This window comes from Pseudomonas sp. LBUM1641, assembly GCF_059716235.1.
The window spans coordinates 3,142,556-3,367,153 of record NZ_CP166815.1; the positions used below are offsets into that span (position 1 = coordinate 3,142,556).

Below are 224,598 nucleotides of genomic sequence, written 5' to 3' on the forward strand. Positions count from 1 at the left end.
ATGCATGAGCACGACCTGACCAATCGCCCGGAATGGTCGCAGAAGGTGGTGAATGCAATCGTCAAGGCCCAGGTTTGGACCCGCGACAACCGTGAAGAGGCGGTGAAGCTGCTGTCCAAGGACGGCGAAAATCGCTACACGCCGCATGCCGAGCCGGTACTGCGCAAAGTCCTGGCGCCGGCTGCCAGCGACCGCGCGGCATACCTGGCCGACGGCGCGATCCAGCACGCCAACTGGGACGAGCACCGCATCGACTTCCAACCGTATCCATTCCCCAGCTACACCGAGGAACTGGTGCGCCGCCTGAAAGACACGCTGATCGAGGGCGACAAGAAATTCCTCGCCGACCTGGATCCGGCGTTTGTCGCCAAAGACCTGGTGGACGATCGCTTCGTGCGCAACGCCATCGCAGCGGTGGGCGGCATGAAGACCTTCGGCTTGCCGGAAGGCTTTGAGCGGCACGAGGAGATTGGCGTTTGAACAACGGCAAAACCTTGGGGTTGCCGGGCTGGTTGCTTGGCTTGAGCGGGCTGGCAGGGTTGTTGTTGCTCTGGTGGCTGGGAGTGAAAGTGTTTGGCAGTGCGGACGGTTTGTCTGCGCGGTTTTCGCTGTCGGCGACCCTCGCCAGCCTGTGGGAATTGCTCGGGCGCAGTGAGCTGTACCTGAACATTGCCGTGAGCCTCAAACGGATCTTCGTCGGGCTGTTCCTGGCGCTGCTGATTGGTGTGCCGTTGGGCTTGCTGGTGGGCAGTTCGCGCAAGCTGGAGGCGGCGACCACGCCGGCTTTCCAGTTTTTGCGGATGATCTCGCCGCTGTCGTGGATGCCCATTGTGGTGATGTTGATGGGCGTGGGCGACCAGCCGATCTACTTCCTGCTGGCGTTCGCGGCGGTGTGGCCGATTCTGCTGAATACCGCGGCGGGTGTGCGTCAGCTCGATCCGCGCTGGTTGCAACTGAGCAAGAGCTTGAGCGCCACACGCTGGGAAACCTTGCGCCGGGTGATTATTCCCGGGGTGATGGGGCACGTGCTGACCGGCGTGCGCCTGGCCATCGGGATCCTGTGGATCGTGCTGGTGCCGTGCGAGATGCTCGGGGTCAGCGCGGGGCTGGGTTATTACATCCTCGACACCCGCGATCGGCTGGCCTATTCCGAGCTGATGGCGATGGTGCTGCTGATCGGCCTGTTGGGGTTTGCCCTGGATGCGTTTGCGCGGTGGCTGCATCAGCGTTGGGTGCATGGAGGGTAACAACCTCATGCAAAGGCTCGGAGGCTCTCCGGGCCTTTGCGATTGGCTCAGGGTTTCACATAGATGTGCAGGTCGCCGGGAAGGTCGCCGGGCTGTAACGGTTTGTTCGGGTCTGGCACATGGGTATGGGCTTTAAGCCCGATGCTGTGGTAAGGCATGTTCTTGTTGTCAAACACCCCGATACCGATGCTTTCCGTGAGCTCCGCCAAGCCGGGAACACCTTCGGAGGTGTTCATGTGCGCGTGCCCCACCAATGCGACCCACTTTTCGGTGCCTGAGTTCGCCTGGATAGTTTCAGCAGCGTAGTAGTTGAACTCCTTGAGTCGCTTCTCGGAGTTGATCCCGGTCTGGGTGCGATCACGGGATTTATCGTATTTGTGTCGCGTCAGATAGTAATGATCGAGGGGCAGGAGTTCTATTTCATTGGCCTCAAGTTTGTTCTTGAGTTGCTCAAGTGACGGATGTGTGCGACGAGTCCCGCTGCTTCCGAGCATTCCGATTCCATCATCAATGGGGCCATGGAGCATGTCGATATACCCTTCCAAGTAGACTTTTTTGACACCTTGGTCCTTTAACGTACCGACGTTGTCGAACAGGACTTTAAAGCTGGCCATCTGCTTGTGAGATTCTCCAAATACCAGCCCGCTTGATGTTTTAAGTGCCTCCTTGATCAGGTCGCCTACCGCGAGTGGTATCGGCACTTCGGGTATAACAGGACGAGGCGGTATGCCGTCGATATCGATAGCCTCATAGTAATCCTTCATTTCCTGCTGGAACTTGTCCATGGTTGCCTGGCGGGTGTCTGTCTTGAAGTGGTCTGCTTCCAGTTTTCCTTTCATGGCTTCCGCATAAGTGCCTTCCGGTAATGGTTTCCTGACTTTACGCGGGGGGGGGGATTACGTTTATCGGGTTGAATCGGTGAGCGCCCCGGCTCAGCGGCGCGTAAGGGTTCGGAGAGGGAGGCATTAGCGTGTCACTGGATTCGAACGGTTGCAGGGGGCTGCCATACGGTTGCTGTTTCTGTGCATCGAGGGCGTACCATTTGCCGTTAAGCTGCACTGCGCTCCCTTCGACAGTCTGCGTGCCCACCTTGAAGGTGCCGGTAGCGGCGGCTTCAAACCGGTCACCGGCGGCAATAAGGGCTGTGTTATTGGTCGTGCCCTTTAGTGTTCTCATGCTCTGGCTGGCAGCGTTTGCTCCCTGGAGGCTGAGTTTTCCAGCGCCTATCGCCAAATCGCCAAGGCCGCTCAGCGGATTGAGTTCCGAGAGGGCGGCAGCCCCGAAAATCTTGCTGACCTTAAGCGCTTTGCTCACCGCGCCGCCGGCCGTACCCAGCGTCTTTCCGGCCTTCGCAACGGCGCCCACGCCTGCTGTGAGCAAGCCCAACGCATCAAATGCCAAGTCAGAGAACCCGTCTTTATAGTGGCCGTTACTTAAGTTGACGATGGCTGACCTGAGGGGAATAAGGTCGAGGAGAAAATTGCCGATGGTATCGGCGACGGCCTTCGTATGCTCATCCGGGGTAATTCCGGCAGCCTGCTGTCTTATCGCATCGAGGTCGAGCCCCTCGACAATCGAATCCGCCAGGTAGGCTGCCCGGAAATTCTTGAACAGGTTGCGATTTACGCCCTCGAGTGGGTTTTCCTGCTTTATATAGTCGCGCTTGGAACCGAAAGTGGAGAACTCCTCTATTCGGGTGACTTCGTCGGCAATCTTTTGGTCCCCGCGCGTGATGATGGAGTTGCCGACTTTTCTGATGGTGCCTTTTTCAGTATCGAACTCGTAGGTGGACAGGTTTTCCTGGTTTTTTGTAGTAACGAGTATTTTTTTGCTGGTATGGAAGAGCGTTTCTCCAGCGAGTGGAACCCAGCTGACTCTGTAGGATTTTTCTTTGTAGAAATTCAGCTTCCCCAACCGCAAGTTATTTTTGTCATCCGGTGGAAGGTTGGCCAGGGCATTCAAGATGGAATATTTTTTGACGGTTTTGTAGTCGCTTATGGTCTGGCTGATGGCGTTGTCAAAGGTGTCGGGGACTTTAAAGTCCGGACCTTGGGTAAACGCCGCAAACGCATCAAGGTCTACGCCTTGCGATCCAGGCTTGAGTGCCCACTCGGATGCGTTTATTTTTTCGCCCTGCATGGTCAGGTCCAGCATGGAATAAGGACCACGAGTGGGGATCATCTTGTTCGCGGTGTTGTTGGGCTTGAGAAGCACCTTCTCTTCAAAGGGCACGCCTTTTCCGAATTTTTCCTTGAGCAAGTCCAGCGCTATCTGCTGGCGGGTGGGCACGGGGGCATCCAGCAGGCTGGAGGCGTGTTTCAGTTTTTCCAACTGATGATTGAAGGCATCCATCGCGGTATCGATGTCCGCTTTTTCGTGAAGCGCATCGTCTTTCGCCTCAAGCACACCGTTGACGATGGCCCAATCCAACAGAGCGGCTGTCTTGGCCGACTCGGGAGCGGCGCGGCTGGCGTCGGCGGTAATCATGACTTCGGCAAAGCTCATGTTCGCCACCCCGCCGGGAGACTCGGCTTCGATGGCCGCCGCCGCGATGCACAGGTTGGCCCAAGCCTGGCTGCCGTACACCACGCTGTCGGGAATATCCTTGATCAAAAATTGCGGCGCTGTCCGCATCAGCAACATGTGGGCGCCAAGCGTGGCGTAAGGGGAGGACGCTTTGCCGGTGTCGCTCAGGTGCTGGCGCAGGCCGGCGACAATCGACGAGACGGGTTTGCCCCAATGCTGTTTTTGTGCCAGGTCAAAACCGGCTACTTGGTTGCGATGAGGTTGGGCTATGGACTCCTGATCCAGGTCCAGGTTGATGGCTGCCAGTGCGTAATCACTCACACTGCTATCGGTGGAAATGCCCTCCAGCTTGATCTGCAAGGCCTCTCCCAAGGCTTGGCCGCGGGGAGAGCTTATGAGGGTTTCCAGCGCCTTGACCGGATCGGTCGAGGCGTCGTTGGGGAGCGGCAGGTTACCGTGCAGAAACTCCAGTAGCCCACGTTGTTGGCTTTCTTGCGCTGAACCCGGGGTATTGGCATGTTCTCTAGCGGCTGCCAGCAACGCGTTCTGCTGACTTGTGCTCAAGGGCAGGGGCCAGGATAAGCCACCGCCCAGGTTTCCCCATGGATGAGGTTGTGAGCGTGCCAGCGCTGCGCGCGCCAGCGCCAGCAGGTCGGCATGGGTGGTTGGCTGGGGCAGGCCGTTAGCCGTTAGAAAACCCAGAACACTGACGGCGTTACTACTATTTAGCGGGTAAGAGGATTCGGGTGCGAGGTCCATTAGCCGACTTGCCAGCGCAGATTGCATCACCAGAAAAGGCGCGTCCGGTCCTACCCGCGTGGCGACATCAGTGAGCTTCTGTGCCAGCGTCTGCCAGTTGGCTCGGTCACCCAGTGCGGCTTTCAAGGCTTTCGGGCCGTCGGGAGCAGGGGTGTCAGCCGCAGGGTCCTCAGGGTCCGTTGCGCTCTGTAAAATTTCATCGGGGTATGACGGGATAACGGGGAGTGGTATCGGAGGAGGCGGCGGTGGCGGATAAAAAGTGGAGGAAAGAACCGATTTGCTGGCTATCGAGGTCATAGTGAACACCTTCGGGCACGCATATTCAGGAGTGCGCCTTTCAGGAAAACCTCCCTGCTTCCTGGACGCTCTTTGTGAGTGTCGGAAACAGGGCTACGGCTCCGTTTAAAGAGTGTTCAAATTGTCAGAAAGTGTACGGATGACGATCAGCGATGGTAGTACCCCGGCCCTCCATCGTAGTAACGATGATCGTGCCAACCGCCGCCGCCGTGGGGGAAAATGATGCAGCCGCTCATGCTCAGCATGATCAGCAAGGGAATCAGCAGTGTGATTCGACGGAGCATTTCCAAATCCTCTAAGGTTCTCACAAGTTCAATCAGGCGTTGGGCAAGCCAAAGTTTTTCATCGCCTGTAACATGAGACCCCGCCGACCCCATTCCATCCCCGCCAATGGGTATGTGCTTGGTGTGGCAGTCGATACAAAGTGGATACAATTTTTTTAGCTTCAGGACCCCGTCATGACCCAAAAGCAACGTTTGAAATACTCGATTCTGATTTCCCTGCTGGTGCTGGGGACGATGTTTGGCCTGTCCTACTTGCAGAACAATGGCGTCATCAGCGAAAAAACGTTCCAGTACATCGCCATTGCCGTAGCGGTGACGGTGGTGGTGATCAATGGCGTGATGCGCCGCAAGGTCAAGCCTAACCTTTGAGTCAGGCCCGGCTTTCCAGGACTTTGGCAGCCTGCTCGTGCAGGCTGTAGCTTTTGTCGGTGTTGAGGGTGATCACGCCCTCGGCGCACAGGCGCTTGAGCACCTCGCGTACGCTGAGAAACGACAGCGGGATGCCCAGCTCCAGCAAGTGGCTGTGCACGCCGCGCACGCCGAGGGTGCGCTGGTTATCGGCCGCAGTCAGCAGCGCGTCGATGACCTTCAGCCGAATCAGGCTGGTGCGCAGGCCGAAACACTTGAGCAAATGACGAATGCGCTGGTTGCCATGCTCCGGCGCCTTGCCGAACGCCTGGTTGCCGGTGCTGAAACCTCCGTCATGCATGGATGAGTGTCCTTCCGTGGGCGGTTGCGGGTTGTACATGCAAAAACTCCTTATCAGAGCCTGATCAGGAAAATGATGGCGCTCTTAGTTAATAAGACGTACGAGCAGCCGAAATCATGAAGCGCGGGATGTAGAAATTTTGTCGGTAACATCCTGGAGACATACCGACATGTCCGAATAAACATCTGCGGCTGCTAAATTATTCCCGGTTTTTACGTCTTAACTGAGGTGTTGGCGAAGCTGTCCCTCGTCACGGTGTTTAATTTGGCTGTGGAGTCTGCGTGATTATTTCCAACGGGTTGTTCAGGGTGTGCGTGGCTGGGGCGTTGCTGGGGCTGAGTGTTTCGGCCACGGCGCGGGTGCAGGAGCAGCAGACCACCGCCGAGATTCGGCGTACCAGCTTTGGTGTCCCGCATATCCGGGCCAACGATGAGCGTGGGCTGGGTTATGGCATTGGTTACGCCTATGCCCAGGACAATCTGTGCCTGTTGGCCAATGAGGTGGTGACCGTCAACGGCGAGCGCGCCAGGTACTTTGGCCCTGAGCAGGCGACCCAGGAAGGGCGTAATAACCTGACCAACGACGTGTTCTTCAACTGGCTGAACACACCCGAGGCCGTTGCGGCGTTCTGGAAGGCGCAACCCCCGGCGATGCAGCAGCGCATTGAAGGATATGTTGCCGGCTATAACCGTTATCTCAAGGAACGCACGGCCCAAGGCTTGCCTGCACAGTGCCAGGCGGCGTGGGTACGGCCGATCACGGCCGAGGACCTGGTGAAGGTAACCCGCCGGTTACTGGTGGAAGGTGGCGTCGGGCAGTTTGCCGAGGCGCTGGTGGGGGCCACGCCGCCCAATGCCGTTGCCCAGTTGGATGCCAGGGCGTTTGAGGTCGCAGCCACCAATCAGCAACGTTTTGCCCTGGATCGCGGCAGCAACGCCGTCGCCGTCGGCCGCGACCGTTCGTTCAACGGCCGCGGCATGTTGCTGGCCAACCCGCATTTCCCGTGGATTGGCGGCATGCGTTTCTACGAGATGCACCTGACCATTCCCGGCCAGCTGGATGTAATGGGCGCCGCCTTGCCGGGCCTGCCGGTGATCAACATCGGCTTCAACCAGCACGTGGCCTGGACGCACACCGTTGATACGTCCAAGCACTTCACCCTGTACCGCCTGACCCTGGACCCGAAAGACCCGACCCGCTACCTGCTGAACGGCAAATCCCTGCCCATGGAAAAAACCAGCATCAACGTGCAGGTCAAAGCCGCCGACGGCAGCACCAAGGAACAGTCCCGCACGGTCTACAGCTCGCAGTTCGGCCCGGTGGTGCAATGGCCTGGCAAGCTCGACTGGGACAACAAATATGCCTTCAGCCTGCGAGACGCCAACCTGGGCAACGACCGCGTTCTGCAACAGTGGTACGCGATGAACCGCGCCGCCAACCTCAAGGAGCTGCAAGACTCGGTGCACACCCTGCAAGGTATCCCGTGGGTCAACACCCTGGCGGCGGACGACCAGGGCCAGAGCCTGTACATGAACCTGTCGGTGGTACCGAACGTCAGCGCGAAAAAACTCGCGCAGTGCAGCGATCCCCGGGTTGGCCTGCAATTCATCATGCTTGACGGCTCCCGCAGCGCCTGCGCCTGGGACATGGACCCGCGTGCCGCCCAGGCCGGGATCTTCCCGGCCGATCAACTGCCGCAACTGCAGCGCACCGACTACGTGCAGCACTCCAATGACTCGGCGTGGATGGCCAACCCCAAGGCGCCGCTGACCGGATTCTCGCCGGTGATCAGCCAAGACAAAATCGGCCTGGGCCCACGTGCCCGTTTCGCCTTGCAGCGCTTGCAGGAACTCGACAAGCAGTCGATCAAGGCCGCCGACTTGCAGAACATGGTCATGGACAACCAGGTGTATCTCGCCAGCCAAGTCATGCCGGACCTGCTCAAGTACTGCGAGGGTGCCGACGCCGCCGTGAAATCCGTGTGCGACAGCCTCAAAAGCTGGGACCAGCGCGCCAACCTCGACAGCGGCGTGGGCCTGGTGCACTTCATCAACCTGGCGGAGCAACTGGCACAAGCACCCGAGGCATGGAAAGTGGGGTTTGACCCGGCACAACCACTGACCACACCTCGTGGGCTGGCGATTGAACGCGCAGGCGTGGCCAAGGCGCTGCATGAAGCGATGCTTGCCTCAGCCGCCGACGTTGCCAAACGCGGGCTGACCGCCGACAGTCGCTGGGGTGACATCCAGGTCTCGGGCCAGACCCCGATCCACGGCGGGCCGCAAGAGCTCGGCGTGTACAACGCCATGCAAAGCGTGCCAAGGGCTGACGGCAAGCGCGAAGTGGTCAGCGGCAGCAGCTACTTGCAAATCGTGACCTTCGACGAGAAGGGCCCCAATGCTGAAGGCGTACTGGCGTTCTCCCTGTCCAGCGACCCGGCGTCGAAATACTACAAGGACCAGACCCAGGCGTTTTCCGAGAAAAAACTCAGCCCGCTGCCGTTTACCGAACAGCAGATCACGGCGGACCCGCAGTACCAATTGCAGGTTATCCGTGACAAGGAAGAAGCCGGGCGGTAGGGTAGCCAACCGGGAAACGATGCCCCTTGAGAGAATATTTTTTGAAATCAAGGGGTTGCAAGCCCAGGCAAATGAGTACATAATTGCGCCCATCGAACGCACTGAAGCATTAAAAACTTCAATGTTTTCAATGAGATAGAGTAGAGGCAAGCTTCACATAGCCCACTCAAGTTTGTATGCGGTGAATGTCGGTTGTAAGGCATTGATCGTTTGAGGCCGAGTAGCAAAATGGTTATGCAGCGGATTGCAAATCCGCCTACGCCGGTTCGATTCCGACCTCGGCCTCCACTCTTAGAAACCCCGTAGATTAACGTCTACGGGGTTTTTTATTGTCTGGGATTCCATGGGGGTACTCGTTTCGGGCCGGAATGACGCCGGATCTCAAAGTGCCCACAGGAAGGGAGACTAAAAAGATGCTTAAAATTACTGTTCTGCCGTTATTACTGGCTTTTTCGGTGACGTGTTTTGCGGATTTAAAGCAATCGTCCCCGGAAAATGTGTGTGCGTTCCTTTCCGGCTCGGGCCTGAAGGGTCGAAAGTGGACTGATTACGGTGATGGTACATCGGGATGCGCCAGCAATTACAAGGACATCGGCGGCGGGGCTCCACTGGCTAATAACTTGGCTTATTACGCAACAGGTAGCGGCTCGACGGTTGATCAGGTAAAGCTCGTGTTGAATTTCAACCAGCCCAAATCACCCGGTGCCTCAATACAAGCGCTCGGAAAAGCAGCGGAGAAGCTTGCATCGAAAGCGCTGGGAGCGCCGCTGCCAGCATCAATCAAGAAGGCCATCGTGCTTGGTCAGCCGGAAACTGCAGAGGTCGGGACTGGAACAGTGGAAGTACTTCGGGACGAATGGCCGACCGGAAAGGGATATGAGGTTCATGTGGTGATGAAGTGACGGAGCAGACTGCCGATTTGATGAGGGGTAAAGCGGGTAAAGGGGACTGATTTATTTTATTTCAAGTAGTTCAGCCCCCATGCTTTTTGTTTTAACGCGGTTTTAAACAATCCAACGCCTGATCTGCCAACGTTCTAGCCATGTCTATCAAGTGAACGGTGGAACACGCCATGCCCCGGTTTTCACCAGTAGATCCCTGCACAGATCCTTCAGCCGTTGCGGCTGCGCAGCGCAACAATTCAGAAATTTGGGCGATTGCGTCTTCAAAGCTGACGTCTTGGTGAACGGTAAATATTGGGTGGGAGGCGGGATCGGGTTGGAGGTAGTGACTCAAGGCGCGATCAAAGGCTTCGCGGTCCCGGGTGGTACGAGGTGGGTCTGGAACGATCTTGTCCATGCATAAGCTCCTACTGAGGGGGGAGCCACCTAATGTCGTTTCCACACGACAGGGGGTGGCAGCTATACGCGGGGTGGAAAACCGGACAGTAGGACCCGGCCAGACCGAAGTCTGCCCACGTACAGCCGCCATAGAACGCTGACGAAAAAAACGCCGACAACGATTATGGTGCTGGCGCTTGGCGCCCACTGATTTCCAGGTTTCCACACCCGATCGCTGATGTGCAGCGACGGAGCGAAGACTAGCCAGTGATTCCAGCGGGCACAAGGCCGAAAGATTCTCTAGGAAACGTCCCGCAAGTTAAAGCGATTTGCCTTGCTGGCCCTTAAAAAACCGAGAAGATTTTAAACAGTGGACGGGATTTTTATTGGGCTTGGAAAAGTGGCGGCACTGACTATTTACCGCCGGTAATCCGCGCCATAAACAGCCGCGTCAGGCTGGCAATCTGTTCAGTTTTCTCATCCAGTGCGAAATGCCCCGCATCCAGAACATGAACCTCGGCACCCGGCACATCATCCTTGTAACGCATGGCCCCCGGCACAATGAACGACGGGTCGTATTTCCCCCACATGACCAACATGGGCGGTTGATGGTCTTTCAACCATTGCTGCCATTTTGGGTAAGAGGCGACGTTGTTTAGGTAGTCCAGCAATAACGCCGACTGTATTGCCCGCTGGCCCGGGCGGGACAATGCGGCAAACTCGTCTTCCCAGGCATCAGGGTTGTAACGCTCGGGATGAGGGCTGGTGCCCAAGTGACGCTGCTTCGTGCCTTCGTATCCGATGAACGCATCGACTTGCTCGGGGTGTTCGGAAGGGGCCTTCCAATACTTGGCGATGTTCGCCCACTTGGCTCCCAGGCCTTCGTTATAGGCATTGGCATTCTGGATGATGATGCCGTGCAGTTTTTGCGGCGCGCTGAGGATCATCCGGAAGCCTACCGGGCCGCCGTAGTCCTGCATGAACAGGGTGTACTCATCGATGCGCAATTGCGTGAGCAGCTTGCTCATGGTGTCGGCGAGATGGTCAAACGTGTAGGCGTAGGTCGCCACAGAGGGGGCGTCGCTTCTGCCGAACCCAGGGTAGTCGGGTGCGATCACGTGATACCGATCAGCAAGCAGCGGTATCAACGAGTCCCACATGCGCGAGGAAGAAGGGTAGCCATGGAGCAGCACAAGGGTCGGCGCGCCTTTGGGGCCGGCCTCACGGTAGAAAACCTTCACGCCTTCCACGCTGGTCCAGTGATAGCCAATGGACTCGGTGGTATAGGGGATGGTGGGCACCGGTTCGGCAGCGTATGTCGGTTCGGTCATCGAGAGCGTCGTCATAAGTGCTCCTAGGGTGCAAAAGGTCGCGATGTTCATTGAGGCCTGGGCTCTGATTTGCGCATTTCCCGGCGAAATGCAGCTGGGATCAGAGTGGACGTATCCGAGAATGGGCACCATTGGCCCAATGACCATTTTTCATTAGAATCGGGCCAATCTTGATCAGGCCAGCTTCCGTGAAAAAAAGTGTGAGCGTTGCAGTCATCGCGTTTAACCGCATCAGCCCCTTTCACCTGTCCGTGCCCTGCCTGGTGTTTGGTAAAGATCGCAGAGTGGGGGATTCGCCTTGGTTCGATCTGGCGGTCTGTGCGGGCGAGGAGGGCGTGCTGGTTACCAACGCCGGTTTCGCCATCCACTGCGACCATGGTCTGGATCAGGCGGCCGGGGCCGATATCGTGATTGTTCCAAGCTGGCGGGATGTCACCGAAATGCCGCCGGCAGCACTCCTCGAAACGCTTCAGGCTGCTTACGCAAGAGGCGCGCTGGTTGTTGGCCTGTGTCTGGGGGCGTTCGTACTCGCTCATGCAGGTCTGCTGAGCGACAAGCGGGCAACCACACACTGGGCTTGGGCGGCGCATCTGGCGCGAGATTTCCCTCGCATCGAAGTAGACCCCAAAGTGCTCTATGTCGAGGTAGAGCAAATCCTGACCTCGGCGGGCGTGGCCGCGGGCCTTGATTGCTGCATCCATATTGTCAGGCGCATTTATGGGCGGGGGGTTGCCAACGCATTGGCGCGACAGCTGCTTGTTTCCCCACATCGGGACGGCGGCCAGGCTCAGTTCATCAGTCAGCCTGTTCCTCAAGGCGCAAGCGACCAGCGCCTCGGCCAGTTGCTGGATTGGCTTCGGGCAAACCTGGGCCAACCTTTGTCAATCGATCAAGTCGCGACGAGGCTGGCGATGAGCCGGCGTAGTTTCACCCGGCATTTCAAGCAACTCACCGGCTCGACGTTTGGGAAGTGGCTTACGAACGAGCGAATCAAGGCAGCCCAACTGCAGCTCGAAACAACCGACCACAGCATTGAGACGATCGCGGGCTCCTGCGGGTTTGGTACAGGCCTGTCGTTACGTCAGCACTTTTTCTCGATCGTGGGCGTGAGCCCAACAACGTACCGGAAGGCTTATCAACGATAGGTTTGGCAGAAAAATGGCCCGCTATCACGGGCCTTTCTCACAGGGCATTCCAACCTATTTGAACAGGCCGCCAATCGCGTTGATCGCATCCGCAGCCTTGTTCACGTTTTGCTGGTGTTGGGGGTTGGTGCTCACCTGCGCCTGAGCGTTGTAGGTGCTGTTGCTGCAGCTTTTGTTGGTTTGTGTCAGCGCTGCTTGGAACGCGGTCGCGCGCAGGGTATCGCCCTTGGCATTGGCCGCATTGATATTCGTCTGCAGGTCGCGGATCTGTTGCTGGCAGGAGGCGTTATTGGCGTTGACGGTGTTGTTGCTGTTGCTGGCGCCACCCAGGGCAGCTGACAGGGCGCCCGTGAGGGCATTCAGGTCGGCGGCTTGGGCGGTGAGGGTGAACAGGCTGAACAGGGCGGCGGCGGGTGCCAGTTTGGAAAGGCGCATGGCAAACCTCAATGTTTTATTGCCTGCGCAGATCCGGGAGCCCGAGCAAGCGCAGAACAATATCCATATAGAAGTGAGCGCTCGGGTGCAGCGAAATATATTTGGTCAGTTTTTGACCTTCAACTGGGGAACTCCATGAATGTGAGTTGTTTCACGTTGTTTCTTAGACATTGATGGGGTGTTACAGCAGCATTTACTTGAAAGGATGACAAATGAGGCAGCTACCTCACTTGGCGCAGTGCACACCCGATAGCCGCATCAGCAGCGTCAAAGCAACGATTGCCCAGCCAAAGTTGAGCGCGACAAACATCCATTCAGGTGGATTTACCCCCAGGAAAATCATCGAAGTAATCGTTAAAAAAACCATCAAAAACCCAAGCGCAAGCCAGAACCAGCGATTGGCCTGGCGCGGACACCCCTCGATCTTCAACGGGTTGTCTTCAGGGAGCGTCATGTTTGTTCGGCCTCGGTAACCTGCTGCGTCCTTGCCGGTGTTGAGCTCAAGAACGCTATCCTGAGCAATGGGAGTAGACGGTGCAAGGATAGCGATGCTTCATTACGCTCTACACCCTGCAAAGGGGAGGGCGGCCAAGTTAAGTCCGCCCGCCACTGACGTCACGTGAAGGTAGATGAAGCTTGCCGGGTAGCCGCTGCCGGACCTGACGTGCGCGCGCAATAGGCAGTCACCCGAATGAATGGACCCTCGCCCTGCACATAAGCGTATGGTAGGTGTTAAACACGCGTACTGAGGTACCCACCATGGACGATCTGCTCGGCACCCGCCTGAAAGAAGAACGCAAGGTCCTGGGGCTCTCCCAACAGGAGTTCGGGGCGATTGGCGGTGTCGCTGCGAATGCCCAGGTGCATTACGAAAGCGGTGCTCGACTGCCCAAGTCCGATTACCTGATCGCCATCCGGCGCAAAGGCGTGGACATACTTTACGTGCTGACGGGGGAGCGGGCGGTTATCAATCTGGACACGCTCAGCGACAAGGAAACGTTGATCATCAACCACTACCGCACGCTGGACGGGATGGATCAGGATGCGATTGCGCAGATCACTTCCTCGTTGTCTGACAGCTAGCAACGAGGAAGTCCCGGATTTGCTTTGCGCCAGGCTAGAAGCTGTCGGTCGTCCTGAAGTTGCCGCCGCCTGTACTGCCTGACGACGAAAAGCTGACCGTGTTGTTATTGCTGTTGCTGTCGACGGTGATGACGCCGTAGCTGATAGGGCTGATCGATGCGCTGACATAGCCCCGCGTCGCGCCGGCGGCTACTTGGCTGCGGCGCACGATTTTAAGGCCCCGGCTAAGCACATCCACCACTTGCCCAAGTGTCACGTCCTGCGTCATGTAGCCGGCTACCAGTCGCTCGAAGTCTGTCGACAGGTCAAAGTAAACATCGCGACCGGTAAAGTCATCGGTGCGAACTCTACGCTCCAGATCTTTGGCGCGCTGGTAGTCGCTCTTGTACAGCTTGATTGCATCCTCGGCCTCCGCCAACTTCTGTAACACCATTACCAAGCGCAGATGCGAAGTTTGCAGTCGCTCCACGATCAGGTCGTCCGCCGCGTCCGGAGTCTGGCTGGCGAGGTCAACCAATTCGCCGATGCTGCGGGTTTTCAATTGGTCAGTGAGCAACTGCCGAGCACGCTGGTACTGCGGGTCTTCGTTGCGCAAGTAGCTGCCGAGTTTTTCCTGGATAGCATTAGCCTGGCGCTTGGCGTTGTCGATCACCTGTTGCAGGGCGTCGAGCTCGGGCTGTATTGAGGCCTGCCCGAGTTGGTCTCGTGCCTGAGTCAGTTGCGCATCGACACTTGTGCTCAGGTTGCTGATCAGGGCGGCGCGTTCGGCCTGCAAGGCTTCGTTTCGCTCATCAAGGGCGATCAGGCTAAGCTCGTTTTTGCGGTTGGCGAGGTAATTCACCTTGGTGGCCAGCCAGTTGTCCATCCAGCGGTTCAGTCGATTTCGCCGGTATTGGTCGGTGCCGAAAGCGTGCCCGCGCAGGTAGACGTAGACCAGGTTCGTATCATAGCCACGGCGCTTCAGCGCGCACTCCTGGCGCAGTTCCTCATAACCGCTGATGTGTTCGCGGTGGGCGGCTTGGGCCAGGTCCAGTTGCTCGACCTGACGCGCATAGTCCGGGTTCAGCTCCAGGGATAGCCGGGCTTGTTGGTCAAGAGAGTCGGCCCGTGCTTGCAGCTTTTCCTTGCTGGCCAACGCCCGGGCCACGTCGTGCTCAGCCTCACGCAGCTCTCGGTGGAGCAAGTCCTGAGACTGTTGGCGCATTTTCAGGGCGGAGGCAACTTGCACGTTCTGCGTGTCGCCCAGTTGCAGGTGCAGGACGGCGATGTGGCCCAGGCGCAGGGTCAGATCCTGCTCCAGCGCCAGTTGCTCGCCGAGCAGTTCAGACAGTTGTCGCTCGGCCGTACGAATCCTCAGCTCGGCGTTGCGGGAGTTACGTTCGGTGATGCCGATCAGGGTGTCAGGCGTCATGTCTTCACCACTCCAATATCGTTTCGAGCGGGTCGGTGGTCCGTTGGCTCAAATAGGTGACTTCCATCCTGCCGGCCGGCTTGCGGCCGATCACGCGGTGGGTCAGGTGGCCGTCGTCGAGTTTGTCGGCCTTGACCTTCAGGTATTCGGCCTGCGGCACCCGCACAGCGAACTGGCTGGCCCAGGCGCCAGTGCCGGTCTCAGTGCTGACGGTGGGCAGCAGCACCGGCCTGTCCGACAGGTCGACGGCTTCAACAACCAAATACCAGCTCTTGCCCTGGGTCGAACCAGGATTGGAATTACACAGCGCCTTGTCGTAGCAGCGCTCGACACCAGACGGTGTGCCGGGCCGGTCAACAACCCGGATGGTTACCTCCTTGGGGATCAGTTCGGTGTTGGCACGCAGGGCCCTGAGTTGGCCGCCGGCTTTTTCGATCTCGAATTTCCCGATGAGGTCTTTGATCATGACCAATTCGGCCTGCATGCCAAGCGTCGCTTTGCTGTCGGCGGCGGGCAGGTGAATGTCGGCGACCTTGCGGGTCAACTCGTTGAGCTGGTCGGTCATCGGCTGGACCGCCTTGACCTTGGCCAAAAACGCTTCCAGCACGCCAATCTGTTCGTTGGCGTAATCGACCCCCGAGGTATCGACCATCGCCAGGGCATGTTCGGCCTTGGTGTTCAGACGGGGCAGGGCACTGAACAGATCGCTGCCCTCAAGATAGGCCGGATCCTGTTGCACGGCGCTCAGGCGAGCCTTCAGGTTGGCGATGTCTGACTGTTTCTGTGCCACGTTCGTCTCAACGGCGATGGCCGCTCGTTGAGCCTCTTGGATTTCGTGCCTGGCGACCATCACACGGCTGCATTGCACCACCAGCAAGGTGACCGCGATGAGCTGAATGACGAGTATGCCGCGATGGCGCTTGAGCAGTACCTTGCTCCAGAAACGGTCAAGCGCACTCAGTTCCGGGGCCTCGAACACCAGGCGTTTGGAAAAGAATTCGCGCACGCCTTGGTCGATCTGCGCTTCGCTAAACTTGATGCCGTTGTTCTGGTAATACTCACGGATGCGCGCCGCCACTTCGGCACGGCGTTGAGGCAGGCTCAGGTCCTTTTCCACGGCCATCTGCTGGTGGCGCAGTTGATCCACCAGCGCCATCGCGCCGAGTTGCTCGGAGAGGAGAATGTCGCTCATCAAGCGGCCTTGGTCAGCAATGCGGCGAACTTGCGTTTGGCCTCTTCGACGGCTTCGGCGATGTCACGGGACGCGTTGCTGGATTCAGCTCGGTAGGTTTCCGTGAGGCCGTGCATGTCCGTCTGGAAACTCAGGGTGGCATCGGCCAGGGCGCGCACCGAGTCGACTTTGATAGTGGCGCCGTAGCTGGCCTGGACCGCTGCTTCCAGTTGTGTGTTGCCGGTGCTGCCCAGGGCTTCAAGGCCCTTGCTGATGCCGTCGGTGGTGGCATTCAGCGTGTTGGTGGCTTCGGCCAGGCCACTGTTGCTGGTGAACGACACGGCGAGGCCGGTCAACACCACTTCGTTGGTGGAGAAGAACGAGACCATGCGCTGGTACTGGCGCTCTTTGATCACATGCACCTGGTTGATCCGGGCGAAGACCATTTCGGCCGTGTTGTAGCCGACCTTGAGGTCATCGGCGATGTCCTTGACGATCTGATAGCGCTTGTCTTCGTCCTGCAGGGCGCGTACAGCTTCGTCGCGGCGCAGCTCCAGGGCCGCGCGCTCGGCCGGCGCCAGGGTTTCGGCAGCCGTGACTTGGGCGTTGGCCTCGTTCAAGGCCTGGGTCCGCTGCTCCAGCACCTGGCCGGCCGTGGCGAGCACTTGCTGGGCATCGACCTCGGCGGCTTTCATGGCCATGCGGAAGTCCAGGTAGGCCTCCAGAATCACGGTTTCCCGGGCGATCTGGTCATTGGCCGACTTGCACACCTGCAGGTATTTTTCACGGATCTCGCTGAAGCGGCTGGGGATCGAGCCACGACGCAGGTTCATCCAGCTCAGCTTGAGTTTCTCCAGCGTATCCAGGCGTCCGTCATCCATCCAGCCGGCCATGGCGGCCGCGTCTTCGCGGATCGAGGTGAAGCTTTGGGTGATGTCCATGAAGCGTGTGGAGATATCCATCCCGGCGATCTGTTCGCGAACCACGCTGTTGAAGGTGGTCGACTGTTGCAGCACGGCAGCGATAGCGGTGACTTTGGCGGTGTCGTACTGGGCCACGCGGTCCAGCAATACCAGGACCGGTGCATCTGGAACCGGCTGCAGAAGATTGATGCCCAGGGTCCGCAGGCCAGTCAGCGCGCGGTCGAGGTAGTTGCTCATCGAGTGTCCTTTCAGGATGTGTTCAGCACAGGGTGCAGATAGGTGCACAAGTATACCGATCAATGAAGGCAAACCAATGGCAGTTGGGTTGGAAGGCGGCTGTTGGCAGGCCTGACGAAGTGTATGCCTGTATCTCCCTGTAGCTGTACGGGGCGCAGGCTGGCGCAACGTTCTACTGTCACGGCCACAGTACTCGTTCGGATGTCGCGCCATGCTTATGTCTTCAAGCCTGTTGTCAGCCTTTGCGCTGTTCGCCTTTGTCTCCTCGATCACCCCTGGCCCGAATAACACCATGTTGCTGGCGTCCGGGGTGAACTTCGGTTTTGTCCGCTCGATTCCCCATGCATTGGGCATCAGCATTGGCTTCATGTTGTTGGTGATCGCCGTGGGTTTGGGCCTGGGTGAAGTGTTCAAGGCGTTGCCGTGGGCCTACACCGTATTGCGCTATGTGGGGGCGGCGTATTTGCTGTACCTGGCGTGGAAGATTGCAACCTCCAGCGCGATGTCCGATGACACCGATGACAAGCGCAAACCCATGACCTTTCTCGGCGCTGCGGCGTTTCAGTGGGTGAATCCCAAGGCCTGGGTCATGGCGTTGGGCGCGATCACCACCTATACGCCTGCCGACGGTTATGTCACCAACGTGCTGTTGATTGCTGCGGTGTTTGCCTTGGTGAACCTGCCCAGCGTTTGTGTGTGGGCCGGCTGTGGCAGCGGCTTGCGCAATGTGTTGCGCGAGCCGCGTTGGTTGCGGCTGTTCAACTGGTCGATGGCGGGATTGTTGGTGCTGTCGTTGTATCCGATGTTTTTTGCAGGCTGAAACTACCTCTGAACGCAGGCGGTTGGGTGTGGATGCTAGACCGGTGAGATGGTGGCGAGCAGACCAATCGCGATGGTCAGCGCAAGAAAACCGAACAGGAAAAATGCCATCTTAGCCATAAGGCCTCCGAAATGAACGGGCCGGCAGGACGGTTCCTGTCGGGCTCCACGGGCGTGTCGGGAGTGGGTGTATTGTCAGGGCAGGACGGGTTTCGATACAGGGTCAGATGCACAAGAAAAAAGCGTATCAGATGCTCCCTAACGTCGCAGGTGCCGGAGAACAGGGGGTGCTGGATTTCGGGGATCAGGCAATAAATAGCGGTTCAGTTCGGTCAAGGAACTAACCTTTTGTGCGGAGTATCGTATTCACCATCCCACTAAGGAGATTTTTTCATGAGCATTGGGGCGAGGTTAAAGGCAGAACGTGCCAGGCTTGGCTATTCTCAAGCGGCGCTGGGCAAGGTCGGAGGCATTGAGACCAATGCCCAGGGGCGTTATGAAAACGGCGTGCGTTTTCCACGGGCAGATTACCTGGCGGCCATTGCCAAGGTTGGTGTCGACGTGTTGTTTGTCATCACCGGCAACCGGGCGGAAAATGGCAACGCCGATTCAGCCAAAGCGGCCGAAGCACTGGACAGCGCCACGGAGTGCCTGGAGAAGGCAAAAGAGTTGATTCACTGAAGCGGTTTGCATCGGGGCGAGTAGGCAAATGGGCAAAACGTTGGCTGCGCTGTCGTTTTTGATGACCCTGGTTTGGGTTTCAGTGGTCATTGCGGTAATGACTTATTTTTCCTGATGCGCCTGGTGACGCGTGCGGTGGGGGCCGAAGCGGCCGGCGCTGCTATTGCCCACGACCGCGACCGAAACCTGTAGATCACTGATCTGGCGAGCTTTTTTGTTTGCCGGGGCGCAGCTTGTTTGTTTGAAAAAGCCCGCGCTCGACCTTGCATCGAGGGGGCTGGATCTATATATTCCCTAGCCTGCTGCAACGCTCAAGGGCTTTTCAAGCTGCTTGGCTCGCTGTATAGCGCTACCGCCCGAATGGCGAAACTGGTAGACGCATGGGACTTAAAATCCCCCGCTCGTAAGGGCGTGCCGGTTCGATTCCGGCTTCGGGCACCATCTAGAATCAAGGGTTTGCGGGCGAAAGCTGATGCAAGCCCTTGTTTGTTTCCGGTCCGCAATAAAATAACTGGTCCGCAATTCACTTCGTTGGTGAGACTTTCTTGCCTTTCCGGTTGCGGATGTACTGCTCAGTCATCACGACGGTGGTATGCCCAAGTTGATCCTTGGCCTGCATGATGTCGCCGCTGGACTCGGCCTTGTCTGTACCGGCTTTGGCGCGCAGATCCCGCATTTGAAACTCAGGCTTAGCCACCCCAGCAGCTTTCCTCGCTATATCAAATCTCCTACGCAACATTGCCACCGTCATCGGTGTGCCATCCTCCGCAACGATCAGCCGCGTCGAGCGGACCATATGCCCTGACTTTCGGGACATTATTCGATCAATCAAAACCTTCAGTTCGCCAGTGACCTCGATTCGACGTTTTGCCTTTGTTTTCCCCTGAAGGACCCAGATCTGCCCATCCCTTAAGTCTCTTTCGTCCATCAGCCGTGTGTCCGTGACTCGTTGACCAGTCAGGTAGGCGAGGTCCATGGCATCGCGCAACCCGGCGTCAGCCTTGTCGTGAACTCGCTTGAACAGCTCGTCCTCAACGTAGGTGTCCCGTCCAGTCTCCTTGTTGCCTTTGATTCCGGCGCATGGGTTCGCCAGTGATGTATAGCCCTTGTCCCTGGCGTAGTTCCATATCGCGCTGAGCAGGGCCTTCTCTCGATTGGCTCTTACCGGCGCTGACTTTCGCCAGGTCAGATACTGGCGAACATGAAGGGGCTCGATCGTCTCAAGAGGTGCGGGCGGATCATCGAAGAACGCCATTAAGTTTTTCAGTTCGCGCTGGTTGTCGAGCTGAGTCGCTGCGCCCTTGGTGGGCACAATTTCAACCAGGTACTTTTCTGCCACGTACCGAAAGGTGATCACCCTGGCAACCAGTTCGGTTGAAGTGCGATCACGCTCCAGTTTCGCATACGCCATGATGGCCAAGCCGTAGTCACTGCCCAGGGGTATTTCCTTGCGGTCCTTTCCGCCGGTGTCGTAATAGTAAAAAACTCGGCCACTGGCTTTCTTGCGCTCTCTCAGCCGGGCGATGGAGCCCGGCTTACTTGGTCTTCTTCCCATTTCAGCTTGCCTTGCGTGGTTTCCATACGAGTTTTTCTGGCTCGGACATGCCGACGGCAGTTACTGCCATGGCGGTCACGCTCGGCCACCCGTTCATTTTAATGGTGTGCCTGATGCCGTTCCTTTTGAGGTTCAGGATCTGGCCAGCCTTAGTCCGAGCGCCGGTCAGCTCGCAAACCTCTTCATGCGATAGGAAATGAACTCCGCTCATGGATCGCTCCTTGCGCCCTTAGTGGGCCGCGCTGTCTTGATGATGTGGATGATGAAACCGAAGGTGATCAGCAGCCAGGCGCAGGTGCCGGCGAAGGCGTAGAGGATGTCGGCCGTTTCGCCGTCCTCCAGAAGGCATGGGCCGATCCAAAAGAACCAGCCTCCGCTGCCGATCAGGTACAGCAAAGCGCCAAACAGGATCAGGGTGAGTTTGATTGCGTACATGTGGTGTCCTTGCCGCGCTGGGCGGCAGAAGGTGGGTTAGATTTTGAATTCGGCGGCTGGGCTGAGTTTTCTGGCGTAGTCCAGTAGGTCCGCAGACCAGTCGCGACCTACGCCGTCATCGAATGCGAACAGCATCCCACCCAAGGCTTTGCGAAGATCCTCTGTCTCGGCTGTCAGCTTGATTGCCAGCGCCCGCAGCCGATCTGCTTCGGCCTTCCATTCAATCGCGCACTCTTCAAAGTGCTGCGCCGGCTCCCAGGGTGAAGGAACCACGTCGATGGTGATCGGGCCCATGTCCCAGTTATTGCGCTTTGCAGCATCAGCACACGCGTCCCGCACGGCCTGGGTCTGATGCTCTGCGTCGTCTTTGCTGAGGCATGCATGGACTTCTCCAGGACCAACGCTGTGCATCGCCCAAAGGGCTATGGCTGGTTCCGCAAGCGCCCGGCGCAAACAGTTCACGATGGGGCGCAGCGGCTCCTTCTCTTCCAGCTCGGTCAGTGCATCCTCGACAACCTTCCGATCGAGGGTCAATACCTCAATGGCTGGCTCGGGCGGCGCGGTCATCGCATTGATGATTTGCTGCATGTCAGACATAGGAATACCTCGCCCGCCGCTCACCGGCAGGCATATAGGGGTATGGAGTAATGGCGTTTTGCCTAGATTTCTACTGTTTCAGAAGTGGTGTAAAAAAGGCTAAAACCAGTTCGTGATGAGGCATGGACGTGTCCCACAACCTTGATGCCCCGATAGCGCATGCCTACCGGGGCCACGTAATGTTTCTCAAGTTCGACTGGCGACGCCCGAACGACAACGCCCCGGTCGCGGCCAAGATCATCGAGCCCGCTCCAATCGACGGCTTGGGCGAAGTTGCCGCTGAGCTTTCCGGCCCTTGGCCTGATTTTCCATCTGCATTGGATGCCGCAATGGCTGCCGCTGAGCGATGGGTAGATAGCCAGTTGCCGTAGCATCCAGTTGCATGGAATTCCCCAGGTGTAGCGTTGTCACCTGCAATGGTCGGTACAACACCCGGAATATCCGGTGAGGCCCGCCGCAGGTTCAGACAAATGAGCAGAATCGACGACTTCAGGTTTAAGTCTCAACAACTGCTTATCGAGCTCGACGCAGCCACCAGCAAAATGATGATGATGGTTTCTGCGAAGGAAGTTTCGGGGCTTGACTGGGACGCCGCCACGCTGCGCCATCACGACGCCTTTGAGGCATGGAACTCTTTTCTTAACTCTCCTGAACGCCCGCTGGATGAGTCGGTGCCGCCGATTCACTAGCGTTCGCTACCAGATCATGGGCATTCACAACCGTCATGCTGAGGCGTTCGGCGATAAGGACTTCCAGGCGCGCGCCTTTTGAATGCTCCCAGCCGGGCAGGGTAGCCACGGTGTCGCAGTCCATCAGGGCGGCGATGTCGCGGCGCATGCAACCGTTCCAGCTGCCGCCCTCGGGGTTGAGTTCGGCGGGGTTGGTGACGGTGTGGCCGCCGGCGCGCAGGTTGGTGGTCATGGCGTGGAAGGCGGCGAAGTTGAGGCCGGGCAGGCCGGTCATGGGGCCGTTGAGGTAGATGCGCTTCATGCGACCTCCTTGTCATGACCAGGGCAGCCGCCGCCTGTGAAATCGAAGCCTTCACACGGCGGCCCGAATGGAAGCACCTCTTTACCCTGGGCCAGCGCTTCGAGCAGATTTTCCTTAGCCTCGTCGGCGGTGCATTTGCGTCCGTCAACGCGGAAAATGCCTTTGAGCTGGCGCTTGCTGAAATCGCGAATTGCCCCGCGCACGCTCAGATGAATGTGAAAGGTGCGGCCGTTGGGACCGAAGGGATCAATCGGTTTTTTTTCTGTAGGCATGGGGAGTCCTTGCCGGGCCATGCCCGGGCGGTGGAATGAGGGGCGACCGAAGGTCGAAACCAACTAAATGCGGCAGGCGACTTGCGTTTTTGAGATCAGAGATAGGCTTACAAGTACCGGCGAGTTTTACCGGTCCGCTTAACGAGGATCTCTATGGTGATTATTCGATTCTTTGAAGACTTGCTTCTCCAGGTGCTGGTAGAGCAAATGATGAAGAACATTCACTACGCGATTGGCTGGCTCACTGCCTTACCGTGGGAGGCCTGGTTTGCGTGAGTCAGGCCGCAGCCATCAACGCCTCGATGATCCGTTGGCCGGCCAGCGGCGGCACCGCATTGCCGGTCATGTGCATAGTCAGCCGATGGTTGTCCGGTCGCTGTGTGTCTTTCGGGAAGGATTGCGCGGCCATGGCCTCATCGGCGGTGATCATGCGCATCCGGTCACCGTCGACCACGGCCCATCGATCCAGGGTAGTGATGGTGCCGATCGGGCGGTCTAGGCTGCGGCCGGTGAGCCCAGACCCGGAACCGTAGTAGGGCATCACGAACCGCTCCCCGAACCGTTCCCGTCCATTTTTCACGCGCGTCAGCGTCGATTCGGCACGGCCTGGTTTGATGATTGGCGACCACTTGCCGGCGGTGAAGTCGATAATCTCGCTGGCCGGCACGTGCTGGTGTTGTTGTAGCTGCAGGTTTAGCGGTGCCTTGCTGCGTGAGCAGACCATGAACAGCCGCACCCGGTGCTGAGGCACGCCGAGGTCTGCACAGTCCACGATGTGCGGTGCCAGCGAGTAACCCAGGCGCTGCATCGCATCTGCCCAGGCCGGGTATAGGATCCAGTCCATGAACTCCGGGACGTTCTCGATGATGGCGAAGTCGGGCCTGTTGACCTCTGCATTCGCCACCGGGGCCCAGGCCGTCGAGCGTGAATTGTCGTGCTGTGGGTTGCCTGACGCCTTACCGCGCGCCTTGGTGTGGCCCTGGCAGCATGGAGAGGCCAGCATCACGTCATGCTTTGGTACTTGCGACCAATCAGCCTGGTGTAAGTCCTGGCAGACGTGCTGAGTGTACGGGTTGTTCCTAGTGTGCCACTCCACGGCGGCGGGCCAGTGGTTGGCTGCCCATAGGACGTTGAGTCCGGCGTCTTTCCCGCGCGGGTCCACCCGCCGAAGCCGGAAAACAAATCAATTGCTGTATGCATAGGGGATCCTTACCGGTGGCGTGATTCGTTGATAGGGAGTATTGGTGTCTTAGGGCATTCAGGCATTCGGCCCTGTAAGAGGTACTGATATGGCCTGGGTAGTTATGCTTACGAGTCCCGGCGGCGACAGATTTTATGGTGAAGCTATCGATCGCGATGGCATTCGATATCGTTGTGCCACTGCCGATCAAGCGGAAGCCTTTCAGACAAAGTCAGACGCAGAAGCGAGCTTCTATTACTTCCGATTTATGAGGGCCTTGGATGGGTATCAGCTTGACGCTGTAGAGATCTCGGTGGCCCAAGCGTTACCTCCGGGCGTGTGCCTGCCTGACCGGTTGGCTTGATTTAGATTTGTTGGCTATTGGTATTGACTCATCTCATCCAGGACGGAGACCGATATGAGGCTGCAAAGCGATATCGACGCACTCGCGGCAATCGAAGAGGACGCGCGCGCGATGCTGAATCGGATAGGCATTCCCGACGACAAGCAGAAGCTTGAAGTCTTGATCTGCTTGCGACAGATAATCGATCTTGCGAGCTACAGAAGACAGATCGACGAGTACCCGGAGCCACTGGCGCGATAGTCCGCGGCTGGCGTGATCCGTTGATATGGGCTATTGGTTGAGGGCCCGGCATTACGTCGGAGCTGGGAGTGTTTTGATGAGTGACTTTCGAAAGCTGACTCAGCAAGAGTTGTCAGTAGCTCTCGATATACTTGAAAGCGAGGTAGCGCTCTATATTACTGATAATCAATGTATGGCTGATGGATCTGGTTACTGGGTGTTCTTTTCCTTTGATGCAAAAACTCCTCAAGACCTCCTATCTCGGCTCGGTGTCAGGGCTGACAGACTCCTCGCTTTGAAAATGCCTTGCTTAGAGGAGGGTTGACCGTGCTACCCCGGTAAGCGTCGCCTTCCGTAGCTGGCTGGCACAGTTCGTTGATATGGGGTATTACGGGTGACGGGCATGGAAGCGCATCAGGCCGTGATGCGCTCGCCAATCACCTTGGTGGTGAAGCTCACCAAGTACTCGGTTGTCAGCTCGAACAGGCCGTTGCAGGTGTCGCACTCCATGTTCTTGTCGCCGTAGTCCTCGCTTTCAATGTGGATCACGGTGGCGCAGTGCGGGCATTTGCATTCGTCCTGACTGCGATAATCCCACTCGTCGTATTCGCTCTCGGCTACCTTGGCCAGCGCTTCGGCTTTCGCAACGGCGTCTTCTGCGTCCTGGCAAGGTTTGCAGGTGAAGCCGTCAGGATGGCCCCACGGTGTTTCCGTGAGCTTCGAGCGGTGAGTGCTGCACAGGCGGCAAACATTGTGTTTGTCGCACACCGAGTAGCTGTACTTCTCACCGCTTCCGTTGCACTTGGCACAACCAGAGACCCAATACCAGGCCCCATCGACGCGCTCGGCATACAGCCCCACTTCTGGTGGATCAAGCCGAACCTCTGGCAGTCCGTTGCGATGTGGCCGGTCGTGGCTGCAAGCGTTCCAGATATTGGTTTTCCCTGAGCGGAGGCGCTCAGTCCATTCGCCGGAGATTTCCGGAATCAGGATTTTCGTGTTCTTGTTCATGGATTATCTCCAGTCAGGCGCCGCCCACCGTGATATCGGATGGAGGCGGAATGATTGATAGCGTTACTGGGTGGGGAAATTTACAATTTCTGTTTTATCATGGAGATGAATAGATGTTCCCCAAGTACGTGCGCCCTGTTGGCTATGGTTTGGTGGTAGTAGGAACGATCTCACTACTATTTTCGGCATTCGAGTTATTTGCTGGAAGAGATTCTCTGTTTGCCGTGGCTAAATCAGCAGTATTTGTTCTTGTTGGTGTCTGGATTATCAAGAGCGCAGTAAAGGCCTAGCTACATCCCAAAGTGGCAATTTCACACAGCTGTTGCCCTCCGTGACCGGATGCAGCGAGCAGGGTGGGCTATGCGGAACCAAAATCGACAATACCGTCTATATTTCCAGGGGTATTCCCTTTCGGAGAAGACGGTCATGTTGAAATCTCGCTCGCTTGTAGCCGCTGTGACCTGTGTTGCTTTGGCCGTAGGCTCAGTGACGGCCTTGGCCGATCCTGGCAACGGCAAAGGCCAAGGAAATGGGAAAGGTAACTCCCAAGGCGGGCAAGGCCATGGTAACCAGGGCAAAAAGGGGCAAGGCTCCAGCGGAGATGATTGGGATCGCGGGCCCAGCATTGACCGTGGCGGTGTACTGGGCGTGGTCGGCGGCTACCGTGACTATTGGCGCCCAGGTCCTTCACTGCCGCCTGGGATACAAAAGAACCTAGCGAGAGGAAAACCTCTTCCTCCTGGCATCGCCAAGAAGCTGGATGGTCGGTTGGTTGGCAGGTTGCCCCATTACGACGGCTACGAGTGGCAACAAGCGGGCACTGATCTGATTCTGGTAGCAATTGCCTCCGGCATAATTTACGAGGTGCTCAACGGAGCGTTCGATTAAAGCGATAACGGTTCGATGATCTCGTCGCCCGGGTCGTGCTGAATGGCTAGTAGGCTTTTATTGCGAAACTCCCGCGCCACGTTTTCGGATATCGTGAATTCGTGGCGCGGCGGATCAAGTAAGGCTTTGGACTTGGCGCCCAGCGCATGCAGATGATGGATCATCAGCGTCATCGCCTCGCCCTGTTCAGTAATGCCTGACCACTCCATTAGGTCGGCCAGCGCCTGGCGGGTGCCGGGGCGAACCCTGAGCCTCAATTCCTCTTCGGCAAGCGCCACACGCTTCCTGGCAGACTTGGCCGAGCGTTCTTTCTGCGGTACTGCTGCCATGGCCTACCTCTTCTATTCCGCTGGCCGGCAGTGCTAGCCATGTTTGTCGTTTTCGTTGCTGGGTGCGGGCTATGCGGCGCATTTAGTTCGCCCCGGTTTTGCCTTGGGGTAGTCGATGCTGTGGGCCGCGATGATCCGCTCAAAGGCTTTCGATCCCATGGCCAGCCTTCCAAGGCACTGGCGCCGGGTTAGGCCAAGCTCCAGGAGTGCCCGGATTCGCTCAGCGTATTTCGCATCGCTGGCTTCATCCGCTCGCCTGGGCACCAGGTTTCGAGCGCCGCCCCGGGTTGGAGCCTTGAACGTAATACCGAACTCCTGACCGATGTTGGAAACCGTGCGCCGGTCAATCCCGAGCTCTTCCGCTACATCCACCTTTGCGTGGGTGGGGGCAAGCTCGCGAATTCGCTCAACGAGCTCCAGGCGTTTCTGGGTACGAATATCGAGCGGCGCCATTGGAAGGGGAGCCGACTCAACCCGCCGCCGAACAAACGGCTTCGGCGCCGGCGGCATCTGGTTGCTGTAGGTGATTGGTTTGGGCTTGTAGCCGATGGGCGCCGCTTCTTCGATCTGGCCGCCGCTGGCCAGGAACTGGGCGACCTGGGCCGCCAGTTCATCTGAGGCCGGGCGCAGTGCCTCGACCAAACTGAGGTGGTTGCTGATCATGCTGCCGCCTTGGCCAGCGTCACCCCGGCCATGCTGAAGGTTGATCCCTGCGCCGCGACCATCGCGTCGAGCGCTTCCCAGTTGACCAAGAGGACGGTGATCGGTGCCTGACCGTATGCCACCGCTTTGACCAGGGCCTCGAAGTCCGCCACGTTGGCCTGCAACGCTACCTGCTCGACAGAGTGGCTCGCCACAGGCTTTGTGGCGTGGCCGACGGGTGCCGCTGCGCGAACTGGCTCGGGCGACGCCACCTTCTCCACGACCGGCTCTGGCTTGATGGCAGCCAGGCGCTGGGCTTCTTGCTCTTCAGCGATGCGCTTCGCGTCGGCCTTTTCCTTCTCCGCCTTCTGGTGTTCGGAGATTCGGAATTTGATCAGCGTCACCAGGTCATCGTTGGCTTTGGTGACCAGCTGCTGCACGTCGCTGAACAGGAAGGCGTAATCAACGGCGAGCTCCGCCAGGCTGGTCAGGTTCAAGCGAATACCGTCCGCTGCCTGACTTGCATCGATCTTCGCCCGGGCCAGTTCGGTATCTACTGCGTCCTGGAGGCTGGCGATGGTGCGCTTGTTCTTCATGGCGCCGGCGAAGTCCGAAACGACATGAGGCAGCGTGACTTTGCCCAGCGTCTTGTTGATTGCGGCGATGTGATCCGCCAGCGCCAGTTCGGCTTTTTGCTTGATGTTGGTCTTCACCAGCAGCTCTTGGGCCTTCACCAGCTTGTCGACTTTCAGGCGCGTCTCGCGGGCATGGGCACTGATGCGATCCAACGACGAAAACAGTTCGTCGATGCTTTGGGTCTGCGACAGGGCCTGCTTCTTGGCGGCCGCGACCGCCTCTTCGACATCACCGCACCACTTGACCGCCTTCTTCGCGTCGGCGAAGTCCTGGTCCGTGGAAAGAGTGGTTTTCACCGAGTCGATGACAGCCAGGGCCGAATCTTCAAACACCTTCAGGTTACTGGCGGTAACCATGCCGGTCAGCTCGATGCGCAGGGCTGGCAGCTCATCAGGTGCCTTGCCGACTACGATTGAAGGAGCGTCAGCCATTTCGAAGTTGGCTAGGTCTGCCTCGAACTGTTTCCAGCCCTCGATCAACTGGGCAGCGCGCCCGGCCACCGGCCGGTATTCCATGTGCACGAAGTTCTCCGGCGTGCCGTCCGAGCAAACAAAGATGACCCGCTCAGCGCCGCTCACCAGCAGTTGCTGTTCAAGCTGCCAGTAGTAATGCGGAGCCAGGTCACCGGCTTTCACCTGGGCCACGACTGACTCATTCCACAGTTTGTGCTCGAACAGTGTCTCGCCGAGCATCGTGGCGCCATCCATGGAGGCCAGCAGGTTGCCCTCGGTGGCAACGATTGGATACAGCTCTTCGCCGATCAACGCTTCAGTCAATGGGCGGGCCAGGGCTTCAGTAGCGTGGCCTTTGTCGAAGATAAACTGCTGAGAGGGCGTGACGTCCGGCGTGATGCCGGTCTTTTTGGCTGCCAGCAGGTCAGTGCGGGTTTGGTACTTCGAGGCGCCCATCATTGCCGGGGCTTCGGAGGCGGTGCGGAACTTGGCGCGAAGGGCAAGCCACTCGGCGGAGCCTTGAGCTACGTTGTGAATTTTCATGCTGAATCTCCATCGAGGGCTTTGAGGTTGGTGATTTTTTCAATCTGCGCCGGGCTCAGCGTGTACTTGCTGCTGATGGTCGCAATGAGGTGTTCAGGACTGGTTCGGTTCGAGTCGATAAGTGGCTGCCACTTCACGATGTTCTCGGTCAGCAGTTCGTCGGAGTAGGCGGGCAGCGCTTCCGGTTCAGGCTGGGCTTGCTGTCGTGGGCTAACATCGCGCGCCGGCTCCTCGAACGCCTTGCCTTCCATCTCGTCGGCCGTTGGCGCTGATCCGACTTCAGGAAAAGCTTTGCGCAGGGCCTGGGCCTCGGCGCATTTGGCGAGCTGGGCAAATGCTCGACGCTTCCACATGGCGTTGGGCGCCGCGGTGTCCTTGCTCGATGTCGCGTAGTTTTCAAGCCAGCGTTCATTGGCCGTGTATTCGGCAACCAGGCCGTTGCTCATCTGCCGCTTGACGGTCACGCGGCACCATTCGGGATACGTGACTTCGACGCCGCTCAGCTTCGCCGTTACTGGAGGGCCATATTCAGGCTCGCTGATACCGGCGTACTGGCCGGTGCGCGCCGCCTGGATGCGGTACAGCCCGATGCCAGGCATCACCGTGTCCTGCATCTTTCTCGTCTTCGAGTTCCAGATCGGGACGATGTGCACCGGCTTCAACATTGGGTCCAGGTGCGCGGCCTGGCAGTAAGCTAACACCATCACTACAGAGTTCTTTTCGGCGCCGGGGTAGAGGCTGCTGCTCAGCACTTCAACGAGCGCGGCCTCCGACATCGCAGGCGTGTTGTCGTCCTGCTTCATTACTGCGGACATGGGGAATCCTTGCCGCGATGCTCGCAGCGATTGAAGGTGTTGGTTATTGAGTGATTCGATCAGCGAGGGCGCTGAGCAACATCAGGAAGGTGAAGAGAGCGAGGACTGGGAGGGAGCCGCGCCAGATGAGTAGGCGTCGGGTGCGCTGGTGGGTGGTCACGGCCGAACCCTCACCGCAATTCGACCGCCCTTCATGGTCGCCGCCAGGCGCTTCGGTAAGGTGGCCACGGCACGCTCACGCGGCTGGCCGATCACTTCATTGAAGGGGAGGCCGAAGCCCAGCATGATCAGCTTGGACTCAACGTCGTCGAGCTGCTCGTCGATCAGCGATTTAACCGGTGCGGTGGTCATGCAGCTCTCCCTTGCCGACGCTCGTAATCACGGCGCAGGCTCTCGGTGTAGTTGGCGTCTTCCTGAGCACTGATGATGCCCAGCGTGCGGAGAACAAGGATCGCAGTGCTGGACGAAGCTTTGACCGAGGAGGGGTTGCAAAGCGGATCACTCTGAATCGCCCCGGATTCTCTAGACACCTTGCAAGCTCATTGCGTAACGTTTTTCAAACTCTACCGGTGACAGCTGATTGTTGAAACCATGGCGGCGTTTTGCGTTGTAGAACATTTCGATGTAATCAAACACATCACTGCGAGCATCTTCCCGCGTGGTGTAGATTTTTCGCTTGATCCGTTCCCGTTTCAGAAGCTGGAAAAAGCTCTCGGCCACGGCGTTGTCATGACAATTGCCTCGGCGGCTCATGCTGGCAACCAAATTGTTTGCCTTCAAAAAACTGCGCCAATCGGAGCTGCTGTACTGGCTGCCCTGGTCGGAATGAACCATCACCTCTTGTTTCGGTTTTCGCCTCCAAACCGCCATCAATAACGCATCAATGGCCAAATCACTGGTCATCTGCGCCTTCATTGACCAGCCAATGACCTGACGAGAAAACAGATCCAGCACCACCGCCAAATACAACCAACCTTCATACGTACGAATGTAGGTGATGTCGGTGACCCAAATTTTGTTAGGTTCTACGACATCGAACTGGCGCTTCAGTAAATTGGGTGAGGCGACCGCTGGCTTACCGCCGTATTTGCCAGGACGGCGTCGATACCCTGTCTGAGAGCGCAGACCTTCAAGACGCATCAGCCTCGCCACACGATGCCGACCACAAGCTTCACCGACCTCGCGCAGGTCGTCATGGATTTTGCGATAGCCATAAACTCCGCCGCTCTCCAGCCACGAGTGCTTGATCAAACCCAGCAATCGCTGGTCGTCTTTAGCGCGTGCAGATTGCGGCTCAGACAACCAAGCGTAATAACCACTGGGATGGACTTTCAGCGTCAGGCAAAGCCGTCGAATGGAATAGTCGCCCGCGCGCTGCTTGATAAAGGCGTACTTCAGCCGCACTCCTTGGCAAAGTACGCGGCGGCCTTTTTTAAGATGTCTCGCTCTTCAGTGACCCGCTTGAGTTCCGCTCGCAGACGACGCAGTTCAGCGTGCTGATCGTCGTCTTGCTGCCGTTCTGCCTGAGGTTTGCTGTAGCGCTTTATCCAGGCATAGAGGCTATGCGTCGACACGCCAAGACGCGCCGCCACATCAGCGACAGGCAGCTTCTTTTCGGTCACTTGATTGACCGCTTGGATTTTGAATTCTTCGGGATAACGTGGGTTGCTCATGGCACCTCCTGATTGGCCTCAGTTTAAGGCATGGAGGTGTCTACGAAACCCGGGGCGATTCACAGAGCAGTGGCATAGGATCCCAAATAGTCAGAGCAGGATGCTCACGTTTCAATTCATCCAATAGTTCCATTTGTGAGGCACGCAGACGTTCGAGCTGGGAGCGTTCAATCGTGAGGCCTGCAGCGCAGATAGGGTTCATCCTGTTGAACCAATCTGAGCAACGATTGGCGGGCGCCTTGAATAGCGGCTTGGGTGCATCAATTAGGACATGTACTTGCGCGGCCTCTAGCCGCGCCAGAATGGCTTCGGCAGAGGCTCTCGCGGCCTCATTCTTCTCTGGTGTCAGCTCTGACAGCGCTTCATTGAATGCAGAGCTGCCATGTAGCCAATCTCGTCCGTCGAGTTCGGGCATTCGAAGCGAGGCTAGGAAGACGATATCTCCCGGTTTTGCCTGCGCCTCAATTTTTCTTAGTCCTGCTTCCCGATGCTTAGTGCACTTAGCTGGATCGGGGCCGATAAGTGTTACGACACCACACCCTCCATGCTCGTACTCCACCACCTTAATGCCAAGTTTCAGTGACACGATATTCAGCATGGTGCGGTAGGCAGCAGTATGTGAGTCACCGATGACGAAGAGCTGATGACCCGCTACCCGTGGATCATCGAGTTCGCTGATGTCTTCCTGAGGAAAGTGCTTGTACGCATACCAAGTATAGGTGTCGCGCGTCTGACTCAGTGATAGCCGATCGGTGTTATCGGTAACCCAAAATGCTCGCAGTGGTCGTCATAGGGTTGATGGCCTGCTCCTTTCCTCAATCAGGCAGAGCGCAGTTGTGGGCAGATGTTTCAGAGGATGGGACGGCACTTTGTTTCAGACGATTGAATCAATATCAAGCGTGTGTGGAGCGCCGATTGGGCGACCTAATAATGACGCGAATAACTCATGGTCGCTTTCGACTGCGGGCGGCGCCATGGCCAGTTGTTCCGCAATCCTGTTTTCTGGGTGCGCCTCCCAGCGAGGCAAATTGTCTGCCAGTGCCTCAGGCTGATGTGAAAACGAGCCGTAGACGTTCACACCATCAACCTTCTCTTTGCGCAAGGTTTTTAACCGGTCGCGTGTCTCCCGCACTTTATCGACCTCTCGATTGAATGCATCAACTTCCGGTGCGTGGTTTTCGCGATATTTTTCGGGGCGGGCTTGCAAGTCAGGGCGTCTGTTGCGCAACTGGTCGGTAATGCGTATCAGAGCATCATCTACGAAATCGAATTCACGGTCGGTGACCAGCGAGCTCTTGAGCTTCAGCGATTCCTGCGCGCGTTTAAGAGCGGCCCAGCAACTGGGGATATAGCCCCCCACCATTGAATGGTTGCCACCATGAATAGCTTGAGAAATCAAACCGGGGCGGTTAGGGAGTCCATCGATTTGCTGGATGGCCAACGTGCAGGCGGCTTGCTGGGTAATGGTGTCGCAACCAGGCTCCCAGAGGATCGAAGATCTCTCTTTGCCTCCAAGCTCCACCGGAAAGAAGTGACGTAACTTCCCGTGGTGCTCGTAGGGTTCACCGCTCAGGTTGGTAATGCCCGAAGAGAACACTGCTAGCCCCGCAGGGACGTTTACGAAGGTTAAGGCTGCCCCTGTCGCATAAACCGAGGTCTTGGTGTTCATCCATGTTCCAGGCACGCTCGGCACTGGGTCGTTATGGTTGACCATGCGGTAATGCACTAAGTCAGCAGCCCCTTTTACAAAGGTAGCGTCAGCAGCTCTTGGGGCACCGTACGTGTACAGCACGATGTTGTAATCGTAGTCAGCTCGACGACGCAGCATCTCCGAGAGCAGCAAGGTGATTGCCCCGCCTAAACTGTGGCCGCAAATAATCAACTTCTGTCCAGTGTAGAACTTCTCGAGATAATTGATTGTGAGTTCGTAGACTTTCAGTGCAGCCTCATAAAATCCTCGATGAACTTTACCCTTATCCTTGCCTGTGCCTTGCTCAAAGGGGACTTGGAGCGCATCGGCGTCCCGAAGACCATCAGCAAACTTCTCATTGGTGCCGCGTACGGATATCAGGACCAACTCATCGTTATGGGTGATGAACGCTTGGGTGTCGGTGTTATCAATTTGATTTCGATCATCAAGAAAATGAATACTGGCCGGATGCTCCTGCTTTTCTTCTAAATCAGGGCTGTTCGCTGGGTACAGGTCAGGATCAAACGGCACGACTTCGAGACGCTTGGAGTACGGTACATCCTCGTATAGCGGGTAGTACGCCTTGGATTGCGCGGGGTCGGCTTTCCAGATTTCATCAAACTTGGCCAGTGCGTCACCAAACCAGTTACCCACACTTGGTTTTTGCGGGAAACTTACTTTTTTGTCTTTGATTGGCGTCTTATCTGGTGCCTGACCAAATTGGTTGTAGCTTAAGGTGGCCATAATGGCGAGCTGATACAGATTCAGCGCACAGAACTGAGAGTCTGTGGAGAGCATCGGACGCAGGGCCCGTAAAGGGCGTACTTCCAGCACATTGTGCTTGTTGGAAAGCAGACAGACACCGCGCCCGCCATACTCGCACATCAGCTTTGCCCATCCCAGCTTGCGTGGGTAGTGGCACTCGACCTCTGGTGGTAAATGCGCAACATGGTCAACCAAATGACGAACTTCGACTTGGCAGAAAAAGTCTGCACAGGCTACCGCGGGGTTGCTTTGGGTCCGTGAGCCGTCTTTATGAAAGTAACGAGTTTGCTCGGCGCGAACTTGAAGCTCGGTTATTGGGAGTGGGTAGTGAGGTCTTTGCATCCGGCGAACATAGGTGAGCTCTTGTCCTTGATATTGCTCTTCGAGCATCAAGGCTATTGGACCCGCAAAGTGGTTTTCTACCTTGCCTGTGCCCGTGGTGTCGAGCTTGCCGGTGTATGCGTGACCTTCTGTGTCGATAACTTTATAAGGCAGTCCAGCATAAGGTCGCCCTTCGCCAAATTCATCCACTAACTGAAAGCTGGTCCATTTACCTTGAGCAGGGCAGGTAAACATACGGCTGTTTAGCGGGTGCTTCAGCTCTTCATCCAAAGTGCTCATTGAGTGATTTCCTTATTCGGTACAGCCTGGGTAAATGGTACAGTCGCGGCCATCTGGCATTTTGAAACTGCTGAAGTCTTTATGGTTTCCGAAGCAATAAGCGTCTTGATCTTCAAAGCCTTTGCCCATACAGCGTTTCCAGCCATTCGGAACCTTGACCCAGGTGTCTCCCCAGCCGGGCTGCTCCTCATCAGCCAGCTTGATCTTCAGCTTCACGGTTTTACCCGGTAGTTGATCCAAGGTGTAAGCCCCTGCGGGGCGCCCTTTTGTCACCATGCCCTGATCGTCAACTTTTTTGCAATCAATACCCTTCGATAGACGACGCTTTGGCCCTTGGGTACGAAATAGCCACTGACATTGACCATTTATTGCGCTTTCTCCATCAGCGTCAAAAGCTCCTTTGTATTGTTCTTCCAGTTGCTCTCTAATAATAATCATTGCTGAATCTGCGCCGAAGTCTCCACGATCTTTTCCATAGGTTCCGTAGATATCCAGTTCGAAGCGATAAATAGCCAGTCGGCAACCTTCAACGGTTCGGTAGATGGGAATTTCAGAGTCGATCTTGTATCTTTCTTTGTAGTCTAAATGCCATCTTTGATTATAGCCAACGTCGGGCTTTTTAACCGTACAGGTTTCTCCCTTGACGGGTGCATATTTGGCTACGGCCTGATAAGTGAAGTTTGGAGGGAAGTCAGCTGTAAAGGTGAAGCTTTCCGACTTCCCAGTAGCACACCCTGCTGTCAGGACTATGCAGCCGCCCAAGAGCAGCGTTCTAAGTGTATGTGTCATAGCGGGGCTTCTCCTTGCCAAAATTGAGTTGCCTGATAAACCCGTTCGAAATGAGTTGCCGGAGTTTCATCAGGGCGGGCTTGCCAGCGCTCCGCGAGCGTACCGTCTGTTTCCTTTAAACTCTGGACCAACAAGAACTCCAGTTGCTGCGGCGACTGCCAACCCCAAGTGTCAGCCAAGGCCAACTGAGTGCTGAGCCATAGATTGGGGTTTTGTTGTTCAGCAATTCGGGTGTAGGCGTCCAGATGTTCGGCCAGCAAGTAACGACGGGCATTGACCTCGCGTATGTGTGCGGACTGATCGCCCTCAACGGGAACCTCACACCACGCAGGGCTTTCAGGAACGGGATGGTTACCAGGTGTGGGATTACTGAGCCTTTCCCAGCGCTGACCTTGCCAGTAGCAGGCGCTGATAATGGGCCCCAAGTACCCCGGAATAGCCCCAGTGGCTAAGTGCTTCAGTGCGCGGGTCAATACTCGGTTGTCATGGAAGCGATAGAGCGCTTGATACGGTCTCGTTCCGACAATCAGACGTTCGCGCCAATGTTTGACCAGCTCCTGTAGCCCTGCCTCAGGTGGAATACTGGCAAGCCATCCCCAGTTCCTTTCAGGGGCCTTGAGCAACTCATTCAAGCGCTCATCTTCCGGGTTATCGATCAAAAACATGAAGGGCCCAGCATCCGCCAGGTCTGCGACCGGTGTCTCGCTGTACACACTGCAATACTGGTCAGCGTCTTGAGAATTCAACAGAGCCTGACGGGTTTGGCGTTCGTCCTCAGAGTCCAGAATCAGGCATAAAAAATGCCCGAGTTGGCGTTGTTCAATCATCCATTGCTGAGGAGGCATGTTGGTCATGCTGTAGCTCCTTCAGTCAGACAAACACCATTTTTGCAGGCCTCGCAGATCGGGCAGAAATCAGTGCTTTTAACTTTAGATATGGCCATTAGGGTGTACTGGGAAGGGGCAATCATAGGTGGGAGCGTTGTAGGAGCCATTAGCTCAGTCAATGCCCCCGGCAATATCGGGCTGGCCGCAGTTCCTCCTACTGGCGCACCGCCGAGTTGAATGTCGGAGCTGCTGAAGATCCCATCGGGACCAATCACGATGTGTTGACCTCCGGCCTTTAAGGTAATACTGGCGCCCGCATCGAGAATCAAATGGGCACCGGATTTAAGGTGAACTTCCTGACCTGCTTCGGCGACCAGCGTTTGCCCGACGCGGGTATGACTGCTGTTCGCTACCAATAAGTAGTCGTTGGCCTTGAGCTGGACTTTGCGGTCAGCGGTGACAATGCGCTGGTCTTCAGCTTCCAACACGGCGATGTTGTTGCCCTTAATGGTTTTCTTACGTTCGTTACCGACTTCCAGCAGGCAGTCATTTTTGATCTTTTGCTCCATGTCGCGCTGGGCGTGCAGGTAGATCAGTTCTTGGCCGCTGCGGTCCTCCAGGTGCAATTCGTTGAAGCCTGTGCTGCCCGGTGAGCTGCGGCTCCGAAAAACGCTGCGGGTCTTGTGGGCTGGCAGTTCGTAGGGTGCCGGATTAGCACTGTTACTCAAGCAGCCACTTATCAAGGGGGAATCGGGGTCGCCCTCCAGGAATGAAACCAGTACCTCCATGCCGACTCGAGGGATGGTCACTGCCCCATGGCTGCCGCCCGCCCAACTGGAGGCAACGCGCAGCCAACAACTGCTTTTGTCATCTGTCTGACCTTCGCGGTCCCAATGGAATTGCACCTTAACGCGGCCGTACTGGTCACAATGTATTTCCTCGCCGCAGGGGCCGGTAACCAAAGCGGTTTGACTGCCAAATATCCGAGGCTTCTCATAGGCCTGCTGTGGGCGATAGAACACGTCCCACGGAGTTGCAATGAAGGTATTGCGGTAGCCCTGACGGAAATCGTCCTTACGGTCGCTGGTGTCGCTGGGAAGGCTCTCCTCCAGAACCTGAGGTTGCAGGCCTTCGTGGCGAATCGAGGTCAGTAGCCAGAGGTCATTCCACTTTTGGAGCGGGTGTTGGGACATCTCCAGAAAGTGACCGCTGGTCAATGTGGGTTGATCACTTTTACCTTCTGCCTGGCGGTAGTCTGCACGATGGGTTTCCAGAGTCCTCTGGCTCAAACGTTTGCCTCGCTCATGCTGAGTAAAACCACCGGGGTATTGGTAGTCTTCCAGGTCAAGCTGGCCGACTCCAGCTGCTGGGCGAGAGTCCGCCTCCAGCGGAATACGGGCCTTCTCAAAGTCGTAATCACGTTGCGTTGTCCGACTGGTACGGGTCGCAAGACGTAGGTTAAAACGTTTGACTGCGGGTTCATCGGCAACCAAGCCAGTGTCCTGCGCATAGACCGTTGGCGTAGCCAGCTTGGGGAATATGGTTTGATCGTCACCAAATACCAATGTGTGTCCTTGTTGCGAGTGTTGAAAGTGGTAGTGGAAACCCTCTTCCCAGCACAAACGCTGAATATAGTGCAGGTCGGATTCGTTGTACTGGACGCAGTAATCCCTTGCTGGATAGATCGAGCCCAGCTGAAATTGGTAGGCATCACTTTGGATTGCATGCTCTTCAAGAATCTGCGAGATGATCTGTGGGACAGTTCGCCGCTGAAAGATCCGTTGGTTGGTCCGATGCGCCAGATAGGCTAACTGCGGGACCAGCGTAAGACTGTAACGGGTCAGGCGCTTACCGGAGTCACCCTGTGCAATGCGGTAAATCTGTCCATGAATGCCAGCGTCACTGTCGTTGAATGCCAGAAAGGCTTGCTTGTGCAATAGACTTTCGATATCCAAATCAGGACGTTCACTGACCAGCTCCAGATCAAAATAGAAGGGAGCGCTAATGGATTCTTGGCCGGTGAATGAGAGGATCTGAAGGTCGTGCTTGAAGCCACTGACAGTCAGGCTGAAATGCGTTTGAGGGCTTGCGCTGAACATCCAATGTTCCTTTTCCAAATCTATAGCGTGAACCGATCTACACAGCGCAGGCGAATGATATGCCTGTGCTGTTTGTGAAAAGCTAAAAGAAATTGGAATTAAGCTAACAAGCAGGGAAAAGAAAATATGTAGGAGTTTTCCTAAGCTCCGCCAGAACTATCTTTAGTTCAACGTGGAGCTAAGAAGGAGTGGCTACGTGAATTAGGTAGCATCTGCATAAGTTTCAGTCGCCGTGCACACCTTGCGAAGCACTTCGGGCTTGCGGGGGTTGATCCGCATGACGCGCTCGCAGGCCTCGACAAACACATCTTCCGCAACCGAGACCGCAACAAGGAAACCGTTCCGGGATACAAACCCGTTCGTTGTGTGCATGTCCGATCAAGGGAGCGGTTCCAGAACGCTGTAGCTGAGCTCGGCGGGCGAGCTTTCGTGAAGCCTGCGAACGAAGGAAATAGTCGCGGCTGCTACGTCGTACCATCCCTCGATCAATACGAGGCAATCTGGTCGGACTTGGAGCGGTACCACGACACTGGAGTTATCGTCGAAGAGCTGATCGAGAATGCTCAAGAGTACAGCTGGGATTACGTGGCGGGGTGTACATGGATCACGGAAAAACAAACAACTACGGGTACGTACCGCGCAGAAATACAACAGATTGTGCCTGCACCATTACCCGAGTGCATCCGCCAACAAGTTGATGCAGCGGGGCATCACATGCAGCGACTTGTACCAAACAGCGTTGCCTATCACAACGAAATATTCTCGCGCTCTGGATTCACCGCTGCAGTAGAAACAAACATAAGACCGGCCGGTCTCCACATCTGGGACTTAGCCCCATTGTCGTTTACTGATCTTAATCCGTGGGAAATCTGGGTGTGGTGGGCTGTTACTGGCGTCGTTCACGAATACTCACCAGTGGCTCACTGCTATTCCGGTATTCGGCTAATGAAAGCACCGAAATCGGGGATTTTAACTTCGCTTCCAGATATTGAGCTAGTCGGGGCTGAACTGGGAATTGACGTGTGAGACTGCCGATACACAAAACAACTTGGAGAGCAGGTTACGGACAACCCACAAGACAACTCGGACTTCCTGGGCGAAGTCATAACTTGCGCTACTGAGTACGAAGATCTCCGTGCGCAACTGCTTGAGTTGACATCGGCAATTGAGTCCAAGATGCGTATCAGGCATAGAGTCTGTGATTAGATACGCCAAAACGTGCAGCCACGTCAGCGACAGGCAGCTTCTTTTCGGTCACTTGATTGACCGCTTGGATTTTGAATTCTTCGGGATAACGTGGGTTGCTATGGCGTCTCCTGATTGGCTTCAGTTTAAGGTATGGAGGTGTCTCGCAACTCGGGACGATTCGCCTGAAGGTCGTGCTTGAAGTCGCTGACGGTGAGGCTGAAATTCATTTGAGGACTTGCGTTGAACATCCAATGTTCCTTTCCAGTCATGCCAGTCATGTAGCGTCGTAGTCCCACATACACTGAGCAGGCGAACGATATATCTGTGAATCTGTGGGGCGCTAAAGCGAGCCAAGCGAAAAAACAATGGAAGAAAAATATGTAGGGAACGTCCTGAATGCGAGCTGAATAGTCCGTAGATCGGGATGGCGATTGGGATGGCGTTGATACGAGAGTTTTGTTACGTCTTCATTAGCTTGACCTTGGCGGTTTCAAGCCGTCGCGCTGCTCAGCAGGGGCAATTTTAAAACTCCTCACTACAAGGAAGAGGGACATTTGGTCTGACTTACTTACTGATGAGGAGCAACACGATGTTGGCACCTGTCGAACTGGACCGCCAGCGCATCGCCCGCGCCAAGTTGACAGCGATTTTAGCGCGGGAACCTTGGACCCACCTGCTAAACCGCTAGGCACCAGCACCACGAGCAACCGAGCTATCTAAAGCAATGAGCCAGCGCGCTGCCGCTGCTGGTTTAGGGGGTGGGGTGGGGGGGCTCGCCGTCAATTCGTCAAGATGGTCGAAGATGAAGCTCAATGCCTTGAAGATGAAAGCCTGTTCATTATCGAGGCGTTCGTACCGTTGCCCGGGGTATCTGCCATTGACCTTATCGCTGAGAAGGCTTGCCGCCCTCAGGAGTCAAATGGAGCGATTACTGCGGAATCCTTGCGGGCCTCTATGGCCATCACTGAGGATGGGCGACTGGGCGCCCGGAGCAACAACGCAAGAACCTTCGCAAGGCCGTCAGGAAGAAACACCCGGCTGCGCTATTCGTTGCTGACTGGATCGACCCCGACCGGGCAGCGAGTCAGAGTCGTGCTGTCCTTGCTGAAGTCATTGAGGTGGCTGATCGAATCACTGAGGCGACCATGCGACTTGCTTAGGCGAAACACTCAAACGGGCATTGGCCGTCTTGAGGCGCGAGCTTGAACATGCGCGAAAGTAAAAATGTCTTGACGCTGAAGACGCAGAAACATCTAAAACAGAACTTTTTTTAGACTTCTTATGGTGTACTATGGCGCCTGCAAGGCAATCTTCGCCTTGCGTATTAAGCGTCAGGAATTCTGAGCAGCATTCTGCCCAGGATATGTCCGGAGTACCGGCGCTGCACATGGTGCGGCGTCGACAGTTAGGAGGTTTCACTCATGCGAGTTGAAACAGTTAGCTTTTTAAAACGATACGCATCCGACCTGCCTCTCGATGAGCCAATGGTCGTCACGCAAAACGGTGTGCCTGCTTACGTTGTGGAATCTTACGTTGAACGTAAGCGTCGCGACGAGGCAATGGCCTTGGTGAAATTACTCGCAGTTGGTTCGCGCGAGTACGCACAAGGCAAACATTGTTCGACTGATGAACTGAAAGCGCGCCTGAGCAGGAGGTTTGCCCAAAAATAAAACGGAGTAAAAAATGACAACACTGACAATTCGCTACACCGACACAGCGCAGCAAAGCATCGAAGACCAGATTGTATATCTGGCCGACTATCACGGTACTGAGTCCGCCTACCAACGGCTGGACGGCGTGATTGACGCCCTTCAGGACAAACTCTTGTCCGCCCCATTAGGTTATCCCGTGAGCCACCAGGCGAGCGACTTGGGTATCCTGCATTACCGTGAACTCAACACTGATGGCTACCGTGTGTTCTACGAAATCGTAGAAGCGGATCAGGCGATCGTCATCGGGTTGGTCTTGCGGGATAAACAAAGCGTCGAGCAGGCGCTTATCCGCTTCTGTTTGCTCCACACCGTGTAAGCATTGTTAGTGTGAACCTTCAGTTTTGGTGTGCGTGCACTTCACCAGCGCCATGCCCAGGGAGGGGATTTGCCGATACGCACGCCGAAATTAAATACGCTCGCCATTCTCTGCAGGTCCATAAGCCGAAAGGTGAAGGACAAGAGGGGAGGGCGATGCTGCGCCTGTAAAAAACAAAACTTTCAAAACTAGTCATAAAAGTTCCATTACCAACCCATGGCTCATAACGCGACCTAATTAAGCAGGGCAGCCATAAATTTAATAAGTGGTGATAAAATACGTTATCACCACTTTTAAAGCGGGAAGACCGTATGTCGTTTTTCGAACCTATGCGGGATTTTTTTCATCGACGCGCTGCAAAAAACCTGAGTGAGCGAGCAACGGGCGTACACGTGGTGACGGAGAGCGAGGAATCCACCCGTGGCTGTTTCGCTTTCCCCGGTACCGAGTTTGTCGCCGGCATCGAGGTCGATGGCCAACTCGCGGGGCGGATCTGGTACGGGATTAATCCGCTCAACGATCGGGTGTACATCTACGAGCTGAAAATCGGTCGTGACTATCGGCGTCGTGGCTTGGCCACGGCCGCGCTCTGGCGGTTGTGGTGCACACACCAGGTGCCCTTGGTGCCGTTGCACGAAGTGGGTACCGCCGGGGGATTTTGGAGCAAGGCGCGAAAGCGGTTTGCCGCTGCAGGCGCAGAGATTAAGCGGGATATCCGCACGGCTGACCAGGAAGGGGAGAAACTGCGTTGGCAGCACCTGGTGCCCGAGCTCGATCACCTGCGGCAGATCCGCGAACTGAAAGCCTCCCCGGAGTGGCCCGCCATTGAGGCGCACATCAGGGCGAGCGAACAGTCATGAGCCAGGACCTGATTGCCGGCGGCGCCGGCGAACGTCGCCTGACTGACCCCGAGTTCCAGCAGCTGGCCGCGATGCCGGCAGCAGCCGAATGGTTCGCCAATATCGACAACCCACGCACGAGGCGGGCGTATCAAATTGACCTAGCAGACTTCTGCGGCTTCATCGGGCTCACCGGTGCCGATGAATTCCGTGCGGTCACCCGTGGCCACGTCCTGGCCTGGCGCGCTCAACTGGAAAATCGGGGCCTGGCTGGGGCCACCATCCGGCGCAAATTGGCGGCCCTGGCCAGCCTGTTTGATCACCTCCTGGAGAATAACGCCGTATCTGGGGGCAATCCAGTGCACGGGGTCAAACGGCCCCGGGTTGAAACCAACGAGGGCAAAACGCCGGCCCTCGGTGACGACCAGGCTAAATTATTGCTGACAGCGCCGGACGGCTGGACTCTCAAGGGCGTACGAGATCGAGCGATGTTGGCCGTGCTGCTGTACCACGGCCTGCGCCGCGAAGAAGCCGCGCAGCTGATGACCGGCGACCTGCAGGAGCGTCGAGGCATAAGCCACCTGCAGGTGAAAGGGAAGGGCGGTAAAACCCGCTATTTACCGCTGCACCCGGTGGCCGCCGAGCGGATCCACGAGTACCTGGAGCGGGATAATAAACGCGAGCCCGGCAATGGCCCGCTGTTCCGCTCGATCCGCGGCACCACCACCGGCGCCGGCGTCAGCGCGAACGGAATTTACACGATCGTTGCGCAGTGGGCCAAGGCGGCAGGGATCCACGTCGACGGCCTCAGGGCCACGGCTGCGACCAATGCCCTGGAGCATGACGCCGATATCGCCAAGGTGCAGGTCTGGCTGGGCCACGCCAATATCAGTACCACCCGATTATATGACCGACGTGGCCAGCGGCCAGAAGACTCCCCAACCTACAAGGTGAAATACTGACCCGGACTCAACCTAACCTTACTGAGTGCGCCAAGACTCAACAACTTCCGCGCCAAACTCGCTTTTCCATTCTTTCAGCTGTCGGTGGTTCCCGCCTTTGGTCTCGATCAGCTCACCTGTATTGGGTTTTTTGTAGATCTTGACGTCACGAGCTTTGCGAGCGATTTTCGGAGCAGCAGCGGGTGCGCGCTGGGAGGCCTGAGGGTCGAGAATGGCAATTACGTTGCGCAGACTGTAGCCATATTTTGCAAGGAGTTGGCGCAGTTTGGTCTCGAACTCCACCTCCTTCTTCAATCCTTCATTGCCTTTCATGGCTTCAAGGGCTGCCAGTTGCTCAGCAATGTGCTTTTCCAGTTGACGAAATTCAGCAAGACGAGACATATGACGCTCCAATCAATAGTTAACAATTTAGCCGGATAATATCCCGGTGCTAGGCGTGTGATTTTTCGTTCAACATGAAGACGACTCCATCCACCTTAATTTCAACGTTGTACTTAAACAACACATTGATGTTTTTGGACATGCCTGGGAGTCGGTAGCAATCCCAGCCGCCAGTCATGCCGTGTACTGGGATTCTATAACGGGCTCCGCCTTACGTTTTGAGGCATGGCCTTTTGCCCAAATGGCCATGGCCGATTTTCTCGCACGCAAAATCTGAGATTTTTCGCGTGCGAGAAAACATCACTCTTTGAACCCGGGCAACCCATTAGCCGCCCGCCATTCCTTGACTGTCTTGGTGATGCCCTCGGCTGAAGTATCGGTTCCCGGCTCCGGGTAATAGATCAAATCAGAGATAGCAGGATGGCCAGAAATTTTATCGAGGTGCAGCAACAGCAGATCATCACGATTACCTGTTGGTGCCACATCAGCCCTGTAAAGCTCTTCCAAAAACTCGATGAATTCATTTTCCGTGTAATCAGAAAGGCTGTTTTTGACAAATGGATCACTCATGTTGTTCATCCTTAATTTTTGTGCACGTCGATGTGATTTTTCGGTGTGTTAACTCGCAAATTATCGACGTTGTAGACCTCGCCGCCTTCTGAAATTTGCTCAACATGGTGCAGGTCATATGCGAGTCTCATTCCAACAGTGTCTTCGTACAAAGTACGAGGCGCCCGAATTCAGATTGGCCAATACGAGATGCGTTACGAGATAGTGGATTCCGCTATCTACCTGCTGCGCCTGTGGCACACCCGCGAACACCGATAGGTTTTGGCTGGGCCAGGGACGGAACACATCAAACTGGCGGGCCTACGACTGATCGGAAAACCTTAGCGTACGATTTTTTCCGAATTCTGTAGGCTCCCCATAAAAAAGTAACCAAGTATCGGCGGCGAATCATTCGTACACCAGTTTGTATGGGATCGGCATGTTCGGATTTTCCTCTATCACGTCGCACCAGCAGAGGAATTCGCGCAGAGTTTCATTAGGGTGATTCGCTTTTGAGGATGCTTGCTACCATCGCCCGAAATGCCCGTTGTTGGGTGATCGAAAAGCCCAGCGCAACGATGATCACACTCAGCCAGATCAAAAAGATCTTGAATGGATCGAACTCAAGAACCACCAGCACCCAGGTCACCAGAGCGCCACCGATGCTCCCCACCCCCCACCAAGCGATGAGTATGGGCTGCACCACCTTGTGAATATCTCGATAGAGCAGCAACCGGGCGGCCCCCATTAGCAATAAAACCATCCCCGTCCAACCGAAAGTAGCCATCAACGGCAGCGACGAACCCTGGCGCTGATACAAAAAAGCCACCCATTCGTAGAACGGCCCCAATGCGCTCATCTGCTGGAACGTATCGCGGCTGGGCAACTGCCACTGGGCCCAGTGCACTGGATCAATGACCTGCAGCGCAAGGCTGAACAACGCCACCAAGACGCCACACAAACCAAGGGCTCGCCACGCCGGGACAGCAATACGGTAGTTGTTCACATTGCGCAGCCGTTCTATGCCGAACACCGTATCGGTTTGCTCGCCCCGGGCAATCACGGTTTTGCGTTACGCTGGATTGCGGTGCCAATCACGAGTACCTCCAGGCCTTCGCTCAAGAGAACCTCCCCCTGCTGGCGGTGTCCCTCCCCCGCAATGTATCGATAGTCCTCCGGTTCTGGCACCTGGCCTGAGAACAGATCAATGCCCGCAGCCAAGATATCCACGGTGCCGTGGGCATCTTTAAGGGCAAAATTGCTGCATTGTAAGTCGGTAAATACCGTCCTCCATTCGTCCTTGTCGACACTGTTGCGGTAACTCTCCTCGATTCGTATCGAATACCCCGCACAGGGCAAGCCATTCACCGGGGATAACCGCGACTCCTTGAGCACCACGATGCCACAGACTTTTACCAGGCCTGGTGCCAGCGAGTACGAAGGGCTGAGGTGCAGGCGCTTGTCTGCATGGTAGAAGCCTTTGTTCATGGTGACGGCATCCCTGGCTAGCTGTAGTGGCTTGCATTAGAAAACGGTCACCCGGTTACAACTCCGCGCCCGGCGCCGGGAGAATTTTTGATGGCTTGACCATCGGAATATTTATCCCGTATTTCGGCTCAAATTATCTGCTACTGACGAAGCCTTCGGGCACACAATAATTGCAAGTGGGCTTGCATTCCACCGTACTGGCTCGCATTCCGTCACGAAATCCCTGCAAGCATTCCTCAACGCTGCTTTAATGCTTCTTCAATAAGTGATGATGGATCAATGGCATAACCCTTTTGTACAAGCAGTTTATAAAAATCTTTATTGGTATTTTCAAAAACTGCAAAATTTGAGATTTCGACACTATCCTTTTCCAACTTCTGCAAAAGAAAGTAAATAATATCTCCTTTTGCCCATACGGCTTGTTTGAAGCTGATGCCACTCTCATAGTCAGTGCTGAGCTTTGTAACAAGCGGCGGACCATTTTTTTTCTGGATCGCCCCGAAAAGCTCACTATTTTGTGATTGTGAATAAACCATTAACTCGTACATTGATAATTTTTCGTCCGTCTCAGAAAAATGAAAAATTATTCTATTTTTCATACTCTTAAAATTACCAGAAACAACCAAGCCATTGTAACTCAAAAAACCAAGCGAAGAGCTTTCCGTTCTTTCATAGCCAAACAATGTTTTCTCTTCTGATGGAATTGCATTAACACGAGCTTGCTTATAAATAGATTGAATATTTTCTCTAAATGTAAGATCTGCCAAATCCAGTCCATTAAGAACGGGTTGGGAGTTTTGAATGGTGTTCCCTCCTACATTATCATCATTGTTTTTTGAAAAACAAACCGGAGTTATGATGGATAGAATAATGACGAATGCAATTTTTTTCATGTATGTTTACCTCAAAAAGTAGACGATAGTGAATATGGAAAATCGTACGGTAAGCTTTCGGATTTTCAGGATCGGTTTTCCTCGAACAGATTACTGATCGGTAGGGACGACGTTCAGGGTGGATGCCAAGGCTTCACCGGCCTCGGTAAGCAGGTAATGGCCGAACAGCGTCTGAACCATCAGCCCACGCTTCACCAGGGCAGTGCATGTACGTACGCGGGCGGGCGGCAAGAGACAGAGGGCCATGAACGCCAAAATCATCGTAGTCGTCGCCGTTGCCCATGCGCTTGAGTACGTTTTCCATCGGCCCGCTGAGCTTCGTTGTCATGGCGTAATTTCCGAGGCTGCACGAACGATTGATTAGCCACCACAGCTCTGTTTGTTAATGTCGAACCGTCCAATCTCTTTTACATTTTTACTGCCTAAGATAAAAATGTAGGTGCCACCCAGTGACATTATTGACCTTTCTTTTTGCCTTTCAGTGTCGCAAACATCCCGTGTGATGTTTGATTTGGCAGCGCTCAAGTCAAAGTCATTGGGATGGGTGTCGTAATTTTCCAACGTGTAATAGAACTTTATTGCGTGACTGTTAACCGCTTCCGCACGAACGAACGTTGTAGTGTCGTCGATCCTAAGATTGCGTGGCATCGTTCGCGCGGAAATTATTATCAGGTCGCTGAGGTAGCTGGGTTTACTGGGCTGGGGTGGCGTCTCGAATGCCTGCTTTACCAAACCCGCTACCAAGCTCAAAAAAAGGAATCCCCAAGCCGAATACCAAAGCATTTTCTTTGTTTTTTCGGTTGCAACGTCAATTTCCCCTGTTTCCAATGGACGCGAAAGTGTGCGTCCTTCTACGTACCTAGCCCCACGGTTTGACGGCGGGGCTTGGGGTAAAGTGGGCGATTTTTCCTATTGCGCTGGACCTGGGCGCTCAGTACGGCCCGAAAGCAGGTTTGCCCCCGGTATAGAACCCGTACAGGTCAACCGAGCCGTCTGGCAGTTGCTTAAGCGTTACCCTAGCGCGGGTGTTGCCTTGGGTCAGTTCCGCATATTGCGCCGATGAATAAAACGCGCTGTCGGGTGAGGTCGTGTTTGGCAACACCATGCCAATCATGATTTTCACATTCGGCGGGGCCAGCGTCGACAAGCTGCCCCGCAAACGCTTCGCCAGCTCCATCGCGCTATCAGAACCACCAATCCACTCCAGAACTGTGGCACTTGCCGTCATCGCGCTCCCCGAGCCGAGCACCGCGTAACTGCCGTACTGTTTCAACGACTCCACCGGTATCAAACCTTCGTGGTTCGTCACGCCATCCGGGAGTGCGCAAGACTTCGCGAAGACATAGCCTACTGGTGTACCAAGCTCTCGTTTTTGAACGACTTCCCATCGGGTGTAAGCGTCTTGGTCGTTTTTTTCGTTGGCCTCCGCCGCTCTGGCCCAGGCAGCCTGCACGGCTTAGGTTCTCTCTTTGCTTTCGTCAAATCCTGAAAAGGGGAGAGAGTCCGGAGTATCTTTAAATCCGAGTTTGTTTTTGTACATGAGCGCTCCTTGCCAGCTCACCGAACTGTACTGCGCGCTTCTAAATGAAGTCTGTAAGAAGTTTCCTAGGAATGGTCTGAAGTAGCCATGTATTAATGGCTGACTTCGGCCGCCGCCTTTTTTGAAAATGGCGAGTCGATCCAAAACGCAAGATGCTTAGTTGCACTTGCCCGCGGCCTTCAGCAAGGCATTGCAAGACTGTGTTGTCGTCTCGCGTGCTTGCTTGGCCGGCTTGCCAATCTCATTGCAAACAGCATCGGATACCACACGCCCAACAACAGAAACCGTCCCGGTCACATAGCAAGTGTATTTTTTACCTGCATTGGTGTTGACCAAGTAGGTTGATTTAAGGCCGTCATCTTCACGATTTGAAATTGTGAAAGTGCCTTTTTCAAGGCCAAGGGCAAAGGCGGTATTTTTTTCGATTGCATCACTTGTCACGGCAAAGGATGCGCAGCCGGCGACAAGTCCAATCAACACGACAGCGGATCTGGCAACGGTACGGCGAAGGTAAATTGTTCTCATAAAGCCCTCGGTTATTAAATTAAATTACGGATAGATATTTCAGTCCAGCCCTTTTGGCTCCCAGCCAAGACTCGTCAACTTCACGCCGCCTTGTTGTTCTTGTTTTCCTGCTGCATCGATGATTTTAGCGATGTAAGGGAATGCAGTTTGGAACTCTGCTTTTTTAGTCCAGTCGGCCAGCCCGTCAATCTTGTACAGGTATTTTACGTTCGCTTCTTGGTAGTCGCCAAACCTCATTGGCCCTTCCCATTTAACAATCTTATCGAGTGATTTTTTGCCATAGCAAATATCGCCTTGCATCACCTTTTTCGAGCTACCAAGACCGATCCGTATCACTTCTTTTTCGCTGTAAAATTTTTTACCCACATCGGTTAAATTGTAGCGTTTTACTTTGAATTTATGCCCGGTTGGCTTGTTATCGAACATGCCTATTTGATCGACTTCTGTATCCACGCCAGACACCAATCCAACAGCCGCTAGTGCTTCCATCTGCCCTGCCGTCCCTGTAGGCATGGTTTTTTGCATGCGCAAATCCATCTCTGTTACATCGACAGGCCACTTGTTGTGCTGCAGGCAAAGCTCGCCTTTCTTATCAAGGTACTGGCTGATGGCTAGGCCAAAATTTTTCTCATTCGCGTCCTGCTTGCTGCCGCAACCACCCAACACAAGAGCGCCTGAAACTGCCGCACAAATCACACGCTTTTTCATTTATGCGCCCCTTTGGCCGAGAGCTTTTTCGATCTTCTTATCGGTTTTGTACTGACTCAATGCGTACACAGCCCATATCGTTGCCGGAAGCCAGCCGATGAGAGTGAATTGCAAAATTAGACAGATAACGCCAGCAATGGGGCGGCCTATCGTGAAGAAGGTCAGCCAAGGGAGGAACAGGGAGATAATCAACCGCATATGCAGAGCCTTTCAGTGTAGTTGTAATGGATAAAACGGTACGATTTCGTAGTTGTTTTACGACTGATCCCATACCTCAATCGGCAGAACTTGCTCAGGTTTGCAGCCGTCGATTTTGTCGTGGTGCATGATGATGTTGCCCTTCCAGCCTGCGGGCATAACGTAGTCGTCACCGATGATCGTCATGTCGCTATGGTCAGGGATGCACTTGTAAAGCATGGGCAACACGTCGCCAGCCTTGGCCGTGTAACAGTTCGTGTAGCCACTGCTGGATAGCTGCGTTGCCTTCCTTGGTGAGCTTTGTCACCCAGTCTATACCTCCGACACTGGTTTCCCAGTTCGCCAGCACAGCGGCCTTGCGGTCGCTCTTTGGTGTGTCGCGCTCTTCCGGCGTGTGTGCTGCAATCACTATCCACCAGCCAATCATTCCCATCTCATCGGGGAGCTCGCAAAAATCGGACAAAGCCAAGGTCGTTAAGTGCGTTTGCTATTCCATTGCTCCTCGGCCTCCGACGCCCACGGTTCTTACCTTCCTCGATTGCAAGAGGAACCGCCTCCACACTCACTGGCGGCTGAGCGTGTGGGTTGATACGCCATGAACTGCGATCTACATGGGGGCGGCCCCCCCCAGACAAGCCTCCCGCAATACCATAAGCGCCGCTCGTACCGACGGCCCAAGTAGTCCCTGAACTTACAGGCGCGCCAGATACTGGTGTGAGCCACAGACATGCGAGCCAAAAAACACTCTCCCGTCACGAGCCGAGCATTCGGGTTATCGCTCCGCTCGCTACTCAGATCGGCCACCACAAATGTCACCTGATTCGACTGAATCAAAAGTTCTTGCCTGTGGGGTGCCGGTATCGGTTGATAATCAAGCGTAGATTCAGAGCTGCTGGGTTAGCTCCTGATGCCTAAAGCCGCCCCAAAGGAAAGCGCGGCTTCAGAGGGGCCTTAGGATTAGTCGCTCAATGTTAACAAAGGCAAAAAGCAGTGACTGTAGGGAATTTCTGAACGTGTCCCTTCCGCGGTGAACGGGATTCAGCGAGGTATACACACGATCGCGTCGACGACATGAACGCGGATCGCTTGCAGGGGCAGGATGCAAGAGTTGGTTTAACCGCCGTGAATGTTCGGTGCGAACGCTTGCGTTGGCTATTTGTTGGAAGAACCGTTTCAGTCTGAGCTGAGAGGAGCCTTTTTCAATAAAGTCCCGAAAATCGGCGCAGGATCGTGGTCTCGTAGAGGGCTTCTTCCATCGCAGGGTCGCTGTATCCGCACCAGTTTCGTGTCAGGCAGGTATTTCACCAGATTTGGAAGTCTTCTTCAGAGTTTCCCTAAGTAATTGATGGTGGATCAACGCCAGGCGACGGACCGGATGAGGGTGCCCACTTACATTGATTTGATCGATACCACTTCCACAAACCTGAATTTTTTTCTGGCTGCCTTGGCGGCTTCCTGCTCCGCAACGAGGGAACTCAGCGTATCGGCCTCATGTACGATCTCGTGCATCTGGCCTTCGAATTCATTCCCCACCCGCAGCGTGACTCTGAGCCTGGGCGTGAAGGCTTTTGAGACTTTCTTTTTCTGCGTTGCCCGTGCCAGTTCCACGATCACGACGTCCGGAGTGGTTTCTGGCTCGTGTGAGTTAATTGATGATGCAGGGGCCTCAGGCTCACCGAATAGCGCCCGGCGCATCTCGTCTTCCATCAGTTCTGTATTCATACTGTTTCTCAAAAGGGGGTGATGTATAACCTATCTAATTCTATCAGCATTGCCGGAATATGGACTGAGGAGTCGCTAGGCCAGACTCTAATCAATAGACGGCAGCCTAGTACCTAAGAGTGCCAGTGCCTGGCCAAAAGTTTTCACCCGGATGCTGGGCTTATTGGAACTCATGTTTGTGTTGTTGCAGCTTAGCATTTACGCTATGCTCCGCCGCGGTTAATCTCGTGACCGGGCGTCAGAACTTGAATCAAAACGAAAGCGCGATTTCTTCCAATGCGCACAGTCAGCCCGTGCGCCGCCATGGCTGCTTGTTTCGTACCTCCAACCATCTTAGAGGAGTCCGAGATGGTTGATCTCTCGCTGCTAATGGCCTCACTAAGGCCAATAGCATCGATACAGCATCAACTACTCTCGCAACGTTCCAGCACAAGTGTCCTAGCAATGCTGCTGGCCACCAAGTACGCGGACGGTTTACCGTTTCACCGCTTTGAAAAAGTACTGGTGGGCCAAGGCATCGATATCTCGCACCAGACCCAGGCCCGCTCGGTTGTTATTCAATTCGGCGGCCACTTCCAGCCGCTGCTGAGTTTAATGCGCGATAGCCTGTTGGCCAGCTGCATCATCCACTGAGATGAAACTCGCGTGCAGGTCTTGAAAGGGCCCGGACGCTCTGTGGGTTACTACGCTATTTCTCTTAATCTTTGACTAAACTCCCGTTTTTAGATGGTAAGGCTTCCTACCACATCCTTCGCTTGGTCCAGCCTGCTTCGAGGTAGTGGTGCCTGGGCCGTGAGTGTCTGCAACGGTCGATCAAGCGGGCTCGTTGGTGTGGTAGCCGCTGCTACTTTAAGCGCTTGCGAGGCTTTAAGTATCGCGATCAAGTCATCCGTTGTAGCGGTCTTCTCAGTTAAAGCTGGCGGCGGCGTTAGCGCCTGGGCTGCTTTTGTAGCACTGCCGGTGTCAGCGGTAAAGCTGCGAATCGATTGCAGTCCTTCAAGCATCGGTAGTGCCAGATCTGTCACGCTGTCGAACGCACTGATGCTTGGGAAGCCCACCTTGCCGCGAAACACCGGGGTGCCCAGAGATGGAAGTATCAGTCCCACCAGAAAGCGTGGGTCGTGGCGTTTGATGGTCAGGCCGACACTGGCCACCGCCAACGCTACGCCAACCACTCGTTCAACAGTTACCAGCAACGACAGTTCGTTATTGGATTCATTGTCGAAAAATATCCCGCGATAACGAAAGTAGTCACTGAAAACTTCCCGCTCATTCAAGGCCGCGTCCATAAACCATGCGCGCGAGTCATGCACATGCTCATCAAACAACCGAATCAGCGGGAGAACTTTGTCGTTTAACGATTTTCCGTCTTCGCCGAACAGCTTGGCGTAATTGATTTCTCCAGCCTTACGTAGATCGGCATATTGCTGAGCTTCATCCTGCGCGTTGGTCATGTACACAAGCCCACCCACTAAAGTGTTAACGATGGTGGCAAGATTAAACATCTCGCCTGCGCTCAAGTTCCATTCCGGCACATAGTCACGCCGAAAATCGGCCATGGCGTTGAGTAACTGTCGACAATCAAGGTTCGGCTCGTACGCCTTGCTGGTATTAAATGTGCTCGTGGATGGTGTGCCGGTACGATGCTCATACTCCAGCTTGATGGTTTGATTAGCTTTTTGAGTTGCCAGCTGACTTGCAGTCCAGACAGGTGCAGGGGTGCCGGCACGGTTGGCCGCATCTTCCTCAAGTTGCATCTTGTGTAATACTTCAAAGGCATCGACTTCCTTGGGGGTCATGTCTGCCTCCGAACCTTTTTTCATCACCTTGCTATAAGCATCAGTGTGATTGGCCCGGCCCTTGGCGTAACGGCTGATTCGCCAACCGGTAATCAACCCCGCTTCGCGAGCCATGACCTCCTCCAATGGGCCGTTATCCATGGCGTCAAGCCAGGTATTGAAGCGTGTGATCAGGGTGGCGCCAACGTCGTATTCGTTTCGGGTTTGCGCGTCCATGACTAACCAAGGCCAGCGAGCTTCTAGATCCCGCCCAAGAGCGTCTTTGGGAACCAGCAGCGGGGCCCCCATCTTGTAGGCTTCGCTATACATATGGTGCAGCGCGATTTGCGACAACACCTCATGGCCACCCTCTGCGGCCTTGCCTTGGTCGCCGGGCGGGTAGCCACCGCCGACGTCGGAGTGCATGCCGGGGTACAGGAATTCCTCTGTGCCTTGACGATAGGTGGAAGGGCAATGCGGATCGTCGGGGTTTGCTTTGCGGCGGATTGAGTCCGCGGGGAAGCAGCTGCGCTGCTCGTGGGCCGCAACCAGATGCACGCAGCGCTCAAGAAATACTTCGGAGTCGGGTAGGCGCATGCTGCCATCTGCCCAGCCCATGTGCCCAGCAGCAAACGGTACCAAGTACGGAATTCCCACTGAGGCCACGGTGTCGAACAACCCCAGAAACACAATCTTGATGGGCAGCCCGGCAAATAAGTAACAGGTATCGCCTTCCACTTCGACCTTGGTCAACGCTTCAAGCCAGGCAGCAAACGCTCGCGCCTCGGCGGCCCCTCGTGAAAAGCCATAGACAAACAGACGTACGGCCATGATTTTAGGGACTGACTTGGTCTGATGAGCTGCATCAATTTGGCTTTCAAGTTCCGCCAACGGCTGAGCCAAAACTTCACGGCGGCGCGTATAACTGCTTTTGAATATCGAAGCTCCTAGCGCGTCCTCGGTAAGGCTGGTACCCATTTTTTGCACAAGGGCGTACGCATCCGGGTTTTTAAGACGTGACTTACTACTGGCTCTTTTCAGCGCATCGATCAAACGGGTCAACCCCCAGTTGATTCGGTTCTCGCCCCCCGTCGACATCATCAGCCCTTGATGATCAGGTGTAAATTCGCCTATTTCTTTGAATTCGGTGCCGACCCCCTGTATGTAGTAGGCATAAAAGCCTTCTCGCTCAGTGGCCTCATTGTCATTGCTGCCTACGCTTGCGTGGTACAGGCGAGCTACATTGGTCGTGCTTGAAGGCAATGCCAGGCTGTCTGAGGGCTCGTGGTTGTTCGTGCCGTCGAAGCAAAGCGTGACAGTCACAATCTTCATACATGGCGCGCCCGCGTAAACCATTCCAGCAGCATGGTCTGCGTCCATCGCCTTCTGTTCAAACGGATGGTAGGCCATCTGTTGCGTCCGATAATTACGCAATACTTCCTCTGGCGTTTGCGGCAGTACCCCCCCCATTTTGAAGCCAGGTGTCGGACTGAGAAATGCAGGAGCCGGTTTTTGGCGTTGCGGAGTCATTATTTCGGACATGTAGCAGGCTCCGACATTTTTTGCGGGAAGTTAAATGGGTAGGTTGGATGGCCAGGAAGCACGGCTACAGCTGATACCGCAACTTGATTGCACGGTAGAAAATGAACGTCTATGGCCCCCAGCTCTTCATAGGGTGCAACAGCTACAACCGAGTGATGGCGGGTGTACTTGGCTGCGTGCAGTTTGTAAGCGGCCCGGTATCCATCTGTCCCAAGCGGAGGCCAATTCACATATTCATGCGGATTTGGGTCTTTCTCCCATTCAACCACAACGGTCAAACCTGGGCGCCACTTGACCGGTAGTGGTGCACAGCAGTTCTGTTTTCCTCCGCCACTATAAGGGCTGATATTTGGCCCACCGTTACCGTTTACCGAGAACCGATTAATCGCCGCTGAGGTATGGTTATAACCCTCGATAGGCGTCCCTAATCTTTCCGGCAGGGAGTCAGCGCAACCTTGCAGAGAGAGGCCGCTAATCAACAGCGCAAGCAGTAAACGAATCATAAGACGGCCTTGTGACGAGTCAGGCTTAATGGCGGGTGTTCGCTCAGTGCATTCGCGATAAAGTCTTCGTGATGCCGTTTTTCCAGTTTCTGCCGACTGATATCTAGATGGACTGTAATCAGGCCGCGAAGCATGGCTTCGCGTGAAGTGAAGCCATGTGCATTTGGCGAGTTGTCGTGGTCCCTGAGCCATCGAATCGCTGCGCTCACGGCTTGCAAGTGTAGAATTTGTTCATCGCTCATACTCATCCTGTCGAGCGCATTTTGGTCGCCTGGACGGCTGTCGAACCCTGAAAGGGTTGCTGCTTTGCGGTCATGGTCGATCCAATGCCACTGGATCACCGGGGCATGAAAAAAACCTTGCTGGTGGGGATCAAGCTGGTCGCAAAAAAGCCTGAACAGACGCGTATCGTAATAGCGCAGCACGCCACATCGGGCGCCCTTGCTCCAGGTGGTTTGGGTAGCGTAGCGCAGGTGCGCGGCGAGGTCAGCGAAGGGCCAGCGACTGATGACCGCAAGCACACAAAAGTTGTAATGGGTCGCGTTAAGCAGGTCCGTCAGCCCGGCACACTGCTCCTGGTTGGCCAGTTCGATGCGTAGCAGTGCTGGTCCCTGGTGCGCCAGGTCCTGCTCCAGGGTCTGCTCAAATAACCACGCGCACGAAAGCGCAGGTGTCAGTTCAAGCAGCGTTGGGAATGACGAGGCAGGCAGTGCTGCGCAGTTGATCAGTATATCCAAGTGATCAAGCTGGGCGCTGCGGACCGCTGTCACCAAGCGGTGTAGCCAATCCTTAGGGGTCGGTAACATGTCCGCTCCTTATTTGATGGTGTTCATTGAACAAATATTAACGCGGCACTACTGCTTCGGCCTGGGCCTGTGCGATTAACAAACAATCCTTACACACCGGTTTTGGTGGCGGTAGGAGGGCGGGGTCCAGGGAGGCTTGAGCTGTCTGGTACTGCTCTTGATCAAGTAAGGGCGGCACAGCCAGCAGGCCGAGCACGCTTGGCAGTAAGGGGGCTGCAGCTGTTCCGTTAGCAGGAGCACCGCCGATTTGAATCGTGGTGCTGCTAAAGATTCCTCCGGGGCCGATGACAATGTGCTGGCCTCCGGCTTTCAAGGTAATGCTCGCTCCCGCGTCGAGAATCAGATTTGCACCCGCCTTAAGGTGGACTTCTCGGCCGGCTTCGGTGACTAAGCTCTGCCCTATACGGGTGTGACTACTATTGGCAACCTGCAAGTAGTCGTTAGCTTTGAGCTCTACCTTGCGGTCGGCTGTCACCGTGCGCTGATCTTCAGCTTCGAACACCACGATGTTGTTGCCCTTGATGGTTTCGTGTCGCTCGTTACCGACCTCAAGATGGCTGTTATTTTCGACTTTCTGTTCCATGTCGCGCTGTGCGCGTAGATAGATCAGCTCCTGACCCGCGCGATCTTCGAGGTGCAATTCGTTGAATCCGGCGCTGCTCGGTGAACTGCGGCTACGGAATACGCTGCGGGTCTTGTGTGCTGGCAATTCATAGGGCAGCGGATTGAGGCTATTAGCCAGGCAGCCGCTGACCACTGGCTGATCAGGGTCACCTTCGAGGAAGGTGACCAGCACTTCCATTCCAACCCGAGGAATAGTGACGCCGCCGTGGCTGCTACCGGCCCAGCTGGAGGCGACCCGCAGCCAGTAGCTGGACTTGTCATCGGCCTCGCCTTCGCGATCCCAGTGGAACTTAACCTTGATACGGCCATAAGCGTCGCAGTAGATCTCCTCCCCGGCAGGCCCGGTCACCAGGGCCGTCTGGCTGCCCAACACCCGAGGTTTGGGGTAGGCCTCTTGTGGACGATGAAACACGTCCCACGGGGTCGCTACGAAACGGTTGCGATAACCTTGCTCAAACCGTTCTGACTTAGGTGTGCTGTCACTTGTGATGGTCTCCTCCAGCACCTGAGGCTGGTAGCCCTGGTGACGGACTTCAGTGAGCAGCCAGAGCGCGTTCCACTCTTTGCGTGGATGCTCGCTGAGCGACATAAAGTGCCCGCTGACGAGTGTTGGCTGATCGCTTGTGCCCTCGGCCTGGCGGTAGTCTGCGCGGTGACGCTCAAGGGCGCGCTGGGTCAGGAGTTTGCCGCGCTCGCGATGTACAAACAGTCCAGGGTATTCATAGTCCTCAAGATCAGGCTGATGCTTCTGTGATTCAGGTCTGTGGACGGCCTCGACCAAAAAACCGGCCTTCTCGAAGTTGTAATCTCTACGCGTAGTCCGGCTGGTACGAGCCTCAAAACGCAGATTGAAGTGCTTGATGACAGGTTCATCCGCCACCATGCCACTGCCCTGAACATACGCGGTTGGTTTGTCCAGTTTGGGGAAAATCGTCTGGTCATCCCCGAATACCAGCAAATGCGAGCGTTCGGAATGCTGAAAGTGGTAATGAATGCCTTCTTCATGGCTCAAGCGTTGAATGAAGTGCAAATCCGACTCGTCGTACTGAACGCAGTACTCACGTGGCGGGTAGATTGAGTTCAGTTGGAATTGGTAGTCATTTCCATGGATACCGTGTTCCTCGAGAATTTTTGCGATGATCTGCGGAACTGTGGACTGCTGAAAAATACGCTGATTGGTGCGATGTCTAAGGTACGAGAGCTGTGGCACCAAGGTTAGACTGTACCGGGTCAGCCGCTTACCCGAATCGCCCTGAGCAATGCGGTAAATTTGCCCGTGAATACCGTTTCCGCCGTTGTTGAACGCGAGGAAGGCTTGTTGGTGCAGCAGCGTTTCGAGGTCAAGATCAGGGCGTTCGCTGACCAACTCTACATCAATCGAAAATGGTGTACTGATCGCCTCCCGCCCCTGAAACTGAAGTATACGAAAATCGTGCTCAAGCCCCTCGATGGTCAGGCTAAATTGCGTGTCATTGGCAGGGCTGAACATCTGTTGTTCCTCAAGGTGGACATCTTAGACTTAATAAACGGCATCAACCGCTAAAGGTGATGCCGTGAAACAGCTAGTCAGTTTCAGCCTGCAACTGGAGTGCGCCAGTCATCAGAGCCCGAGGTGCCGGACACTTCATGTGTCCATGTGATTTTGCGGTAGGTGAATTCAACGTCTTCGAGGTGTGTGAAGTGCGAGTTGGATGGGTCCTGGCAGTTATGCATGTAGTCCTTGATGTCGACGATTATTGCGTCTTCAAGTTTGGTGGTGAAGTAATGCTCTTGAGTGCCAGCTGCCGAAGTGCGGTACCACTGAATGGTGATCTCAGTCAGGCGCTCGCCGGAAGTCAGTGCAGCCAGCAGCAATGGCGAGGACTTGTCGAATACCTTAGTGATTTTGACAGGTTTGTGAACGCGTTGACCGGTCGGCTGACCCGATTGCGGATCGCGAGGGATGATAACCTCGTGACTGAAGCCCTGAACCATGACTTGGTCTTCATGACCTTCCTGATAGGTGTTACCGACTGAGTCGGCGGTGAATGCACCGGCGGTGATCAGGCCCTGCTTGGTACCCGTGATAGACATATATGCTGGTGTAGCCATGGAGGCTCTCCTTACTCAAAATATAGGAACCCACAGACATCTTTAATTTGCAGGTGCTCAGGATGTAATCAAGGTTTGTGCCAGCTAAATTAAAAGCGTTATTTATCAAGCTCTTGTATGTAGTGGTGAGGGCTACATCCATGGCTTATATAGATTTTCTAAGTTTGAGCGCGCAATAACTTGCGCAATCAAGAGCAACTACTTGCGCACTTGTCAGCGCATGGTGATATGCGGGCGCTGTAGGAGTTAATCCACAGGGTTATCCACAATATGGTGCGCAGCTTTTTGCGCACCTGCGCAATACGCTAATATTTAACTATGGTGACATGCCAGAAATAGAATTCGTGTAGGGATTTTCCTTGTGCTCTTTCGGAGCGGTCCTACATCTTTGTTTGGTGAAATACATGTAGAGTTCTTGGGTGGCTTTCGTGTCTATCACGATTGGTATTGGTGTACTCTGAAGTTGCGAGGAATTTACTTGCGCACTAATACCGTTGGTGTGGCGCTTATCGTTTTTATAAAAAGTCCGTTCGGAGGAGTGCAGGCTTCATAGGCGCAGCTATGAAGTAATAATTTGAGTCTTCTTCTTTTTTTCTGCTACCCGTCGCCGTTAATTTAAGTCCATTAGCGTAGCGTACGCAAATTCAATTAAAGGTCATGAGTGTCACACATCAGCAAAGTTTCTGCTCGTTATCTAGAGCTCGCGAAAGTCTCTGTTTCTCAGGAGGGATTTGCAGGCGAGGACGTTCGTTTTTCGAGCGAGTATGAAACATTGGAAAGGGAGCTTGGTAAGGCCCAATCTATGCACGAAAGCGGTCAGGTCGACTGGCTGAAAATTTGTGACAGGAGCGAAGCTCTGCTGCGCACTCAGTCCAAGGATTTACGAGTTGGCGCTTGGCTGACTTGGGGGTTGTACCAGTGCGAATCTTTTCAGGGGCTACTGGCCGGCCTTGGGCTTTTGCAATATTTGTGTGAGAGCCATTGGGCTGAGATTCATCCAAGCAAGATCCGCACCCGCGTTGCGGCTCTTGGCTGGTTGGTGCCGCGTCTTGAGCGGGTGCTAAACGAAAGTATCGCGATTAAAGAGCAGTTGCCACTTTTTCATCGCCTGGTCGAGTGTCTTGAGGGCCTTGATGCCGTATGTACTAAGCATATGGGGGATGATGCGCCACTGCTGCTGCCAATCTGCCGTCGTCTGAAAAGGATGGTTCAGCATGCGGCGGATAACCCGCCTGAGTCCAGTGGGGTGGGGGGGGCGGTTGCGCAGGTTAAGCAGGTAGCTATGCAGATGTTCGCCACGGGTGTGGCAATTGATAATGAGAAAGAGGCCCAAAGAGCTTTGCGTGCCCAGCAGGAAAATGCCCGTCCCCTGTGCACTTGGTGGCTCAAGCAGAAAACTACCGACCTACGTGCGTTGCGCCTAAATCGCGCGCTGTTGTGGCTGCACGTCGACGCGATTCCTGAGCGCAACACCGAGCAGATTACCGCGTTGCGTGGTGTGCCAGCGGACAAGCTGAAGGCCTATCAGGATCGCTATGATCAAGCCCACTACGCAGACCTGTTGATTGAGCTGGAGGCGAGCTTGGCGAAGGCACCATTCTGGTTTGATGGTCAGCGAATGGTCTGGGAATGCTTGCAGGGACTGAACGCTGAGATGGCGATGCGTGAGGTGGAAGTTCACTTCGCACTGTTTATTCAGCGCCTGCCCGGCATCATCGAACTGCGTTTCCACAACGGTACGCCGTTTGCAGATCCGGCAACTCGTGCTTGGATCGGTGCCAACGTCATGGCGCACCTGCAAGTAGCCAGAGCGCCGCGCAAGGTTGAACTCGCCGACAACCGATTGGCCTGGGAGCTGGCTCTGGAGGAGGCCTTGCCGATCTTGCACAAAGACGGTCTCAAGGCAGCGGTGCAGATCCTGAAGCAAGGCCTGCAAATCGCCCAGGGCGGGCGAGTTCGGTTTTTCTGGCAATTTGCCTTGGCGCGGTTGTGCTTTGCAGCCAAGAAATACGAACTGGTCACGAGTCAGCTCGAAATTCTCGACCGAACGTTACATGAGTCAGGCTTACAAGATTGGGAGCCCGATCTTGTACTCGAAGTGCTGCATTTGCTGCATAGCTGCTACGAGTTGTTATCGCAGAACCACGCAGTGCGTGAGCGCAGAGAAGAGATTTATCGCAGATTGTGCCACCTCGATCTTGACGTGGTACTCGAATAGGCCCCAGGGCCATAACCGCAAGGAAAAAGGCATGGCCAAAGAAGGCTCTGTAGCCCCCAAAGAACGCATCAACGTCACCTTCAAGCCCGCGACTGGCGGTGCTCTGGAAGAAATTGAATTGCCGCTGAAACTGCTGGCCATCGGTGACTACATCCAGCGTAAGGATGAACGTAAAGTCGAAGATCGCAAGCCGATTAGCATTGACAAAAGCACCTTCGATGAAGTGTTGGCCAAGCAAGAGTTGGCGCTGACATTAAGCGTACCGAACCGTCTTCAGGAAGAGCGCGACACTGAAGAGCTGGTGGTGAAAGTGCGCGTCAGTTCGATGAAGGACTTCAACCCGGCTTCGTTGGTCGAGCAAGTGCCTGAGCTGAAAAAACTAATGGAATTGCGTGACGCGCTCGTGGCCCTGAAAGGCCCGTTGGGTAATGCGCCTGCGTTCCGCAAAGCTATCGAAGGCGTTCTCGCTGACGAGGAGTCCCGCGGTCGCGTACTGGGTGAGCTGGGATTGATCCCCATAGCCCAAGACGTCTGAGTATCTATCAGCCATGGAAACCAACACAATGAGCACCAGTGCATCACAGCAAAAGAGCAAAGAGAATGGCGATTACAGCATTCTCGATAGCATCATCGCCGAAACCCGTCTGACGCCAGACGATGACGCCTACGATATTGCCAAGCGCGGTGTGTCGGCCTTCATCGAAGAACTGCTCAAGCCACAGAACAGCGGTGAGCCGGTCAAGAAAGCTATGGTTGATCGTATGATCGCCGAGATCGATGCCAAGCTTAGTCGGCAGATGGACGAAATCCTCCACCACCTGGACTTCCAATCTCTGGAGTCGTCGTGGCGCGGCCTACAGTTACTGGTCGAGCGCACGAACTTTCGCGAAAACATCAAGATCGAAATTCTCAACGTCTCGAAAGAAGACCTGCTGGATGACTTCGAAGACTCTCCGGAAGTTATGCAGTCTGGATTGTATAAGCACGTTTACACCGCTGAGTACGGTCAGTTCGGTGGGCAGCCGGTGGGCGCGATCATCGCCAACTACTTTATGTCCCCAAGCTCGCCGGACGTGAAGCTGATGCAGTACGTGTCCAGCGTTGCTTGTATGTCTCACGCGCCGTTCGTTGCTGCCGCCGGCCCGAAATTCTTTGGCCTGGAAAGCTTCACCGGCCTGCCGGACCTGAAGGATCTGAAAGATCACTTCGAAGGTCCACAATTCGCCAAGTGGCAGAGTTTTCGCCAGTCGGAAGACTCCCGTTACGTTGGCCTGACGGTTCCGCGCTTCCTACTGCGTAACCCGTACGACCCCGAAGAAAATCCGATTAAGTCGTTCGTCTACAGAGAAACTGTAGCCAACAGCCATGAGCACTACCTTTGGGGCAACACTGCTTACGCATTCGGTACTAAGCTGACCGACAGTTTCGCTAAGTATCGTTGGTGTCCAAACATTATTGGCCCGCAAAGCGGTGGTGCAGTTGAAGACCTGCCGTTGCACCACTTCGAGAGCATGGGCGAAATCGAAACCAAAATTCCTACCGAGGTGCTGATTAGCGACCGCCGCGAATACGAATTGGCCGAGGAAGGTTTCATTTCCCTGACCATGCGTAAAGGTAGCGATAACGCCGCGTTTTTTTCCGCCAGTTCGGTGCAAAAGCCCAAGTTCTTTGGTATCGGCGCTGAAGGCAAGGCGGCAGAGTTGAACTACAAGCTCGGCACCCAACTGCCGTACATGATGATCGTCAACCGCTTGGCTCATTACCTGAAAGTGCTTCAGCGCGAACAGCTGGGTTCGTGGAAGGAACGTACTGATCTGGAACTTCAACTCAATAAGTGGATCCGCCAGTACGTCGCCGACCAAGAGAATCCCAGCGCCGAAGTGCGTGGCCGTCGGCCACTGCGCGCCGCTCAGATCATCGTCAGTGATGTTGACGGCGAGCCTGGCTGGTACCGCGTCAGTCTGAACGTGCGCCCGCATTTCAAGTACATGGGGGCCGATTTCACCTTGTCGCTGGTTGGCAAGTTGGACAAAGAGTAAGCAGAGCCTAACTCATGACTGGATATGGCAGCCTTTTCGAGCGACTGGGTGGTGATGCGGACAAGCGCGTCGGTTGGAGCCGCGAAGTGGCTGCCATGGCGTCCGTGGCTGTCCATCTGTCCAAGATGCTTAGCATTCGTGCGGGCAGCGTGCAAACGCTGTCCGATTACGGGCTTCCCGATCTCAATGACATGCGCCTGAGCTTGCACGATTCTCTGAGTCAGGCCCGCTTGGCCATCGAGAGATTCATCGAAGCCTACGAGCTACGTCTGAGCAATGTGCGTGTCATTTCCCTGCCGCGTGATCACGATCAACTTCGTCTGTCCTTTATCATCGAAGGCCTGCTGGAAGTGGATGGTTTCAAGCGCCAGGTCAGTTTTACCGCACGCCTCGATGGACGTGGTCAAGTCAAGGTCAACCAATGAGAGTCGCGTGTTTTTACATCCAAAATGACAGGAAGCCAATAGTCATAAGCACGGTTCAAGTGCAGGGTTGCTTGGGGGTTGTGCCCGTAGATGAGATGTTCGCCAACCTGGCATTTAGGATGGTTTTTTTTGTGAGATCCAAGACTAGGCAGGTACCCCGTGTCCTTTAACCACTACTACCAAAGCGAGCTCACTGCGCTTCGTCAGTTAGGTCGTCGCTTCGCTGAGCGTAGTCCTGCGTTAGCGCCTTTCCTAGGGCAGGCCGGGCGCGATCCGGATGTGGAGCGATTGTTGGAGGGCTTCGCGTTTCTGACCGGGCGTCTGCGGCAGAAACTTGATGACGAGTTGCCCGAGCTCAGCCATTCGCTGATGCAACTGCTGTGGCCCAACTACATGAGGCCGCTGCCGGCCTTCAGCATTGTGCAGTTTGATCCGTTGAAACGTTCCGGTCCTGCACTGATGGTCGAGCGTGATACACCGATGGAAAGTGTGCCGATTGATGACGTGCGCTGCCGCTTTCGCACCTGCTACCCGACGGAAGTTCTGCCGTTGAACTTGGCTGCGCTGAATTACTCGGTGAAGGGCGACGGCTCGCTGTTGAGCCTGCGTTTGGAGATGAGTGCCGATGGTCACCTTGGTGAGTTGAAGTTGAGCCGCTTGCGCCTGCACTTCGCCGGCGAACGCTATATCAGTCAGATGCTTTACCTGAGCCTGCTGCGTAACCTGAAAGGCATCGAGCTGATCCCGCTGGACGGCGCCGGCAAACCCATTAATGGTGTTAACGGCATGCCGATGGCATTCAAGATGCCCGGCGATTGCGTACAACCGGTGGGTTTTGCTGAAGAAGAAGCGTTGGTCCCGTATCCGTTGAACACCTTCCGCGGTTATCGCTACCTACAAGAGTATTTTGCCTTCCAGGACAAGTTCTTGTTTGTGGATATCCACGGGCTGGACCTCCTCCAGGCTTTGCCTGCGGACATTCTTAAACAGGCCCAGGGACTGGAGTTACGGTTTGACATTTGCAAGAGTGGGGGCCAGCGCATGCGTCCGACTCTGGACAATGTGAAGCTTCACTGTACGCCCATCGTTAATCTGTTCACGCACGATGCATTGCCGATCCGCCTTGACGGCAAGCGCGACGAGTACCTGTTGCTACCCGCCGAGTACAGCCTGGAAAACTGCGGTGTGTATTCCGTGGAAGGCGTCACCGGGTGGAAACCTGGCGGTCTGGGTTATCAGGAGTATGTTCCGTTCGAATCCTTCGAGCATGACCCTAGTTTCGATGTACCTGATAGCCGTCCTCATTTCAGCATCCGCCAGCGCTCCTCATCGATTCACGACGGCCTTGATACGTACTTGAGCTTCGGCCGTCGCGACACCGACTCCCACGAAACCCTCTCGGTCGAGCTGATGTGTACCAACCAGAATCTGCCGCGCAAGCTCAAGCTTGGCGACATCAGGCTCCCCTGTGAGGAGACGCCGGAGTTCCTGAGTTTTCGCAACATTACCCCGGCCACAGCAAGCTTCGCGCCGCCGCTAAATCGTGACTTTCTCTGGAAGCTGATCAGTAACATGTCGCTCAACTATCTGTCGCTGGCTGACGTCAACGCGTTGAAGGTCATTCTCGAAACCTATGACCTGCCGCGCTACTACGACCCACACGCGGAAAAAGTCAGCAAACGCCTGCTTGGAGGGCTCAAGTCGATCAAACATCAACACGTGGATCGATTGCACCGAGGGTTGCCGGTTCGTGGGTTGCGTACCGAACTGACGATAGACCCGCAAGGGTACATCGGTGAGGGCGATCTGTTCGTTTTCGCATCGGTTCTTAACGAGTTTTTCGCACTTTATGCCAGTCTCAATTCGTACCACGAGCTGCGGGTAAAAAGCACACAGGGAGGGGTGTACCAATGGACGCCACGTATGGGCCAGCAGCCGATTCTGTAAGCAAACTGACCCGAGGTATACGCGAGTACTCGCTGTTTCAGGCTGTGCTGTTAGTCGTTGATCGCCTGCGCGAAGCACACCCTCATCTCAGCCAAGACGATTTGTATGACCAGCTGGAATTCCAGGCCAACCCCAGCTTGGGGTTCCCCGCCAGCGACGTTGATCGCGTTGAGTTCTTTCACGAGCACGGCCTGATGCGTGCGCGGCTGCGTTTTAACTTGATCGGTTTGGTGGGCTCAGGATCACCCCTGCCGGCGTTTTACGGAGAACAAGCGCTGGGCGACGGTGAGGACGGGAACCCGACCCGCAACTTCCTCGATCTGTTCCATCATCGCCTGCAACGGTTGATGTTGCCGATCTGGAAAAAATACCGCTATCGCGCCAGCTTCGAGAGTGGGGCCATAGACCCTTTTTCCTCCCAGCTGTTTGCTTTGATTGGCCTCGGTGGTGAAGAGATCCGGCGTGCTCAGGAGCTGAATTGGAAGCGCCTGCTGCCGTACTTGGGCTTGCTGAGTTTGCGCGCGCATTCGGCTGCACTGATCGAATCGGTGCTGCGCTACTACTTCAAACACACCGAACTGACGATTGAACAGTGCATTGAACGCCACGTGGAAATCCTTGGCGAACAGCGTAATCGCCTGGGGCAGGCCAACTCTCGGCTTGGTGAAGATGTAGTGCTGGGGGAAAGCGTGCGTGATCGTAGCGGCAAGTTCCGGATCCACATCCGGGAGCTGGATTGGCAATGTTTTCATGAATTCCTGCCGATTGGTTTCGGCTACCAGCCGCTGTGTGCGCTGGTGCGGTTCACCCTGCGAGATCCGCTTGATTACGACATCCGCCTGACCCTGCGGCAAGAAGAAATTCGCGAACTGCGTATTAGCGAGCAAAACGCTTGCCGCCTGGGATGGACCAGTTGGCTCGGCCGCGAAAAAGCTGACGGCGTGGTGACTCTGGGCAGCAAAATTGATTAAGGACAGATGACAAATGATTAACGTCGACCTGCAACAACTCATCCAGACGCTGGATGCCGAAACCCGTCGTGATCTGGAGCGTTCCGCCGAACGCTGTGTGGCTCGCGGCGGCAGCAAGGTCCTCATTGAAGACCTACTGCTGGGTTTGCTTGAGCGTCCGCAAGGTTTGCTGAGCCGTGCACTGTTAGATACCGAAGTAGACGCTGGTGAATTCTGTGCAACGCTGCAATCTCGGGTCGATCACAGCGCTTCGCGCAACCCGGTGTTCGCCCCAGAACTGGTGCAGTGGCTGCAAGACGCCTTGCTGGTGGCTAACCTTGAATTTGGCCAGGCTCAGGTCGAACAAGCTGCACTGATTCTTGCGCTGCTACGAAACCCTCTGTGCTGTGCAGGCAGTCGTTACCAGCCGTTGCTGGCCAAACTGGATATCAACCGCTTGAAGGAGTTCGCTTTATCCCAGAAAGAGCCGTCGGCCACCGGTAAACCAGCTGCGTCGAGTGAACTTCTGCTGCACCGCTTCACCCATAATCTGACGCAACAGGCCCGCGATGGCAAACTCGACCCCGTCCTGTGTCGCGACGGTGCGATCCGGCAGATGGTAGACATCCTTGCCCGGCGCCGCAAAAACAACCCAATTATTGTCGGTGAAGCCGGCGTCGGTAAAACGGCCATCGTCGAAGGCCTCGCCTCGCGCATTGTTGCCGGTGAAGTGCCGCTAGAGTTGAAAGGCGTCGAGTTGTTGTCACTGGACATGGGCCTGTTGCAAGCCGGCGCTAGCGTCAAAGGTGAATTCGAGCGTCGCCTCAAAGGTGTGATTGACGAAGTCAAAGCGTCGCGGAGGCCGGTCATCCTGTTCATCGACGAAGCCCATACGCTGATTGGCGCGGGGGGGAGCGCAGGAGGCTCCGACGCTGCCAACCTGCTTAAACCAGCGCTGGCCAGGGGAGAGTTACGCACCATTGCTGCGACCACCTGGGGGGAGTACAAAAAATATTTCGAAAAAGACCCTGCTCTGGCCCGTCGATTCCAGCCGGTGCAATTGCATCAGCCCACCGTCAGTGAGGCGGTGACTATCCTCCGTGGCCTGGCTCAGGTTTACGAGAAAAGCCACGGCATCTATTTGCGTGATGACGCGGTGGTCGCCGCTGCAGAGTTGTCTGCTCGTTACCTGGCGGGTCGTCAACTACCGGATAAAGCTGTCGATGTGCTGGACACCGCCTGTGCTCGTGTGCGTATCAGCCTCGCTGCAGCACCGGAACGTCTGGAGCGGCTGCGTGGTGAGCTGGCAGAGGGGGACCGTCAGCGTCAGGCTTTGCGCCGCGATTTTGAAGCCGGTTTGCTGATCGATCGGGAGGCGCTGGATACGCTAGAAGCACGCCTTGAGGACGCCGAATCCGAAACGGTCATGCTGGAGGCTCTCTGGACTGAACAGAAAACATTGGCCGAGCATCTGCTGGAATTGCGCCAGCAACTGGTCAAGGCCCGTGAAACCGCCGACATGAAGCCGACGATGATAGTCGACAAAGACGCCGAAGGCTCCGTGATCGAAACCCTGCCAGTAGGCGCGTCGCAAAGTGTCGAAAAGCTGGAGGCGGCGCTCAACGAGGCTCATAAAACGCTGACCGAGTTGCAAGTCAAAGAACGACTGGTGAGCTTCGAGGTCTGCCCGCGACTTGTGGCTGAAGTGATCAGCGCCTGGACCGGCGTGCCGCTGGCGCAGCTGGCCCGTGAGCACAATGCCAAGGTTGCCAGCTTCGCTACTGACCTGCGTGCCCGCATTCGTGGTCAGGAACAAGCCGTTCACGCCCTCGATCGCTCGATGCGTGTCACCGCCACAGGCCTGAATAAACCTGATGCTCCCGTGGGAGTGTTCCTGCTCGTTGGCCCGAGTGGTGTCGGCAAGACTGAAACTGCACTGGCCCTAGCTGATTTGTTATACGGCGGTGAGCGCTTCATCACCACCATCAACATGTCAGAGTTCCAGGAGAAACATACCGTTTCGCGTCTGATCGGTGCCCCGCCAGGTTATGTTGGTTACGGTGAGGGTGGCATGCTCACCGAAGCGGTGCGGCAGAAGCCGTATTCCGTCGTGCTACTCGATGAAGTCGAGAAGGCCGACCCGGACGTGCTCAACCTATTTTACCAAATATTTGACAAGGGCATCGTCAACGACGGCGACGGGCGCGAAATCGACTTTCGTAACACGCTGATTCTGATGACCTCTAACCTGGGCAGCGACCACATCAGCGAACTCTGCGAGAACGGCGCACGGCCATCAGCTGAAGTCCTCGAAGAAACCATTCGCCCGATACTGAGCAAGCATTTCAAACCTGCGCTGTTGGCACGGATGCGTGTGGTGCCTTACTACCCCGTCGTTGGTCCGGTGCTGCGCGAGTTGATCGAAATCAAACTGGGTCGGTTGGGCGAGCGCCTGAACTGTCGACGGTTGGATTTCACTTACTCACAGAACCTCGTTAATTACCTGGCCGAACGCTGTACCCAAAGTGACAGTGGTGCACGTCTGGTCGACCAATTGCTGGACTTACACGTACTGCCGTTGGTCGCTGATCGTCTGCTGGATGCCATGACCATAGGGGAGAACCTCAAGTGCGTGCACGCGACGCTTGATAGCTTCGGTGTGATCTGCGAGTTCGCCTGAGGTGAGTATGATGTTCAGCCAAGTGCCGCATCCACTGGTCTATGCCGAAGCCTTACTCGCGCAGTTTGCCAGCCTGGCGCGGGCGACGGATGGCGCCACGCTGCTGGGCGATTTCGTGCGCAGTCTGGCCCAGCTCAGCGGTTGTGAGTTAGCACAACTCTATCTACTGGACGCCACCCATACCTGCCTAGGCATGAATGCGGAGTGCCTCAACGGCAATCTGCAACCACGAGAAACGGCGAGTTTACCGGTGGATTACAACGGTGAGCAGCTGCTGCAATTTGCGCTGTGTCAGAACCGCGTAGTGTGCATTGGTGAGCTTAGCAGCAGCCTGCACGAGACCAGTTTTCTGCCGAGCCAGGCGAGGCCTTGGCAATCACTACTGTGCGTGCCGCTGGTCAATCAGCAGGGGCGTGTGGAAGGGTTATTAATGTGTGCCAGTCATCAGCGCATCGAACTGCAAGGCTTCGCCGATTCGTTTGGTCGACTTGGCTCGTTTGTGCTGGTCCATTTGCATTTGCTGCAGCGTTTACGGCGACCGAACGGTGGTGTATCGATCGCGCCAGTCGCCGCTCCGAGCGCCAACGGTTATGGCCTGACGGGTAAAAGCGCAGCCATGCGCCAAGTCTATTCGCTAATCAGCAAAGTCTTGCACAGCCCCTACACTGTGCTGCTGGGGGGGGAAACGGGTACGGGCAAGGAAGTGGTAGCCCGGGCGATCCACGAATGTGGGCCACGTCGCACCCAGGCGTTTATTGTGCAGAACTGCGCGGCGGTCCCAGAAAATCTTCTCGAAAGCGAGCTGTTTGGTTACCGAAAAGGCGCCTTCACGGGCGCCGATCATGATAGAGCTGGGCTGTTCGACGCAGCCGACGGTGGGACCTTGTTGCTTGATGAGGTCGGTGACATGCCGATGTCGCTGCAGGCCAAGCTGTTGCGAGTTCTGCAAGAGGGCGAGATTCGTCCGCTGGGTTCCAACGATACCCACAAAATTGACGTGCGCATTATTGCAGCGACACATCAGGATTTATCGGTGTTGGTCAGCAAAGGGAAGTTTCGCGAGGATTTGTACTACCGCCTCGCGCAGTTCCCTATTGAACTCCCGCCGCTGCGTCAACGCGAAGACGACATCCTCGACTTGGCACGACACTTCGCAGACAAGGCCTGTACGTTCTTGCAGCGTGATGAGGTGAGTTGGTCCAACGGAGTGCTGGATATTTTGGCCAGCTACGCATTCCCCGGCAATGTGCGCGAACTTAAGGGTTTGGTCGAGCGTGCGGTGCTGCTCTGCGAAGGCAGCGAGCTACTGGTGGAGCATTTCTCCCTGCGAATGAACACCATACCTGATGCCGGAAGGCTGAACTTGCGTGAGCGGTTGGAGCAGATTGAGCGCAGCCTGCTGATCGATTGTCTGCGTAAGAACGATGGGAATCAGACCCTCTCCGCTCGGGAGCTCGGTCTACCTCGGCGCACATTCCTTTACCGACTCGGACGCCTGAGCATCAACGTGGGAAATGTTGATGCATAGAGTCAACCCGCTTGATTTCAATTTATCCGCTTATAACAGCCTCAACCGTAAGGGGCGGTGCTTTTTGCTGCCCCAGGAGACCCTCTGATGTCTATTCGTCACTGGCAAGCCGTCCTTCTCGCAGTTGTCGTTTTATGCGGCCTCGGTGGCTGCAGCGGCAATTACAAATACAACGACAATAGCTATCGCCCATTGGGCGATCCGCAGGCGGTCAACCGCGGTAAGTGACCGTAAGGAGCATCACGATGGAACTGGTTTTCGACGTACTGAACACCAAGCAGTTCGTACCGACGGAGTTGTGCCAGAAGACCTTCACACAGGTCGGCGGCGTGATTGGTAGGGGCCAGGGCTGTGACTGGATCATTCCCGACCTCAAGCGACACTTGTCAAGCCGCCACGCCTTGATCAGCTACCGCGAAGGGACATTTTTCCTGACCGATATCAGCAACAACGGTATACAGGACGGCGCAAGCGGCGCGCGTCTACGCAAGGGCGAAGCGGAACGTATTGAGCATGACAGTGTGTACGTGCTGGGTGATTTCGAGATCCGGGCACGGTTGGTCCGTGGCGTGGTGCCCTTGGAAACGGAAGTTGGTCGTCCGCAAGCCGCTGGAAGCATCATTCCTGACGACGCATTCCTTGACCTCGACCCGTTGAACGCCCTCGATCAGCAGGAAGGAGCGTACTCGGAAATCGACGAGCTGATCTCGCCGAGCAATGTCGTTGAAGGCACTCGTCAGCGCGCCGACTACGCACGCATCGACATGGAAAGCCTGATGGTGCCGAAGCTGATTGATGCCCCGGCAGAGTCCGCACCGGCGCCAGTATCGAGAGTGATCGAGCGTCAGGCCGACGGTTTCTGGGAAAAGTTTTCCGGTGCCTTGGAAATGGACCTGAACGGCCTTGATCACGATGCAAAAGAGGCGCTGGCGTTGAGTGCCGCGCGGCTGCTCAAGCAAACTGTTAGCGGTTTGCAGCAGAGTTTGCGCACTCGAAACGAGCTGAAAAATGAATTGCGGCTTGCGCAGACCTCGGTGCAAATGCCTCAAAAAAACCCGTTGAAACTTGCCGTTGATGCCGGTGAAGCGTTGAGCGTTTTGTTGCAGCCGAATAAACCGGGGCAGTTGCCACCTGAACAGGCTATATCCCATGCGTTCCGAGATTTACAGGCGCACCAGGTGGCCTTACTGATGGCTAGCCGCGCTGCCGTTCGTGGCGCCTTGGAACACTTTTCGCCTCAACAGCTCACCCTGCGTTTCGAGCGTGACTACAAACCGTTGCTTGCCACCTCTGGCAGTCGCTGGAGAGCTTATGGGCGCTATCACCAGGCCTTGCGTCAGGATGATGACTGGAGCGAGCGCCTGATGGCCCGAGACTTCGTTCAAGCCTATGAGGAACAGATTCGACTGATTGCTTCCCTCAACACCGTCCACCAAGGATGACACGCATGTTTCGTCGCTCGACTGTTTTTCTTATGGCGCTGACTGCGCTGGCTACCTTGGTACTGTTGACCGGTTGCTCAACGCTATCGCCGTATTCCCACGTCACCAAACTTAACCTGAAGCTGCAGGCCAGCGATGAGTTAAATCCGGATCTCAACGGTCGCCCGTCGCCGATTGTCATACGCCTGTTTGAACTCAAGCACCCGGTGGCGTTTGAGAATGCCGATTTCTTCAGCCTGTACGAACATGCCAAGGAGTCCCTGGCTCCGGATATGGTTGCGACCGAGGAACTGGAGCTGCGACCGGGCGAAACCGTCGAACTCAAACTTAGCGTCGAGGAAGGGAGTCGCTACGTCGGTGTTCTTGCAGCCTACCGTGACCTGACAGAGACCAAATGGCGCTACACCCTGCAAGTTGCCCCGGTGGAAGTCACCGACGCCGAACTGACCCTCGATCAGAGCGGAATTCGCAACACCCATGAATCGTTAGTCAAGGCGGCTGATTGACCATGAACTCCCATAAAGTCATTTGGCAGGAAGGTATGTTGCTGCGTCCGCAGCACTTCCAGCACAACGATCGCTACTACGACCATCAGATGAAGACCCGCACCCATTTGCTGGGCAGCTACATCTGGGGCTTCCTCAACTTGGACATCGACTTGCAGTTCCTCAACATGGGCAAACTGGTCATCAGCCAGGCATCGGGTATTCTGCCGGATGGCAGCTTGTTTGAGCTGGGGGGGCACACCGAACCGTTGGCCATCGATGTGCCGCCGAACACCGGCAATACGCCCATTTATCTGGCTCTGCCGTTGGTTACCGGCAACCACATCGAAGCCCGCCGGCCGGAGCAGTCCGACGTGCTGGCGCGCTATACGGTGTACGAAGCGGAAGTGGCTGACTCCAACGCCGGCGACGACGCTGCCAGCCAGGTCAGCTGTGCCCGGCCGGACTTCAAGCTATTGTTCGGCGAGCAGCAGAGCGATCAGGCGTACGTGAAGCTAAAGATCTGCGAAGTACTTGATACTACGCCGGACGGCGTAGTCAGTCTCGACCCAAACTTCGTCCCCACCTACATCCAGGCGCATGCCTCAAGCTACCTTCTTTCCTGCCTTAAGGAAGTGATTAGCATGCTCGGTAATCGGGGCGACGCCATCGCTGACCGGATTCGCTCCAATGGTAAGGTGGGTGGTGCGGAAGTGGGTGACTTCATGATGCTACAGTTGATCAACCGCACCGAGTTGTTGTTGCGTCACTATCTTAGCCTGGAACAAGTCCACCCAGAAGAGTTATACCGGGCGCTGCTGACTATGCTTGGTGATCTGGCGACATTCTCCAGCGATAGTAAACGACCTCGTCTGGACAGCCGTTATCAACACAGCGACCAAGGCGCGAGCTTCCGTAAACTGATGGACGCGATTCGTCAGGTGCTGTCGATGGTGCTAGAACAGCACGCTATCGAACTGGTGCTGCAATCGCGTCAGTACGGGATCATTGTCTCGCCGTTGCTCGACCACAAACTGCTTGGTTCGGCCTCGTTCGTGCTGGCGGCCAGTGCCAACTGCGACTCCGAAGAACTGCGCCACCGCTTGCCGGCACACCTCAAAGTCGGCCCGGTAGAGCGCATCCGCCAACTGGTCAACCTGCATCTGCCAGGCATCAAGGTCAAACCGTTGCCGGTGGCTCCTCGGCAGATCGCGTTCCACGCCAACAAAACCTATTTCATCCTCGAACTTAGCTCCGAAGACCTAGTGCAACTCGAGCGCTCTGGTGGCTTCGCATTCCATGTGTCCGGCGAATTCGCCGAGCTTGAGCTGAAATTCTGGGCCATCAGGAACTGACCAACATGATCAAGGAAATGGAATACAGCCACGACGATAAAACTGTCCTGCTCGACCGCCAGCGCCACGGCCCTGCATCAAGCCCGCTGACGGACTTTGCGGCACCGCCGCGTTTCGAGCAGCTCGAAGAACGCATGATTTACGCCGCTCGCTTGCGCCCAGCCGATGCCGTCAACATCAGCGTCAACGTGCTGGTAGCCGCCGCCGCCGAGCTGTTATCGGAAGTGGTGCGCCTCAAGCATAGCGAAACTCGCGAAGACATGCGGGTGCTCAACGAGCGACTGACTACCGGGCTGAAACTATTTGAAGTCAGTGCCTTGCATAGTGGCGCCGAAAGCAGTCAGGTGATGGCCGCTCGTTACGTGCTCTGTACCGTGACTGACGAAGCTGTCGTCACCACGCCATGGGGCAATGAAAGTGAGTGGTCGCAAATGAGCCTACTCAGCAGCTTCCACAACGAAACCTTCGGCGGTGAGAAGTTTTTCCAGCTTCTTGATCGGCTGTCGAAAAACCCGGTCAAGCACTTGCCGATGCTGGAGCTGATGTACCTGTGCCTGTCTCTAGGCTTCGAAGGTAAGTACCGGGTACAAGCGCGTGGCATGCTTGAACTCGACGGCATTCGCGACGCTTTGTACCGTCAGATCCGTCAGTTGCGCGGCGATGTACCACGTGAGTTCTCGCCGCATTGGGAGGGCCTGAACAATCAGCGTCGCAATCTGGTGCGCATCGTGCCGGCATGGACAGTGGTGTTGTTCACTTGCGTCTGTCTGGTGGTGATGTATTCGGGCTTCGCTTGGGTGCTGGTCGAGCAACGAGGCACCGTTCTGCAACCTTATCAGCCGTTTGATCCGGCGGCGGCCCCAGCTGCAGTCGAAGCCGTAAACAGGGACCTGTGATGAAAACGTTTTTCAAGAAAGCCGGCGTATTCTTGCGTAAGACCTGGATCTGGACGCTGGTGCTGGTGCTGTTTGTCGCGCTGCTGGTGTGGTTCGCCGGACCGTTGCTGGCGGTTGATAACTATAAGTTCTGGGACGGCGCGACCTCGCGCTTGCTGACCATCAGCGTGCTGTTTCTGATCTGGGGCTTGACCATGGTCTTTGTCAACTGGCGTACCGGGGTGCGCAAGAAGGCGGTCGAAGACACGGAGAAGGGCCAGAACCGGATCCGCTGCGAAGAACGGGTTGACGAAGAGCAGAAGGAACTGAAAGCGCGCTTCAAGGAGGCCTTGAAAACCCTGAAAACCTCCAGCCTATATCGTGGCCGCAGCGAGCACTGGCGCACTGATTTGCCCTGGTACTTGCTGATCGGTCCGCAGGGCAGTGGCAAGACCAGCCTACTGGACTTCTCGGGCCTTGAATTTCCGATCAACAGGGTAGATCGCAAGTTGACGCGCGACACCCAGGGTACCCGCCATTGCGACTGGTATTTCGCTGATCACGGCGTGTTGATCGACACCGCTGGGCGTTACTTGACCCAGACGGATGCTGACGTTGATGGCAGTGCCTGGAGCACCTTGCTTGATCTGCTGCGTAAACGGCGCCGCAATCGCCCGTTGAACGGCGTGCTGGTGACTATTCCAGTACAGACATTACTGAGCGGCAGCGAGCAGGACCTCGAAACGCTGGCGCGCCAAGTGCGTACACGCTTGCAAGACGTACACCAGAAGCTGCACGTGGATGTACCGATTTACCTGGTGCTGAGTAAGGCTGACCAGTTGCTTGGCTTCGACGAGTTCTTCGACCAACTGACGCGCGAAGAAAGCGAGCAGGTGCTGGGCGCCAGTTTTCGTAAAGGGCAGAGCGGTACCGATGTGGCTTTGCTACGCAACGAGTTCGAAGAGTTGCTGCGTCGCTTGAGTAGCCAAGTGATTATGCGGATGCACCAAGAGCGTAACACTCAGTGCCGTGGGCGCATCCTCGACTTCCCGCATCAGCTCGGGCAGATCGGCGAGCACCTATGCCTGTTCGTTGACATGGCATTCACCGGTAATCGCTATCAGCGTGTCAGCCAGTTGCGCGGGTTCTACTTGACCAGCGCACCGCACTTGACTCAGGAGCTGGACGCAACCGCCGCCGGCATTGGCGCCAATCTGGGCATGAACACCGGCGTACTGCCCACTCTGCGCAGTGGGCGTTCGCGGTTTATTCACCATTTGCTCAGCCGGGTCATTTTCCCCGAAGCTGATCTAGCTGGCCTGGACAAGCGTGAACGCGGCCGTATCCATTGGGGTCAACGTGCGCTGTATGGGGGCGCCCTGGCCACGTTGGCGTTGTTTGGCACGTTGTGGGTCGGAGGTTTCTCGGCTAACCACGAACGGCTGGAGAGCCTGCGTAACCTAGCACAAACCTGGAGCCAGCAACGCTTGGCTCTGAGCGCCCGTGATGACTCCATGGCGGTGCTTAAGAGCCTCGACACCAGCTACGCAGCAACTCAGGTATTCCCGAAAAAAAGCGACCTGGGTTACTACGAGCGCGCTGGGCTGTATCAGGGGACCGATGTCAATCCGGTGGTTAAGGTCGCCTATGAGCATGAGCTTGAAGAGCAATTGTTGCCTCGGGTTTCTACTCTGCTTGAGGGGCAGATTCACGCCAATATGAACGACCGTGAACGGCTGCTTAACAGCCTGCGAGCGTACCTGATGCTGAACATGAAGGATCGACGCGATGCGCCATGGCTCAAGGACTGGGTAGCCGCTGAGTGGTCCCAGCGCTACAGCGGCAACGCTGCGGTGCAGAACGGCTTGAACGCGCATTTTGAGCGCTTGCTGAAACAGCCGTTCATCTCCCCGCTGAACGATGAACTGGTGGCTCAGGCGCGTCAGGTATTGCGTAGCGAATCCCTGGCCAACGTGGTGTATCGGATGCTGCGCGAACAGGCCCGTAACCTGCCGGAATACCGCTTGAGCCAACATCTTGGCCCTCAGGGTTCGCTGTTTATGGGCACCGATTACGTAATTCCAGGGTTCTACACTCAACAGGGGTATCAACAGTATCTCTCGGTGCAGGGCTCGATGCTGGTTACCAATATCCTCAGTGACAACTGGGTACTGGGTGAAGGCTCGGGTATCAGCGGCATGGATTTGCGTCGACTGATGGTTGAACTCGAACAGCTGTATTTTCGCGATTATGCCAACTACTGGAGTGATGCGGTGGGACAGGTTGCGCTTCCGCCGATTAACGATTTTGGTGAAAGCGCTGAGCAAATGGCGGGGCTCACGTCGGCCAATTCACCGATCCTTCAATTGTTGGTGGAAGTGCGTGAAAATACGCGGTTCCCGATGGTGGCCGACACGGTGGCTAACTCCACTGATGTGGCCGGCACGCTCTCTCAGAAGGGCGGTAAGCTTGGCAAACTTGCGGCTGCTACGGCAGGTGAGATGTCTGGCGCCTTGGCGAAAAAACTTCCGGACACCGCGAAGAAGTCGCTGCAAGCTCGCTTCGAACTGCTGCACCGTTTGCTGGACGACAACAATGGCCCAACCGCTGACCTGACCCCGGCGCTGACGGCGCTAAATGACCTGCAAATGCAGATGGCCAGCTTGGCCCGTGCCAGCTCGCCAGAGCAGGCCGCGTTCGAAATGGCCAAGACCCGTATGGGCGGCCAGCGCGATGCCCTGAGTAACTTGCGCAATGCATCGAGTCGTCTACCGCGTCCGGTGGGCTTGTGGTTGAACGTGTTGGCCGAAGATACCTGGCGTCTGGTACTCAGCGATGCCTATCAGTACTTGAACCAGCGCTATCAGAGCGAGTTGTATGGTTTCTACGGTAAGGCGATCAGCAAGCGCTACCCCTTCAACGCCCACAGCACCAGTGACGTGGCGATCAGCGACTTTCGCGAGTTCTTCAAGGCACAGGGAATTGCTGATCGCTTCTTTGACAACTATTTGCGTCCGTTTGTCAGTGGCGATCCGGGCAACTACCGCATGCGTAATGTCGATGGTCACAGTCTGCCGATCTCCAAGGTCTACCTAGACCAGATGGCCGCTGCACTGATGATCCGCCAGAGCTTCTTCGCCAACAACCCGGCAGAGCCGCAGGTGCAGTTCAAGCTTGAGCCGTACACCCTCGATCCGGCGGTGAGCCGTTCAGAGTTCAAGTTTGGCGACAAGACCATCGAATACCGTCACGGCCCCATCGTACCGGTGTCATTTACATGGCCGAGTGACGCTGAAGATGGTCGCACTAGCCTGGTCCTCGATAAAATGGTCGGACGTCCATTGGGTATCGAGAAAAACACTGGCCCATGGTCGCTGTTCCGGTTGTTCGATCTAATGCAGACCGAATACCTGACTGGCCGCGATGTGATGGTGCTCAAGGCTAACGTCGGAGGCCTGCGCGCGAACTACTTGCTGAGCAGCCCGCGCGCCCCGAACCCGTTCGACATGGGCGTGCTGCGCACCTTTCGTATGCCGGTGCAGCTCTGATGCGGGTTGCCAGCCCTTGGCGAAGTGCTGCGCGTACCGATGCCGGCAAGGTTAGGGCGCGCAACGAGGATGCTTTTCTCGACGCTCCACAGCAAGGGCTATGGGTCGTTGCGGACGGTATGGGCGGTCATCAGGGGGGCGACATCGCCAGCCAGTTGATCGTCGCCAGCCTGGCAGAATTGCCTGTGCAGGATGATTTCAATGAACGACTTAAAAGCATTCGCCAGTGCCTGCACTGGCTCAACCGCCGTTTGGGTCATGAGTTGACGGTGACCGCCGGACGCCACGACAACATCATGGGCAGCACCGTTGTGGCGCTGCTGGTCGGGGGTAATCGTGCGGCCTGTATCTGGGCTGGCGACAGCCGCTGCTACCTGTGGCGCAGGCAGCGTTTGTATCAGCTGTCCAAGGATCATTCGCTGCAACAACAGCTCATCGAAGAACAACACATGAGCGTTGATCAGGCCAAAGCCCATCCTGGCGCGCATGCGCTGACTCGGGCGGTTGGAGCGGCCGAGCAACTGACCCTGGATGTATTGGAACTTGAGGTTTATCCCGGTGATGCATTTTTGCTTTGTAGCGATGGCTTGTACCAAGGGCTCAGCAGCGATGCGCTTGGTAATGCCTTGAGCCTGACCGCACCGAAAATTGCGCTGGAGCGTTTGTTCGACGGCGCGCTGCGTGGTTCTGCCCGGGATAATCTGACGGCCGTGGTGGTCCGCCAATGACTGAAGTCATGCCGCCGACTGACGGCCTACTGGCGACCGAAGAGCAGGGCAGCAACCTGACCTACTTTGCGTTTGCCACGTCGCACAAGGCCGAGGCCGAGCTGATGCCCACCAAGGCTAGTATCGGTGAAATGCCTGACGTACTGGCGGGCCGTTACCGCATTGAGCGCTTGCTCGGTGCTGGTGGCATGGGCGCGGTTTACCGCGCACGGGACTTGCTGAACGAACAGTTCGGTGATCCCGACCCCTACATTGCGCTGAAAATTATCAGCGAAGAGTTCGCTGAGTCGCGGGACGCCAACGCCTTGCTGTACAGTGAGTTCGCCCTGACCCGACGTCTACGTCACGCCAACGTATTGCGTTTGCACAGTTTTGAAGTGGACACTGACTGCCAACGGGCCTTCATCACTATGGAACTTATGCGTGGGCTGACCCTGGACAAACTCCTCTGTGAGCGGCCCCTTGGCCTGCCATGGAAAGAGTTGCGCGACATCACACTGCCACTGCTTGACGCACTGGCCTATGCACATGCTCGCGGTATATTGCATGGTGATATGAAACCAAGCAATGTCATGCTGAGCGAAGAAGGCGTACGGCTGTTTGACTTCGGCCTTGGCCAGGCGGAGGAGGGCATCCTGCCCGGTCTACCGCACCTGAGCCGGGACCGCTTCAATGCCTGGACCCTGGGCTACGCCGCGCCGGAGTCACTCGAAGGTCAGCCACTGTCCGCTGCAGCCGACGTATACGGCGTGGCTTGTGTAATCTACGAGTTGGCAGGAGGCAAACACCCGTTCCGCCGCCTGGCGTCGACCCAGGCCCGCGATGATCACTTGGAGCGTGAGTTACCTCCACCGATTAACCTACCCAAACACTGTTGGCCGGCCTTGCGCACGGCTTTGGCGTTTGACGTGGCTGATCGCACGATCACCGCTGCTCAATTGCGTGACGCCTTAGGTGCGGCTTCGTCCTTGCTGCAGCGCCTACGATTCTGGGCTTAACGGATGACTCCCGACAGGGAGTCAGTCATGTTTAACCCCTCTAACTAAACGTATTTGAACCTGACCGCCGACGACTATGCGGGCGACCTAAATTTGCAGGGGTTCGGCACCCACGGTGAGATTTTCCGCGTAATTCAGAGGCAACCTGTGCCTGAGGGAACGGCCATCGCCAAGGCGTTGGATTACATCCTAAAACGCTGGACAGCGCTGACGCGCTATCTCGATGAAGGGGCTGTACCCATCGACAACAATTGGGCCGAAAGCCAGATACGGCCGTGGGCTCTTGGGCGATCAAACTGGCTGGTCGCCGGTTTGTTCGCAGTGGCAAAGGGGCAGCAGCAATCATAAGTTTGATCCAGTCGGCACGGCTCAATGGTCGTGATCCGTATGCGTACCTGAAGAACGTGAGTGAGATTATAGAGTTGCTGCCGTATAAGTTAGGGGACGCTTAAACGCGATTTTGTCTGCACGTGAAAGGGAAAGGCAGCAAGCCCCGCTTTTTTGCCACTGCACCCAGTAGCGGCCGAGGGCGTCCATGAGTAAAAAACTGAGGCTTGACCGCTTTTTCAACCAAGGAAAATAATTCTTCTTTCGAAAGCTCTACTGATCCAGGCATGAGATGACCTATTCGTTTGCTTAAGGTTCGATGCTTTGAATTTTTTTGACGATTCTATTAGTTGATTTTTCCTTTCCTGGGTTCTCGAATTATTTGACCAGACAATTCGATACCAGCAGATCATTTCTCCCAGATTGAATGCTGTTTCCGTAAGCAGAGGGGCAACCTGCCACGTCCCTTTGGCTAGTGCCTTATAGGTACTGCACTGTTGGTGTTAAGGACGCCGTGCTGGCTGATCACTCGAGATGGAACGTGATCTCATACTCGCCCACGATGATCATGATGGCGGGTAAGCCCTCACTGGACATCAAGCCCGCCAGCGACGTGATTAGCGTTCGATCATCTGCACTGGGGGTCGCAGGGTAACCATCAGGATGTGAATGCCATTCGCCTACGTAGTCGACGACTCGAGCCGTGCGTTCGTGTACGTCTGCTAATGCGGCTTCCTGACCGGCCTTGCCTCGAATGAAGTGGTGGGGACTTGCTTGGCTGTCAGCGGGGGGTAACAATGTGTCGACCAACAGGATGGTTTTAGACTTCAGATCTGTAACCCCAAGCAATACTCCACCCGTTTCGTTGGGAAGGGCTGCGCCACGAATCTGCTTGAGCTTGGTGATCAACGCATCGTCATAGGTAACTGTCCAACCATTCTGAGCATGTGAGCTCACCGGATGGGGGGGGATTTCCATCGGGGTTACAGCTTCCGTCTCTTCGTCCACCGTCCACACGCAGATTCGCGCGTCATCGTCCAGAACACTTTTGCGCAATTGCTTCGAAAGGATCGCTGCATGCAAGTGAATGCGCTCAAGCGGAATCCGAAACGAAATGTCACGGCAGCCACCACCTACCCACAAATCCCCCAAGTGACCTTGAAGGTGCGGTTTTCCCCAGGAGCTGTTGAGGATCGCTCGGTAATATTGTGCCTCCAATGCGGGGGAGCGCAGGGTACGACTCGCGTCCTCCAACAGGATCACGCTGGCAAGGCCCGAAGGGGTGAGGAACACGCTGGCGGTGCGGGGGGCATTTTCACGCTCAGCCAAATCGCGAGGCGCGTCGAAAGTCGTCGTCGCATCGATCACTAAACTCGCTGAACCCAACGCTCTGATCACCTCTTCACTTTGGCTTGTCAGGCTACCCGCAATCGCTTTAGGTGCAGGTTCGTCGGGAAACACCATTTGGGCATGGTGCCGGACTACATCGACTTTCGCGTAACCCACTTCATTGTCCAATCCGACATGCCGTGCCAGGTTGTGGGGAAGCAGCTGATCCGGATCTATGTACGTCCAACGACCCCAGCCTTCACGCAGCCAGATGTCTGCAAGCGTTCCGCCCAAAGAGCCTACGCCAGCGAGCACCCCATCGAAGTCAGCATCGTCAGGGTTGATCGCGGACATTTGGCGTCCGCCTTCGGCTCCGATCCCCCAGCGGATTTGCACTGAAAGGATTTCCAGATCTCGCCATGCGCGATTTTCATCGCTCTGTGTAGCATCACCAATCAAGGTCGTGCGATGCCAGCGTCGCTTTTCACTGTCGAAGTGCAACATACCGAATGCATTACCGAGTGCTTGCAGCGAACTCTTGAGCGCATAGCCCAGCACGTCATACCGTTCAATGCCTTCCTTACCCGTGCGCGGCACCCAGACCAGGATAAGTATCGCCTTGATCTCGCCAGCCTGTTCAGGGACTAACCCCTGATCGGTCACCGCATCAAACACGCTGCTGAACAATGGTTCCTTGAGCCCACTTCCACGGGAGACCAAGCGGTCATGGAGTTGACCAAGTGTCTGGGGGGCGGCTTCCACGTGCGATGAACCGACACCGTCGACAGACAGCTTCAGTGACTGCAGACCCACACCTCGAGGATTGTTTGAGTCATCGAACCTTCCCCGCAAGGTAACCTGACGTCCCGGTGCTCCCGTGATTTCCTCGATAATCAGGTTTTTGCCGCTGTCCTCAGACTGCTTCAAATAGTTCGAAGGCAGGATCAACTGGTAGCGACTGCTGTAAAACAGTTGCTCCAGTGGTTGATCGTCCCGATGCAGCCGTAGCTGAGACGTCTCGCGTAACCACCAGAACATCCGTTCCAAAAAGCGTTCTGGCGTCCAGCTGCGTTCAACAGCGCTCCACACGATATTGTAGAGGCAGAGGGCGCGTGGTGTGTTCAGGTGTGTGCCGTGTTGATAGGAGTGTCCTGGGAAATCCTTGCGCAAGGTACGCACGACCACCGGGACGACGGTCTGTGGATTCACTGTAATCGCCAGGGTTTCTCGCCTGCGGATGCGACCCGGGTTGCCCGACTCAATGGTGCCATCACCCGCCTCAATGACGATGGCCTGCTCCGGCCCCAAACCTTCATCGACGGTTCGGATGTCCAGCACCTCGATGCACGGATGATCCTGACAGGCCTGAATCAGGCCAAGCGTCATTGGATGTAGCGAATCCTTTTGTCCTTCACCAATCGGTTTTCCCCATTCGTAGATCTCATTCATGGGCGGCCCGCCCTTGGCGCTGCGGAAGCCACGGCACTAGCTCCTACCCCTGCAGCGACACCGGCGACAATTTTGGACACGCCAGTGGAGGTGATCTCGAACTCGATCGTTTCCGGGCGCTTACCGTCCCCCGTGCAATGGAAGATGCCATCCACTGGCCTCAAGATAGACAGGTATTCGCGCTTGGCGCGGATGCACGGCGGGTTGTCATCGTTGTCCAGTATCTTCTTGCTGCTCGCAACGATAGTTGCACCTTCTCGAGCCTGCCCGAGTGCGTTACGGGCTTCCTGGCAGAGCTCGGCGTCATTACCGTAGGTTGACCAGCTGTAGACAGAAAGGGAGTGCCATGAGCAGTGGTGGGGCGCTTGAAGCAAATCGTACTCAAGCACTTGTGGAGTGTCTTTGTACTTTCCCCACAGGCGTTTCCAGATGGCCACTTCTGCGTCCCCTCCGGTCAGGAATCTGACGCGCTTGGACGAGTAGATTGAAGCCTGCAGTTCAATGTTCAAAATGACGCTGGAGTGGTTTTTGGACAACATTTCTTCAGTGTCTTCGTCTTGCAGAGGAGCGGGCGCTAGCAGGTGAGCCGAGAACAGAAACGAGGACTCGCCATTGATCTGGGTAAATTTCTCACCGGTCTTGATCAAGATGGGCAATAAATCGTCGGTTTTGCCTTTCTCATCCTCACCCATGATTTTGATGCGATCGCCTTCTACGGCGAACCGCAGCGTGCGCCAAAGCCCAATCCTGCGATGGACTTCCTTATTGAAGGCGACTGCATCCGGGCAGAGCGTGTGATGTTTCGAGCGTCGTCTAAACACCATTGGAGATGACCACATTTCGCGAATCACAATGCGCTTTTCATGCCATTCCAAATTGTCGTCGGGGTAGTCATCCAGTGATCCCAGCCAAAAGTGCTTCGCCAAGCCACTGATGTGATCCTTGTCCGGATGGCTCAGCAACAACGCGTCAACGTAAGGCCGCTTTTTTTGATCAAACCGAAGGCGCTTTCGCAGCTCCGTCGCAACGTCTGGAGCCGAGTCCGCTGGGTCATCGGCCGCGACACGAATATTCATGTCGATCAGCAACGTGGTGGCAGCCGTGTCGGCTAGCTGCACAAGCGTCATGTCGCCGTTATCCACCGAGAAAAACGTAATTTTCGCTGACATTCGGTTCCCCAAAGCGTTGCTAGAAATTTGATCGCACGACAGAAAATACGCATAGAAATTATGCGCGTCTAGTTTTTATGCGAATATTTTTTATATGTGATTGGGGGTCGAAGACTTAAGTGTTTTTGGGTAGGCCCAGTGAGTGGACGAAAGGAAGCACGGCTTCAAGGCGAATGACGAGATAGCTGACATGAGGGAATGCGGGGCGCGGGGGCAATGGAAATCCAGCGCCTAATTGCTTGTGAGCTTTGACATGACGGCTGGACGAACAGCCATTAAACGCGTATATATTTCATACGAATAGTTTTTATATCCGTTTATTTTTTTGGGCTAGTCAATGCAACCGTCGTCTGTAAATGCATCACCCTCCACGGAAACCAAAAGTCGCAGCTGGGGAGCGGATCGTCGTCTTCAGTTCATCGATTTTCGTCTGCGCTGGGAAGGGCGTATCAATAGAGCTGACTTGACGGAGTACTTTGGTGTGTCGGTACCTCAGGCTTCGCTCGACATTGCCAAATACACGGAGCTGGCGCCGAACAATCTTGAATATGACCGCAGCTCCAAAACCTACGTGGCCACACAAGATTTCCAGGCGGTGTTCCCACAATCATCCGCTCACCAGTACCTGACGGAATTGCTCGCTACCAGAACCGGTATTATTGACGCTTCGAGCAGCTTTTTGGGGGCGGTACCTGAAGCTGACTTTGTGCCCAGGCCTGGTCGAACGCTGGATGAAACGATCGTTGCCGCCGTCATCAAAGCCATTCGCGAAAAGTTGTCGATTTATGTCAGTTACCAGTCGATGACTTCTTTGGATGTATCCAAGCGTTTGTTGTCGCCCCATTCACTGGGCCATGATGGTTCCCGTTGGCATGTACGAGCGTATTGTCACAACCGTAAACGGTTTAGTGATTTTGTCCTGATCAGGATCTTGAGTCTTGATGGGATTGAAGAGTGTTCTGTCGACCCTGTGCAGGATGCCCAGTGGAATACCTATGTAACCTTGATCCTTGCCGCAAACCCCGATTTGGAGGCACCCAAGAAAAGGGTGGTTGAGCGAGATTACGGCATGCGTAATGGAGAGGCCGAGTTGCCGTGCCGCCAGGCGTTTCTTCTCTACACGCTCAAAAGTCTTGGATTACTGGATGAGCGACCCGACCCGAAAGTGCAGCACATCTACCTGAAAAATCGCACAGAAATTCAACCCTTCATCGATGAACTAAAGTCATAGGCTTTTATGATCGCGATATTTGAATTGGTCAAAGACCCGTATGAGCGAAAAGCTCGTGTCATTCCGGGATTGTTGGTTTCGTTACCGTTACTCGTCCCGTTGTTGTGTGTTTACGGCGCAAAACACCCGGTACTGACCAGTGTCATTGGCTTACTTGGCGGATGTGGTGCCATTTACGCGCTCGCCAGCGTGGCCCGCGGGCGTGGGAAAAAGCTTGAAGAAAAGCTGGTCGCGCTATGGGGTGGGATGCCGACCACGTTGGCTCTACGCCACAGTGACAAATTTTTAGATCGCATCAGCAAACATAGGTATCACGCCGCGATCACTTCAAAGCTAGGCATCGTTATGCCAACCGCGCAGGAGGAGGCGAGCGATCCGGCCAACGCAGACGACATCTATATCGGTGCAACAAAACGACTCAGGGAGCTCACTCGCACCAACAAGCAATTGCTGCTCAAGGAGAATGTCGCTTACGGCTTTCACCGCAACATGGTGTCCATGAAGGCTATCGGCATTTTTTCGTGTCTTTGCGGACTGGTTTATGGCTGTTTGATTGCCGGTGTTCTTCGTGTCAACCCTCCACAAATCGAGTTGATCCACTTTGCTGACCCTGGTCTTGCCGCTGGGCTTACCATTCTCATTTCGGGTGCCTTATTGCTGGCATGGCTCTTTTATTTCGACAAGGATGCGGTCAAGCGAATGGGTTTTGTGTACGCGGAGCGTTTGTTTGAGTGTCTTGTGACTATGCCGGCGCCAAGAGGACGCAAGGCCAAAGTCGCCGCGGGAGAGTAGGGCAGGCAAGTGTCGCGAGCGGCCCTAACTAAGTTCAGCCGAGCCGTCTCGGTTGCTGCTATCGCGGCAGCCAGCAGGCTCGACTGAGTTGCAGTTGCTATTAACAGACATACGTATTGGTGAGCTTCGCTTTGCGACGCCAAGTCAATTTGATCTGGAGCGAGGGCTCTGGATTTTTCTATCCGAGGTTTTGAAATAGTCACGGCTGATGATCTGCAAGCACACCAAGCGGCCGCAAGACATCTATGTCAGCCTAAGCCTAAGCACGAAATCGAGCGTCATCTGCTTGGCCCTGGTCACGGCTATCTATTTGCGAGCCGTGGCGGACCCATTAAGTCATAGGTGAGAACACTCAAGGTCTAGCTTACCGGCCATGGTATTGAGCTGGCATCACAAAAGCCTGGGTATCGCAAGCCCTCAACATTAACTCAAGCACCTAAATCGGGTCATCAGACATTCTCGGCAAGCTTCCAGCACCTACGTTGCTGCAGCTCTATCCCCTGCCGGGTCGCATCCGCATGTGGTGACTTCTGGTCCCGTGACACCAGGGTAAGTCGTACTGGGTGATAAATCTTGGGCGTTTGAGCTTGCCATCGTGGTGGGATTGGCGAAGCGTCACGTATTTATTCCCACTTTTGGTTGTGGGCAGTTTGGAAGCGGTTAGGTCTATGGCAAGTAGTTGCAGGGCCTTCATACAGGACGTTGGTTTTCACTGATCCAATTGCGGAGAAACTTCGAAGTCGCGGAGATGAGTGGATTTCGGGGTAATTTCGATCTTGAAGCGTATTGGGTATGCCTCCGTTGAGTTAAGCGTATTTCGCAGCTTGTTCTTGATCCTCTTTCCAGGAATGGCTACAGAAAATCCCTACAGACAGTGCGCTTGAGGGAGAGGAGTATTCCTGTAAGAGGAATCTAACCATGACGACTGACATGACTGTGCAGACTTTGCCGTGGTTGCGCTGCTACCGAGATAGCAAACATTCTGATTGTTTTCGATTTTTCCTTTGGGTATTGGCTATGCAATGGGTTTTCATGCTGATTGGCCTGGTGTTCGGCTGGACACTCGACGAATCGTTTAGTGATGCGGGTATTGGTGCGCTGTTGGGGCTGGTGATTGGCCAAGCGATTTTCCTGTCGATGCTTGCCTCGCGTACGGAGGAGCAAGGCCGTCAGCTGGAGTCTGCCAGGAGCGCCCTTAAAGTAGTCGAGCAACGCCTGGCCTTGCTGGAAAGACCGGGTGCCGTTGAAACCCCCGAACCTGTCTTTGTCGAAGAACCGCTGCCGGTACCGGCGCCGCCCGAACTCGTCTGGGAATTACCCGCTGAACTGGAACCGGCCTACGTAACCGTGGCGGCCGAGCCCAGCCAGGCATTGCCGGCTGACGTCTGGAGGGCTGAGCCGAGCGAAAAAATCCCTGAACAACCTGCTACGCCTGCGGCACCTCGCGGCCCCAACTTCATCGAACGCGCCATCAGTGGCGCACGCAACTGGCTGTTCGGCGGCAACACCGTGCTGCGGGTCGGCGTGGTGCTGTTGTTCCTCGGCCTGGCGTTCCTGCTGCGTTATGCCACTGAAGGCATGGTGGTGCCGATCGAACTGCGTTACGCGGGAGTCGCCGGCTGTGCACTGGCCTTGCTGGGTTTGGGGTGGTGGCTGCGGCTGCGCAACAGCAATTACGGGTTGATGCTGCAAGGCACCGGCATCGCCGTGTTGTACCTGACGGTGTTCGCCGCGATGCGCCTGCATCCGCTGCTTGATCCCGGTGCGGCCTTAGGCTTGCTGGTGGCTGTCACGGTGTTCTCGGCGATCCTGGCGATTACCCAGGACGCCCTCGGCCTGGCCTGTGCCGCCGCACTCGGCGGTTTTGCCGCACCTATCCTCACGTCTACCGGCGCCGGTAACCATGTGGCGCTGTTCAGCTATTTCGCCCTGCTTAACACGGGCATTCTCGCCATCGCCTGGTTCAAGGCCTGGCGCCTGCTCAACCTGATCGGCTTTGTCGGCACCTTCGGTATCGGCTTCGCCTGGGGCATGCGCTCCTATACGCCGGAGCTGTTGTGGAGCACCGAGCCGTTCCTGATTGTGTTTTTCCTGATGTACCTGGGCATTGGCCTGTTGTTCGCCCGGCGCAAGTTGCTGGAGATGCGCGACGCACCGGACGAGGACAGCCGTGGCGCGTTGCTGCGCTGGTCGGCGGCCAAGGGCGACTATGTCGACGGCAGCATGCTGTTCGGCCCGCCGCTGGTGGGCTTCGGGTTACAGTTTGCGCTGGTGCAGCACCTGGAATTTGCTGCCGCGTTCAGCGCGCTGGCCCTGGGCATTATCTACATGGGCCTGGCCCGTTTGTTGAGCGGCGGTCGCGCCTTGCTGCTGGCGGAAACCTGCCTGGCGCTGGGTGTGATCTTTGCCAGCCTGGCGATTCCCCTGGGCCTCGACGCACGTTGGACGGCTGCAGCCTGGGCCGTGGAAGGCGCCGGTATCTTCTGGCTCGGCTTGCGTCAGCAACGGCCGTTGGCGCGGGCGTTTGGCTTGCTGTTGCAAGTCGGCTCGGCGCTGGCGTTCCTGAGCGAATTGCGGGTGGGCGAGATCCGTCTGTTGGAGGGTGCGCCGCTCGGTGCTTTGTTGTTGGGCGCGGCATTGCTGTTCAGTTTCTTCCAGTTGCGCAAGGCGCCGGTGGAGCAGGCGGCGGAATGGGAACGTCGAGGCTTGCCGGTGCTGGCCAGCGTCGGCCTGGGATTTTTGTACCTGCTTGCGCCGCTGCTGCTGTCGACCCAAGGCACCGCCATCAGTTGGGCGATAGCGGGCCTTGTGACCCTGCTGGTCGGTCTGCGGATCGGCTCGCGCACGTTCCTCTTCACCGCGTTTGCCGTGCAACTGCTGGGTGGGGCGCTGTTCCTGCTGCGGTTGCGGACGGGCGTCGATTCCGGCGCGGTGTTCAGTGCTGGTTGGAGCGGGCTGCTCACGGCTTCGCTGATTGGCCTGGCGTTGATCGGCGGCATGCTGCTGGCCGCGCGGGACACCATGGTGCGCAGCGATGTTCGGTTGTTGCGTGGCCTGTCGGTGGTGCTGTTGGCCGGACTGGTGCTGATCAACCTCACGGTGCTGTTCGTGCTGCCATGGGAGACCGCCAGCGGCGTGTGGGCGGCCAGCGGCTTGTTGATCATCTGGCTGAGCCTCTACCTGCAACAACGCGTCAGTTTTGTCTTTGGGTTGTTGCTGCAAATCATAGGCGGCGCGTCGTTCCTGATCGCGGTGCCGGACCTGCTCGGGGCGCTGAACAGCGAAGGCTTGCGTCCTTTGGGTCATAGCGGCTTCTGGACGCCGATGGTGCTCGGGCTGGCAGCGCTGGTCGGGGCCAGGCGCTTGCAGCGTCGGCCTCATGCGCCGGTGTTCGAAGCGTTGAGTTTGCAGCGGCTGTCCGACGTGCTGCTGGTGTGGGGCGCGGGTTGGTGGACGTTGGCGCTGGTCAGCGAAGTGCTGCGTTTTGCGCCGTCGATGCTGCAAGGCACCTGGCTGTTGGCAGTAGCGGCAGTGAGTGTGGCGATCTGGGCGGTGCTGGCCCTGCGGCTGCAATGGGCGTCGCTGGGCGTGTTGTGCACGCTGTTCATGCCGGCGGTGGGCGTGGTGTTGCTGGGCGCGTGGGGCTCGCGTTATCACCCGGCAGCGAATTTTGCCTGGCTGGCGTGGGCGGCGGTGTTTGCGGTGCACTTCGTGTCGCTGCGGCGCCTGGCTTCGGTCATTCCGGAGAAAGCCCTGAGCGCCGCGCATGTGCTTGGTTGCTGGCTGCTGATCGGCGTGCTGGCGCTGGAGTTGCGCTACGGCCTGTTGCTGTTGTCCGAGGAATACAACGCCTGGCGCTGGCTGGGCTGGGCGATTCTGCCGAGCCTGTACCTGGTGCTCGCCGCTGCGCCGCGCAGTTGGCCATGGCCGGTGTCGGCGTACCCGCGCGAGTATCGGTTGTATGCCGCGCTGCCGCTGGCCGTGCTGATGCTCGGCTGGTTCTGGCTGGCGAATATCTTCAGCGACGGCACCGCCGAGCCGCTGCCGTATGTGCCGCTGCTTAACCCGCTGGATCTGGGGTTGTTGTTCGCGTTGCTGGGTGTGTATCTGTGGTCCCGCAGTGCCGCCCCGCAACGCGGGCCGCGCGCCGAGCTGATCGCCCAAGCGGTCGCCGGGGTTTCTCTGTTCGCCTTCTTCACCGCCCTGGTGATGCGCACGGCTCACCAATGGGGCGGCGTGCCGTTCCATCTGGATGCGTTGCTGGAGTCGATGCTGGTGCAAGCCGGGTTGTCGATCGTCTGGACCCTGATTGCCCTGAGCCTGATGATCGGTGGCCATCTGCGTCATCGGCGTGAGGTGTGGTTGATCGGTGCAGCGTTGATTGCCGTGGTGGTCGCCAAATTGTTCTTCGTCGAATTGAGCAACCGTGGCGGGCTGGCGCGGATCGTATCGTTTATCGGTGTGGGCGGGCTGTTGCTGGTGGTGGGCTATTTCGCTCCGCTGCCGCCCAAGCGTCCCGAGCCGGTGGTTGAAACTGAAGGAGTGGCCTCTTGATGGGCAAGTTGAGTGTGGCGCTGTTGGGGTTGTGCACAACGTTGTCGGCCTGGGCTCAGGAAACGCCCGCCGATTTCACCACGCGGGTCCCGCTGACGGTCAGCGGCGAAGGCCCGTGGTACCGCCTGGAGCTGCCGCTGGCGGTGCAATTGAGTGCCCGTCAGGCCGACCTGAGTGATGTGCGGGTGTTCAACGCGGCAGGTGAGCCCCAGGCTTATGCGCTGGCACGGCAGTCGGCGCAAAGCACCGAAAGCCGCAGCCTGGCCAATGTGAAGTGGTTCCCGCTGTACGCCGCGGCCGACTCCGCTGAAGCAGTGCCCAGCGTGCGCGTGCAATCCACAGCGACCGGCACACTGGTGCAGGTGCAGCCGCCGAGCCAACTGGAGGCAGGCGAAGAAGTGCTGCGCGGCTGGCTGCTTGATGCCAGTGGGATCAAGGCGCCGTTGCAGCAACTGATCCTCGACTGGACCAGCGAGCGTGACGGCTTCCAGCGTTTCAGCATCGAAGCCAGCGACGACTTGCAGCACTGGCGTTCCTGGGGCGAGGGGCAGGTCGCGCGCCTGTCGTTTGCCGACGAACGCGTCGAGCAACATGAAGTGAGTCTGCCGGGGAAGTCGGCGCGGTATCTGCGCCTGCTGTGGAAAGGCCAGGCGGCACCGACGCTGACGTCGGCGCAGCTGGAGAGTGTCAGTGCCCATAGCTTGCCGTTGCCGCTGGTGTGGTCGCAGCCACTGTCGGGTAGCCGGCTCAAGGCCGGCGAATACAGCTGGCAGTTGCCCAACGCGCTGAACGTCGAACGTCTGCGTATCGACCTGAGCCAACCCAACAGCCTCGCACCGGTCACTCTGTCGGGCCGTCGGGAAAGCAATCAAGCGTGGCAGCCTTTGAGCAGTGGATTGCTCTATCGACTGACGCAAAATGGCCAGGACGTTTTACAAAACGAATTGCAGCTGCCCGGCCAGGTCGTTGCGCAACTCAAGCTCAACGTGGACGAACGCGGCGGTGGCCTGGGTGTGGAGGCGCCGACGCTGAGCTTTGCAGTGCGGGCCACGCAGTTGGTGTTCCTGGCACGGGGCGAGCCACCGTTCACTTTGGCGTTGGGCAATCCGTCGGTGAAGGGCGCGAACTTGCCGCTGTTTACGTTGATCCCGGATTACAGCGCCGAACGCCTCGCTGCGCTTGGGCAGGCCAAAGTGGCGGGCGGGGCGGCGGTGACTTCGCCAGCGGTTGCGACCCCTGTCGATGCCGGGCCGAACTGGAAAAAGCTCGGCCTTTGGGCCGTGCTGCTGCTCGGTGTGGCGGCGCTGGGCGCCATAGCCTACAGTTTGCTGCGAAAACCACTGGTCATCCCATGAGCAATATATTGGACTGCATAACCACGGAACTGGTTATAAACGTGTCAAATTCTGAAAACACAGCTGTCATGGATTTCCGGCATTTGGAAAGGAATCAGTTGATGGCTGGAATCCAAGCCATGATCAACGGCTTTTTGCACTGCAAGGGCGCTGCCTATGTGTCAAGAGGCGATTGTAGGTGCGACGATTCTCTATGCGGCCACTTCGTGAACAATACGAAATATTATTAATATGAGAAAGAAAGTAACCGCTCCACGAACCCCACATTCAAAGCCGCGATTTGATACCTGATGCTGTGCTCCCGATCTCTTTCAGAAGCCAGCGGCCATGATGCGTCCCGATGCCAAAGTTGAAAAAGTGTACCTCTACCCTAAACCTGTAGACTTTCGAAAATCCATCAACGGCCTAGCCGCACTGGTGGAGCTGGATATCAAAGTGGCGGTGTTCGATCCGGTGCTTTTCGTCTTTCTCAGCAAGCCCCGCAATCGGGTGAAGATTTTGTATTGGGAGCGCAACGGCTTTTGCCTTTGGCTCAAACGCCTTGAATCCAAACGCTTCAAAACATCGCCCGATCACACCGACGAAGCCATCGTGCTGACAGTCCAGGAGCTGAACTGGCTGCTCGACGGGTTTGACCTGTGGCGCAACCGTCCACATTAGGTTTTGACACCTCGATTCGTCGCCTGATTCGGTATAATCCACGGCATGATTTCTATGCCCGACAACCTTCCCGATGACCTGACTGCGCTCAAGCAATTACTTGCTCAGATGCAGCCCAAGGTTGTTCATCTCGAAGAAGAAAGTGTGCTGCTCCGTCAGCGTCTCTTCGGGCGTAAATCCGAACAAACAGTCGATTCAGCGACACCGCAATTGGCTCTTTTTAATGAAGCCGAAAGTATCGCTGAACCTGCCACCGAAGAGGCGGAGGAAGAAGTTGTCGCTCCTACCAGACGCTGTGGCAAACGCAAGCTCTGCCCGCCGACTTGCCCCGTATCAAAGTCATCCACGAGCTGCCCGAGCACGAGCTGACGTGTGCTTGCGGCTGCCGCAAGCACGCCATCGGCGAAGAAACCAGCGAGCAGCTAAAGATCGTGCCTATGCAGATCCGCGTGATCAGACACATCCGCAAGGTCTACGCCTGCCGTGGCTGTGAAACCGCGCCGGTCATCGCTGACAAGCCAGCGCAATTGATTGAAAAGAGCATGGCCAGTCCCAGTGTGTTGGCGATGTTGCTGACCACCAAATACGTCGACGGTCTGCCGCTGCATCGTTCCGAAAAAGTACTCGGTCGCCACGGCGTCGATATTCCACGACAAACCCTGGCGCGTTGGGTCATAAAATGCGGCGAACACCTGCAACCGCTGCTCAACTTGATGCGGGACCGGCTGCTGGAAAGTCGCGTAATCCACTGCGACGAAACGCGTGTCCAGGTGATGAAAGAGCCTGATTGAGAGCCGACCCGTCAGTCCTGGCGCAGTTACACGCCTGGCTGGAGAAAACCCAGCCACAAGTGACGGCGCGAAACGCGCTGGGCAAAGCCACCAGTTATCTGGCCAGCAACTGGGACAAGTTAGTGCGCTACACCGAAGCCGGTTTTTTGCCGATCGACAACAACGCGGCAGAGCGTGCGATCAGGCCCTTCTTGATCGGGCGCAAGAATTGGTTGTTCAGCGACACGCCCAAAGGTGCGATGGCCAGCGCTCAACTTTACAGCCTGGTCGAGACGGCTAAAGCCAACGGCCAAGAGCCCTATGCGTGGCTGCGCCACGCACTTGAGCGCCGGCCACAAGCCTCGAGCGTAGAAGACTTCGAGGCCTTGCTGCCGTGGAACTGCTCGTTAGAGATGCCACGGTAAACATAAAATCCACTTTTTAGAAGGTGGGGTTTATGGATCGCATACAAAATAAGTAAGGATTGGCAAAAAATCGTTATGACTGTCACTATCGCCCGCATTCAGAATCCCGATTGAGGCCCACCGCAACGTGGTGGAAATACTCAAGTCTGATTGAGTTTGGGAGAGCTGTTGCTTACAGCCTGTCTCCTTGTAACGACATGAGTTCTGATGCCAAATGAAATTACTATCTCATCCCGCCAGAGTCGTCGCCTTGGTTTTCCTCACCACGATAATGGTGGGTACCGCGATTCTAATGCAGCCGATATCCCAGGCTGGGGGGGGCGCGGTTCCCTGGGTGACGGCCTTCTTCACGGCCGTATCGGCCGTCTGTGTTACCGGGTTGGTAGTGGTGGATACTGGCACGTACTGGTCGACCTTCGGCCAGGCGGTGATTCTGCTTCTGTTCCAGCTCGGCGGCTTCGGCATCATGACGGTGGCGACCTTGCTCGGCCTGATGGTTAACAGCCGATTGCGCCTGCGTACCAAAATGGTCGCACAGTTGGAGTCGCGCTCATTGGGGGTGGGAGACATTACCAGCGTGGCCAAACTGGTGCTGGTGGTGACGTTCGCCCTGGAGCTCATCACGACCGTGTGGCTCACCTTCAGGTTTCATTGGGGCTATGGCCAGTCATGGGCCGATGCGGCCTGGAGCGGTCTGTTTCATGCCGTATCGGCCTTCAATAACGCAGGTTTCTCGATTTACTCCGACAGCCTGATGCGCTACGCCACTGACACCTGGATTCTGTTGCCTATGATGGCTGCCATCGTTATCGGCGGTATTGGCTTTCCCGTGCTGTATGACTTGCGCAGCCGGTTCAACCATCCCCGTCGCTGGTCGCTGCACACCAAGCTCACCTTGTCTGGCACGGCGATCCTGCTGGTGGTCGGGTTTTTCACACTGCTGCTGTTCGAGTGGGACAATTCCACCACCCTTGGCCCGATGGCCGTGGCCGATAAAGTGCTGTCGGCGGCATTTGCTTCCGTTTCCGCACGTACCGCCGGGTTCAATTCGATCGACATTGGCGCGTTGACCCCGGAAAGCTGGGCGGTGCATTACTTTCTGATGTTCGTCGGCGGCGGCAGTGCAGGCACTGCGGGCGGGGTGAAAGTCGGTACTGTCGCGATCTTAGTCTTGCTGGTGATTGCCGAAATTCGTGGCCACAGTGATTGCGAGGCCTATGGCCGGCGAGTCGGCGCTGCGGCCCAGCGTCAAGCCATTACCGTGCTCGTCCTGAGCAGCGCCATGATCGTGCTGGCGACGCTCTTTATTCTGCGTGAGACCGCGTTGCCTACCGACCAGGTCATATTCGAAGTAATCTCGGCGTTTGGCACCGTCGGCTTGTCCACCGGTATCACCGCCGAGCTGCCCACCTCAAGCCAGCTGGTGTTGACGCTGCTGATGTACGCCGGACGGGTGGGCACTATCACGCTCGCGGCGTCACTGGCCTTGGGCGAGCACCGTATGCCCTACCGCTACCCAGAGGAGCATCCCATTGTTGGCTAACTTGCTATTTTCAGAGAAGTTCTCATTTGCCAAGGGCGACAGCGTGGTGGTGATCGGCCTGGGTCGCTTCGGCGGCTCGGTGGCCCAATCGCTGATGCGGCTGGGGCACGACGTGATGGGCATCGACCGCGACGCCGCACCCGTCCATGAGTGGGCTGACTTGCTGACGCATGCGGTGCAGGCCGACTCCACCAACCTGCAGGTGTTGCGCCAATTGGGAGTTGCCGACTTTGGCCACGCCATTGTGGGGATAGGCACCGACCTGGCCGCCAGCCTGCTGACCATCATGACGCTGACCGAACTGGGGATTGCGGATATCTGGGTCAAGGCCCGCACCGCCGAGCATGGGCAGATAGCCCAGCGCATTGGTGCCCATCACGTGGTCTACCCGGAGAAAGAAATGGGCGAGCGTGTCGCTCATCTCATTACCGGGCGGATGATCGACTTCATCGAGTTCGACGACGGTTTCGCCATCGCCAAGATTCATTCCCCACTGTCGTGCCACAACAGTACGTTGGCCGACGGGCAAATCCGCGAAAAATTCGGGGTGACCGTCGTAGGGTTGAAACGCACCAATCAAGACTTCCAGCATGCCACCCCTAGCACCCTGATTCGGCCTGGTGATCTGCTAATCGTGTCCGGGCCGACCCATCTGATCCAGAAATTTGCGGGACGCTAGACATAGCACGTGAGCAACAATTGGCCGATTCTGCTGAAAAAGTCGGATTCTCAGTGGGCTTGGACTCAGGCTGTTGGCGCTGATTGAATACTGCCCCCGCAACACTCCCGATTTCGTACAGCAACTGGATGTAACGCAGGGCCTGCTCGGCGAGCTGGCTCTTGTTAGTAGCGTGCAATTCGAAGAGCTTGCGCCGGGCATGGGCCATGTAGCCAGTCTCGGTCACGCCGAGTTCGAAGCTGGCCTTGTAACCGCCAAAATCGTCCTAGACCAACTTACCTTTCCAGCCTTGCAGGAAGTTGCGGGCATGCTCACCGGCGCGGCTGGGGCTGAAGTTGACGATAGCGGCTGTACCGCAGAATTGGCTGGTGGCGTAAGCCCGAACATAAGAACGGTGGTTTTTTTTCGAGCCCGGAGCGAGCATTTGCACGGGGGGCATCCGCGTGCACGGCCTGCTACCCGATCACTACGTCACGCAGGGCATCGACCAAGGGCTCCAACTGCACGCCCGTAATGCCCACCCATTGAGCCAAAGTTGAGCGTGGAATCGCCAAGCCGGCGCGACCGAAAATCGATTCCTGATGGTAAAGCGGCAAATGGTTAGCGAACTTCGCGATCATGACGTGGGCAAGTAACCCAGCAGTGGGGCGTCTCACGCCCTTCATGTTGCTCGAAAAATTGTGGTGTTCACGGGCATTTCAGCAGAGAGTGGTATTCCCACCTTTAGAGATAAGCTCACAGGGCTATGGGCAAGGCACGGTCCCCGGACTCTTGAAACTGCAAACGCATTTAGGGAAAACCCTGCTTTGGTTTGGGGGTGGTACCTTTGGCGCCGCAAGCAAGCCATTCAAGCGAAGCCGCACGCAGCCCACAATGGTAGCCCGTTTGGCCGATTCCGGCCGAGATGTCTTTGTGGTAACTCAGAACATTGACGGCTTACATGAGCGCGCAGGGTCTCGAAACGTAGTGCATCTCCAGGAAGCCTAGCCCAGCGGATCTGCTTCGCTTGCAAGCGCCCGGCAGAGTTAACGAACCAGTAAGCGGCGATCTCTTTCGAAGGTGAGCTGATCGAGCCTCCTCGTTGTGTTCGCTGCAATGGTCGGCTGCGGCCTGGTGTAGTTTGGTTTGGGGAAGATCTTCCTGGCGGTGTCTGGAAAACAGCTATAGCTAAAATAAGAAGCTGTGACGTTTTGATATCTGTCGGTACCTCGGGGATAGTCCGACCTGCGGCTGATATTCCCGAAATCGCTTTGGCGGCAGGTGCTACCGTCACCCATCTCAACCTGGAAGAAGTGCGTTTGAGTGAGCCGAGTGAGTTGATGTTGTTAGGGGCAGCGACGGAACTATTACCGGCGCTGCTGACGAAAAACTCTTTCGTCTAGGTATTCCCCGATTTCCGTTCTTCATATGCAGACAATCGGGGTGGTTAACTGGTCGATCACCAGCTATCAAGCGATCACGTAACTAGTGTAAAGGTCCAAAGCAAATGGTGAATCCAGAGGGTCCCTTATGTTTGCTGAAGCTCTGCGCGAGAATGCCTATGGCGCCTACTGGATAGGCTGGAAGCACTTCTCCACATCTCCGCGGACGCTTCAGTTCAGGACATTGGATCTGGCCAAGAAGAGAAGGGGAAGGAGGGAGCCCGATAGCTTGCAGCCCCCTCGTCACCGGTCAGGCATCTAGACCAAACCGGTACGTTATTGATAGACCCCCAGTTCGACCCGTTCTAGGTAGTCTTCGACAGCTTGAAATCCAAGTGGGTTACCCACCAGATCAAGAGGGATATTACCGGCCAAATGCCTGCAGGGTTTGGCAAGCCATGCCTCGGCAAGCCCCAGGGTGCCAAAAACAGTCGTTGCGTGTTCGAGAACCTTGGCGTAGTGAAAGGCTATTGCGCTCTGGAGAGCGCTAAGTCGACCGGTCATCGATTCGTCGCCTTTGCCTTGCTTCGGTCGGCCTGGCTTACCAACGATTCGTTCGATGATCCTCAATGACAAATATAGCTCGGAAAGCGAGACCATTGCTTGGGCGTCTTTCAATGCAAAACCTTCCTTCGCGAGCAAGAAAATATTGAGCTCGCTAAGCTCCTCGATTCTGACGTGAGTAAGATATTCCGTAGGTTTACGAACCCGCGGCGTCGAGACAGTTGTATGCGCAGTACTAGAAACCATGTGACTCACTTTGGCGGTAACGGATCAGGCTAGCCTAGCTCTATTCGATACTAATCGCATCATCGTCTGTCCTGAATGATCTATTTGCAGGTTGTACGGTGAATGGAGCAATCACTGACGCTCGCGGAGAAAGATCAATGGGAGATGAAATATCGAATTTAGCTTTCTGGCGTGGTTTTCGTTTCAAATTCAGATCTCATTTTCGCCAAAGTGACGGTCACACAGGGCAGTTAGTTCCAAAATCATGAATTCGCAAGCTTGAAGTTTTGTCGCTTGCTGCTAAGGGCCGGCATGCTTCAAGTGAGATCATTTTGAGTTCGGTCTGTGCTTTGCTAAAAGCACGATCCACGCAGCGCATGCCCTTCCCGAGGATCAGGAAGTCATCGATGTACCGTACACAAGTGACCTCACCATCGTTCATAGCCCTGTCAAAGTCATGCAAGTACAAATTGGCTATGAGTGGGGATAGCCATCGCACCTATGCGGAGTAGAGGGACTGCGAATTTCTCAGAGTGGACGCCTGAACGTCTGCCCCCGTCTCAGCGGGCCTGAAAGCTGATCAAGTCTCTGACCTCGTCAGCTACGCGATGCAGTAATTGATCAAATTCAATCGGCGATTCGCTTTGAAGGGCGTAAGCCAATGCAACCAAGGTCAGTGGATGTGTATCAAGCGTAGAGCAAATTGCCTCGAGCTTCTGCAACGTAGGGCTGGTCTTGCCATTTTCGAGCAGGCTTATGAAATTTGTACTGCTCGTAATTGCAAAATCTTCTTGAATCAACCCTTTGCTCATACGGGCCATCTTTAGCGCCTGCCCGAGTGAAGACCGTATGTCCATTTTGTAGCCCCACAAAATGGCACAATCAGGCGACAGCAGGTAGGATAAGACCACCAAGTATATTGGTTGCTAAGTGATATTAATTCTCATATGTGGGTGCTCTGTGTTCAAGACAACTGAACGGTCTGCGATTTTTCCGACGCCGAGTGGACCAGACGGAGTTCAGTTTTGGCACCACGTTGAGCATGAGGTGCACTGGCCATGGTATTACCTCAAAGTAGTACAGGACTTCGGTGAGGAGGAGATGCGAACGATGTTGATGGTGTCTACGGCGTCAGATCTGGCTGATATCGTGAGCGCCCGCACTGATTCTGTGTGGCTGGAAGAGGCATATATCGTCACTCCCGGATCCGTAAACGAGAGTGGCTGCTGGAAACTGGAATCGCTGTTAGAAGTAGTGGTTTTGAGAAATGAAAGTTGCTTTCCAGCGGAGGTGTGCCACGTAGTGACGGGCGGGCAAATTTATAAACTCGGTAAGTCTCCCATCCTGCAGAGTGTTAAACCCGAAAAAATCTTCGACGCCCTAGTTCACCTCGGGAAAGAAGAAAATAAAAATTTCCATCGGAAGAAAGAAGATTAACTCTGAAAAGACGAGATACCCCGCATGCCTCCTCACAAGCTGGGCGCAGTTGCGTCGTGGGTTCAGGCTAAAGTAAAGAGCATTGAAAGCAGACGTGTTTAACACTTGACGACATCGCGGTGTTTGGAGTGGAGAAGAGTTGGGCTAGCGTTCCTGCTCTGTGTTTCGAGGACCGAAGATTGAAGGTAACCATAAATGACGATGCCAAATGAGCGTACGCGAGCGGTCATTCAGACTAGAGAGTTTCTGCTAGAGCTGTCCCAAGACAAATCGCTACCAATGCGTATTCGTGGTGATGCGATATTTCTTTTACGTCACTTCCCGAGCGATAGCCAGATGCTCCTTGCTGGATATATAGAAGAGCACGCAGACACTGGAGTGGCGCCAATGGGGCCGATCTTTAGTTCGACGACTGGAGCATGATTTAGTCTTGGTCAATACATTGGTGCAGATTCCAACGTACCAAGAGGTAACGGCTGACCCTCATTTATCGTTTCCTAGATAGGTTACGACGGAATGGAATTCGCTATCGGCTCACTTATCGATTAGTTTAAAATTCAAGTAGGGATAAGGGGCAGTTATGCGGTCCGTTTCGAAAATTATATCAAATCAGGTAGTGGAGATGGCTTCAGGCAGGCCCTTTCACCGTATGGTTTTTGCCGAAGCCGGCTCACCTTCAGCAATCAGTAAATCTTTAACACGACTAGTACGAGCAGGCTTACTTGAACGTGTGGCCCGCGGGATTTATATGCGGCCTCACTGGGGTAAGCATGTTGGGAAAGTCTGCGCGAGCCCATTGGAAGTTATGAACGTAATCGCGCAAGCAAATGGAGAAACTATCCAAATTCATGGGGCGGAAGCGGTACGCAGATTTAGGTTGAGTAATCAGATGCAAGTGAGGCCCGTTTACTATACGAGTGGCTATACGCGCGATTTGAAAGTGGGAAATGCCGTGATCCGGTTACAGCATGCGTCAGCCGACCGGCTGCAGCATGCAGGAACTAGAGTTGGAGATGCGCTTACCGCCCTATATTATCTTGGTCCGAGAGGTGCATCTGATCTCTTGGTTACGAAAATTTGTAAAATGTTAAGCAGTATGGAAATAATTGCACTTCGTGCCTGCAGGATGCCACGTTGGATGAGCGCCGCATTGGAGCGATCACATCATAGGTCATGTAATACAAACAGCTGATGACTGGAGGAAAAATTGCGACCTAATAACGTTGCGGACTGAATGAACCTTTGCGTTCTCTGCCACGCTTCGTGACAGAACGGTCGAGGACAGAAGCCATAACAGGACGGCATGCCGGCGACTGGCCGAGCTTTCTAGCTGGACGTCGGGCACCTCGAAGTACGATTTTCTTCAGTCTGGGCTGCTACCTGTCGGCTGGGAATCCGCCAGCGTAGGATAGTAAGGCAACCCATTGGCCTAGGACCGGATGCGTATCTCCATGAATGAATTCGTGCAGACAACTGTGAAATGCCAAGACCCTGGTGATGGAAGCGGGGATGTCATCATCGACCTTCCTTCCGAACTTCTCGCAAGTATGAATCTCAATCTCGGTGATTCACTGAGTATCGAGTTGGTTAACGGGGCCATAGTGCTCAGGCCTATTCGTGATGCAAATGTATAGTCCCGAGGCCAGAGTCCGACTTAAAGCTGCCGATTACAATGAGAAGGCGAGGAAATTTCAAAGTTGAGCACATAGGAGCGACGTAGTTCTGAATTCGCACAAATAGAACTGGATTGTGTGGGGGGGAAGTTTCGAATTTACGCAGTCAGAGGCATGATGGCTTCGGAATATGGCTTGCTGCGCGGCGGTTAAACCAAGCAAGTTTCACTGGCCTGGCATTCGCCACGGTTCCGAAATGGAACTGGATACCGAGAAACTTCAGGCATTGGTGCTGGGTCTGCCATGGCAACGCGCAGATTCTGGAGGCTCGATCACACTGCTTTAACGGCTGCCATTAGCCGATCGGTCTATCGCCGCGAATTGCCTGCTCTGGCAAAATCGGCCCCATGACTTTGCTACCCAATCTCGCTCACCTTACCCCTGAACACATGCGCGCCCGGATAAGCGAGTTACTCTCACAAAGTCGCCTTTCTGCCGGCAGTCGTAACCCGCTACTCACGACTAAAAGTCCATCCTTTGTGGCGTATCCGACGAAAATTACACCAATTCCGTCTTGGCACGACAAAAAGTCCAGGTTTCCTGTCTTTGTGGAGTTCTGGAAGCTAAAAAATGAGCAAATAGTCCAAGAATTCTGTCCGTGCGGGAGCAGTGAAGTGGGCTTTATTCATGATTGCCGCTGGCCGGAGAATGGGCAACCCCCATTGATTCGGAGTGATCGTGATGCCCATTTCTACCGTGGCTGCGCTGCAAATCGGTTCCTTGCCGGGTGGCAAGGCTGAGACCCTGAAACAGATCCTGTCTTACGAGGACGAAATCCTGCGCAGCGGTGCGCAACTGGTGGTGATGCCCGAAGCCTTGCTCGGGGGTTATCCCAAGGGTGAAGGTTTTGGTACACAGTTGGGTTATCGCCTGCCTGAAGGCCGTGAAGCGTTTGCCCGATATTTTGCCAATGCGATTGATGTGCCGGGTGTGGAGACCGAAGCGCTGGCCGGCTTGTCGGCGCGCACGTTGGCGAGCCTGGTGTTGGGCGTGATTGAACGCAGTGGCAGCACGCTGTATTGCACGGCGCTGTATTTCGAACCGGTGGGCGGGTTGGTGGCCAAGCATCGCAAATTGATGCCTACCGGCACTGAACGGTTGATCTGGGGCAAGGGCGACGGCTCGACGTTGCCGGTGATCGACACAGCGGTAGGGCGCATCGGCGGCGCGGTGTGCTGGGAGAACATGATGCCGTTGTTGCGCACGGCGATGTACGCCAAGGGCGTGGAGGTGTGGTGTGCGCCGACGGTGGATGAGCGGGAAGTGTGGCAGGTGAGCATGCGGCATATTGCACATGAAGGGCGGTGTTTTGTGGTGAGTGCGTGTCAGGTGCAGGCGTCACCCCAAGCGTTGGGCGTGGAGATTGCGAACTGGCCGGGGGATCGGCCTTTGATCGCGGGTGGCAGTGTGATTGTCGGGCCCATGGGGGACATTCTCGCCGGGCCGTTGCTCGGTGGGGCGGGGTTGCTGGTGGCGCGGATTGATACGGATGAGCTGGTGCGGGCGCGGTATGACTATGATGTGGTTGGGCACTATGCCCGGCCGGATATTTTCGAGTTGACCGTGGATGAGCGGGTTAGGCCGGGGGTGCGGTTTATTGGTGACTGAGTACATATCCGTTTCTTCGGTAACGGCTACCTATGGTTCCGCTCTTACAGCGGGTCACTTTTGGCAAACGCCCGGAATGCCGGCCCAGCCAAAAGTAACCAAAAGGTCTTTGCCCCACCACTCGGTGCCTCGCCTAGGCTCGGCATGCCCGCACTCCGGCCCGATTCCGCGGGCCGCCGCGACGGGCCATCCATGGCCCGGCGCGGCTAAATCGGCTTCCCTGCCGATTTACCCGCTCCACCGTGCCTACTTGCGGCCATCGTGGTTAACGGGGCGCCTAAGATCAAAATCACAAGCAGATCAAAAGCAGAGCACAGCGGCCTACCGGCCGGCTTGAGTGTGAGAAGCAGAGGCAAGATCCAGAGCGAAAGCAGAGTTGCTTTTCTGTGGGAGCGGGCTTGCTCGCGAAAAACCTGAGAACGCCGCGTTCATCCAGGATGCCTGCGTCATCGTTAACGACCTTCGCGAGCAAGCCCGCTCCCACATTTGGACTGTGCCCGCTCTTGATTTCGCTGTTGCTGTTGCTGTTGCTGTTGCTTCACCACACTCAAGCCGGCCGGTAGGCCGCTGTGCTGTTGATCTGCTTTTGATTTTGATCTTAGGCGCCCCGTTAAACCACGCTGGCCGAACGCAGGCTTTGGAGCGTGGGTAACCTGGCAGGACGCCAGGTTAGCCGTCCTGGGCCAGGGATGGCCCATGACGGCGGCCCACGGTCCAAAGCCGGAGTGAGGGCACTCCGAGCCTAGGCGAGGAGCCGAGTGGTGGGGCAAGAGCGTTTTGCTTACTTTTGCGCTGTTCAAAAGTGAGCCGCTGTAAGAGCGGAACCCATAGCGGCCCTGACCGCAGCAACGGATATACACCCAAAACCCACCTCAGCCCCGCCGAACCCCCAGCCATTCCTCCCGGGTAATCTCCCAAATATCCTTGGGCAAATTCCCAGCGACAAACTGCCCCTCATCCGTCCTGACCAAGCGCATCCCCGTGCGCTCGGAAATCCTGCGAGAGGCCACGTTCGGCGCCGCCTTGGGCACCCGCATCAAAGGCCGTTCCAGCACCTCAAACCAATACTCGGTCACCGCCGCACTGGCCTCGGCCATCAACCCCTGGCCCTGCCACTGCGGCCCCAGCCAAAAGCCCCGATTGTTGTCCACCTCATCCATCAGACTGACATTGCCAATCAACACCTCTGGCGCGCTTCTAAGGCGGATCGACCAATGCCATTCCTCCCCCCGCGCCATGGCCGGCAACGCGACATGCTCCAGATAGCTACGCGCACCGTCCGCCGGATACGGCCAAGGCACCTGGGCATTGAGGTAGCGCACCACTTCCCAGTGCGGAAACTGCTGCTGGACGCCCTCGGCATCCTCCAGTGTCAGCGGCCTTAGGATCAGGCGTTCGGTATACAGCGTAGGTTGCGCATCCATGTCGTTACCAAGTGGCAGTGTTGGGAAAGTCCAGTGTCCCGCGATCCACAAAGCGCATGGTGCCGAACAGGCCACCCGCGAGTTTCCCGCGCAACACGTAAGGCAGGTTATTCAAACTCTGGGTCTGGCTCAAGCCAAGGGTCTGGCGCAACACGGAAAACGCCGAAACGCTCACCGGCACCGTCAGCACCGTCTCCGAAAAGCGCGGGATGGAACCACTCAGATCACTCACTCCGGAAGCCAGCGGCCGGCCATTGACCTCAAGGTCCAGGGCCACGCCGTTGTAGTCGATCGCGGTTTCATTCGGGTTCTGCACCCGCAGTTTCACCGCGAAACGCACTTCCAGGTCCTGGCTTTGCAGCGGCTCGATGCCCACCACATTGATGTTCACCGGGTCGCGGTTGGGGAACAGCGCGCAGGCGCTCAGGGTGAGTAGCAGCAGTGACAGGACCATGAGCTTGCGCATAGAGGGGTTCTCCTATTTCGTGACGTCCGGGTCTTGCATCACCTTGAGGGTGGAGGCTTCCGGATCAAATTCATCTTCTTCCAGTTCTATGAACTCCTCAGGCAGGAAGATGTTCAGCACGATAGCGCAGAACGCACCCACGGTGATCGGCGACTCGAAGATGTTGTGCAGCGCCTTGGGCAGTTCGCGCAGTACTTCCGGGACTGCCGCCACGCCCAGGCCCATGCCTAAGGAAATAGCCACGATCAGCACGTTGCGTCGGTGCAGGCCGGCTTCGGCGAGGATCTTGATCCCGGCCACGGCCACGGTGCCGAACATGATCAGGGTAGCGCCGCCCAGCACTGGCTTGGGCATCAGTTGCAGCACCGCGCCGATCATCGGGAACAGGCCCAGCAGCACCAGCAGCCCGGCAATGAAGTACGCCACATAACGGCTGGCCACGCCGGTCAACTGGATCACGCCGTTGTTCTGGGCGAAGGTCACCATCGGCAGGCTGTTGAAGGTGGCCGCCATCACCGAGTTGAGGCCGTCGGCCAGCAAGCCGGACTTGATGCGCTTGATGTACAGCGGGCCCTTGACCGGCTGTTGGGAAATCATCGAGTTGGCCGTCAGGTCACCGGCGGCTTCCAGGGGCGAAATCAGGAAGATCACCGCCACCGGGATAAACGCTACCCAGTCGAACGAAAAACCGTATTTGAACGGCACCGGCACGCTGATCATCGGCAGTTGGGGCAGGGCGGCCAGGTCGACGCGGCCCATCCACCAGGCCACCACAAAACCCAGGGTCAGGCCGATCACGATGGAGCCCAGGCGCAGGAACGGGTTGTTGAAGCGGTTGAGCACCACGATGGTCAGCAGCACCAAGGCTGCCAGGCCCATGTTGCCGGCAGCGCCCAGGTCGCTGGCACCATAGCCGCCGGCCATGTCGGTCACCGCCACCTTGATCAGCGACAAGCCCATCAAGGTAATGATGGTGCCGGTGACCACCGGAGTGATCAGCTTGCGCAGCTTGCCGATGAACTGGCTGAGCACCACTTCGATAAACGCCGCGAAGAAGCAGATGCCGAAGATCGTCGACAGGATCTCATCGGTACCGCCGCCCCGGGCCTTGACCATGAAGCCGGCGCTCAGGATTACGCTGATAAACGAAAAGCTGGTGCCTTGCAGGCACAGCAGGCCCGAGCCCACCGGGCCGAACTTGCGGGCCTGCACAAAGGTGCCGAGCCCCGACACAAACAGCGCCATGCTCACCAGATACGGCACTTCGCTTTCCAGGCCCAGCACGCCGCCAACAATCAGCGTTGGGGTGATGATCCCGACAAAGCTGGCCAGCACGTGCTGCAAGGCGGCAAATATCGCCGCGCTGAAGTGGGGGCGGTCGTCGAGGCCGTAGATCAGGTCGGATTTATAACGGGGGCGAGGGGTTTGAGTGTCAGACAAAATACGGGCCCGGGCAGGAAAAAGGAGGCGCAGGATGCCAGAAAGTGCCAGTTGTCAGAAGTGTGAAAAAATATTTCGGAACATCCCCCATTAAATCCTCAAGCCGGCCGATACCGTTTATAGGCCCCACATACCAATTACAACAGTGGTGCCACCGGTCAGAGCGGCGCGTTGACGCCCACTGACCGTGTCGCGGCAGGGATGCTCGCAGCCACTACTTCTAAGAGCGCCCCCTATGTCCCTTCGTAACCTGAATATCGCACCTCGAGCTTTTCTCGGTTTCGCCTTCATCGCGTTGCTTGTCGTTATTCTTGGGGTGTTTGCGGTGAACCGCATGACCCTGATTCGTCAGGCATCGGTCGACATGGGCGCCAACCAACTGCCCAGCGTCGGGTATCTGGCCACCATGACCGAAAACGTCCTGCGCCTGCGGATTCTGTCGTTTCGCGTATTGGTGAACCGTGAACCGGCGGCCTTGCAGGAAGCCCAGACCCGCATGAACGTGCTGGAAGGCAAGGTCAAGACCGCCCAGGCGGCTTATGCCACCATGCCGGCGGGGGATGAAGAGGCGGCGCTGTACAAGACGTTTGCCCTCACGCTGGACAATTACCTCAAGGCTCAGGCCGAGATGGTGAGCCTTTCGCAGCAGAACAAAGTGGAAGAGATGCGCGCCCTGATCAACAGCCGCATCAAGGATGGCACCGACCAGATGGGCGAGCAGTTGAATAAACTGATCGCCATCAACGCCGCTGATGCCAACCAGGCCGCCAATGACGCCGGGCAGAGTTACCGGGACGCCATCACGGGCATCATCGCCGTTTCGGTGATTGCGGCCTTGATGACGGTGTTGCTGGCATGGCTGTTGACCCGCAGCATCGTCACGCCACTGCGCAAAGCGCTGGAGGTGGCTGAAGTGATCGCTGGCGGTAACTTGAGCAAAGTGATTGAAGACGACGGCAAGGACGAACCCGCTCGCCTGCTCGGCGCATTGGCTGCAATGCAAGCCAACCTGCGCCAGACCATCCAGCACATCGCCGGCTCCGCCACGCAGTTGGCCTCTGCCGCTGAAGAGCTCAGCGCGGTGACTGAAGAGGCCTCCAAAGGCTTGCAACAGCAGAACAACGAAATCGACCAGGCCGCCACAGCAGTCAACGAAATGACCGCAGCCGTGGAAGAAGTGGCGCGCAATGCGGTGTCCACCTCAGAAGCCTCCAGCCAATCCAACCAGGCTGCGCGGGAAGGGCGCGACCGGGTGGTGGAAACCGTCGGTGCGATCCAGACCATGACTCAGGATGTACAAAACACCTCGGTATTGATCGAAGGCCTGGCGGCTCAGGGCCGTGATATTGGCAAGGTACTGGACGTGATTCGCGCGATTGCCGAGCAGACCAACCTGCTGGCCCTGAACGCGGCGATCGAAGCCGCGCGTGCCGGTGAAGCCGGGCGCGGGTTTGCGGTGGTGGCGGATGAAGTGCGGGCCCTGGCCCATCGCACCGCACAGTCGACCCAGGAAATCGAAAAAATGGTCGCCGGCATTCAGAGCGGTACCGGCGAGGCGGTGAACTCGATGCAGCAGAGTAACCAACGCACCCAAAGTACCCTGGAAATGGCGCGTGCCGCCGGGGTGGCCCTGGAGCAGATCACCCAGTCCATCAGCCTGATCAACGAACGCAACCTGGTGATCGCCAGCGCTTCGGAAGAACAGGCTCAGGTGTCCCGCGAGGTTGATCGCAACCTGGTGAATATCCGCGACCTGGCGACCCAGTCGGCGGCGGGTGCCAACCAGACCAGCGCGGCCAGCCATGAGCTGTCGCGTCTGGCGGTGGATTTGAACGGGATGGTGGCCAGATTCGTTATCTGATCTGAAATGCGATCAAAAATGTGGGAGCGGCGGTGCGACGATTCGACTTGCTCGCGAATGCGGTGTGTCAGCCACCAAAGCGAGTGACTGATCCACCGCATTCGCGAGCAAGCCCGCTCCCACATTGGGTGCTGTGGTGTTTCAGGATTCAGTGTTTCCAGGCAGTCGGATTCACCAGGTTCTTCGGCTTTTCCCCCGCCAGCGCCGCCAGCAGATTGTCCACCGCGCACTTGGCCATCGCCTCCCGCGTCTCATGGGTCGCCGACCCGATATGCGGCGTCGCCACCACATTGCTCAAGCGCAACAACGGCGAGTCATGCTGCAGCGGCTCGCGCACAAACACATCCAGTCCCGCCGCGCGAATGGTGCGCTGTTGCAACGCCTCGATCAGCGCCGGCTCGTCCACCACCTTGCCTCTGGAGATGTTGATAAAGATCGTCTCCGGGCCCATCAGCGCGAATTCTTCAGCGCCAATCAAGCCTTCGGTTTCAGCCGTCAGCGGCAACGTCAGGCACACAAAGTCGGCTTGCTGGAGCAAGTCCGGCAGGCTGCGATACTCGGCGCCGAAGCGCTGCTCCACTGCCGGTTTTGGCGAATGGCTGTGGTAGATCACCGGCATGCCAAACCCGAAGTGCCCACGCTGGGCCAAGGCTTCACCAATACGCCCCATGCCGATAATGCCCAGGGTCTTGCCATGCACGTCGCTGCCGAAATGCAGCGGGCCAATGTTCTGGTTCCAGTTGCCGGCGCGGACCATATTGGCCAGTTCCACCACTCGCCGGGCAGTGGCGAGGATCAGCGCGAAGCCGGTATCAGCGGTGGTTTCCGTCAGTACGTCGGGGGTGTTGCTGAGCAGGATGCCGCGGCCGGTCAGGTAGTCGATGTCGTAGTTGTCGACGCCGACGGACACGCTGGCCACGGCCTCAAGGTTTGGCGCCAGGTCCAGCAATTTGGCGTCCAGGCGCAGGCTGGCACCCAGCATCCCTTGGGCCTTAGGCAACGCCGCGCGCAGCTTGGCCAGGCCGCTTTCATCCAGTGCCTCGATCAGCGTGACCTCGGCCTGTTCATGCAGGCGGGCCATCAGCGGCGCAGAGAGTTTCTTATAGAGCACGACAGACTTTTTCATCAGGTCTTTACCTTCAATTCAAGGGAATTCAGCGGGGCGCGTTCGCGGTCACTGGCGCCGGGCTTGAGGAAGATTGTCAGCACCACCGACACCATCAACGCACCGCTCATCAGCAGGTACGAGGCGCCGGGCGAACCGGTGCTGCTATTGAGGTAGCCCACCAGGTACGAACCGCCAAACGAACCGAGGGCGCCCATGCTGTTGATCAGTGCCATGGCGCCGCCGGCGACGTTGGCCGGAAGGATCTCCGGGACGATCGCGAAAAACGGCCCGTACGGCGCATACATGCACGCCCCGGCAATCACCAGCAGGGTGTACGACCACCAGAAGTGTTCAGCGCCCAGCACGTAGGACGCATAAAACGCGATGGAGGCGATCAACAGCGGCGGCCACACAAAGCGTTTACGTTTTTGCAGTTTGTCCGAGCCCCAGGACACCACCAGCATGCCGATCACCGCCGCCAGGTACGGCAGCGCCGACAGCCAGCCGGCCTCGACCATGTCCATTTTCAAACCGGCCTTGAGGATCGACGGCAGCCACAGCACGAAGCCATACACGCCAATGCTCCAGCAGAAAAACTGCAGCGCGAGGATGATCACCTTGGGTGAGCGGAAGGCCTCGGCGTAGTTCTTCACCGCCTTGATGCCCACCTGTTCTTCGGCGAGGGCGGTTTCCAGGTCTTTTTTATGCTGGGCGCTCAGCCATTTGGCATCGGCCGGTTTTTCATCCGCCAGCTTCCACCAGATAAAGGCCCACAGCACTGCCGGCAAGCCTTCGATGATGAACATCCAGCGCCAGCTGTAATGCTGTACCAGATAGCCCGAGACCACCGACATCCACATCATGGTGACCGGGTTGCCGAGGATCAGGAAGGTGTTGGCCCGGGAGCGTTCTGCGCGGGTGAACCAGTGGCACAGGTACACCAGCATCGCCGGCATCACGGCCGCTTCGACCACTCCGAGCATGAAGCGGATCACGATCAGCATGTAGGCGTTGGACACCATGCCGGTCAGGGTGGCGAGGCTGCCCCAGAGGATCAGGCTGACGAAAATCAGCTTCTTGACGCTGCGCTTCTGCGCATAGATCGCGCCGGGCACCTGGAAGAAAAAGTAGCCGAGGAAAAACAGCGCGCCGAGCAATGACGACATGCCCGGGGTGATCATCAGGTCTTCGGCCATCCCGGAGGCGGCGGCGAAGCCATAGTTGGCGCGATCCAGGTACGCCAGGCTGTAGGTGATAAACACGATGGGCATGATGTACCACCAACGACGGGTGGCGAGTTTCAACGGTTCCATAAGGTTGCTCCTGAGCTTGTTGTAGTTGTGGCAACAGGTAACTGGGTAGCAGCGAGCTTGCTCGCGAAAAACCTAAGAGCTCCACCTCTATTCAGGTGGCGCGTGTCATCGTTAACGACCTTCGCGAGCAAGCTCGCTCCTACAATAAGCAGGCAGATCTTCACGCAACGGCAAGCCTTCCATGTCGCCACGGCTCTGCACCGCGCGGCTGCCGATCCAGTTGCCGCGCTGCACGGCCTCGGCAAAACTGAGGTTTTCCAACAACGCGCTGATCATGCCCACGGCAAAACCATCGCCGGCGCCGACCGTGTCGACCACCTTGGCCACGGGTACGGCGGCGACAAAACCCTGGTCCAATTGCGTGCGGTAAAACGCGCCGTGGGGGCCGAGCTTGATGGCCACGGCTTCCACGCCTAGGTCGAGGTAGAACGCGGCGATGTCGGCCGGGTCTTCAAAACCGGTGAGCAAACGGCCTTCGCTCAACCCCGGCAACACCCAATCCGCCAGGCAGGCGAGGGCGTTGATTTCGCTGATCATGCGTTGCTCGTTTGCCCACAGGGACGGGCGCAGGTTCGGGTCGAAGGACACGCTGCGGCCGGCCTCGCGCATTTGCATCATCAGTTGGCGCGACAGCTCGCGGGTGGCGTCCGACAGCGCCGGTGGAATGCCGGTGGCGTGCAGGTGGCGGGCTTGCAACAGCTCGGGCTTGATCGCCTCGACAGACAGATGACTGGCGGCCGAGCCACGGCGGAAGTACTCCACCTGCGGATCGTCGCCGGCTTCTTCGCGGGACTTGAGTTGAAAGCCGGTGGGGTGCAGCGGGTCGACCGCCACATGTCCGCAGTCCAGGCCTTCGTTCTGCAAGGTATCGACCACAAAACGCCCAAGGGAATCGGCGCCCACACGGCTCAGCCACGCCACGTTGAAACCCAGGCGCGACAGGCCGATGGCGACGTTGCTGTCGGCGCCGGCAATCCGTTTGTGAAACTGCGCAACCTGGGCCAGGTCGCCGGTCTGTTCGGCGACAAACATCGCCATGGTTTCACCAAACGACAGGATATCGATCTCAGACATGGGCATTCTCCACGCGGGGCTGGCCAAGGACGGCGAGGGCGGCGACCTGCTGTGCCGTGACCTGCACCAGGTCATCGCCTTGCAGCGGAAATTCCACGGCCCGGGTAATACCTTGAGTCATATGCTTGAGCAGTTGTTCCCACAGATGCAGGTCGGCGGCGCCCGGTGGCAGGGCCACCAGCTTGCCGTCGGCGCGACGGGCCACGGCCTTGCAGTGCAGGTAGTCCACATGCCGGCCCAGCAGGCGCGCGGCGGTGAGTGCGGACTGGTCCTGCCATTGCCAGTTGCCGATATCGAAGGTCATTTTCACCGGCACCGCCAGGCGCTCGACTTCGTTGAAAAAACGCTGCATCGGCTCGATGCGCCCGCCGTGCAAGGTCTGGTCGTTTTCCACCAGCAGCTTGACCGGATGCCGGTTGAGCAGGGCGCTCAAGCTGTCCAGGTCGTTGGTGTCGGTGAAATAGCCGAGGGAGACTTTCAGCCAGCCAGCGCCGAACGCCTGGGCGCGGTCGAGGGTGGCGGCCAGTTCGGCGTTGGGTTGCGAGCGGCCGGCCACCCAGAGTTCCAGGGGCGAGGAGAACACGCATTCCAGGCCTTGATCGGCCGCTGCTTGTACCAGTTCAAGGGGTTGTTCGGTGGTCAGCAGTTCTTCGCGCCATTCGATACGTTGCGCGCCAGCGGCGGCCAGCACCGAGACGAAGCTCAACTGGCCCTGTTGGCGGACCAGGTCGGCGCCGTAGCTGGAAAGGCTGATGGATACGGGGTAATTATGCATTGTTGTGTACCTCTGAAACCGGTTTCATTTTTATACGCAAAATGTCGAATTGAACCAGGCGTAGCAGCTGTCGAGCCCCGGCGAGGCTGCGTCGGCGGTATATCTGACACATCGCAAACGCAGCCTCGCCCGGGCTCGACAGCTGCTACGGGCGCTTGGTGGAGCCTCGAATGATCAGTTGTGGCAGAAAATCCAGGGTGCGTGGGGCTTGGGTATCGCCACGCAAGCGCTTGAGCAAACAATCAAACGCGCTGGCGCCGATGGCTTCGGTAGGCTGGGCGAGGGCGGTGATGCCGCTGCCTACCAGCGGGTACCAATCCAGGTCATCCAGGGCGATCAAGCCCACGTCCTCGAACAGCTTGCAGCCCAGTTCCTTCAGCGCACGGGTGCAGGCCAGTGCGGCGATGCCGTTGGCGCAGAACAGGGCTTTGGGGCCGGCTTTAGATTTGGCGAGGAAGGTTTGCAGGCGGGTATTGAGTTGACTGTCGATCTCCAGCACGGCGCCGGTCAACGCACCGCGCTGGCCAATCTCGGCCTTGAAACTCTCCAGACGCTCCAGTCGTGAACTGGTGCCATCGGTGGCTTCGCTGACCAATAGCAGGTCGCGATAGCCTTGCTGCTCAAGGTGCTCAACCGCCATGCGCACCGCCACCGGGTTATCCAGTCCCACCAGGTCGCTGTGCAGCGGCTCGACCTTGCGGTCCACCAGCACTAGGGGCATTTCCCGTTGCAGCTCCAGCAATTGGTCGAGGTGATGGCCGAGGGTGTTAACGATCAGCCCTTCGATGTTGTACGAGCGCAGGGCGGCCAGGTGCAGGCGCTCCTGTTCGTCATCGCGGTCGGTGTTGCACACCACCAGGCTGTAGCCGTGTTGACGGCAGGCGGTTTCCACACCGTGCATCACGGCAATCGAATAGGGGTTGCGGATATCGGCCACCAGCATGCCGATCAGGCGGGTACGCCCACGTTTCAAACCACGGGCCATCTGGTTGGGGCGGTAGCCGAGCTCATCGATAGCCTGCTCGATGCGCAGGGCGATGGCCTCGGACAAGAGCCCACGGTCGTCGCCGATAAAGCGTGACACGCTGGCTTTGGAGACACCGGCGCGCTCGGCCACATCAAGCATGGTCACACGGCTGCGCTGGGCGGCGGAAAATGTAGTCACGGTGCAGGGCCTTTCTTATTGGAATGGTCGGCGCGTGGGTACTCGCGCTGAAACCGGTTTCAGAAGACCATCCACCAGGCAATTCGTCAAGTACGATTCACAGGAAGTTGCCGGTTAAAACCGACGAACGGCTGGGCCAACCTGTGAGTTCTGACAGTATTCGAACCCCGATATTGCGCGTTTAATAAATCCAAACGCGCAAACATCTGCGCGGGAGCGAACAAGTAGCCAGGAGGGTTAAATGAGTGATCCCAACACTGATGGACTGCGCAAGGGTGTCTTGGCGATGAAAGACATCAAGGTACCGGTTCTGGACGATGTCATTCCTCCTATCACGGATGGTCATATTCCCAGCCGGCACCTGGACAGTGGCCTGGAGGTGGTGATTTCCGAGTTGTGGGACGGCTCCGCAGAGGAAGGTGAGTTCAATATCTTGAGGGTCCGCTGGCTGCGTGGCGGGGCTGAAGGCCGGCCGCCTTACATCCGCCGTTTTGACGGCCCCATCTCGCCAGACATTTTCCCCCTGAGCATCACGATCACGCGAGATTATCTGGAAACAGACGGTACGGTTTTGCTGCATTACGAGATTGAAGACGAAACAGGAATTGTCTCCCGGACTAACCCGCGCTTCCTGTTTCTGGATCGTACGCCTCCCAATAACAACATGGCGCCTGACGCCCCGGTATCTCCGGTCGCGATTATCGATGAGGATTATTTGCGGGCACACCCCACCGTCGATTTTACGGTGACGTATACCGGCCGCCGAGCCAGAGACAGGGTCTACTACTACGTGTCGGACCGAAGCCCCCCGCCCGATGCTTCGCCCGACGGGTATGTAGAGTTTCCCCTTGAAACCACGCCACCGATCGTGCGCATCCCCGGTGAAGTATTTCGGTTGTACCCAAACGGCACCCAATACGTCCATGTCCGGCTTGAGGATCGATCGGGCAACCGTGGCCCAAGATCCGAACAGGCGCCGGTTGAGGTCGATTTGTTGGGTTCTCCGACCCAACTCCAGCGTCCGATTATCCCGGCAATGGCGGCTGGCCTGATCAACCGCCATGAAGCCCGTCTGGGAGTTGTGGCGCGGGTGAACTACATCAATTGGCAGCCAGGAGACCAGGTTGCCTTAAGGTGGGGTAACACCGCGCTCCTGCTGCAAGAGGTCACTCACGTGCCCTTTGACGTCAATGTTCCATGGCGGAAGTTGATCGAAGCCGGCCCGGGTCCCGCGCAGGGATTTGCCAGCTACACCATTTTGCGCGCCGGCAGCACGGTGCCGACTTATCCGAGCCCGGGCACCGGGATCCGCTGGGACTTCACCGTTGCCGGGCAAGATCATGCCAATGCACCAGAGCGCATCAACACTGACTTGCCACGGGTACGGATATTTGGCGAGGGCTCTGCCACTGACAACCTTATCGATATTCGTGACAAGGACCAGCGGGTCTATGCCAGTGTTCCTCTTTATCACACCCCTAAAGATGGGGAACTGTTGGAGTTGTATTGGGGGAACTTCCCGTACCTGGAGTCACCGGTCGCCAGTTATCGCGTAGACACCAGTAAAGGGGACGTAGAGGGCGCGCGCGTGGAGTTCAGCGATATACCCTGGCAAGTCATTGTGGATGCGGGTAACCATGACCGGCTGCCGGTGTATTACACGACGTTTAATGGTGTTAACGAACAAATCTCGTACTTTACTGAAGTGAACGTGGCCGTCGTTGCGCCTTTTATATTTGGACGGGCGGAGTTTCCAAGCTGGGATCGTCAGACTTCAACTCTCAATTGTTTATCCATTCCCCCTCTGTGGGATCATATCCCAATCGTAGTTCCACCTAACTCAGCACTCAGGGAAAACGACGTCGTTATTTTGAACTGGATGGGATACACGGAAATCTGGGGCGGAGGGCAGCCACTTCCCGATACTGCAGAACCGCTCATTCATAGTCTGACTTCGGACGAAGCTAGGAGAGGTTATACCTTCAAGCTGGATAACTATCTTGAAAAAATAGCTCCCATAAAATCCGAGGACCCCAATAGCCCGTCAAGTTCCGCCCATGTCGCATACACCGTTTGGCGTGGCGGCCGGCTTATCGGCTCATCGCGGCTTTACTACGTGAGAATCGATCGGCGCAGGCCTGGTGGCCTCTACTGTGGGCCTGACGGTAACGGCCCGGAACTCTGAAATTTGGACGTTGTTTGCCAGTGCGAAGGCAGATACTGAACTGATGATTTATGAACTCATGCCGTCATGTCGCTGTAAATAATTCCATGTGAGTTCACGTCATCTTACATTTTAACGATGTTGTTAAACATGCAAGTGGAGATTACAAATGACGAGTTTGAATAAGAAACAACAGGCTGCAGTCGCCTCGCGAGAAGCAAGTAGAGCGTATTTGTCCGGTCGAAAGGGCGGGGTCCTGAACTTGAAATTGCCGACGTTCGACAGTTTGAATGTCGGTGGGCTGATTCCTTATCAAGAGCCCAGGCAGCCACTACGGGTCAGTTATGATCTTTCCGAAATGGCAGAGGATGGCGACATTGACCCTGCCACGGTTTATATCACTACGAATATTCGTGGCAAAGGCGCAACCCAGTGGGGGACTGCCATTCATGTCGTTAACTTTGCAAACCCTGCGTCCCCTAATTACGCCGATATCACCGCGCCCTTTTTTCGAGATATCCCCGCCTCGCTCTTAACCCAAGGCGAGCATGAAGTGGGTTATATCGTTTGGGAAAGCCCCACATCACCGAGCCCGTTGATGAGGGGTGCTCCACTGGAAATAGATGAGACGCCGCCTTACGGTCGTATCTATCCACCAGCGCCGATATACCCCAGCTATCTGGTTGACGAAATTACCGAGACGGATATCGCAGACAATGAGGACGGCATGGTGTGTACATTCCCGGCCTATACAGCCTCTCGAAAACCGGGCGATAGTATTACGGTCTATTTTTCCGAGGATTTCTCCTCGCAATTGTCCACTCCCGCCCTGACGGTTCCTGTTACGGACGCATTAACCTTCACCGTGGCTTGGGATACGGTCAGGGCCAATGCGGCAGGGCGCAACTACCTGTTTTACGTCCTGAGTGACCTGGCCGGCAACCGCAGCCTGGATTCAACGCCAGCGCGCATCAACTTGAATTTGACTGACGCTCCGGCTCCCAGGCAGGCGGAGATACCGCTTGCGCTGATCCCCGGTGACGGTCTCATTGACCTGCAAGATGTGTATGTCGCGAACGACGTTATCGTCAGCATTGCTGAATACGCTAACAACCTGCCGGAAACCGACGTTATCCAACTGACTTGGGGGGAGGAGGATCCACGGCGTTACAACGTCGCGGATTACATGCCGTTCCCGTTGCTGCTGCCCGTGAGCCGCGCAACGATCCTTGCCGACTACGGCACTGCAACTGGCGAGAAGGAAACCACCATCGAGTATCTCGTCGATCGCCGTGGGCAGGAGTTTGATGCACCGTCTCTGGATATCCACGTTGACCTCTCCGCACCGGGTCCCAGCCCTGGACCTGACCCTGAAAACCCGACGCTCAATCGGCCGACGGTGTTCGGCGGCGACAGGACCATGCCTAACGTGCTAAGGCCTGCGGACTTTGGCAATGATGCCACTGTCGAAATTTTGCTATGGGACCTGCCCCTGCCTGTTCCGGGTATCACTATTACAGGCTACTGGGGCGATCTGGAGCACCCCTTTGATCCGACGACACTGACCACAGAAGCCGCTGGTTCGACCGTCACATTGACCGTCCCGTGGGCGACGATCAGGGAGGTGGGCAACAACGCGACACTCAAGGTGTTCTACGCGCTGAGTTGGCGGACCAATAACAATATCCAGCGCTCTGCACCTCGGGACGTGAACGTGCGTGCGAATGTGATAACGCTGGCGCCGGCACAGATCCGCCGGGACACGGCAGCATTGGCCTGTACCGACCTCAACCGTGTGACGTGGGCCGCAGTCGTCAGGGTTCCTGGCAATACGACGTACTTCACGGAAAACATGATCATTCGAGGGGAGTGGCGGGTGTTCAGCGACGCGGCAGGCACTACGCAGCTGGGGCCGACCTATCCCTTCAACTCACTACCGCTGACACCAGACATGGTCGCAAACGGTTTTGATTTGACAATTCAGCCTTACATGACGGTACTAAAGCCTGCCGCTCGAAACTCGGCGGACTTCCACTACTTCGTCGACGTACCAGGGGAGGGTGAAGTCAAGTCTCAGCGGGCGTATACCCGAACTCGTTTTGCCGACCTCAACGGTGTGTTCTGCGAGGACCAGGTGATCACTTCCGTGGATGAAGACTAGTCTCACGCAATGATCAAGGGGCGCCCCGGCGCCTCTTGAATTAGCTCGTTCGCCCTCCGCCTTTCCTCGCCGTGTCATTCAAGCTGTTCAGATAAGTCCTACATCAACAGTTAGCACTCAACGGTAACTTTGCGACCCTTGAGTGGCCTGCTTCCATCCCTCTGGAAATAGGCCGGACGGTTCCGTTGTGGAGCCTCTGTTGAAAGAGTGGTTTCTTGTGAAGATCAATACTGCGTTTAAGTTAAAGCCTTTAGTCGCAATGATGCAGGTTCCTTGCGTTGTGTCCGTTCTATTCCTGGCACCTCAAGCCCAAGCCAGGCTGATTGAAAATGAGACCTACACCATTGGGCATGGTGAACACATTGATTCGTTTGAGTTGCGCAACGCTACGCTTAACGTCAACAACACGTTTACGTGGGATGTCTATGCCGACGCGTCCACGCTGAACGTCACCGACCGCAGCACAATCCTCGGTCCGGTGGTTGCCCAACGAGGCTCCAGTGTGAACGTGGCCAATAGCCGAGTGACCGCTTCCGGGGCGCTCAATAACGGTATTACGTTGTTCAGCAGCAATGCCCTGATCCAGGGGAGTGTGATTTCCAGCGCGGACCATTTCGGCATGTTGATCGGTCGGTTCACGTCTGACACGACCGGGTCCACGGCAGTTGTGTCCGATAGCGTAATCTCCGGCGCTACCGGTGGCGCGGCGCTGACGGGCAACAGCTCGCTGGACTTGATGCAAAGCGAAGTTATCGGTGTAAGCGAGGGCAGCTTCGGCCTGAGCCTGGAAAGTGCAACGGCCCGTGCTTTGCGCAGCAATATTACCGGCGGTCTTAACGGCATTGTGATGTCGACTGATCGTCGTATACCCAATGCGAACACATTGGTGCTGGATCAGACCCGGGTCACCGGTACCACCGGTGCGGCCCTGCTTGTGCAGGGCTTGCGGGGGCAGGGCGCGGTCGCCGACATTCAGGTGCGTAACGGCTCGACGCTGATCGGTGGCAACGGCAATCTGCTGGAAGTCAAAGGTGGCTCAACCGCCAATATGCAGATCGATAACAGCCAGCTGCAAGGCGATGTGGTTGTCGATGCCGGGAGTGCGGCCCACCTGCAACTGAACAATTTTGCCTCCCTGACGGGCCGCCTGGACAACGTGTCCTCGTTGCAGATCGGTGATCAGTCGATGTGGGTCATGACTGGCAACAGCCAGGTCGGTGCGCTGACCTTGTCGGATGGCATGGTCAAGTTCGGTGAAGGGGATGCGTTCTATCAACTGGACCTGGGAAGCCTGTCTGGCCAGGGTACTTTTGTGATGGGCGCTGACTTCGCGCGGGGCCTGACCGACTTTCTCAACATTGCTGGCGATGCGTCCGGTCATCACAATTTGTTGCTTGCCAGCAGCGGCGCGGAACCGCTCAACCCGGGCGACATACAGGTGGTGCACACCGGAGGCGGTGACGCACAGTTCGAACTGGTAGGCGGTTCGGTTGATGTGGGGGCCTGGTCCTACGGTCTTCGCCAAGACGGTACCGACTGGTTCCTCGACCCGAATAACCGCACCGTCAGCCCGGGCACCCGTTCGGTGCTGGCCTTGTTCAACACTGCACCGACCGTGTGGTACGGCGAAATGACCTCGTTGCGCAGCCGCATGGGTGAACTGCGCCACAATGGCGCCGAGTCCGGTGGCTGGCTGCGTGCGTATGGCAACAAGTACGAAGTCTCCGGCGGCGAGGCGGGCGGTTACCAGCAGATTCAGCGTGGTTTCTCCCTGGGCGCGGACGCACCTGTCGGTGATGGCTGGTTGCTGGGGGTGATGGCCGGTCACAGTAACTCCGACCTGGACCTCAATCGGGGGACGTCGGGCGAAGTAAAAAGCTACTACGCAGGCCTGTACGCAACGTGGCTGGATGAAGACAGCGGCTACTACTTCGATGGCGTGGTCAAGGCCAACCGCCTGCAGAACTCATCGAAAGTAGGTTTGAGCGACGGCACGCAAACCAAAGGCAATTACAACACCAATGCGCTGGGCGCTTCTGCCGAGGTAGGTCGCCACATCAGGCTTGATGACGATTTCTTTGTCGAACCTTTCGCGCAAGCGTCGCTGGTGACTGTGCAAGGCAAGAGCTACAGCCTGGACAATGGCCTCAAAGCCAAAGGCAAGAACACTGACTCGGTGCTGGGCAAGTTGGGCGTGACCGTAGGGCGTGACTTCGTACTGGAGGACGGCAGCGTGATGCAGCCATATCTTCGCGGCGCCGTTGCCCATGAGTTTGCCAAGAACAATACGGTGTTGGTCAACGATCAGACGTTCAACAACAACCTGTCGGGGTCACGTATCGAACTTGGCGCGGGGGTTGCCGTATCGCTGTCCAAGCACCTGCAACTGCATGCCGACTTCGACTATGGCCAGGGCAAGCATGTTGACCAGCCTTGGGGCGCCAACGTTGGTATGCGGTATAGCTGGTAATAGCGGCTGGTAAATAAAAACGCCCCGAGACTCGGGGCGTTTTTTTTGCAGCGCATTATCAAAGGCTGAACAAAATCTGCAGTCTTTGCTCAGCACCACTGACATCGTAGAAGTAGACATCCAGTGCGCCGCTGACATGGTTGGAAATGATGTCATGAAAAAACTCGATGGTCCCCCGATGTGCACTGTAGGCAGGTGTAGGGGGCTCATCGTATGTCATGTTAATGATCGAGAACCGTTGTTCTCTCTCGTCCTCCTTCAGCGTATAGCGCCCGGAGGGTAATAGAGCCCTGTCGTACGTATATTTGAAAATGATCACTTGTTTGAAAATATCTGAACCTTGAGTCTTTCTCGGGCACGAAGCGCTGCCTGCCAGATCGGGCGGTAGGCCCGTCATCGTTCCTTCAGCCAACCAGAATCCGTTTTTCAGTTCATGACTCAAAAACTGCGGCTTGAATTTTTTGTCTGCGACGACTCCTTCGAAAAAGCGTGTGTTGGTTGCGGTTCGGGTGGATCTGGCGGCGGGGGCAGTTGCAGTACTCATCATCAAACTCTCCTTCAATACAGTGAAGTGTGCGGTGAATGTCGCGGGTGCAAAGTGAGTTCATTCAGCGCCCTAACGTGCTGCGCCACAACTGTCAGAATTCACAGGTTTTCCAACCGTTCGTCGCTTTCCCTACGTGCCAGCCAGAACGCTCAGCCACGCGGAGCCGAACAACAGCAACGCCATGCCTTGGTTAAAACGCTGCATGGCCCTGGCCGAGCGAAACACCCGGCTCGAACCCACGCCCAGCAACGCCCACGCCCCCAGGCACGGCAATGAAATCACAAAAAAAGCCAGCGACAGGTACAGCACATGGCTCTGGCGATCGTCGCCATTGCCGGCAAACACACTGACCACCGCCAGGGCCATCATCCAGGTCTTGGGGTTGACCAATTGCAGGCTGGCGGCGCCGGCCAGGCCCAGGGTTTTTTGCGCGGTGTTCGGGTCGATGGCTTCGGCCGGGGCGCGGAAGATCTGCCATGCCAGATAGCTGAGCCAGGCAACACCGACCCATTGCATCGCGACCTGGACCCTGGGCAATTGCGTCAGCGACTGGCCCACGCCCGAGCCCACCAGCAACACAATCCCCGCCGCCCCCATACAGGCTCCCAGCACGATAGGCAGTGCAGCCTTGAGCCCATAACGCGCGCTGTTGCTCAGCACCAGGATATTGGTCGGGCCGGGGGTGATGGAGGCGACGAAGGCGAATAACAGAAAGGGCAGCAGGGTAGGGAACATGGTGGTGCGACTCCGATGTGCAAGGCAATGGAGTCGATCTTCACAAGCGGCCCGCTAGCTGTCTGGAAGATTTGAGCAGCGCTTGCGGTACGCAGCCGGTGTCATGCCGTAGGCCCGCACAAACCAACGGCCCAAATGGCTCTGGTCGGCAAAGCCCAGGCTGGTGGCGACCTCGGCAGGCTGCTCGCCCTTGGCCAGCAAGTGACGGGCACGGGCCAGGCGCAGTTGCACCAGGTAGGCATGAGGCGGCAGACCGAAGGCGCTCTTGAAGGCGCGGGTCAGGCGGAAGCGGTCTACGCCGGTCGCCAGGGCTAATTCGTCCATACCGACGTCTTGATGCAGATGGGCGTGCAAATACTCGCGAGCTTTATGGGCCACCAGCGGCAGGCGCGGGTCTTGGTGATAGCGCTGGCGCCAGTGCAGCTCGCCGGTCAGGCGCTCCAGCAAGTGGTCGAGAGCACGCTGGCGCACGATGCGCAGTTCGCCGCTGTGCAGGCTTTGAAACGCCTGGCTGGTGGCGAGCGCCAGGCGTGGATCGCTGGCAAGGGTGGTGGCAAACCCCAGCTGACTGTTGGCTGGGGCTTCCTCGAACACCGCCGCCACTTCCCGCTGCAGCCACTGTGGGTCGAGGTACAACATGCGGTAGGTAAACCCGGCTTCGGTGGGGGCGTGGCCGTCATGGATTTCCCCTGGTTCCAGCAGAAACACCTTGCCGGGCGTGCTTTGGTGACGGGTACTGCGGCAATTGAATTGCTGCACGCCTTGCTCCGTGACGCCCACCAGGTAGCTGTCGTGCCAGTGCGGGTCGTAGGCATGGCCCTCGAAATGCGCACGCAGGGTCTCGATGCCGGTGTCGGCGTCCTGAGCCAGGTCGATCCAGTTGTGGGCGGCCATAAAATACCTATGGGGTGGAAAACGGTAGGAGCGAGCTTGCTCGCGAAGAACCTGAGAGCGCCGCGTCAAACCAGGCAATCCGCATTATCGTTGATGTCCTTCGCGAGCAAGCTCGCTCCTGCAGGGGCTTAGCGTCTAGAAGGTTTGTGCAGCTTCATCCAAACAAACCCGCCGCGATATTGATCGAGAACCCCAGAATCGCCGTATTGAACACAAAACCAATCAGCGACTGGCCCAGCACCACCTTGCGCATGCCCCGGGTGGCGACGCCTACATCGGCGGTTTGCACCGCCACGCCGATGGTGAACGAGAAGTACAGGAAGTCCCAATAATTGGGCGTGCGCAAATCCTCGGCAAAACGCAATGCCGGCTCGGGGCCGTCCCAGGTGTAATACAGCCGCGCGTAGTGCACGCTGAAAATCACCCCGATCAGCAACCATGAGCCGATCACCGTCAGCCCGGTAAACCCGTAATGCAACAGACGCGCCGTGGTGTCCAGGTCCTTGCTGCCCACCAGTTCAAAGGTGATGGTTGCCAGGCTGGCGACGGCCGCGATGCACACCATGAACAGCACCAGCCCGGCGTTCTCGTCCTCGATCTCGGCGATGCGTTTTACATCGTCGGCCCGGGAATGGCTGGTCAGCCAGAGCATCAGCACCAGGTAGGTCCAGACGCCCGCGTTCCAGCCGATGAGGATTTTGCTGATGATCGTATCGGCCGGAGCCAGGAGGCCCGCCGCCAGGCCCAATACGGCGGCGGAGGACAGGCGAGGGTGGGTGCGGGCGAGGAAGGGCATGGGAACTCGATGGGCCAGGGTTTGCGTTACCTTAGCCCACCTGAGTCCTTTGTTCAGCTGTCTTTGTGGCGCTTTTTCACCAGCTTCATCACCACCACGAAGAACACCGGCACAAACACCACTGCCAGCGTCGCGGTGATCATCCCGCCGATCACCCCGGTGCCGATCGCCTGCTGGCTCGCCGAGCTGGCGCCGGTGGCAATCGCCAACGGCACCACGCCGAGGATGAACGCCAGGGACGTCATGATGATCGGTCGCAGACGCAGGCGTGCCGCCTTGAGCGTCGCATCGACCAGGTCTTCACCCTGGTCATACAGGTCCTTGGCGAACTCGATGATCAGGATCGCGTTTTTCGCCGACAGGCCGATGATGGTAATCAGGCCGACCTTGAAGAACACATCGTTGGGCATCCCGCGCAAGCTCACGGCCAATACCGCGCCGAGCACGCCGAGGGGCACCACCAGCAACACCGAGGTCGGAATCGACCAGCTCTCATACAGCGCCGCCAGGCACAGGAACACGATCAGCAGCGACAAGCCGAGCAGCAGCGGTGCCTGGGAACCGGACAAGCGCTCCTGCAACGACAGGCCGGTCCATTCCTGGCCGAGGCCCGCAGGCAACTGGCTGACCAGGCGCTGGATCTCTTCCATCGCCTCGCCGGTACTGTGGCCTGGCGCCGATTCACCGGAAATTGCGATGGCCGGGTAGCCGTTGTAGCGGGTCAACTGGGCCGGGCCCTGGATCCAGCGCGCTTCGACGAAGGCCGAAAGCGGCACCATCTTCCCGGCGTTGTTGCGCACATGGATCTTCATCAGGTCGGCCACCTGGCTGCGCTGATCACCTTCGGCTTGCACCACCACCCGCTGCATGCGGCCCTGGTTGGGGAAGTCGTTGATATACGCCGAGCCGATGGCCGAGGACAGCACATTGCCGATGTCGGCAAAGGAAATGCCCAGGGCGTTGGCTTGCTTGCGGTCAACTTCCAGCTGTACCTGAGGTGCCTCGGCCAGGGCGCTTTCACGCACGTTGGCCAGGATCGGGCTTTTCTCGGCGGCGGCCAGCAGTTCGGTGCGGGCCTCCATCAACGCGGCATGGCCGACGCCGCCACGGTCCTGCAGGCGGAACTCGAAACCACTGGAGGTGCCCAGGCCATCCACCGGCGGCGGCAGGATCGCATAGGCAATCGCGTCCTTCAGCTCGGTAAAGGCCGCGTTGGCACGGTCTGCAATGGCCGCGGCGGAATCCTTGCTGCTGCGTTCCGACCAATCCTTGAGCGTAGTAAATGCCAGCGCCGCGTTCTGCCCCGAGCCGGAGAAACTGAAACCCATGATCATCGTGGTATCGCCCACACCCGGCTCGCCGGCGTTATGCGCCTCGATCTGCTCGGCCACCTGCACCGTGCGGTTCTTGCTCGCACCCGGCGGCAGCTGGATGTCGGTGATGGTGTAGCCCTGGTCTTCCACTGGCAGGAACGAGGAGGGCAGGCGGCTGAACAACACCCCCAGGCCCACCACCAACACCAGATAGATCAGCAGGTAACGGCCGCTGCGCTTGAGGGCATAGGCCACCCAGCCTTCATAGCGGTCGGTGAACTGCTCGAAGCGCCGGTTGAACCAGCCGAAAAAGCCGCCTTTCTCATGGTGCTCGCCCTTGGCGATCGGCTTGAGCAAGGTGGCGCACAGGGCCGGGGTCAAGGTCAGGGCGAGGAATGCCGAGAACAGGATCGAGGTGGCCATCGACAACGAGAACTGCTGATAGATCACGCCCACCGAACCCGGCATGAACGCCATCGGCAGGAACACCGCCACCAGCACCAGCGTAATGCCGACAATGGCCCCGGTAATCTGGCCCATGGCCTTGCGCGTGGCTTCCTTGGGCGACAGGCCCTCGGTGACCATGATCCGCTCGACGTTCTCCACCACCACGATCGCGTCATCCACCAGGATGCCGATGGCCAGCACCATGCCGAACATGGTCAGCACGTTGATCGAGAAGCCCAGCAACAGCATCGTGGCAAAGGTACCCATCAAGGCGATCGGCACCACCAGCGTCGGGATCAGCGTATAGCGGATGTTTTGCAGGAACAGGAACATCACCGCAAACACCAGCAACATCGCCTCGCCCAGGGTGTACACCACCTTGGTGATCGAGACCTTCACGAACGGCGAGGTGTCGTACGGGATCTTGTACTCGACGTTGGCCGGGAAGTAGCGCGCCAGCTCGTCCATCTTCGCCCGCACCAGGGTCGCGGTGCTCAAGGCGTTGGCGCCCGGTGACAGCTGCACGCTGACCGCAGTGGACGGCTTGCCGTTCAGGCGGGTGGAGAACTGATATTCCTGGCTACCGATTTCCACCCGCGCCACGTCACCGACGCGCACGGTGGAACCGTCCGGATTGGCCTTGAGCACGATGTCGGCAAATTCGGCCGGGGTCGACAGCTGGCCTTTCACCAGGATCGACGCAGTGATTTCCTGGGTCTTGGTACCCGGCAAATCACCGATGCTGCCCGCTGATACCTGGGCGTTCTGCGCCGCGATGGCGGCGTTGACGTCCGCCGGGGTCAGGTTGAAACCGATCAGTTTCTGCGGGTCGATCCAGATCCGCATCGCCCGCTCGGCGCCATACAGCTGGGCCTTGCCCACACCGTCCAGGCGCTTGAGTTCGTTCATCACGTTGCGCGCCAGGTAATCGCTGAGCGCTACGTCATCGAGCTTGCCGTCGCTGGAGGTGAGGGTCACCAGCAGCAGGAAGCCGGCGGAAACTTTCTCCACCTGCAAGCCTTGCTGCGTCACGGCTTGGGGCAGGCGCGGCTCCACGGCCTTGAGACGGTTTTGCACATCGACCTGGGCCATCTCCGGGTCGGTGCCCGGCTGGAAGGTCGCGGTGATGGTGGCCGAACCGAGGCTGCTCTGGGATTCAAAATACAGCAGGTGATCGGCGCCGTTAAGCTCTTGCTCGATCAGGCTGACCACGCTTTCGTCCAGGGTTTGCGCAGAGGCACCCGGGTACACGGCGTAGATCTCGACTTTCGGCGGCGCGACGTTGGGGTACTGCGCCACGGGCAACTGCGGGATGGCGAGGGCGCCGGCCAGCAGGATAAACAGGGCGACCACCCAGGCGAAGATCGGGCGGTCAATAAAGAACTGCGGCATTGTGAACTATCCCTTTCTTACTGGCCGGATGCCTGGGCGATTGGCGCGGGGCTGTCGTCGACCTGGACTTTCTCGCCAGGGCGGGCGTGTTGCAGGCCTTCAACGACGATACGGTCACCGGCCTTCAGGCCGCTGGTGACCACCCAGCGGTCATTGACCACCGAGCCCAATTGCACCGGTTGCTGGCTCACGTTTTGCTCGGCGTCCAGCAGCAGCACCATCGGAATCCCGGCGCTGTCGCGGGTGATCGCCCGCTGCGGCACGCTGATGCCTTGCTGGTCGACGGCTTGCTCCAGGCGTACGCGGATAAAGCTGCCGGGCAGCAGGTCGAGGTCCGGGTTGGGGAATTCGCTGCGCAAGATGATCTGCCCGGTGCCCGGGTCGACGCTGATCTCGGCGAACAGCAACTTGCCCGGCAGCGGATACAGGCTTCCGTCATCCTGGATCAGCGTGGCATTGGCCTGGTCCTGGCCGACTTGCTTTAAGTGCCCGGCGCGGAAGGCCCGGCGCAGGTCATTCAGCTCGCGGGTGGATTGGGTCAGGTCGGCGTGGATCGGGTCCAGTTGCTGGATCAGCGCCATTGGCGTGGCTTCGTTCTGGCCCACCAGGGCGCCTTCGGTCACCAGCGCGCGGCCGATGCGCCCGGAAATCGGCGCAGTGACGGTGGCATAGCCCAGGTTCAACTTGGCCCGTTGTACGGCTGCCTGGTTGGCAGCGACATCGGCCGCGGTTTGCCGGGCGGCGGCGCGGGCGTTGTCGTATTCCTGGCCGCTGATGGCGTTGCCTTCCACCAACTGGCTGTAGCGCTGCTCTTGCAGGCGCGCCTGGAACGCATTGGCCTCGGCCTTGCGCAGGCTGGCCTGGGCGCTGTCGAGGTCGGCCTTGAACGGCGCCGGGTCAATCCGGAACAGCACATCGCCCTGTTTCACGTCGTGACCTTCCTTGAACACCCGCTGCAACACCACGCCGGCCACCCGGGCGCGCACTTCGGCAATGCGCGGCGCGGCAATGCGTCCGCTCAGCTCGCTGGTGATGGACAAGGGTTTGGCTTCAAGGGTTTCGATCCGCACCTTGGCCAACGGTGCTTCGGCGGCGTCGTCCGCCGACTGGCCACACGCGCTCAGCGCCAGTGTCAGAGCCAACAGGCAAAACGGCGCAAACAGATTCTTCGACATGCTCATATCCCAATATTGACTGGCGCATCCTACGGTCGCCCCCGCCACAGTGCTGTGAAGCTCTGTAGGTGGTGTGTGAAGAAATGTAAGGTGCAGCCCACAGACGCACGCGGGCGTATATCCTTCATAACCGCCGAACCTTACACGATCTTCCTGATACCGAAGATCAAATGTGGGAGCGGGCTTGCTCGCGAAAGCGATGTTTCAGTTGATGCATCCGGTGGCTGACCCACTGCATTCGCGAGCAAGCCCGCTCCCACATTGGATTTGCGTACTACTCAGAAATTGTATTATTTGGAAATACCATGCCCAACATTCTTCTGGTGGAAGACGACGCAGCGCTCTCCGAATTGATCGCCAGTTATCTGGAACGCAACGGCTATCACGTCAGCGTGCTTAGCCGTGGCGACCATGTGCGTGAGCGCGCGCGGCTCAATCCGCCGGACCTGGTGATCCTCGACCTGATGCTGCCGGGCCTCGATGGCCTGCAGGTCTGCCGGTTGCTGCGGGCCGACTCGGCCACGCTGCCGATCCTGATGCTCACCGCCCGGGACGACAGCCACGACCAGGTGCTGGGCCTGGAAATGGGCGCCGACGACTACGTCACCAAACCCTGCGAGCCGCGGGTATTGCTGGCCCGTGTACGGACCTTGCTGCGCCGCAGCAGCCTCACCGAACCCCAGGTGGCCAACGACCAGATCCTGATGGGCAACCTGTGCATCGACCTGTCGGAGCGCACCGTGACCTGGCGCGACCAGCCGGTTGAGTTGTCCAGCGGTGAATACAACCTGCTGGTGGTGCTGGCCCGGCACGCCGGCGAAGTGCTCAGCCGCGACCAGATCCTGCAACGCCTGCGCGGTATCGAATTCAACGGCACCGACCGCTCGGTGGACGTGGCGATTTCCAAGTTGCGGCGCAAGTTCGACGACCACGCGGGCGAGGCGCGCAAGATCAAGACCGTGTGGGGCAAGGGTTACCTGTTCAGCCGTTCCGAGTGGGAATGCTGAGCCATGTTTCGCGTCCTGATTCGCCTGTACCTGATCACCATCGTTACCTTCGCTGCCGCGATCTACCTGGTGCCGCGGGCGGTGATCCAGCTGTTTGAACACCGTTACATGAGCTACAACATCGAGCAGTCCCGGGGGATGCAAAGCCTGATCGTCAAGGAATACCAGCGGGTGCCTATGGAGCAGTGGGCCAATGTCACCGTGCGCTTGTCGGCGGATTTTGCCCCGCTCAAGGTGCAACTGCTGCGCATCCAGGACGCCAGCTACACCCCTGAAGAACAGCGCCTGCTGGAAAAGGACCAGATGGTGATTCGCCTGGGCGAGTGGGGCTGGGCGGACGACGTCAGCTCGCCCCTGGACGATCAACTGGTGGTCAAGGTCTCGGTCCCGCCGGACCCGCTGGACATGAACCTGTTGTACTGGAGCATGAACGTGCTGATCGGCGCGGCGTTGCTGGCCTGCCTGCTGTTCTGGCTGCGTCCTCACTGGCGCGACCTGGAACGCCTGAAAAGCACTGCCGCGCAACTGGGGCAGGGCAACCTTGCGGCACGCACAAAAATCCCCCCCAGCTCCAACATCGGCAGCCTGGCAGCGGTGTTCGACACCATGGCCAACGACATCGAACAACTGCTCAATCAACAACGTGATTTGCTCAATGCGGTCTCCCATGAACTGCGTACGCCGCTGACGCGCCTGGACTTCGGCCTGGCGCTCGCGCTGTCCGACGACCTGCCAGCCGCCAGCCGCGAGCGGCTGCAAGGCCTGGTGGCGCATATTCGGGAGCTGGACGAGTTGGTGCTGGAGTTGCTGTCCTACAGCCGCCTGCAGAACCCGGCACACACACCCGAGCGGGTGGAAGTGGTACTTGACGAGTTCATCGACAGCATCCTGGGCAGCGTCGACGATGAACTGGAAAACCCGGATATCGTGATCGACGTGGTGCTGGATTGCGCGGTGGAACGCTTCACCCTGGACCCGCGCCTGACCGCCCGGGCCCTGCAAAACCTGCTGCGCAACGCCATGCGCTATTGCGAGCGACGGATTCAGGTGGGGGTGAAGGTGTGTCCCAAGGGTTGTGAGATTTGGGTAGACGATGACGGCATTGGTATTCCGGTTGATCAGCGGGAGCGGATCTTCGAGCCGTTCTACCGGCTGGATCGCAGCCGTGACCGGGCCACCGGCGGTTTTGGGCTGGGATTGGCCATCAGCCGGCGGGCGCTGGAGGCCCAAGGCGGAACCCTTACCGCCCAAGCTTCACCTTTGGGCGGCGCACGGTTCCGGCTCTGGCTACCCAGTCTCGCGTAGCAGCTGTCGAGCCCAAGCGAGGCTGCGTCAGCCGCACCACCGCTCTGGCGCCAGGCACAAAACCGTGTCGCTCCCGACGCAGCCTCGCTTGGGCTCGACAGCTGCTACGAGTCCTGTTTTTGGCGCATGCACAGCCTTACCCGCCGTCACACACCCTTGTTATAGTTCGGCCCTTATTCCAGCCGCCAGTCAAGGATCACTGCCATGTCCGAATACCAAGCCTTTGTCGTCGAACTCAGCGGCAATGTCGCCCATGTGCAGCTCAACCGCCCGGAAAAGATCAACGCCATGAACGCAGCGTTCTGGACCGAGATCATCGATATCTTCCAATGGGTCGAAGACACCGATGCAGTGCGTGCCGTGGTCATCAGTGGCGCCGGCAAGCATTTCTCCTCCGGCATCGACCTGATGATGCTGGCCTCGGTGGCCAATGAATTCGGCAAGGACGTAGGCCGTAACGCGCGCCTGCTGCGGCGCAAGATCCTCGAACTGCAAGCTTCCTTCAATGCGGTCGACAACTGCCGCAAGCCGGTACTCGCGGCCATCCACGGCTACTGCATCGGCGGCGCCATCGACCTGATCAGCGCCTGTGACATGCGTTACGCCGCCGAAGACGCGCAGTTCTCTATCAAAGAAATCGATATCGGCATGGCCGCCGACGTCGGCACCCTGCAACGCCTGCCGCGTATCGTCGGCGACGGCATGCTGCGCGAGCTGGCCTACACCGGTCGCCAGTTCGGTGCTGAAGAGGCGCGCAGCATTGGCCTGGTGAATCGCGTGTACAGCGATCACGAGAGCCTGTTGGCGGGGGTTATGGAAATCGCCCGGGAAATTGCGGCCAAATCCCCGATCGCGGTCACCGGCACCAAGGCGATGATCAGCTACATGCGTGACCACACGATCAATGACGGCCTGGAATACGTTGCCACCTGGAACTCAGCTATGTTGCAATCCAACGACCTGCGCGTGGCCATCGCGGCCCATATGAGCAAGCAGAAACCCGACTTCGTGGATTGACTGAACATGACCCCAGGCTGGATAACCACAACGCTGCTGGACAACGACGCCCCGGGCGGCTGGGCCGTGGCCCGCAGCCGCGAAGGCTTTTTACACGACCAGAACGGCCCGCTGTTTCCCCGGGAATGGCTCAAGCGCCAGGACCTGTCGGTGTTTGCCGAGCATGGCATCGGCCATCTGGACGGCGAGCCGGTGTACCTGCTGGAGCTCAATAGCCCAGCCGATGTACCGGGTTGCGGCTGGCAGGGCCTGCGAGCGTTCATGCTGCAAGGCGACCACACGCTGTACAAAGTCCTCGGCTACGCCGCGCAAATCGGCACCTGGGCCCGGGAACACCGGTTTTGCGGCAGTTGCGGCCAGGCGATGGTGCAGGTGCCACGGGAGCGAGCGATGTTCTGCCAGGCCTGTGACCTGCGCAGCTACCCGCGTATCTCGCCGAGCATGATCGTGCTGGTGACCCGTGGCGACGAGATCCTGCTGGCCCGTTCGCCGCGCTTTGTCACGGGTGTCTACAGCACCCTGGCGGGGTTTGCCGAGCCGGGTGAGTCGGCCGAGGACTGCCTGATTCGCGAAGTGCGTGAAGAAGTGCAGGTGGAGGTCAAGAACATCCAGTACATGGGCAGCCAGTGCTGGCCGTTCCCGCACTCGATGATGCTGGGCTTTCACGCCGAGTATGCCGGCGGCGACATCGTGCCCCAGGCCGACGAGATCGAAGACGCGCAGTGGTTCAACATCCATGAACTGCCGCCGTTGCCGGCGTCCCGCTCGATTGCGCGCTACCTGATCGACCTCTACCTGGCCCGTCGCTTAGGCCACGCTGAACCAGTGCTGCCAGGCTAGGCGCACCGTCAGCCCGAGGACTACGGTGATGAACACCGGGCGAATGAACTTGGCGCCGCCGCTGATTGCGCTGCGTGCGCCAAAGAACGCGCCGCACATCACCGACACGCCCATGCACAGGCCGACAATCCAGTCTACCGAACCATTGAAAATGAACACCGTCAGCGCCGCCGCGTTGCTGACGAAGTTCATGCTGCGCGCCACGCCACTGGCTTTTACCAGGTCGATGGGGTGCAACAGCATGGTGCTCACGGTCCAGAAGGCCCCGGTGCCTGGGCCGGCCACGCCATCGTAGAAACCCAGGCCGAAGCCCTGGGTGGATTGCCATTTCTTCTTGATCGGCGCGTCGTTGTCCAGCGCCGCCTTTGGCGTGCCGCCGAACAGCAAATACAAACCGCAGCCGAACACGATCACCGGGAGCATCTTGTTCAGGGTTTCGGCGGGCAGGTAATGGGCGACGACGGCGCCGGTGAGTGCGCCGATCAGCGTGCCGACGATGGCATGCACCCACTGGCGCGGATGAAACAGCTTGCGCCGGTAGAAGGTAAAGCTGGCGGTGGCCGAGCCGAAGGTGGAGCTGAGTTTGTTGGTGCCCAGCACCAGGTGCGGCGGCATGCCGGCAGTCAGCAGGGCGGGCGTGGTGAGCAGGCCGCCACCGCCGGCGATGGCGTCGATGAAACCGGCGATAAAGGCAACCACGGCGAGGATCGCCAGGGTTGTGAGGTCAACGCTGAGTTCGAAGGGCATGAGCAAGGCTTATTCGGCAAGGCGCAGCAAGGGCTGCGCGAAAGGCCGGTATCTTACCCATAACCCTGGGTCGAGGCGATCCCACATTTAAACCGTTCCCGCCTGGCTATTTATGTGTTTCGACCCACTCCAGTGCAGTGCGCCAGACGCAGATCCCCAGGAAGTACGCCGACATCAGCAACCACAGGCCCATGGTCAGCCCATTGGTGTACGGGAAGTCGATCACCAGCAGCAGGCTGCACAGCAACCAGATGGTGGTCACTGCGATATTGAGCGGCATGAAGCGTTTGACCCGGAACGGGTGCAGGAACTTCATCGGCGTTACGGTCAACAGCGCCAGGACGATCACGGTGAGCAAGGTGATCCAGGCATCCGGCTGGATGATGTAGACGCACAGCGCGACCACGTTCCAAGCCGCAGGGAAACCCTGAAAGTAATTGTCCTTGCTCTTCATGTTGACGTTGCAGAAGCAGAACAGCGACGACACCAGAATCACCGACACCGTAAACAACGGGGTGAAGTCCGGCAGGGCGATATAGCGATAGATAAACAGCGCCGGAATAAACACGTACGTCAGGTAATCAATCACCAGGTCCAATACCGAGCCATCGAAGCTTGGCAGCACCGTCTGCACGTTCACCCGTCGCGCGAGGGAGCCGTCCACCCCATCGACGATCAAGGCCAGGCCCAGCCATAACAGGCAGGCCTTGGGCTGGTTGTCGAGCAGCGCCAACGTTGCCAGGAAAGCCAGGACCACGCCGGTGGCGGTAAAACCATGGGCGCCCCAGGCCTTGAGACGGGCTACATGCAGAGTCGATATCACAGGGGCGTTCTCCAAAAAGGTGAAACAGGGCAGCCGACGGGCGTGACGCCATCGAATCTGGCCAGAGTGTGCAGGTATCGACCGGGAAGGGTGGGATAAGGTTCACCACCCGGCGTAATGGTAAGCGTAGCAAGCGTAGGACTTTTCGGCATCAGACTTGTCGGAACACCAGCGTCTTTAGCCCGCTTTGTGGATCAATATCGGGAAATTCCGGTGGGTTTTCCAGCCGCTGGTCAAAGCGCAGCCCCGGTGCTTCGCGGGTTACGCCGTCGATCAGGAAGTCTTCGCCGAACGCCGGATCATTCATGCACGCCAGCACCGTGCCCTGGGCCGTGAGCAAATCCGGCAGGCGGCGCAGCACCCGCTGGTAGTCCTTGGTCAGCAGAAAGCTGCCTTTCTGGAAGGAGGGCGGGTCGATGATCACCAGGTCATACGGGCCACTCTGGGTGACCTTGGCCCAGGACTTGAACAGGTCGTGGCCGAGGAAGGTCACTTTGCTCAGGTCATGACCGTTGAGGCGGTGGTTGTCGCGACCGCGGCTCAAGGCGCCACGGGCCATGTCCAGGTTCACCACATGCTCGGCGCCGCCTTCGATGGCGGCCACGGAAAACCCGCAAGTGTAGGCAAACAGGTTCAGCACCCGCATGCCTTGAGCCTGTTCGCGCACCCAGTTGCGGCCGTAACGCATGTCGAGGAACAGCCCGCTGTTCTGCTTTTTGCCCAAATCGATCAGGTAACGCAGGCCGCCTTCGGTGATGGTCAGTTCATCAACGGCCTCGCCCAGCAGCCACTCGGTGGTGCTTTGCGGCAGGTAACGGTGTTGCAGCGCCACGGTGTGAGCGCCGTAGGTCGACCAGTCGATCTGCGCCAGCATCTGCTTCAAGGCTTCAAGCTCGGCGGCCCCGGGCTCCTTGAACAGCGAGACCAGCACCACACCTTGCAGCCAATCCACCGTCAGTTGCTCCAGGCCCGGCCAGCAGCGGCCACGCCCGTGAAACAGGCGCCGGGTCTCGGCGGGTACGGTTTGCAGGGCGGTCAGCAAATGGGTGTGCAGGGTGGCAAGTGCGTCTGGGTTCATCGGGCAGCGTCGGTCATTGAGCGGGCGGCATTTTAAACACAATTGCGGGGTTTTCGGGGCTTGAAGCACAACGTGCTTGGAATTTGTCGATTGGCAGTGATTTGTGCTCAAAAGGCTGCGAGAGGCTGCGTATAACAGTCAAAAAATCCCCTGGCACCGACATAAACTGGAAAAAAAGCCCGGAGGTGCCCATGAACGGTTTCGCGAGTGCAGTGAGTCAAACAGCGATGGACCAGGAAGAACTGGCCGAATGGCGCGATGCCCTGGCCTCCCTGGTGGCCAACGCCGGGCCGGCGCGGGCGCGGGAGATCCTCGACATGCTGGCGGAGGCCGGCGGCGCACCGCACATCGCCTGGAAACCCCGGCATGGCACGCCTTATATCAATAGCATCGCCGTGGAGCAGCAACCGCCGTTCCCCGGCGACCTGGCCACCGAAGAGCGCCTGGCCTCGGTGGTGCGCTGGAACGCCCTGGCCATGGTGGTGCGCGCCAACCAGGCCTATGGCGAACTGGGCGGGCATATCGCCAGCTACGCCAGCGCGGCAGACCTGTTTGAAGTCGGCTTCAACCACTTTTTCCGTGCCCGAAACGACAGTTTTGGCGGCGACCTGGTGTTCTACCAGCCGCATTCCGCCCCCGGCATCTATGCCCGCGCCTTCCTTGAAGCGCGCCTGAGCGAGGCTGACCTGGCCCACTATCGCCAGGAAATCGGCGCCGGCAAGGCGGGCGCCCGTGGCCTGTCCAGCTATCCCCATCCGTGGTTGATGCCGGACTTCTGGCAATTTCCCACCGGTTCCATGGGCATTGGCCCCATCAGCTCGATTTTCCAGGCGCGGTTTATGCGCTACCTGCAGCATCGCGGCTTGCAGGACACCACCGACCGCCACGTATGGGGCGTGTTCGGCGATGGCGAGATGGACGAGCCGGAAAGCATGTCGGCCCTGACCCTGGCTGCCCGAGAAGGCCTGGATAACCTGACCTGGGTGGTCAACTGCAACCTGCAACGCCTCGACGGCCCGGTGCGTGGCAACGGGCGAATTATCGACGAGTTGGAAGCCTTGTTCGCCGGTGCCGGCTGGAACGTGATCAAACTGGTCTGGGGTTCGGACTGGGATGCCTTGCTGGCCAAGGACGCCGACGGCTCGCTGGTACGCACCTTGTCGCAGACCGTGGACGGACAGTTCCAGACCTTCGCCGCCAAGGACGGCGCCTACAACCGCGAACACTTCTTCGGCCAAAGCGAGGCGCTGTCCAAACTGGTCGAGGGCATGAGCGATGAGCAAATCGACCGCCTCAAGCGTGGCGGCCACGACATGGTCAAGATTCACGCCGCCTATCACGCTGCACGCCAGGTCACTGGCAAGCCTACTGTGATCCTGGCCCAGACCAAAAAGGGTTTCGGCATGGGTGAAGCCGGGCAGGGCAAGATGACCACTCACCAGCAGAAGAAGCTCGACCGCGAGGCGTTGATCGCCTTCCGCAATCGCTTCCAGTTGCCGCTGTCGGATGAGCAGACCGAATCCCTGAGCTTCTACAAACCGGCTGAAGACAGCCTCGAGATGCGCTACCTGCACAAGCGCCGTGCCACCCTCGGCGGGTATGTGCCGAGCCGTGGCCAGCAGGCGCCTGCGGTGAGCGTTCCGCCGGTGTCGGGTTACGCTGCGTTTGCCACCCAGGCGGACGGCAAGGAAATGTCCACCACCATGGCCTTTGTGCGCATGCTCACCAACCTGCTCAAGGACAAGGCCCTCGGCCCGCGCATCGTGCCCATCGTCGCGGATGAAGCGCGCACCTTCGGCATGGCCAACCTGTTCAAGCAGATCGGCATCTATTCCAGTGTCGGCCAGCGCTACGAGCCGGAAGACATTGGCTCGATCCTCAGCTACCGCGAAGCCACCGATGGGCAGATCCTCGAAGAAGGCATCAGCGAAGCCAGCGCCATCAGCTCCTGGGTCGCGGCGGCCACCAGTTATTCGGTGCATGGCCTGCGGATGTTGCCGTTTTACATCTACTACTCGATGTTCGGTTTCCAGCGCGTCGGCGACCTGATCTGGGCCGCGGCCGACCAGCGTGCCCGTGGCTTCCTGCTGGGCGCCACCGCCGGGCGCACCACCCTGGGGGGCGAAGGCTTGCAGCACCAGGACGGCAGCAGCCACCTGACCGCCGCCACCGTGCCCAATTGCCGCGCCTACGACCCGGCGTTCGCTGGCGAATTTGCGGTGATCCTCGACCACGGCATGCGCCAGATGCTGGAGCACGATGTGGACGAGTTCTACTACGTGACCCTGATGAACGAAAACTACCCGCAGCCGAGCCTGCCGGAAGGTGTCGAAGCGGCGATCATCAAAGGCATGTACCGGCTCAGTGGTCAGCCCGATGGCAAGGTTCGCTTGCTCGGCTCGGGCACGCTGGTGCGTGAAGCCCAGGCAGCCGCGCAATTGCTGGCGGACGATTGGCAGATTGACGCTGAAGTCTTCAGTGTTACCAGCTTCAGCGAACTGGCCCGGGAGGCCCGGGAAGTGGAACGCTGGAATCGCCTGCACCCGCAACAGCCGGCGCGGCGAAGCCATCTGGCGGAGTGTTTGCCCAAGGGCGCGCCGGTGGTAGCGGTGTCTGACTATGTGCGGGCGGTGCCGCAGATGATTGGGTCGTACGTGGACTCGGCGTACACCGTGCTGGGGACGGATGGTTTTGGTCGCAGCGATACCCGGGCGGCGTTGCGGGATTTCTTCGAGGTGGACCGCCATCACATCGTGCTGGCGGCACTGACGGCGTTGGTGGAGCAGGGGAGTCTGGAGCGGGGCGTGTGTCGGCAGGCGATCGAGCGGTACGCATTGCAGACCGATCGCGAAGCCCCCTGGAAACTCTGATTCCCCCCCGTAGCAGCTGTCGAGCCATGGCGAGGCTGCGTCAGCGGTGTATCAGGCACACCGCGAACGCAGCCTCGCCTAAGCTCGACAGCTGCTACGAGCCATGGCGAGGCTGCGTCAGCGGTGTATCAGGCACACCGCAAACGCAGCCTCGCCTAAGCTCGACAGCTGCTACGAGCCGAAAGTGGCTATCAACGGCGGCCCAAACGATTCCCGCAGAAACCCCGGCGCGATATACCGCTCGTAATGCGCCTCGGACAACAGAAAAAACTCCCGGTCAATCGCATCCCGCAAATCCGCCAGACTTCGCTCGCGAAACTCCGGCAACAGCGCCAACCCATACGCGTCCAGCTTCGAAATCACCCGTGCGCCCCGGGCAATCAATTGATACGCCCAGCAATACGGCGACTGGTGAGGCACAAAACGAATCTTGCGGTCTTCCAGTTGCTGGCGCAGGCGCTGCGGGTCCAGCACCTGCAGCTTGCTGGTCATCACCTGCACCAGCAGTTGTTCCAGGCGCAGCCACACCGCTTGTTTCTCCTCGGCGTTGTAGCCGTTCCACTGAATCACCTCATGGTGATAACGCTTGCAGCCCCGGCATACCAGGTCCCCGTAAACGGTGGAGCACAGGCCGACGCAGGGTGTCTTGATGGTTTGATTGGGCATAAATAACGACTGCTTTTCTAATCCATGACAAAAGGGAGGATGGTGCTGAACCGTTCGCTCAACCACTGGTGAAACTGGGTGACGGCACGCGAAACCTGCCCACGGTGGGGGCAGGCGAAGCTCAAGGGGTAAACATCGCCGGGGTGATCAACCATCAGCACCACGAGCCGGCCAGCGTGCACATCGGCGCTGATATCCAGCCAGGATTTGTAGGCGATACCTTCACCTGCCAGTGCCCAGCGCCGCACCACGTCGGCGTCGTCGCTGAACAGCGGTCCGGCGACTTGCACGGTCTGCGTGCCAAGTTGCCAGCGATCATGCAGGCGACCGTTTTGCAGATAGGGCAGGCACGTGTGGCGCAGCAGATCGTCAGGCACCAGCGGCGCGCCATGTCGTGCCACATAGTCCGGCGACGCAACCAGCACGCGGCGGTTCAATGGCACCAGGGGCAGGGCTATGTAATTGGCGTCCTCGTTAAGGCCGTAGCGGATGGCCACGTCCACCGGGTCGCGAAACAGGTTGCTGACTTGGTCGGAGAGCAAAAAACGCACGCACAACGCAGGGTGCAGGCGCCGAAACTCCGTGAGCCACGGCAGCAGGAGATTGCGCCCCAGGTCCGACGGTGCGGCGATCTGTAGCGTGCCGCGCAGCGGCGCATGCTCACCGCGCAGGTTTTCCCTGCCTTGCTCCAGGTGCTCGAGCACTGACCGAGCGGTGGGTAAGTACTGTTCGCCTTCAGCGCTCAGGCGCAGGCTGCGTGTAGTGCGAGTAAACAGACGCACCTCCAGCTCCCGCTCCAGGCGCTTGATGGCGGCCGCGACCTGTCCCGGCAGCAAGTCGGCTTCGACCGCCGCAGCGGTAAAGCTGCCCAGGGCGGCGCTACGCAGAAACAGCTCGAGATCATCGATACGGATCATTTTCACTCCAGAAGTGAAAGTGTTGCTGCATTGTGTCGATTTTTCTTTGTAGTGGGAAAGGTAAAGATGCGCGCAACCCCATCACTAATGAGTTGCCATGAAAGCCATCACTTTTACCGAGCACGGTCTGCCCATCGAAGATCCGCGCTCCCTGCAAGACGTGAATATGCCCCAGCCTGTCCCCGGTCGCAGGGATCTGTTGGTGGAAGTCGAGGCGGTTTCGGTCAACCCGGTGGACACCAAAGTCCGCGCAGGCACCTTCGCCCGGGAGCCGAAAGTCCTTGGCTGGGACGCGGCCGGCACAGTGCGCGAGGTCGGCTGCGAGGTGAGCTTGTTCAAGCCCGGCGACAAGGTGTACTACGCCGGGTCGTTGACTCGCGCGGGTAGCTACAGCGAACTGCAGGTGGTTGACGAACGCATCGTTGGGCACAGGCCGCAGTCGTTGAGCGCTGCTCACGCGGCTGCGCTGCCGCTGACCTCGATCACTGCCTGGGAATTGTTGTTTGATCGCTTGGGCGTCAGTGAGCGCGGTGGCGCCGGTGATGCACTGTTGGTGGTCGGCGCTGCGGGCGGGGTGGGTTCGATGTTGGTGCAACTCGCGCGTACATTGACTGATATGACCGTGATCGGCACTGCCTCGCGTCCGGAGAGCGTCGACTGGGTCAAACGTATGGGCGCGCACCATGTGATCGACCACGGCCAGCCGCTGCTGAAGCAGTTGCAGGCACTGGGCGTCGGGGAGGTCAGTCATGTGGCCAGCCTCACGCATACCGAGGAATACCTGACGCAATTGATCGAAGTACTGCGCCCGCAGGGTCGCCTGGGGGTGATTGATGATCCGCGCAGCCTTGATGTGATGCCGCTCAAGCTCAAGTCCTTATCCCTGCACTGGGAGCTGATGTTCACTCGCTCGCTGTTCGAAACCCCGGACATGGTCAAGCAGCACCATCTGCTCAATTGTATTGCCCAACTGATCGATCAGGGCATCTTGCAAACCACCCTGGGTGCGCATTTCGGCGCTATCAATGCCGCGAATATGCGCAGTGCCCATGCCTTGGTCGAAAGCGGCAAGGCCCGGGGCAAGATCGTCCTCGAGAGTTTCCGATGAAAACACTGACCCTATGGCTGTGCGCGTTATTGATCACGGCATGTTCCAGCCAGCATCCGACACCTTTCCCAACCGGAGCCACCACCATGCAAAAACCCTTGATCTCCATCGCCGTACTCAAGGCCAAACCCGGCAAGCAACAGGCGCTCAAGGAAGGCTTGTCGTCGCTGGTGGAGCCTACGCGGACGGAGCCCGGCAACCTTGACTATGTGTTGTTTGAACTGCGGGACGAACCCGGCACGTTCTACATGCGTGAAGCGTTCAAGGACCAGGCGGCACTCGATGCGCATTTTGCGACGCCGTATTTTCAGCGGTTTGCCGCAACGGCGGATGATTTGCTCAGTGAGCCGTTGAAGCTGATATTTCTTGAGCAAGTCTCGAACTGAACATTTCCCATGGGCCGCCGTTCAGCGGTCCATGGGCCATGGATGTCAGTCCCAGCTCAGCGCGCCGCCGGTCTGGTACTCGATCACACGGGTCTCAAAGAAATTCTTTTCTTTCTTCAAGTCCATGATCTCGCTCATCCACGGGAACGGGTTGGTGGTGCCTGGGTATTCTTCTTTCAAACCAATCTGCGACAGACGACGGTTCGCGATGAACTTGAGGTAGTCCTCCATCATCGCCGCATTCATCCCCAACACCCCACGCGGCATGGTGTCACGCGCGTATTCAATCTCCAGCTGAGTCCCTTGCAGGATCATCTGGGTCGCTTCTTCCTTCATCTCGGCATCCCACAAATGCGGGTTTTCGATTTTGATCTGGTTGATCACATCGATACCGAAGTTCAGGTGCATCGACTCATCCCGCAGGATGTATTGGAACTGCTCGGCCACGCCGGTCATTTTGTTGCGACGGCCCATGGACAGGATCTGGGTGAAGCCGCAGTAGAAGAAGATGCCTTCCAGTACGCAGTAGTACGCCACCAGGTTACGCAGCAGTTCTTTGTCGGTTTCGACGGTGCCGGTTTCGAACTTCGGATCGGAGATCGAACGGGTGTACTTCAAGCCCCAAGCCGCTTTCTTCGCGACCGATGGAATCTCGTGGTACATGTTGAAGATCTCGCCTTCATCCATGGCCAGCGATTCGATGCAGTACTGGTAGGCGTGGGTGTGGATCGCTTCTTCGAAGGCCTGGCGCAGGATGTACTGGCGGCACTCCGGGTTGGTGATCAAGCGGTACACGGCCAGTACCAGGTTGTTCGCGACCAACGAATCTGCAGTGGAGAAGAAGCCGAGGTTGCGCATCACGATGCGGCGCTCGTCGTCGGTCAGGCCTTCGGGGTTTTTCCACAGGGAGATGTCGGCGGTCATGTTGACCTCTTGCGGCATCCAGTGGTTGGCGCAGCCGTCGAGGTATTTCTGCCAGGCCCAGTCGTATTTGAACGGCACGAGTTGGTTGAGGTCGGCGCGGCAGTTGATCATGCGCTTTTCGTCAACGGCGACGCGGGCGGCGGAGCCTTCCAGCTCGGCGAGGCCTTCGGCGACGTCGAGTTTGTCGAGGGCGGCCTTGGCGCGGATGATCGCGGCGGAGTCGCTGGCGGTCACGTTGCGGGCTTCAAGGGCGGCGGCAGCGCCGGCGCCGTCGAGGCGGTCCATGTTGGCTTCGGTGGCGTGGCCGGCGTTGGCGCCTCGGATGACTACGTCACCGGTATCTGGTTGATCTGCTTCATCCCAACTCAGCATTGAATTGCTCCTTCGTGGTCCGTTTGACGGCGTGGGCTTCGATTCACCCAGCGTGTTCAAAAATGTGCGTTTTGCAGGCTTCAAGGCATTGAAATACAGCTCACAGTGTGGTCGGCATTCAGCGTTATTGCACACTATGTAGTGGTTGTCTGTGTTTGTGGGCACACTATATGGGGTGTGATAACTATGGTCAACGCACAAGATGTGCCGTCTTGAGTGGCTGGCATGACGTGGGTCAGCTATAAAGGCCGGGATCATTGACCCGAATCAGGACCTCAAAGGAATGAACAATCTGCAGATCCGCGCCGCCCGTCTGGAAGACGCCGAGGGCATTTTCCAGGTGCATAAAAACTCCGTCGAAAAGCTCTGCAACGCCGATTACGGCCCGGACCAGATCAGCCTGTGGCTCGACGGCCGCTCGCCCGAGACCTATCGCGAGGCGATCGTCGCCGGCAACTTCTGGCTGGCTTGCACCGATACGCTTCAGGGCTTCGTGGAAATCGACGGCCATGAAGTCAGCAAGTTGTCCGGGGTGAAGCCGCCGGGCAGGGGATTGGTGCCCGATTGCTGCTCGAAGCACTGCAACGGATCCAAGCCGCCGGCCATTCCAAGGCGTACCTGGAGGCGACCCTCACCGCCGAGAAATTCTATGCCTCGTTCGGCTTTCGCAAGATCGGCGAGGGTACCTTCAGCCGGGGTAACAGCCCGGTTTCCATCGAGATCATCAAGATGGAGCGCGCTTTGCAGGGAGTATGAGCAAAACTCACACCCCCATGACTTTTAATGGTTACAGCCGCCACCCGGGCCAGTGCTAAAAATTCGCTAACCAGCTCCCCATAACAAAAAAGAGCGTTTGCGAAATGAAAGCACTTGATCTGTACATCGGCGAAGGCTTCGAAGGCCCAGGCGTCAATGCTGCCCACATCAACATCCTCATCGGCCCACGCAACGGCCCGGCCGGCCAGGCGTTTGCCAACAGTTTGGCGTCGCCAAGCCAGGGCCATTGCCCGTTCATGGTGATTGCCCAGCCGAACATCCCGGTCAAACCCATGACCCTCTACGTCAACAAGGCCGCCATCGCCAGCGACTTGCACGGCAATGCCACCTGGGGCGCGTCCCAGGCCGGGATCGCCAAGGCGGTGCTCGAAGCCTTGCTCGATGGCACCCTGCCGCCGGAAGCCGAAGACGAGTGGGCCATTGTCACCGCCAATTGGGTCAACCCGGCCTGCGACGACCTGGATGCGGTCTACCTGAACAACTACAACGCCTGCCGCACCGCGATCCGCGCCGCCCTCACAGGCTTGCCCCACACCGCGCAACTGGCGGACGTGGTCAACCACATCAGCAACCCTTTCTATACGCCAAAAGCCTGAGGACATCCCCATGCAATACATTCGTTTGGGCAACTCCGGCCTGCAAGTCTCGCGCCTGTGCCTGGGCACCATGAACATGGGCACGCCGGACTGGAAACCGTGGATCTTCGATGAGAAGCAAAGCGAACCCATCGTCGCCCACGCCCTGGACAACGGCGTCAACTTCATCGACCTGGCGGACTTCTACTCCGCAGGCGTCGGCGAAGAAGTGGTAGGGCGCATCCTCAAGCGCGTTGCGCGCCGTGAAGACATCGTGGTCACCACCAAGGTCGGCTACGGCACCCGCAGCGGTATCAACGCCAGCGGTCATTCGCGCAAGCACATCATGGACAGCATCGACGCCTCCCTGAGCCGCCTGGGCATGGATTACGTCGACGTGTTCATGCTGCATTACTTCGACGTGAACACCCCGGTGGAAGAAACCATGGGCGCCCTCAACGACATCGTGCGTTCCGGCAAGGCCCGCTACATCGGCGTGTCCACCATGCTCACCGGGCAACTGGCGAAAATCCTCATGGCCTGCGAGCGCAATGGCTGGGTCAAACCGATCAACATGCAACTGCAACTGAACTGCGCCTACCGCGAAGAAGAACGCGAGATGATCCCGTTCTGCCGCGACCAGGGCCTGGGCGTCTCGGTGTTCAGCCCGCTGGCCCGTGGCTTGCTCACCGGTGAAGTGCAGTCGACCCGCAACCAGACCGACTTCTTCACCCAGCAGATGTACAGCGACCAGGCGTCCTTCGACATCGCCCACTCGGTGCAACGCGTGGCCCGCGCCCGTGGCGTGTCGAATGCGCAGATTGCCCAGGCCTGGGTAGCCAATCAACCGGGTGTGGACGTGATGCTGGTGGGTGCCGACACAACCGCACAATTTGACAGTGCGCTCGCTGCCTTGGACACCCAACTGGATACCGAAGAACTGCACGAGCTGGAACGCAACTACACGCCGTGCGATGTGATCAACGACTACACCGCCGGCAAACGCATCCTGCGCAGCGCCCGTCCGGGCCTGGACCGCTTTAACCTGATAGAGGCCGTGGCATGAACCCGCTGATTCGCACAGGCAATTTCATCGATGGCCAATGGTCCAGCGGTGGGCCGGTTTACCCGGTGCTCAACCCGGCCAATGGCGCGCAAATCGCCGAGGTCCACCGCGCCGGGGCCGAAGAAACCAACCTCGCCATTGCTGCGGCCAACCGTGCCCTGCCGGCCTGGCGCAAGCTCACCGCCAAGGAACGCAGCCAGCGCCTCAAGCGCTGGAGCGACTTGATGCTGAGCAACCAGAAAGACCTGGCCCACCTGCTCAGCCTCGAACAGGGCAAGCCGCTGGCCGAAGCCATGGGCGAAGTGGTCTACGCCGCGAGCTTCCTGGAGTGGTTCGCCGAAGAAGCCAAGCGCGCCTATGGCGACGTGATCCCGAGCCACAAGGCCGATGCCCGCATCATCGTGACCAAGGAAGCGATTGGCGTGGTCGCGGCGATCACCCCGTGGAACTTCCCGCTGGCCATGGTCACCCGCAAGGTCGGCCCGGCGCTGGCGGCGGGGTGCACGATGATTCTCAAACCGTCGGAAGAAACCCCGTTATCGGCCTTCGCCCTCGCGGTGTTGGCGGAGCAGGCCGGGATTCCGGCCGGCGTGTTCAATATCGTTTCCGGCGATGCCGTGGCCATCGGCGGCGCGCTGCAAGCCTCAAGTGTGGTGCGCAAACTGTCCTTCACCGGCTCCACCCGTACCGGCAAGCTGCTGATGCGCCAGGCGGCTGATACCTTGAAAAAGGTCTCCCTGGAATTAGGCGGCAACGCACCGTTTATCGTGTTTGACGATGCCGACCTGGACGCGGCAGTCAAAGGCGCCATGGCTTCCAAATTCCGCAACACCGGCCAGACCTGTGTGTGCGTCAACCGCTTCTTCATCCAGGACGGCGTCTATGACGCGTTCACCCGCAAACTGGCCGAAGCGGTATCGGCGATGCGTGTCGGCAGCGCGCTGGAGGGCGAAACCGAACAAGGCCCGCTGATCAACGCCGCGGCCCTGGCCAAGGTCGAAGCCCACGTCGGCGATGCCTTGGAGAAAGGCGCCAAGCTGCTGTGCGGCGGTCGTCGGCATGCGTTGGGCGGGACGTTCTTTGAACCGACCATCCTCACCGAAGCCCACGGCGAGATGCTGATCGCCCAGGAAGAAACCTTCGGCCCGGTGGCGGCCTGCTTCCGCTTTACAGATGAAGCCGAAGTACTGCAACGGGCCAATGACACACCGTTTGGCTTGTCTGCCTACTTCTACAGCCGCGACATCGGCCGTGTGTGGCGCATGGCCGAAGGCCTGGAAGCGGGTATGGTCGGGATCAACGAAGGGATTATCTCCACCGAAGTCGCCCCGTTTGGCGGGATCAAGGAGTCGGGCCTGGGGCGTGAAGGTTCCAAGTACGGCCTGGAGGATTACCTGGAGATCAAATACCTGTTGATGGGCGGCCTCTGACCCATTCTTCCAAACAACACCGATCCAATGTGGGAGCTGGCTTGCCTGCGATAGCGGCGGGTCAGTCACCCATTATCCAACTGACCCACCGCTATCGCAGGCAAGCCAGCTCCCACAAAAAAGCCCACACACCACAACCGGCTCGCCCGCTGTTACTCCGTCAAAAACAAAAATATGGAGAACACCATGTCCACCCCATCCATCAAGATCGACGACCTGCCCATCGGTCGCTTCCACATTAAAATCGCCGGCCTGACCTTCGGCGCACACTTCACCGACGGCTATATCCTCGGCCTGATCGGCATTGCCTTCACCTTGCTCAGCCCACAGATGCACTTGGACGCCTTCTGGCAAGGCTTGATCGGCGCTTCAGCCCTGATCGGGCTGTTTATGGGCAGCCTGTTCTTTGGCTGGATCTCCGACACCCTCGGCCGACAGAAAATCTTCCTGGTCAGCTTCGTCCTGATCACCGTCGCCTCGGTGATGCAGTTCTATGCCGAAACCGCCATGGGCCTGTTCCTCTGCCGCGTGTTGATCGGCATCGGCCTGGGCGGCGATTTCAGCGTCGGCCACGCAATGCTCGCCGAGTTCTCGCCCAAGAAACATCGCGGCGTGTTGCTTGGCTCCTTCAGTGTGGTCTGGACCGTTGGCTACGTGGCTGCGACCTTTGTCTGCACCGCCATGCTCAGCCTCGGCGATGACGCCTGGCGCTGGATGCTGGCCTCGTCGGCGATTCCTGCCGGGCTGATCCTGCTTGCGCGCATCGGCACCCCTGAGTCGCCACGCTGGCTGGTCAATCAAGGCCGGATTACCGAAGCCCGGGCCATCGTCAAAAAACACCTCGGCGAACACGTGGTGCTCGATGAGGAACCGTCGACGCAAACCCGCTCCAGCTATGGCGTGCTGTTCAGCCGCGAATACCGCAAGCGCACCGCGTTCAACTGCCTGTTCTTCGTGTGCATCGTGATGCCGTACTTCGCCATCTACACCTTCCTGCCGTCGATCTTGCAGAAAATGGGCCTGTCCGAAGGCTTTGGCACCGAGCTGCTGCTCAATTTGCTGCTGATCATCGGCGCCTTGATCGGTATTTGGTGCACCGTGAAATTCTCTCGGCGCGGGTTCCTGATCAACTCGTTCATCATCCTGGCGGCGGCGTTGTTCCTGCTGGCGGTATTGCCGGGGAGCATGGCGTGGTTGATGGTGCTGACGTTCGGGGTATTCACCTTGGTGCTGTCGGCAGTGAGCAACCTGGTGGGCGTATTCCCGGCGGAGAGTTTCCCGACTGAAGTCCGGGCCAGCGGAATTGGCTTGGCGACGGCCGTCAGCCGCTTGGGTTCGGCGGTGAGCACCTTCCTGTTGCCGGTGAGTGTGGCCGGGATTGGCCTCAGCCCGACCATGGGCATCCTCGCCGCGATACTGGTGCTGGGGGCGATCATCTCCTGGGCCTGGGCGCCGGAAACCAAGGCATTGACCTTGAGCCAGGCGTGCAAGGCCGAAGCACCGGTGTCAGGGATTGCTCACCCGGTTCAACCACTGCGTAAACAAGCGCACCTTGGATAGTCCCTGCTTGTCACTCGCCACATCCAGCCAATAGCCATAGGGGCCGATCACCTCCACTGGGGTGATCGGCAGTAGGCTGCCATTCGCCAGTTCGCGCTCGATCATCTGCCGGTCGATCACCGCCAGCCCACCGCCTGCCAGCGCAGTGTGGATCACCTGGTCCAGGGTGCTGAATTCCAACCCCTGGTCCGCATCGATATCCTCACGGCCCATGGCCGACAGCCAGTTCTCCCAGACCTTCAAGCGCTTGCCGTCGTGCAGGATGTGCAGCAGGGGAAAGCGCCGCAGGTCGGGCGGTTGTCCGCCTGTGAACATTTCCGGGCTGGCGACGGCGATGTGACGCTCCATCACCAACAGTTCACTGCTGCAATGCGTGGCCGGTTCCAGGCCGAAGCGGATCTGGCAGTCGATTTCCGCCAGGCTCGCGTGGCTGTTCTGGTGGGTGACGCTGAGGTTGATATCCGGGTAACGCTCGCAAAACCTGCGCAGGTGAGCGGACAGCCAGCGGGTGGCCCAGGTTGGCGGGGCGACGATGCGCAGGCGCTGGCGCAGGTTGGGTACGCGCACGGCGTGCAGGGCGCGTTCGATATGGTCGAAGGCATCGCTCAAGTGCGGGGAGAGGGCGAAGCCGGCTTCGGTCAGGGACAGGCCCTGGGGCGTGCGGATGAAGAGGGCGACGCCGAGGTAGTCTTCCAGCTGTTTGATCTGGCGGCTGACGGCGCCCTGGGTGACATTAAGGCCCACGGCGGCCTGGCTGAAGCTGCGGTGGCGGGCGACTTCTTCAAAGACCCGGAGCATGTTGAGGGAGGGCAGTTGGCGCATGAAATGGATTCCACACCTGTTGTTTTTATAGTGTTTTTTGGCGGCCTCTTCGCGAGCAAGCCCGCTCCCACATTTGATAGGCGCCGCGGTCAAAATGTGGGAGCGGGCTTGCTCGCGAAGGCGTCAGTGATGACGCCGCCTGTTTAGAAGTAATACCCAATGTTCATATACAACTGATTCTCCCACTGGTTACTCCCCCCAGCCCCCAGGCTCTCGGTATAGCTGCTCCCACCGATATACGGGTCGTTCTTGCCGATCAACCACTCCGTCGCTACCCACAATTTACTGACCGAAAACGACGTTCCCAAAATCACTCGCTGCGACGTCTTGAACTGATCCTCGGACTTGTCAAACGCACTGTAGTTGGCATACAGCTTCACGCCGCTGATTTGGTCAAACAGGTACTTGCCGCCCACGTCATAGCTCAAATCCGCCACATACAAATTGCCCCGGCTGGCCACGTTGAAGGTGCCGTCGTACCCGCCCAACGTCACCACACTGTCGGTGCCCGGGTTGCGTGGCGACATCTGCTGCCGTGCCGCCTGCAATTGCACGCCCCATGGCCCGTTCTTGCCCAGGTAGTGGATCGCTACCGCGTTGCGCCGGCCATCGTCGTTGGTGTCCTTGTTCTCCAGGGTGGAGGTCAAGCCGGACAGCCCGACTTCCGACTTCCAGTTGCCCAGGTCCATGGCCTTGGCCACCCGCACCACCACGGTATTGCGTTCCTGGTTGTTACTGCCGTCGCCCACGTAGCTGTCGGCTTCGGAGATCACGCTGGAGTAGGTGACGCCCTTGCTCGTGCCTTTGCCTTGCCACGCCGGGCGCAGGTAGTAACCGGCCTGGATGTTCCAGTCGCCGCTTTGCTGGATGTATTTGGCGCCCACCTGCTGCACATCTTCCAGGCCGATGACGTTGCCCAGGGTCTCGTAGAAGGTGCTGCCGAAGTACGGTTGCAAACCAAACGGCACAGTGTTGAGGCCCACTTGCACCTGCTGGTCGGGGTTGAACTTGTAGCCCACCCAGGCGAACTTGGCGAACTGGATATCGCCGTAGTTCTTGGTGTACTGGTACGGGTAGGAGCGCCCGTAGAACCGATACTGCGCCTCGCCGATCCAGGTGTCGGAGTTGTACTTGGCGCTGAGGAACGCGGTATCGAGGCCGAACTTCTGGATGCCGCGATCCGGGTCGTAGTCCCAACGGGCGCGTATGGCGCCGCCGAGGTCCAGGTTGTCGGTGACTTGCACGGCCATGGCCGGTGCCGCAAGGGCGCCAAGCACAGGGACCAGGGCGATGTAACGGAGGGTTGGTCGCATGGTTTTGCTCTCGTTATTGGTTATTTTTTGGCAACAGCAGCCCCTTGCCGCAGCGAACGCTGCGACGCGGGGTAAAGGGGTGACTCAGTGCGCTTGCGGGCGAATCAGCCGCAGCGGCGGGCCGGCGGCGGGCAGCTCCGAGGCGCCGGGGGCGGCCGCCAGCAAGGTTTGGGTGTAGGTGTTTTGTGGCCGCAGCAACACTTGCTCGGCAGTGCCGTATTCCACGACTTCACCCTGGCGCATCACCGCGATGTAGTCGCTGATCTGCGCCGCCACCCGCAGGTCGTGGGTGATGAACAGGATGCTCAGGTTCAGCCGCTGTTGCAGTTCAGCCAACAGCTCCAGCACCTGTTTCTGCACCGAGACATCCAGGGCCGACACGCTCTCATCGGCGATCAACACTTCCGGGCGCATCGCCAGGGCGCGGGCGATGCCGATGCGTTGGCGCTGGCCGCCGGAGAACTGCCGGGGCTTGCGCTTGAGGGCGTCGCGCTTGAGGCCCACTTGTTCCAGCAAATCACCGGCTTCAGCCCACGCATCCTTGGCCGACAACCCGCGCAGTTGCGCCGCGCGGGCGATGATGTCGCCCACTCGATGGCGAGGATTGAGCGAGCCATACGGGTCCTGGAAAATCATCTGGATCCGCCGACGATTCGCTGCCAGCGCCGAACCGCGCAAGGCCAGGAAGTCGGTATCGCCGACCCACACATGGCCGCTGTCGCTGTCTACCAGGCGGATCGCCGCTTTCACCAATGTACTTTTCCCCGAGCCCGACTCGCCGACAATCGCCAGCGTCTTGCCCCGAGGCAGTTGCAGCGAGACATTGCGCAGCGCCGCCACCGAGCTGCCGCCGACGGTGTAGGTCTTGGTCAGGTTCTCGATGCGCAGTGCCAGCTCGCCGTCGGCACTCGGCTTGTGCAGCTCCGGATGCAAGGCCGGCACGGCTGCAATCAGCTTGCGGGTGTAGGCGTGGGCCGGGGCGTTCAGCACCTGGTCGCGCTCGCCGATTTCCACCAGCCGGCCGCCTTCCATCACCGCGATACGGTCGGCAATCTGCGCCACCACGCCGAAGTCATGGGTGATAAACAGAATGCCGTGTTGCCCGCGACCGCGCAGTTCACGCACCAGCTTCAGCACTTGCGCCTGAGTGGTCACATCCAGCGCCGTGGTAGGTTCGTCGGCGATCAGCAAATCCGGGTTCATTGCCAGGGCCATGGCAATCACCACCCGCTGGCATTGGCCGCCGGACAATTGATGGGGAAAGCTGTTGGCGATGCGTGGCGGGTCCGGCAGTTGCGTCGATTCCAGCAGCACCAGCATGCGCTCGCGACGTTCAGCGGCAGGCATCTGCGGCGCGTGAATATCGAAGATCTCTTCCACTTGCTTGCCGATGCGAATCGCCGGGTTAAGCGCCGCCATCGGCTCCTGGAAAATCATCGCGATGCGGTTGCCCCGCAACTGGCGCAAACGTTCCTCATCGAGGGTACACATGTCATCGCCGAGAAAGTCGATCACGCCTTCGGTATGCCGCAAACCCTTGGCGTAGTCGCCCATGATCGCCGCCGACAGCACGGACTTGCCCGAGCCGGACTCACCGATCACGCACAGGATTTCACCCTTGCGCACCTCCAGGCTGATGCCCTGCACCGCATGGCTGCGGTCGGCACCGGCGGGCAGTTCGATGGACAGGTTCTGCACCCGCAGCACTTGTGTGGGGTTCATGCTCAACTCCTTGCGCCTTTCTGGGCGTGTTCATCCAGGCCGTCCGCCAGCAGGCTCAGGCCCAGCATCAGGGTGGAGATGGCGATGCACGGGAAGATCACCAGGTGCGGGAACGCGATAGCCATGGCGCGGCCGTCGTTGATCATGCCGCCCCAGTCCGGTGTCGGTGGTGGCAGGCCGAGGCCGAGGAAGCCCAGGGCGCCGATCATGATCGCGGTGTAGCCGATGCGCAGGCAGAAATCGACAATCAACGGCCCGCCGCAGTTGGGCAGGATTTCCACCAGCATGATCCGCAGCGACCCTTCGCCCTGGGTGATGGCGCTGAGCACGTAGTCTCGCGAGCGGATGTCGATGGTCAGGGCGCGCATGATCCGGAAGATCGCCGGCGCGCTGGTGAAGGTCACCGCAATCAGGATATTCAGCGCCGAAGCACCGAGGGCGATGATGATCACGATGTACAACACCAGCACCGGGAACGACAGCACCGTGTCCGCCACATACGACAGCACACTGTCGACCCAGCCATTGAAGTAACCGGCGCACAAGCCCATGGCGATGCCGACGGCAAAGGCGGTGAGGGTGGCGAGAATCGACCAGAACAACACGGTACGGGTGCCCCAGATCAGCCGCGAAAGAATGTCGCGGCCGATCATGTCGGTGCCCAGCAAGAAGCTCTGGCCGTTGTCGCCTGCGGTCATTGGCGTGAGCAAGGGCGTGAAGCTTTCCAGCGGATCATGGGGCGCGATCCACGGCGCAAACAGCGCAATCAGTACCCAGCCGCCCACCAGCAGCAGGCCGAGCAGCGCCAAGGGATGTTTGAAGGATTGCAGGACATTCATTGGGAACCTCCGCCAAGGCTACGCAGGGTGATGCGCGGGTTGAGCCAGGTGTAGGCCAGGTCCGAGAAGATCTTGGTGATGCCCACCACCACGGCACTGACCATCGCGCAGGCCTCGATCAGGTACACGTCGTGGTTAAGCGAGGCGGTGTACAGCAGCGAGCCGAAGCCCTTGTAGGCGAAGAACACCTCCACCACGATCACGTTCGACAGCAGCCACGGGATGTACAGCATGATCACCGTGACTGGCGCGATCAGCACATTGCGCAGGGCATGGCGCAGCACGATGCGTGAGGTCGATGCGCCCTTGAGCCGCGCGGTGCGGATGTACGGCGCCTGCATCACTTCCACCATCGAAGCGCGGGTGATGCGCGCCAGGTAGCCGATGCCGAACAGGCACAGCACCATCAAGGGCAGCACCAGTTCCACCGCACTGAAACCCTCGCTCATGCTGCTGACGCCGGGCAGCCAATTGAGCCAGAACACAAAGATCGCCGAGACGAAGACCGCGCTGGCGAAGTCGGGAATCGAGGTGGTGACGATCGACAGGAACGACACCAGGCGGTCCAGCGCCGAGCCCTGGCGAATTCCGGCGAGGATGCCGAGGGTCAACGCCACCGGCACCATCACCAGCAATGCCAGACCGGCCAGGGTCAGGGTTTGCGCGAGGTTCGGCAGCAGCTGCTTGATCACCGATTCGCGAAAGTACACCGAGGTGCCCCAGTCGCCGCTGACAAAGTCCTTGAGCCACACCAGGTAGCGCCACACAAAGGGTTGGTTGTAGCCGTGTTCCACCAGCCACGCCGCGCGCTGGTCGGCTGCGGAGTAGGGGCCGAGGACGTTGATCGCCACGTCTTCGATGTTCAGTTCCAGGGCCAGGAACACGATCAATGACACCGACAGCAGGGTCGCCACCAGCGCCAATAACTTGCGCATCAGAAAATGAGCCATGGGTGCATGCTCCGACTGTTCTAGGGATGCCTGCCCGAATACGGGCAGGAAATAGGTCGCGCCTGAATCAAGCGCTCATCCACACACTGTCCATCGGGTAGAAGTCGGAAGGGTGCACCTGGAAGCCCTGGACCTTTTTGCTCACGGCGGTGAACTTGTCGCCCCAGAATGGCTGCACGATCACGCAGGCGTCCTGCAGGATGCGTTCGACATCTTCCATCGCCACGGCGCGCTGTTTCGGGTCGATGATGCCCATGGCTTTGTCCAGCGCGGCATCGAACGCCGGGTCGCTGTAATGGCTTTCGTTCCAGGCAACACCGCCACGGTAGGCCAGCTCAAGGGACATTACCCCGAGCGGACGATGGGCCCAGTAGGTCAGGCTGAAGGCGGCCTTGTCCCAGATCGGCCAGTACTGTGCAGCGGGGATCACTTTGAGGTTGATGCGGATCCCGGCTTCCAGGCAGTTCTGTTGCAGGATCTGCGCGCAGTCCTGCTCATAACGGCCTTGGGTATTGCCGACGATCAGGTCGATGTCGATGCCGTTCGGGAAGCCGGCTTCGGCCAGCAGATTCTTCGCCGCCGCCACATCGCGGTTGCGCTTGGGCAGCGGGAAATATTCGGGGTGGGAGGGCGCCACATGATGGTCTTCGCCAAGGGTGCCCATGCCGCGATAAGCGATCTTCAGCATCTGCGCGTTGTCGGCGCACAGCACCACGGCCTTGCGAATGCGCAGGTCGGTGAAGGGCTTCTGGTCGCAGGCCATGCGCATTACCACGGTTTGCGCGGATTTGCAGGTGAGCAACTGTGCACCGGGCAAACGCTTGGCCAGGTCCAGCTCGGCCACGGTCACGCGGTACAGCACGTCCACTTGCCCGGCTTGCAGGGCGGCGAGGTGAGTGGATACGTCGGTGCCCATGTCGACGTAGCGCAGTTCGTCGAGGTTGGCCGGCTTGCCCCAGTAATCGGCGCGCTTGGCGAAGGTCGCCTGCTTGTTCACCGCGAATGAAACCAGCTTGAACGGCCCGGTGCCCAGCGGGTTTTTCGCCCAGTCATCACCGGCCTTGAAGCTGCGGTGCACGATGGCGCAGGTGAAGGCATTGAGCATTTCCGGAATCGCCAGGATTGGCCGCTTGAGCACCAGGCGGAACTGGAATTCGCTGACTTTCTCGAAGGCCTTGATGTCCTGGAATGCGGTGCGATTCACCGACTTGGAGTCGGCGGCAATCCAGCGTTCGATATTATGCTGCACGTCGTCGACGTTGAAGGTGTCACCGTTGCTCCACTTCACGTTCTGGCGCAGGTTGAAGGTCCAGGTGGTGAGGTCTTCCGACGGGCTCCAACTCTCGGCGAGATACGGGTGGGTGATGTTGTCAGCGTCGACCCAGGTCAGGTATTCCACCGAGTTGCGCAACAGGTTCGAGGCTTCGATCCAGGTGATGAGCATCGGGTCCTGGATTTCCTGGATCGCGCAGGCAAACCGTAGGCTGCCGCCCTGGCGAGGCTCGGCGGCCTGGGCGTCATTGCCCAGCAGTGCGGAGCCGAGAAAGGTGTTGGCGCTGGCGACGGTGATGCCCAGCAGCGCGGCCGTGCGCAGGAATTGGCGGCGGTTGATTTCGCCGCTTTGCACCTGGGCACACAGATTATTTACGGCTGGATGCGGCGCGGCGCCGTCCAGGGTAGTCAACTCTTTCATAAGCCTCTCCGGTACTTGCGAATGTGCGTTTTTTTGTTGAACCGCAAGGGTCAGTGGCGAGCGCCGGGAAGGCGCGAGCGTGACCGCTGTGAAGCCGGCAGAAGAACAAGGCGCAACGAAGTCGGGAGGGTGGCAATGGGACGGGACATAGGGCAGCTCTCATGTTGTTTTTATTAGAGATGCCCGCAGTTTTGTCATTTGCGCAAAGATCGACAAACGACAAATTCTGCGTTGGAACGTTCTATAAACGCATGTTACTCACCGATCCCAAGCCCACCCATCGATCTAAGGCCATTCATGCGTATGGCCCAAACTCACTCATGCGTAGCAGCTGTCGAGCCTTGGCGAGGCTGCTTTTGCGGTTTGCCTGATACACCGCTACGCAGCCTCGCCAAGGCTCGACAGCTGCTACGGGGGTGTTTGTATCCTGGGGGTTAGCGCAACAAGCGCGGGTCGAACGGGTAATCGGAGAGCAACTCGATGCCGTGTTCGTGGATGTAGATCTGCTCTTCCAGCTTGACCCCTTCGCCGCCGTCATCGTGGCCGATGTAGCTTTCCACGCAGATGGTCATGCCGGCTTCGAACACGCCGTCGTAGCCCAGGGCATCAATGTCTTCGCGGTGCACTACGTAGGGGTATTCACCGGTCATGCCCACCCCGTGCACCAGGGCGAAGTAACGGTTGTTTTTGTAATGCTCGGGAATCTTCCAGGCCAGTTCCGCGTACTCCTTGAAACTGCGTCCGGCCTTGAGCATTTCCATGTTGGTCTGCACTTGCTCGTAAGCCAGCTTGTACAGCTCCTGCTGCTTGGCGGTGGCGGCCTGTTCGCCGCAGAGAAAGGTCCGCGAAAAGTCGGCGTAGTAGCCGAAACGCCCGACCACGTCAGTGTCCAGCGCCACCAGGTCGCCGGCCTCGATGGGCCGGGTGCTGCACTCCTGGAACCACGGGTTGGTACGGGGCCCTGAAGACAGCAGGCGGGTCTCGACGTAATCACCGTCGGTGGCGATCACATGCTGGTGCAGGTGCGACCACAATTCGTTCTCGCTGATGCCGGGCTTGAGCTTGCTTTCCATCAGGCGCACCCCGGCTTCGGTGGCACGCAGGCTGGCGCGGATCATCTTGAGTTCGTTCGGCACCTTGATGCAGCGCGCACGTTCCAGCGGTTCCTGGGCATCGAAAATCTGATAGCCGAGCTTTTGCAGTTCGAAGGCCGCGGCCGAGGTGGCGCTTTCAATGGCGATACGTTTGCCGCCGCCACATTTACGCACCAGTTCATCGATTTCGGCGGCCCAGTCGGCGGTGACATTGCCCAGGAAACTTTCGCAGAAGTAATAGGAGATGGCCTTGGCCGGGCGTACTTCATCGACGGTGTTGAGGGTTTCAGCCAGGTGCAGGCAGCCGCCGAATTCAAACACCACCACTGGGCCTTCGGCCGGGATAAACGCATAGCGAGCCGGGTTGCGCGCCGAATACACCTGCATGTTGCGCGAGCCGGTGGCGTAGCGCATGTGGGTGGGGTCGAACAGCACGCAGGCGGCGTAGTCGCGTTTTTTCAGTTCGTTGCGTACCCGTTGCAGGCGGTCCAGTTGGATCTGTTGGATCTCGTCATAGGTAGGTTCGCAATCGGCAGGGTTGCGGTTGGGGCCGGACAGACTCATGGGGTGTTCCTCGCAGGGCAAATACAGTTTTTTAGTTTTTTGGGATGTGGGTCAGTCGAGCAACTGATCGCTGCGGACCAGGTTGCGTTCGGCTTGCAGATGGGCTTCGGACAGGCGTCCGTAAAGCTGTTTGGTGCGCTGGGCGCGGCCGATGATTCCGGGCTTTTCGGAGTAGGCGAAGATCGCCGTATTGCGCTCGGTGGCGCCTTCAACACGGGTGACGCGGTGCACCGAAAAACGGCCCTTGAAGATCTGCAAGTCGCCGGGGTTGAGCTCCAGTTCCTGCACCTGCGAACGGTCTTCGCCACGCACCACCTTGCCCACTGCGCCGAGGTTCTCCTGGGTGCGGGAGCGAATCATCGGCGCGTACTCGAACAGGCCGCCGGCCTCGGGCTTCTGGGTCATCATGCTGACGATGAATTCGTTGGTATCGAAGTGCCAGGGCTGCTCGGTGCCGTCGGGCATCACGTTGATCACCAGCCCCGCGAACGGGTCGGCGTACTCGTAGATTTCCGGTTCGTTGAGGCAGGCGCCGATAAAGCGTTTCATCATCGGCGATACGTACAGCCGGTGGATGATCGCGTCCGGGGCAATCATGTCGCGGGTCACAAAACCGCTGGTGCGCTCCATGAACGTGCGGCGCGGATCATCCTGGGGCAGGGAAGCGTCATCTTCGGTGAAGTAGGCATTGACCTTGCGCACCGAATAGAACGTCTTGCCCGACAGCGCCAGGCCTTCCAGGCGTGCCTGTTCCAGCGCGGCGGGGCGCAGGAAGTTCTTCAGCAGGCAGCAACCGTCTTCGGCCAGTTCGGCCCGGGCGTGTTCGATCAGTGCCTGCAATTGAACATGGCCCGAATCATGTATGGGATACAGCTCGGTATTAATAATGTCGCTGATATCGCCCACTTCAGCGTCAGCAAGTTGAAGGCTCATGCAAGACTCCCGGAACTATCAGTTGGTGTTTTTTGGCTGAACCGATAGTTGCTGAACGAGGTGCAAAGTGGAAATTACAAGTTGTGATCGAATCCATCGGCGAGGGCGATAGTTATGTCGGGCGAACTGGATGGCACCCTGCTTAAAGTGTTTGTGGCAATTATCGAGTGCCAGGGTTTCTCGGCCGCCGCCGAGCGCCTGCACAAGACCCAATCCACCGTCAGCCAGAGCCTGCAACGGCTGGAGGACATCGTCGGCACGCCGCTGATCCGCCGCACCAGTCGCTCGGTAGGCCTGACCCCCGGTGGCGAAACCTTTTTGATCTACGCCCGGCAGATCCTCAAGCTGCACAGCGAGGCCGTCAGCGCCGCGCAATTGCCCAATGAACAGGTGTGCATCCACCTCGGCATGCCCGAGGACTACGCCGAGTATTGCCTGGGCGGGATGCTCAAGGACTTCCAGACGCAGTTCGCCCAGGTACGGCCCGACGTGTGCTGCGAGATGTCCACGGCCCTGGTGGGGCGCCTGCAACGGGGCGAGTTGGACCTGGTGCTGGGGGTGGAACACGCCGGTTTGCAGGCCGGCGAATACCTGTGCGACGAGCCGCTGGTGTGGGTGGCGGCGCCCAGCTGGAGTTGCGTGGGGCGCCAGTCGGTGCCGCTGGCGGTGTATGCCGAGGGCTGTGCGTTTCGTGCGAATGCGGTGCAGGCGCTGGCCCAGTCCGGGCGCTCGTGGCAGGTGGTTTATACCAGCCAGAGTCCGCGGGGCATTGCGATTGCGATCGAGCAGGGGCTGTCGGTCGGCGTGATGGCCCGTCGCTTGGTGCCGCCCGACTGGCAGATCCTGGACGAGCGCCAGGGCTTCCCGCCGATTGCGCCGGCGCGCCTGATGTTCTGGCGCTCAGCCGGTTGCCAGGTGCCGGAAGTGGACGCACTGGTGGAGATTCTGCGCCGGCAATTGGGCCACTCAGGGCATCTGGGCGGCCAGCGCTTCGCGGGTGTGTCGATGGGCCATGCGCTTCAGCAATAACAGGCTGGCCAGCACCCAGGCCGCGATCCAGCCGTGCACCACCGCAAACTCCCCGGTGACTTGCAGCAGCCAGCCGGACAGGGCATTCGCGGTGGCACTGGCGAGGCCGTAGCTGACCATGCTCAGGCTCACCACTTGCAGGCTGTGCACGGGGTTGAGCCGGGCGCCGACGTAGGCGGCCATCAAGCCCCAGCACGGGAAATAAAACAGCGCGAACAGCCCGGCTGCCAGCCAGCTCAGCAACAGGCTGGGATGCCCGAGCAAGCCAAGCATACTGAGGCCAAACGGGCCGATACTCAGGGCCATCACCCGCAACGCCCCCCAACGGTCTGCCAGCGTGCCCAGCAGCAAGCCGCCGATGACCCCGCCGATGCCGATCAGCGTCCACATCGACCCGGTGACGGAGGCGCTGGCCTGCAATTGCTCGCTGACAAATGCCGACAGGAAGTTCAGGAACGGCCCGCTGATGACGCCGATAAACGCGCTGAGCAACACGATCTGCATCGCCACCGGCTGCGCCACACACAGGTTCAGCCATTGGCGCAGCACCTGACTCAGCGCGGGCGCCTTGGCCTCGCGAGGTGCCGGCTCCTTGAGCGGGGCCAATGTCCATAAGGTCAGCAGCGTGACAACCAGCGTCAACCCGGCACAGATCAGCCAGAACTGCCGCAGGGACAAGCCCTGCAGCAGCGCGATCAACAATCCGTTCAAACACAGCGCAAACGCCGACCCCGACGACGCCAGCCCCAGCACGCGGCTGCGGTGAGTGGCCGGGATCACCTCCTGGGCCAGAGCGGAAATCGCGTTCCAGTTCGATACCGCGCAGGCCGACACCAGCGCCAGGCACAACGCAAACGGCAACACCCACGGCGTAGCGACGGTCAGGGCCAGCAGGGCGGGGCTGAGGACGATGGTCAGGCGCACCATATTGTGCGGGCTGATCCACGCTGCGGCCAGGCCGCTGGCAATTGAGGCGCCCATGTAGAACAACTGCAACAGCGCGGCAATCAACGCGGCCTGGCTGTAACTGAGTTCAAACGCCAGGCGGATCTGCGGCAACAGCGCCGAATACAGGAACACACTGAAACCGTGGGTGGTGGCATTGCACGCGGTAAACACCAGTGCCAGCAAGCCAATACTTCGCCGGGATGAAACGGATGCGCTGGACATGGCGATGACTCGATAAGTTAATCGCGAACGAGAGAGGCGAAGTGACAAGAAGTACATCGGCAGACTAACGTTTATCGTTTGGCGGCGACCAATGCTTAATTGTCTTAGTGTGCATGCGTTATTCGCATGGTATTTGTTCGTGAGCGACGGGATACATCGATAAACGACACGTTCGGTGCCTGGGGCGATTAATTCTCCGTCAACCCAGGGCGCTACCGCTGACCCGATACAAAAAGGTATGTTGTGCGGGTTATTTCCCCTGTGCTCCCGAGTGTCGTCCATGAAACGCAAAATGCCCGGTCTCAACGCCCTTAAAGCTTTCGAAGTCGCCGGCAGCACCGGCAGTTTTACCCGGGCTGCCGAGCTGTTGAACGTGACGCAGAGTGCGGTCAGCCGCCAGGTGCGCCAGCTTGAAGAACAGTTGGGCGAGGCGCTGCTGGAGCGTCGCCACCACCACCTGGAGTTGACCAGTGCCGGGCGTGTGTTGCTGCGGGCGTTGCACCAGTCGTTCGACAAGATCGAGCTGACGGTGCGCAGTATCCAGCAGAAGTCCCATGCCAATCGCTTGCACATCAACGCGCCGCCGACCTTTACCAATCGTTGGTTGATGCCGCGGTTGGGGCGTTTGCGTGAGCAGCATCCGGAGTTGGAGCTGAGCATTACCACGCGGTTGCAGGACAGCCTGGCGGAGACCAGCACCCTCGATTGTGCTATTCGGTTTGGCGATGGGGAGTGGGATGGGTTGGACAGCTCGTTGTTGATTCAGGAGCGGCATATCGCGGTGTGTGCGCCGTCGTTGTATGCCCGGGAGTGGAGTGACGGGATTGATCTGAATCGCATGACGTTGCTGCATGTGTTGGCGCGGGAGGATCAGCGGTATCTGACGTGGAAGCACTGGCTGGATGCGGCGCGGATCGGTGGGGTTGATATCGAGGGTGGGTATGAGTTTGACCTGCTGGATTTGGCGATTCGGGCGGCGATCGATGGGTTGGGGATTACCATTGCGGATTGGCATATGGTGGCTTCGGAGTTGGCCAGTGGGCAGTTGACGCAGGTGTTGAATGTGCATGTGGAGGGGCATCAGTCGTATTGGTTGGTGACCCGGCCGGAGCAGACGGATACGCCGCAGTTGCAGGTGTTTGCGCGGTGGTTGCAGGAGGAGATTTGGTTGGCTCAGCGGCAGTTGGAGCCGTCTTTGGCGGCTGTTTGATTTGGTGTACATATCCGTTGCTGCGGTAACGGCGGCTTATGGTTCCGCTCTTACAGCGGGTCACTTTTGGCAAACGCCCGGAATGCCGGCCCAGCCAAAAGTAACCAAAAGGTCTTTGCCCCACCACTCGGTGCCTCGCCTAGGCTCGGCATGCCCGCACTCCGGCCCGGTTCCGCGGGCCGCCGCGACGGGCCATCCATGGCCCGGCGCGGCTAAATCGGCTTCCCTGCCGATTTACCCGCTCCACCGTGCCTGCTTGCGGCCATCGTGGTTGACGGGGCCTGCAGATCAAGATCAAAAGCAGATCAAAAGCAAGAGCACAGCGGCCTACCGGCCGGCTTGAGTGTGGTGAAGCAACAGCCAAATCAGAAGCTAAAGCGGGCACGGTCCAAATGTGGGAGCGGGCTTGCTCGCGAAGGTCGTTAACGATGACGTTGGCATCCTGATTCAACGCGGCGCCCTCAGGTTTTTCGCGAGCAAGCTCGCTCCTACAGAAAAGCAGCTTTGCTTTCGCTCTTAACACTCAAGCCGGCCTGTAGGCCGCTGTGCCCTTGATCTGCTTTTGATCTTGATCTTAGGCGCCCCGTTAAACCACGCTGGCCGAACGTAGGCAGTACGGAGCGGGTAAACCGGCAGGACGCCGGTTTAGCCGCGACGGGGCAGGGACGCCCCGTCGCGGCGGCCCGCTTCGTGCTGCCGGAGTGCGGGCACACCGAGCCCAAGCGAGGTGCCGAGTGGTGGGGCAAGAGCGTTTTGCTTACTTTTGCGCTGTTCAAAAGTGAGCCGCTGTAAGAGCGGAACCAATATCAGCCGTTACCGCAACAACGGATATACACCCATCAGCCCAGGCCCAACCGCCCATGCCACTGGGCAATCGACTCCTGCGGATACTCCTCAAACTCCAGATCCCCCGGCCGAACACTCACCTCAACCCAAGGCGCCTTCGACCCCAACATCAAATGCGTATGCTCCGGCGGCACCGGCAACGGCGTATCAATCGCCGAAGCAAACGGATGAATCAACGCCGGCCACTCCGGACTGAACAACCACAACCCCGACCCACACTGCGAACAGAAATGCCGCTCAGCCGTACTCGCATGCGCCCGACTATCCCCCGGCCCCTTCATCCGCGCGTGATAAATCGAAATCAACTTGCGCCCCCGCACCCTCAGGCTCTTGGCATCCCCCCCAAGATTGATCGCATACCCGCCACCCCCTTGGGTCTTGCGGCAAATCGAGCAATAGCATCGCTGATAGGGGTAGGGATGAGCACTCTCAAGACTGAACGTAACCGCGCCGCAATGGCAGGAACCGTCGAGCTGCATGGAAAACTCCTTCTCCTGATGATGTAACAATACTTTGCTAATACCTTAGCCTCAGGCAAGATTCCCCGCTTTGGTTTCAGGGAAGACACCCATGATCGCTTCATTGCAGAGCGCTGCCGCACAAATTCGCCATGCCGTCCGCGCGGCGACTGAAGGGTTGGTGGGGCGTGAACAATTGGCCGAGCTAATTGTGTTGGCCGCCGTCGCCCAGGAACACATCCTCGTTGTCGGTCCGCCCGGCACCGCCAAAAGCGCGGTCGTGCGGCGAGTGGCGCAGTCCATGGGCGGGCGCTATTTCGAGTACCTGCTCGGGCGTTTTACCGAACCGTCGGAACTGTTCGGCGCGGTAGACCTGAAAAAACTCCGGGAAGGCACGGTCGAAACCGACGTCAGCGGCATGCTGCCGGAAGCCGATATCGTGTTTCTCGATGAAGTATTCCTGGGCTCTACGGCGATCCTCAACACCTTGTTGGGCGTACTCAACGAACGCCGCTTCCGCCGTGGCCATACGCAAATTCATTGCCCGTTGCGCGTCTGTGTGGGCGCCGCCAACGGCCTGCCGGACGACGAGGCCTTGGCGGCCTTCGGTGACCGTTTCCTGCTGCACCTGTTTGTCGAGTCGGTGCCGGACAACCAACTGGAAGCCATGCTGGCCGGTGGTTGGCAGTCCGAGCAACGGCCGGTCCAGCAGTTACTCGGGCTGACTCAACTGGACACCCTCGGCCAGGCGCTGAAAAACGTTGACCTGACCCTCGTGCGCCCGGCACTCGCCCAGGCGATTCGCCGCCTTCGGGAAGCCGGTATTGCGTTGTCGGACCGGCGCATCGTCAAATCCCAGCGCCTGATCGCGGCGGCGGCCTTGCTCGGTGGCCGGCTTGAGGCGAGCGAAGCGGATTTGTGGCCGTTGCTGTATGTGTTGCCGACCAAGGAAACCCAGCAGCATGGCCGCGAGGTCCTGCGGGACCTGTTCGCCGCTTCCAGCAACAGCCATCTGTTCAGCGCGGTGGAGGAGGCGACCTTGCAGCCGATGTCGCGGCTCAATCGCTTGCTGGAAACGGCTGAAGACTACCTGAACCGCAGCGAACCACCGGCGAGCCCGGTGCTGGAAAGCCTGCTGCGAGAGATCGACGCCAACTTCAATAGCCAGACCATGCCGGAGTCGCTGCAGCAGGCGCGGGAGAAACTGACCCATCTGCTGACGCCCATAGCATGACGGTTGCGGCTCACACCTGGGGCTGGCGCTCACGCCGCTCGCCCGCTGAACCGCGTGCTGCCGTGGCCTGGGGCGAGGCTGCGCGGCGCTTGCATGCGCGGCTGTTGCTGATCCCCGCCGAACAGGCCGCGCGCCTGCAAGCCACCGCCAATGCGCACGTGTTGGTGGTGTCCGGCGTGGCCGACGATTTGCCGTGGGTCGACGGCGTCGAATACGCCGCTCCCGAGGACGGCGCGCCGGGGTTGTGGTTGCCCACCAGTTGGGAGCCGGACGTGCCGGCGGATGTGCTGGGCCAGGCACTCGCCGTGGGTTTCAAACGTGCTCCCTTGTTAGTGTGGCGCAGCCCCCAGGCGGTGATTCCGCTGGACCGCCAATTGCCGCTGACGCCTGAACATTTACAGCGGATTGCCGCTTATTGGGTGGGCCACTGATGCAACTGCCAGACTCGCTGCAACCCTGGAGCCAATGGCTGGAATGGTTTGCTCCGGACCACTTGCCGCTGTTCGCCGACCTGCTGGGCCGGCTCAATCCACTGCTCGGCCCGCTGCGTGGCCGGCAACAAGGTGGTGTGCCGGAGCCCGATGGGCTGGGTGATTTGCAACGTCGTGGGCCCTATGAGCGCTTGCTGTCCAGCGAGTGGTTGTTGGCTGAGGAAGTGCCCGATGAGTTCCTGCGTCGGGCGGCGGTCGGTGAGCATATGTTCTTGGCGCCGCAGTATCGGGCACGGGAAGCCAATCGGTTGATGGTCGTGCTGTTCGACGCGGGCCCCTTGCAGTTGGGCGCGGCCCGCCTGGTACATCTGGCGCTGTTGATCCTGCTGGCGCGCCGTGCGGCGGAGGCCGGGGCCGAGTTGCGCTGGGGTATTCTGCAGCGTGAACCGGCGTTGTATGAGCTGGGCGCTGCGTCGAACCTCAAGCAACTGCTGAACGCCCGGACCTATGAAGTGGTCAGTGAACAGCACGGGCAGGCCTGGCGTGACTGGATGGCCGAACAGCCGCAGACCGTCGGCGAATGCTGGCTTGTCGGCCAGCGTCTGCCTGAGGCTGTACCGGCGTGCTGCACCCACCGGGCCCATGTGCAACGCAGTCTTGACGGGCAAAGCCTGTCGTTTGAGTTGCGGGCTGGTGGTACACGGCAGGTGAAATTACCGATGCCGGATGAGCGCCAAGCCTTGCAACTGCTCAAGGGCCGCTTCGAGGGTGAAGCGGCAGAGGCGCCAGTGCTCAACGCGCAGGTGCCTCGGGTGGCCCTGACGTTGCCGCCGGTGATTTCCGGTGCCGGCAACTATGTGGCCCTGCGTCTGCTGGATCAGCCCGGGATGGCGGTGATCAAGCTGCCGTCGCCGAATCAGAAAAAGCCCTTGGGTGTACGCACTCAACTCTGGTCCTCTTACCAGCATGCGCTGGCGGTGACCTTCCTGAGTCGCGAACTCGGCGCGGTGTTGAGCAGCGAGGAGGCCTTGGCTTTCTGGAATATTCCCGGCCTGGCCCCGGTAAAAAAACCAAGTCGCGAACAACTGCTGCTGCCGCCGGGTACCGCAACGTTTTTGCCTGCCGCCTGGCTGCGCAATCCTAACGCCGAGCGCGTTTACCTGCTCGATAGCCAGGGCCGGCTGGCTTACTGGGAATCGGACCGGGCCAAGGCGGTGGACCGTTCAAAGCCGCGCCAGACCCATGAACTTGCCAGCGGCGTGCTGGGCCTGGCCAAGGTCGATCAATTTACCCTGGCCTACGTCCGTAAAGCCGGCGGGCGATTGTTTGCACAGTCGGCGGCGGCAGATCAGGCCAGGACTGAGAGTTACGCGCTGAGTGTGGCAGAAGGCGTGAGCCAGGTGCTGTTTGCCGGCAACTCGTTGTGGCGGCATCATTTCGGCGGCTGCGCGCTGCTCACGTCCAAGGGCGGGAATGAAAGCTGGCAGGTGATCACTCCCAAAACTGTGCCGGTCATCAAGGAATACATCGACCTGGCCTCTGGCTGGAAAGCCATCGGCTTGCTGCTGGACGTGGGCAAGGACCAACCGTCACTGCTGCTGGTCAACGCCGGCCAGCGCGCTATCGGCCTTTACAGCAACGGGCAGCAGAAACTGCTTTTCACCACCTCGGATGTTATTTCCCGGTACAGCTTTTGCCCCATGAGTGGTCTGCTTGCGGTCCTCACCAACTCCCGCGAACTGCTGGTGTATCACGTGGCGTCGAGTGACTTGCGCCTGCAGGTCACATGCGACAAAGAGCCCGAACACACCAAGGAAGGCGGCGATGCTTGAGCGCAATGAGGCGTTGATTCGCCGCCCGGTACTGGCCGGCCACCAACAGATTGAAGGGCTGTGGTTCTCCTGTGAACGCTTCGACGAGTCAGAGCGCGAACGCTTGATCCTCGAACACTGGCAGTTAGGTGCCGTTGCCTACCGGTTTGCCGAAGGTGACTTGTTGCGCTTCTGCACTGCATTGTCGGTGCAATGCGAAACCCTCGCGGGTTGGCCGCTGATTCGCCAGGGTGCAGGTTTGTGTTCGGCGCTGCTGGCCCCGGAAGAACTGCACACCCTGCCGGCGGCGGATGTGTGGCTGGTGCGTGGCAGTCAGGTGCAGGCCTTACTGTTGCGCGATGCCCAGGCGTTGTCGCCGGGGCAGTGGCTGGATATCAGCGGCTACGCGCTGCTCGACACCTACGACTGCAATGCCACCCTGGCCGAGCCGGTGTTGGAGGCGCGGGTCACCGACGTGCGGACCATCATCGGCGGGCCGTTGGGGGCAGTCAGTCCGGAGCGGGAAGGGGTCATGCAGGCCTTGATTGAACGTCAGCGCGCCGCTCCCCAACAGCCTGCCTCCAGAGCCACGGCTCCCGGCAAAAGCGCCTGGAATCCCGCGGAGCCTGTCTCGTTTCCCGCCTTGAAACTCGGCGCCACCTTTGCCTTGGTGGGGGCACTGATCTGGATGGCCAGCTATGGCAAGCAGCAGGCTTTCTCTCCGTTGCCGCCCCCCGTCCGCGAGGACTTCAGCGGGGTGATACTGGGCACGCTGGTGGGCGCGATTGTGTTTACCGCGCTGCTGATGGGCTTGAACAAGTTTTTGCGTCGTGACTCGCCTGGCGTGGCGGCGCCGCCCCCAGCAAAAGCGGCCCAAGGTATCGCACCGCGTGCCACGCCGGTGGGGCACAAGCCTGCCGCCTGGCGCCGCTGGTTGACCCGCCTGACCCAGCATTCAAAGCTTTCGGCGTTGTACGGCAAGCGTCAGGCCGCCTATATGCAACGCATGCTGGAGATGTTCGAAGACGGCGACTTTGCCGAAGCCCTGCGCCACGCCATCCCGCTGGGCGGCGAGCAGGGCAGTAGCGAGCAGATGTTCGGCACCCCGGAGCGCCGGCAGGACCTGCGCCTGAGCGAGCAAAGCGGGCCCCGGCGCGCGATGCTGTTCGAGGAGGGCCTGGAGGCCCACTTGCGGCAGATCTACCGTCAGACTTTCACGCGACTGGACCGTGAAGGGCGCATCGAGGAAGCGGTGTTTGTGCTGGCGGAACTGCTGAAAGTGCGCCAGGAAGCGCTCGATTACCTGGAAAAACACGGTCGCTATCAGCAGGCCGCCGACCTTGCCCTTGCCTGGGACATGCCCGCTGCCGTGATCGTGCGCTTGCTGTGCCTGGCAGAGCAGTGGGAGCAGGCATTGTCGGTAGCGCGCCGGGATAACGCGTTCGGTGATGCGGTGTTGGCACTCCAGGCCAAGTCGCCTGAAAGCGCCAACCGCTTGCGTCTTGAATGGGCGCAATCGCTGACCGAAAAAGGCCTGTGGTTGCAAGCCGTGGACGTGATCTGGAGTTTGCCTGCCGAGCGTGGGCGAGCGGCGCAATGGCTGCTGAATGCCGAAGCGGCAGGCGGGCGGTTGGCAATTGATGCGCTGGTCAAGCGCGCCATCTTGCTGCCTGAGACGCTGCATGCCTACGGGCCGTGGGTCGAGCAATTGCGCAATGATCCGCAGCGCGGCCGTGAACGCGCGGCCCTTGCCCAGGCGCTGTTGGCCCATAAGGCCGAGGCGGGTGCGCTGGCCTGGCTCACAGGGGCGACGGTGCATGCGATCGTGGCGGACCAGCTCGGCGGCGAGGGTGGCTTGACCCACCAGCAGTTGCAGGCGCTGGTGAAAATGAGTAAGGACAAACTGCTCTTGGCGGACCTGCCCGGCCAGGCGTTGAAGCGCTCTGCTGTCGTCCCCCTGAGCCAGGCAGGCAAGACCCAGGAGTGGTGGGTGCCAACCCGAGGCAATCGAGGGATCCACGATGCGGTTGCGCTTGAAGATAGCCGCTACCTGTTGGCTCTCGGGGAAGCTGGCGCGGTGGTAATTGATGAGTTTGGCAACACGCTGTTCCACTTCGCCGTGCCGGCGCAGGAGATCGTCCTGGCCCACGGCCGGCAAGTGGCGCTGGTGCTGATTCGGCGCAATGACGCCTGGCGGATCAGCAAGTTGGACCTGGTCAATCGTACCGCTACGGACCTTGGGGTGCTGGTAGTGGACGTGTTTGCCAAAGTCTTCGATGGCACCGCCTGGAGTATCGGCCGTGAGAAACAGATGCGGGTGGTGGATGTTGATCGAGGGTTTGCGACCCTGTGGCACGTGAGTGATCTGCCTGGCCGGGTCCATCGGCTGCAGAGCGATGAGTGCAACGAATACTTATGGCTTTTTTCTGTGCCGGGGGTGGGCATCGAGCGCTGGCATTACCGGTTGCCGGAGCGGCGCCTGATGGGGCGCGAGGTTGTGCCGGCAATCACTCCGGACCACAACCAGTTGCTTTGCGCGGTCAGCCTGATCACCGAGTGCTGGATCAAGGACCTGTACGCCGAGGAACTGATTCTGGTGGTCAACGTTGCCGGTAATCACCGGGGCTATCGTTTGCCGGGCGCCGCGGCCGAACTGATCGAGGAATACCCGGTGAGCGTCCATCTGGAGCCCGAGTGGTTGCTGTTCCATTATGCCGTCGCTGACAACCAGAGCCGTTGGCATATGATTCACCGCGCCAGCGACCGTCTCTGTGCTGCTTGGACGTGGCCACTCGATGACGCCAATGTGCGTCAACAGGGCGATGACTGGCTGCTGTTCGATGAACAAGGCCGCCTGTCCCATATCAACGTTGCCAATGGCAGCCAGCGCAACATCACCCTTAACTGACCGTCTCCGGCATCAACGTGGCTATCAACGCACGAATGGTGCCGGGCAACGCCTCCAGTTCCCGCACCAGAATACTGCGCTCGCGTACCGCCCAAACCTCATCCAGCTTGACCGTCACCAACTGCATGGTCCGGCTGTGGCGCACCGCCGCCGACTCTGGAATGATGCCGATCCCGACGCCAGCCTCGACCATCCGGCAGATCGCCTCGAAACTCGACATCTGGATCCGCAGCGACAGGTGCTTGCCCAGCCGTTCCACATGCTCACGCAGGAAACTCAACAACGTGCTGCCGTCATGCAACCCGATATGCTGGTAGGCCAGGGTTTGCTCCAGCGTCACCGAAGGCAGGCTCGCCAGCGGATGCCCCACGGGTACCGTCAGCACCAGGTGGTCGGTGCTGAAATGCAGCACCTGCAACCCCGACGCTTCCACGGGCCCGGCGATGATGCCCATGTCGCTGGTGCCGTCGAGCACGCCACGCACGATGTCTCGTGACAGCCGCTCCTGAAGGTCCACGGTGACGCCAGGACGCGCTGAAAGAAAGCCAGCCAGCACTTCCGGGAGAAACTCGGTCACGGCGGTGGTGTTGGCAAAAATGCGGATATGCCCGGCCGAATCGATGCCGTATTGGGTGAACTCACTCTTCAGGTAATCCACTTGGCGCATGATCAACCGCGCGTGGTGCAACAGGCGTTCGCCCGCCGGGGTGATTTCCACGCCACGGCTGTCGCGGTACAGCAGGCGTGTGTCGAGCTGGCCTTCCAGGGCCTTGATCCGCGCACTGGCGGCGGCCGGCGAGAGGAACGCGCGCTTGGCGCCCTGGGTCAGGCTGGGGGATTCGGCGATATGGATAAACAGGCGTAAGTCAGCCAGATCAAAGTGCATGGAAGGCTCCAGGTGGACGAACTCTTGTGGCGAGGGGGCTTGTCCCCCGTTGGCCTGCGTAGCGGGCCCAAAAAAAGCGGGAGCGCTTCGCACTCCAACGGGGGACAAGCCCCCTCGCCACAGAAAGCCTCCTGATCAAGTTGGAGGCTGTGTTCTGTTCGGACAGGTCAGCGGCGTTCAGCATAGCCGAACGCTGCTTTATTGAAATGCAAATTCTCAGAACGGCCAAGGCCCAGCATGATCCGGCTCAGATTCCCTGCCCGAGGACATGCACCTGATGAGCGCCACAGACTGGATCGGCCGTAGCGAAACAGCCCACGACCACTTGAGCCACAACCTGCTCAAACGCATCGCCGCCACCTTTGGCGAAGCGGTACCGGCAGATGGCGAAGCGGTTCCGCCTTTGTGGCAATGGTGTTTTTTCCAGGACCCGCTACCTGAATCCGCGCTGGGCGGTGACGGCCATCCGGCCCGTGGCGGGTTTCTGCCGCCGGCGGATAGCCGCAATCGCATGTGGGCCGGCGGGCGTATCGAGTTTTTCCATGGGTTGCGTGCCGGTGAGTCCGCCACCCGCGTCTCGACCATCACCCAAGTGGAAGAAAAAACCGGCCGCACCGGCTCGTTGCTGTTCGTCACCGTGCGCCACGACTACTCCCAGGACGGCCGCCTGGCCATCCGCGAGGAACAGGACATCGTCTATCGCGAACCGACGCCGCCCAAGCAGGGCAGTGGTGATGTATTACCCGAAGGCGACTGGCACGAAGCGGTCGACCCGACGCCAACCCTGCTGTTCCGCTACAGCGCCGTGACCTTCAACGGCCACCGCATTCACTACGACTATCCCTATGTCACCGGCACCGAAGGGTATTCGGGGCTGGTGGTGCACGGGCCGCTGATCGCCACCTTGAGCCTGCGCGCGTTTTGCCGCGCAAATCCGGCGGCCACGTTGCGCCGTTTTTCTTATCGCGGCGTGCGGCCATTGATTGCCCCGCAACCCTTTGAAGTCGGTGGGTGCGTCACCGCGCCGGGCGTCGCTGAACTGTGGGCGGGCAACGCTGACGGCCTGGCCCAACGCGCCGAACTGCATTTCGAATAAACCTCCAAGAACAACAGGCGGAGAGCCGTTAATGAACCCGAATGACAACGAAGAACTGAATGCTATCCGCGAAGGCGTCCGCGCACTGTGTGCCGAATTCGACGCCGCCTACTGGCGCAAGGTCGATGAAGAAAAGGGCTTCCCGCAAGCGTTCGTCAAAGCCTTGACCGACGCCGGCTGGCTGTCGGCAATGATCCCCGAAGAATACGGCGGCTCCGGCCTCGGGTTGGCGCAAGCCTCGGTGATCCTGGAAGAAGTGAACCGCTGCGGCGGCAACTCCGGCACCGTCCATGGCCAGATGTACAACATGTTCACCTTGCTGCGCCACGGCAGCGAAGCGCAGAAAAGTTTCTACCTGCCCAAGCTCGCCAGTGGCGAACTGCGCCTGCAGTCGATGGCCGTGACCGAGCCCACCACCGGCACTGACACCACGAAGATCAAGACCACCGCCGTCAAGCGCGGCGACAAGTACGTGGTCAACGGCCAGAAAGTCTGGATCTCGCGGGTGCAGCATTCCGACCTGATGATCCTGCTGGCCCGCACCACGCCGCTGGCGGAGGTGAAGAAAAAATCCGAAGGCATGTCGATCTTCCTGGTGGACCTGCGGGAAGCCATCGGCAATGGCCTGACCGTGCAGCCCATCGCCAACATGGTCAATCACGAAACCAACGAGCTGTTCTTCGACAACCTGGAGTTGCCGCTGGACAGCCTGATCGGCGAGGAGGGCAAGGGTTTCCGCTACATCCTCGACGGCCTGAATGCCGAACGCACCCTGATTGCCGCCGAATGCATTGGCGACGGCCGCTGGTTCATCGAGAAGGCCAGCGCCTATGCCCGCGACCGCGTGGTGTTTGGCCGGCCCATCGGGCAGAACCAGGGCGTGCAGTTCCCGATTGCCGAAGCGCATATCGAGATCGAAGCGGCCGACTTGATGCGCTGGCGTGCCTGTGAGGAATACGACAGCGGCGCCAACGCCGGGGCCAGCGCGAACATGGCCAAGTACCTGGCGGCCAAGGCTTCCTGGGAAGCCGCTAACGCCTGTCTGCAAACCCACGGCGGCTTCGGGTTTGCCTGTGAATACGACGTGGAGCGCAAGTTCCGCGAGACCCGCCTGTACCAAGTCGCGCCGATTTCCACCAACCTGATCCTGTCCTACGTGGCCGAGCATTTGCTCGAACTGCCACGCAGCTTCTGAGGGCCCGACCATGAGCCATACCCAAGCGCTGTGCCGGTTCCTCGCCGAGTTGAGTTACGAGCAATTGCCGGACAACGTACTCGCCCGCACCGAAGACCTGTTCCTCGATTGGCTCGCCTCGGCGCTGGCCAGCAAAGGTGCGCATCCGATTCCGCTGTTCGAGCGTTATGCCCGCGCGATGGGCCCGGCCAATGGCCCGGCGCAGATCATCGTCAACGGCAGCAGCAGTGCGTATTTCGCCGCACTGGTGAACGGCGCGTCGTCGCACCTGGTGGAGCAGGATGATCTGCACAACAGCTCAGTCTTGCACCCGGCTACCGTGGTCTTTCCGGCTGCCTTCGCGGCAGCGCAAGACCTTGGCAAGTCCGGTCGTGAGCTGCTGTTGGCTTCAGTGGCCGGTTACGAGGCCGGGATTCGCATCGGCGAATTCATGGGCCGTTCCCACTACCGGATCTTCCACACCACGGCCACCGTCGGCACCCTCGCGGCGGCTGTCGCGGTGGGTAAATTGCTCGACTTCAATCAAGAGCAATTCATCAATTTGCTGGGCAGTGCCGGCACTCAGGCAGCCGGTCTTTGGGAGTTCCTGCGGGATGCCGCCGACTCCAAGCAACTGCACACCGCCAAGGCGGCCGCCGACGGTTTGTTGGCAGCGTATTTGACGGCGGATGGGCTGACCGGTGCGCGCAATATTCTGGAAGGTGATCAGGGGATGGCGGCGGGCATGTCCAGCGATGCAGACCCAAGCAAACTGTCGGATCGCCTCGGCAGCCGTTGGGCGCTGCTGGAAACCTCGTTCAAGTTCCACGCTTCGTGCCGCCACACCCATCCGGCCGCCGATGCGCTGCTGGACCTGATGCAGCGCGAGGGCATCAGCCATGAGCACATCACCCGTGTGGAAACCCGCGTTCATCAAGGCGCCATCGACGTATTGGGCCGGGTAACGCTGCCGCAGACCGTGCACCAGGCCAAGTTTTCCATGGGCACCGTGCTGGGGTTGATTGCCGTGCATGGCAAGGCCGGGCTGACCGAGTTTCATGAACGGGCGCTCACCGATCCTGCCGTATCGGCATTTCGCGACAAGGTCAGCATGACACTCGACGCCGAGGTCGACGGGGCCTATCCCCAGCGCTGGCTGGGCCGGGTGATTGTCACCACGGTCGACGGTCGCGTGCTGCACGGCGCCATTGATGAACCCAAGGGCGATCCCGGCAACACCCTGAACCGTGCAGAGCTGGCCGACAAATTCCAGCGCCTGACCCAATTCAGCGGCGCCCGCACGCCCGCGCAAACCACCGGGCTGATCGAAAAGGTCTGGGACCTACGCAACGCCACGTCCCTGGCTCACTGGCTTTAAGGAGTCGTCATGACAGCTAATCAACGACCGCTGGACGGCATCACCGTCGTCAGCCTGGAACACGCGATTGCCGCACCGTTTTGCACCCGCCAGTTGGCCGACCTGGGCGCCCGTGTGATCAAGATCGAACGCCCGGGCGCCGGTGACTTTGCCCGAGGCTACGACGAGCGCGTGCGCGGCCTGGCGTCGCATTTTGTGTGGACCAACCGCTCCAAGGAAAGCCTGACCCTGGACCTTAAGCACGACGATGCCGGGGACATCCTGGAAACCCTGCTGGCCGACGCCGACGTGCTGGTGCAGAACCTGGCACCGGGCGCCGCGGCGCGCATGGGCTTGTCATTCGAAGCGCTGCATGAGCGCTTCCCGCGGCTGATCGTCTGCGACATCTCCGGCTACGGTGAGGGTGGGCCTTACGAGAAAAAGAAAGCCTACGACCTGCTGATCCAGAGTGAAGGCGGCTTTCTCTCGGTTACCGGCGGCCCGGGCGAGGATCAGATGGCCAAGGCCGGTTGTTCCATCGCCGATATCTCCGCCGGGATGTATGCCTACAGCGGCATCCTCTCGGCGCTGCTGCTGCGGAGCAAGACCGGGCAGGGCAGTCGCATTGACGTCAGCATGCTGGAAAGCCTGGTGGAGTGGATGGGCTACCCGATGTATTACGCCTTCGACGGCGCTCCCCAGCCACCGCGCGCGGGTGCGGCGCATTCGACGATTTACCCCTACGGGCCGTTTCCCACCGGCGACGGCGGCACGGTGATGCTGGGTTTGCAGAACGAACGGGAGTGGGCGGCGTTTTGCGACAAGGTGCTGCTCACGCCAGAGCTGGCCACCGACGAGCGTTTCTCGGCCAACTTCAAACGCTCAGAAAACCGCGACGTGCTGCGCCAGATCATCGTCAACCGCTTCGCGCAGATGAGTGCCGAGGCCGTGATCCAACGCCTGGAAGACGCGCAAATCGCCAGCGCCCGGGTCAACGATATGCAAGGCGTGTGGGAACACCCGCAGCTTAAAGCCCGCGATAGCTGGCGCGAAGTCGACAGCCCGGCGGGCAAGTTGCCGTCGTTGCTGCCGCCGGCGCGCAATGCCGCGTTTACCCCGCGCATGGACGCGGTGCCGGGGCTGGGGCAGCACAGCCAGGCAATTCTGGACCAGTTGGGTTACTCCGCTGAAGCCATCGACAGCCTGCGTGCACGCGGCGTTATCTGATAAGGAATTGAGCGATGCCAACTTCTCTTGTGCGCTCTGCGCTGTTTGTACCGGGCAGCCGGCCGGAACGTTTTACCAAGGCCTTGGCCAGTGGCGCCGATGCGGTGATTGTGGATTTTGAAGACGCGGTGGAAGAGCCGCTCAAGCGCCAGGCCCGGGACAACCTCGGGGCGTTTTTGCAGGCGACACCGGAAGCGCGGGTGTGGGTGCGGATCAATGCGCCGGAGCACCCGGAGCATTTCGCCGATGTGGCGTTCTGTCAGGCCCACGCCGGGGTGGCGGGGGTGTTGCTGCCCAAGGTTGAAAGCGCGGCCCAGGTGGCGGTGGTGGCCGCCACGGGCAAGGCCATTTGGCCGATTATCGAGAGTGCGCGGGGCTTGCTGGCGGTGGCGGAAATCGCCCATGCACCGTTGGTGGAGCGCTTGTCATTCGGCGGCCTTGACCTGGCGCTGGACTTGAACCTGAGCAGCGGCTCCCCGGCAGCGCAATTTGCCTTGGACCAGGCCCGCCTTGCCTTGATCGTGCACTCCCGCGCTGCCGGGCTGGTGGCGCCGCTGGACGGCGTACACCCGGCCATCGACGACCCCGAAGGCCTGCGCCGCTCGATTCGGCATGCCTATGAAATGGGCTTTGCCGGCGCGCTGTGTATCCATCCCAAGCAAGTGGCGGTGATTCACCAGGCGTTGGCCCCCAGCACCGAAGACCTGGCGTGGGCCAAACGGGTGGTGGACGCCGGTGCCCATGGGGCAGGGGCCTATCAACTGGATGGGCAAATGGTGGATGCACCGGTGCTGCTGCGGGCGCAAAGATTGCTGGCTGCACAACTCTAAAGTGTGGGAGCTGGCAAGCCAGCTCCCACATTGGATCTATGCCGTCTGCAAAATCGGCGTTCGTCCACGACGAACGCAGGTATCTAAAATTCGAAATTCTCTATACGCGTGACATCAGGCACCTTGCCCTATAACACAACAATAAGAAGGTGATTTTCCATGCTCAAGCTTTCTCGGGCGCTGTTCTGCGCCGCCACCTTGTTTGCCGCGGGCCTGGCCCAGGCGGCCGACCCCATTGTGATCAAGTTCGCCCACGTCGTCGCTGAAAACACCCCGAAAGGTCAGGGCGCATTGCTGTTCAAGAAGCTCGCTGAAGAACGCCTGCCTGGCCGGGTGAAAGTCGAGGTGTACCCGAACTCCTCGCTGTTCGGCGACGGCAAGGAAATGGAAGCGCTGCTGCTGGGCGACGTGCAGATGCTGGCGCCATCCCTGGCCAAGTTTGAGCAGTACACCAAGCAAGTACAGATCTACGACCTGCCGTTCCTGTTCAACGACCTGGCGGCGGTGGACCGTTTCCAGGCCGCCCAGGGCAAGGCGTTGCTGACCTCCATGCAAGACAAAAACATCCTCGGCCTGGCCTATTGGCACAACGGCCTCAAGCAACTGTCATCGAACAAGGCATTGCGTGAGCCCAAGGATGCCCGTGGCCTGAAGTTCCGCGTGCAGGCCTCCAGCGTGCTGGAAGAGCAGTTCAAGGCGATCCGCGCCAACCCGCGCAAGATGAGCTTCGCCGAGGTTTACCAAGGCTTGCAGACCGGCACCGTCAACGGCACCGAGAACACCTGGTCGAACTATGAAAGCCAGAAGGTCAACGAAGTGCAGAAGTACTTCACCGAATCCAACCATGGCCTTATCGACTACATGGTGATCACCAACGCCAAGTTCTGGAACGGCCTGCCGCCGGATGTGCGCACCACCCTCGACCAGGTCATGGTTGAAGTCACCGTCGAGGTGAACAAGCAGGCCGAAGCGCTGAACCAGTCGGCCAAGCAGAAGATCGTCGACGCCAAGACCAGCGAAATCATCGAACTGACGCCTGAGCAACGCCAGCTGTGGCGCGAAGCCATGCGCCCGGTGTGGCAGAAGTTCGAAGGTGAAATCGGCGCTGACCTGATCAAGGCGGCCGACGCGTCGAACCAGTAATTTGGAGGGCGCCGAGATCAAATGTGGGAGCGGGCTTGCTCGCGAATGCAGTCTTTCAGCTGATGCATTCGGTGACTGACACACCGCCTTCGCGAGCAAGCCCGCTCCCACATTTTGATCCGGTTCCCACCTCCAAGCCTTGCACACACCTATCTCCGCTTCGCGAGGTTTTGCCATGCAAACGCTAAGGCGCGTCTGGGAGCACCTGGAGGAAGGCTTTATCGCCATCCTGCTGGCCGCCATGACCCTGGTGACTTTTGTCTACGTCATGCTCAACAACATCTACACCCTGTTCTTTGCCCTTGCTGATAAGTGGGCGTGGAGCAGCGGTTTCTTCAACGCCCTGGGTGACCACACCATGGGCTGGGCCCAGGACATGACCTGGAGCGTGGCGCTGACCAAGGCCATGTTCGGTTGGCTGATTTTCTTCGGCATTTCCTACGGCGTACGCACCGCCGGCCACTTGGGCGTGGATGCCCTGGTCAAGCTGACCCCGCGCCGTGTGCAGCGCCTGCTGGGCATGCTCGCCTGCCTGTGCTGCCTGGCTTACGCCGGGTTGTTCATGGTCGCCAGCTACAAGTGGCTGAGCGCGGTGATGACCGCCGGTATCGGCGCCGAAGACCTCGACAAGTTCGGTATCGACGTCGGAGACATTGTGGTGATCGTGCCCATCGGTTTTGCCCTGGTGTTCATCCGCTACCTCGAAATTTTCTACCGCATCTTCACCCACCGCCAAACCGGGCTGGGCCTGGCCGACGAAGCCGGTGAAGCCAGCAAGTTGGCCGGCAGCCATGAGGAGCGTCACTGATGGCCGTTCTGTGTCTGTTTTTGCTGCTGTTTGTGTTCATGTTCCTCGGTGTGCCCATCGCGATTTCCCTGGGGTTGTCGGGCGCGGTGTCGATCCTGATGTTCAGCCCGGACTCGGTGAGTTCCCTGGCGATCAAGCTGTTTGAAACCTCGGACGCCTACACCTTCCTGGCGATTCCGTTCTTCCTGTTGTCGGGTGCGTTCATGACCACCGGCGGCGTGGCGCAACGGTTGATCGACTTTGCCAACGCCTGCGTGGGGCATATCCGTGGCGGGTTGGCGATTGCGGCGGTGTTGGCGTGCATGCTGTTTGCCGCGTTGTCAGGCTCGTCGCCGGCGACGGTGGCGGCGGTGGGTTCGATTGCCGTGGCGGGCATGGTGCGCTCGGGCTATCCGAAGGAATTCGGCGCCGGGATCATCTGCAACGCCGGTACCCTGGGCATCCTGATTCCGCCGTCGATTGTGATGGTGGTGTACTCGGCGGCGACTGAAACGTCGGTAGGCAAGCTGTTTATGGCCGGGGTGATTCCGGGCCTGCTGCTGGGCTTGATGTTGATGGTCGCGATCTACATCGTCGCGCGCATCAAGAAGCTGCCGGCCCAGCCTCGGGCGACCTTTCGCGAGTGGCTGACCTGCGCCCGCCGGGCATTCTGGGGCTTGTTGCTATTGGTGATCATCCTTGGCGGCATCTACAGCGGCATGTTCACCCCGACCGAAGCGGCGGCGGTGGCGGCGGTGTATTCGGCGTTTGTCGCGCTGTTCGTCTACAAGGACATGAAGATCAAGGATTGCCCCAAGGTGCTGCTGGAGTCCGGGCGCCTGGCGATCATGCTGATGTTTATCATCGCCAACGCCATGCTCTTTGCTCACGTGCTGACCACTGAGCAAATCCCCCAGGAAATCACTGCTTGGGTGATCTCCGAAGGGCTGACGCCGATTGGCTTTTTGATCATGGTCAACGTGGTGTTGTTGGTGGCGGGCAGCTTTATGGAGCCGTCGGCGATCGTGCTGATCCTGGCGCCGATCTTCTTCCCGATTGCGATGAAGCTGGGTATCGACCCGATTCACCTGGGGATTGTGATGGTGGTCAACATGGAGATCGGCCTGGTGCATCCACCGGTGGGGCTGAATCTGTTTGTGACCTCGGCGGTGACCGGGCTGACCCTGGGGCAGACCATCCGCGCGGCGTTGCCGTGGCTGATGATTTTGCTGGTGTTCCTGATCATGGTGACCTACCTGCCGTTCATCTCCCTGGCCTTGCCGCACTGGTTGGGGATGTAAGCACCTGTGGCTTTCTGGAGGAGCGAGCTTGCTCGCGATGGTCGTCAACGATGACGCGTGCATCCTGAATGAACGCGTTGTTTGACGGTTTTTCGCGAGCAAGCTCGCTCCTACAGGGCAGACGCTATTGGTCCATCGCACTCAGGATCGCATGGGCCGCTTTTACCCGTTCGGCATTCGGGTAGTTTTTGTTCGCCAGGATCACCACCCCCAGGTCTTTACCCGGTACATAAGCCACGTACGCCCCAAAGCCACCGGTCGAGCCGGTCTTGTTCACCAGCGTGTCGGCGTGGGGTGCCTGCGGTGGTGTCAGCCAATTGACCTTGTGGGGCTCCATGGCCATTTGTGTCGAGTTGCCTTCCACCAGGGCATCCACTTTGATCGGGTAGGGGTACATCTCCCAGCCGAGGCCCTGGGTCATGCCATCAACCGTGTAGTACCCGGTGTGGGTCGCGGCAATCGCCTGTTGCAGCGGCTTTTCCAGCTTCGCCGGGTGCATGTTCACTTCAACGTAGTGAATCAGGTCCGAGGTGCTGGTCTTGATGCCGTAGGCTTCGGCGTCCAGGGCGCCAGGACTGACGCGCACCGGTTTGCCGGCCTTGTCGTAACCCTGGGCGTACAGGCTCATTTGCGTCTCGGGCACGCTGATAAAGGTGTGCTTGAGGCCGAGTTTCGGCAGCACGGTCTGCTCCATCACGCGGTTAAAAGGCTGGCCCAGGCTTTGCGCCGCCAGGTGGCCGAACAGGCCGATACTCGGGTTGGAGTAGAGGCGTTGGGTGCCGGGTGCGAAAGCCGGTTTCCAGTGCTGGTAGTAGCTGATCATCTTGCCGGTGTTATCGGACTCATCCGGGAATTGCAGCGGCAAGCCACCCGCGGTGTAGGTGCCGAGGTTGAGCAGGCTGATGTGATCAAACTTGTCGCCACGTAATGCCGGCAGGTATTGGCTGGCCGGGTCTGACAGTTTCAGCTTGCCGTTGGCCAGGGCATAGCCGGCGAGGGTGGCGGTGAAGGTCTTGCTCACCGAGCCGATTTCAAACAGGGTGTTTTCGGTGACGGGCTGCTGGCTGTCCTTGTTGGCGACGCCGTAGTTAAAGTATTGCGCCTTGCCGTTCTGTATCACCGCGACCGACAGGCCGGGGATGTCCTGTTGCTGCATCAGGGGTTCGACGGTACTGTCGACTACCTGGCGAATATCGGTGGCGGCCATGCAGTTGCCGGCGCCGAGCAATAAGGCGAATATCGTGGTGGTGCGCACGGTTGGGAAAATGGATGTGTACATGATGACGTGACTTCCATGAAGGTGATCGGGTGAATACCGTTGCCTGCGCAGGCGCCGCAAATTTAGGCAGTTTGTGATCCGGCGGCAAACGATGATATCTCGCAACAGCCATTAGAAAAATTAGGGTCAAGCCATGCTCCGTTCCCATTTGCCTCTCAACGCACTGCGGGCCTTCGAGGCTTCCGCGCGGCATTTGAGTTTTACCCGGGCGGCGATTGAGTTGTGCGTCACCCAGGCGGCGGTCAGTCACCAGGTGAAAAGCCTGGAGGCGCAGCTCAATGTCACGCTGTTCAAACGCTTGCCCCGGGGCCTGATGCTCACCAGCGAAGGCGAGACCTTGCTGCCGGTACTGCGCGAATCTTTCGACCGCATAGCTCAAACCTTAGGCCAGTTTGAAGCTGGGCATTACCGCGAAGTCTTGACGGTGGGCGCGGTGGGCACCTTTGCGGTGGGCTGGCTGTTGCCGCGGCTTGCGGACTTCCAGGCGCGCTACCCGTTTATCGACTTGCGCCTGTCCACCAACAACAACCGCGTCGATGTGGCTGCCGAAGGCCTGGATTACGCGATTCGGTTTGGTGCCGGCGCGTGGCACGGCACCGAGGCGTGCCAGTTGCTGGAAGCGCCGCTGACGGTGTTGTGCGTGCCGCAACTCGCTCGGCAATTGCAGACGCCGGCGGACCTGTTGAAGCACACGTTGCTGCGCTCCTACCGCGCGGATGAGTGGACGCAATGGTTCCAGGCCGCCGGCTTGCCAGCCGATACACTGGTGCCGCGCAGCATTGTGTTTGATTCATCCCTGGCGATGATGGAGGCGGCGCTGCAAGGGGCGGGAGTGGCCCTGGCACCGGCGATGATGTTCAGCCGACAGTTGGCGACGGATGTGATCCGACAGCCGTTCGAGATTGGCATCACCACCGGCAGTTATTGGCTGACGCGCTTGCAGTCGCGGGCCGAGACACCGGCGATGCTGGCGTTCAAGGCGTGGTTGCGTGAAGTAGCGAGCAGCCGGCGTTAGTCAGGACAGGTCGTGCAGGGATTTACCGTTGGGCGCCCCCACCCACAGTTCGGAAAACTCCACCTCCAGCCCGCCACGCTCTGGCGTGCAGCAATAAGGCCCGACCTGATACGACAGCGCCACCGGGAACGGCGCCAGGCGCACCAACGGCCAGCTCGCGCCATCCACTGATACCTGCACGCGCAACACACCCTTGGCCACGGTGACGCGAATCCAGAAGGCTTCGGGATCACCCGGGAACACGCCGGTAGCCCAGTCCGACACGCCATCGGTCAATACGCTGCTCAGCAGCGTCGCGCCGTCGGACAGTTCCGCACCGATCTTCACCCAGTGCGCTTCATCCACTCGTACCATCAACCCAGCCTGGTCATACAGATGGGTGAATTCACTGTGGATTTTGACCTGAGCGGTAAAGTCGCCGTCGGTTTCGACAAACAGGAAATGCCCGTTATCGCGAACAAAACCATAGTGGGTTTCACGCCAGAAATCGGTACTGGCGTCGGTGCGGACCTTGAGACGCTCGCCTTCTCGGCTCCAGTGTTGGGGTTGATTGAGCCAACTGGCCTGTTCAAACATCGGGAAGCTCCTTGAAGGTGGCAAAACATCGGAGAAGGCGGCGGTGCCAGTGTTAAGGCGCGTGCGCAGCGAAAACAATCACCGCAGCGCGCCGACGCCAAGTGTAACCCCGGTAGCGATGGGGTCGGTGTGGCTCGCTAATAGAAACCTCTGAAACAAAATGAAACATTTGTCGCGGCCCAGCCTCTACCGTATCTCCACGACGAGTACCTCTATGAAAACGCCGCGTCCCTCTTCGCGAATGCCCCACCTCACACAACTGCGCAACCTGAAGATGGCGCGCTCCGCCCACGCATACGTGCGGGGCAGTACGGTTCAGTTTTACGAGTGGCTGCACAGCCAGCGCGGCCGGCGCCTGCCCCACGGGCCGGCGATCTGGATCTGCGGTGACTGCCACGCCGGCAACCTCGGGCCCACGGGCGATACCAAGGGGCGGATCGACATGCATATCCGTGACCTTGACCAGGCGGTGATCGGCAACCCGACCCATGACCTGGTGCGCCTGGCGCTGTCCCTGGCCACCGCTGCCCGGGGTTCGGACCTGCCGGGGGTGACCACCGCGCGCATGCTTGAAGAGATGATGGTGGGCTACGCGCAGGCGTTTAAGGACAAGCCCGACGAGGCACCGCCGCGTCCATCCCAGGTCAAGGCCGGAATGCGCAGTGCGGTGGAGCGTACCTGGAAGAATCTGGCCCGCGAACGTATTGAAAACACCCGGCCGACGATTCCGATGGGCAAGCATTTCTGGTCGTTGTCGCGGGCGGAAAAGTCGGCCCTTGAAACGTTGTGCGCCTCGGATGAGATCCACCGGCTGGTGACTTCGCTTAAAGGCCGGTCCAACGATGACCAGGTCGAGCTGCTGGACTCCGCTTATTGGGTCAAGGGTTGCAGCTCCCTTGGGTTGTTGCGGTATGCAGTGTTGTTGGGGGTAGGGAACCAGGACGATCAGGAATACTGCCTGCTCGATATCAAGCAAGCGGTGGGTGCGGCGGCACCGCGCGCGGGACGGGCAAAGATGCCTCGGGATAACGGGCGGCGAGTGGTGGAGGGCGCCAGGAACCTGTCACCGGCGTTGGGGGAGCGGATGCTGGCGACGCGGTTTCTGGATCACGGTTTTTTTGTCCGCGAGTTGTTGCCCCAGGACATGAAGCTGGAACTGGATGAGTTGAGCGAGATTGATGCGATGCACGCGGCCGGGTACCTGGCGCGGGTGGTCGGCGTGGCGCACGCGCGGCAGATGGACCGTGATACGCGCAAGGACTGGATGGCGGTGTTGCAGGAGAACCGGTCGAAGCAGCTGGATGCGCCGTCGTGGTTGTGGACCAGTGTGGTGCAGTTGGTGGGGAGCCATGAAGAAGGGTATCTCAACCACTGCCGGCAGTACGCGCTGGAACACTGACCTCAAGAACGCTAAAAATCCCCTGTGGGAGCGGGCTTGCTCGCGAAAGCGGTGTGTCAGTCACCGGATGTTTGACTGATCCACCGCTTTCGCGAGCAAGCCCGCTCCCACATTAGTCTGGTGGGGTTTTGGAGGGCGGGTTACACCAGGTATTTTTTGAACCAACCCAAGGTCCGCTCCCACGCCAGATTCGCCGCCGCCTCGTCATACCTTGGCGTCGAATCATTGTGGAAGCCGTGATTGGCTCCCTTGTAGATAAACGCCTCATACGTCGTGCCCGCGGCCTTCAGCGCCTTCTCATACGCCGGCCAGCCCTCGTTGATCCGCGTATCCAGTTCACCGTAATGCAGCATGATCGGCGCCTTGATCCGTGGCACGTCCTTGGCTTCCGGCTGGCGCCCATAAAACGACACCGCCGCACCCAACTCCGGATAAGCTACCGCTGCCGCATTGGTCACGCCGCCGCCATAACAGAACCCGGTGATCCCCACCTTGCCAGTGCTTGCATCGTGGTGCATCAACCATTCGATGGCCGCGAAAAAGTCGTTCATCAGCTTCTCTGGATCGACTTTTTGCTGCAGCTCCACACCTTTCTCATCGTTGCCGGGATAGCCGCCCACCGAGGTCAGGCCATCCGGCGCGAGGGCAATAAACCCGGCCTTGGCCAACCGACGGGCGACGTCTTCGATATATGGGTTCAACCCACGGTTCTCATGCACCACCACCACCGCCGGCAACTTGCCGCTGGCTTTGGCCGGGCGCACCAGGTAGCCGCGCACCGTGCCGTTGCCCTTGGGTGACGGGTAGGTGATGTAGTCGGCGACGATCTCCGGGTCGGTGAATTTCACCTGCTCGGCCAGGGCGTAGTTGGGGCTCAGGGCGGCGAGCAGGGCCGAAGCCGTCAGCCCGCCAAAGGTGAACAGCGCCGCGCGGTCGAGAAACTCCCGGCGGTTGATCTTGCCGTGGGCGTAGCCGTCGTAAAGCTCCAGCAGTTCAGGGGCGAAATCTTTGGCGGTCAGACGAGTCATCGGTAGCGTCCTCGATTAGCGGTGGGACTGAATGTAGACCAGTATCAGGCTTCCCGGCCATGGGCGGTGGCTGCCAACTGCCCGGTGTCGACCCGCACGAAGACCGAATCGCCAATGGCCGTCAGCACGCCATCAGCGTACACCTCGCACACCACGCGGCTTTTGCGCCCCACGTCACCTTCGACTTTTGCGCGCAAGGTCAGCGGTACGCCCATCGGTGTCGGCTTGATGAATTTGATCCCGAGGTTGCCGGTCACGCAGTCGATACGCGGCAGGCTGCCGGGTTCGCGTTGCTCGGCCCGGTAGTGGTAGGCCATGGCGGTCCAGTTCGAGTGACAGTCCACCAGCATTGCGATCAAGCCGCCGTAGACCAGGTCTGGCCAGCCGCAGTATTGGGCGTCAGGTTGGTGCTCGGCGATCACGTGAATGCCGTCGGCGTCCCAGCGGCTCTTGATGTGCAGCCCGTTGGGGTTGCTGCTGCCGCAGCCATAACAGACGCCTTCGGGGGCGGTGGTGTCTTGCAGGGAAAGCGCGGGCATCGTGGCTCCTTGTTGTTCGAGTTCCGTCGAGGCACGAGCCTAATGCCAGGCACGTGAATAAATCCAGCACCTACGCTGTTAGCAGTGCACAGCGTGTTCATTCCCGGTTGAGAATCCCATGAAACCTCGATTGCTAGCGGCCTTCCTTACCCTCGGCACCTTGTCCAACGCGTATGCCGTGGAATACACCGACGTGAATCCGGCGGCCAGCACCCTCAGCTTCACCTATGACCAAATGGGCCAGCAGGTGTACGGCACGTTTGGCAGCTATTCGGCGACCCTGAGTTTCGACACGCAAAACCCGACCGCCGCCAGCACCGTACTGACCATCCAACTGCCGAGCATCAATGCCGGCAGCGACGACGCCAACACCGAACTGCCCAAGCCCGGCTGGTTCGACATGACGACTTACCCGGTGGGCACCTTTACCTCGACCCACATCACTGACCTGGGTGGCAACCGCTACCTGTTCAGCGGCAACCTGACCCTCAAGGGCCAGACCCGGCCGGTGGAGGTCAAGGTGGCGCTCAAGGAGCAGAGCGGCATTGGTGTGTTCGATGGTGAGTTGGTGCTCAAGCGCGACGACTTCAAGATCGGCGCAGGGGAGTGGGCGGACAGCGTGGTGTCCAATGCGATTGTTATCAAGTTCAAGATGGTTGCACCTGAGCGCTGAGAGCTGAGATTCTGGCGGCTCTGAACAACGGTAGGTAACGTCATGGACGAGATTGCTTACAGCGACAGGCAACGCTGGTTGGCCCTGACCCGCATCAACACTCTGTCGGTGCTGTCTCAGATTGTGCAAATCGGCACCATCACGCCGTTGCTGTCGTTGTCCCTGGAACAGAAGGGCGTGGACCCGGCAAAAATCGGGGTGATTGTCAGTGCCTCGTGGGTCGCGATCCTGCTGCTGTACAAGGTCGTCCCGCAGTTGCTGGGGCACCTGGGGTTGGTCAAGGCCAATCTTCTCAGTGTTGTGCTGACCGTGTTGGGTCTGATCGGCATGACGCTGACCCAATCACTGACGCTGCTGTTCGCCCTGAACTTTGTGCTGGGTATCGGTTTGATTCTGCGCTGGATCGCCTGTGACACCTGGATCGTCTCCGTGGCCACCGACAGCGAGCGCGGTCGGGCCATTGGTGTGCACGAAACCCTGATGGGCCTGGGGATTGCCGTCGGGCCATTGCTGCTGGTGGTGTTCGGTGTCGACAGCGGGATTCCCTATTACGCCTGCGCCGCCATCGTGCTGCTGTCTGGCGGTCTTGCGCTGAGCTTGAAGGGGCATGATTCGCAGCCAAAAACGCCGGTGGAGAAACACCACGGGAAACTGTTCAGCGTGATCCCGGTGGCGTTGTGTGGCGCGTTTATCGCCGGGTTCTCGGAGACTTCTTCGGTGTCCTTCCTCGGCGCCTACAGCCTCTCGGCGGGCTATGTACTGACGGCGGCGACGCTGTTGATTTCGGTCTTCGGCATTGGCGGCACCGTGCTGCAACTGCCCATTGGCTGGATGGCCGACAAAAGCTCCTACAAGACCGGTCAGTTGATCTGTGGCCTGGTGGTGCTGTTGGGCACCCTGGCGATTCCATTCAGCCAAGGGCTGCCGTGGCTGTCGACGTTGATCGTCTTTGTATGGGGCGGCGCGATCGGCGGGATGAACACCCTGGCGGTGATCGAGGCAGGGGACCGGGTGGCCGAGCATCAGGTGTCTACCGCCATGACTGCGATTGCGCTGTTCTACACCTTGGGCAGTGTGCTCGGGCCGATTGCCACGGGGGCGACGGTGTCCTATGTCAGCCCCCATGGCTTGATGATCAGTGTCGGGGTGGCCGGCGGGCTGTTTATCGCGCTCCTGATGCTCAGGAGAACCCCTTAGCGGGCGAATTTCCTGGCCCCCGCCACACACGCAATTACCGCGAACGTCACCACCAGCATGCCCAAGCTCACCGGTTCATGCAGCAGTGTGGCGGCCAGTGCCAGGCCGAAAAACGGTTGCAGCAACTGCAATTGCCCGACGGCGGCGATGCCGCCCTGGGCCAGCCCGCGGTACCAGAACACAAACCCGATCAGCATGCTGAACAGCGACACATAGGCCAGGCTCAGCCAGGCCGGCAGGCTGATGTTAACGAAAGAGCTTGGCGCGAGGATCGCCGTCAGAGGGGCCACAATCGGCAGTGAGATCACCAGTGCCCAGCAGATCACCTGCCAGCCACCCAGGGTGCGCGAAAGTTTGGCCCCTTCGGCATAACCCAGGCCGCACGCCAGTATCGCCAGCAGCATCAGCAAATCTCCGGCAGGCGCGGCGCTCAGGCCCTGGGCGATGGCGTAGCCCACCACCAGCAGGCTGCCCAGAATCGAAAACAGCCAGAACACCGGCTTGGGCCGCTCGCCGCCACGCAATACGCCGAACACCGCGGTGGCCAGCGGCAGCAAGCCGACAAACACGATGGAGTGGGCGCTGGTGACGTACTGCAAGGCCAGGGCGGTCAGTAGCGGGAAGCCGATCACCACGCCCAGTGCGACGATTGCCAAGGGCAACAACTGGCTACGGGCCGGGCGTTTTTCCTTGAACAGCCACAGCAGGCACAGACCGAGTAAGGCGGCAATGGTGGCGCGGGCGACGGTCAGGAACACCGGATCAAATTCCAGCACCGCCAGGCGTGTGGCGGGCAGCGAGCCGCTGAAGATCACCACGCCGATCAAGCCATTGATCCAGCCGCTGGGGTTGTGTTCCTGGGTGTTGAGGTGCGTGGTGCGTTCCATGGGTGTTGGCTCGGTAAGGATAAGTTGCGTCTCCCGCATCCTATGATTCACCATTGAGACAATCAAAAAATTGTCATGGATACATCGCTATGCCTCGCGCCCGCTACAAGACATTGGTGGACACCTTCGCCCGGGATATCCGCTCCGGCACCCTGGCGGCGGGCACCCGTTTGCCGACGCACCGCCAGTTGGCCGCCAGCCACGGCCTGGCGCTGGTCACGGCCAGCCGGGTGTACACCGAACTTGAGGCCATGGGCCTGGTCAGCGGTGAAACCGGGCGCGGGACCTTTGTGCGGGAAATCGCGTTGTCGCCGGGGCAGGGCATCGGCCAGATCGCGGTGGCGGCGGGCATGATCGACCTCAACTTCAACTACCCATCGCTGCCGGGCCAGACCGACCTGCTGCGCACCGCGTTGCGTCAGCTGGCGTTGTCCGGCGACCTGGCGGCACTGCTGCGCTACCAGCCCCACGCCGGCCGTTTGCACGAGCGGGCGGCGGTGGCGCGCCACCTGGCGAGTCGTGGGTTGACGGTGCAGGCCGAGCAGGTACTGATCGTCAGCGGTGCCCAGCACGGGCTGGCGGTGACCATGATGTCGCTGCTCAAGCCCGGCGATGTAGTGGCGGTGGATGCGTTGACCTATTCGGGGTTCAAGGTGCTGGCCGAGACGTTGCACCTGGAAATCGTTGCAATCCCGGTGACCGCGACGGGCCCCGACTTGGTCTTTCTAGAAAAACTCTGCGCCCGGCGCCCGGTACGCGCGGTGTACAGCATGCCGACCCTGCATAACCCGTTGGGCTGGGTGATGAGCAGGGAGCAGCGCGAGCACCTGGTCGCGATTGCACGCCAGCATGATTTGATCCTGATCGAGGACGCGGCCTACGCGTTTTTAGCCGAGGACGCGCCGCCGCCTGTGGCCGAGCTGGCACCGGAGCGTACGGTGTATGTGTCGGGGCTGTCCAAGAGCGTTGCCACCGGCCTGCGGGTGGGTTTCGTCGCCGCTCCGCAGCCGTGGATGGCGGCGCTGGAACGTACGGTCATGGCCACCACCTGGAACACTCCGGGGGTGATGACTGCGGTGGCTGCCGCGTGGATCGACGACGGCACGGTGCTGCAGCTGGAAGCGCAAAAGCGTGAAGACGCCCAGGCGCGCCAGGCGGTGGCCGATGAGGTGTTGGCGGGGTTGAATGTTATCCGCCATCCGTCTTCGTATTTTCTGTGGCTGCCCTTGCCGGAAGATGCCCGCGCCGACCAGATCACCATGGCGCTGGCACGGGAAAATATCTCGGTGTCTACCGCCGAGCCGTTTGCCGTCTCGGCCCACGTGCCCCATGCCTTGCGAGTGGCGCTGGGGTCTGTGGACCGGGAGGTGTTGCGCGAGGCGCTGCTGAAAGTGCGCTGGGCGGTGGAGGCGTACTAGATCGTTTGTCGGCGCATTGTCAGCAGTAGCGTGCCGAAAAAGATAAAGGTCGAGCCCACCACCCGATCCACCCACTTGGAAAACGTCGGCCGCGCGAGCAAGCCTTTGGCCTGTGAGGCGAGCAGGGCGTACAGGGTCAGCGACAAGGCTGACAGCGCCATGAAAATCAAGGTCAGCACCATGAACTGCGGGAGCAACGCCGTGTGCTGGTTAATGAACTGCGGAAACAGTGCGGTGAAAAACAACACGGCTTTGGGGTTGGTGACCGCGGTCAGGAACGCCATTTTGTAGAGCTTCCAGGGAGAAGGGGCGTTGACCCGCATCGGTGCCTGGGAGTGGGTGGCCAACAGAGGGTTTTTCTTGAACAGGCTCTTGGCGCCCAGATAAAACAGATAACCGGCGCCGAGGAGTTTGACTCCGTTGAACACCCACTCGGAACTGACGATTAACGCACCTAGCCCCAGCATCGCCGCGGCGGATACGCAAAACACACCGCTGACATTGCCCAGCGAAGACCAGAGCGTGGAGCGTGCGCCGTAGGCCAGGCTGTTATTCAGTGCCATCAGAATCGCCGGGCCCGGGCTCGCGATGGCAATGGCGGCGACGAGGGTGTAGGCGAGTAGTGAGTGAAGGTCCATGTTCAGGCTCGGCGTTTGGTTGAATTGCGATCCTACCTCTTTTGATGATTGTTGAGATTACTGTGGCGAGGGAGCTTGCTCCCGCTGGGCTGCGTAGAGGCCCCAAAATCTTTGGGAGCGCTGCGCACTCCAGCGGGAGCAAGCTCCCTCGCCACAAGAGAAGCATTTGTGTGCTATCAGAATTTGTACGCCTGGCGCCCGATCAGCAGCCATTTGCCTTTCTGCTTCTGCCAGACCTGGAAGTTTTCAATTTCGGTGGGCACCTCGACGCCGCTGTTCACCGCCTGGGCAGAAAAGTGGTTGCGCACCAGGGCGGTGTCGCCATTGAGGGTGATGGTCTGTTTCTGCATTTCCAGGGTCTTGAAACCGCTTCTGCCGGTTTCAATGTCGGCGATAAATTCCTGCTTGTTCTGGACCTTGCCGCTGGAATGGCCGTAGGTGAGGTTGTTCGCGGTGAGGGCCTGCAGTTGCGGGATGTCCTTGTGCAGCATGGCTTGGGTCAGGTGATCGACCGCGACGGCTACATCCTTGTCGGCTGCGGCAGGCGCGGCGGCCGCGTAACCGCTGAACAGGCACAGAAAACCAATCAGAACCTTGACGTTTTGCATGGGTGTTTCCTTGTTGTTGTGGGGTACTGGTACGACACAGGACAGGCGTTATGGTCGTCGTACAACCATGCCGTATTTTGCGTGGTCAAGGAAAGTGAAATTTCACGTAAGCCAGCAGATAAGCCATATTGATCATAAGTAGTCGTCATATCACTTGCGAAATAGTTGGCGCTACTTCCCGTATAAAAAGCACATGGCTATGCTGTGCCCGCAGCTCCAACACCGGCGAGGGAACGCAATGCTTTTTGATTGGCACAGTGACTCGATCCAGCGCGCTACCCGCGTTACCCGGCAGTACAGAAACACTCAGAACGTGCGCCGCTTCATGCTTGAACACTGCGGTGCAGAGTTCAAGTTCGACCGCGATTTCATGGCGTGGATTCGCAACGACATCCCCAAGACCATGGGCGATGTGGTGGATGAATGGCAGCGCCGCAACAGCCTATAAGGACAACAACAAAATGACACCGGATCAAAAGTACGCGGCGGCCATGGTGCGCCTGGGTTATCAACTCAACGAGTTCAAGATCGGCGGTAACTACACGCCGCTGTTAAGGGACGGCAACCACGTTTACATCAGCGGCCAGATCCCGCGGGTGGGTGACGTGATCGTGCTGCCCGGCAAGGTCGGCGAAAGCCTCAGCCTGGCCGACGCCCAAATCGCCGCCGGCGTCAGCGCATTGCGTTGCCTGGGTTTGCTCAAGCAGGCACTGGGCTCCCTGGATCAGGTCAAGGCGATCCTGAAGATCAATGTGTACGTGCGCAGTGCGGATGACTTTGACCAGCAAAGCGAAGTGGCCAACGGTGCGTCAGACCTGTTGAACGAGATCATGGGGGCTGCCGGTTCTCACACGCGCACCTCGGTGGGCGTGCTGCAACTGCCCAAGGGTGCCGCCGTGGAAGTCGACATGATCGCTGTGGCACAGGGCTGACGCCGAGTGATCGCTGACGCTTTTACAGTCCTGATTCACTATGGGATTTATCTGCTTCCAGGGCTGATCCTGTTTGGCCTGTGGTTCGGCCTCACCCCGAAAACAATGCCCGGCGTGCGCATCGTTATTCTGCTGTTGGCGTTCGTGCTGATGCGCGATGCGATGACGCCGCTGGGCATGTGGTCGCTGAGCACTGAGGTGCAGATCCAGTTTACGGCCAACCCCTTCGTGCTGGCTGCGCTCGGCGGCTTGTCCCTTGGGCTGATTGCACTGCTCGCGCGCCTGGCTCCGGAGTTGTGGCAACTGACGGTGCTGTTCAAGGGTAACCGCGGTGCAGGCTTGGCAGTGGGGCTGGTGGCCGGCTGTTTGATTGGCTTGCCATTGCGGCTGTATCAAGGCATCGAACCGGCGGCGATCGCGGCTTACTGGACCTGGATGATGGGCATGCTAGTGCTTGCCTACTGCGCCAATGCGCTGGAAGAGGTGTTGTTTCGCGGCTTCTTGCAGGGTTATCTCGAACAGCACGTTACGCCGCTGCGTGCGGCGTTGCTCAGCGGGTTGGCGTTCGCCGCGTGCCATTCATTTCTGGCGTTGAGCGTGACGCAACTGGGCTGGCCAGTGTTGGCCTTTACCCTGATTGAAGGCGTGGCCTGCGGGCTGGTGCGGATGCGTTACGGCGTGGTGGCGGCGACGGCCACCCATGGCACGGCGATCTTGCTGATTGCCGTACCGATGGTGTGAGCCGTCTCAGGCCTGTACATCAACGCCGATGTGGGCCTGGAGCCAGTCTTTGTAGACCGCGATGTTATCGGTCGACTGGTCGCCATTTTTCGCGGTGACAGTCTTGCCGTCCAGGCGCCCGATATCCAGCAGGTACTGAATACCGTTGGCCACATGGGTGGCGTCGCTTTTGCTGAGTGACTGAACATCGGGCAGTTCGACGGCGTTGCCTTTATCGTCGAAGGTCGCCCATGAAGGGTTGGCCCTGGCGGTGGCAACGGTTTGCGCGGTCGAGCGCACTTGCTCCTGATAGCTGGCTTCCAGCTTGGCCTTGATCTCGGGCGTGGCGTTGGTGACTTCAATCCTCCCGGCCCGCAGGGTGCCGTTTTCCATGGATTGTGTAAAAGCCTTCTGTCCCAGCGCTAACAGACTTGTCGTGCTTCCTATCATGGTGCCGCTCCCTTATTGGTAGCAGCAACAGAGCAAAACCCGGGCCATGTGCTGTATGCCTTGTGCGGCGCGGGCTGGGTGGTATTGCCGGGGCAGGGCGCAGGCCAGGAGTTGCCGGGGCTGGCAAAGGGTTGCCACGTCGGCTCGCGCGAGCGCATTTCAGAAAGTTGGAAACTAAGTTCAGAATCTCCAGTCTGTAATAGCGTATCGCCACCTCTACAAGGAATTAACATGAAGCTTAAGGTCGTTTTGCTGGGCACGGTTTTGTTGGCTGCGCCGCTTTACCAAGCGGTTGCCGAGACGTGCAGGGCGAACAGTTATGGTGGGTCCGATTGCGAATACGACAATGGCACCTCTTCCAAGAGTCGCGCCAATAGCTACGGTGGGCAAGACACCCAATACAGCGATGGTACTTCCTCCAAGAGCCGCTCCAATAGTTATGGCGGGCAGGATATCCAATACGGCGACGGCACCTCGGCCAAGACCCGTTCCAACAGCTATGGTGGGCAAGACACTCAATACAGCGACGGCACCTCAGCCAAGAGCCGCTCCAATAGCTACGGCGGGCAAGACACCCAATACAGCAACGGCTCCTCCTCCAAGAGCCGCGCCAATAGCTATGGCGGGCAAAATACGACAAATAACTAATGGCCCCGCCGCGGCTTTCTACCTCACCAATGACCGCTCATACGCGGCGGTCATCACCTGCCACGTCTGCGCATCCGCCGGAATCAAATGCTCGATGCGCAACGACGTTACCGTGATGTCCTGAGGCATGCCGAAGGTGGTGAAGGTCGACATGAAGTTCAGCTCACCTTCACGCGAGTTGACGCGTGTCAGCACCAGTGGCGGCGGTTCATTGACCAAGGCTTCGGTACTTTGCGGGGCCGGCAGGCTGTCCAGAAGCCTGGCAAGTTCGGGGTTGCCCAACGCCTCGCGCGTCGCCCGTTGCCAGGCGATGGTGCGGATTTCCTCAGCGTTGATCAAATGATCACCCAGGCCGCCAGGCTGTAGCAGGGTGACCAGCAAATTCAATCCATCAGCCGCCTCCGGCTTGATCCCCACCAGCTCGAACAGCACCTGCGTACTGGCGTTGGCGCCGAGCACTTCCCAGTGGCTGCCCAGCACGATCGCCGGCGCAGGATTATTCGCGTGGAGCACATGATTGATCGCCTCGCGAATGGCCTCCATCGACGGCGAGGAGAGCGGGGTTGCCTCATAACGCGGGGCGAAGCCGGCGGCGAGGAACACGCTGTTGCATTGCTCCAGCGGGACCTCCAGCGCCATCAGCAAATTATGCAAAGTGCCCGGGCTCGGCTTGGCGCGCCCGGTCTCGATACAGCTCAGGTGGCGTTGGGAAACCCCGGTGATCAGCGCCAGTTCCAGCTGGCTCAATCTGGCGTGCCGACGCAGCACGCGCAGTTGCGTGCCGGCGGTGTTGTCGGGGTTGGCGCGGGGGAAGGGTTGGCTGCTCATGGGTTGACTCTGGCCGTGCGGGTCGGTGGTGTCGATGACCTTTGAGGTCATTGAGAGGGGAAGGACGTTATCACTAATGTGCAGCTTCCCGAACCGTTGTCTCCAAGGAGGAGAACATGCGCAGACCCTGGATTGCCCTGGCCGGGTTGTTGGCTTTTGCCCTGTACACATTGATCACGATGCTTATCGCTGATCAATCGCTCATGGTGTTCGGACTTGAATTGATATCGAGGCCGGACACTGCCCAGGTGGTGATTGACTTGTATCTGATGGCGGCCTTGGCGGGCGTATGGATGTACCGGGATGCGCGGTCCAGGGGCAAATCCTTGGCATCGGTATTGCCCTATTTACTGGTAACGGCGGTTTTCGTATCCATCGGTCCGCTGTTGTATATCGTGGTCAACGGGTTCCGCGAACCTTCAGGGGGCCGGTGATGGAGGTTTATGCGGTGTGCGTGCTGGTGCTGTTCTTGAAGATGCTGGCGATCTCCTGTTACCAGGGTTTCTTTCGACTCAGACACCGTGCATTCACCAACCCCGAGGACGCCGGTTTCTTCCATCGCGATGCGAATTCCCGGGAATTACCACAAGTCTCCCGGGCTGCGAGAGCCTGGGCCAACGACCTGGAAAATATTCCGTTGTTTTTCGTTTTGGGTGGGTTGTGCATTGCAGTGGAGGCGACCGGCGTTGCCACGACCTGGCTGTTCTGCACGTTCACCCTCGCGCGGGTGATGCATACGGTGATGTACCTGAGCGGCCGCCAGCCATGGCGTACGGTCGCTTATGGCGTGGGCCTGATCTGTTTGTTGGGACTCGCGGGGGGCATTGGATTGAGATTGATGTGGCGATGACAACCCACTGTAGGAGCGAGCTTGCTCGCGAAGAACCGGAGGGCGCCGCGTTGAAACAGGGTGCGAGCGTCATCGTTAACGACCTTCGCGAGCAAGCTCGCTCCTACAGGGAGGCAGTTTTTTAGATCCGCGCCAACGCTTGCGCCAAGTCCGTCCGCAGGTCTTCCACGTCCTCAACTCCCACCGACAACCGCACCAACCCATCTCCAATCCCCAACTGCGCCCGCGTCGCTGCCGGAATGCTCGCATGGGTCATGATCGCCGGGTGCTCGATCAAACTTTCAACGCCCCCCAGGCTTTCAGCCAACGCAAAGATCTTCACGTTTTCCAGGAAGCGTGTCGCACCCGCCAGGTCACTTTTCAGGTCCACCGAGATCATCCCGCCAAACCCGCGCATCTGCCGGCGTGCCAGCTCATGCTGCGGATGCGATGCCAGGCCAGGGTAGTAAACCCGCGCCACCTGGGGCTGTTGCTCCAGCCATGTCGCCAGTTCCAGCGCATTGCTGCAATGGCGCTCCATGCGCAGCGCCAATGTCTTCACGCCGCGCAGGGTCAGGAACGCGTCAAACGGCCCGGCAATCGCACCCACGGAGTTTTGCAGGAAGCCCACGCGTTCGGCCAGTTCAGGGTTCTGGCCCACCACGGCAATGCCGCCGATTACATCGGAGTGGCCGTTGAGGTACTTGGTGGTGGAGTGCACCACGATGTCGAAGCCCAGTTCTAGCGGGCGCTGGATCCATGGGCTGGCGAAGGTGTTGTCGGCCACGCAGATGATGCCCCGGGCCTTGCAGATGCGGGAGATGGCGCTGAGGTCGGTCAGGCTCAGCAGCGGGTTGCTCGGGGTTTCGACCCAGACCATCCGCGTGTCGTCCTGCAACGCGGCTTCGAAGGCCGACAGGTCCGTCAGGTCGACGAAGCTGAAACGATGCCCGGCGCTGCGTTGGCGAACTTTGTCGAACAGGCGGAAGGTGCCGCCGTACAAGTCATTGCCGGAGACCACGTGGGAACCGGCGTCGAGCAGTTCCAGCACGGTGGAAATCGCCGCCAGCCCGGAGGCGAACGCGAAGGCCTGGGTACCGCCTTCCAGATCGGCCACGCAGCGTTCCAGGGCGAAGCGCGTCGGGTTATGGGAGCGCCCGTAGTCGAAGCCTTTGTGAACGCCGGGGCTTTCCTGCAGGTAGGTGGAGTTGGCGTAGATCGGCGGCATCAGCGCCCCGGTGGTCGGGTCCGGGGATTGCCCGGCATGGATCACGCGGGTGGCGAAGGCGCTTTTATCGTGCTGGGTCATGCAAGGGATCTCCGTAGGTGATTAAGCAGGTCGACGCGGGTGATCAGGCCGTGAAAGCCCGACGCGTCAGCAATGATTGCCACCAGTCCGCGATCCAGTTCGGCCTGCAATTGCGCAAGGCTGGCGCTGGGCGCAAGGGTGTGCAGGGCGTTGGTCATGGCGCTGGCCACGGTCATGGAAAAATGCGCGGCGTTCTGATGCAGGCCGAGCAATACGTCCGACTCGTCGAGCACCCCCACCAGTTTCTGGCCGTCCACCAGCACCGGTAGTTGCGACACGTCCGCCAGGCGCATGCGCTGGAAGGCGGTGAGCAGGCTGTCGTCGGGGCCGACGCTGATCACTCGGCCGTCCTCGAAACGGCGGGCGATCAGGTCGCGCAGGTCGCCGTAATGTTTGTATTGCAGCAGGCCGGCGTCGTTCATCCATTGGTCGTTGTAGACCTTCGACAGGTAGCGCGTACCGGTGTCGCACACGAAGGTGACGACGCGCTTGGGCTCGGTCTGTTCGCGGCAATAGCGCAGGGCGGCGGCGAGCAGGGTGCCGGTGGAAGAGCCGCCGAGAATGCCTTCGGCCCGCAGCAGTTGACGGGCGTGGTCGAAGCTTTCTTCGTCGCTGATGGAATAGGCGTGGCGCACGCTGGAGAGGTCGGCGATGGAGGGGATGAAGTCTTCGCCGATTCCTTCCACGGCCCATGAGCCGGGTTCGGTCATGGTGCCGCTGCGGCTGTATTCAGCCATCACTGAGCCGACCGGATCGGCCAGCACCATGGCGAGATCGGGTTGTACGCGCTTGAAGAAACGGGTCAGGCCGGTGAGGGTGCCGGCCGAGCCGACGCCGACCACAATGGCGTCGAGATCATGCTGGGTCTGGGCCCAGATTTCCGGCGCAGTGCTGGTCTCGTGGGCCAGGGGATTGGCCGGGTTGTTGAACTGGTCGGCGAAGAACGAATCGGGAATGTCCTTGGCCAGCCGTGCCGCCACGTCCTGGTAATACTCGGGGTGGCCTTTGCCGACGTCGGAGCGGGTGATGTGCACCTCGGCGCCCATGGCTTTCAGGTGCAAGACCTTTTCGGTGGACATCTTGTCCGGCACCACCAGCACCACCCGGTAACCTTTGGCGCGGCCTACCAGGGCCAGGCCGAGGCCGGTATTGCCGGCGGTGGCTTCGATAATGGTGCCACCGGGGCGCAGGCGGCCGTCGCGTTCGGCGGCGTCGATCATGGCCAGGCCGATGCGGTCCTTGATCGAGCCGCCGGGGTTCTGGGATTCAAGCTTGAGGAACAGCGTGCACGGGCCGGTATCGAAGCGGCTGACCCGCACCAGCGGGGTGTTGCCGATCAGTTCGAGCACAGCGGGGCGGGAAGCGGTGGGCATGTCGTCACCTGGCTACGGAATGGGCGTATGGGATGGACAGCAGTTTTTAAAGCATGGTTTCGAACATAGGCCGGTATCGACCCGCTCGCAACCGCGCGGCCGCCTGAATGTCTTTTTTTGGCGCATTGCTGCTTCATGGCGGCGCACGGCTGAAGGCGATCCATCCGCTGGTTTTCTGTCAAGGCCACGTATTCATTGGCCTTCAGTGAATTGGCCCAACGCTTGCTAAAAGAAATCCAAACTTGGATACAAGATGGAATCCTCAATGCGCAACGAACAACTTGGCTGGACCCTTGGCGAATGGCAGGCCGCTTACCGCAGCCAGGCGCTGACCCCCGACATCCTGTTGACCCTGGCGGGCACGTTTCCCGCCGAGGACAACGCCTGGATCAGCCGGGTACAACCGCAGCAGTTGCGTGACCAGTTGGCGCAACTGGCCGAGCGGCTCGCGGCGGCCGATGGCGATATCGACAAGCTGCCGCTGTACGGCGTGCCGTTTGCCATCAAGGACAACATCGATGCGGCAGGTTGGGAGACCACGGCGGCGTGTCCTGAATTTGCCTATACGGCCAAGGAGGATGCATCAGTGGTGGCCCGGCTGCGGGCGGCCGGGGCGATCCTGATGGGCAAGACCAACCTGGATCAGTTCGCCACTGGCCTGGTAGGTACACGCTCGCCCTACGGCGCGGTGGGTAACAGCTTCAACCCGGACTATGTCAGCGGCGGCTCCAGCTCAGGTTCGGCTTCGGTGGTTGCGCGAGGCCTGGTAGCGTTTTCCCTGGGCACCGATACCGCCGGTTCCGGGAGGGTACCGGCGGGCTTCAACAATATCGTCGGGTTGAAGCCGACCAAGGGGCGCTTGTCCAACACCGGGTTGGTGCCAGCCTGTCGCACTGTGGACTGTATTTCGGTGTTTGCGCTGACGGTTGAAGATGCCGAGACGGTTGCGGGCGTCGCTGCTGCTTACGACGGGAGCGACGCCTATTCACGCGCCAATCCCAATACTGCTCCCGTAGCGGTCGGCGCCACAATCAAGCTGGCGGTTCCGGCCAGCCTGGAGTTTTTTGGCGACGCGCAGAATCAGGCGGTGTTTGAACAGGCGCTGCTCAGGTTTCAGGCACTCGGTGCCGAGATCACGGCGGTGGATTTCAGCCCGTTTCAGCAACTTGCCGAGCAGCTTTATTACTGTTCCTGGGTCGCGGAGCGCACGGTTGCACTGGAAGGCATGCTCGCCAGCAACCCCGGGGCAATCAACCCGGTGGTGCGCGGCATCGTTGAAAACGGCCACCAGTACAGCGCTTGCGATGCCTATAAAGCCGAATACCTGCGGGCCGAACTGAGCCGCCGCATCAACGACAGCCTCACCGGTTTCGATGCCTTGCTGGTGCCGACCTCGCCGACGATCCGTACCCTGGCAGAAATGGCCGTGGAGCCGGTGCTCTACAACTCGCAGTTTGGCTTCTACACCAACTTCACCAACCTGGCCGATCTCTCGGCGCTGGCCGTGCCTGCCGGGCTGCGCAGCGATGGCCTGCCCTGCGGCATCACGCTTATCGCGCCTGCCTGGCACGACACGGCCCTGGCGCATCTGGGCAAACGCTGGCAGGCCGGCCTCGATCTGCCGCTGGGCGCCACCGGACGCCACCTGCCACAACCGGCCCCTGCACGGCAGGCTCCGGGCAGCGTGCGGGTAGCGGTGGTGGGCGCGCACCTCACGGGAATGCCGCTGAACTTCCAACTGACCAGCCGCAACGCCGTGCTGGTGGAGCAGACGCTGACCGCCAGCAGCTACCGCCTGCATGCTTTACCGGGCACAGTTCCGCTCAAGCCTGGGCTGGTCAAGGATGACTCGGGCAGCGCGATCATCGTCGAGCTGTGGGACATGCCCATCGCTCGCTTTGGCGAGTTCGTCGCGGAGATTCCCGCGCCGCTGGGCATCGGCAACCTGACCCTGGCAGACGGGCGCAGCGTAAAGGGGTTTATCTGCGAGCCCTGGGCCCTGGCAGGCGCCACCGACATCACCGAATTCGGTGGCTGGCGTGCCTACATGGCGAGCAGGAAATAGGCATGCAGCTCTCAACCACGAGAAAACCCAGCGAACGCCCGAACAGCCTGGCAGAGCGGGTCTACCAGCAGTTGAAGGACGACATCTTCGACTTTCGTTTGTTACCGGGTGATCGCTTCAGCGAAGGTGACGTGGCCGAACGCATGCAGGCCAGCCGCACGCCGGTGCGCCAGGCGCTGTATCGGCTGGAGCGGGAAGGGTACCTGGAGGTGTTTTTCAGGAGTGGCTGGCAGGTGCGGCCGTTCGACTTCAACTATTTTGAAGAGCTTTACGACGTTCGGATCGTGCTGGAGTTGGCCGCCGTCAGCCGCTTGTGTGGCATGGCGGAGCAGGGCCTTGAAGGGCTTGAGGCGATTTGGCAGGTGGACGAAAGTGCCCGGCTGGATGACGCTCAGCTCGTTTCGGCGCTGGATGAGGCGTTTCACTGCGGGCTGGTGCAGGCCACGGGCAACGCAGAAATGGCGCGCATGCATTACGAGATTACCGAGAAAATCCGCATCATCCGGCGGCTGGATTTCACTCAGCAAGCACGTATTGCAGCGACCTATGAGGAGCACGGAAGCATCCTCGATGCGATCTTGCAACGGCAAAGTGATCAGGCGCAGCAACTGCTCAAGACTCACATTGAGGTGAGCAAGCAGGAGGTGCGCAAGATCACGTTGCATCGGTTGGCGGTGGCGAGAGGCTAAGCAGCCCTCGCCACAGGTTATTCGAGCGTGGCCAAGACTTGCTGCAATTGATTCACCACCGTCTCACTTCCCGCCAGCATCGGCGCCCGCAACTCACTGCCGATCAACCCCTCCATCGCCAGCGCCGCCTTCACCGGCGCCGGATTGGGCTCCACGAACATTGTGTGAATCAACGGCAGCAAACCGAAAAACGTCTTACGAGCCGCCATCAATTGGTTATCCCGAACCTGCCGGTGCAGCGTCAAAAAATCCTCGGTCCGCACATGCGCCGACGCGGCAATCGCCCCGGTCGCTCCAAGGCACAGCGCGTTGAATATCTGCACATCCTCACCACACAACACATCAACCTTCCCACTGGCCAACAACGCCAGGGTGTTGGCCAGGTTGCCGCCGCAATCCTTGATCGCGACGATCCGTTCATGGGCAACGATGTTCAGCAGCGTCGCCTGTTCGAAGGCAATACCGGTGCGATAGGGGATGTCATACAGAATGATCGGCACACTGGACGCATCGGCCACGGTGCGGAAGAACGCCTCAAGGCCCGCCTGGGACGGGCGGATGTAGCTCGGCGGCGGCACCAGCAAACCGGCCACCGGGCGCTTCAGGATTTCAGCCTGAAACTGCAGAAGCTCAATCTGGTTATACCCCGCCAAACCCATCACCACTTGCTGCGGCGGTACGAGTTCCAGTACAGCATCCAGCATCGCCAACTGCTCATGGCGGCTCAACGAGGCGGCTTCGCCGGTGGTGGTGCAGACCATGATTCCGGCCACGCCTTTTTCCAGCAGATGGCAGACCAGGCGGCGCAAGCCGATGAAGTCGATGGCGCCGTTATGAAACGGTGTAACGACGGGAACCCAGATACCTTGAAACGATGACATGCGCTTTCTCCTGATGGTTGACCGATTTCGTCACCGTCAGAAGGGCAGAGGGAAGTAAGCAAGAGGAGGGGGCCTTCGCGCTCAATGTCCTGTCAGCTCATCTGACGGGACAGCGCGCCCCGGTCACATGAGCGACTGTTTCTTCGATTTGAGGGCGTGCGCAACGCAACCTTGCGCCTTGGCAATCAAGCCAATGACGGAAAAGTTGAAGGTCGTTGCAGACATTGAGGACACACCCTGAAGAAGACGCTCATCTTTATGGATTATTACAGGGTGTGTCAACTCGCAGCGATCAGGCGCGGTTCAACCAGTGGCGCACGAAACGCACCTGTTCCGCCGACAGTTCTGCGTCTTCCGGCGCGCCCATGAAACCGCCGTGGGGCATCGCTTCAAAAATATGCAGATCCACCGGCACCTCGGCCCGTCGCAGTGCGCGATGCAGGCGCACAGCGTTGGAGAGGAACAGGTCACGGGTGCCGCTTTGCACGAACGTCGGCGGGAAGCCCTTTGCGAAATCTCCGAACAATGGCGACAGGTACGGGTGAGACAAATCCGCGCCGGCGGCGTACAGCAGGTTGGTGCTCATCAGCGGGTTGGGCAGCACCACGTCGACGGTGCGGTTGACCTGGAAGCTGTCGCCCGATTCGGTCAGGTCCACTTCGGGTGACAGCAATACCAGCGCGGCCGGCAGCGGCAAGCCTTCGTCGCGAGCCCGCAGCACCGTGGCGGCGGCAAGGTTGCCACCGGCCGAGCGGCCGCCGATCACGATCTTGTCCGGGGTGTGGTGCGCCAGTACGTGCCGGTAGGTGGCCATGCAGTCATCGAGTGCCGCCGGGTATGGGTGGTCGGGCGGCATGCGGTAGTCCACGCCGTAGCAGGTCATGCCATGCAGGTCGGCATGTCTGCCGGCGGCGAGGCGGGCGTTTTCGCCGCCGCCGAACACCAGGGCGCCGCCGTGCAGGTCGATATAGGCGAACCCGGCGCCGTCGGCTGGGGTTGCCCGGTACACGGTGGCGCTGTCGACGGTGATCGTCTCGACGAGGGCGCGCAGGCTCGCCGCTTGCCCCACCTGTGACGCGGCGTAGTTTTGGGCGACGGCGGCTTGCATGCGGCGCCAGCCGTCGTGGTCATCGGCGGCGGGCATGGCGTACCGGCTGTTCAGCGGTACGCCCTCGTCATTCACCGAGCGACGCAACATCGCCTGGGCCTCGGGGCTGATGGACTGCGGGACCGGGAGTGTTCGCGGGTCGATCCTTACACCGTTACTCATTATCTGCACCGTTGGGGTTAAAGCGGGGGGCGTGCCAGGACGCGAACGCATTCTTGTCGGTAGCGGTACTACACTGCAAGTCCGAACCTCCACGCTGGAGAACACTCATGCTCAGCAAAAATACGGTGTGCCTTTGGTACGACGGCAGTGCACTGGACGCTGCCAACTTCTACGCCAACTCCTTCCCGGACAGTGCGGTGACCGCAGTCCATCACGCGCCCGGGGATTATCCGGCGGGCAAGCAGGGTGATGTGTTGACCGTGGAATTCACGGTCATGGGCATTCCTTGCCTTGGCCTGAACGGCGGCTCTGGCGTGCAGCACAACGAGGCGTTCTCGTTCCAGGTGGCCACCGACGACCAAGAGGAAACTGACCGTTTGTGGCACGCAATTGTCAGCCATGGCGGCCAGGAAAATGTCTGCGGCTGGTGTCAGGATAAATGGGGCGTGCGGTGGCAGATTACCCCGAGGGTGCTGAGCGCGGCGATCACCAATCCCGACCCTGCAGCGGCCAAGCGGGCGTTTGATGCGATGATGGGGATGACCAAGATCGATGTCGCGGGGATCGAGGCGGCGCTTAAAGGTTGAGCGGCTGAACGTGTCCGCCACGCGTGGATTCATACAGCGCCGTATCACCTTGTTCAATCAAGCCGACGCGGCCCAGCGCGACGGTGCGCTCGTTCGAGGTGTTGTTAAGCAGGATCACAAACTCGTCACCGCCCAACCTATTTCCCCGGCAACTCGCTGAATGGAATGATCGACCTGGGCGGTGTCGATCCATCCAGTGCCTTGCGCCAATAACCTACGTCATGCCACTGACCATGCTTGAATCCGACTTCGGGATACGTCCCGATTTGCGTGAATCCCAACACTTCATGCAACCCCACACTCCCGGCGTTCGGCAGGGCGATCCCGGCATAAGCCGCGTGGTAGCCCTGGCGCACGAGCAGGGGCAATAACTGTTGGTATAACGCTCGGCCGATTCCGTTGCGATGTGCCACGGGATCGATATACACCGTGACATCCACCGACCAGCGATACGCTTCCCGGGCGCGATGCGGGCTGGCATAGGCGTAGCCCACGACCTGACCGTCGCGCTCGGCTACCAGGTAGGGATAAAGATCCAGCGTGGCAGTGATCCGCTGGGCCATCTCCTCGATGCTCGGAGCTTCCTGCTCGAAAGAGATCGCCGTGCGTTCAACCATGGGGGCATAAATCGCCTGGATGGCGGGTGCATCTGCTGCGACTGCCACCCTTACATTGACGGTGAAACTCATCCCTTATCCTCTTTTTCAGGCCCTGCGCGCCATCAGCAGCACTGTCGCCGCTGCAGACAACAACCCCGCACAGCAGCGGTTGAAAATCCGCTTGCCCCGAGGCTGCGCGAACCAGCGGCGCATATGCAAACCCATATAGGCGTAGGCGCTGATGGCGATCCATTCCAGGGCCAGGAACATCACACCCAGCAGGGCGAATTGCGGAGTGATCGGCTGTGCCGGGTCGACGAACTGCGGGAGGAAGGCGGTAAAAATCAGGATCGCCTTGGGATTGCCGGCGGCCACCAGGAACTCCTGTCTTGCCAATGCCAACAAGTCTGCCTTGGGCGCTGTCGACTCAGCCTCCGCCTGCGGATTGGCCCGCCACAGTTGATACGCCAGATAAAACAGATACGCCGCCCCCAGAATCTTGATCCCGTAGAACAACAACTCAGAGGTTTGCAGCACCACCGCCAGCCCGGCGGACGCGAGGGCGATCATCCCGGCGAACGCCAACAAGCGCCCGACGCCCGCCAGGCACGAAGTGCGGTAGCCATAGCGGGTGGAGTTGCTTACGGACAGCAGGTTGTTCGGGCCAGGCGCCATGTTCAGGGCGAAGCAGGCCGGGAGGAAGAGGGTGAGGGTGGCGAGGTCCATGGGCGCTCCGGCGGGAGGTGGCAGGTAAGCTCTCGAGGATAAGGGGTGAGAGGCGGTTGCACAATTTGAGGTGCTGCTTTGCAAAGGGCAATGTTGTGCACTCGTAAGCGCCTCAGGTAAATAGATCCGTCCCCTTTACCGGAAAAAACCTGTCAGGCCGACAGGGGCCAAGCGCGGGGGCCACGCTGTTGTCCACGATCTCCCCACTGGCAAGGCGACCGACTATCGCGGCCAACGCAACCCCAGGGTGCATTACGCATACATAGACTCCCTCGACGTTGGGTAGATAACCGATGATGGGGATGTTGTCTGCGGGAATGGGTCTGAGTCCGATACACGCCAACTCCGGCTCAATCGAATCAACGCCATGGAGCCCGTGCCGAATGGTGTTGGCCGTGCGCAGCGCGATCGCCATCGGCTGGTTTTCCATGGCATCGCCCAGGTAGTCCTCTGCCGCCAGCAACGTACCGTCGGCCGCTTGCCTGACTTCCATTTCCGGGTTGGAGATAAGCGTTTGCACCAGACGGGATTGCGAGGTGTAGCGGATGAAAATGGACGGCGAGGCGTGTATGGGAAGGGGCGCCCCAAGCATGTCTGCCAGCGTCGAAATGCCCGTCCCGGCGGCCATTACCACAACGTCGGCATCGATGATGCCCTTGGCGGTTTCGACGCCCGTCACCCGGCCATTCGCGGTTATGAAGCCCAGAACCCGAGTTTGTGTGAGTACCTTCGCGCCCAGCGCCTGGGCGCCAGCGACCAACGTATGGGTGGCGTGCACCGCATCCAGGGCGCCTTCTTCGGCGACATACATGGCATGTTCAGGAGGGTTTTTCAGGTTTGGCTCAAGGTCGAGAATCTGCGAGCGCGACAACCGGTGCGCCGAAGGCTGCTGCAACGCCCTTGAATTCGCGCCGTAAGACAGGGCGCCTGTCCAACGAATGTTCAGGCCCGGCAGTTGGGTTTCAAGACGGTGATAGTCGTTGATGGCCTCGCCACGCAAGGCGGCGATCGGGTCCGGCCCCCGGTGTGAAGTGGTGATCCAGGCAAATGAAGTGGCCGTCACGCCGGAGGCGACTTCCGCAGCCTCGACCAAGGTCACGCTCGCGCCTTTGACGGCCAGGTGATACGCCAGGGAAGCGCCGACGATGCCTGCGCCAATGACCACCACGCGCTTTTCTCTGTGCTCCTTCATATCCCGCTCCATCTATTCAAGGCCGCCTTCAGCCGCTGCGGGCAAGCGGTCGAGCTTATCGCTAAAGCCGACGGGAATTGTGCAGGTTTTGCATGACCGGTTAAAGCCATATGCGGTAGGTTGACCACCCAGGGAACGGACCCTGTCGACCAAGGAAGCGCCTTCATATGCCAACCGCCTTTTCCCAAATCAGCGAACGCCTGAACAATCGCCGGTTTATCGTAGCGGGCAACACCCACGGGCTGTCCGGTACGGGCACCGTGTTTGAATATCACGTCGATGGTAATGCCATCTGGGGGACTTACCAGGGCGGCAGGATTCGCATGGGCAATCAGGTCGGGCGCGCCACAGGTCCCGACTCCATAGAACTGCTGTATCAGTGCCTGACCACCGAGGGCGAGATTCTTGCCGGCTGGTCAAGGGGCACCGTAGGCGTTGACGCCGCCGGGCATACCACTCTGACCTTCGTGTGGGGTTGGCTGTCGGGCGCGGAGGGCGGCGGGGAGTCCAGCTACGTCGAGCTTGTTGCACAGTCGTGACGGATTACGCCCGCAGGGCCCCGGAAAAATCGGCGCCCGCTATTGTTTTGCCCTGATCATCAAATCCAGGTTCTGCACGGCGGCACCCGCAGCGCCCTTGCCGAGGTTGTCGAACACCGCCGCCAGCAGGACCTGGCCCGTCTCGTGGTTTTCACACACGATCAGGCGCACATCGTCCGTGCCGTTCAGCGCTTGAGGGTCAAGGTAGGTCAGCTCTTTGGCGGCCTGCATCGACAGCACCTGGACGTGATTCGTATCGCGGTAGTGCTGAGTCAAACAGTCATGCAACCGCGAGCCATCCACACCCGGCGCCAATAACCGAAGTTGCAGGGGGATGGTCAATACGATGCCCTGGCGAAACGCCCCGTAGGCCGGCACAAAGGTCGGCCTTTCCGTCAGCCCGCTTTGCAGCTGAATCTCCGGCACATGCTTGTGTGCCAGCCCAAGCCCATACACCAGGAAGGCGGGCGCTTGTGAGGCGTCCGCGCCCTCATGTTCCTGCACCCCGGCGCGGCCCTTGCCGGAATAGCCCGAAACGGCATGAATGGTCGTCGGGTAGTCCTTTGGCAGCAATCCGGCCTCAAGCAAGGGGCGCAACAGTCCAATCGCTCCGGTGGGGTAGCAACCGGGATTGCTGACCCGCTGCGCCGTGGCAATGCGTTGCGCCTGTTGCGGGCTCATCTCGGCGAAACCGTAGGTCCAGTCAGGATGAGTACGGTGGGCCGAACTCGCGTCGATCACCCGCACAGCCGGGTTCTGGATGCTCGCGACGGCGTCGCGTGCGGCGTCGTCGGGCAAGCAGAGAATCGCGATGTCGCAAGCGTTGATCATCTCGGCGCGCTGCTGCGGGTCCTTGCGGTGTTCCGGGCTCAGGGTGATCAGTTGCAGATCGGTGCGGTCGCGCAGGCGCTGATGGATCTGCAACCCGGTGGTGCCTTGGTCGCCGTCGATAAATACAAGGGGATTTGCCATGGGATGCACTCGCAGAGGAAATCAGGTGTTCCAATCTTCGGCGAGCCGCTAGGATAGGAAAAGTTGAATTTCCAAACGATGAAATTCAGATTTTCTGAATAAGGAATAACCCATGCGCGAAATCAGCCTGGACCGCCTGCGCACACTGGTGGCGATTGCCGACCTTGGTTCGTTCGCCGAGGCGGCCCGCATGCTGAACCTCGCGCCACCGACGGTCAGCCTGCACATTGCTGATCTTGAGTCGCGAGTGGGCGGCAAGCTGTTATCGCGTACCCGTGGGCGGGTTCAGCCTTCGGCGATTGGCGAAACCCTGGTGGAGCGCGCGCGCCGGTTGTTGGCGGATGCGGAACAGGCGCTTGAAGACGTGGAGCGTCAGGTGCAGGGGCTGGCAGGGCGTGTGCGGCTGGGCGCATCCACCGGGGCCATTGCACAGTTGCTGCCGCAAGCCCTCGAGACTTTGAGCCAACGCCACGCAGCCATTGATGTGCAGGTCGCAGTACTCACCTCGCAGGACACGCTGAAGAAACTTGCCGAAGGCGCACTCGAAATTGGCCTGGTGGCGTTGCCGCAGGCGCCAGTGAAGGGTTTGCAGATCGAGCCCTGGCGGCGAGATCCGGTCATGGCTTTTTTGCCGGCGCGCCGGGAATGCCCGGAGGTAGTGACACCTGCTTGGCTGGCCGCCCAGCCCTTGATTCTGAATGACACCACCACCCGGCTTTCACGCCTCACGTCGGAGTGGTTCGCCAGTGAGGGGCATCAGCCCACCCCGCGTATTCAACTCAACTATAACGATGCGATCAAAAGCCTGGTGGCTGCCGGTTATGGCGCTACGTTGTTGCCCCATGAGGCGTCCACGCCATTGCCCGACAGCCGGATCGTGATGCGTCCAATCCAGCCCTTGTTGTGGCGCCAACTGGGGATTGCCCACCGCGCCGGGGACATCGAGCGACCAACGCAACATGTGCTGGATGTGTTGTGGGGGTTGAGTGCAGGGTAGTGGCCTTTGAGTTGTGTGTACCGGGCGGGACGGGTAGCCTTGCGCCCCGATGTAACTAGCCATTTCAAGGAAGGAAGCGCGCGTGAAGATTTTTCGAGGAGTGATCGGGTTGGCGGGATTAGGCCTGTTGCTCGGTTGCAGCGTTGCCCAGGCTAAAGACGGTGTCTCCTTTGGCGACGATCCGCTTGGGTGGTCATGCCTGAAGTTCTCCACCTTCACCTTGCTGACTTCGGAACTGACCACCCGTCCCGGCAGCTTTCTTTCAGCCAAGAATGACGCATTGGCGTTTGTAGGGTCCGAGGGCCAGATCCGGGGTGCGTATTTTGAGCAGGCGTTGCGGGATTTTCGCGGTGCTGGCGGTAACCCTGATGTCACCGATGCGCAGTTTGCCGAGGCGGTGGCGGTGATTGAGTAAACACGTTTCAACCCTGAACCTGACCTGCTCATGGAGAGCTTATGCCATTTCGTAACGTCCTCGTTTTTACCCATCTGGCCTTAGCGCTGTTGCTTTCAGGCTGTGCAAACCATCAGGTTGCTGTCGCACCGGCGGCGCCCTTTGATCTTGAACCCCTGGGCCAGCCGCTGGCGCAGACCAGCGTCCGTACTGCGCTGATCGACCAGATCATCGTCAAGGACCCGGTGGTGATCTCAGCGAAAAAGCCGGTTCTCGCGCCCTCTGATAACGATGCGCGCATCGCCAAACTACGCAAAGCTGACGGCGGCGTGCTACCTGACGGTTACTGGGCACTCTACAAACAGAACCTTGAAGCGATGCAGTACGACCTCAATCACCATCATGACGCCGCCCGTGTGCAGTACGAGCAGACGTATCGTGACGAGTTGGGCCGAGTCGACGACAGCACGCTGCAGGTCATGGCCACGGCGCCCACGACGCTGGATGAGCCGACGCGGCGTCAGTGGAACGCCCGCATGGCCGATAGACTGTCGCAGTACATAAAGACCAGCGAGCAATCGCTGCGCACCGCTGCCGATACGCATATCAATCGTATGGCCTTGATGGACCGACAATACAACGTGTGCGCACGTAACCCGGAGTGCTGGGATGCGCCGGTTAAGAAGTAAGGCGTTGTCCTTGAGGATGACCCACTGACTCAGGAGTTTTCACAGGCCTGAATCTCCTTGAGATGGGCGGCCCTGGGCCGCCAATCCGCTCAGCGCGGTTAACATCAACCACCAGCGATCAGACAAGCCCGAAAGCACAAGACTTACGCCTCGAAACCCGGATAATGGCGGCCATATTTTGCTCGCTATTCTGGTAATCCCGCATGGAAATCAAGGTCAATTTTCTCGACAACCTTCGACTTGAAGCCAAGTTCGACGACTTCACCGTGGTGGCCGACCAGCCTATTCGCTACAAGGGCGATGGCTCGGCCCCGGGTCCGTTCGATTACTTCCTGGCTTCGTCGGCGTTGTGTGCGGCTTACTTTGTGAAGTTGTACTGCGAAACCCGCAACATCCCCACCGACAACATTCGCCTGTCCCAGAACAACATTGTCGATCCGGAAAACCGCTACAACCAGATCTTCAAGATCCAGGTCGAGTTGCCGGCGGACATCTCCGACAAAGACCGCCAGGGCATCTTGCGTTCCATCGACCGCTGCACCGTGAAAAAAGTGGTGCAGGCCGGGCCGGAGTTTGTGATCGAGGAAGTGGAAAACCTGGATGCCGATGCCCAGGCATTGCTGATGCCGAGCGCCGCGTCCGACGCAGGCACCTACATCGCAGGCAAAGACCTGCCGCTGGAAAAAACCATCGCCAACATGTCGGCCATCCTGGCGGGCCTGGGCATGAAGATTGAAATCGCTTCGTGGCGCAATATCGTGCCCAACGTGTGGTCGCTGCATATCCGCGATGCACACTCGCCGATGTGCTTTACCAACGGCAAGGGCGCGACCAAGGAAGGCGCGCTGGCGTCGGCATTGGGCGAGTTTATCGAACGGCTGAACTGCAACTTCTTCTACAACGACCAGTTCTGGGGTGAAGACATCGCCAACGCGGCGTTTGTGCATTACCCGGACGAGCGCTGGTTCAAGCCGGGCCGTAAAGACGAACTGCCGCCGGAAATCCTCGACGCGCACTGCCTGCATATCTACAACCGCGACGGCGAGCTGTGTGGCTCGCACCTCTACGACACCAACTCCGGCAACGAAGAGCGCGGCATTGTTTCGCTGCCGTTCGTGCGCCAGTCCGATGGTGAGGTGGTGTATTTCCCGTCCAACCTGATCGAGAACCTGTACCTCAGCAACGGCATGAGTGCCGGTAACACCCTGGCTGAAGCGCAGGTGCAGTGCCTGTCGGAGATTTTCGAGCGCGCGGTAAAACGCGAAATCATCGAAGGCGAATTCGCGCTGCCGGATGTGCCGCAGGAAGTGCTGGCGAAATTCCCGGGCATCCTCGCCGGTATTCAGGGCCTGGAAGCCCAAGGCTTTCCGGTACTGGTAAAGGATGCGTCCCTGGGCGGCGAATTTCCGGTGATGTGCGTGACGTTGATGAACCCGCGCACCGGCGGTGTATTCGCCTCTTTCGGCGCCCACCCGAGCCTGGAAGTGGCGCTGGAACGCAGCCTGACGGAACTGCTGCAAGGCCGCAGCTTCGAAGGCCTGAACGACTTGCCGCAGCCAACGTTTGAAGGCCACGCAGTGACCGAGCCGAACAACTTTGTCGAGCACTTCATCGACTCCAGCGGCGTGGTGTCGTGGCGCTTCTTCAGCTCCAAGTCGGATTACGAGTTCGTCGAATGGGACTTCTCCGGCCAGGGTGAAAACTCCAACGCCGAAGAGGCCGCAACCTTGTTCGGTATCCTCGAAGGCATGGGCAAGGAAGTCTACATGGCGGTGTACGAGCACATCGGCGCGACCGCCTGCCGCATCTTGGTGCCGGACTATTCGGAGATCTATCCGATCGACGATCTGATCTGGGACAACACCAACAAGGCGCTGTTTTTCCGCGAAGACATCTTGAACCTGCATCGCCTCGACGAAGCCGAATTGAAGGGCCTGGTTGAGCGTCTGGTGGAAAGTGAGCTGGACGATTACACCGACATCACCTCCTTGATCGGCATCGAATTTGATGACAACACGGCGTGGGGTCAACTGACCATTCTGGAACTGAAGCTGCTGATTTACCTGGCCTTGCAGCAGTTCGAGGAAGCGAAAGAACTGGTGGAGATGTTCCAGCAGTACAACGACAACACCGTCGAGCGTGGCTTGTTCTACCAAGCTGTGAATGCAGTGTTGGAGATGGAGCTGGACGAAGATCTGGAACTGGCGGACTACGAAGTGAATTTCCGCCGGATGTTTGGCAACGAGCGAATGGATGCGGCGATTGGTTCGGTGAACGGTAGCGTGCGGTTCTATGGTTTGACGCCGACGAGCACGAAGCTGGAAGGGCTGGATCGGCACCTGCGGTTGGTCGACAGCTACAAGAAGCTGCACGCGGCGCGGGCCAATACGGCCAATTAAAAGCTTACACCGTACCTGTGGTGAGAGGGCTTGTTGTGGCGAGGGGGCTTGTCCCCCGTTGGACTGCGTAGCAGTCCCTCTTTTTTGGGGCCGCTGCGCAGCCCAACGGGGGACAAGCCCCCTCGCCACACGCTGACCTCAGCGCTTGCTGAACGCCAGCCGGGCCGCGAACAGCACAAAGATCATGCCGGTGGTGCGGTCCATCCACTTGATCACCTTTTCGCGCCGCAGCACGCCGGCCAGTGGCTGCGTGGCGCCGATCAGTATCAGTGACCAGATCAGGCTGATCACCACATGGATGCTCACCAGGCCGAACGTCCAGGCCACCAGGGAATGCCCCTGGGGAATGAACTGCGGCAGGAAAGACACGTAGAAAATCCCGATCTTGGGGTTGAGCACGTTGCCCATCATCCCCTTCAAGAACCAGTTGGCACCGGGTTTTCCGTCGGCCTCGACGGGCGCCAGCGAGCTGCGCGGACGCATCAGCATGTTCAGGCCCAGCCACGCCAGGTAAGCCGCGCCGCAATACTTCAAGACGTTGAAGGCCACCTCGGACACGGCAATCAACGCGCCCAGCCCAAAGGCCACCGCTGCACCCCACAATAAACAGCCGGCGTTGATGCCCAGGGTGGCGCGCAGCGCTTGCTGCTTGCCCTCGACGGTTGCGGTGCGCAGCACCAGGGCCGTGTCCAGCCCTGGAGTCAGCGTCAGCAGTGTGGCGGCGAAGGTAAAGGCCAGCAGGTTATCGGTGATGGACATGGATAATTACCTGAAATCAGAAGCTCTCGAGATGGGTGTTGATACCCGCTACACGCGCCAACTCAATGGTTGCTTCGACCTGTTCAGCATCGATGATAAAGCCCTGGAAGTCGTCATCTCCCGAGTCCAGGTGGACGTAACGCTTGCCGAATCGAGCCAGCCATTGGTCGAAACGGCCGAGCACCTCTGCCATTGATGACTTGCCGTCATGCACGTAGACGTAAGGTTCTTGTACGCCGCTGGCGCTTGCCAGGTAGGGCGCGAGGTATTCAAAGCTGTCATACCCACGCCAATCGACGGCCAGCAGCGTCAGGTAGTCGAGTTTCTGTCCGCGGGTGTCTTCAAGCAAACCCAACGACAGTGCCGTGGCTGAGTCTTGTCGGACGGAGTACTGGCGCAGCACTCGCCTGACCAGTCTGGCGCTTTCCTCTTCCGGCGCACGGGCCAGCAGCGTTTGGGTCAGTGTTTTGAGCGCCTGCTTCTGCTGCGCGAATTCGGGAGGGCGCATCTCTCGCATGATTGCGGCATGGCTGGCGTTGGTTTCCTCGGGCGGCGGCATGGTAAAGCGCCCACCAAACAGACGATCAAAAATGCCCATGCTGCGCTCCCTGGATACGTGGCTTTCCTCATTGGTGAAGCAGGTTACTGGCATGGACCCAGGACTGTCGATACTGTGCAAGAATATGGCGCTTAGCCACTTAGGGAACTCAAGGATGAAAACGCTGTGTGCTGCGCTGTTGTTGACGGTTGTAACCGGTCTGGCCCAGGCCAATGAGGTTCGGATCGGCTTCCAGGAAATAGTGATTTCCGACGCGGAGCACGGCAGGCCGTTGCAGGTGGCGGTGTGGTACCCGACCCATGCTTCCGGCGCGCCAGAACTGATTGCTGACAATCCGGTGTTTATCGGCGCGCCGGCCTTGAAGGACGCGGCGCCGGCTGCCGGCGAGCACCCGCTGGTGGTGATCTCCCACGGCATCTTCGGCAACTGGATCAACCAGTCCTGGCTCGCCAGCGCGTTGGCCGGGCAGGGTTACATCGTCGCCTCGCCCAACCACCCCGGCACCACCAGCAAGGACCGCACCCAGCCCGCGGCCTCCGAGCTATGGAAACGTCCCCTGGATATCCATCGGGTGATTGATGCCGTGATCGCCCAGCCCAAGCGCTTTGGCTCGGTGGCCGACCACAGGATCGCCGTAGTGGGGCATTCCCTCGGCGGCTGGACCGCGATGGAAGTTGGCGGCGCACGCTTCGACCCGCAGCGCTTCACCGAGGATTGCAAAGTGCATCCCGAGATCGCGCCTTGCAAAGCGTACGACCTGATCGAGGTGGGTCGCACGGAGCAGGCCAAACAGCGCCTGGCCGAGGACTTGAGCGACAAGCGTGTGGCCGCCATCGTCTCCCTGGACCTGGGCTTCGCCCGCGGCTTCAGCGACGAAAGCCTGGCGGCGCTGAACCGCCCCACGCTGGTGATTGCGGCGGACACGCCGTCCCCGGAATTGCCTGCAGCGCTGGAGTCGGCCGACTTGGCCAAACGCCTGCCGCAGAAGACTTCGCGCTACGTGGAAATCAGCGACGCCACGCACTTCAGCTTCCTGCCCCTGTGCAAGCCAGGCGCGGTGGAGCGGATTGAACAGAGTGACCCCGGCGAAGGCTTCATCTGCCTGGATGCCAAGGGCGCCCGTCCCAAGCCGCAGATTCAGCAACAGATACTCAGCTTGATCAGCGAGTTCCTGCAGCAATCCCTGCGCTAGCCGTCAGATATCTTCGGACCACCCACAACCTGTGGCGAGGGGGCTTGCCCCCCGTTGGGCTGCGCAGCAGCCCCAGCAATCCGTCAAAAAACCACAAACCCCGTGGCGAGGGAGCTTGCTCCCGCTGGGGTGCGAAGCGCCCCCAAAAACAGGACTGCTACGCAGACCAACGGGGGACAAGCCCCCTCGCCACAGTCGTTTTGTGTTGCTGGCTTGCCGAGTCGGTTGCGGCCTCAACCGTTTCCTGCAAGCGCTGGCCAATCACATCCATCGCGGCTTTTGCCTAGGGTCGCCGGCATAGAAAACAAAAGCTGATTTCCCACTGGATCACTTTCCCACCCGCCCAGGAATCGCCACCCGACTCGTCGCCTTGACCTCCCTTAACGCCAAACTCGACTGAATCGACGCAATCCCCAACTGTCGCCTCAACACGCTCTCTACAAAATCGCTGTACGCATCCAGATCCTCCGCCAACACCTGCAACAGATAATCCGCATCCCCAGTGATCTTGTGGCACGCCTGCACCTGCGGCAGTTCCTTGATCACCGCTTCAAAATCTTCCGGCGTATGGTCGGAATGCACCGCAAACCGCACGTGCACAAACGCCATGATTTCCAGGCCCAGCATCTTCCGATCGAGGTTGGCCTGGTAGTCCTTGATCACACCTTCTTCTTCCAGCCGCTTACGCCGTCGCCAGCACGGCGTGAGGCTAAGGGACAGGCGCTCGCTGAGTTCGGCGTTGGAGATACTCGCGTCTTCCTGCAGCAATGCGAGGATGGCGAGATCGGTGTCGTCAAGTGCGACCTGTTTGGTTTTATTTTTCTTCATGGCGGCTCATTGGGGTAAAAATACCCGATTACGCTAGCATCGGCGCACGTAAAAGCAAAGAAAGCCCACCGCAGCCAGAACAAAATAATCACCTGTCTTTCACGGGTGGATGTCTTTCATGTTGACTGTTTTTAGTGATTCTCATCGTTTGCACCATGGCACCGAACTCAAGGATGGCGTGCTCAAGCCGTCCTTTGAACAACCCAGCCGGGCCGACACCGTGCGTGACCGGGTCAAGCATGTGGGCCTGGGGGATATCATCGTCCCGCGCAAGTTCGACCGGGCCTGTTACGTCAACGCCCACAGTGAACGCTACGTGTCGTTCCTGGAAACCGCCTGGGCTGAATGGACCGCCATCGGCCGTGCCCATGATGCGTTGCCGCTGGTGTGGCCGGTACGTGATTTGGCTAACGAGCAGGTGCCGGAATTTATTGACGGCAAGCTCGGATTCTTCGCAATGGATGCCGGTTCGCCCATCACCAGCACCACCTGGGAAGCGGTGAAGACCAGCGCCGATATCGCGCTCACTGGCCTGGCGTTGATCGATGAAGGCCACAACAGTGCCTTCGCCTTGTGCCGTCCACCGGGCCACCATGCGGCGCGGGAATACATGGGCGGTTATTGCTACCTGAATAACGCGGCCATCGCAGCGCAGCAGGCGATCACTCAAGGCGCCAAGCGTGTTGCGGTGCTGGACGTGGATTTCCACCACGGCAACGGCACGCAGAACATCTTCTACGACCGTAGTGACGTGATGTTCGTCTCGCTGCATGGCGAACCGTCTGTGTCGTATCCGTACTATTCGGGCTTCAGTGCCGAGCGTGGCGCAGGGGCGGGCGAGGGGTTCAACCTCAACTATCCGCTGGCGAAAAACACCGGTTGGAGCACCTATAGAGACGCGTTGCTCGACGCGTGCATTCAACTGCGAAAGTTCTCACCGGAAGTGCTGGTGATCTCCCTCGGCGTCGACACCTTCAAGGACGATCCCATCAGCCATTTCCTCCTCGAAAGCCGCGACTTCCTGGGTATCGGCGAGATCATCGCCAGCGTCGGCGTGCCCACCCTGTTTGTGATGGAAGGCGGCTACATGGTCGATGAAATCGGCATCAATGCCGTCAACGTGCTGCATGGTTTCGAGAACAAACAAGCCTGATCCCGATGCCATTTCAACAATAAAAAACGCCTGACTTTTTTCTGCCAAAACTCAAAAACATAACAAGAGGTTTTGTGATGAAAACAACCGCGCCCGGGCTTATTGAAAAGCCCGCTTTGCAACGCACCCTTAATAACCGACATATCCAACTGATGGCCATGGGCGGTGCGATTGGCACCGGCCTGTTCATGGGCTCGGGCAAGATCATCGCGCTGTCCGGCACCTCGATCATCCTGATCTACATGATCATCGGGCTGTTTGTGTATTTCGTGATGCGCGCCATGGGCGAGCTGCTGTTATCCAACCTGAACTTCAAGAGCTTCGCCGACTTTGCCGGTGCCTATCTGGGGCCGCGTGCGGCGTTTTTTCTCGGCTGGTCGTATTGGCTGAGCTGGAGCGTAGCGGTGGTGGGGGATGCGGTGGTGGTCGGGGGCTTTTTCCAGTACTGGTTTCCGGATGTGCCGGCCTGGATCCCGGCGATCGCCATGCTGCTGACCCTGTTTGCGCTGAATGTGCTGACGGTACGGCTGTTTGGTGAGGTGGAGTTCTGGTTCGCGATCATCAAGATCATCGCCGTGGTGACCTTGATCAGCGTGAGCGTGGTGCTGATTGCCAGCTCGTTTGTTTCGCCCACTGGCGTCACGGCTTCCCTCAACCATTTGCTGGATAAACAGGCAGCGTTTCCCAATGGCTTGTTCGGGTTCTTTGCCGGGTTTCAGATGGCGATCTTTTCGTTTGCCGGCACTGAGTTGATCGGCACGGCGGCGGCGGAAACCCGCTCGCCGGAGAAGACGCTGCCCAAGGCAATCAACTCGATTCCGCTGCGGATCATCCTGTTTTACGTGCTGGCCCTGGCGTGCATCATCGCGGTGACGTCCTGGCAGCAGGTGTCGCCCAGCAAGAGTCCGTTTGTCGAGCTGTTCCTGGTGGCCGGCTTTCCCGCCGCCGCCGGGATTGTGAACTTTGTGGTGCTGACGTCGGCGGCTTCGTCGGCCAACAGCGGGGTGTTTTCCGCCAGTCGGATGTTGTTTGGTTTGGCGGACCTGGGGGATGCACCTGGAATCTTCCGCCGCCTGTCGAAACACAGCGTACCGTTTATCAGCCTGGCGTTTACCACCTTCCTGATGCTGCTGGGCTTGTTGCTGCTCTTTATCGTCCCGGAAGTGATGACGGCCTTTACCATCGTCTCCACCGTTTCGGCGATCCTGGTGATTTTTACCTGGTCGACCATCCTGGCGTCCTACATTGCCTATCGTAAAAAACGACCGGAGCTGCACGCAAAATCCCTCTACAAAATGCCCGGTGGCGTACCGATGGCTTGGGTTTCACTTGGGTTCATGGCGTTTGTACTTTGCCTGCTGGCGCTGCGCCCAGACACGCGGCTGGCACTTTGCGTGATGCCTGCCTGGTTTGTATGGCTGGCAGTTGCCTACCAATTTTCGCATTTTCGCAGCCGACTTCAGCCTGATCAGCGCGCGGCACTCTAGCGGTCGTCATACAACTCACTGGCACTCAAGCGTCGAAAAAGGCCGTCCTCTACGGCCTTTTCATGACGGTTTTTTCATCGCTACATGACAAAGATTTCACATTCTGCGCCATAAGCCCCATGCCACAATCCGCAGCGTTTGCAGGGCCGCAACGGTATTCGCTCGAAGGACAGTAAAAAAATAATGTTCACAGGGGCGCAGTAAATGAAACTCTCTACATTAGCTTTGGCTATCACCGCGGCTGTCCTCGCACAACAGGCCTGCGCAGATGACTTTGGGCTTGGTTCACTCGGCACGGGTAACGGTCATAGCGGCTTCCTCGAAGACAGTCACTCGTCGATCAGTTCGCGCACCATGTACTACAACGCCGACGTTCACTCCGGCACCGCGAACGACCTGCGCGAGGCGGCTCAAGTACTGCGTTTCGACTACAAATCCGGCTATACCCAAGGCACCGTAGGCGTCGGGTTCGACGTGATGGCTTTCGGCGCGTTGCGTCTTGACGGTGGTGATGGCCACGCAGCGGGTGCCGGCCTGTCGGGTAACGGCAACAGCTTCTTCCCGGTCAAGAATAACGGCACCGAGCCTGCTGACAGTTTCGGTCGCGCAGCCGGCAACGTTAAATTCCGTATTTCCCAGACTGAATTGCACGTGGGCGGTGGTTTGGCGCCGATCCTGCCGATCCTGGTGTCCAACGATAGCCGTGCTGCACCGCAAACATTCGACGGCGGTATCCTGACCTCCAAGGACATTCCTAACGTCACCTTCACCGGCGGCGAGCTGAACAAGGCTGAAGGCCGTGCATCGAGTAACTCCACTGGCCTGAGCGTCGCCGGTGCGACGCGTGACAGCGACAGCTTCCGTTTCGGCGGCGTTGACTACCAGCCGTTTGGTTCTTCTGACAACGTCATCGCTAAAAACCTGACGTTGCAGTACTACTACGCCGACCTTGAAGACTTCTACAAACAGAACTATTTCGGCCTGGTGCACGTACTGCCGTTGGGCAATGATCAATCGTTCAAGACCGACCTGCGCTATTTCGACAGCACCAGCGACGGCAAAAACGGTTCGGCTGGCTACGCGTTCAACAACAACGGTGGCTATGCCAAGCACGCCGGTGAAGTCGACAACAAAACCTACAGTGCTGCATTCACCTACCAGTTGGGTGGCAGCCAGTTGATGCTCGGCCACATTGGCGTAAGCGATGACGGCGGCTTCGTCTGGGTCAACCAGGGCAGCATCGCCGACCCAACCGCACAAGGCGCGGCGGGCTCCGACTTCTACCTGTTCACCGACGCGGTGGTTGGTCAGTTCTCCCGTGCGGGCGAGCAGGTCAATTTCGGCCAGTACCTGTATGACTTCAGAACCCTGGTGCCTGGCTTGAAAGCCTCGATTGCCTACCTCAACGGTAGCGACATCAAGGCCAAGGTTGCCGGCGGCAGCGATCAGTCGGAACGCGAAACCGATTTCCGTCTGGATTACGTCGTGCAAGCAGGCCCGCTGAAAGGCTTCGGTACCACCTTCCGTACCGGTAGCTACCACGGCCATAACACCGGCACTGCCGACCAGGATCAAACCCGCCTGATCCTCAACTACACCTACGCGATCTTTTAATAAGACGCCGGTAAATGCTCTAAAAGAAGGCCGCCTATTTGGCGGCTTTTTTTTGCGACCCGCGATGCGGTGGCAGCGTCAGTGCCAGATAAAAACACCACCCAACGTAGCAGCTGTCGAGCCCAAGCGAGGCTGCGTCGGCGGTGTATCTGACACACCGCCGACGCAGCCTCGCTTGGGCTCGACAGCTGCTACGGGGGTGTCCGGTTGCGGCGGCGTTTGTTGTGGGCGCTAAGGCGCCAGCCGGGTAAATACGTAATCGTGGTTCTTCACCAACGCCTGATGGCAGGCGAAGCACGTCTCATGCTGCGCCTGGTCCGCTGGCTTGCCGTTGATGAACCGACCAAAGCCCCAGCCTCCCGTCGCCGAATATTTTTTCGAATCCTTGACCATGAACTGCACGGTGGTGGCCGCGCCGGGAATCGACGCGGTCTTGAACTCTGGCGACTGCACATGTTTCCACGCCAGCTTCGCCAGCACGGTGCCGTCCGGGAAGGGCAGCGTGCCGTCGCGGTAAGCCTTGAGCGCAATCTTGTTGCCCAGCACCACCCGCAGTTCATTCAGTGGGTCGGCTTCCTGAGCCGGTGCGATCAGCTCCCATTGGCGGTAGCCGTCGGGAATGGTCACGCCGTAGATCGGTGACGGCTCACTGGTGGTAGAGCCGCCAAAGGCGAACCCGGTAGCGGTGGCCACCACGGCGGCGGTTGCAGCGACGAGTGCCGCAAGATGCAGGCGCTTCATCACAAATGGTCCGCATCAATCACAGCCTTGGCAAAGGCTTGCGGGGCTTCCTGCGGCAGGTTGTGGCCGATGCCGCCGCTGATCAACCGGTATTCGTATTTGCCGGTGAAGCGCTTGGCGTAGTCTTCCGCGGCCGGATGCGGTGCGCCGTTGGCGTCGCCTTCCAGGGTGATGGTGGGCACGCCGATGGACCGGGCGGTGGCGAGTTTCTGCTCAAGCGCAGCGTATTTCTTCTCGCCCTGCACCAGGCCCAGGCGCCAGCGGTAGTTGAAGATCGACACGGCGACGTGGTCGGGGTTGTCCAGGCCTTTGGCGCTGCGGTCGAAGGTGGCGTCATCAAACGCCCATTTCGGCGAGGCGATCTGCCAGATCAGCTTGGCGAAATCGTGGGTATTTTTTGCATAGCCGGCGGCGCCGCGGTCGGTGGCGAAGTAGAACTGGTACCACCATTGAAGCTCGGCCTTGGGCGGCAGCGGGTTCTTGCCGGCAGCCTGGTTGCCGATCAGGTAGCCGCTGACCGACACCAGCGCCTTGACCCGCTCCGGCCACAGCGCGGAGACGATGTCGGCGGTGCGTGCGCCCCAGTCGTAGCCGCCGAGCACCGCTTGTTTGATGTTCAGTGCATCCATGAAGTCGATCAGGTCGACCGCGAGTGCGGCCGGCTGGCCGTTGCGCAGGGTCTTTGCCGACAGGAAGTGCGTGTCGCCGTAGCCGCGGGCGTAGGGCACCAGCACCCGATAGCCTTGGGCCGCCAGCAGCGGCGCTACCTCGGAGTAGCTGTCAATGTCGTAGGGCCAGCCGTGCAGCAGGATCACCGCCGGGCCTTCAGCCGGGCCGACTTCGGCGTAGGCCACGTCCAGCAAGCCGGCCTTCACATGCTGCAAGGGGCCAAGCGTGGTGTGGCTGCTTGCGCTGGCAGCCGCTGGCGGCTGGGTGTCCTGTGCACTGGCAACGCCGGGGGCACCGAACTGCAACAGCGCAAGGGCCAGCAGCGACGCGCCCATCAGGCGGCGGGGCGTGAAACCGGGTGAGGTGTTCAACTGTGGGTGCATGGTGAGTCTCCAGCGGCGGGTTGTGTGCCTGGCTCACAGTTGAACGCAGTTGTGTATCCGGCCTGTTTCGAGAAAACCATCGGGTTAAACGTTTTGTATCGCAGGGTGGTCTGGACACACTGCGATACATAGTTCAGAGAGGCCGGGTCGCCCGGTACACGAGGCTCGGCGCCTGCCCGGGCACATCGTCCAACTCATCGATGCGTTGCATGCCGATTTTTTCCAGCACGTTGATCGATGCCTGGTGCGCCGGGCGCACCACGCCGTATACCTCTGGCTGATCCAGCTGCACAAAACCAAATTGCAACGCGGCCCTGGCAAGCTCTGTCGCATAACCCTGGCCCCAGGCGCTGACGGCGAAGCGGTAACCCAGGTTGATCCGTTCAACCTCGTTGTAATGGTAGAGCGTGATGCCCCCAAAGCCGATGACGCGTTGCGGCGCCTCTTGGGTCACGATCGCCCATTGGCCAAAGCCATGTTCTGCCCAGTGTTCCAGCCAGCGATCCAGCACGGCTTTTGCTTGATCCATGTCGGCGAGGGGGCCCGACGGGTTGTAGCGGTTGGTCTCGGGATCGCCATAGATGGCGAATACACTGGACGCATCGTCGACCGTTGGTGGCCTGAGGATCAATCGTTGGGTGGTTATCGAGTGGGTATTCATGGATAGGCTCTGATCCTTGGAGCGAAAGAGAAGGTGTTCACCTATATTTATCCTGCTTTCGACGCTCTAGCACGCTTGATTCAGTTGTTAGGGGTACTGGCAGGATGCCACAATGGCACTTTGTCGCGGCAGTAAGATCAGGCGGACCTAATGAATGGCCTTGGACGTGGGCAGGACCAGGATTGCTTCATCGAGGAGCAGGTACGAACCGATCGCTTGCATCAGCTGTTTCGCCAATCATTTTCGGCGGTGTTCGGCAGTTATATGGCGGCCGCCATGCTCTGCTGGCTGTGCTGGGAACGTTTTGATCACTCGGTAATGCTGGTCTGGCTGGTGGTGTTGGCGGGCACGTCGTTGCTGCGAGTCTCGATGTTCATGGCCTGGTTTCGCTGCCCCAACAGCGATCGCACCCCCGCACGCTGGGAACGGCGCTACTGGGTGACGCTGATGTTGTCTGCCGGGGTCTGGGGCGCAGGCGCATTCGCGCTGATGCCCACCGACGACCGGCTGTCCCAGGCCCTGGTGATGTTGTTCACCGTGGGCATGTCGGTCAGCGCAGTCTCGTGTTACTCGGCCTATCGCTACATGACCCTGGTTTCCATGGGCCTGGTCTTGCTGCCGTGCATCCTGTGGCTGCTGTTTCAACCGTCCTCGATGCAAGTCGGCATGGCCCTGGCGGTGCTGGTGTTCTCCTCGTTTGTCGGTGGCGCCACGCGCAAGCTGTCCGACGCCCTGGAGAAGGCCTTTCGCCTGACCCGGCAAATGGAACGTGCCCACAACATCTCCACCCGCGCCGCACAAACCGACGAACTCACCGGCCTGATGAATCGCCGGGCGTTCTTCGAGCACGCGCAGTTGCTCTACGAACAGTGTCGGCATAACCAGCAGCCGTTGTGCGCGCTGATGATGGACATGGACCACTTCAAAAACATCAACGACACCTATGGCCACCAAGCTGGGGACGAGGTGCTGCGGCAGATCGGCGGGGTAATCAGCACGTCGTTTCGCCAGGCCGATGTCTACGGGCGGTTGGGTGGCGAGGAGTTTGCGGTGCTGCTGCCGGATACGACGCTGGAGACCGGGCGGCACATCGCCGAGCAGTTGATCAAGGCTATCGCGGGGCTGTCCAGCGAGCCGGTCCATGGGTTGACCGCGAGCCTCGGCGTGGCCTGGGCCCGCGCGGTGGACCAAGACCTGCGCGGCTTGATGAACACCGCAGACAAGGCCCTGTACCGCGCCAAGGCCCTCGGGCGCAACCAAGTGGCCGTGGCGGAGTAGGGCTCAGCCCTTGAGCAGCGCCTTGGCCAGCACCTGAGAGATCTGGTCGGCCGAGTAGGGCTTGGGCAGGAATGCCAGGCCTTCGTAGCCGCTTTCTGCCAGTTCCTCGCTGTAGCCCGAGGTCAGCACCACCGGCAGGCCCGGCCTGCGCCGGCGCAATTCCCTGGCCAGCGCCACGCCGGTGATGCCGGGCATCATCACATCGGAAAACACCGCGTCGAACCCCATCACGTCTGAGCCGGCCAGTTCCAGCGCCTGTTCGGCATTGGTCGCCCAGGTGGTCTGGTAGCCCAGGTCCTGGAGGATCTGATTGGCAAAACGGCCCACTTCCAGGTTGTCTTCCACCACCAGGATATGGCGCTGGGCGCAGTCCGCGATCAGGCCACAGGTGTCCTGCGGGCATTGCTCGAAGCCCTCTTCGGGCACCACTTGCGGCAGGTACAGGGTAAATACCGTGCCTTGGCCGACCTTGCTGGCCACATCGACGTTGCCGCCCGACTGCTTGGCGAAGCCGAACACCTGGGACAGCCCCAGCCCGGTACCCTTGCCGACTTCCTTGGTGGTGAAGAAGGGTTCGAAGATGCGCTCGAACGTCTCGCCGGGAATACCGCTACCGGTGTCGGTCAGTGAAATCGCAATAAACGCCTGGCGCGAGCCGGCATCGCCACGGATGCTCGGCAGCGGTTGGTCAGCATCCAGGCGCAGTGTCAGGGTGCCCTGGCCGTTCATGGCATCGCGGGCGTTGAGGGCGATGTTGATCAAGGCGGTTTCAAACTGGCTGGAGTCGGCGCGGATATAGCACGGCTGCCCGGGTAGTTCGACCCGCACCTGAATCCGCGCGCCAGTGACCGTCTCGAGCATCTCGCCGATGTTCTTGACCCGCTGGGCCGCATCAAACACTTCCGGGTTAAGCGGCTGGCGGCGGGCGAACGCGAGCAACTGGCTGGTCAATTTACTCGCCCGCTCCACGGTGTCGGTAACGGCGCTCATGTAGCGCTGGCGACGTTCTTCGGACAGGGTGGGTATGCGCAGGAAGTCCACAGATGAGCGAATGATGGTCAGCAGGTTGTTGAAGTCGTGGGCCACGCCGCCGGTCAACTGGCCGATGGCTTCGAGCTTTTGTGATTGACGCAATGCCGCTTCTGTCTCGGTCAACAGGGTGGTTCTTTCGTTGACGCGCTGCTCCAGGCTCGCATTCAACTCGGTCAATCGCCGGGACAGGACAACGGTGGCAGTGGTTTCGGTGACGGTGTCGAGCATGCCGACAACCTTGCCTTGCACGTCGCGAATCGGGCTGTAGCAGAAGGTGAAGTACGCCTGCTCCGGCGCGCCGCCGCGTTCGACGATCAACGGGAAATTTTCGATAAAGGTGGCGTCACCGGCGAAGGCGGCATCGGCGATCGGGCTGATTTCGGTCCAGGCTTCCTGCCAGATCTGGCTGAAGGGCCGCCCGAGTGCATCGGGTTTGTCGCCAAGAATCGGGATAAAACCGTCGTTGTAAAGGGTGATCAGTGAAGGACCCCAGATGATCGCCTGGGGGAAACGGGAGGCAAGGCACAGGGCGACAGTGGTCTTCAACACGTCCGGCCATTGATCCAGCGGCCCCAGCGGCGTACTTGCCCAGTCGTGATGCCGGACCCGCTCGGCCATTTCGCCGCCGCCTTGCAGCCAGTTTGTCATTCGGTGAACGCCTTCTTTGCCACGGTTTGCTGAGTAGGGGTGCCAAGCTACAGACACCCCTGGACCCCGCCAGTTCAGCGGGATTATCCGCTAGATGGCAATTTAATGCCTCCGCCAAATAATGACCCCGCAAACCGCCTTCAGACCACGGTGATCAGCACATCGATATTGCCGCGGGTAGCCTTGGAATACGGGCACGTCTGGTGGGCACGATCCACTAGCGTCTGGGCGGCCGAGTGCTCGATACCCGGCAGGCTGACCCGCAGGCGCGCTTGCAGGTAATAGCCGTTTTCCGGGCTGTTCACCAGGTCCACTTCGGCGCTCACCGCAGTGTCGGCCGGCAGGCGGATTTGCAGGGTTTGAGCGGCCTTGCCCATCGCGCCGATAAAGCACGCGGACCAGCCGGCGCCAAACAGTTGCTCGGGGTTGGTGCCGGCCGCCTTGGAACCCGGGGGCGACAGCTTGATGTCCAGTTGCAGGTCATCGCTGTGGGACGCGCCTTCACGGCCGCCAGTGGTGTGGGTTTTGCCGGTGTAGAGCACGGTGCTGTTCTGGGACATGACGGTTTCCTTGTGAGTGGCCCGGGGTGGGCCGGTGTGCACAGGAAACCGTGCTGGCGTATCCGCAATGTGTCATCGCCAGTGGCTGCGCGCCTCGCAGTGTGTCGCCTTGGCGCGAAGATACGTTGGGATACAAACCGCTACTGCTGCACCCCAAACAGCCCCGTCCAGTAGATGCCGGCATCACTTTTCGGGTCCATGGCATAGGCGGCGCCCATTTCGCGGAACTGCGGGTTCATCAGGTTGGCGCAATGCCCGGGGCTGGCGAGCCAGCCGTCGACCACCTTGCGCGGGGTGTCCATGCCGGCGGCGATGTTTTCGCCGATCTGCTGGCCGATATAGCCCGCCAGTTCAGCCCGGTCCCCCGGCGTGCGGCCGTCGTGGTCGAGGTGATCGAAGAAATTGCCGTTGGCCATGTTGCGGGCGTGGCCGGCGGCAGCGTTGGCGAGTGCTTCGTTCCAGCTCAGCGGCGTGGTGGCGGCAAAGGCCTGGCCGCCACATTGGCGTGGTTGCTGGCGGGCGGTGTTGATGAGGTCGAGGACCTTTTTGCCTTCGGTCTGGCTCTCGCCCAGGCCGCTGGTCAACAGCGGACGGGCCAGCACAATGCGCCAGTCCTGGCCGCTGTTGCTT

General features: G+C 58.8%; 213 protein-coding genes, 2 tRNA genes and 10 pseudogenes (2 of these 225 only partly in view). 110 read left to right on the plus strand and 115 right to left on the minus strand.

Annotation, left to right across the window (positions count from 1 at the left end; genetic code table 11):
• A protein-coding gene (locus ACA046_RS14290) for an ABC transporter substrate-binding protein (RefSeq protein ID WP_497676806.1) crosses the window boundary here: on the plus strand, positions 1–480 show its 3' portion. It extends 720 nt beyond the left edge of the window; 480 of the gene's 1,200 nt are visible here — the last part of the coding sequence; the start codon falls outside the window, past its left edge; its stop codon occupies positions 478–480.
• Between the two features lie 14 nt (positions 481–494).
• Positions 495–1,247 carry an ABC transporter permease gene (locus ACA046_RS14295; RefSeq protein ID WP_172834573.1) on the plus strand — a complete coding sequence of 251 codons (753 nt, stop codon included), beginning with the start codon at positions 495–497 and terminating at the stop codon, positions 1,245–1,247.
• 47 nt (positions 1,248–1,294) lie between these two features.
• Here the strand turns inward: ACA046_RS14295 and ACA046_RS14300 are convergent, their stop codons facing one another.
• The 3 genes from ACA046_RS14300 to ACA046_RS14310 form a co-directional block, all read right to left on the minus strand.
• On the minus strand, positions 1,295–2,086 hold the full coding sequence (locus ACA046_RS14300; RefSeq protein ID WP_497676807.1) for a membrane-targeted effector domain-containing toxin: 792 nt from the start codon (positions 2,084–2,086) through the stop codon (positions 1,295–1,297).
• 40 nt (positions 2,087–2,126) lie between these two features.
• Positions 2,127–4,829: a membrane-targeted effector domain-containing toxin gene (locus ACA046_RS14305; RefSeq protein WP_497676808.1), complete on the minus strand. Its 2,703-nt coding sequence runs from the start codon at positions 4,827–4,829 to the stop codon at positions 2,127–2,129.
• A 146-nt stretch (positions 4,830–4,975) separates the two neighbouring features.
• The gene (locus tag ACA046_RS14310; RefSeq protein WP_010171564.1) at positions 4,976–5,113 is read right to left on the minus strand and encodes a hypothetical protein; all 138 of its coding nucleotides are present in this window, start codon (positions 5,111–5,113) and stop codon (positions 4,976–4,978) included.
• A gap of 174 nt (positions 5,114–5,287) precedes the next feature.
• Here ACA046_RS14310 and ACA046_RS14315 point away from each other — a divergent pair, with 174 nt between their 5' ends.
• Entirely contained in the window at positions 5,288–5,482 is a 195-nt protein-coding gene (locus ACA046_RS14315; protein WP_003207574.1) for a hypothetical protein, read from the plus strand.
• Between the two features lies 1 nt (position 5,483).
• On the opposite strand, the gene ACA046_RS14320 is transcribed toward ACA046_RS14315, so the two are convergent.
• Entirely contained in the window at positions 5,484–5,861 is a 378-nt protein-coding gene (locus tag ACA046_RS14320) for a fe2+ zn2+ uptake regulation protein (RefSeq protein ID WP_076013904.1), read from the minus strand.
• Positions 5,862–6,103: 242 nt separating this feature from the next.
• On the opposite strand from ACA046_RS14320, the gene pvdQ reads away from it, so the two are divergent.
• The 3 genes from pvdQ (at position 6,104) to ACA046_RS14335 (ending at position 9,303) form a co-directional block, all read left to right on the plus strand.
• Positions 6,104–8,401: a bifunctional acylase PvdQ gene (gene pvdQ, locus ACA046_RS14325; protein ID WP_497676809.1), complete on the plus strand. Its 2,298-nt coding sequence runs from the start codon at positions 6,104–6,106 to the stop codon at positions 8,399–8,401.
• A gap of 214 nt (positions 8,402–8,615) precedes the next feature.
• Positions 8,616–8,689, plus strand: a tRNA-Cys gene (locus tag ACA046_RS14330).
• 125 nt (positions 8,690–8,814) lie between these two features.
• Positions 8,815–9,303, plus strand: coding sequence for a DUF6030 family protein (locus ACA046_RS14335; protein ID WP_459028641.1), 489 nt, complete (start codon positions 8,815–8,817; stop codon positions 9,301–9,303).
• 91 nt (positions 9,304–9,394) lie between these two features.
• Here the strand turns inward: ACA046_RS14335 and ACA046_RS14340 are convergent, their stop codons facing one another.
• Together ACA046_RS14340 and ACA046_RS14345 are read right to left on the minus strand one after the other, a co-directional pair.
• Positions 9,395–9,700 (minus strand): DUF6124 family protein, encoded by a 306-nt coding sequence (locus tag ACA046_RS14340; protein ID WP_459028643.1) that lies wholly within the window; start codon positions 9,698–9,700, stop codon positions 9,395–9,397.
• 394 nt (positions 9,701–10,094) lie between these two features.
• On the minus strand, positions 10,095–11,027 hold the full coding sequence (locus ACA046_RS14345) for an alpha/beta fold hydrolase (RefSeq protein ID WP_497676810.1): 933 nt from the start codon (positions 11,025–11,027) through the stop codon (positions 10,095–10,097).
• 185 nt (positions 11,028–11,212) lie between these two features.
• On the opposite strand from ACA046_RS14345, the gene ACA046_RS14350 reads away from it, so the two are divergent.
• Complete coding sequence (locus ACA046_RS14350; protein ID WP_497677084.1) at positions 11,213–12,157, plus strand: GlxA family transcriptional regulator; 945 nt, start codon at positions 11,213–11,215, stop codon at positions 12,155–12,157.
• Between the two features lie 54 nt (positions 12,158–12,211).
• Here the strand turns inward: ACA046_RS14350 and ACA046_RS14355 are convergent, their stop codons facing one another.
• A complete protein-coding gene (locus ACA046_RS14355) occupies positions 12,212–12,592 on the minus strand; it encodes a DUF1090 family protein (RefSeq protein WP_497676811.1) in 381 nt (126 codons plus the stop codon).
• On the opposite strand from ACA046_RS14355, the gene ACA046_RS14360 reads away from it, so the two are divergent.
• The gene (locus ACA046_RS14360; RefSeq protein WP_497676812.1) at positions 12,591–12,731 is read left to right on the plus strand and encodes a hypothetical protein; all 141 of its coding nucleotides are present in this window, start codon (positions 12,591–12,593) and stop codon (positions 12,729–12,731) included. The genes ACA046_RS14355 and ACA046_RS14360 overlap by 2 nt on opposite strands.
• 87 nt (positions 12,732–12,818) lie before the next feature.
• Here ACA046_RS14360 and ACA046_RS14365 read toward each other — a convergent pair whose 3' ends face one another.
• Complete coding sequence (locus tag ACA046_RS14365) at positions 12,819–13,046, minus strand: hypothetical protein (protein ID WP_497676813.1); 228 nt, start codon at positions 13,044–13,046, stop codon at positions 12,819–12,821.
• 305 nt (positions 13,047–13,351) lie between these two features.
• Here ACA046_RS14365 and ACA046_RS14370 point away from each other — a divergent pair, with 305 nt between their 5' ends.
• Positions 13,352–13,675, plus strand: coding sequence for a helix-turn-helix domain-containing protein (locus ACA046_RS14370; protein ID WP_167664961.1), 324 nt, complete (start codon positions 13,352–13,354; stop codon positions 13,673–13,675).
• A gap of 34 nt (positions 13,676–13,709) precedes the next feature.
• Here ACA046_RS14370 and ACA046_RS14375 read toward each other — a convergent pair whose 3' ends face one another.
• From ACA046_RS14375 to ACA046_RS14385, 3 genes are read right to left on the minus strand one after another with little or no spacing between them, the layout of a single operon-like run.
• Positions 13,710–15,086, minus strand: coding sequence for a hypothetical protein (locus tag ACA046_RS14375; RefSeq protein WP_497676814.1), 1,377 nt, complete (start codon positions 15,084–15,086; stop codon positions 13,710–13,712).
• A 4-nt stretch (positions 15,087–15,090) separates the two neighbouring features.
• On the minus strand, positions 15,091–16,278 hold the full coding sequence (locus ACA046_RS14380) for a DUF6384 family protein (protein ID WP_497676815.1): 1,188 nt from the start codon (positions 16,276–16,278) through the stop codon (positions 15,091–15,093).
• Complete coding sequence (locus ACA046_RS14385) at positions 16,278–17,417, minus strand: merozoite surface protein 3b (RefSeq protein ID WP_497676816.1); 1,140 nt, start codon at positions 17,415–17,417, stop codon at positions 16,278–16,280. Before ACA046_RS14385 ends, ACA046_RS14380 begins: the two co-directional genes overlap by 1 nt.
• A gap of 211 nt (positions 17,418–17,628) precedes the next feature.
• On the opposite strand from ACA046_RS14385, the gene ACA046_RS14390 reads away from it, so the two are divergent.
• The 3 genes and pseudogenes from ACA046_RS14390 to ACA046_RS14400 all read left to right on the plus strand — a co-directional run bounded on the left by ACA046_RS14390 (position 17,629) and on the right by ACA046_RS14400 (position 19,358).
• A complete protein-coding gene (locus ACA046_RS14390; RefSeq protein WP_076013962.1) occupies positions 17,629–18,237 on the plus strand; it encodes a LysE family translocator in 609 nt (202 codons plus the stop codon).
• A gap of 392 nt (positions 18,238–18,629) precedes the next feature.
• A pseudogene (locus ACA046_RS14395) lies at positions 18,630–18,824 on the plus strand (helix-turn-helix domain-containing protein); the annotation flags it as partial.
• A gap of 447 nt (positions 18,825–19,271) precedes the next feature.
• Positions 19,272–19,358, plus strand: a tRNA-Leu gene (locus ACA046_RS14400).
• A gap of 82 nt (positions 19,359–19,440) precedes the next feature.
• On the opposite strand, the gene ACA046_RS14405 is transcribed toward ACA046_RS14400, so the two are convergent.
• From ACA046_RS14405 to ACA046_RS14420, 4 genes are read right to left on the minus strand one after another with little or no spacing between them, the layout of a single operon-like run.
• Entirely contained in the window at positions 19,441–20,472 is a 1,032-nt protein-coding gene (locus ACA046_RS14405; protein ID WP_497676817.1) for a tyrosine-type recombinase/integrase, read from the minus strand.
• Position 20,473: 1 nt separating this feature from the next.
• A complete protein-coding gene (locus ACA046_RS14410; RefSeq protein WP_497676818.1) occupies positions 20,474–20,683 on the minus strand; it encodes a DUF4224 domain-containing protein in 210 nt (69 codons plus the stop codon).
• Positions 20,680–20,907, minus strand: a complete 228-nt coding sequence (locus ACA046_RS14415; protein WP_497676819.1) for a hypothetical protein — start codon at positions 20,905–20,907, stop codon at positions 20,680–20,682. Before ACA046_RS14415 ends, ACA046_RS14410 begins: the two co-directional genes overlap by 4 nt.
• 36 nt (positions 20,908–20,943) lie before the next feature.
• Positions 20,944–21,504 carry a hypothetical protein gene (locus ACA046_RS14420; protein WP_497676820.1) on the minus strand — a complete coding sequence of 187 codons (561 nt, stop codon included), beginning with the start codon at positions 21,502–21,504 and terminating at the stop codon, positions 20,944–20,946.
• Positions 21,505–21,683: 179 nt separating this feature from the next.
• Here ACA046_RS14420 and ACA046_RS14425 point away from each other — a divergent pair, with 179 nt between their 5' ends.
• Positions 21,684–21,875 carry a hypothetical protein gene (locus ACA046_RS14425; RefSeq protein WP_497676821.1) on the plus strand — a complete coding sequence of 64 codons (192 nt, stop codon included), beginning with the start codon at positions 21,684–21,686 and terminating at the stop codon, positions 21,873–21,875.
• A 99-nt stretch (positions 21,876–21,974) separates the two neighbouring features.
• Positions 21,975–22,193, plus strand: a complete 219-nt coding sequence (locus ACA046_RS14430) for a hypothetical protein (RefSeq protein WP_497676822.1) — start codon at positions 21,975–21,977, stop codon at positions 22,191–22,193.
• Here the strand turns inward: ACA046_RS14430 and ACA046_RS14435 are convergent.
• Positions 22,144–22,494: a DUF4406 domain-containing protein gene (locus ACA046_RS14435; protein ID WP_497676823.1), complete on the minus strand. Its 351-nt coding sequence runs from the start codon at positions 22,492–22,494 to the stop codon at positions 22,144–22,146. The genes ACA046_RS14430 and ACA046_RS14435 overlap by 50 nt on opposite strands.
• Complete coding sequence (locus ACA046_RS14440) at positions 22,491–22,766, minus strand: hypothetical protein (RefSeq protein ID WP_497676824.1); 276 nt, start codon at positions 22,764–22,766, stop codon at positions 22,491–22,493. Before ACA046_RS14440 ends, ACA046_RS14435 begins: the two co-directional genes overlap by 4 nt.
• Positions 22,767–22,919: 153 nt before the next feature.
• Here ACA046_RS14440 and ACA046_RS14445 point away from each other — a divergent pair, with 153 nt between their 5' ends.
• Positions 22,920–23,042, plus strand: a complete 123-nt coding sequence (locus tag ACA046_RS14445) for a hypothetical protein (protein WP_497676825.1) — start codon at positions 22,920–22,922, stop codon at positions 23,040–23,042.
• A 1-nt stretch (position 23,043) separates the two neighbouring features.
• Here ACA046_RS14445 and ACA046_RS14450 read toward each other — a convergent pair.
• Positions 23,044–23,966, minus strand: a pseudogene (locus ACA046_RS14450) (DNA cytosine methyltransferase).
• A gap of 398 nt (positions 23,967–24,364) precedes the next feature.
• Here ACA046_RS14450 and ACA046_RS14455 point away from each other — a divergent pair.
• Positions 24,365–24,550 (plus strand): hypothetical protein, encoded by a 186-nt coding sequence (locus ACA046_RS14455; protein ID WP_497676826.1) that lies wholly within the window; start codon positions 24,365–24,367, stop codon positions 24,548–24,550.
• A 393-nt stretch (positions 24,551–24,943) separates the two neighbouring features.
• Here ACA046_RS14455 and ACA046_RS14460 read toward each other — a convergent pair whose 3' ends face one another.
• On the minus strand, positions 24,944–25,540 hold the full coding sequence (locus tag ACA046_RS14460) for a hypothetical protein (protein WP_497676827.1): 597 nt from the start codon (positions 25,538–25,540) through the stop codon (positions 24,944–24,946).
• 113 nt (positions 25,541–25,653) lie between these two features.
• Between ACA046_RS14460 and ACA046_RS14465 the strand changes: the two genes are divergently transcribed.
• Positions 25,654–25,830, plus strand: coding sequence for a hypothetical protein (locus ACA046_RS14465; RefSeq protein ID WP_422500104.1), 177 nt, complete (start codon positions 25,654–25,656; stop codon positions 25,828–25,830).
• 136 nt (positions 25,831–25,966) lie between these two features.
• Positions 25,967–26,428, plus strand: coding sequence for an anti-virulence regulator CigR family protein (locus tag ACA046_RS14470; protein WP_497676828.1), 462 nt, complete (start codon positions 25,967–25,969; stop codon positions 26,426–26,428).
• Here ACA046_RS14470 and ACA046_RS14475 read toward each other — a convergent pair.
• From ACA046_RS14475 to ACA046_RS14525, 11 genes are all read right to left on the minus strand, one after another.
• Complete coding sequence (locus tag ACA046_RS14475) at positions 26,425–26,757, minus strand: hypothetical protein (protein WP_497676829.1); 333 nt, start codon at positions 26,755–26,757, stop codon at positions 26,425–26,427. The two genes, ACA046_RS14470 and ACA046_RS14475, sit on opposite strands and share 4 nt — an antisense overlap.
• Positions 26,758–26,826: 69 nt before the next feature.
• Positions 26,827–27,420, minus strand: a complete 594-nt coding sequence (locus ACA046_RS14480) for a hypothetical protein (protein WP_497676830.1) — start codon at positions 27,418–27,420, stop codon at positions 26,827–26,829.
• Positions 27,417–29,030, minus strand: a complete 1,614-nt coding sequence (locus tag ACA046_RS14485; RefSeq protein WP_497676831.1) for a YqaJ viral recombinase family protein — start codon at positions 29,028–29,030, stop codon at positions 27,417–27,419. Before ACA046_RS14485 ends, ACA046_RS14480 begins: the two co-directional genes overlap by 4 nt.
• The gene (gene bet / locus ACA046_RS14490; protein WP_497677085.1) at positions 29,027–29,833 is read right to left on the minus strand and encodes a phage recombination protein Bet; all 807 of its coding nucleotides are present in this window, start codon (positions 29,831–29,833) and stop codon (positions 29,027–29,029) included. Before bet ends, ACA046_RS14485 begins: the two co-directional genes overlap by 4 nt.
• 168 nt (positions 29,834–30,001) lie before the next feature.
• Positions 30,002–30,196: a hypothetical protein gene (locus tag ACA046_RS14495; protein WP_124378401.1), complete on the minus strand. Its 195-nt coding sequence runs from the start codon at positions 30,194–30,196 to the stop codon at positions 30,002–30,004.
• 171 nt (positions 30,197–30,367) lie between these two features.
• A protein-coding gene (locus ACA046_RS14500) for an IS3 family transposase (RefSeq protein WP_497674569.1) occupies positions 30,368–31,518 on the minus strand; the annotation gives its coding sequence in 2 pieces (ribosomal slippage) (positions 30,368–31,284 and positions 31,284–31,518; 1,152 coding nt in all).
• 40 nt (positions 31,519–31,558) lie between these two features.
• Positions 31,559–32,299, minus strand: a complete 741-nt coding sequence (locus ACA046_RS14505) for an SGNH hydrolase domain-containing protein (RefSeq protein ID WP_497677086.1) — start codon at positions 32,297–32,299, stop codon at positions 31,559–31,561.
• A 93-nt stretch (positions 32,300–32,392) separates the two neighbouring features.
• The gene (locus ACA046_RS14510; protein ID WP_497676832.1) at positions 32,393–34,594 is read right to left on the minus strand and encodes a lipase family protein; all 2,202 of its coding nucleotides are present in this window, start codon (positions 34,592–34,594) and stop codon (positions 32,393–32,395) included.
• A gap of 12 nt (positions 34,595–34,606) precedes the next feature.
• Positions 34,607–35,383, minus strand: coding sequence for a hypothetical protein (locus tag ACA046_RS14515; protein WP_497676833.1), 777 nt, complete (start codon positions 35,381–35,383; stop codon positions 34,607–34,609).
• Positions 35,380–36,237, minus strand: a complete 858-nt coding sequence (locus tag ACA046_RS14520; protein WP_497676834.1) for a DUF4123 domain-containing protein — start codon at positions 36,235–36,237, stop codon at positions 35,380–35,382. The genes ACA046_RS14515 and ACA046_RS14520 overlap by 4 nt, the downstream gene beginning before the upstream one ends.
• The gene (locus ACA046_RS14525; RefSeq protein WP_497676835.1) at positions 36,234–38,309 is read right to left on the minus strand and encodes a type VI secretion system Vgr family protein; all 2,076 of its coding nucleotides are present in this window, start codon (positions 38,307–38,309) and stop codon (positions 36,234–36,236) included. Before ACA046_RS14525 ends, ACA046_RS14520 begins: the two co-directional genes overlap by 4 nt.
• A 366-nt stretch (positions 38,310–38,675) precedes the next feature.
• On the opposite strand from ACA046_RS14525, the gene ACA046_RS14530 reads away from it, so the two are divergent.
• Positions 38,676–39,335: an ATP-grasp domain-containing protein gene (locus ACA046_RS14530; protein ID WP_497676836.1), complete on the plus strand. Its 660-nt coding sequence runs from the start codon at positions 38,676–38,678 to the stop codon at positions 39,333–39,335.
• 160 nt (positions 39,336–39,495) lie between these two features.
• On the opposite strand, the pseudogene ACA046_RS14535 reads toward ACA046_RS14530, so the two are convergent.
• Positions 39,496–39,630 (minus strand): annotated as a pseudogene (locus ACA046_RS14535) (transposase); the annotation flags it as partial.
• Between the two features lie 1,288 nt (positions 39,631–40,918).
• Between ACA046_RS14535 and ACA046_RS14540 the strand changes: the two are divergent.
• The 4 genes from ACA046_RS14540 to ACA046_RS14555 all read left to right on the plus strand — a co-directional run bounded on the left by ACA046_RS14540 (position 40,919) and on the right by ACA046_RS14555 (position 43,326).
• Positions 40,919–41,167 (plus strand): type II toxin-antitoxin system prevent-host-death family antitoxin, encoded by a 249-nt coding sequence (locus tag ACA046_RS14540; RefSeq protein WP_497676837.1) that lies wholly within the window; start codon positions 40,919–40,921, stop codon positions 41,165–41,167.
• A gap of 13 nt (positions 41,168–41,180) precedes the next feature.
• The gene (locus tag ACA046_RS14545; protein ID WP_497676838.1) at positions 41,181–41,525 is read left to right on the plus strand and encodes a type II toxin-antitoxin system RelE/ParE family toxin; all 345 of its coding nucleotides are present in this window, start codon (positions 41,181–41,183) and stop codon (positions 41,523–41,525) included.
• Between the two features lie 311 nt (positions 41,526–41,836).
• A complete protein-coding gene (locus ACA046_RS14550) occupies positions 41,837–42,385 on the plus strand; it encodes a GNAT family N-acetyltransferase (RefSeq protein ID WP_497676839.1) in 549 nt (182 codons plus the stop codon).
• Positions 42,382–43,326 carry a tyrosine-type recombinase/integrase gene (locus tag ACA046_RS14555; protein WP_497676840.1) on the plus strand — a complete coding sequence of 315 codons (945 nt, stop codon included), beginning with the start codon at positions 42,382–42,384 and terminating at the stop codon, positions 43,324–43,326. The genes ACA046_RS14550 and ACA046_RS14555 overlap by 4 nt, the downstream gene beginning before the upstream one ends.
• Before the next feature lie 18 nt (positions 43,327–43,344).
• Here the strand turns inward: ACA046_RS14555 and ACA046_RS14560 are convergent, their stop codons facing one another.
• From ACA046_RS14560 to ACA046_RS14570, 3 genes are all read right to left on the minus strand, one after another.
• Positions 43,345–43,707 (minus strand): histone-like nucleoid-structuring protein, MvaT/MvaU family, encoded by a 363-nt coding sequence (locus ACA046_RS14560; protein WP_497676841.1) that lies wholly within the window; start codon positions 43,705–43,707, stop codon positions 43,345–43,347.
• A 300-nt stretch (positions 43,708–44,007) separates the two neighbouring features.
• Positions 44,008–44,277: a bacteriocin immunity protein gene (locus ACA046_RS14565; protein ID WP_497676842.1), complete on the minus strand. Its 270-nt coding sequence runs from the start codon at positions 44,275–44,277 to the stop codon at positions 44,008–44,010.
• Positions 44,278–44,288: 11 nt separating this feature from the next.
• Positions 44,289–44,408 carry a pyocin-S2/colicin E7-DNase domain-containing protein gene (locus ACA046_RS14570; RefSeq protein ID WP_497676843.1) on the minus strand — a complete coding sequence of 40 codons (120 nt, stop codon included), beginning with the start codon at positions 44,406–44,408 and terminating at the stop codon, positions 44,289–44,291.
• 34 nt (positions 44,409–44,442) lie between these two features.
• Here ACA046_RS14570 and ACA046_RS14575 point away from each other — a divergent pair.
• A pseudogene (locus ACA046_RS14575) lies at positions 44,443–44,535 on the plus strand (type II toxin-antitoxin system RelE/ParE family toxin); the annotation flags it as partial.
• Positions 44,536–44,752: 217 nt separating this feature from the next.
• Here ACA046_RS14575 and ACA046_RS14580 read toward each other — a convergent pair.
• From ACA046_RS14580 to ACA046_RS14630, 11 genes are all read right to left on the minus strand, one after another.
• Positions 44,753–45,319, minus strand: a complete 567-nt coding sequence (locus tag ACA046_RS14580; RefSeq protein WP_497676844.1) for a hypothetical protein — start codon at positions 45,317–45,319, stop codon at positions 44,753–44,755.
• Positions 45,316–45,744 (minus strand): hypothetical protein, encoded by a 429-nt coding sequence (locus ACA046_RS14585; RefSeq protein WP_497676845.1) that lies wholly within the window; start codon positions 45,742–45,744, stop codon positions 45,316–45,318. Before ACA046_RS14585 ends, ACA046_RS14580 begins: the two co-directional genes overlap by 4 nt.
• A gap of 236 nt (positions 45,745–45,980) precedes the next feature.
• Positions 45,981–46,637, minus strand: a complete 657-nt coding sequence (locus tag ACA046_RS14590; RefSeq protein WP_497676846.1) for a hypothetical protein — start codon at positions 46,635–46,637, stop codon at positions 45,981–45,983.
• A 90-nt stretch (positions 46,638–46,727) separates the two neighbouring features.
• Positions 46,728–46,883, minus strand: coding sequence for a hypothetical protein (locus ACA046_RS14595; RefSeq protein ID WP_497676847.1), 156 nt, complete (start codon positions 46,881–46,883; stop codon positions 46,728–46,730).
• A 685-nt stretch (positions 46,884–47,568) separates the two neighbouring features.
• On the minus strand, positions 47,569–48,090 hold the full coding sequence (locus ACA046_RS14600; RefSeq protein WP_497676848.1) for a hypothetical protein: 522 nt from the start codon (positions 48,088–48,090) through the stop codon (positions 47,569–47,571).
• Positions 48,091–48,333: 243 nt separating this feature from the next.
• Positions 48,334–48,702, minus strand: a complete 369-nt coding sequence (locus ACA046_RS14605; protein WP_497676849.1) for a hypothetical protein — start codon at positions 48,700–48,702, stop codon at positions 48,334–48,336.
• Between the two features lie 39 nt (positions 48,703–48,741).
• Positions 48,742–49,410: an SEN1982 family lipoprotein gene (locus ACA046_RS14610; protein WP_497676850.1), complete on the minus strand. Its 669-nt coding sequence runs from the start codon at positions 49,408–49,410 to the stop codon at positions 48,742–48,744.
• A complete protein-coding gene (locus tag ACA046_RS14615; protein ID WP_497676851.1) occupies positions 49,411–49,608 on the minus strand; it encodes a YqaE/Pmp3 family membrane protein in 198 nt (65 codons plus the stop codon).
• A 57-nt stretch (positions 49,609–49,665) separates the two neighbouring features.
• Positions 49,666–49,827, minus strand: coding sequence for a hypothetical protein (locus ACA046_RS14620; protein ID WP_497676852.1), 162 nt, complete (start codon positions 49,825–49,827; stop codon positions 49,666–49,668).
• Positions 49,805–50,035, minus strand: a complete 231-nt coding sequence (locus ACA046_RS14625) for a hypothetical protein (RefSeq protein ID WP_497676853.1) — start codon at positions 50,033–50,035, stop codon at positions 49,805–49,807. The genes ACA046_RS14620 and ACA046_RS14625 overlap by 23 nt, the downstream gene beginning before the upstream one ends.
• Before the next feature lie 962 nt (positions 50,036–50,997).
• Complete coding sequence (locus ACA046_RS14630; RefSeq protein WP_497676854.1) at positions 50,998–51,330, minus strand: hypothetical protein; 333 nt, start codon at positions 51,328–51,330, stop codon at positions 50,998–51,000.
• Between the two features lie 423 nt (positions 51,331–51,753).
• Between ACA046_RS14630 and ACA046_RS14635 the strand changes: the two are divergent.
• Positions 51,754–51,960 (plus strand): annotated as a pseudogene (locus ACA046_RS14635) (IS66 family transposase); the annotation flags it as partial.
• A 92-nt stretch (positions 51,961–52,052) separates the two neighbouring features.
• Here the strand turns inward: ACA046_RS14635 and ACA046_RS14640 are convergent.
• The 5 genes from ACA046_RS14640 to ACA046_RS14660 form a co-directional block, all read right to left on the minus strand.
• Complete coding sequence (locus tag ACA046_RS14640; protein WP_497676855.1) at positions 52,053–54,650, minus strand: T6SS phospholipase effector Tle1-like catalytic domain-containing protein; 2,598 nt, start codon at positions 54,648–54,650, stop codon at positions 52,053–52,055.
• Positions 54,638–55,153, minus strand: coding sequence for a Tli1a family immunity protein (tli1a, locus tag ACA046_RS14645; RefSeq protein ID WP_497676856.1), 516 nt, complete (start codon positions 55,151–55,153; stop codon positions 54,638–54,640). Before tli1a ends, ACA046_RS14640 begins: the two co-directional genes overlap by 13 nt.
• Positions 55,150–55,959 (minus strand): toxin Tle1 chaperone Tla1, encoded by an 810-nt coding sequence (gene tla1 / locus ACA046_RS14650; protein ID WP_497676857.1) that lies wholly within the window; start codon positions 55,957–55,959, stop codon positions 55,150–55,152. Before tla1 ends, tli1a begins: the two co-directional genes overlap by 4 nt.
• 37 nt (positions 55,960–55,996) lie before the next feature.
• Positions 55,997–58,072 carry a type VI secretion system Vgr family protein gene (locus ACA046_RS14655; RefSeq protein WP_497676858.1) on the minus strand — a complete coding sequence of 692 codons (2,076 nt, stop codon included), beginning with the start codon at positions 58,070–58,072 and terminating at the stop codon, positions 55,997–55,999.
• An 83-nt stretch (positions 58,073–58,155) separates the two neighbouring features.
• Positions 58,156–58,674 (minus strand): Hcp family type VI secretion system effector, encoded by a 519-nt coding sequence (locus tag ACA046_RS14660; RefSeq protein WP_019824892.1) that lies wholly within the window; start codon positions 58,672–58,674, stop codon positions 58,156–58,158.
• Positions 58,675–59,335: 661 nt separating this feature from the next.
• On the opposite strand from ACA046_RS14660, the gene tssA reads away from it, so the two are divergent.
• The 17 genes and pseudogenes from tssA to ACA046_RS14745 form a co-directional block, all read left to right on the plus strand.
• A complete protein-coding gene (tssA, locus tag ACA046_RS14665) occupies positions 59,336–60,892 on the plus strand; it encodes a type VI secretion system protein TssA (RefSeq protein WP_497676859.1) in 1,557 nt (518 codons plus the stop codon).
• Between the two features lie 31 nt (positions 60,893–60,923).
• On the plus strand, positions 60,924–61,427 hold the full coding sequence (tssB, locus tag ACA046_RS14670; protein ID WP_497676860.1) for a type VI secretion system contractile sheath small subunit: 504 nt from the start codon (positions 60,924–60,926) through the stop codon (positions 61,425–61,427).
• A gap of 28 nt (positions 61,428–61,455) precedes the next feature.
• Positions 61,456–62,931, plus strand: coding sequence for a type VI secretion system contractile sheath large subunit (gene tssC, locus ACA046_RS14675; RefSeq protein ID WP_497676861.1), 1,476 nt, complete (start codon positions 61,456–61,458; stop codon positions 62,929–62,931).
• Between the two features lie 14 nt (positions 62,932–62,945).
• Complete coding sequence (tssE, locus tag ACA046_RS14680; protein ID WP_497676862.1) at positions 62,946–63,356, plus strand: type VI secretion system baseplate subunit TssE; 411 nt, start codon at positions 62,946–62,948, stop codon at positions 63,354–63,356.
• A 159-nt stretch (positions 63,357–63,515) separates the two neighbouring features.
• Complete coding sequence (gene tssF, locus ACA046_RS14685; protein ID WP_497676863.1) at positions 63,516–65,303, plus strand: type VI secretion system baseplate subunit TssF; 1,788 nt, start codon at positions 63,516–63,518, stop codon at positions 65,301–65,303.
• Positions 65,267–66,274, plus strand: a complete 1,008-nt coding sequence (tssG, locus tag ACA046_RS14690; protein WP_497676864.1) for a type VI secretion system baseplate subunit TssG — start codon at positions 65,267–65,269, stop codon at positions 66,272–66,274. Before tssF ends, tssG begins: the two co-directional genes overlap by 37 nt.
• 13 nt (positions 66,275–66,287) lie before the next feature.
• The gene (tssH, locus tag ACA046_RS14695; protein WP_497676865.1) at positions 66,288–68,933 is read left to right on the plus strand and encodes a type VI secretion system ATPase TssH; all 2,646 of its coding nucleotides are present in this window, start codon (positions 66,288–66,290) and stop codon (positions 68,931–68,933) included.
• A 10-nt stretch (positions 68,934–68,943) separates the two neighbouring features.
• Positions 68,944–70,461 (plus strand): sigma-54 interaction domain-containing protein, encoded by a 1,518-nt coding sequence (locus tag ACA046_RS14700; protein ID WP_497677087.1) that lies wholly within the window; start codon positions 68,944–68,946, stop codon positions 70,459–70,461.
• Positions 70,462–70,548: 87 nt separating this feature from the next.
• Positions 70,549–70,689, plus strand: coding sequence for a type VI secretion protein (locus ACA046_RS14705; protein WP_497676866.1), 141 nt, complete (start codon positions 70,549–70,551; stop codon positions 70,687–70,689).
• A 17-nt stretch (positions 70,690–70,706) separates the two neighbouring features.
• On the plus strand, positions 70,707–71,903 hold the full coding sequence (tagH, locus tag ACA046_RS14710) for a type VI secretion system-associated FHA domain protein TagH (protein WP_497676867.1): 1,197 nt from the start codon (positions 70,707–70,709) through the stop codon (positions 71,901–71,903).
• A gap of 5 nt (positions 71,904–71,908) precedes the next feature.
• On the plus strand, positions 71,909–72,409 hold the full coding sequence (gene tssJ / locus ACA046_RS14715; RefSeq protein ID WP_497676868.1) for a type VI secretion system lipoprotein TssJ: 501 nt from the start codon (positions 71,909–71,911) through the stop codon (positions 72,407–72,409).
• Positions 72,410–72,411: 2 nt separating this feature from the next.
• Positions 72,412–73,743, plus strand: coding sequence for a type VI secretion system baseplate subunit TssK (gene tssK / locus ACA046_RS14720; RefSeq protein WP_497676869.1), 1,332 nt, complete (start codon positions 72,412–72,414; stop codon positions 73,741–73,743).
• Between the two features lie 5 nt (positions 73,744–73,748).
• Positions 73,749–74,639 (plus strand): type IVB secretion system protein IcmH/DotU, encoded by an 891-nt coding sequence (icmH, locus tag ACA046_RS14725; protein WP_497676870.1) that lies wholly within the window; start codon positions 73,749–73,751, stop codon positions 74,637–74,639.
• The gene (tssM, locus tag ACA046_RS14730) at positions 74,639–78,166 is read left to right on the plus strand and encodes a type VI secretion system membrane subunit TssM (protein ID WP_497676871.1); all 3,528 of its coding nucleotides are present in this window, start codon (positions 74,639–74,641) and stop codon (positions 78,164–78,166) included. The genes icmH and tssM overlap by 1 nt, the downstream gene beginning before the upstream one ends.
• Entirely contained in the window at positions 78,166–78,894 is a 729-nt protein-coding gene (locus tag ACA046_RS14735; RefSeq protein ID WP_497676872.1) for a PP2C family protein-serine/threonine phosphatase, read from the plus strand. Before tssM ends, ACA046_RS14735 begins: the two co-directional genes overlap by 1 nt.
• Positions 78,891–79,892, plus strand: coding sequence for a serine/threonine-protein kinase (locus ACA046_RS14740; RefSeq protein ID WP_497676873.1), 1,002 nt, complete (start codon positions 78,891–78,893; stop codon positions 79,890–79,892). Before ACA046_RS14735 ends, ACA046_RS14740 begins: the two co-directional genes overlap by 4 nt.
• A gap of 135 nt (positions 79,893–80,027) precedes the next feature.
• Positions 80,028–80,344: pseudogene (locus ACA046_RS14745) on the plus strand (IS66 family transposase); the annotation flags it as partial.
• A gap of 400 nt (positions 80,345–80,744) precedes the next feature.
• On the opposite strand, the gene cap2-3 reads toward ACA046_RS14745, so the two are convergent.
• A complete protein-coding gene (gene cap2-3, locus ACA046_RS14750; RefSeq protein WP_497676874.1) occupies positions 80,745–82,997 on the minus strand; it encodes an anti-phage 6A-MBL system cap2_3 protein in 2,253 nt (750 codons plus the stop codon).
• Positions 82,994–84,166 (minus strand): anti-phage 6A-MBL system MBL-fold protein, encoded by a 1,173-nt coding sequence (gene mblB, locus ACA046_RS14755; protein WP_497676875.1) that lies wholly within the window; start codon positions 84,164–84,166, stop codon positions 82,994–82,996. Before mblB ends, cap2-3 begins: the two co-directional genes overlap by 4 nt.
• Before the next feature lie 337 nt (positions 84,167–84,503).
• On the opposite strand from mblB, the gene ACA046_RS14760 reads away from it, so the two are divergent.
• The 8 genes and pseudogenes from ACA046_RS14760 (at position 84,504) to ACA046_RS14795 (ending at position 96,175) form a co-directional block, all read left to right on the plus strand.
• Entirely contained in the window at positions 84,504–85,397 is an 894-nt protein-coding gene (locus ACA046_RS14760) for a BrxR family helix-turn-helix transcriptional regulator (RefSeq protein WP_497676876.1), read from the plus strand.
• A gap of 6 nt (positions 85,398–85,403) precedes the next feature.
• On the plus strand, positions 85,404–86,189 hold the full coding sequence (locus tag ACA046_RS14765) for a hypothetical protein (protein ID WP_497676877.1): 786 nt from the start codon (positions 85,404–85,406) through the stop codon (positions 86,187–86,189).
• Positions 86,190–87,206: 1,017 nt separating this feature from the next.
• Positions 87,207–90,743, plus strand: coding sequence for a DUF2339 domain-containing protein (locus ACA046_RS14770; protein WP_497676878.1), 3,537 nt, complete (start codon positions 87,207–87,209; stop codon positions 90,741–90,743).
• Positions 90,743–92,098 carry a DUF3999 domain-containing protein gene (locus ACA046_RS14775; RefSeq protein WP_497676879.1) on the plus strand — a complete coding sequence of 452 codons (1,356 nt, stop codon included), beginning with the start codon at positions 90,743–90,745 and terminating at the stop codon, positions 92,096–92,098. The genes ACA046_RS14770 and ACA046_RS14775 overlap by 1 nt, the downstream gene beginning before the upstream one ends.
• Before the next feature lie 327 nt (positions 92,099–92,425).
• Positions 92,426–92,758 carry an IS66 family insertion sequence element accessory protein TnpB gene (gene tnpB / locus ACA046_RS14780; protein WP_497676880.1) on the plus strand — a complete coding sequence of 111 codons (333 nt, stop codon included), beginning with the start codon at positions 92,426–92,428 and terminating at the stop codon, positions 92,756–92,758.
• Between the two features lie 45 nt (positions 92,759–92,803).
• Positions 92,804–93,953: pseudogene (locus tag ACA046_RS14785) on the plus strand (IS66 family transposase).
• 271 nt (positions 93,954–94,224) lie between these two features.
• Positions 94,225–95,496 carry a TrkH family potassium uptake protein gene (locus tag ACA046_RS14790; RefSeq protein WP_497677088.1) on the plus strand — a complete coding sequence of 424 codons (1,272 nt, stop codon included), beginning with the start codon at positions 94,225–94,227 and terminating at the stop codon, positions 95,494–95,496.
• Entirely contained in the window at positions 95,486–96,175 is a 690-nt protein-coding gene (locus ACA046_RS14795) for a potassium channel family protein (protein ID WP_497676881.1), read from the plus strand. The genes ACA046_RS14790 and ACA046_RS14795 overlap by 11 nt, the downstream gene beginning before the upstream one ends.
• Before the next feature lie 103 nt (positions 96,176–96,278).
• Here ACA046_RS14795 and ACA046_RS14800 read toward each other — a convergent pair.
• Positions 96,279–96,837, minus strand: a pseudogene (locus ACA046_RS14800) (IS66 family transposase); the annotation flags it as partial.
• Positions 96,838–96,852: 15 nt separating this feature from the next.
• Here ACA046_RS14800 and ACA046_RS14805 point away from each other — a divergent pair.
• A pseudogene (locus tag ACA046_RS14805) lies at positions 96,853–97,557 on the plus strand (SIR2 family NAD-dependent protein deacylase).
• A gap of 315 nt (positions 97,558–97,872) precedes the next feature.
• On the opposite strand, the gene ACA046_RS14810 reads toward ACA046_RS14805, so the two are convergent.
• Together ACA046_RS14810 and ACA046_RS14815 are read right to left on the minus strand one after the other, a co-directional pair.
• Positions 97,873–98,346 (minus strand): antitoxin Xre/MbcA/ParS toxin-binding domain-containing protein, encoded by a 474-nt coding sequence (locus ACA046_RS14810; protein ID WP_497676882.1) that lies wholly within the window; start codon positions 98,344–98,346, stop codon positions 97,873–97,875.
• Between the two features lie 539 nt (positions 98,347–98,885).
• Positions 98,886–99,182 carry a helix-turn-helix domain-containing protein gene (locus ACA046_RS14815; protein WP_497676883.1) on the minus strand — a complete coding sequence of 99 codons (297 nt, stop codon included), beginning with the start codon at positions 99,180–99,182 and terminating at the stop codon, positions 98,886–98,888.
• Positions 99,183–99,285: 103 nt separating this feature from the next.
• Between ACA046_RS14815 and ACA046_RS14820 the strand changes: the two genes are divergently transcribed.
• The 5 genes from ACA046_RS14820 to ACA046_RS14840 all read left to right on the plus strand — a co-directional run bounded on the left by ACA046_RS14820 (position 99,286) and on the right by ACA046_RS14840 (position 103,043).
• A complete protein-coding gene (locus ACA046_RS14820) occupies positions 99,286–99,762 on the plus strand; it encodes a hypothetical protein (RefSeq protein ID WP_497676884.1) in 477 nt (158 codons plus the stop codon).
• A gap of 201 nt (positions 99,763–99,963) precedes the next feature.
• On the plus strand, positions 99,964–100,185 hold the full coding sequence (locus tag ACA046_RS14825; RefSeq protein ID WP_497677089.1) for a BPSL0761 family protein: 222 nt from the start codon (positions 99,964–99,966) through the stop codon (positions 100,183–100,185).
• Positions 100,186–100,384: 199 nt separating this feature from the next.
• Entirely contained in the window at positions 100,385–100,954 is a 570-nt protein-coding gene (locus ACA046_RS14830) for a DUF6088 family protein (protein ID WP_497677090.1), read from the plus strand.
• Positions 100,955–101,213: 259 nt separating this feature from the next.
• Positions 101,214–101,396: an AbrB/MazE/SpoVT family DNA-binding domain-containing protein gene (locus ACA046_RS14835; RefSeq protein WP_497676885.1), complete on the plus strand. Its 183-nt coding sequence runs from the start codon at positions 101,214–101,216 to the stop codon at positions 101,394–101,396.
• A gap of 720 nt (positions 101,397–102,116) precedes the next feature.
• A complete protein-coding gene (locus ACA046_RS14840; protein ID WP_497676886.1) occupies positions 102,117–103,043 on the plus strand; it encodes a carbon-nitrogen hydrolase family protein in 927 nt (308 codons plus the stop codon).
• 872 nt (positions 103,044–103,915) lie between these two features.
• On the opposite strand, the gene ACA046_RS14845 is transcribed toward ACA046_RS14840, so the two are convergent.
• From ACA046_RS14845 to ACA046_RS14855, 3 genes are read right to left on the minus strand one after another with little or no spacing between them, the layout of a single operon-like run.
• Positions 103,916–104,467 carry a GNAT family N-acetyltransferase gene (locus ACA046_RS14845; protein WP_076016520.1) on the minus strand — a complete coding sequence of 184 codons (552 nt, stop codon included), beginning with the start codon at positions 104,465–104,467 and terminating at the stop codon, positions 103,916–103,918.
• Positions 104,468–104,471: 4 nt separating this feature from the next.
• Entirely contained in the window at positions 104,472–104,933 is a 462-nt protein-coding gene (locus ACA046_RS14850; protein WP_076016521.1) for an LEA/WHy family protein, read from the minus strand.
• 12 nt (positions 104,934–104,945) lie between these two features.
• A complete protein-coding gene (locus ACA046_RS14855) occupies positions 104,946–106,373 on the minus strand; it encodes a nucleobase:cation symporter-2 family protein (RefSeq protein WP_459021410.1) in 1,428 nt (475 codons plus the stop codon).
• 235 nt (positions 106,374–106,608) lie between these two features.
• On the opposite strand from ACA046_RS14855, the gene ACA046_RS14860 reads away from it, so the two are divergent.
• Positions 106,609–108,234 carry a methyl-accepting chemotaxis protein gene (locus ACA046_RS14860; RefSeq protein WP_497676887.1) on the plus strand — a complete coding sequence of 542 codons (1,626 nt, stop codon included), beginning with the start codon at positions 106,609–106,611 and terminating at the stop codon, positions 108,232–108,234.
• 148 nt (positions 108,235–108,382) lie between these two features.
• Here ACA046_RS14860 and ACA046_RS14865 read toward each other — a convergent pair whose 3' ends face one another.
• The 5 genes from ACA046_RS14865 to ACA046_RS14885 form a co-directional block, all read right to left on the minus strand.
• The gene (locus ACA046_RS14865; protein ID WP_459021406.1) at positions 108,383–109,360 is read right to left on the minus strand and encodes a 2-hydroxyacid dehydrogenase; all 978 of its coding nucleotides are present in this window, start codon (positions 109,358–109,360) and stop codon (positions 108,383–108,385) included.
• On the minus strand, positions 109,360–110,655 hold the full coding sequence (locus tag ACA046_RS14870; protein WP_459021404.1) for an MFS transporter: 1,296 nt from the start codon (positions 110,653–110,655) through the stop codon (positions 109,360–109,362). The genes ACA046_RS14865 and ACA046_RS14870 overlap by 1 nt, the downstream gene beginning before the upstream one ends.
• Positions 110,656–110,766: 111 nt before the next feature.
• Positions 110,767–111,729 (minus strand): sugar kinase, encoded by a 963-nt coding sequence (locus tag ACA046_RS14875; RefSeq protein ID WP_497676888.1) that lies wholly within the window; start codon positions 111,727–111,729, stop codon positions 110,767–110,769.
• The gene (locus ACA046_RS14880; RefSeq protein WP_497676889.1) at positions 111,722–112,504 is read right to left on the minus strand and encodes a sugar phosphate isomerase/epimerase family protein; all 783 of its coding nucleotides are present in this window, start codon (positions 112,502–112,504) and stop codon (positions 111,722–111,724) included. The genes ACA046_RS14875 and ACA046_RS14880 overlap by 8 nt, the downstream gene beginning before the upstream one ends.
• A 145-nt stretch (positions 112,505–112,649) precedes the next feature.
• Positions 112,650–113,669 (minus strand): LacI family DNA-binding transcriptional regulator, encoded by a 1,020-nt coding sequence (locus ACA046_RS14885; protein WP_459021398.1) that lies wholly within the window; start codon positions 113,667–113,669, stop codon positions 112,650–112,652.
• 241 nt (positions 113,670–113,910) lie between these two features.
• Here ACA046_RS14885 and ACA046_RS14890 point away from each other — a divergent pair, with 241 nt between their 5' ends.
• From ACA046_RS14890 to ACA046_RS14900, 3 genes are all read left to right on the plus strand, one after another.
• Positions 113,911–115,854 carry a hypothetical protein gene (locus ACA046_RS14890; protein WP_497676890.1) on the plus strand — a complete coding sequence of 648 codons (1,944 nt, stop codon included), beginning with the start codon at positions 113,911–113,913 and terminating at the stop codon, positions 115,852–115,854.
• Positions 115,855–116,002: 148 nt separating this feature from the next.
• The gene (locus ACA046_RS14895; protein ID WP_497676891.1) at positions 116,003–117,994 is read left to right on the plus strand and encodes a hypothetical protein; all 1,992 of its coding nucleotides are present in this window, start codon (positions 116,003–116,005) and stop codon (positions 117,992–117,994) included.
• A 280-nt stretch (positions 117,995–118,274) separates the two neighbouring features.
• Positions 118,275–120,464: an autotransporter outer membrane beta-barrel domain-containing protein gene (locus ACA046_RS14900; protein ID WP_497676892.1), complete on the plus strand. Its 2,190-nt coding sequence runs from the start codon at positions 118,275–118,277 to the stop codon at positions 120,462–120,464.
• Positions 120,465–120,522: 58 nt separating this feature from the next.
• On the opposite strand, the gene ACA046_RS14905 is transcribed toward ACA046_RS14900, so the two are convergent.
• The 6 genes from ACA046_RS14905 to ACA046_RS14930 form a co-directional block, all read right to left on the minus strand.
• Positions 120,523–121,011 (minus strand): hypothetical protein, encoded by a 489-nt coding sequence (locus ACA046_RS14905; protein ID WP_459021390.1) that lies wholly within the window; start codon positions 121,009–121,011, stop codon positions 120,523–120,525.
• A gap of 129 nt (positions 121,012–121,140) precedes the next feature.
• Positions 121,141–121,746 carry a LysE family translocator gene (locus ACA046_RS14910; protein WP_497676893.1) on the minus strand — a complete coding sequence of 202 codons (606 nt, stop codon included), beginning with the start codon at positions 121,744–121,746 and terminating at the stop codon, positions 121,141–121,143.
• 54 nt (positions 121,747–121,800) lie between these two features.
• Positions 121,801–122,640, minus strand: a complete 840-nt coding sequence (locus tag ACA046_RS14915) for an AraC family ligand binding domain-containing protein (protein WP_497676894.1) — start codon at positions 122,638–122,640, stop codon at positions 121,801–121,803.
• A 154-nt stretch (positions 122,641–122,794) separates the two neighbouring features.
• Entirely contained in the window at positions 122,795–123,436 is a 642-nt protein-coding gene (locus ACA046_RS14920) for a DUF1345 domain-containing protein (RefSeq protein WP_459021384.1), read from the minus strand.
• A 53-nt stretch (positions 123,437–123,489) separates the two neighbouring features.
• A complete protein-coding gene (locus ACA046_RS14925) occupies positions 123,490–126,588 on the minus strand; it encodes an efflux RND transporter permease subunit (protein WP_318304193.1) in 3,099 nt (1,032 codons plus the stop codon).
• A 17-nt stretch (positions 126,589–126,605) separates the two neighbouring features.
• The gene (locus ACA046_RS14930; protein ID WP_497676895.1) at positions 126,606–127,763 is read right to left on the minus strand and encodes an efflux RND transporter periplasmic adaptor subunit; all 1,158 of its coding nucleotides are present in this window, start codon (positions 127,761–127,763) and stop codon (positions 126,606–126,608) included.
• Positions 127,764–128,068: 305 nt separating this feature from the next.
• Between ACA046_RS14930 and ACA046_RS14935 the strand changes: the two genes are divergently transcribed.
• The 4 genes from ACA046_RS14935 to nudC all read left to right on the plus strand — a co-directional run bounded on the left by ACA046_RS14935 (position 128,069) and on the right by nudC (position 131,932).
• Complete coding sequence (locus tag ACA046_RS14935; RefSeq protein WP_003214048.1) at positions 128,069–128,770, plus strand: response regulator transcription factor; 702 nt, start codon at positions 128,069–128,071, stop codon at positions 128,768–128,770.
• Between the two features lie 3 nt (positions 128,771–128,773).
• Positions 128,774–130,075, plus strand: coding sequence for an ATP-binding protein (locus ACA046_RS14940; RefSeq protein ID WP_497676896.1), 1,302 nt, complete (start codon positions 128,774–128,776; stop codon positions 130,073–130,075).
• Positions 130,076–130,279: 204 nt separating this feature from the next.
• Complete coding sequence (locus ACA046_RS14945) at positions 130,280–131,092, plus strand: crotonase/enoyl-CoA hydratase family protein (protein WP_459021374.1); 813 nt, start codon at positions 130,280–130,282, stop codon at positions 131,090–131,092.
• 6 nt (positions 131,093–131,098) lie between these two features.
• Positions 131,099–131,932 carry an NAD(+) diphosphatase gene (nudC, locus tag ACA046_RS14950; protein ID WP_008430294.1) on the plus strand — a complete coding sequence of 278 codons (834 nt, stop codon included), beginning with the start codon at positions 131,099–131,101 and terminating at the stop codon, positions 131,930–131,932.
• Here nudC and ACA046_RS14955 read toward each other — a convergent pair.
• The 3 genes from ACA046_RS14955 to ACA046_RS14965 form a co-directional block, all read right to left on the minus strand.
• Positions 131,900–132,679, minus strand: a complete 780-nt coding sequence (locus ACA046_RS14955; RefSeq protein WP_169388171.1) for a TSUP family transporter — start codon at positions 132,677–132,679, stop codon at positions 131,900–131,902. The two genes, nudC and ACA046_RS14955, sit on opposite strands and share 33 nt — an antisense overlap.
• Positions 132,680–132,785: 106 nt before the next feature.
• Positions 132,786–133,502 (minus strand): phosphatidylcholine synthase, encoded by a 717-nt coding sequence (gene pcsA / locus ACA046_RS14960; protein ID WP_459021369.1) that lies wholly within the window; start codon positions 133,500–133,502, stop codon positions 132,786–132,788.
• A 151-nt stretch (positions 133,503–133,653) separates the two neighbouring features.
• A complete protein-coding gene (locus ACA046_RS14965) occupies positions 133,654–134,580 on the minus strand; it encodes a class I SAM-dependent methyltransferase (protein ID WP_497676897.1) in 927 nt (308 codons plus the stop codon).
• Between the two features lie 191 nt (positions 134,581–134,771).
• Between ACA046_RS14965 and mdeB the strand changes: the two genes are divergently transcribed.
• On the plus strand, positions 134,772–137,450 hold the full coding sequence (gene mdeB, locus ACA046_RS14970; RefSeq protein ID WP_497676898.1) for an alpha-ketoglutarate dehydrogenase: 2,679 nt from the start codon (positions 134,772–134,774) through the stop codon (positions 137,448–137,450).
• 171 nt (positions 137,451–137,621) lie between these two features.
• Here mdeB and ACA046_RS14975 read toward each other — a convergent pair whose 3' ends face one another.
• Together ACA046_RS14975 and ACA046_RS14980 are read right to left on the minus strand one after the other, a co-directional pair.
• Positions 137,622–138,116 (minus strand): DUF1289 domain-containing protein, encoded by a 495-nt coding sequence (locus ACA046_RS14975; protein ID WP_076017155.1) that lies wholly within the window; start codon positions 138,114–138,116, stop codon positions 137,622–137,624.
• A gap of 17 nt (positions 138,117–138,133) precedes the next feature.
• The gene (locus ACA046_RS14980; RefSeq protein WP_497676899.1) at positions 138,134–139,033 is read right to left on the minus strand and encodes a LysR family transcriptional regulator; all 900 of its coding nucleotides are present in this window, start codon (positions 139,031–139,033) and stop codon (positions 138,134–138,136) included.
• Between the two features lie 97 nt (positions 139,034–139,130).
• Here ACA046_RS14980 and ACA046_RS14985 point away from each other — a divergent pair, with 97 nt between their 5' ends.
• Together ACA046_RS14985 and ACA046_RS14990 are read left to right on the plus strand one after the other, a co-directional pair.
• Positions 139,131–140,141, plus strand: coding sequence for a zinc-binding alcohol dehydrogenase family protein (locus tag ACA046_RS14985; protein ID WP_497676900.1), 1,011 nt, complete (start codon positions 139,131–139,133; stop codon positions 140,139–140,141).
• 86 nt (positions 140,142–140,227) lie between these two features.
• Positions 140,228–140,527: a putative quinol monooxygenase gene (locus tag ACA046_RS14990; RefSeq protein WP_459021361.1), complete on the plus strand. Its 300-nt coding sequence runs from the start codon at positions 140,228–140,230 to the stop codon at positions 140,525–140,527.
• Between the two features lie 45 nt (positions 140,528–140,572).
• Here ACA046_RS14990 and ACA046_RS14995 read toward each other — a convergent pair whose 3' ends face one another.
• Positions 140,573–141,823: a ribonucleotide-diphosphate reductase subunit beta gene (locus ACA046_RS14995; protein ID WP_497676901.1), complete on the minus strand. Its 1,251-nt coding sequence runs from the start codon at positions 141,821–141,823 to the stop codon at positions 140,573–140,575.
• Between the two features lie 235 nt (positions 141,824–142,058).
• Positions 142,059–142,334, minus strand: a complete 276-nt coding sequence (locus ACA046_RS15000) for a hypothetical protein (protein WP_497676902.1) — start codon at positions 142,332–142,334, stop codon at positions 142,059–142,061.
• Positions 142,335–142,387: 53 nt separating this feature from the next.
• On the opposite strand from ACA046_RS15000, the gene ACA046_RS15005 reads away from it, so the two are divergent.
• The 5 genes from ACA046_RS15005 (at position 142,388) to ACA046_RS15025 (ending at position 147,231) form a co-directional block, all read left to right on the plus strand.
• A complete protein-coding gene (locus ACA046_RS15005; RefSeq protein ID WP_497676903.1) occupies positions 142,388–142,579 on the plus strand; it encodes a GNAT family N-acetyltransferase in 192 nt (63 codons plus the stop codon).
• Between the two features lie 104 nt (positions 142,580–142,683).
• A complete protein-coding gene (gene fae / locus ACA046_RS15010; protein ID WP_459021355.1) occupies positions 142,684–143,196 on the plus strand; it encodes a formaldehyde-activating enzyme in 513 nt (170 codons plus the stop codon).
• 10 nt (positions 143,197–143,206) lie between these two features.
• On the plus strand, positions 143,207–144,241 hold the full coding sequence (locus ACA046_RS15015) for an aldo/keto reductase (RefSeq protein WP_459021353.1): 1,035 nt from the start codon (positions 143,207–143,209) through the stop codon (positions 144,239–144,241).
• Positions 144,238–145,671, plus strand: a complete 1,434-nt coding sequence (locus tag ACA046_RS15020) for an NAD-dependent succinate-semialdehyde dehydrogenase (protein WP_459021351.1) — start codon at positions 144,238–144,240, stop codon at positions 145,669–145,671. The genes ACA046_RS15015 and ACA046_RS15020 overlap by 4 nt, the downstream gene beginning before the upstream one ends.
• A gap of 186 nt (positions 145,672–145,857) precedes the next feature.
• Entirely contained in the window at positions 145,858–147,231 is a 1,374-nt protein-coding gene (locus tag ACA046_RS15025; RefSeq protein ID WP_497676904.1) for an MFS transporter, read from the plus strand.
• Here ACA046_RS15025 and ACA046_RS15030 read toward each other — a convergent pair.
• The 8 genes from ACA046_RS15030 to ACA046_RS15065 form a co-directional block, all read right to left on the minus strand.
• On the minus strand, positions 147,178–148,053 hold the full coding sequence (locus ACA046_RS15030; protein WP_459021347.1) for a LysR substrate-binding domain-containing protein: 876 nt from the start codon (positions 148,051–148,053) through the stop codon (positions 147,178–147,180). The two genes, ACA046_RS15025 and ACA046_RS15030, sit on opposite strands and share 54 nt — an antisense overlap.
• A 143-nt stretch (positions 148,054–148,196) precedes the next feature.
• Positions 148,197–149,366: a hypothetical protein gene (locus ACA046_RS15035; protein ID WP_497676905.1), complete on the minus strand. Its 1,170-nt coding sequence runs from the start codon at positions 149,364–149,366 to the stop codon at positions 148,197–148,199.
• An 84-nt stretch (positions 149,367–149,450) separates the two neighbouring features.
• Positions 149,451–151,088: a dipeptide ABC transporter ATP-binding protein gene (locus ACA046_RS15040; protein ID WP_497676906.1), complete on the minus strand. Its 1,638-nt coding sequence runs from the start codon at positions 151,086–151,088 to the stop codon at positions 149,451–149,453.
• A gap of 2 nt (positions 151,089–151,090) precedes the next feature.
• On the minus strand, positions 151,091–151,927 hold the full coding sequence (locus ACA046_RS15045) for an ABC transporter permease (RefSeq protein ID WP_063029586.1): 837 nt from the start codon (positions 151,925–151,927) through the stop codon (positions 151,091–151,093).
• Positions 151,924–152,877, minus strand: a complete 954-nt coding sequence (locus ACA046_RS15050; RefSeq protein ID WP_497676907.1) for an ABC transporter permease — start codon at positions 152,875–152,877, stop codon at positions 151,924–151,926. Before ACA046_RS15050 ends, ACA046_RS15045 begins: the two co-directional genes overlap by 4 nt.
• A 67-nt stretch (positions 152,878–152,944) precedes the next feature.
• Positions 152,945–154,570: an ABC transporter substrate-binding protein gene (locus ACA046_RS15055; RefSeq protein WP_497676908.1), complete on the minus strand. Its 1,626-nt coding sequence runs from the start codon at positions 154,568–154,570 to the stop codon at positions 152,945–152,947.
• Positions 154,571–155,004: 434 nt separating this feature from the next.
• Complete coding sequence (locus tag ACA046_RS15060) at positions 155,005–156,228, minus strand: M24 family metallopeptidase (protein ID WP_459021337.1); 1,224 nt, start codon at positions 156,226–156,228, stop codon at positions 155,005–155,007.
• 51 nt (positions 156,229–156,279) lie between these two features.
• Positions 156,280–157,161, minus strand: a complete 882-nt coding sequence (locus ACA046_RS15065; protein ID WP_459021335.1) for a HalD/BesD family halogenase — start codon at positions 157,159–157,161, stop codon at positions 156,280–156,282.
• A 114-nt stretch (positions 157,162–157,275) separates the two neighbouring features.
• On the opposite strand from ACA046_RS15065, the gene ACA046_RS15070 reads away from it, so the two are divergent.
• Positions 157,276–158,190, plus strand: coding sequence for a LysR family transcriptional regulator (locus ACA046_RS15070; RefSeq protein WP_497676909.1), 915 nt, complete (start codon positions 157,276–157,278; stop codon positions 158,188–158,190).
• Here the strand turns inward: ACA046_RS15070 and ACA046_RS15075 are convergent.
• On the minus strand, positions 158,128–159,360 hold the full coding sequence (locus ACA046_RS15075; protein WP_497676910.1) for an MFS transporter: 1,233 nt from the start codon (positions 159,358–159,360) through the stop codon (positions 158,128–158,130). The genes ACA046_RS15070 and ACA046_RS15075 overlap by 63 nt on opposite strands.
• A 280-nt stretch (positions 159,361–159,640) precedes the next feature.
• On the opposite strand from ACA046_RS15075, the gene ACA046_RS15080 reads away from it, so the two are divergent.
• Positions 159,641–160,570 carry a LysR substrate-binding domain-containing protein gene (locus ACA046_RS15080; protein ID WP_459021329.1) on the plus strand — a complete coding sequence of 310 codons (930 nt, stop codon included), beginning with the start codon at positions 159,641–159,643 and terminating at the stop codon, positions 160,568–160,570.
• Positions 160,571–161,409: 839 nt separating this feature from the next.
• Here ACA046_RS15080 and ACA046_RS15085 read toward each other — a convergent pair.
• Entirely contained in the window at positions 161,410–161,895 is a 486-nt protein-coding gene (locus tag ACA046_RS15085) for a GFA family protein (protein WP_459021327.1), read from the minus strand.
• A gap of 91 nt (positions 161,896–161,986) precedes the next feature.
• Here ACA046_RS15085 and ACA046_RS15090 point away from each other — a divergent pair, with 91 nt between their 5' ends.
• From ACA046_RS15090 to ACA046_RS15105, 4 genes are read left to right on the plus strand one after another with little or no spacing between them, the layout of a single operon-like run.
• Positions 161,987–163,108, plus strand: coding sequence for an AAA family ATPase (locus ACA046_RS15090; RefSeq protein WP_459021325.1), 1,122 nt, complete (start codon positions 161,987–161,989; stop codon positions 163,106–163,108).
• Positions 163,105–163,539 (plus strand): bpX5 domain-containing protein, encoded by a 435-nt coding sequence (locus tag ACA046_RS15095; protein WP_459021323.1) that lies wholly within the window; start codon positions 163,105–163,107, stop codon positions 163,537–163,539. Before ACA046_RS15090 ends, ACA046_RS15095 begins: the two co-directional genes overlap by 4 nt.
• The gene (locus ACA046_RS15100; RefSeq protein ID WP_497676911.1) at positions 163,539–165,371 is read left to right on the plus strand and encodes a hypothetical protein; all 1,833 of its coding nucleotides are present in this window, start codon (positions 163,539–163,541) and stop codon (positions 165,369–165,371) included. Before ACA046_RS15095 ends, ACA046_RS15100 begins: the two co-directional genes overlap by 1 nt.
• Positions 165,364–168,258, plus strand: coding sequence for a bpX6 domain-containing protein (locus ACA046_RS15105; protein ID WP_497676912.1), 2,895 nt, complete (start codon positions 165,364–165,366; stop codon positions 168,256–168,258). Before ACA046_RS15100 ends, ACA046_RS15105 begins: the two co-directional genes overlap by 8 nt.
• On the opposite strand, the gene ACA046_RS15110 is transcribed toward ACA046_RS15105, so the two are convergent.
• Positions 168,251–169,144, minus strand: coding sequence for a LysR family transcriptional regulator (locus ACA046_RS15110; protein WP_459021317.1), 894 nt, complete (start codon positions 169,142–169,144; stop codon positions 168,251–168,253). The two genes, ACA046_RS15105 and ACA046_RS15110, sit on opposite strands and share 8 nt — an antisense overlap.
• Before the next feature lie 277 nt (positions 169,145–169,421).
• Between ACA046_RS15110 and ACA046_RS15115 the strand changes: the two genes are divergently transcribed.
• From ACA046_RS15115 to dctM, 8 genes are all read left to right on the plus strand, one after another.
• On the plus strand, positions 169,422–170,240 hold the full coding sequence (locus ACA046_RS15115; RefSeq protein ID WP_459021315.1) for an HTD2 family dehydratase: 819 nt from the start codon (positions 169,422–169,424) through the stop codon (positions 170,238–170,240).
• 31 nt (positions 170,241–170,271) lie between these two features.
• Entirely contained in the window at positions 170,272–171,435 is a 1,164-nt protein-coding gene (locus tag ACA046_RS15120; protein WP_497676913.1) for an acyl-CoA dehydrogenase family protein, read from the plus strand.
• 10 nt (positions 171,436–171,445) lie between these two features.
• Entirely contained in the window at positions 171,446–172,792 is a 1,347-nt protein-coding gene (locus ACA046_RS15125; protein WP_497676914.1) for an MmgE/PrpD family protein, read from the plus strand.
• Between the two features lie 9 nt (positions 172,793–172,801).
• Complete coding sequence (locus ACA046_RS15130; RefSeq protein ID WP_497676915.1) at positions 172,802–173,998, plus strand: CaiB/BaiF CoA transferase family protein; 1,197 nt, start codon at positions 172,802–172,804, stop codon at positions 173,996–173,998.
• A 14-nt stretch (positions 173,999–174,012) separates the two neighbouring features.
• Positions 174,013–174,828: an HpcH/HpaI aldolase/citrate lyase family protein gene (locus ACA046_RS15135; RefSeq protein WP_459021309.1), complete on the plus strand. Its 816-nt coding sequence runs from the start codon at positions 174,013–174,015 to the stop codon at positions 174,826–174,828.
• Between the two features lie 159 nt (positions 174,829–174,987).
• Entirely contained in the window at positions 174,988–175,971 is a 984-nt protein-coding gene (gene dctP / locus ACA046_RS15140) for a C4-dicarboxylate TRAP substrate-binding protein DctP (RefSeq protein WP_459021307.1), read from the plus strand.
• Between the two features lie 175 nt (positions 175,972–176,146).
• Complete coding sequence (locus ACA046_RS15145) at positions 176,147–176,779, plus strand: TRAP transporter small permease (protein WP_459021305.1); 633 nt, start codon at positions 176,147–176,149, stop codon at positions 176,777–176,779.
• Entirely contained in the window at positions 176,779–178,059 is a 1,281-nt protein-coding gene (gene dctM / locus ACA046_RS15150) for a C4-dicarboxylate TRAP transporter large permease protein DctM (protein ID WP_010169752.1), read from the plus strand. The genes ACA046_RS15145 and dctM overlap by 1 nt, the downstream gene beginning before the upstream one ends.
• A gap of 124 nt (positions 178,060–178,183) precedes the next feature.
• Here dctM and ampC read toward each other — a convergent pair whose 3' ends face one another.
• The gene (ampC, locus tag ACA046_RS15155; protein ID WP_497676916.1) at positions 178,184–179,338 is read right to left on the minus strand and encodes a class C beta-lactamase; all 1,155 of its coding nucleotides are present in this window, start codon (positions 179,336–179,338) and stop codon (positions 178,184–178,186) included.
• A gap of 133 nt (positions 179,339–179,471) precedes the next feature.
• Here ampC and ACA046_RS15160 point away from each other — a divergent pair, with 133 nt between their 5' ends.
• Positions 179,472–180,353, plus strand: a complete 882-nt coding sequence (locus ACA046_RS15160) for a LysR family transcriptional regulator (RefSeq protein ID WP_497676917.1) — start codon at positions 179,472–179,474, stop codon at positions 180,351–180,353.
• Here the strand turns inward: ACA046_RS15160 and ACA046_RS15165 are convergent, their stop codons facing one another.
• The gene (locus ACA046_RS15165; protein ID WP_497676918.1) at positions 180,354–180,929 is read right to left on the minus strand and encodes a DUF1349 domain-containing protein; all 576 of its coding nucleotides are present in this window, start codon (positions 180,927–180,929) and stop codon (positions 180,354–180,356) included.
• Positions 180,930–181,143: 214 nt separating this feature from the next.
• Between ACA046_RS15165 and ACA046_RS15170 the strand changes: the two genes are divergently transcribed.
• Positions 181,144–182,328 carry a DUF2252 domain-containing protein gene (locus tag ACA046_RS15170; RefSeq protein WP_497676919.1) on the plus strand — a complete coding sequence of 395 codons (1,185 nt, stop codon included), beginning with the start codon at positions 181,144–181,146 and terminating at the stop codon, positions 182,326–182,328.
• A gap of 140 nt (positions 182,329–182,468) precedes the next feature.
• Here the strand turns inward: ACA046_RS15170 and yghX are convergent, their stop codons facing one another.
• Positions 182,469–183,356: a YghX family hydrolase gene (yghX, locus tag ACA046_RS15175; RefSeq protein ID WP_497676920.1), complete on the minus strand. Its 888-nt coding sequence runs from the start codon at positions 183,354–183,356 to the stop codon at positions 182,469–182,471.
• 44 nt (positions 183,357–183,400) lie between these two features.
• Positions 183,401–183,895, minus strand: a complete 495-nt coding sequence (locus ACA046_RS15180) for a PaaI family thioesterase (RefSeq protein WP_497676921.1) — start codon at positions 183,893–183,895, stop codon at positions 183,401–183,403.
• Between the two features lie 118 nt (positions 183,896–184,013).
• On the opposite strand from ACA046_RS15180, the gene ACA046_RS15185 reads away from it, so the two are divergent.
• Both ACA046_RS15185 and ACA046_RS15190 read left to right on the plus strand, forming a co-directional pair.
• Positions 184,014–184,568 (plus strand): YceI family protein, encoded by a 555-nt coding sequence (locus tag ACA046_RS15185; RefSeq protein ID WP_459021292.1) that lies wholly within the window; start codon positions 184,014–184,016, stop codon positions 184,566–184,568.
• Positions 184,569–184,610: 42 nt separating this feature from the next.
• Entirely contained in the window at positions 184,611–185,765 is a 1,155-nt protein-coding gene (locus ACA046_RS15190) for an MFS transporter (RefSeq protein WP_497676922.1), read from the plus strand.
• On the opposite strand, the gene ACA046_RS15195 is transcribed toward ACA046_RS15190, so the two are convergent.
• Complete coding sequence (locus ACA046_RS15195; protein ID WP_497676923.1) at positions 185,762–186,652, minus strand: DMT family transporter; 891 nt, start codon at positions 186,650–186,652, stop codon at positions 185,762–185,764. The genes ACA046_RS15190 and ACA046_RS15195 overlap by 4 nt on opposite strands.
• A gap of 89 nt (positions 186,653–186,741) precedes the next feature.
• On the opposite strand from ACA046_RS15195, the gene ACA046_RS15200 reads away from it, so the two are divergent.
• Complete coding sequence (locus tag ACA046_RS15200) at positions 186,742–188,070, plus strand: aminotransferase-like domain-containing protein (RefSeq protein ID WP_497676924.1); 1,329 nt, start codon at positions 186,742–186,744, stop codon at positions 188,068–188,070.
• Here ACA046_RS15200 and ACA046_RS15205 read toward each other — a convergent pair.
• Both ACA046_RS15205 and ACA046_RS15210 read right to left on the minus strand, forming a co-directional pair.
• Positions 188,067–188,708: a LysE family translocator gene (locus ACA046_RS15205; RefSeq protein WP_497676925.1), complete on the minus strand. Its 642-nt coding sequence runs from the start codon at positions 188,706–188,708 to the stop codon at positions 188,067–188,069. The genes ACA046_RS15200 and ACA046_RS15205 overlap by 4 nt on opposite strands.
• Before the next feature lie 176 nt (positions 188,709–188,884).
• Positions 188,885–189,316, minus strand: coding sequence for a nuclear transport factor 2 family protein (locus ACA046_RS15210; protein WP_063029654.1), 432 nt, complete (start codon positions 189,314–189,316; stop codon positions 188,885–188,887).
• A 238-nt stretch (positions 189,317–189,554) separates the two neighbouring features.
• On the opposite strand from ACA046_RS15210, the gene ACA046_RS15215 reads away from it, so the two are divergent.
• From ACA046_RS15215 to ACA046_RS15225, 3 genes are read left to right on the plus strand one after another with little or no spacing between them, the layout of a single operon-like run.
• Positions 189,555–189,764: a DUF6434 domain-containing protein gene (locus tag ACA046_RS15215; RefSeq protein ID WP_459021282.1), complete on the plus strand. Its 210-nt coding sequence runs from the start codon at positions 189,555–189,557 to the stop codon at positions 189,762–189,764.
• A gap of 13 nt (positions 189,765–189,777) precedes the next feature.
• Positions 189,778–190,248: a RidA family protein gene (locus ACA046_RS15220; protein ID WP_497676926.1), complete on the plus strand. Its 471-nt coding sequence runs from the start codon at positions 189,778–189,780 to the stop codon at positions 190,246–190,248.
• A gap of 6 nt (positions 190,249–190,254) precedes the next feature.
• Positions 190,255–190,989, plus strand: a complete 735-nt coding sequence (locus ACA046_RS15225) for a CPBP family glutamic-type intramembrane protease (RefSeq protein WP_497676927.1) — start codon at positions 190,255–190,257, stop codon at positions 190,987–190,989.
• A 6-nt stretch (positions 190,990–190,995) separates the two neighbouring features.
• Here ACA046_RS15225 and ACA046_RS15230 read toward each other — a convergent pair whose 3' ends face one another.
• Positions 190,996–191,361, minus strand: a complete 366-nt coding sequence (locus ACA046_RS15230; RefSeq protein WP_497676928.1) for a hypothetical protein — start codon at positions 191,359–191,361, stop codon at positions 190,996–190,998.
• Between the two features lie 288 nt (positions 191,362–191,649).
• On the opposite strand from ACA046_RS15230, the gene ACA046_RS15235 reads away from it, so the two are divergent.
• Entirely contained in the window at positions 191,650–192,066 is a 417-nt protein-coding gene (locus ACA046_RS15235) for a hypothetical protein (protein WP_003215097.1), read from the plus strand.
• Between the two features lie 18 nt (positions 192,067–192,084).
• On the opposite strand, the gene ACA046_RS15240 is transcribed toward ACA046_RS15235, so the two are convergent.
• Complete coding sequence (locus ACA046_RS15240; RefSeq protein ID WP_497676929.1) at positions 192,085–192,894, minus strand: helix-turn-helix domain-containing protein; 810 nt, start codon at positions 192,892–192,894, stop codon at positions 192,085–192,087.
• Positions 192,895–193,010: 116 nt separating this feature from the next.
• Here ACA046_RS15240 and ACA046_RS15245 point away from each other — a divergent pair, with 116 nt between their 5' ends.
• Together ACA046_RS15245 and ACA046_RS15250 are read left to right on the plus strand one after the other, a co-directional pair.
• The gene (locus ACA046_RS15245; RefSeq protein WP_497676930.1) at positions 193,011–193,328 is read left to right on the plus strand and encodes a DUF2834 domain-containing protein; all 318 of its coding nucleotides are present in this window, start codon (positions 193,011–193,013) and stop codon (positions 193,326–193,328) included.
• A complete protein-coding gene (locus ACA046_RS15250; RefSeq protein WP_497676931.1) occupies positions 193,328–193,744 on the plus strand; it encodes an MAPEG family protein in 417 nt (138 codons plus the stop codon). Before ACA046_RS15245 ends, ACA046_RS15250 begins: the two co-directional genes overlap by 1 nt.
• On the opposite strand, the pseudogene ACA046_RS15255 reads toward ACA046_RS15250, so the two are convergent.
• The 3 genes and pseudogenes from ACA046_RS15255 to ACA046_RS15265 form a co-directional block, all read right to left on the minus strand.
• Positions 193,744–193,839, minus strand: a pseudogene (locus tag ACA046_RS15255) (outer membrane lipoprotein carrier protein LolA); the annotation flags it as partial. The gene ACA046_RS15250 and the pseudogene ACA046_RS15255 overlap by 1 nt on opposite strands.
• Before the next feature lie 26 nt (positions 193,840–193,865).
• Positions 193,866–195,032, minus strand: coding sequence for a cystathionine gamma-synthase (locus ACA046_RS15260; RefSeq protein ID WP_497676932.1), 1,167 nt, complete (start codon positions 195,030–195,032; stop codon positions 193,866–193,868).
• Positions 195,029–196,405: a pyridoxal-phosphate dependent enzyme gene (locus ACA046_RS15265; RefSeq protein WP_167664724.1), complete on the minus strand. Its 1,377-nt coding sequence runs from the start codon at positions 196,403–196,405 to the stop codon at positions 195,029–195,031. The genes ACA046_RS15260 and ACA046_RS15265 overlap by 4 nt, the downstream gene beginning before the upstream one ends.
• 265 nt (positions 196,406–196,670) lie before the next feature.
• Between ACA046_RS15265 and atzF the strand changes: the two genes are divergently transcribed.
• Positions 196,671–198,470 (plus strand): allophanate hydrolase, encoded by a 1,800-nt coding sequence (atzF, locus tag ACA046_RS15270; RefSeq protein WP_497676933.1) that lies wholly within the window; start codon positions 196,671–196,673, stop codon positions 198,468–198,470.
• 2 nt (positions 198,471–198,472) lie between these two features.
• Complete coding sequence (locus ACA046_RS15275) at positions 198,473–199,159, plus strand: GntR family transcriptional regulator (RefSeq protein ID WP_459021265.1); 687 nt, start codon at positions 198,473–198,475, stop codon at positions 199,157–199,159.
• 17 nt (positions 199,160–199,176) lie between these two features.
• Here the strand turns inward: ACA046_RS15275 and dapA are convergent, their stop codons facing one another.
• The gene (dapA, locus tag ACA046_RS15280; protein ID WP_497676934.1) at positions 199,177–200,040 is read right to left on the minus strand and encodes a 4-hydroxy-tetrahydrodipicolinate synthase; all 864 of its coding nucleotides are present in this window, start codon (positions 200,038–200,040) and stop codon (positions 199,177–199,179) included.
• A gap of 292 nt (positions 200,041–200,332) precedes the next feature.
• Complete coding sequence (locus ACA046_RS15285; protein ID WP_497676935.1) at positions 200,333–201,310, minus strand: alpha/beta hydrolase; 978 nt, start codon at positions 201,308–201,310, stop codon at positions 200,333–200,335.
• A gap of 107 nt (positions 201,311–201,417) precedes the next feature.
• On the opposite strand from ACA046_RS15285, the gene ACA046_RS15290 reads away from it, so the two are divergent.
• Positions 201,418–201,897, plus strand: coding sequence for a VOC family protein (locus ACA046_RS15290; protein WP_497676936.1), 480 nt, complete (start codon positions 201,418–201,420; stop codon positions 201,895–201,897).
• On the opposite strand, the gene ACA046_RS15295 is transcribed toward ACA046_RS15290, so the two are convergent.
• The 4 genes from ACA046_RS15295 to ACA046_RS15310 form a co-directional block, all read right to left on the minus strand.
• Positions 201,887–202,033 carry a hypothetical protein gene (locus ACA046_RS15295; protein ID WP_497677160.1) on the minus strand — a complete coding sequence of 49 codons (147 nt, stop codon included), beginning with the start codon at positions 202,031–202,033 and terminating at the stop codon, positions 201,887–201,889. The two genes, ACA046_RS15290 and ACA046_RS15295, sit on opposite strands and share 11 nt — an antisense overlap.
• 1 nt (position 202,034) lies before the next feature.
• On the minus strand, positions 202,035–202,586 hold the full coding sequence (locus tag ACA046_RS15300) for an arsinothricin resistance N-acetyltransferase ArsN1 family B (protein ID WP_497676937.1): 552 nt from the start codon (positions 202,584–202,586) through the stop codon (positions 202,035–202,037).
• Positions 202,587–202,601: 15 nt separating this feature from the next.
• Complete coding sequence (locus ACA046_RS15305) at positions 202,602–203,222, minus strand: LysE family translocator (protein ID WP_497676938.1); 621 nt, start codon at positions 203,220–203,222, stop codon at positions 202,602–202,604.
• Between the two features lie 112 nt (positions 203,223–203,334).
• Positions 203,335–204,414 (minus strand): NAD(P)/FAD-dependent oxidoreductase, encoded by a 1,080-nt coding sequence (locus ACA046_RS15310; protein ID WP_497676939.1) that lies wholly within the window; start codon positions 204,412–204,414, stop codon positions 203,335–203,337.
• A gap of 167 nt (positions 204,415–204,581) precedes the next feature.
• On the opposite strand from ACA046_RS15310, the gene ACA046_RS15315 reads away from it, so the two are divergent.
• Complete coding sequence (locus ACA046_RS15315; protein ID WP_459021251.1) at positions 204,582–204,953, plus strand: avidin-fold protein; 372 nt, start codon at positions 204,582–204,584, stop codon at positions 204,951–204,953.
• Positions 204,954–204,992: 39 nt separating this feature from the next.
• Here ACA046_RS15315 and argC read toward each other — a convergent pair whose 3' ends face one another.
• The gene (gene argC, locus ACA046_RS15320; protein ID WP_497676940.1) at positions 204,993–205,925 is read right to left on the minus strand and encodes an N-acetyl-gamma-glutamyl-phosphate reductase; all 933 of its coding nucleotides are present in this window, start codon (positions 205,923–205,925) and stop codon (positions 204,993–204,995) included.
• Between the two features lie 112 nt (positions 205,926–206,037).
• On the opposite strand from argC, the gene ACA046_RS15325 reads away from it, so the two are divergent.
• The 4 genes from ACA046_RS15325 (at position 206,038) to ACA046_RS15340 (ending at position 210,404) form a co-directional block, all read left to right on the plus strand.
• Positions 206,038–206,922, plus strand: a complete 885-nt coding sequence (locus tag ACA046_RS15325; protein ID WP_497676941.1) for a LysR family transcriptional regulator — start codon at positions 206,038–206,040, stop codon at positions 206,920–206,922.
• An 82-nt stretch (positions 206,923–207,004) separates the two neighbouring features.
• Complete coding sequence (locus ACA046_RS15330) at positions 207,005–207,337, plus strand: DUF2388 domain-containing protein (protein ID WP_497676942.1); 333 nt, start codon at positions 207,005–207,007, stop codon at positions 207,335–207,337.
• Positions 207,338–207,378: 41 nt separating this feature from the next.
• Positions 207,379–208,005, plus strand: a complete 627-nt coding sequence (locus ACA046_RS15335; RefSeq protein ID WP_497676943.1) for a hypothetical protein — start codon at positions 207,379–207,381, stop codon at positions 208,003–208,005.
• 203 nt (positions 208,006–208,208) lie between these two features.
• On the plus strand, positions 208,209–210,404 hold the full coding sequence (locus ACA046_RS15340) for an OsmC domain/YcaO domain-containing protein (RefSeq protein WP_497676944.1): 2,196 nt from the start codon (positions 208,209–208,211) through the stop codon (positions 210,402–210,404).
• Positions 210,405–210,542: 138 nt separating this feature from the next.
• Here the strand turns inward: ACA046_RS15340 and ACA046_RS15345 are convergent, their stop codons facing one another.
• Positions 210,543–211,163 carry a LysE family translocator gene (locus ACA046_RS15345; RefSeq protein WP_459021240.1) on the minus strand — a complete coding sequence of 207 codons (621 nt, stop codon included), beginning with the start codon at positions 211,161–211,163 and terminating at the stop codon, positions 210,543–210,545.
• 16 nt (positions 211,164–211,179) lie between these two features.
• Positions 211,180–211,761, minus strand: a complete 582-nt coding sequence (locus ACA046_RS15350; RefSeq protein WP_497676945.1) for a DUF6630 family protein — start codon at positions 211,759–211,761, stop codon at positions 211,180–211,182.
• A 115-nt stretch (positions 211,762–211,876) separates the two neighbouring features.
• On the opposite strand from ACA046_RS15350, the gene ACA046_RS15355 reads away from it, so the two are divergent.
• Entirely contained in the window at positions 211,877–212,914 is a 1,038-nt protein-coding gene (locus ACA046_RS15355) for an alpha/beta hydrolase family protein (protein ID WP_497676946.1), read from the plus strand.
• Between the two features lie 327 nt (positions 212,915–213,241).
• Here ACA046_RS15355 and ACA046_RS15360 read toward each other — a convergent pair whose 3' ends face one another.
• Positions 213,242–213,742 carry an Lrp/AsnC family transcriptional regulator gene (locus ACA046_RS15360; RefSeq protein ID WP_017475545.1) on the minus strand — a complete coding sequence of 167 codons (501 nt, stop codon included), beginning with the start codon at positions 213,740–213,742 and terminating at the stop codon, positions 213,242–213,244.
• A 118-nt stretch (positions 213,743–213,860) separates the two neighbouring features.
• Here ACA046_RS15360 and ACA046_RS15365 point away from each other — a divergent pair, with 118 nt between their 5' ends.
• The 3 genes from ACA046_RS15365 to ACA046_RS15375 all read left to right on the plus strand — a co-directional run bounded on the left by ACA046_RS15365 (position 213,861) and on the right by ACA046_RS15375 (position 217,996).
• Positions 213,861–214,895: a histone deacetylase family protein gene (locus ACA046_RS15365; RefSeq protein ID WP_497676947.1), complete on the plus strand. Its 1,035-nt coding sequence runs from the start codon at positions 213,861–213,863 to the stop codon at positions 214,893–214,895.
• Positions 214,896–214,972: 77 nt separating this feature from the next.
• A complete protein-coding gene (locus ACA046_RS15370; protein ID WP_076013655.1) occupies positions 214,973–216,382 on the plus strand; it encodes an amino acid permease in 1,410 nt (469 codons plus the stop codon).
• Between the two features lie 204 nt (positions 216,383–216,586).
• On the plus strand, positions 216,587–217,996 hold the full coding sequence (locus ACA046_RS15375) for an OprD family outer membrane porin (protein WP_459021232.1): 1,410 nt from the start codon (positions 216,587–216,589) through the stop codon (positions 217,994–217,996).
• Between the two features lie 231 nt (positions 217,997–218,227).
• On the opposite strand, the gene ACA046_RS15380 is transcribed toward ACA046_RS15375, so the two are convergent.
• The 3 genes from ACA046_RS15380 to ACA046_RS15390 all read right to left on the minus strand — a co-directional run bounded on the left by ACA046_RS15380 (position 218,228) and on the right by ACA046_RS15390 (position 220,450).
• On the minus strand, positions 218,228–218,737 hold the full coding sequence (locus tag ACA046_RS15380; RefSeq protein ID WP_497676948.1) for a cytochrome P460 family protein: 510 nt from the start codon (positions 218,735–218,737) through the stop codon (positions 218,228–218,230).
• On the minus strand, positions 218,737–219,789 hold the full coding sequence (locus ACA046_RS15385) for an alpha/beta fold hydrolase (protein WP_497676949.1): 1,053 nt from the start codon (positions 219,787–219,789) through the stop codon (positions 218,737–218,739). Before ACA046_RS15385 ends, ACA046_RS15380 begins: the two co-directional genes overlap by 1 nt.
• 133 nt (positions 219,790–219,922) lie before the next feature.
• Positions 219,923–220,450, minus strand: a complete 528-nt coding sequence (locus ACA046_RS15390; protein WP_459021226.1) for a GNAT family N-acetyltransferase — start codon at positions 220,448–220,450, stop codon at positions 219,923–219,925.
• A gap of 150 nt (positions 220,451–220,600) precedes the next feature.
• Here ACA046_RS15390 and ACA046_RS15395 point away from each other — a divergent pair, with 150 nt between their 5' ends.
• Positions 220,601–221,728 (plus strand): GGDEF domain-containing protein, encoded by a 1,128-nt coding sequence (locus ACA046_RS15395; RefSeq protein WP_497676950.1) that lies wholly within the window; start codon positions 220,601–220,603, stop codon positions 221,726–221,728.
• A 3-nt stretch (positions 221,729–221,731) separates the two neighbouring features.
• Here ACA046_RS15395 and ACA046_RS15400 read toward each other — a convergent pair whose 3' ends face one another.
• From ACA046_RS15400 to ACA046_RS15410, 3 genes are all read right to left on the minus strand, one after another.
• Positions 221,732–223,408 (minus strand): ATP-binding protein, encoded by a 1,677-nt coding sequence (locus ACA046_RS15400; protein ID WP_459021222.1) that lies wholly within the window; start codon positions 223,406–223,408, stop codon positions 221,732–221,734.
• Between the two features lie 140 nt (positions 223,409–223,548).
• Positions 223,549–223,968, minus strand: a complete 420-nt coding sequence (locus ACA046_RS15405) for an organic hydroperoxide resistance protein (RefSeq protein WP_459021220.1) — start codon at positions 223,966–223,968, stop codon at positions 223,549–223,551.
• A gap of 140 nt (positions 223,969–224,108) precedes the next feature.
• Positions 224,109–224,598 carry the 3' portion of a CAP domain-containing protein gene (locus tag ACA046_RS15410; protein WP_076013647.1) on the minus strand. The gene runs 365 nt beyond the window's last position, so the window shows 490 of its 855 coding nt (coding positions 366–855); its start codon lies off the right edge, out of view; the stop codon is at positions 224,109–224,111.

Bases quoted from the DNA above. Each gene is read 5' to 3' on its own strand.
- ACA046_RS14735 (WP_497676872.1), top strand. From the start codon at position 78,166: ATGCGGGTTGCCAGCCCTTGGCGAAGTGCTGCGCGTACCGATGCCGGC.
- ampC (WP_497676916.1), bottom strand. From the start codon at position 179,338: ATGTACACATCCATTTTCCCAACCGTGCGCACCACCACGATATTCGCC.
- ACA046_RS14995 (WP_497676901.1), bottom strand. From the start codon at position 141,823: ATGCTGAGTTGGGATGAAGCAGATCAACCAGATACCGGTGACGTAGTC.
- ACA046_RS15020 (WP_459021351.1), top strand. From the start codon at position 144,238: ATGAACCCGCTGATTCGCACAGGCAATTTCATCGATGGCCAATGGTCC.
- ACA046_RS15335 (WP_497676943.1), top strand. From the start codon at position 207,379: ATGCCATTTCGTAACGTCCTCGTTTTTACCCATCTGGCCTTAGCGCTG.
- argC (WP_497676940.1), bottom strand. From the start codon at position 205,925: ATGGCAAATCCCCTTGTATTTATCGACGGCGACCAAGGCACCACCGGG.
- ACA046_RS15035 (WP_497676905.1), bottom strand. From the start codon at position 149,366: ATGCGACCAACCCTCCGTTACATCGCCCTGGTCCCTGTGCTTGGCGCC.
- ACA046_RS15250 (WP_497676931.1), top strand. From the start codon at position 193,328: ATGGAGGTTTATGCGGTGTGCGTGCTGGTGCTGTTCTTGAAGATGCTG.
- ACA046_RS14910 (WP_497676893.1), bottom strand. From the start codon at position 121,746: ATGTTCCCTACCCTGCTGCCCTTTCTGTTATTCGCCTTCGTCGCCTCC.
- ACA046_RS14640 (WP_497676855.1), bottom strand. From the start codon at position 54,650: ATGTCCGAAATAATGACTCCGCAACGCCAAAAACCGGCTCCTGCATTT.
- ACA046_RS14825 (WP_497677089.1), top strand. From the start codon at position 99,964: ATGCCAAATGAGCGTACGCGAGCGGTCATTCAGACTAGAGAGTTTCTG.
- ACA046_RS14425 (WP_497676821.1), top strand. From the start codon at position 21,684: ATGTTTCTCAAGTTCGACTGGCGACGCCCGAACGACAACGCCCCGGTC.
- ACA046_RS14315 (WP_003207574.1), top strand. From the start codon at position 5,288: ATGACCCAAAAGCAACGTTTGAAATACTCGATTCTGATTTCCCTGCTG.
- ACA046_RS14860 (WP_497676887.1), top strand. From the start codon at position 106,609: ATGTCCCTTCGTAACCTGAATATCGCACCTCGAGCTTTTCTCGGTTTC.
- ACA046_RS14515 (WP_497676833.1), bottom strand. From the start codon at position 35,383: ATGACACATACACTTAGAACGCTGCTCTTGGGCGGCTGCATAGTCCTG.
- ACA046_RS14775 (WP_497676879.1), top strand. From the start codon at position 90,743: ATGGGCAAGTTGAGTGTGGCGCTGTTGGGGTTGTGCACAACGTTGTCG.
- ACA046_RS15095 (WP_459021323.1), top strand. From the start codon at position 163,105: ATGACGGTTGCGGCTCACACCTGGGGCTGGCGCTCACGCCGCTCGCCC.
- ACA046_RS15060 (WP_459021337.1), bottom strand. From the start codon at position 156,228: ATGAGTCTGTCCGGCCCCAACCGCAACCCTGCCGATTGCGAACCTACC.
- ACA046_RS14850 (WP_076016521.1), bottom strand. From the start codon at position 104,933: ATGCGCAAGCTCATGGTCCTGTCACTGCTGCTACTCACCCTGAGCGCC.
- nudC (WP_008430294.1), top strand. From the start codon at position 131,099: ATGACCCCAGGCTGGATAACCACAACGCTGCTGGACAACGACGCCCCG.
- ACA046_RS14570 (WP_497676843.1), bottom strand. From the start codon at position 44,408: ATGAGACTCGCATATGACCTGCACCATGTTGAGCAAATTTCAGAAGGC.
- ACA046_RS15380 (WP_497676948.1), bottom strand. From the start codon at position 218,737: ATGAAGCGCCTGCATCTTGCGGCACTCGTCGCTGCAACCGCCGCCGTG.
- ACA046_RS14525 (WP_497676835.1), bottom strand. From the start codon at position 38,309: ATGTTCAGCGCAAGCCCTCAAACGCATTTCAGCCTGACTGTCAGTGGC.
- ACA046_RS15265 (WP_167664724.1), bottom strand. From the start codon at position 196,405: ATGCCCACCGCTTCCCGCCCCGCTGTGCTCGAACTGATCGGCAACACC.
- ACA046_RS14830 (WP_497677090.1), top strand. From the start codon at position 100,385: ATGGCTTCAGGCAGGCCCTTTCACCGTATGGTTTTTGCCGAAGCCGGC.
- ACA046_RS14840 (WP_497676886.1), top strand. From the start codon at position 102,117: ATGCCCATTTCTACCGTGGCTGCGCTGCAAATCGGTTCCTTGCCGGGT.
- ACA046_RS15395 (WP_497676950.1), top strand. From the start codon at position 220,601: ATGAATGGCCTTGGACGTGGGCAGGACCAGGATTGCTTCATCGAGGAG.
- ACA046_RS15275 (WP_459021265.1), top strand. From the start codon at position 198,473: ATGCAGCTCTCAACCACGAGAAAACCCAGCGAACGCCCGAACAGCCTG.
- ACA046_RS15170 (WP_497676919.1), top strand. From the start codon at position 181,144: ATGAAAACGCCGCGTCCCTCTTCGCGAATGCCCCACCTCACACAACTG.
- ACA046_RS14390 (WP_076013962.1), top strand. From the start codon at position 17,629: ATGCTTATGTCTTCAAGCCTGTTGTCAGCCTTTGCGCTGTTCGCCTTT.
- ACA046_RS14585 (WP_497676845.1), bottom strand. From the start codon at position 45,744: ATGAACAAAGGCTTCTACCATGCAGACAAGCGCCTGCACCTCAGCCCT.
- ACA046_RS15070 (WP_497676909.1), top strand. From the start codon at position 157,276: ATGTCGGGCGAACTGGATGGCACCCTGCTTAAAGTGTTTGTGGCAATT.
- ACA046_RS15115 (WP_459021315.1), top strand. From the start codon at position 169,422: ATGAGCGCCACAGACTGGATCGGCCGTAGCGAAACAGCCCACGACCAC.
- dctP (WP_459021307.1), top strand. From the start codon at position 174,988: ATGCTCAAGCTTTCTCGGGCGCTGTTCTGCGCCGCCACCTTGTTTGCC.
- ACA046_RS15390 (WP_459021226.1), bottom strand. From the start codon at position 220,450: ATGAATACCCACTCGATAACCACCCAACGATTGATCCTCAGGCCACCA.
- ACA046_RS14440 (WP_497676824.1), bottom strand. From the start codon at position 22,766: ATGCCTACAGAAAAAAAACCGATTGATCCCTTCGGTCCCAACGGCCGC.
- yghX (WP_497676920.1), bottom strand. From the start codon at position 183,356: ATGACTCGTCTGACCGCCAAAGATTTCGCCCCTGAACTGCTGGAGCTT.
- ACA046_RS15260 (WP_497676932.1), bottom strand. From the start codon at position 195,032: ATGACCCAGCACGATAAAAGCGCCTTCGCCACCCGCGTGATCCATGCC.
- ACA046_RS15360 (WP_017475545.1), bottom strand. From the start codon at position 213,742: ATGAAGAAAAATAAAACCAAACAGGTCGCACTTGACGACACCGATCTC.
- ACA046_RS14660 (WP_019824892.1), bottom strand. From the start codon at position 58,674: ATGGCTACACCAGCATATATGTCTATCACGGGTACCAAGCAGGGCCTG.
- ACA046_RS14625 (WP_497676853.1), bottom strand. From the start codon at position 50,035: ATGATTGGCTGGTGGATAGTGATTGCAGCACACACGCCGGAAGAGCGC.
- ACA046_RS14360 (WP_497676812.1), top strand. From the start codon at position 12,591: ATGGCAAACCTCAATGTTTTATTGCCTGCGCAGATCCGGGAGCCCGAG.
- ACA046_RS14940 (WP_497676896.1), top strand. From the start codon at position 128,774: ATGTTTCGCGTCCTGATTCGCCTGTACCTGATCACCATCGTTACCTTC.
- ACA046_RS15180 (WP_497676921.1), bottom strand. From the start codon at position 183,895: ATGCCCGCGCTTTCCCTGCAAGACACCACCGCCCCCGAAGGCGTCTGT.
- ACA046_RS14975 (WP_076017155.1), bottom strand. From the start codon at position 138,116: ATGCCCAATCAAACCATCAAGACACCCTGCGTCGGCCTGTGCTCCACC.
- tssC (WP_497676861.1), top strand. From the start codon at position 61,456: ATGAGCACCAGTGCATCACAGCAAAAGAGCAAAGAGAATGGCGATTAC.
- ACA046_RS15215 (WP_459021282.1), top strand. From the start codon at position 189,555: ATGCTTTTTGATTGGCACAGTGACTCGATCCAGCGCGCTACCCGCGTT.
- ACA046_RS15370 (WP_076013655.1), top strand. From the start codon at position 214,973: ATGAAAACAACCGCGCCCGGGCTTATTGAAAAGCCCGCTTTGCAACGC.
- ACA046_RS15305 (WP_497676938.1), bottom strand. From the start codon at position 203,222: ATGGACCTCGCCACCCTCACCCTCTTCCTCCCGGCCTGCTTCGCCCTG.
- ACA046_RS14435 (WP_497676823.1), bottom strand. From the start codon at position 22,494: ATGAAGCGCATCTACCTCAACGGCCCCATGACCGGCCTGCCCGGCCTC.
- tagH (WP_497676867.1), top strand. From the start codon at position 70,707: ATGGAACTGGTTTTCGACGTACTGAACACCAAGCAGTTCGTACCGACG.
- ACA046_RS15075 (WP_497676910.1), bottom strand. From the start codon at position 159,360: ATGTCCAGCGCATCCGTTTCATCCCGGCGAAGTATTGGCTTGCTGGCA.
- ACA046_RS14365 (WP_497676813.1), bottom strand. From the start codon at position 13,046: ATGACGCTCCCTGAAGACAACCCGTTGAAGATCGAGGGGTGTCCGCGC.
- ACA046_RS14610 (WP_497676850.1), bottom strand. From the start codon at position 49,410: ATGAAAAAGCGTGTGATTTGTGCGGCAGTTTCAGGCGCTCTTGTGTTG.
- ACA046_RS15350 (WP_497676945.1), bottom strand. From the start codon at position 211,761: ATGGGCATTTTTGATCGTCTGTTTGGTGGGCGCTTTACCATGCCGCCG.
- ACA046_RS15130 (WP_497676915.1), top strand. From the start codon at position 172,802: ATGACAGCTAATCAACGACCGCTGGACGGCATCACCGTCGTCAGCCTG.
- tssM (WP_497676871.1), top strand. From the start codon at position 74,639: ATGAAAACGTTTTTCAAGAAAGCCGGCGTATTCTTGCGTAAGACCTGG.
- dctM (WP_010169752.1), top strand. From the start codon at position 176,779: ATGGCCGTTCTGTGTCTGTTTTTGCTGCTGTTTGTGTTCATGTTCCTC.
- tla1 (WP_497676857.1), bottom strand. From the start codon at position 55,959: ATGTTACCGACCCCTAAGGATTGGCTACACCGCTTGGTGACAGCGGTC.
- ACA046_RS14520 (WP_497676834.1), bottom strand. From the start codon at position 36,237: ATGACCAACATGCCTCCTCAGCAATGGATGATTGAACAACGCCAACTC.
- ACA046_RS14595 (WP_497676847.1), bottom strand. From the start codon at position 46,883: ATGGCCCTCTGTCTCTTGCCGCCCGCCCGCGTACGTACATGCACTGCC.
- ACA046_RS14375 (WP_497676814.1), bottom strand. From the start codon at position 15,086: ATGACGCCTGACACCCTGATCGGCATCACCGAACGTAACTCCCGCAAC.
- ACA046_RS15080 (WP_459021329.1), top strand. From the start codon at position 159,641: ATGAAACGCAAAATGCCCGGTCTCAACGCCCTTAAAGCTTTCGAAGTC.
- ACA046_RS14320 (WP_076013904.1), bottom strand. From the start codon at position 5,861: ATGTACAACCCGCAACCGCCCACGGAAGGACACTCATCCATGCATGAC.
- tssJ (WP_497676868.1), top strand. From the start codon at position 71,909: ATGTTTCGTCGCTCGACTGTTTTTCTTATGGCGCTGACTGCGCTGGCT.
- ACA046_RS14300 (WP_497676807.1), bottom strand. From the start codon at position 2,086: ATGAAAGGAAAACTGGAAGCAGACCACTTCAAGACAGACACCCGCCAG.
- ACA046_RS14990 (WP_459021361.1), top strand. From the start codon at position 140,228: ATGCAAAAACCCTTGATCTCCATCGCCGTACTCAAGGCCAAACCCGGC.
- ACA046_RS14865 (WP_459021406.1), bottom strand. From the start codon at position 109,360: ATGAAAAAGTCTGTCGTGCTCTATAAGAAACTCTCTGCGCCGCTGATG.
- ACA046_RS14915 (WP_497676894.1), bottom strand. From the start codon at position 122,640: ATGGCCGCCCACAACTGGATCGACCTGGCTCAGGACGCCGACACCGGC.
- ACA046_RS15205 (WP_497676925.1), bottom strand. From the start codon at position 188,708: ATGGACCTTCACTCACTACTCGCCTACACCCTCGTCGCCGCCATTGCC.
- ACA046_RS15190 (WP_497676922.1), top strand. From the start codon at position 184,611: ATGGACGAGATTGCTTACAGCGACAGGCAACGCTGGTTGGCCCTGACC.
- ACA046_RS14880 (WP_497676889.1), bottom strand. From the start codon at position 112,504: ATGCATAATTACCCCGTATCCATCAGCCTTTCCAGCTACGGCGCCGAC.
- ACA046_RS15040 (WP_497676906.1), bottom strand. From the start codon at position 151,088: ATGAACCCCACACAAGTGCTGCGGGTGCAGAACCTGTCCATCGAACTG.
- dapA (WP_497676934.1), bottom strand. From the start codon at position 200,040: ATGTCATCGTTTCAAGGTATCTGGGTTCCCGTCGTTACACCGTTTCAT.
- ACA046_RS15400 (WP_459021222.1), bottom strand. From the start codon at position 223,408: ATGACAAACTGGCTGCAAGGCGGCGGCGAAATGGCCGAGCGGGTCCGG.
- mblB (WP_497676875.1), bottom strand. From the start codon at position 84,166: ATGTCAGCGAAAATTACGTTTTTCTCGGTGGATAACGGCGACATGACG.
- ACA046_RS15300 (WP_497676937.1), bottom strand. From the start codon at position 202,586: ATGAGTTTCACCGTCAATGTAAGGGTGGCAGTCGCAGCAGATGCACCC.
- ACA046_RS15240 (WP_497676929.1), bottom strand. From the start codon at position 192,894: ATGAGCAGCCAACCCTTCCCCCGCGCCAACCCCGACAACACCGCCGGC.
- ACA046_RS14495 (WP_124378401.1), bottom strand. From the start codon at position 30,196: ATGACCACCGCACCGGTTAAATCGCTGATCGACGAGCAGCTCGACGAC.
- ACA046_RS15025 (WP_497676904.1), top strand. From the start codon at position 145,858: ATGTCCACCCCATCCATCAAGATCGACGACCTGCCCATCGGTCGCTTC.
- ACA046_RS14605 (WP_497676849.1), bottom strand. From the start codon at position 48,702: ATGAGAACAATTTACCTTCGCCGTACCGTTGCCAGATCCGCTGTCGTG.
- ACA046_RS14740 (WP_497676873.1), top strand. From the start codon at position 78,891: ATGACTGAAGTCATGCCGCCGACTGACGGCCTACTGGCGACCGAAGAG.
- ACA046_RS14875 (WP_497676888.1), bottom strand. From the start codon at position 111,729: ATGTCTGAGATCGATATCCTGTCGTTTGGTGAAACCATGGCGATGTTT.
- ACA046_RS15405 (WP_459021220.1), bottom strand. From the start codon at position 223,968: ATGTCCCAGAACAGCACCGTGCTCTACACCGGCAAAACCCACACCACT.
- mdeB (WP_497676898.1), top strand. From the start codon at position 134,772: ATGAACGGTTTCGCGAGTGCAGTGAGTCAAACAGCGATGGACCAGGAA.
- ACA046_RS14655 (WP_497676858.1), bottom strand. From the start codon at position 58,072: ATGTTCAGCCCTGCCAATGACACGCAATTTAGCCTGACCATCGAGGGG.
- ACA046_RS14485 (WP_497676831.1), bottom strand. From the start codon at position 29,030: ATGAAAATTCACAACGTAGCTCAAGGCTCCGCCGAGTGGCTTGCCCTT.
- ACA046_RS14945 (WP_459021374.1), top strand. From the start codon at position 130,280: ATGTCCGAATACCAAGCCTTTGTCGTCGAACTCAGCGGCAATGTCGCC.
- ACA046_RS14475 (WP_497676829.1), bottom strand. From the start codon at position 26,757: ATGGCAGCAGTACCGCAGAAAGAACGCTCGGCCAAGTCTGCCAGGAAG.
- ACA046_RS14480 (WP_497676830.1), bottom strand. From the start codon at position 27,420: ATGATCAGCAACCACCTCAGTTTGGTCGAGGCACTGCGCCCGGCCTCA.
- ACA046_RS14845 (WP_076016520.1), bottom strand. From the start codon at position 104,467: ATGGATGCGCAACCTACGCTGTATACCGAACGCCTGATCCTAAGGCCG.
- ACA046_RS14930 (WP_497676895.1), bottom strand. From the start codon at position 127,763: ATGTCGAAGAATCTGTTTGCGCCGTTTTGCCTGTTGGCTCTGACACTG.
- ACA046_RS14305 (WP_497676808.1), bottom strand. From the start codon at position 4,829: ATGACCTCGATAGCCAGCAAATCGGTTCTTTCCTCCACTTTTTATCCG.
- atzF (WP_497676933.1), top strand. From the start codon at position 196,671: ATGCGCAACGAACAACTTGGCTGGACCCTTGGCGAATGGCAGGCCGCT.
- ACA046_RS15245 (WP_497676930.1), top strand. From the start codon at position 193,011: ATGCGCAGACCCTGGATTGCCCTGGCCGGGTTGTTGGCTTTTGCCCTG.
- ACA046_RS14985 (WP_497676900.1), top strand. From the start codon at position 139,131: ATGAAAGCCATCACTTTTACCGAGCACGGTCTGCCCATCGAAGATCCG.
- ACA046_RS14700 (WP_497677087.1), top strand. From the start codon at position 68,944: ATGTTCAGCCAAGTGCCGCATCCACTGGTCTATGCCGAAGCCTTACTC.
- ACA046_RS14835 (WP_497676885.1), top strand. From the start codon at position 101,214: ATGAATGAATTCGTGCAGACAACTGTGAAATGCCAAGACCCTGGTGAT.
- ACA046_RS14890 (WP_497676890.1), top strand. From the start codon at position 113,911: ATGAGTGATCCCAACACTGATGGACTGCGCAAGGGTGTCTTGGCGATG.
- ACA046_RS15125 (WP_497676914.1), top strand. From the start codon at position 171,446: ATGAGCCATACCCAAGCGCTGTGCCGGTTCCTCGCCGAGTTGAGTTAC.
- ACA046_RS15195 (WP_497676923.1), bottom strand. From the start codon at position 186,652: ATGGAACGCACCACGCACCTCAACACCCAGGAACACAACCCCAGCGGC.
- ACA046_RS14870 (WP_459021404.1), bottom strand. From the start codon at position 110,655: ATGGAACCGTTGAAACTCGCCACCCGTCGTTGGTGGTACATCATGCCC.
- ACA046_RS14335 (WP_459028641.1), top strand. From the start codon at position 8,815: ATGCTTAAAATTACTGTTCTGCCGTTATTACTGGCTTTTTCGGTGACG.
- ACA046_RS14810 (WP_497676882.1), bottom strand. From the start codon at position 98,346: ATGGTTTCTAGTACTGCGCATACAACTGTCTCGACGCCGCGGGTTCGT.
- ACA046_RS14385 (WP_497676816.1), bottom strand. From the start codon at position 17,417: ATGAGCAACTACCTCGACCGCGCGCTGACTGGCCTGCGGACCCTGGGC.
- ACA046_RS15185 (WP_459021292.1), top strand. From the start codon at position 184,014: ATGAAACCTCGATTGCTAGCGGCCTTCCTTACCCTCGGCACCTTGTCC.
- ACA046_RS15085 (WP_459021327.1), bottom strand. From the start codon at position 161,895: ATGCAGCTCGACGGTTCCTGCCATTGCGGCGCGGTTACGTTCAGTCTT.
- ACA046_RS14790 (WP_497677088.1), top strand. From the start codon at position 94,225: ATGGTGGGTACCGCGATTCTAATGCAGCCGATATCCCAGGCTGGGGGG.
- ACA046_RS14565 (WP_497676842.1), bottom strand. From the start codon at position 44,277: ATGAGTGATCCATTTGTCAAAAACAGCCTTTCTGATTACACGGAAAAT.
- ACA046_RS15030 (WP_459021347.1), bottom strand. From the start codon at position 148,053: ATGCGCCAACTGCCCTCCCTCAACATGCTCCGGGTCTTTGAAGAAGTC.
- ACA046_RS14590 (WP_497676846.1), bottom strand. From the start codon at position 46,637: ATGAAAAAAATTGCATTCGTCATTATTCTATCCATCATAACTCCGGTT.
- icmH (WP_497676870.1), top strand. From the start codon at position 73,749: ATGATCAAGGAAATGGAATACAGCCACGACGATAAAACTGTCCTGCTC.
- tli1a (WP_497676856.1), bottom strand. From the start codon at position 55,153: ATGATTCGTTTACTGCTTGCGCTGTTGATTAGCGGCCTCTCTCTGCAA.
- ACA046_RS15375 (WP_459021232.1), top strand. From the start codon at position 216,587: ATGAAACTCTCTACATTAGCTTTGGCTATCACCGCGGCTGTCCTCGCA.
- ACA046_RS15100 (WP_497676911.1), top strand. From the start codon at position 163,539: ATGCAACTGCCAGACTCGCTGCAACCCTGGAGCCAATGGCTGGAATGG.
- cap2-3 (WP_497676874.1), bottom strand. From the start codon at position 82,997: ATGAATGAGATCTACGAATGGGGAAAACCGATTGGTGAAGGACAAAAG.
- tssE (WP_497676862.1), top strand. From the start codon at position 62,946: ATGACTGGATATGGCAGCCTTTTCGAGCGACTGGGTGGTGATGCGGAC.
- ACA046_RS15165 (WP_497676918.1), bottom strand. From the start codon at position 180,929: ATGTTTGAACAGGCCAGTTGGCTCAATCAACCCCAACACTGGAGCCGA.
- ACA046_RS15105 (WP_497676912.1), top strand. From the start codon at position 165,364: ATGCTTGAGCGCAATGAGGCGTTGATTCGCCGCCCGGTACTGGCCGGC.
- ACA046_RS14760 (WP_497676876.1), top strand. From the start codon at position 84,504: ATGCAACCGTCGTCTGTAAATGCATCACCCTCCACGGAAACCAAAAGT.
- ACA046_RS15135 (WP_459021309.1), top strand. From the start codon at position 174,013: ATGCCAACTTCTCTTGTGCGCTCTGCGCTGTTTGTACCGGGCAGCCGG.
- ACA046_RS15230 (WP_497676928.1), bottom strand. From the start codon at position 191,361: ATGGAAAACGGCACCCTGCGGGCCGGGAGGATTGAAGTCACCAACGCC.
- ACA046_RS14980 (WP_497676899.1), bottom strand. From the start codon at position 139,033: ATGATCCGTATCGATGATCTCGAGCTGTTTCTGCGTAGCGCCGCCCTG.
- ACA046_RS14925 (WP_318304193.1), bottom strand. From the start codon at position 126,588: ATGCCGCAGTTCTTTATTGACCGCCCGATCTTCGCCTGGGTGGTCGCC.
- ACA046_RS14415 (WP_497676819.1), bottom strand. From the start codon at position 20,907: ATGTACGCAATCAAACTCACCCTGATCCTGTTTGGCGCTTTGCTGTAC.
- ACA046_RS14370 (WP_167664961.1), top strand. From the start codon at position 13,352: ATGGACGATCTGCTCGGCACCCGCCTGAAAGAAGAACGCAAGGTCCTG.
- ACA046_RS14955 (WP_169388171.1), bottom strand. From the start codon at position 132,679: ATGCCCTTCGAACTCAGCGTTGACCTCACAACCCTGGCGATCCTCGCC.
- ACA046_RS15285 (WP_497676935.1), bottom strand. From the start codon at position 201,310: ATGAGTAACGGTGTAAGGATCGACCCGCGAACACTCCCGGTCCCGCAG.
- ACA046_RS14540 (WP_497676837.1), top strand. From the start codon at position 40,919: ATGCGAGTTGAAACAGTTAGCTTTTTAAAACGATACGCATCCGACCTG.
- ACA046_RS14555 (WP_497676840.1), top strand. From the start codon at position 42,382: ATGAGCCAGGACCTGATTGCCGGCGGCGCCGGCGAACGTCGCCTGACT.
- ACA046_RS14410 (WP_497676818.1), bottom strand. From the start codon at position 20,683: ATGAGCGGAGTTCATTTCCTATCGCATGAAGAGGTTTGCGAGCTGACC.
- ACA046_RS15120 (WP_497676913.1), top strand. From the start codon at position 170,272: ATGAACCCGAATGACAACGAAGAACTGAATGCTATCCGCGAAGGCGTC.
- ACA046_RS14340 (WP_459028643.1), bottom strand. From the start codon at position 9,700: ATGGACAAGATCGTTCCAGACCCACCTCGTACCACCCGGGACCGCGAA.
- ACA046_RS14510 (WP_497676832.1), bottom strand. From the start codon at position 34,594: ATGAGCACTTTGGATGAAGAGCTGAAGCACCCGCTAAACAGCCGTATG.
- ACA046_RS15385 (WP_497676949.1), bottom strand. From the start codon at position 219,789: ATGCACCCACAGTTGAACACCTCACCCGGTTTCACGCCCCGCCGCCTG.
- ACA046_RS14550 (WP_497676839.1), top strand. From the start codon at position 41,837: ATGTCGTTTTTCGAACCTATGCGGGATTTTTTTCATCGACGCGCTGCA.
- ACA046_RS15235 (WP_003215097.1), top strand. From the start codon at position 191,650: ATGAAGCTTAAGGTCGTTTTGCTGGGCACGGTTTTGTTGGCTGCGCCG.
- ACA046_RS15145 (WP_459021305.1), top strand. From the start codon at position 176,147: ATGCAAACGCTAAGGCGCGTCTGGGAGCACCTGGAGGAAGGCTTTATC.
- ACA046_RS14770 (WP_497676878.1), top strand. From the start codon at position 87,207: ATGCAATGGGTTTTCATGCTGATTGGCCTGGTGTTCGGCTGGACACTC.
- ACA046_RS14935 (WP_003214048.1), top strand. From the start codon at position 128,069: ATGCCCAACATTCTTCTGGTGGAAGACGACGCAGCGCTCTCCGAATTG.
- ACA046_RS14430 (WP_497676822.1), top strand. From the start codon at position 21,975: ATGAGCAGAATCGACGACTTCAGGTTTAAGTCTCAACAACTGCTTATC.
- fae (WP_459021355.1), top strand. From the start codon at position 142,684: ATGAAAGCACTTGATCTGTACATCGGCGAAGGCTTCGAAGGCCCAGGC.
- ACA046_RS14895 (WP_497676891.1), top strand. From the start codon at position 116,003: ATGACGAGTTTGAATAAGAAACAACAGGCTGCAGTCGCCTCGCGAGAA.
- ACA046_RS15345 (WP_459021240.1), bottom strand. From the start codon at position 211,163: ATGTCCATCACCGATAACCTGCTGGCCTTTACCTTCGCCGCCACACTG.
- ACA046_RS14920 (WP_459021384.1), bottom strand. From the start codon at position 123,436: ATGCCCTTCCTCGCCCGCACCCACCCTCGCCTGTCCTCCGCCGCCGTA.
- ACA046_RS15340 (WP_497676944.1), top strand. From the start codon at position 208,209: ATGGAAATCAAGGTCAATTTTCTCGACAACCTTCGACTTGAAGCCAAG.
- ACA046_RS15315 (WP_459021251.1), top strand. From the start codon at position 204,582: ATGCCAACCGCCTTTTCCCAAATCAGCGAACGCCTGAACAATCGCCGG.
- ACA046_RS15000 (WP_497676902.1), bottom strand. From the start codon at position 142,334: ATGGCCGTCGATTTCCACGAAGCCCTGAAGCGTATCGGTGCAAGCCAG.
- ACA046_RS14615 (WP_497676851.1), bottom strand. From the start codon at position 49,608: ATGCGGTTGATTATCTCCCTGTTCCTCCCTTGGCTGACCTTCTTCACG.
- ACA046_RS15310 (WP_497676939.1), bottom strand. From the start codon at position 204,414: ATGAAGGAGCACAGAGAAAAGCGCGTGGTGGTCATTGGCGCAGGCATC.
- ACA046_RS14445 (WP_497676825.1), top strand. From the start codon at position 22,920: ATGGTGATTATTCGATTCTTTGAAGACTTGCTTCTCCAGGTGCTGGTA.
- tssH (WP_497676865.1), top strand. From the start codon at position 66,288: ATGATTAACGTCGACCTGCAACAACTCATCCAGACGCTGGATGCCGAA.
- ACA046_RS14310 (WP_010171564.1), bottom strand. From the start codon at position 5,113: ATGCTCCGTCGAATCACACTGCTGATTCCCTTGCTGATCATGCTGAGC.
- ACA046_RS14345 (WP_497676810.1), bottom strand. From the start codon at position 11,027: ATGACGACGCTCTCGATGACCGAACCGACATACGCTGCCGAACCGGTG.
- ACA046_RS14630 (WP_497676854.1), bottom strand. From the start codon at position 51,330: ATGAATACAGAACTGATGGAAGACGAGATGCGCCGGGCGCTATTCGGT.
- tssK (WP_497676869.1), top strand. From the start codon at position 72,412: ATGAACTCCCATAAAGTCATTTGGCAGGAAGGTATGTTGCTGCGTCCG.
- ACA046_RS14420 (WP_497676820.1), bottom strand. From the start codon at position 21,504: ATGTCTGACATGCAGCAAATCATCAATGCGATGACCGCGCCGCCCGAG.
- ACA046_RS14815 (WP_497676883.1), bottom strand. From the start codon at position 99,182: ATGGACATACGGTCTTCACTCGGGCAGGCGCTAAAGATGGCCCGTATG.
- ACA046_RS15290 (WP_497676936.1), top strand. From the start codon at position 201,418: ATGCTCAGCAAAAATACGGTGTGCCTTTGGTACGACGGCAGTGCACTG.
- ACA046_RS14965 (WP_497676897.1), bottom strand. From the start codon at position 134,580: ATGAACCCAGACGCACTTGCCACCCTGCACACCCATTTGCTGACCGCC.
- ACA046_RS15050 (WP_497676907.1), bottom strand. From the start codon at position 152,877: ATGGCTCATTTTCTGATGCGCAAGTTATTGGCGCTGGTGGCGACCCTG.
- ACA046_RS15325 (WP_497676941.1), top strand. From the start codon at position 206,038: ATGCGCGAAATCAGCCTGGACCGCCTGCGCACACTGGTGGCGATTGCC.
- ACA046_RS15200 (WP_497676924.1), top strand. From the start codon at position 186,742: ATGCCTCGCGCCCGCTACAAGACATTGGTGGACACCTTCGCCCGGGAT.
- ACA046_RS14455 (WP_497676826.1), top strand. From the start codon at position 24,365: ATGAGGCTGCAAAGCGATATCGACGCACTCGCGGCAATCGAAGAGGAC.
- ACA046_RS15110 (WP_459021317.1), bottom strand. From the start codon at position 169,144: ATGCACTTTGATCTGGCTGACTTACGCCTGTTTATCCATATCGCCGAA.
- ACA046_RS14465 (WP_422500104.1), top strand. From the start codon at position 25,654: ATGTTCCCCAAGTACGTGCGCCCTGTTGGCTATGGTTTGGTGGTAGTA.
- ACA046_RS14470 (WP_497676828.1), top strand. From the start codon at position 25,967: ATGTTGAAATCTCGCTCGCTTGTAGCCGCTGTGACCTGTGTTGCTTTG.
- ACA046_RS15220 (WP_497676926.1), top strand. From the start codon at position 189,778: ATGACACCGGATCAAAAGTACGCGGCGGCCATGGTGCGCCTGGGTTAT.
- ACA046_RS15365 (WP_497676947.1), top strand. From the start codon at position 213,861: ATGTTGACTGTTTTTAGTGATTCTCATCGTTTGCACCATGGCACCGAA.
- ACA046_RS15160 (WP_497676917.1), top strand. From the start codon at position 179,472: ATGCTCCGTTCCCATTTGCCTCTCAACGCACTGCGGGCCTTCGAGGCT.
- ACA046_RS15055 (WP_497676908.1), bottom strand. From the start codon at position 154,570: ATGAAAGAGTTGACTACCCTGGACGGCGCCGCGCCGCATCCAGCCGTA.
- ACA046_RS15210 (WP_063029654.1), bottom strand. From the start codon at position 189,316: ATGCAAAACGTCAAGGTTCTGATTGGTTTTCTGTGCCTGTTCAGCGGT.
- ACA046_RS14355 (WP_497676811.1), bottom strand. From the start codon at position 12,592: ATGCGCCTTTCCAAACTGGCACCCGCCGCCGCCCTGTTCAGCCTGTTC.
- ACA046_RS14545 (WP_497676838.1), top strand. From the start codon at position 41,181: ATGACAACACTGACAATTCGCTACACCGACACAGCGCAGCAAAGCATC.
- ACA046_RS15015 (WP_459021353.1), top strand. From the start codon at position 143,207: ATGCAATACATTCGTTTGGGCAACTCCGGCCTGCAAGTCTCGCGCCTG.
- tnpB (WP_497676880.1), top strand. From the start codon at position 92,426: ATGATGCGTCCCGATGCCAAAGTTGAAAAAGTGTACCTCTACCCTAAA.
- ACA046_RS14460 (WP_497676827.1), bottom strand. From the start codon at position 25,540: ATGAACAAGAACACGAAAATCCTGATTCCGGAAATCTCCGGCGAATGG.
- ACA046_RS14765 (WP_497676877.1), top strand. From the start codon at position 85,404: ATGATCGCGATATTTGAATTGGTCAAAGACCCGTATGAGCGAAAAGCT.
- ACA046_RS14380 (WP_497676815.1), bottom strand. From the start codon at position 16,278: ATGAGCGACATTCTCCTCTCCGAGCAACTCGGCGCGATGGCGCTGGTG.
- bet (WP_497677085.1), bottom strand. From the start codon at position 29,833: ATGAAGCAGGACGACAACACGCCTGCGATGTCGGAGGCCGCGCTCGTT.
- ACA046_RS15065 (WP_459021335.1), bottom strand. From the start codon at position 157,161: ATGAGCCTTCAACTTGCTGACGCTGAAGTGGGCGATATCAGCGACATT.
- ACA046_RS14560 (WP_497676841.1), bottom strand. From the start codon at position 43,707: ATGTCTCGTCTTGCTGAATTTCGTCAACTGGAAAAGCACATTGCTGAG.
- ACA046_RS14905 (WP_459021390.1), bottom strand. From the start codon at position 121,011: ATGATGAGTACTGCAACTGCCCCCGCCGCCAGATCCACCCGAACCGCA.
- ACA046_RS14705 (WP_497676866.1), top strand. From the start codon at position 70,549: ATGTCTATTCGTCACTGGCAAGCCGTCCTTCTCGCAGTTGTCGTTTTA.
- ACA046_RS15045 (WP_063029586.1), bottom strand. From the start codon at position 151,927: ATGAATGTCCTGCAATCCTTCAAACATCCCTTGGCGCTGCTCGGCCTG.
- tssG (WP_497676864.1), top strand. From the start codon at position 65,267: ATGGACGCCACGTATGGGCCAGCAGCCGATTCTGTAAGCAAACTGACC.
- ACA046_RS15090 (WP_459021325.1), top strand. From the start codon at position 161,987: ATGATCGCTTCATTGCAGAGCGCTGCCGCACAAATTCGCCATGCCGTC.
- tssB (WP_497676860.1), top strand. From the start codon at position 60,924: ATGGCCAAAGAAGGCTCTGTAGCCCCCAAAGAACGCATCAACGTCACC.
- ACA046_RS15355 (WP_497676946.1), top strand. From the start codon at position 211,877: ATGAAAACGCTGTGTGCTGCGCTGTTGTTGACGGTTGTAACCGGTCTG.
- ACA046_RS14405 (WP_497676817.1), bottom strand. From the start codon at position 20,472: ATGGGAAGAAGACCAAGTAAGCCGGGCTCCATCGCCCGGCTGAGAGAG.
- ACA046_RS14620 (WP_497676852.1), bottom strand. From the start codon at position 49,827: ATGCTTTACAAGTGCATCCCTGACCATAGCGACATGACGATCATCGGT.